Origin of the sequence: Streptomyces pactum (assembly GCF_002005225.1) — a bacterium.
Classification (GTDB): domain Bacteria; phylum Actinomycetota; class Actinomycetes; order Streptomycetales; family Streptomycetaceae; genus Streptomyces; species Streptomyces pactum_A.
Genome location: NZ_CP019724.1, coordinates 4,426,574 through 4,657,259, shown reverse-complemented (window position 1 = coordinate 4,657,259; position 230,686 = coordinate 4,426,574). Strand labels below are relative to the sequence as shown.

The 230,686-nt window shown below is 71.6% G+C and carries 191 protein-coding genes, 14 tRNA genes, 1 other RNA gene, 1 pseudogene and 1 riboswitch (2 of these 208 cut by a window edge); of the genes and pseudogenes, 109 read left to right on the top strand and 98 right to left on the bottom strand.

The features are described from left to right. Positions 1-1,857, bottom strand: the 5' portion of a protein-coding gene (locus B1H29_RS19740; RefSeq protein ID WP_055421957.1) for an asparagine synthase-related protein. The gene continues 267 nt to the left of window position 1, outside the view; the window shows 1,857 of its 2,124 coding nt (coding positions 1-1,857); its start codon is at positions 1,855-1,857; its stop codon lies beyond the left edge, outside the window. A gap of 689 nt (positions 1,858-2,546) precedes the next feature. Here B1H29_RS19740 and B1H29_RS19735 point away from each other — a divergent pair. The 4 genes from B1H29_RS19735 (at position 2,547) to B1H29_RS19720 (ending at position 7,888) form a co-directional block, all read left to right on the top strand. Further along, the gene (locus tag B1H29_RS19735; protein ID WP_055421958.1) at positions 2,547-3,971 is read left to right on the top strand and encodes a hypothetical protein; all 1,425 of its coding nucleotides are present in this window, start codon (positions 2,547-2,549) and stop codon (positions 3,969-3,971) included. A gap of 76 nt (positions 3,972-4,047) precedes the next feature. Then, complete coding sequence (gene lhgO / locus B1H29_RS19730; RefSeq protein WP_055422165.1) at positions 4,048-5,295, top strand: L-2-hydroxyglutarate oxidase; 1,248 nt, start codon at positions 4,048-4,050, stop codon at positions 5,293-5,295. 147 nt (positions 5,296-5,442) lie between these two features. Then, the gene (trmB, locus tag B1H29_RS19725; RefSeq protein WP_079160326.1) at positions 5,443-6,327 is read left to right on the top strand and encodes a tRNA (guanosine(46)-N7)-methyltransferase TrmB; all 885 of its coding nucleotides are present in this window, start codon (positions 5,443-5,445) and stop codon (positions 6,325-6,327) included. Positions 6,328-6,337: 10 nt separating this feature from the next. Next, entirely contained in the window at positions 6,338-7,888 is a 1,551-nt protein-coding gene (locus B1H29_RS19720; RefSeq protein WP_055421960.1) for a PrsW family intramembrane metalloprotease, read from the top strand. Between the two features lie 15 nt (positions 7,889-7,903). On the opposite strand, the gene B1H29_RS19715 is transcribed toward B1H29_RS19720, so the two are convergent. From B1H29_RS19715 to B1H29_RS19690, 6 genes are all read right to left on the bottom strand, one after another. After that, positions 7,904-8,848: an aldo/keto reductase gene (locus tag B1H29_RS19715; RefSeq protein ID WP_055421961.1), complete on the bottom strand. Its 945-nt coding sequence runs from the start codon at positions 8,846-8,848 to the stop codon at positions 7,904-7,906. A 187-nt stretch (positions 8,849-9,035) separates the two neighbouring features. Beyond that, positions 9,036-10,070 carry a M23 family metallopeptidase gene (locus tag B1H29_RS19710; protein ID WP_055421962.1) on the bottom strand — a complete coding sequence of 345 codons (1,035 nt, stop codon included), beginning with the start codon at positions 10,068-10,070 and terminating at the stop codon, positions 9,036-9,038. 10 nt (positions 10,071-10,080) lie between these two features. After that, positions 10,081-10,238, bottom strand: a riboswitch (cyclic di-AMP (ydaO/yuaA leader). Between the two features lie 243 nt (positions 10,239-10,481). Continuing rightward, entirely contained in the window at positions 10,482-11,672 is a 1,191-nt protein-coding gene (locus B1H29_RS19705; protein ID WP_167392546.1) for a PP2C family protein-serine/threonine phosphatase, read from the bottom strand. Positions 11,673-11,968: 296 nt separating this feature from the next. After that, positions 11,969-12,042: transfer RNA gene (locus tag B1H29_RS19700), tRNA-Met, on the bottom strand. Positions 12,043-12,097: 55 nt separating this feature from the next. Continuing rightward, positions 12,098-13,228, bottom strand: coding sequence for a dihydrofolate reductase family protein (locus tag B1H29_RS19695; RefSeq protein ID WP_055422167.1), 1,131 nt, complete (start codon positions 13,226-13,228; stop codon positions 12,098-12,100). 217 nt (positions 13,229-13,445) lie between these two features. Continuing rightward, the gene (locus tag B1H29_RS19690) at positions 13,446-13,838 is read right to left on the bottom strand and encodes a hypothetical protein (RefSeq protein ID WP_055421963.1); all 393 of its coding nucleotides are present in this window, start codon (positions 13,836-13,838) and stop codon (positions 13,446-13,448) included. A gap of 254 nt (positions 13,839-14,092) precedes the next feature. Here B1H29_RS19690 and B1H29_RS19685 point away from each other — a divergent pair, with 254 nt between their 5' ends. From B1H29_RS19685 to B1H29_RS19675, 3 genes are all read left to right on the top strand, one after another. Next, positions 14,093-15,079: a MerR family transcriptional regulator gene (locus B1H29_RS19685; protein WP_055421964.1), complete on the top strand. Its 987-nt coding sequence runs from the start codon at positions 14,093-14,095 to the stop codon at positions 15,077-15,079. Between the two features lie 196 nt (positions 15,080-15,275). Then, entirely contained in the window at positions 15,276-15,653 is a 378-nt protein-coding gene (locus B1H29_RS19680) for a hypothetical protein (protein ID WP_055421965.1), read from the top strand. Between the two features lie 66 nt (positions 15,654-15,719). After that, a complete protein-coding gene (locus B1H29_RS19675; protein WP_055422168.1) occupies positions 15,720-16,109 on the top strand; it encodes a hypothetical protein in 390 nt (129 codons plus the stop codon). A gap of 599 nt (positions 16,110-16,708) precedes the next feature. Here the strand turns inward: B1H29_RS19675 and B1H29_RS19670 are convergent. From B1H29_RS19670 to B1H29_RS19660, 3 genes are all read right to left on the bottom strand, one after another. After that, positions 16,709-21,079 carry a hypothetical protein gene (locus tag B1H29_RS19670; protein WP_234393201.1) on the bottom strand — a complete coding sequence of 1,457 codons (4,371 nt, stop codon included), beginning with the start codon at positions 21,077-21,079 and terminating at the stop codon, positions 16,709-16,711. Between the two features lie 217 nt (positions 21,080-21,296). Beyond that, positions 21,297-21,836, bottom strand: a complete 540-nt coding sequence (locus B1H29_RS19665) for a GNAT family N-acetyltransferase (RefSeq protein WP_199832457.1) — start codon at positions 21,834-21,836, stop codon at positions 21,297-21,299. Beyond that, the gene (locus B1H29_RS19660) at positions 21,833-23,116 is read right to left on the bottom strand and encodes a Tat pathway signal sequence domain protein (protein ID WP_079160324.1); all 1,284 of its coding nucleotides are present in this window, start codon (positions 23,114-23,116) and stop codon (positions 21,833-21,835) included. The genes B1H29_RS19665 and B1H29_RS19660 overlap by 4 nt, the downstream gene beginning before the upstream one ends. Positions 23,117-23,357: 241 nt before the next feature. Here B1H29_RS19660 and B1H29_RS19655 point away from each other — a divergent pair, with 241 nt between their 5' ends. From B1H29_RS19655 to B1H29_RS19625, 7 genes are all read left to right on the top strand, one after another. Next, positions 23,358-23,804, top strand: coding sequence for an ATP-binding protein (locus B1H29_RS19655; protein WP_055421966.1), 447 nt, complete (start codon positions 23,358-23,360; stop codon positions 23,802-23,804). A 227-nt stretch (positions 23,805-24,031) separates the two neighbouring features. Then, positions 24,032-24,220, top strand: a complete 189-nt coding sequence (locus B1H29_RS19650; protein WP_055421967.1) for a hypothetical protein — start codon at positions 24,032-24,034, stop codon at positions 24,218-24,220. A 189-nt stretch (positions 24,221-24,409) separates the two neighbouring features. Then, on the top strand, positions 24,410-24,589 hold the full coding sequence (locus B1H29_RS19645; protein ID WP_016825826.1) for an FxLD family lanthipeptide: 180 nt from the start codon (positions 24,410-24,412) through the stop codon (positions 24,587-24,589). Positions 24,590-24,807: 218 nt separating this feature from the next. Further along, positions 24,808-27,762: a lantibiotic dehydratase gene (locus B1H29_RS19640; protein WP_055421968.1), complete on the top strand. Its 2,955-nt coding sequence runs from the start codon at positions 24,808-24,810 to the stop codon at positions 27,760-27,762. Next, positions 27,759-29,033, top strand: a complete 1,275-nt coding sequence (locus tag B1H29_RS19635; RefSeq protein WP_055421969.1) for a lanthionine synthetase C family protein — start codon at positions 27,759-27,761, stop codon at positions 29,031-29,033. Before B1H29_RS19640 ends, B1H29_RS19635 begins: the two co-directional genes overlap by 4 nt. Before the next feature lie 21 nt (positions 29,034-29,054). Next, on the top strand, positions 29,055-31,136 hold the full coding sequence (fxlM, locus tag B1H29_RS19630) for a methyltransferase, FxLD system (protein ID WP_055421970.1): 2,082 nt from the start codon (positions 29,055-29,057) through the stop codon (positions 31,134-31,136). Positions 31,137-31,224: 88 nt separating this feature from the next. After that, positions 31,225-32,361, top strand: coding sequence for a hypothetical protein (locus B1H29_RS19625; RefSeq protein WP_079160323.1), 1,137 nt, complete (start codon positions 31,225-31,227; stop codon positions 32,359-32,361). Between the two features lie 57 nt (positions 32,362-32,418). On the opposite strand, the gene B1H29_RS19620 is transcribed toward B1H29_RS19625, so the two are convergent. The 6 genes from B1H29_RS19620 to B1H29_RS19595 all read right to left on the bottom strand — a co-directional run bounded on the left by B1H29_RS19620 (position 32,419) and on the right by B1H29_RS19595 (position 38,876). Beyond that, complete coding sequence (locus B1H29_RS19620) at positions 32,419-33,495, bottom strand: hypothetical protein (protein ID WP_159027839.1); 1,077 nt, start codon at positions 33,493-33,495, stop codon at positions 32,419-32,421. Between the two features lie 198 nt (positions 33,496-33,693). Continuing rightward, positions 33,694-35,385 carry a relaxase/mobilization nuclease domain-containing protein gene (locus B1H29_RS19615; RefSeq protein WP_079160322.1) on the bottom strand — a complete coding sequence of 564 codons (1,692 nt, stop codon included), beginning with the start codon at positions 35,383-35,385 and terminating at the stop codon, positions 33,694-33,696. After that, positions 35,382-36,026 (bottom strand): plasmid mobilization relaxosome protein MobC, encoded by a 645-nt coding sequence (gene mobC, locus B1H29_RS19610; protein ID WP_055421974.1) that lies wholly within the window; start codon positions 36,024-36,026, stop codon positions 35,382-35,384. The genes B1H29_RS19615 and mobC overlap by 4 nt, the downstream gene beginning before the upstream one ends. A gap of 131 nt (positions 36,027-36,157) precedes the next feature. Continuing rightward, positions 36,158-36,910 (bottom strand): DUF2637 domain-containing protein, encoded by a 753-nt coding sequence (locus tag B1H29_RS19605; protein ID WP_055421975.1) that lies wholly within the window; start codon positions 36,908-36,910, stop codon positions 36,158-36,160. A gap of 212 nt (positions 36,911-37,122) precedes the next feature. Beyond that, complete coding sequence (locus B1H29_RS19600; RefSeq protein WP_167392545.1) at positions 37,123-38,403, bottom strand: DUF3631 domain-containing protein; 1,281 nt, start codon at positions 38,401-38,403, stop codon at positions 37,123-37,125. Positions 38,404-38,636: 233 nt separating this feature from the next. After that, positions 38,637-38,876 (bottom strand): hypothetical protein, encoded by a 240-nt coding sequence (locus B1H29_RS19595; RefSeq protein ID WP_055421976.1) that lies wholly within the window; start codon positions 38,874-38,876, stop codon positions 38,637-38,639. Between the two features lie 96 nt (positions 38,877-38,972). Here B1H29_RS19595 and B1H29_RS19590 point away from each other — a divergent pair, with 96 nt between their 5' ends. Further along, a complete protein-coding gene (locus tag B1H29_RS19590; protein ID WP_055421977.1) occupies positions 38,973-39,653 on the top strand; it encodes a helix-turn-helix domain-containing protein in 681 nt (226 codons plus the stop codon). Then, complete coding sequence (locus B1H29_RS19585; protein WP_055421978.1) at positions 39,650-41,287, top strand: site-specific integrase; 1,638 nt, start codon at positions 39,650-39,652, stop codon at positions 41,285-41,287. The genes B1H29_RS19590 and B1H29_RS19585 overlap by 4 nt, the downstream gene beginning before the upstream one ends. Positions 41,288-41,321: 34 nt before the next feature. Here the strand turns inward: B1H29_RS19585 and B1H29_RS19580 are convergent. From B1H29_RS19580 to B1H29_RS19560, 5 genes are all read right to left on the bottom strand, one after another. Beyond that, positions 41,322-41,394, bottom strand: a tRNA-Lys gene (locus B1H29_RS19580). Positions 41,395-41,514: 120 nt separating this feature from the next. After that, positions 41,515-43,050, bottom strand: coding sequence for an amino acid permease (locus B1H29_RS19575; protein WP_055421979.1), 1,536 nt, complete (start codon positions 43,048-43,050; stop codon positions 41,515-41,517). Positions 43,051-43,175: 125 nt separating this feature from the next. Then, on the bottom strand, positions 43,176-45,401 hold the full coding sequence (locus tag B1H29_RS19570; protein WP_055421980.1) for a DEAD/DEAH box helicase: 2,226 nt from the start codon (positions 45,399-45,401) through the stop codon (positions 43,176-43,178). 268 nt (positions 45,402-45,669) lie between these two features. Continuing rightward, positions 45,670-46,236 carry a hypothetical protein gene (locus B1H29_RS19565; protein WP_055421981.1) on the bottom strand — a complete coding sequence of 189 codons (567 nt, stop codon included), beginning with the start codon at positions 46,234-46,236 and terminating at the stop codon, positions 45,670-45,672. A gap of 135 nt (positions 46,237-46,371) precedes the next feature. Further along, positions 46,372-46,722 carry a metallopeptidase family protein gene (locus tag B1H29_RS19560; RefSeq protein ID WP_055421982.1) on the bottom strand — a complete coding sequence of 117 codons (351 nt, stop codon included), beginning with the start codon at positions 46,720-46,722 and terminating at the stop codon, positions 46,372-46,374. A gap of 205 nt (positions 46,723-46,927) precedes the next feature. Between B1H29_RS19560 and B1H29_RS19555 the strand changes: the two genes are divergently transcribed. The 7 genes from B1H29_RS19555 (at position 46,928) to B1H29_RS39395 (ending at position 53,614) form a co-directional block, all read left to right on the top strand. Then, a complete protein-coding gene (locus B1H29_RS19555) occupies positions 46,928-48,553 on the top strand; it encodes a metallophosphoesterase family protein (protein WP_055421983.1) in 1,626 nt (541 codons plus the stop codon). 80 nt (positions 48,554-48,633) lie between these two features. Beyond that, a tRNA-Glu gene (locus B1H29_RS19550) sits at positions 48,634-48,706 on the top strand. A 35-nt stretch (positions 48,707-48,741) separates the two neighbouring features. Then, positions 48,742-48,816, top strand: a tRNA-Asp gene (locus tag B1H29_RS19545). A 24-nt stretch (positions 48,817-48,840) separates the two neighbouring features. After that, positions 48,841-48,914: transfer RNA gene (locus B1H29_RS19540), tRNA-Phe, on the top strand. A gap of 116 nt (positions 48,915-49,030) precedes the next feature. After that, a complete protein-coding gene (gene hrpA, locus B1H29_RS19535; RefSeq protein WP_055421984.1) occupies positions 49,031-53,014 on the top strand; it encodes an ATP-dependent RNA helicase HrpA in 3,984 nt (1,327 codons plus the stop codon). Between the two features lie 129 nt (positions 53,015-53,143). Then, positions 53,144-53,218 (top strand) — tRNA-Asp (locus tag B1H29_RS19530). Positions 53,219-53,419: 201 nt separating this feature from the next. Next, entirely contained in the window at positions 53,420-53,614 is a 195-nt protein-coding gene (locus B1H29_RS39395) for a DUF6274 family protein (protein ID WP_079160320.1), read from the top strand. Positions 53,615-54,042: 428 nt separating this feature from the next. On the opposite strand, the gene bldC is transcribed toward B1H29_RS39395, so the two are convergent. Beyond that, positions 54,043-54,249, bottom strand: a complete 207-nt coding sequence (gene bldC, locus B1H29_RS19520) for a developmental transcriptional regulator BldC (protein ID WP_003949541.1) — start codon at positions 54,247-54,249, stop codon at positions 54,043-54,045. A gap of 546 nt (positions 54,250-54,795) precedes the next feature. Next, a complete protein-coding gene (locus tag B1H29_RS19515; protein ID WP_055421985.1) occupies positions 54,796-55,647 on the bottom strand; it encodes a hypothetical protein in 852 nt (283 codons plus the stop codon). Between the two features lie 219 nt (positions 55,648-55,866). Here B1H29_RS19515 and B1H29_RS19510 point away from each other — a divergent pair, with 219 nt between their 5' ends. Beyond that, positions 55,867-56,961 carry a Leu/Phe/Val dehydrogenase gene (locus B1H29_RS19510; RefSeq protein ID WP_055421986.1) on the top strand — a complete coding sequence of 365 codons (1,095 nt, stop codon included), beginning with the start codon at positions 55,867-55,869 and terminating at the stop codon, positions 56,959-56,961. Between the two features lie 332 nt (positions 56,962-57,293). Further along, the gene (locus B1H29_RS19505; protein WP_055421987.1) at positions 57,294-57,545 is read left to right on the top strand and encodes a DUF3073 domain-containing protein; all 252 of its coding nucleotides are present in this window, start codon (positions 57,294-57,296) and stop codon (positions 57,543-57,545) included. Between the two features lie 93 nt (positions 57,546-57,638). On the opposite strand, the gene purM is transcribed toward B1H29_RS19505, so the two are convergent. From purM to B1H29_RS19470, 7 genes are all read right to left on the bottom strand, one after another. Next, complete coding sequence (gene purM / locus B1H29_RS19500) at positions 57,639-58,706, bottom strand: phosphoribosylformylglycinamidine cyclo-ligase (protein ID WP_055421988.1); 1,068 nt, start codon at positions 58,704-58,706, stop codon at positions 57,639-57,641. Between the two features lie 51 nt (positions 58,707-58,757). Continuing rightward, on the bottom strand, positions 58,758-60,284 hold the full coding sequence (gene purF, locus B1H29_RS19495) for an amidophosphoribosyltransferase (protein ID WP_055421989.1): 1,527 nt from the start codon (positions 60,282-60,284) through the stop codon (positions 58,758-58,760). Between the two features lie 62 nt (positions 60,285-60,346). Beyond that, on the bottom strand, positions 60,347-61,189 hold the full coding sequence (locus B1H29_RS19490; protein ID WP_055422174.1) for an META domain-containing protein: 843 nt from the start codon (positions 61,187-61,189) through the stop codon (positions 60,347-60,349). Between the two features lie 41 nt (positions 61,190-61,230). After that, entirely contained in the window at positions 61,231-62,028 is a 798-nt protein-coding gene (locus B1H29_RS19485) for a maleylpyruvate isomerase family mycothiol-dependent enzyme (protein WP_055421990.1), read from the bottom strand. A gap of 10 nt (positions 62,029-62,038) precedes the next feature. Then, positions 62,039-63,271, bottom strand: a complete 1,233-nt coding sequence (locus B1H29_RS19480; protein WP_055421991.1) for a hypothetical protein — start codon at positions 63,269-63,271, stop codon at positions 62,039-62,041. Positions 63,272-63,336: 65 nt separating this feature from the next. Next, complete coding sequence (locus tag B1H29_RS19475; protein ID WP_055421992.1) at positions 63,337-64,182, bottom strand: M23 family metallopeptidase; 846 nt, start codon at positions 64,180-64,182, stop codon at positions 63,337-63,339. A 214-nt stretch (positions 64,183-64,396) separates the two neighbouring features. Continuing rightward, positions 64,397-64,879, bottom strand: a complete 483-nt coding sequence (locus tag B1H29_RS19470) for an ArsR/SmtB family transcription factor (RefSeq protein ID WP_055421993.1) — start codon at positions 64,877-64,879, stop codon at positions 64,397-64,399. A 147-nt stretch (positions 64,880-65,026) separates the two neighbouring features. On the opposite strand from B1H29_RS19470, the gene B1H29_RS19465 reads away from it, so the two are divergent. Beyond that, entirely contained in the window at positions 65,027-65,611 is a 585-nt protein-coding gene (locus tag B1H29_RS19465; RefSeq protein ID WP_055421994.1) for a Uma2 family endonuclease, read from the top strand. 51 nt (positions 65,612-65,662) lie between these two features. Here B1H29_RS19465 and purL read toward each other — a convergent pair whose 3' ends face one another. From purL to purS, 3 genes are read right to left on the bottom strand one after another with little or no spacing between them, the layout of a single operon-like run. After that, on the bottom strand, positions 65,663-67,921 hold the full coding sequence (gene purL / locus B1H29_RS19460; protein WP_055421995.1) for a phosphoribosylformylglycinamidine synthase subunit PurL: 2,259 nt from the start codon (positions 67,919-67,921) through the stop codon (positions 65,663-65,665). Next, the gene (purQ, locus tag B1H29_RS19455; protein ID WP_055421996.1) at positions 67,918-68,598 is read right to left on the bottom strand and encodes a phosphoribosylformylglycinamidine synthase subunit PurQ; all 681 of its coding nucleotides are present in this window, start codon (positions 68,596-68,598) and stop codon (positions 67,918-67,920) included. The genes purL and purQ overlap by 4 nt, the downstream gene beginning before the upstream one ends. Beyond that, positions 68,595-68,867, bottom strand: coding sequence for a phosphoribosylformylglycinamidine synthase subunit PurS (purS, locus tag B1H29_RS19450; protein ID WP_053133538.1), 273 nt, complete (start codon positions 68,865-68,867; stop codon positions 68,595-68,597). The genes purQ and purS overlap by 4 nt, the downstream gene beginning before the upstream one ends. Positions 68,868-69,208: 341 nt before the next feature. Here purS and B1H29_RS19445 point away from each other — a divergent pair, with 341 nt between their 5' ends. The 8 genes from B1H29_RS19445 (at position 69,209) to B1H29_RS19410 (ending at position 74,085) form a co-directional block, all read left to right on the top strand. After that, a complete protein-coding gene (locus B1H29_RS19445) occupies positions 69,209-69,526 on the top strand; it encodes a histone-like nucleoid-structuring protein Lsr2 (protein WP_055421997.1) in 318 nt (105 codons plus the stop codon). A gap of 234 nt (positions 69,527-69,760) precedes the next feature. Next, a tRNA-Gly gene (locus B1H29_RS19440) sits at positions 69,761-69,832 on the top strand. Positions 69,833-69,912: 80 nt separating this feature from the next. Then, positions 69,913-69,985 (top strand) — tRNA-Gly (locus B1H29_RS19435). A gap of 159 nt (positions 69,986-70,144) precedes the next feature. Then, on the top strand, positions 70,145-71,122 hold the full coding sequence (locus B1H29_RS19430) for an ABC transporter ATP-binding protein (protein WP_055421998.1): 978 nt from the start codon (positions 70,145-70,147) through the stop codon (positions 71,120-71,122). Further along, the gene (locus tag B1H29_RS19425; RefSeq protein ID WP_055421999.1) at positions 71,119-71,934 is read left to right on the top strand and encodes an ABC transporter permease; all 816 of its coding nucleotides are present in this window, start codon (positions 71,119-71,121) and stop codon (positions 71,932-71,934) included. The genes B1H29_RS19430 and B1H29_RS19425 overlap by 4 nt, the downstream gene beginning before the upstream one ends. 164 nt (positions 71,935-72,098) lie before the next feature. After that, positions 72,099-73,337: a sensor histidine kinase gene (locus tag B1H29_RS19420; RefSeq protein ID WP_055422000.1), complete on the top strand. Its 1,239-nt coding sequence runs from the start codon at positions 72,099-72,101 to the stop codon at positions 73,335-73,337. Next, positions 73,334-73,948, top strand: a complete 615-nt coding sequence (locus B1H29_RS19415; RefSeq protein ID WP_055422001.1) for a response regulator transcription factor — start codon at positions 73,334-73,336, stop codon at positions 73,946-73,948. The genes B1H29_RS19420 and B1H29_RS19415 overlap by 4 nt, the downstream gene beginning before the upstream one ends. 61 nt (positions 73,949-74,009) lie before the next feature. Continuing rightward, positions 74,010-74,085 (top strand) — tRNA-Gly (locus B1H29_RS19410). A 101-nt stretch (positions 74,086-74,186) separates the two neighbouring features. Here B1H29_RS19410 and B1H29_RS19405 read toward each other — a convergent pair. From B1H29_RS19405 to ffs, 6 genes are all read right to left on the bottom strand, one after another. Beyond that, positions 74,187-75,095 (bottom strand): phosphoribosylaminoimidazolesuccinocarboxamide synthase, encoded by a 909-nt coding sequence (locus B1H29_RS19405; protein WP_055422002.1) that lies wholly within the window; start codon positions 75,093-75,095, stop codon positions 74,187-74,189. A gap of 169 nt (positions 75,096-75,264) precedes the next feature. Then, positions 75,265-76,779: a N,N-dimethylformamidase beta subunit family domain-containing protein gene (locus B1H29_RS19400; RefSeq protein ID WP_055422003.1), complete on the bottom strand. Its 1,515-nt coding sequence runs from the start codon at positions 76,777-76,779 to the stop codon at positions 75,265-75,267. Between the two features lie 324 nt (positions 76,780-77,103). Then, complete coding sequence (locus B1H29_RS19395) at positions 77,104-79,233, bottom strand: hypothetical protein (RefSeq protein ID WP_432280069.1); 2,130 nt, start codon at positions 79,231-79,233, stop codon at positions 77,104-77,106. Between the two features lie 322 nt (positions 79,234-79,555). After that, entirely contained in the window at positions 79,556-80,809 is a 1,254-nt protein-coding gene (gene purD / locus B1H29_RS19390; RefSeq protein WP_055422004.1) for a phosphoribosylamine--glycine ligase, read from the bottom strand. Positions 80,810-81,054: 245 nt separating this feature from the next. Continuing rightward, complete coding sequence (locus B1H29_RS19385; RefSeq protein ID WP_055422005.1) at positions 81,055-83,472, bottom strand: DNA polymerase III subunit gamma and tau; 2,418 nt, start codon at positions 83,470-83,472, stop codon at positions 81,055-81,057. An 84-nt stretch (positions 83,473-83,556) separates the two neighbouring features. Further along, an RNA gene (gene ffs / locus B1H29_RS19380) (signal recognition particle sRNA small type) lies at positions 83,557-83,651 on the bottom strand. Between the two features lie 74 nt (positions 83,652-83,725). Here ffs and B1H29_RS19375 point away from each other — a divergent pair. Beyond that, positions 83,726-83,813 (top strand) — tRNA-Ser (locus tag B1H29_RS19375). Positions 83,814-84,143: 330 nt separating this feature from the next. Here B1H29_RS19375 and B1H29_RS19365 read toward each other — a convergent pair. Next, on the bottom strand, positions 84,144-84,356 hold the full coding sequence (locus B1H29_RS19365) for a hypothetical protein (RefSeq protein WP_234393202.1): 213 nt from the start codon (positions 84,354-84,356) through the stop codon (positions 84,144-84,146). 656 nt (positions 84,357-85,012) lie between these two features. Next, positions 85,013-86,452, bottom strand: coding sequence for a hypothetical protein (locus tag B1H29_RS19350; RefSeq protein WP_055422007.1), 1,440 nt, complete (start codon positions 86,450-86,452; stop codon positions 85,013-85,015). A 395-nt stretch (positions 86,453-86,847) separates the two neighbouring features. On the opposite strand from B1H29_RS19350, the gene B1H29_RS19345 reads away from it, so the two are divergent. The 12 genes from B1H29_RS19345 (at position 86,848) to B1H29_RS38850 (ending at position 109,000) form a co-directional block, all read left to right on the top strand. Continuing rightward, positions 86,848-87,285 (top strand): hypothetical protein, encoded by a 438-nt coding sequence (locus tag B1H29_RS19345; protein ID WP_079160318.1) that lies wholly within the window; start codon positions 86,848-86,850, stop codon positions 87,283-87,285. Positions 87,286-87,553: 268 nt separating this feature from the next. Beyond that, complete coding sequence (locus tag B1H29_RS19340) at positions 87,554-88,456, top strand: phosphorothioated DNA-binding restriction endonuclease (RefSeq protein WP_055422009.1); 903 nt, start codon at positions 87,554-87,556, stop codon at positions 88,454-88,456. A 597-nt stretch (positions 88,457-89,053) separates the two neighbouring features. Next, positions 89,054-89,809: a Crp/Fnr family transcriptional regulator gene (locus tag B1H29_RS19335; protein ID WP_055422010.1), complete on the top strand. Its 756-nt coding sequence runs from the start codon at positions 89,054-89,056 to the stop codon at positions 89,807-89,809. A 103-nt stretch (positions 89,810-89,912) separates the two neighbouring features. Further along, positions 89,913-90,917: a hypothetical protein gene (locus B1H29_RS19330; protein WP_107095400.1), complete on the top strand. Its 1,005-nt coding sequence runs from the start codon at positions 89,913-89,915 to the stop codon at positions 90,915-90,917. Continuing rightward, positions 90,914-93,451: a hypothetical protein gene (locus B1H29_RS19325; RefSeq protein WP_055422011.1), complete on the top strand. Its 2,538-nt coding sequence runs from the start codon at positions 90,914-90,916 to the stop codon at positions 93,449-93,451. The genes B1H29_RS19330 and B1H29_RS19325 overlap by 4 nt, the downstream gene beginning before the upstream one ends. Next, the gene (locus tag B1H29_RS19320) at positions 93,444-94,493 is read left to right on the top strand and encodes a hypothetical protein (RefSeq protein WP_055422012.1); all 1,050 of its coding nucleotides are present in this window, start codon (positions 93,444-93,446) and stop codon (positions 94,491-94,493) included. Before B1H29_RS19325 ends, B1H29_RS19320 begins: the two co-directional genes overlap by 8 nt. Next, positions 94,490-95,071 carry a Pycsar system effector family protein gene (locus B1H29_RS19315; protein WP_055422013.1) on the top strand — a complete coding sequence of 194 codons (582 nt, stop codon included), beginning with the start codon at positions 94,490-94,492 and terminating at the stop codon, positions 95,069-95,071. The genes B1H29_RS19320 and B1H29_RS19315 overlap by 4 nt, the downstream gene beginning before the upstream one ends. Before the next feature lie 146 nt (positions 95,072-95,217). Further along, complete coding sequence (locus tag B1H29_RS19310; RefSeq protein ID WP_234393203.1) at positions 95,218-97,560, top strand: VWA domain-containing protein; 2,343 nt, start codon at positions 95,218-95,220, stop codon at positions 97,558-97,560. A gap of 139 nt (positions 97,561-97,699) precedes the next feature. Beyond that, positions 97,700-101,806, top strand: coding sequence for a tubulin-like doman-containing protein (locus B1H29_RS19305; RefSeq protein ID WP_055422014.1), 4,107 nt, complete (start codon positions 97,700-97,702; stop codon positions 101,804-101,806). Further along, on the top strand, positions 101,803-104,712 hold the full coding sequence (locus tag B1H29_RS19300; protein WP_063787568.1) for a hypothetical protein: 2,910 nt from the start codon (positions 101,803-101,805) through the stop codon (positions 104,710-104,712). The genes B1H29_RS19305 and B1H29_RS19300 overlap by 4 nt, the downstream gene beginning before the upstream one ends. Continuing rightward, the gene (locus B1H29_RS19295) at positions 104,709-106,820 is read left to right on the top strand and encodes a hypothetical protein (RefSeq protein WP_055422015.1); all 2,112 of its coding nucleotides are present in this window, start codon (positions 104,709-104,711) and stop codon (positions 106,818-106,820) included. Before B1H29_RS19300 ends, B1H29_RS19295 begins: the two co-directional genes overlap by 4 nt. Before the next feature lie 119 nt (positions 106,821-106,939). Further along, positions 106,940-109,000, top strand: coding sequence for a hypothetical protein (locus tag B1H29_RS38850; protein WP_055422016.1), 2,061 nt, complete (start codon positions 106,940-106,942; stop codon positions 108,998-109,000). 4 nt (positions 109,001-109,004) lie between these two features. On the opposite strand, the gene B1H29_RS19285 is transcribed toward B1H29_RS38850, so the two are convergent. From B1H29_RS19285 to B1H29_RS19265, 5 genes are all read right to left on the bottom strand, one after another. After that, entirely contained in the window at positions 109,005-110,900 is a 1,896-nt protein-coding gene (locus B1H29_RS19285; protein ID WP_055422017.1) for a copper resistance protein CopC, read from the bottom strand. Between the two features lie 212 nt (positions 110,901-111,112). After that, positions 111,113-111,922 (bottom strand): SDR family NAD(P)-dependent oxidoreductase, encoded by an 810-nt coding sequence (locus B1H29_RS19280; protein WP_055422018.1) that lies wholly within the window; start codon positions 111,920-111,922, stop codon positions 111,113-111,115. Further along, positions 111,919-112,410 carry a cupin domain-containing protein gene (locus B1H29_RS19275; RefSeq protein ID WP_055422019.1) on the bottom strand — a complete coding sequence of 164 codons (492 nt, stop codon included), beginning with the start codon at positions 112,408-112,410 and terminating at the stop codon, positions 111,919-111,921. Before B1H29_RS19275 ends, B1H29_RS19280 begins: the two co-directional genes overlap by 4 nt. After that, positions 112,407-113,039, bottom strand: a complete 633-nt coding sequence (locus B1H29_RS19270; protein ID WP_055422020.1) for a GNAT family N-acetyltransferase — start codon at positions 113,037-113,039, stop codon at positions 112,407-112,409. The genes B1H29_RS19275 and B1H29_RS19270 overlap by 4 nt, the downstream gene beginning before the upstream one ends. Then, positions 113,032-115,098 carry a penicillin acylase family protein gene (locus tag B1H29_RS19265; RefSeq protein ID WP_055422021.1) on the bottom strand — a complete coding sequence of 689 codons (2,067 nt, stop codon included), beginning with the start codon at positions 115,096-115,098 and terminating at the stop codon, positions 113,032-113,034. The genes B1H29_RS19270 and B1H29_RS19265 overlap by 8 nt, the downstream gene beginning before the upstream one ends. 81 nt (positions 115,099-115,179) lie before the next feature. Here B1H29_RS19265 and B1H29_RS19260 point away from each other — a divergent pair, with 81 nt between their 5' ends. From B1H29_RS19260 to B1H29_RS19235, 7 genes are all read left to right on the top strand, one after another. Beyond that, positions 115,180-115,908, top strand: coding sequence for a siderophore-interacting protein (locus B1H29_RS19260; protein ID WP_055422022.1), 729 nt, complete (start codon positions 115,180-115,182; stop codon positions 115,906-115,908). A 25-nt stretch (positions 115,909-115,933) separates the two neighbouring features. Next, the gene (locus tag B1H29_RS19255) at positions 115,934-116,527 is read left to right on the top strand and encodes an HhH-GPD-type base excision DNA repair protein (protein WP_055422023.1); all 594 of its coding nucleotides are present in this window, start codon (positions 115,934-115,936) and stop codon (positions 116,525-116,527) included. Positions 116,528-116,786: 259 nt separating this feature from the next. Beyond that, positions 116,787-117,476: an HdeD family acid-resistance protein gene (locus tag B1H29_RS19250; RefSeq protein ID WP_055422024.1), complete on the top strand. Its 690-nt coding sequence runs from the start codon at positions 116,787-116,789 to the stop codon at positions 117,474-117,476. A gap of 75 nt (positions 117,477-117,551) precedes the next feature. Then, complete coding sequence (locus B1H29_RS19245) at positions 117,552-118,049, top strand: hypothetical protein (protein WP_055422025.1); 498 nt, start codon at positions 117,552-117,554, stop codon at positions 118,047-118,049. 97 nt (positions 118,050-118,146) lie between these two features. After that, positions 118,147-118,284 (top strand): hypothetical protein, encoded by a 138-nt coding sequence (locus tag B1H29_RS38595; protein ID WP_167392544.1) that lies wholly within the window; start codon positions 118,147-118,149, stop codon positions 118,282-118,284. A gap of 178 nt (positions 118,285-118,462) precedes the next feature. Further along, on the top strand, positions 118,463-118,759 hold the full coding sequence (locus B1H29_RS19240) for a type II toxin-antitoxin system VapB family antitoxin (protein ID WP_003999914.1): 297 nt from the start codon (positions 118,463-118,465) through the stop codon (positions 118,757-118,759). Between the two features lie 225 nt (positions 118,760-118,984). Continuing rightward, the gene (locus B1H29_RS19235; protein ID WP_055422026.1) at positions 118,985-119,605 is read left to right on the top strand and encodes a LytR C-terminal domain-containing protein; all 621 of its coding nucleotides are present in this window, start codon (positions 118,985-118,987) and stop codon (positions 119,603-119,605) included. 37 nt (positions 119,606-119,642) lie between these two features. Here B1H29_RS19235 and upp read toward each other — a convergent pair whose 3' ends face one another. Beyond that, positions 119,643-120,278 carry a uracil phosphoribosyltransferase gene (gene upp / locus B1H29_RS19230; RefSeq protein ID WP_055422027.1) on the bottom strand — a complete coding sequence of 212 codons (636 nt, stop codon included), beginning with the start codon at positions 120,276-120,278 and terminating at the stop codon, positions 119,643-119,645. Positions 120,279-120,416: 138 nt separating this feature from the next. Here upp and B1H29_RS19225 point away from each other — a divergent pair, with 138 nt between their 5' ends. From B1H29_RS19225 to B1H29_RS19190, 8 genes are all read left to right on the top strand, one after another. Further along, a complete protein-coding gene (locus B1H29_RS19225) occupies positions 120,417-120,671 on the top strand; it encodes a hypothetical protein (protein ID WP_409350942.1) in 255 nt (84 codons plus the stop codon). A 347-nt stretch (positions 120,672-121,018) separates the two neighbouring features. Next, positions 121,019-121,570, top strand: coding sequence for a hypothetical protein (locus B1H29_RS19220; RefSeq protein ID WP_055422028.1), 552 nt, complete (start codon positions 121,019-121,021; stop codon positions 121,568-121,570). 86 nt (positions 121,571-121,656) lie between these two features. After that, positions 121,657-122,088 (top strand): tRNA adenosine(34) deaminase TadA, encoded by a 432-nt coding sequence (gene tadA, locus B1H29_RS19215; protein ID WP_055422178.1) that lies wholly within the window; start codon positions 121,657-121,659, stop codon positions 122,086-122,088. A 78-nt stretch (positions 122,089-122,166) separates the two neighbouring features. Further along, positions 122,167-122,251 (top strand) — tRNA-Ser (locus B1H29_RS19210). 87 nt (positions 122,252-122,338) lie between these two features. Next, on the top strand, positions 122,339-122,515 hold the full coding sequence (locus B1H29_RS19205; protein WP_079160317.1) for a hypothetical protein: 177 nt from the start codon (positions 122,339-122,341) through the stop codon (positions 122,513-122,515). Beyond that, positions 122,515-122,808: a Dabb family protein gene (locus tag B1H29_RS19200; protein ID WP_055422029.1), complete on the top strand. Its 294-nt coding sequence runs from the start codon at positions 122,515-122,517 to the stop codon at positions 122,806-122,808. The genes B1H29_RS19205 and B1H29_RS19200 overlap by 1 nt, the downstream gene beginning before the upstream one ends. A 145-nt stretch (positions 122,809-122,953) precedes the next feature. Further along, positions 122,954-123,886, top strand: a complete 933-nt coding sequence (locus B1H29_RS19195; RefSeq protein WP_199832459.1) for an RNA polymerase sigma factor SigF — start codon at positions 122,954-122,956, stop codon at positions 123,884-123,886. 293 nt (positions 123,887-124,179) lie between these two features. Then, positions 124,180-125,100, top strand: coding sequence for an RNA polymerase sigma factor SigF (locus B1H29_RS19190; RefSeq protein WP_055422031.1), 921 nt, complete (start codon positions 124,180-124,182; stop codon positions 125,098-125,100). Between the two features lie 128 nt (positions 125,101-125,228). On the opposite strand, the gene B1H29_RS19185 is transcribed toward B1H29_RS19190, so the two are convergent. After that, positions 125,229-125,426 carry a hypothetical protein gene (locus B1H29_RS19185; protein ID WP_055422032.1) on the bottom strand — a complete coding sequence of 66 codons (198 nt, stop codon included), beginning with the start codon at positions 125,424-125,426 and terminating at the stop codon, positions 125,229-125,231. A 238-nt stretch (positions 125,427-125,664) separates the two neighbouring features. Here B1H29_RS19185 and B1H29_RS19180 point away from each other — a divergent pair, with 238 nt between their 5' ends. The 3 genes from B1H29_RS19180 to B1H29_RS19170 all read left to right on the top strand — a co-directional run bounded on the left by B1H29_RS19180 (position 125,665) and on the right by B1H29_RS19170 (position 129,713). Continuing rightward, the gene (locus B1H29_RS19180; RefSeq protein ID WP_055422033.1) at positions 125,665-126,165 is read left to right on the top strand and encodes a MarR family winged helix-turn-helix transcriptional regulator; all 501 of its coding nucleotides are present in this window, start codon (positions 125,665-125,667) and stop codon (positions 126,163-126,165) included. A gap of 13 nt (positions 126,166-126,178) precedes the next feature. Continuing rightward, positions 126,179-128,782: an MFS transporter gene (locus tag B1H29_RS19175; RefSeq protein ID WP_079160315.1), complete on the top strand. Its 2,604-nt coding sequence runs from the start codon at positions 126,179-126,181 to the stop codon at positions 128,780-128,782. 109 nt (positions 128,783-128,891) lie between these two features. Beyond that, the gene (locus tag B1H29_RS19170) at positions 128,892-129,713 is read left to right on the top strand and encodes a YceI family protein (protein WP_055422035.1); all 822 of its coding nucleotides are present in this window, start codon (positions 128,892-128,894) and stop codon (positions 129,711-129,713) included. On the opposite strand, the gene B1H29_RS19165 is transcribed toward B1H29_RS19170, so the two are convergent. Continuing rightward, positions 129,696-130,397 carry a GAF and ANTAR domain-containing protein gene (locus B1H29_RS19165; protein ID WP_055422036.1) on the bottom strand — a complete coding sequence of 234 codons (702 nt, stop codon included), beginning with the start codon at positions 130,395-130,397 and terminating at the stop codon, positions 129,696-129,698. The genes B1H29_RS19170 and B1H29_RS19165 overlap by 18 nt on opposite strands. An 18-nt stretch (positions 130,398-130,415) precedes the next feature. After that, entirely contained in the window at positions 130,416-131,168 is a 753-nt protein-coding gene (locus B1H29_RS19160) for an ANTAR domain-containing protein (RefSeq protein ID WP_055422037.1), read from the bottom strand. A gap of 217 nt (positions 131,169-131,385) precedes the next feature. Between B1H29_RS19160 and B1H29_RS37450 the strand changes: the two are divergent. Then, positions 131,386-131,739 (top strand): annotated as a pseudogene (locus B1H29_RS37450) (STAS domain-containing protein); the annotation flags it as partial. 267 nt (positions 131,740-132,006) lie between these two features. Next, positions 132,007-132,477, top strand: coding sequence for a PPOX class F420-dependent oxidoreductase (locus B1H29_RS19150; protein ID WP_055422038.1), 471 nt, complete (start codon positions 132,007-132,009; stop codon positions 132,475-132,477). A gap of 1 nt (position 132,478) precedes the next feature. Here B1H29_RS19150 and B1H29_RS19145 read toward each other — a convergent pair whose 3' ends face one another. The 8 genes from B1H29_RS19145 to B1H29_RS19110 form a co-directional block, all read right to left on the bottom strand. Continuing rightward, positions 132,479-133,237: a TetR/AcrR family transcriptional regulator gene (locus B1H29_RS19145; RefSeq protein ID WP_055422039.1), complete on the bottom strand. Its 759-nt coding sequence runs from the start codon at positions 133,235-133,237 to the stop codon at positions 132,479-132,481. Between the two features lie 120 nt (positions 133,238-133,357). Beyond that, positions 133,358-134,848, bottom strand: coding sequence for an MFS transporter (locus B1H29_RS19140; RefSeq protein ID WP_055422040.1), 1,491 nt, complete (start codon positions 134,846-134,848; stop codon positions 133,358-133,360). Positions 134,849-134,904: 56 nt separating this feature from the next. Next, on the bottom strand, positions 134,905-137,103 hold the full coding sequence (locus B1H29_RS19135; protein WP_055422041.1) for a glycosyltransferase family 39 protein: 2,199 nt from the start codon (positions 137,101-137,103) through the stop codon (positions 134,905-134,907). Further along, positions 137,100-138,473, bottom strand: coding sequence for a bifunctional glycosyltransferase family 2/GtrA family protein (locus B1H29_RS19130; protein WP_055422042.1), 1,374 nt, complete (start codon positions 138,471-138,473; stop codon positions 137,100-137,102). The genes B1H29_RS19135 and B1H29_RS19130 overlap by 4 nt, the downstream gene beginning before the upstream one ends. A 14-nt stretch (positions 138,474-138,487) precedes the next feature. Continuing rightward, a complete protein-coding gene (locus B1H29_RS19125) occupies positions 138,488-140,038 on the bottom strand; it encodes a sensor histidine kinase (RefSeq protein WP_055422043.1) in 1,551 nt (516 codons plus the stop codon). Further along, positions 140,035-140,772 (bottom strand): response regulator transcription factor, encoded by a 738-nt coding sequence (locus B1H29_RS19120; protein ID WP_199832460.1) that lies wholly within the window; start codon positions 140,770-140,772, stop codon positions 140,035-140,037. The genes B1H29_RS19125 and B1H29_RS19120 overlap by 4 nt, the downstream gene beginning before the upstream one ends. Before the next feature lie 218 nt (positions 140,773-140,990). After that, complete coding sequence (locus B1H29_RS19115) at positions 140,991-141,905, bottom strand: amidohydrolase family protein (protein ID WP_055422045.1); 915 nt, start codon at positions 141,903-141,905, stop codon at positions 140,991-140,993. A gap of 79 nt (positions 141,906-141,984) precedes the next feature. Continuing rightward, positions 141,985-142,866 carry a DUF2797 domain-containing protein gene (locus B1H29_RS19110; RefSeq protein ID WP_079160312.1) on the bottom strand — a complete coding sequence of 294 codons (882 nt, stop codon included), beginning with the start codon at positions 142,864-142,866 and terminating at the stop codon, positions 141,985-141,987. Positions 142,867-142,946: 80 nt separating this feature from the next. Between B1H29_RS19110 and B1H29_RS19105 the strand changes: the two genes are divergently transcribed. After that, positions 142,947-143,306 (top strand): winged helix-turn-helix transcriptional regulator, encoded by a 360-nt coding sequence (locus B1H29_RS19105; protein ID WP_055422047.1) that lies wholly within the window; start codon positions 142,947-142,949, stop codon positions 143,304-143,306. A gap of 120 nt (positions 143,307-143,426) precedes the next feature. Here the strand turns inward: B1H29_RS19105 and B1H29_RS19100 are convergent, their stop codons facing one another. The 3 genes from B1H29_RS19100 to B1H29_RS19090 form a co-directional block, all read right to left on the bottom strand. Then, complete coding sequence (locus tag B1H29_RS19100; RefSeq protein WP_055422048.1) at positions 143,427-144,914, bottom strand: peptidoglycan D,D-transpeptidase FtsI family protein; 1,488 nt, start codon at positions 144,912-144,914, stop codon at positions 143,427-143,429. A gap of 161 nt (positions 144,915-145,075) precedes the next feature. Next, positions 145,076-145,148 (bottom strand) — tRNA-Arg (locus B1H29_RS19095). Positions 145,149-145,385: 237 nt separating this feature from the next. After that, positions 145,386-145,476, bottom strand: a tRNA-Ser gene (locus tag B1H29_RS19090). 168 nt (positions 145,477-145,644) lie between these two features. Here B1H29_RS19090 and B1H29_RS19085 point away from each other — a divergent pair. After that, on the top strand, positions 145,645-146,112 hold the full coding sequence (locus B1H29_RS19085; protein WP_055422049.1) for an SSI family serine proteinase inhibitor: 468 nt from the start codon (positions 145,645-145,647) through the stop codon (positions 146,110-146,112). Between the two features lie 403 nt (positions 146,113-146,515). Beyond that, positions 146,516-151,420, top strand: coding sequence for a PAS domain-containing protein (locus B1H29_RS19080; protein ID WP_079160311.1), 4,905 nt, complete (start codon positions 146,516-146,518; stop codon positions 151,418-151,420). 18 nt (positions 151,421-151,438) lie between these two features. Here the strand turns inward: B1H29_RS19080 and B1H29_RS19075 are convergent, their stop codons facing one another. Then, positions 151,439-152,017, bottom strand: a complete 579-nt coding sequence (locus B1H29_RS19075; protein WP_055422051.1) for a TetR family transcriptional regulator — start codon at positions 152,015-152,017, stop codon at positions 151,439-151,441. A gap of 134 nt (positions 152,018-152,151) precedes the next feature. On the opposite strand from B1H29_RS19075, the gene B1H29_RS19070 reads away from it, so the two are divergent. Then, positions 152,152-153,387, top strand: a complete 1,236-nt coding sequence (locus B1H29_RS19070) for an MFS transporter (RefSeq protein WP_055422052.1) — start codon at positions 152,152-152,154, stop codon at positions 153,385-153,387. A gap of 238 nt (positions 153,388-153,625) precedes the next feature. Here the strand turns inward: B1H29_RS19070 and B1H29_RS19065 are convergent, their stop codons facing one another. The 3 genes from B1H29_RS19065 to B1H29_RS19050 all read right to left on the bottom strand — a co-directional run bounded on the left by B1H29_RS19065 (position 153,626) and on the right by B1H29_RS19050 (position 156,813). After that, a complete protein-coding gene (locus B1H29_RS19065) occupies positions 153,626-155,302 on the bottom strand; it encodes a long-chain fatty acid--CoA ligase (protein ID WP_055422053.1) in 1,677 nt (558 codons plus the stop codon). Positions 155,303-155,442: 140 nt separating this feature from the next. Next, complete coding sequence (locus tag B1H29_RS19060; protein WP_055422054.1) at positions 155,443-156,012, bottom strand: SigE family RNA polymerase sigma factor; 570 nt, start codon at positions 156,010-156,012, stop codon at positions 155,443-155,445. A 474-nt stretch (positions 156,013-156,486) separates the two neighbouring features. Next, entirely contained in the window at positions 156,487-156,813 is a 327-nt protein-coding gene (locus tag B1H29_RS19050) for a hypothetical protein (RefSeq protein ID WP_055422055.1), read from the bottom strand. 386 nt (positions 156,814-157,199) lie between these two features. Between B1H29_RS19050 and B1H29_RS19045 the strand changes: the two genes are divergently transcribed. Continuing rightward, positions 157,200-158,066 (top strand): bifunctional DNA primase/polymerase, encoded by an 867-nt coding sequence (locus B1H29_RS19045; protein WP_055422056.1) that lies wholly within the window; start codon positions 157,200-157,202, stop codon positions 158,064-158,066. Positions 158,067-158,189: 123 nt separating this feature from the next. After that, positions 158,190-158,648, top strand: a complete 459-nt coding sequence (locus B1H29_RS19040; RefSeq protein WP_055422057.1) for a hypothetical protein — start codon at positions 158,190-158,192, stop codon at positions 158,646-158,648. Positions 158,649-158,662: 14 nt separating this feature from the next. On the opposite strand, the gene B1H29_RS19035 is transcribed toward B1H29_RS19040, so the two are convergent. Together B1H29_RS19035 and B1H29_RS19030 are read right to left on the bottom strand one after the other, a co-directional pair. After that, on the bottom strand, positions 158,663-158,986 hold the full coding sequence (locus B1H29_RS19035) for a hypothetical protein (protein ID WP_055422058.1): 324 nt from the start codon (positions 158,984-158,986) through the stop codon (positions 158,663-158,665). 96 nt (positions 158,987-159,082) lie between these two features. Next, positions 159,083-159,775 carry a DJ-1/PfpI family protein gene (locus B1H29_RS19030; protein ID WP_055422059.1) on the bottom strand — a complete coding sequence of 231 codons (693 nt, stop codon included), beginning with the start codon at positions 159,773-159,775 and terminating at the stop codon, positions 159,083-159,085. Between the two features lie 331 nt (positions 159,776-160,106). Here B1H29_RS19030 and B1H29_RS19025 point away from each other — a divergent pair, with 331 nt between their 5' ends. Then, positions 160,107-161,321, top strand: coding sequence for a hypothetical protein (locus B1H29_RS19025; RefSeq protein WP_055422060.1), 1,215 nt, complete (start codon positions 160,107-160,109; stop codon positions 161,319-161,321). A gap of 204 nt (positions 161,322-161,525) precedes the next feature. On the opposite strand, the gene B1H29_RS19020 is transcribed toward B1H29_RS19025, so the two are convergent. Both B1H29_RS19020 and B1H29_RS19015 read right to left on the bottom strand, forming a co-directional pair. Continuing rightward, positions 161,526-161,610: transfer RNA gene (locus B1H29_RS19020), tRNA-Ser, on the bottom strand. A gap of 63 nt (positions 161,611-161,673) precedes the next feature. Then, positions 161,674-163,236, bottom strand: coding sequence for a S1C family serine protease (locus B1H29_RS19015; protein WP_055422061.1), 1,563 nt, complete (start codon positions 163,234-163,236; stop codon positions 161,674-161,676). A 264-nt stretch (positions 163,237-163,500) separates the two neighbouring features. Between B1H29_RS19015 and B1H29_RS19010 the strand changes: the two genes are divergently transcribed. Next, positions 163,501-164,328: a glycerophosphodiester phosphodiesterase gene (locus B1H29_RS19010; RefSeq protein WP_055422062.1), complete on the top strand. Its 828-nt coding sequence runs from the start codon at positions 163,501-163,503 to the stop codon at positions 164,326-164,328. A 244-nt stretch (positions 164,329-164,572) separates the two neighbouring features. On the opposite strand, the gene B1H29_RS39870 is transcribed toward B1H29_RS19010, so the two are convergent. After that, entirely contained in the window at positions 164,573-164,698 is a 126-nt protein-coding gene (locus tag B1H29_RS39870) for a hypothetical protein (protein WP_267892016.1), read from the bottom strand. Here B1H29_RS39870 and B1H29_RS19005 point away from each other — a divergent pair. Both B1H29_RS19005 and B1H29_RS19000 read left to right on the top strand, forming a co-directional pair. Beyond that, positions 164,655-165,206, top strand: a complete 552-nt coding sequence (locus B1H29_RS19005; RefSeq protein WP_234393204.1) for an ATP-binding protein — start codon at positions 164,655-164,657, stop codon at positions 165,204-165,206. The genes B1H29_RS39870 and B1H29_RS19005 overlap by 44 nt on opposite strands. 462 nt (positions 165,207-165,668) lie before the next feature. Next, positions 165,669-166,658 carry a DUF5926 family protein gene (locus B1H29_RS19000; RefSeq protein WP_055422064.1) on the top strand — a complete coding sequence of 330 codons (990 nt, stop codon included), beginning with the start codon at positions 165,669-165,671 and terminating at the stop codon, positions 166,656-166,658. 243 nt (positions 166,659-166,901) lie between these two features. Here the strand turns inward: B1H29_RS19000 and B1H29_RS18995 are convergent, their stop codons facing one another. Together B1H29_RS18995 and B1H29_RS18990 are read right to left on the bottom strand one after the other, a co-directional pair. Further along, complete coding sequence (locus tag B1H29_RS18995) at positions 166,902-167,708, bottom strand: hypothetical protein (RefSeq protein ID WP_324611058.1); 807 nt, start codon at positions 167,706-167,708, stop codon at positions 166,902-166,904. A 55-nt stretch (positions 167,709-167,763) separates the two neighbouring features. Then, positions 167,764-168,429: a bifunctional DNA primase/polymerase gene (locus tag B1H29_RS18990; RefSeq protein ID WP_055422065.1), complete on the bottom strand. Its 666-nt coding sequence runs from the start codon at positions 168,427-168,429 to the stop codon at positions 167,764-167,766. Positions 168,430-169,108: 679 nt separating this feature from the next. Between B1H29_RS18990 and B1H29_RS18985 the strand changes: the two genes are divergently transcribed. Then, complete coding sequence (locus tag B1H29_RS18985) at positions 169,109-170,545, top strand: PP2C family protein-serine/threonine phosphatase (RefSeq protein WP_055422066.1); 1,437 nt, start codon at positions 169,109-169,111, stop codon at positions 170,543-170,545. Between the two features lie 132 nt (positions 170,546-170,677). Continuing rightward, complete coding sequence (locus B1H29_RS18980; protein ID WP_055422179.1) at positions 170,678-172,171, top strand: aminopeptidase P family protein; 1,494 nt, start codon at positions 170,678-170,680, stop codon at positions 172,169-172,171. Positions 172,172-172,451: 280 nt separating this feature from the next. Here the strand turns inward: B1H29_RS18980 and B1H29_RS18975 are convergent, their stop codons facing one another. Beyond that, the gene (locus tag B1H29_RS18975; protein ID WP_055422067.1) at positions 172,452-172,916 is read right to left on the bottom strand and encodes an ATP-binding protein; all 465 of its coding nucleotides are present in this window, start codon (positions 172,914-172,916) and stop codon (positions 172,452-172,454) included. Between the two features lie 313 nt (positions 172,917-173,229). Here B1H29_RS18975 and B1H29_RS18965 point away from each other — a divergent pair, with 313 nt between their 5' ends. From B1H29_RS18965 to B1H29_RS18925, 9 genes are all read left to right on the top strand, one after another. Then, the gene (locus B1H29_RS18965) at positions 173,230-174,078 is read left to right on the top strand and encodes a hypothetical protein (RefSeq protein ID WP_055422068.1); all 849 of its coding nucleotides are present in this window, start codon (positions 173,230-173,232) and stop codon (positions 174,076-174,078) included. 146 nt (positions 174,079-174,224) lie between these two features. Then, positions 174,225-174,989, top strand: coding sequence for a YcnI family copper-binding membrane protein (locus B1H29_RS18960; protein ID WP_055422069.1), 765 nt, complete (start codon positions 174,225-174,227; stop codon positions 174,987-174,989). A 127-nt stretch (positions 174,990-175,116) separates the two neighbouring features. Continuing rightward, a complete protein-coding gene (locus B1H29_RS18955) occupies positions 175,117-175,773 on the top strand; it encodes an SCO family protein (RefSeq protein WP_055422070.1) in 657 nt (218 codons plus the stop codon). After that, complete coding sequence (locus B1H29_RS18950; RefSeq protein ID WP_055422071.1) at positions 175,770-176,243, top strand: copper chaperone PCu(A)C; 474 nt, start codon at positions 175,770-175,772, stop codon at positions 176,241-176,243. The genes B1H29_RS18955 and B1H29_RS18950 overlap by 4 nt, the downstream gene beginning before the upstream one ends. A 13-nt stretch (positions 176,244-176,256) precedes the next feature. Next, positions 176,257-178,383 (top strand): copper resistance CopC/CopD family protein, encoded by a 2,127-nt coding sequence (locus B1H29_RS18945; protein ID WP_055422072.1) that lies wholly within the window; start codon positions 176,257-176,259, stop codon positions 178,381-178,383. Positions 178,384-178,391: 8 nt separating this feature from the next. Continuing rightward, positions 178,392-179,723, top strand: a complete 1,332-nt coding sequence (efeB, locus tag B1H29_RS18940; protein ID WP_055422073.1) for an iron uptake transporter deferrochelatase/peroxidase subunit — start codon at positions 178,392-178,394, stop codon at positions 179,721-179,723. 86 nt (positions 179,724-179,809) lie between these two features. Then, positions 179,810-180,742 (top strand): prephenate dehydratase, encoded by a 933-nt coding sequence (gene pheA / locus B1H29_RS18935; protein WP_055422074.1) that lies wholly within the window; start codon positions 179,810-179,812, stop codon positions 180,740-180,742. 569 nt (positions 180,743-181,311) lie between these two features. Further along, a complete protein-coding gene (gene serS, locus B1H29_RS18930; protein ID WP_055422075.1) occupies positions 181,312-182,589 on the top strand; it encodes a serine--tRNA ligase in 1,278 nt (425 codons plus the stop codon). Beyond that, a complete protein-coding gene (locus B1H29_RS18925; RefSeq protein WP_055422076.1) occupies positions 182,586-183,428 on the top strand; it encodes an HAD family hydrolase in 843 nt (280 codons plus the stop codon). The genes serS and B1H29_RS18925 overlap by 4 nt, the downstream gene beginning before the upstream one ends. A gap of 248 nt (positions 183,429-183,676) precedes the next feature. Here B1H29_RS18925 and B1H29_RS18920 read toward each other — a convergent pair whose 3' ends face one another. From B1H29_RS18920 to B1H29_RS18900, 5 genes are all read right to left on the bottom strand, one after another. Then, positions 183,677-183,955: a hypothetical protein gene (locus B1H29_RS18920; protein ID WP_055422077.1), complete on the bottom strand. Its 279-nt coding sequence runs from the start codon at positions 183,953-183,955 to the stop codon at positions 183,677-183,679. A 110-nt stretch (positions 183,956-184,065) separates the two neighbouring features. Then, the gene (locus tag B1H29_RS18915; protein WP_055422078.1) at positions 184,066-184,785 is read right to left on the bottom strand and encodes an ABC transporter permease subunit; all 720 of its coding nucleotides are present in this window, start codon (positions 184,783-184,785) and stop codon (positions 184,066-184,068) included. An 11-nt stretch (positions 184,786-184,796) separates the two neighbouring features. Next, positions 184,797-185,708 (bottom strand): ABC transporter ATP-binding protein, encoded by a 912-nt coding sequence (locus B1H29_RS18910; protein WP_055422079.1) that lies wholly within the window; start codon positions 185,706-185,708, stop codon positions 184,797-184,799. Next, positions 185,705-186,613 carry a hypothetical protein gene (locus B1H29_RS18905; protein WP_055422080.1) on the bottom strand — a complete coding sequence of 303 codons (909 nt, stop codon included), beginning with the start codon at positions 186,611-186,613 and terminating at the stop codon, positions 185,705-185,707. The genes B1H29_RS18910 and B1H29_RS18905 overlap by 4 nt, the downstream gene beginning before the upstream one ends. Continuing rightward, positions 186,603-187,565, bottom strand: a complete 963-nt coding sequence (locus tag B1H29_RS18900; protein ID WP_055422180.1) for an ABC transporter ATP-binding protein — start codon at positions 187,563-187,565, stop codon at positions 186,603-186,605. Before B1H29_RS18900 ends, B1H29_RS18905 begins: the two co-directional genes overlap by 11 nt. A 272-nt stretch (positions 187,566-187,837) precedes the next feature. Here B1H29_RS18900 and B1H29_RS18895 point away from each other — a divergent pair, with 272 nt between their 5' ends. From B1H29_RS18895 to B1H29_RS18870, 6 genes are all read left to right on the top strand, one after another. Then, on the top strand, positions 187,838-188,680 hold the full coding sequence (locus tag B1H29_RS18895; RefSeq protein WP_055422081.1) for a M24 family metallopeptidase: 843 nt from the start codon (positions 187,838-187,840) through the stop codon (positions 188,678-188,680). Further along, the gene (locus B1H29_RS18890; RefSeq protein WP_055422082.1) at positions 188,677-190,434 is read left to right on the top strand and encodes an SDR family oxidoreductase; all 1,758 of its coding nucleotides are present in this window, start codon (positions 188,677-188,679) and stop codon (positions 190,432-190,434) included. Before B1H29_RS18895 ends, B1H29_RS18890 begins: the two co-directional genes overlap by 4 nt. 149 nt (positions 190,435-190,583) lie before the next feature. Then, the gene (locus tag B1H29_RS18885) at positions 190,584-191,138 is read left to right on the top strand and encodes an RNA 2'-phosphotransferase (protein ID WP_055422083.1); all 555 of its coding nucleotides are present in this window, start codon (positions 190,584-190,586) and stop codon (positions 191,136-191,138) included. Positions 191,139-191,144: 6 nt separating this feature from the next. Further along, complete coding sequence (locus B1H29_RS18880; RefSeq protein WP_055422084.1) at positions 191,145-191,585, top strand: hypothetical protein; 441 nt, start codon at positions 191,145-191,147, stop codon at positions 191,583-191,585. A gap of 52 nt (positions 191,586-191,637) precedes the next feature. Further along, positions 191,638-192,543, top strand: a complete 906-nt coding sequence (locus B1H29_RS18875; protein ID WP_055422085.1) for an LLM class flavin-dependent oxidoreductase — start codon at positions 191,638-191,640, stop codon at positions 192,541-192,543. A 48-nt stretch (positions 192,544-192,591) separates the two neighbouring features. Next, a complete protein-coding gene (locus B1H29_RS18870; RefSeq protein WP_055422086.1) occupies positions 192,592-193,479 on the top strand; it encodes an HAD family hydrolase in 888 nt (295 codons plus the stop codon). A 112-nt stretch (positions 193,480-193,591) separates the two neighbouring features. On the opposite strand, the gene B1H29_RS18865 is transcribed toward B1H29_RS18870, so the two are convergent. The 5 genes from B1H29_RS18865 to B1H29_RS18845 all read right to left on the bottom strand — a co-directional run bounded on the left by B1H29_RS18865 (position 193,592) and on the right by B1H29_RS18845 (position 202,642). Next, a complete protein-coding gene (locus tag B1H29_RS18865) occupies positions 193,592-194,641 on the bottom strand; it encodes a M23 family metallopeptidase (protein ID WP_055422087.1) in 1,050 nt (349 codons plus the stop codon). Between the two features lie 122 nt (positions 194,642-194,763). Then, positions 194,764-196,446 (bottom strand): sensor histidine kinase, encoded by a 1,683-nt coding sequence (locus B1H29_RS18860; RefSeq protein WP_055422088.1) that lies wholly within the window; start codon positions 196,444-196,446, stop codon positions 194,764-194,766. 80 nt (positions 196,447-196,526) lie between these two features. Continuing rightward, the gene (gene cydD, locus B1H29_RS18855; RefSeq protein ID WP_055422089.1) at positions 196,527-200,030 is read right to left on the bottom strand and encodes a thiol reductant ABC exporter subunit CydD; all 3,504 of its coding nucleotides are present in this window, start codon (positions 200,028-200,030) and stop codon (positions 196,527-196,529) included. Positions 200,031-200,111: 81 nt separating this feature from the next. Then, complete coding sequence (cydB, locus tag B1H29_RS18850) at positions 200,112-201,116, bottom strand: cytochrome d ubiquinol oxidase subunit II (RefSeq protein WP_055422090.1); 1,005 nt, start codon at positions 201,114-201,116, stop codon at positions 200,112-200,114. Between the two features lie 20 nt (positions 201,117-201,136). Further along, positions 201,137-202,642: a cytochrome ubiquinol oxidase subunit I gene (locus B1H29_RS18845; protein ID WP_055422091.1), complete on the bottom strand. Its 1,506-nt coding sequence runs from the start codon at positions 202,640-202,642 to the stop codon at positions 201,137-201,139. Positions 202,643-202,853: 211 nt separating this feature from the next. Here B1H29_RS18845 and B1H29_RS18840 point away from each other — a divergent pair, with 211 nt between their 5' ends. After that, positions 202,854-203,228, top strand: coding sequence for a cyclophilin-like fold protein (locus tag B1H29_RS18840; RefSeq protein WP_055422092.1), 375 nt, complete (start codon positions 202,854-202,856; stop codon positions 203,226-203,228). 25 nt (positions 203,229-203,253) lie between these two features. On the opposite strand, the gene hisC is transcribed toward B1H29_RS18840, so the two are convergent. Beyond that, positions 203,254-204,333 carry a histidinol-phosphate transaminase gene (gene hisC / locus B1H29_RS18835; RefSeq protein ID WP_055422093.1) on the bottom strand — a complete coding sequence of 360 codons (1,080 nt, stop codon included), beginning with the start codon at positions 204,331-204,333 and terminating at the stop codon, positions 203,254-203,256. 401 nt (positions 204,334-204,734) lie between these two features. Between hisC and B1H29_RS18830 the strand changes: the two genes are divergently transcribed. From B1H29_RS18830 to B1H29_RS18820, 3 genes are all read left to right on the top strand, one after another. Then, positions 204,735-205,847, top strand: coding sequence for a LacI family DNA-binding transcriptional regulator (locus tag B1H29_RS18830; protein ID WP_079160308.1), 1,113 nt, complete (start codon positions 204,735-204,737; stop codon positions 205,845-205,847). 394 nt (positions 205,848-206,241) lie between these two features. Next, positions 206,242-207,348 carry a metallophosphoesterase family protein gene (locus B1H29_RS18825; protein ID WP_079160307.1) on the top strand — a complete coding sequence of 369 codons (1,107 nt, stop codon included), beginning with the start codon at positions 206,242-206,244 and terminating at the stop codon, positions 207,346-207,348. A 182-nt stretch (positions 207,349-207,530) separates the two neighbouring features. Further along, positions 207,531-208,400 carry a hypothetical protein gene (locus tag B1H29_RS18820; protein ID WP_055422096.1) on the top strand — a complete coding sequence of 290 codons (870 nt, stop codon included), beginning with the start codon at positions 207,531-207,533 and terminating at the stop codon, positions 208,398-208,400. A 24-nt stretch (positions 208,401-208,424) separates the two neighbouring features. On the opposite strand, the gene B1H29_RS18815 is transcribed toward B1H29_RS18820, so the two are convergent. Together B1H29_RS18815 and B1H29_RS18810 are read right to left on the bottom strand one after the other, a co-directional pair. Further along, the gene (locus B1H29_RS18815) at positions 208,425-209,894 is read right to left on the bottom strand and encodes a VWA domain-containing protein (RefSeq protein ID WP_055422097.1); all 1,470 of its coding nucleotides are present in this window, start codon (positions 209,892-209,894) and stop codon (positions 208,425-208,427) included. 65 nt (positions 209,895-209,959) lie between these two features. After that, a complete protein-coding gene (locus tag B1H29_RS18810; protein ID WP_055422181.1) occupies positions 209,960-210,394 on the bottom strand; it encodes a winged helix-turn-helix transcriptional regulator in 435 nt (144 codons plus the stop codon). Here B1H29_RS18810 and B1H29_RS18805 point away from each other — a divergent pair. Beyond that, positions 210,386-210,814 (top strand): YybH family protein, encoded by a 429-nt coding sequence (locus tag B1H29_RS18805; protein ID WP_055422098.1) that lies wholly within the window; start codon positions 210,386-210,388, stop codon positions 210,812-210,814. The two genes, B1H29_RS18810 and B1H29_RS18805, sit on opposite strands and share 9 nt — an antisense overlap. A 52-nt stretch (positions 210,815-210,866) precedes the next feature. Here B1H29_RS18805 and thiC read toward each other — a convergent pair whose 3' ends face one another. Beyond that, on the bottom strand, positions 210,867-212,663 hold the full coding sequence (gene thiC, locus B1H29_RS18800; RefSeq protein WP_055422099.1) for a phosphomethylpyrimidine synthase ThiC: 1,797 nt from the start codon (positions 212,661-212,663) through the stop codon (positions 210,867-210,869). Between the two features lie 253 nt (positions 212,664-212,916). Between thiC and B1H29_RS18795 the strand changes: the two genes are divergently transcribed. Further along, complete coding sequence (locus tag B1H29_RS18795; RefSeq protein ID WP_055422100.1) at positions 212,917-214,452, top strand: YibE/F family protein; 1,536 nt, start codon at positions 212,917-212,919, stop codon at positions 214,450-214,452. A 59-nt stretch (positions 214,453-214,511) separates the two neighbouring features. Here B1H29_RS18795 and B1H29_RS18790 read toward each other — a convergent pair whose 3' ends face one another. The 4 genes from B1H29_RS18790 to B1H29_RS18775 all read right to left on the bottom strand — a co-directional run bounded on the left by B1H29_RS18790 (position 214,512) and on the right by B1H29_RS18775 (position 216,798). Next, positions 214,512-214,949 (bottom strand): SsgA family sporulation/cell division regulator, encoded by a 438-nt coding sequence (locus B1H29_RS18790; protein ID WP_055422101.1) that lies wholly within the window; start codon positions 214,947-214,949, stop codon positions 214,512-214,514. A gap of 99 nt (positions 214,950-215,048) precedes the next feature. Beyond that, positions 215,049-215,762, bottom strand: coding sequence for an IclR family transcriptional regulator (locus B1H29_RS18785; protein ID WP_055422102.1), 714 nt, complete (start codon positions 215,760-215,762; stop codon positions 215,049-215,051). A gap of 329 nt (positions 215,763-216,091) precedes the next feature. After that, a complete protein-coding gene (locus B1H29_RS18780; protein WP_007388908.1) occupies positions 216,092-216,304 on the bottom strand; it encodes a DUF5326 family protein in 213 nt (70 codons plus the stop codon). A 176-nt stretch (positions 216,305-216,480) separates the two neighbouring features. Next, positions 216,481-216,798, bottom strand: coding sequence for a cupin domain-containing protein (locus B1H29_RS18775; protein WP_055422103.1), 318 nt, complete (start codon positions 216,796-216,798; stop codon positions 216,481-216,483). A 59-nt stretch (positions 216,799-216,857) separates the two neighbouring features. Between B1H29_RS18775 and B1H29_RS18770 the strand changes: the two genes are divergently transcribed. The 6 genes from B1H29_RS18770 to B1H29_RS18745 all read left to right on the top strand — a co-directional run bounded on the left by B1H29_RS18770 (position 216,858) and on the right by B1H29_RS18745 (position 221,621). Beyond that, complete coding sequence (locus B1H29_RS18770; RefSeq protein WP_055422104.1) at positions 216,858-217,235, top strand: phage holin family protein; 378 nt, start codon at positions 216,858-216,860, stop codon at positions 217,233-217,235. Positions 217,236-217,240: 5 nt separating this feature from the next. Then, entirely contained in the window at positions 217,241-217,735 is a 495-nt protein-coding gene (locus B1H29_RS18765; protein WP_055422105.1) for a low molecular weight protein-tyrosine-phosphatase, read from the top strand. Continuing rightward, the gene (locus B1H29_RS18760; protein ID WP_055422106.1) at positions 217,732-218,910 is read left to right on the top strand and encodes a cystathionine gamma-lyase; all 1,179 of its coding nucleotides are present in this window, start codon (positions 217,732-217,734) and stop codon (positions 218,908-218,910) included. Before B1H29_RS18765 ends, B1H29_RS18760 begins: the two co-directional genes overlap by 4 nt. A gap of 241 nt (positions 218,911-219,151) precedes the next feature. Further along, on the top strand, positions 219,152-220,057 hold the full coding sequence (locus tag B1H29_RS18755) for a LysR family transcriptional regulator (RefSeq protein WP_055422107.1): 906 nt from the start codon (positions 219,152-219,154) through the stop codon (positions 220,055-220,057). Positions 220,058-220,125: 68 nt separating this feature from the next. After that, a complete protein-coding gene (locus B1H29_RS18750; protein WP_055422108.1) occupies positions 220,126-220,608 on the top strand; it encodes an NUDIX domain-containing protein in 483 nt (160 codons plus the stop codon). Positions 220,609-220,754: 146 nt separating this feature from the next. Continuing rightward, a complete protein-coding gene (locus B1H29_RS18745; protein WP_055422109.1) occupies positions 220,755-221,621 on the top strand; it encodes a GNAT family N-acetyltransferase in 867 nt (288 codons plus the stop codon). Between the two features lie 104 nt (positions 221,622-221,725). Here the strand turns inward: B1H29_RS18745 and B1H29_RS18740 are convergent, their stop codons facing one another. Both B1H29_RS18740 and B1H29_RS18735 read right to left on the bottom strand, forming a co-directional pair. Continuing rightward, a complete protein-coding gene (locus B1H29_RS18740) occupies positions 221,726-222,145 on the bottom strand; it encodes a GlcG/HbpS family heme-binding protein (protein ID WP_055422110.1) in 420 nt (139 codons plus the stop codon). Between the two features lie 115 nt (positions 222,146-222,260). After that, complete coding sequence (locus B1H29_RS18735) at positions 222,261-223,472, bottom strand: MFS transporter (RefSeq protein ID WP_055422111.1); 1,212 nt, start codon at positions 223,470-223,472, stop codon at positions 222,261-222,263. Positions 223,473-223,610: 138 nt separating this feature from the next. On the opposite strand from B1H29_RS18735, the gene B1H29_RS18730 reads away from it, so the two are divergent. Together B1H29_RS18730 and B1H29_RS18725 are read left to right on the top strand one after the other, a co-directional pair. Beyond that, a complete protein-coding gene (locus B1H29_RS18730; protein WP_055422112.1) occupies positions 223,611-224,075 on the top strand; it encodes a MarR family winged helix-turn-helix transcriptional regulator in 465 nt (154 codons plus the stop codon). A 58-nt stretch (positions 224,076-224,133) separates the two neighbouring features. Further along, complete coding sequence (locus B1H29_RS18725) at positions 224,134-224,586, top strand: GNAT family N-acetyltransferase (protein WP_055422113.1); 453 nt, start codon at positions 224,134-224,136, stop codon at positions 224,584-224,586. A gap of 85 nt (positions 224,587-224,671) precedes the next feature. On the opposite strand, the gene B1H29_RS18720 is transcribed toward B1H29_RS18725, so the two are convergent. Then, a complete protein-coding gene (locus tag B1H29_RS18720; protein ID WP_055422114.1) occupies positions 224,672-226,057 on the bottom strand; it encodes a serine hydrolase domain-containing protein in 1,386 nt (461 codons plus the stop codon). A 64-nt stretch (positions 226,058-226,121) separates the two neighbouring features. Further along, entirely contained in the window at positions 226,122-227,600 is a 1,479-nt protein-coding gene (dnaB, locus tag B1H29_RS18715) for a replicative DNA helicase (RefSeq protein WP_055422115.1), read from the bottom strand. 459 nt (positions 227,601-228,059) lie between these two features. On the opposite strand from dnaB, the gene B1H29_RS18710 reads away from it, so the two are divergent. Then, positions 228,060-229,397, top strand: a complete 1,338-nt coding sequence (locus B1H29_RS18710) for an MATE family efflux transporter (RefSeq protein WP_055422116.1) — start codon at positions 228,060-228,062, stop codon at positions 229,395-229,397. Between the two features lie 165 nt (positions 229,398-229,562). On the opposite strand, the gene rplI is transcribed toward B1H29_RS18710, so the two are convergent. The 3 genes in view from rplI to B1H29_RS18695 are tightly spaced (at most 42 nt apart) and all read right to left on the bottom strand, a layout consistent with a single transcriptional unit that may run on beyond the window. Continuing rightward, positions 229,563-230,009: a 50S ribosomal protein L9 gene (gene rplI, locus B1H29_RS18705; protein ID WP_055422117.1), complete on the bottom strand. Its 447-nt coding sequence runs from the start codon at positions 230,007-230,009 to the stop codon at positions 229,563-229,565. Positions 230,010-230,027: 18 nt separating this feature from the next. Beyond that, complete coding sequence (gene rpsR / locus B1H29_RS18700; RefSeq protein ID WP_003949403.1) at positions 230,028-230,264, bottom strand: 30S ribosomal protein S18; 237 nt, start codon at positions 230,262-230,264, stop codon at positions 230,028-230,030. Between the two features lie 42 nt (positions 230,265-230,306). Further along, positions 230,307-230,686: the 3' portion of a single-stranded DNA-binding protein gene (locus B1H29_RS18695; RefSeq protein WP_055422118.1), read on the bottom strand. 214 nt of this gene lie beyond the right edge of the window; only the last 380 of its 594 coding nucleotides appear in the window; the start codon falls outside the window, past its right edge; the stop codon is at positions 230,307-230,309.

The following is a 230,686-nucleotide window of genomic DNA, read 5'->3' as shown; positions in this document are numbered from 1 at the left end:
CCCCAGCAGGGAGTCCGCGGCGACCCGCAGCCCGGTCCGCGCGGCGGAGGCCGCCAGCGCCTGCGTGGGCGCGCCCCAGCCGCTCGGCAGCTCGCTCACCCCCGCCCCCTCCAGCACCGTCCGCAAAATCGCCGCCCGCGCGCCCGGCTGCACCCGCAGTGCCTCCGGCAGCGCGCGGCACGCGCGGACGACCTGGTTGTCGAGGAACGGGGTGTGCAGCCGCTGGAAGCGGATCTCGGTGGCCTGCTCCAGCACCCGCACGTCCGCGGCCTGCCGCGCCAGCGACGCACGCGCGCGGAAGTCGCCCGGCCGCTGCCCCGGTCCCACCCCGGACCGCTGGGAGGACGTCTGCAGGCGAACCGATACTTCAGCCAGCGCCTCTCCGGTCAGCCACCGCGCCGCCGGCCCCGGCCCCGCCCAGGTCAGCACGGCGAGCGACGCCTCCATGGCCCCGCGGCCGTCTCCCGGCGTGTCGAAGCGCCGGCGCAGCAGCCGCTCGGCGAGCACCTCGAGCCCGGTGCGGTAAGGGGTACGCGCCAGCCGCCGCGCCGCGGCGTACACGCGCGCGGGGACCAGCACCGACCCGTCGGCCTTGGCCAGGGCGGCGACGGGCCGTACGAGGTGGCGCCGCTTGCGGTCCATCAGCAGGTCGGCCAGCCGCGCCGGATGGGCGTCCAGCACCTGCCGTGCCCCGTACCCGGTGAAGTGGTCCGCACTGCCCGCCGCCAGCCGCGCCCGGTGCCGCGCCGCCGCCACCAGCACGGAACCCGGTTCGTCCGTCAGCGGCCCGTCCAGCGCGGCGTACGGCAGCACGTCCTCGCCGCCGGTGACCACCACGTGGTGCAACCGCGGGTTGGCCGCGAGAGCGCCCGCCCGCTCCAGTTCGGCCTCCTGGCCGCCGACGGCGAGGTCGTTGAAGGTGACGGCCAGCAGCCGCTCCCCCGCGCCCGTGCCGTGCCCGAGCACGGTCCCCGGCATCCCCGGCAGCCCGGCGGCCAGCAGCGCCAGCGTCCCCGAGGCCGGTCCGCCGGACAGGTCGGCGCCGATCCCCGGCACCGGCATCCCGCGCGCGGCGCGCCGTTCCGCCGGTCCCATGCCCGGGACCGGGCCGGGGTCGATGCCGTCCCCGGGCACGTGTCGGGGCGCGGCGAGACGCGTACGCACCGCCTCCACCAGGGCGTCCCGCACGCCGTCCACCGCCCGGTCGGGGTCGGCCGAGGGCGCCGCCACGGCGAGCGAGGCCACCGGCTCGTACCCGGCGATCTCCCGCGCCCCGGCGCGCAGGATCAGCGCATGCCCCGGCGGAATGCGTTTCACGCCGTCGTACGGGGTGGAGTCGTCCAGCGCGGCCGGCACGTCGGGCGCGGCGAGCAGCGCGGCGAGGTGCCCGAAGTCGAGGTTGGCCTCGACGAGGTCGGCCAGGGGCAGGGCGGCCGTCGCGTACGCCGTGCCGCCCTCCCAAGGAGTGTGGAACACCGGCCGTACGCCCGCGAGATCGCCGCAGACGGTGATCCGCCGGCCCACCTGGACGACGGCCGTGTAGCTGCCGGGCCACGCCGTCAGGTGCCGGAGGGCTCCACCGCGCGCGGCGAACAGTCCGACCCGCAGTTGCTCGTCGGTCGCGCCGCAGATGCCGAGGACGGCGATCCGGGTCTGCGCATCGGCCGTGACGACGCGCACCTCGTCGGGGCGCCAGTCGCCGACGGCCCACAGCGGATCGGGGTCGCCCCACAACGGCTGGGCGCCCACGGGCTGCACGGTCTCGCCGTCGTAGCCGGTGGCACCCGCGGAGCCGTTCGCCCCGGCGATCCCCGCTGCTCCCACGGCGGCGCTGCTCCACCCCACCAACCACCGCATCGACGCCTCCACAGGCTGGGGACAACCAGTGCACCGTACGAACTGGTCCCATGCTGCCATGAAGGGCGCGCCGCAGAGCATCGGCGGAGCCGCGTGTGCTCCCGGGAATGCGCCCCCGCGGAGATTCACGCGAGGACGTCAACTGTCCCTCCGCACCCCATCGGAGGGGGCGAAGACGACGCGAATGCGCCCCCGCAACGCGCCCCTTGGCTACCCAACGCGCCCTCAACTCCCATGGTGAGGGCCGTGGTACCCCGGAAATACCGGGATCGATTTTCAGCCAAATCGGCGCCACGCGGACACGTTCGAACACGCTCCGTACAGGCTTTGCGCATCGAACGGCGGTGCGCGGTCCGGGAGGCGAGGCACGCCCCCCGGACCGGTCCGCCGCCCGCGGGGATGTAGGCGGCGGTGTCCCCCAGCCCACTGGATCCAGTACAGCGGGCCGACCCACGCACACCCATGGAACCGCTCCCCCGGTGGCCGGAGAAGAGCGCACGGGCGGGCGCACGGCCACACACTGGGAGCACGTGGCAACGGACCGTGCGGACGCCGCGCTTCGGTACGGACCACAATCCCGCCATCCGGAACAATGCCTCTTAACGCATGGGATCCGGCGAACTACGCTGGGTTTACGAATGCCGCGTGGTTATGCCAGCGCGGCAGCCGTCTGTGTCGAGGGGTGGCGCATGTCCAGGGAGCAACGCGGGCCGAACGAAAAACTCGGCGCCGTTCTCGCCCTCGCGGGAATCAGCAACGCAGGACTCGCCCGGCGCGTCAACGACCTCGGCGCCCAACGCGGGTTGACGCTTCGCTACGACAAGACGTCGGTGGCGCGCTGGGTGTCGAAGGGCATGGTGCCGCAGGGTGCCGCGCCCCACCTCATCGCGGCCGCCATAGGCCAGAAGCTCGGCCGGCCGGTGCCGCTCCACGAGATCGGCCTGGCGGACGCGGACCCCGCCCCCGAAGTGGGCCTCGCCTTCCCCCGGGACGTCGGCCAGGCGGTCAGGTCCGCCACCGAGCTGTACCGTCTCGACCTCGCCGGCCGCCGCTCCGGCGCCGGCGGCATCTGGCAGTCGCTGGCCGGTTCGTTCGCGGTGAGCGCGTACGCGACGCCCGCCTCGCGATGGCTGATAACCCCGGCCGACAGCTCGGTGGCGCGTGACGCGAGCCCGGCCGAGGGTTCCGGCGCACCGCTCAAAGTCGGCCACAGTGATGTGCGGAAGCTGCGTGAGGCCGCCGAGGACGCCCGGCGCTGGGACTCCAAGTACGGGGGCGGCGACTGGCGTTCCTCCATGGTCCCCGAGTGTTTACGCGTCGAGGCGGCCCCGCTGCTCCTCGGCTCCTACTCCGACGAGGTAGGCCGCGCGCTGTTCGGCGCCTCGGCCGAGCTGACCCGCCTGGCCGGCTGGATGGCCTTCGACACCGGCCAGCAGGAGGCGGCCCAGCGCTACTACATCCAGGCCCTGCGCCTGGCCCGCGCGGCGGCCGACGTGCCCCTGGGCGGCTACGTCCTCGCCTCCATGTCCCTCCAGGCGACCTACCGCGGCTTCGGCGACGAGGGCGTGGACCTCGCCCAGGCCGCGCTCGAACGCAACCGCGGCCTGGCCACGGCCCGCACCATGAGCTTCTTCCGCCTGGTCGAGGCCCGCGCGCACGCACGCGCGGGTGACGCACCGGCGGCCGGGGCGTCCCTCAAGGCCGCCGAGAGCTGGCTGGAGCGCGCCCGCCCGGGCGACAGCGACCCGATCTGGCTGGGTTTCTACTCCTACGACCGGTTCGCGGCCGACGCGGCCGAGTGCTACCGCGACCTGAAGGCACCACGCCAGGTCCGCCGCTTCACCGAGCAGGCCCTGTCGAAACCGACGGAGGAGTTCGTACGCTCGCACGGCCTGAGGCTCGTCGTCTCGGCGGTGGCCGAGCTGGAGTCGGGCAACCTGGACGCCGCCTGCGAGCAGGGCGTGCGGGCGGTCGAGGTCGCCGGCCGCATCTCCTCGGCCCGCACCACCGAGTACGTGAAGGACCTCCTCCACCGCCTGGAGCCGTACGGCGACGAACCGCGCGTGGTCGAGTTGCGGGAGCGCGCCCGTCCGCTTCTGGTGACCCCGGCCTGATCCACCGCCCCCTCCCGGGTTTGAGGGCATTGTCAGTGGCGCAGTGCACTATCGGAGCCGGGAGGTGGGCCGGGAGATGGATCGAGTGCGGACCGCGACCGCGCGGGACATCGCGCACGGCGTCGCGTACGACTGCGACGTGCTGGTGATCGGCGGCGGAATCGTCGGCCTGTCGACGGCGTACGCGGTCACCCGCGCCGCGCCGGGCACCCGTGTGACGGTGCTGGAGAAGGAGCCGGGACCGGCCCGGCACCAGACGGGCCGCAACAGCGGAGTCATCCACAGCGGTGTCTACTACCGCCCGGGCTCGCTCAAGGCGCGCTACGCGGTCCGGGGTGCGGCGGAGATGGTCAAGTTCTGCGCCGAGTACGGCATCGCCCACGCCGTCACCGGCAAGCTGATCGTCGCCACCGACCGCTCCGAGCTGCCCCGCCTGCACGCCCTCGTGCAGCGCGGCCGGGAGAACGGCATACCGGTCCGCGAGCTGGGCGCGGCACAGATCCCGGGGTACGAGCCGGAGGTCCGCGGCCTCGCCGCCATACACGTCGGCACGACCGGCGTCTGCGACTACGTCGCCGTCGCCCGGCAGCTCGCCCGGGCCTCGGGCGCGGAGATCCGGTACGGCGCCGAGGTGCGGCACCTCGACCGGCGTCCTGACCTGGGCGTCGCCGTGCGCACCCGCTCCGGGGAGGTGATCCGCGCCCGGGTCCTGGTCAACTGCGCCGGACTGCACTGCGACCGCGTCGCCCGCATGACCGGGGACGACCCGGCCATGCGGATCGTCCCCTTCCGGGGCGAGTACTACGAGCTGGCGCGGCCGGAGCTGGTGCGGGGGCTGGTGTATCCGGTGCCGGACCCGGCGTTCCCCTTCCTCGGGGTGCATCTGACCCGCGGCATCGACGGGGGCGTCCACGTCGGGCCCAACGCGGTGCCCGCGCTGGCCCGGGAGGGGTACGGCTGGCGCGTGGTGCGGCCCGGCGAACTGGGCGGGACGCTGACCTGGCCTGGCTCGTGGCGGATAGCCCGGCGGCACTGGAGGTACGGGGCGGGCGAGCTGCGGCGGTCCCTGTCGAAGAGGGCGTTCACCACCGCCGTGCGCAGGCTGCTGCCCGGCGTGACGGAGGAGGACCTGGTGGCGGCGCCGGCGGGGGTGCGGGCGCAGGCGGTCCTGGCGGACGGGACGCTGGTGGACGACTTCCTGATCCGTGAGGGGGCGCGCGCGGTGCACGTCCTGAACGCGCCCTCGCCCGCGGCGACGGCGTCACTGCCGATCGGGCGGGAGGTGGCGCGCAGGGCGCTGGCGATGCTGGGAGCGGTGCGGTGATCCGGGGCGGCCCCGTTCCCCGGCGCGGTGCGGGCCACGGGGCGGTGCGGGCCACGGGGCGGTGCGGGCCACGGGGCGGTGCGGGCCACGGGGCGGCAGGTGACTGCCCGCGGTCCCGCCGACCGGTGGCCGTAAAATTGACGCATTGTGTCTGACTTCCACCACGCCCCCGAAGCTCCCCGGTCCGCCGCACCGCACACCGGTGCGTCCCTTCGGCACACCCGTACCAAGGGCGAGCCCCGTTTCCCGGACGGGCCGAAGGCCGATCCCGCCGGGTCGCACTTCGAACGGCGGATCCGGAGTTTCCAGCCCCGGCGGAGCCGGGTGACCGCCGGGCAGGCGGACGCACTGCAGCGGCTGTGGCCCATGTGGGGCCTGGACATCGACGGTCAGCGGGTCATCGACCTCGGCGAGCTGTTCGGGAACGCCCGCCCCGTCGTCCTGGAGATCGGCTTCGGCATGGGCGAGGCCACCGCCCGGATGGCCGCCGCCGACCCGGACACCAACATCCTCGCCGTGGACGTCCACACCCCCGGCCAGGGCAACCTGCTGGGTCTCGCGGAGCGGCACCGGCTCTCCAACATCCGGGTGGGCAACGGCGACGCGATCATCCTCCTGCGCGAGATGCTCGCCCCCGGCTCCCTCGCCGGTCTGCGCGTCTACTTCCCCGACCCCTGGCCCAAGAAGCGGCACCACAAGCGCCGCCTGATCCAGCCGGAGTTCCTGAGCCTGGCCGCGGCCCGCCTCGCGCCGGGGGCCGTCGTGCACTGCGCCACCGACTGGGAGCCGTACGCGGAGCAGATGCTCGAGGTCCTCACCGCGCACCCCGGCTTCGAGAACACCGTGCCGGGCGGCGGTTTCGCACCGCGCCCCGCCCACCGGCCGCTGACCCGTTTCGAGGGCCAGGGTCTGGACAAGGGTCATGTGGTGAACGACTTGCTCTTCCGCCGCGTACAGCAGGCCGTACCGCACCGCGATCAGCATCACGATCAGCATCGCGATCAGCACGAGGAGCTGCCCCCCACCGGTTAGGGTCCATGCCGTGGCCACCTGTCCCCCGTATCCGACGCGTCCGCCGGCGCGGACGCATACGCATCCGCACTGGTGGCAGCGCACCTGGGTACGTCACGGCGCGCTGATCACCCTGCTCTCGCTCTCCGGCCTGGTGATCCTGGCCCTGGTGCGCGAACAGACCGGCACGCGGGGGTTCCTGGTGGGGCTCGGCCTCGCGGTCCTGCCCGTGCCGCTGCTCATCGCCGCCTTCCGCTGGCTGGACCGGGTGGCGCCCGGGCCCTGGCGGAACCTGCTGTTCTGCTTCGCCTGGGGCGCCTGCGCGGCGGCGCTGATAGCGATCGTCGCCAACAGCTTCGCGACGAGATGGCTGGCGACGGCCACCGCCGACCCTGCCGGCGCGGACACCCTGGGCGCCACGGTCATAGCCCCGGTGGTCGAGGAGTCCGCCAAGGCCGCCGCCGTCCTTCTGGTCTTCCTCTTCCGCAGGAAGGACTTCACCGGCATCGTCGACGGCGTCGTCATAGCCGGCGTCACCGCCACCGGCTTCGCCTTCACCGAGAACATCCTCTACCTGGGCAACGCCTTCGGCACCGACCAGCTCACCGGCGGCAGCGGCATCGCCTCCGTCACCGCGGCGACCTTCTTCGTCCGCATCGTGATGTCGCCGTTCGCCCACCCGCTGTTCACCGTGCTCACCGGCATCGGCTTCGGCATCGCCGCGCTCTCCACGGGCCGTCACCGCCTGCGGCGCGCCCTGCTCCCCCTGGCCGGCCTGCTGCTGGCGATGGGCGTGCACGCCCTGTGGAACGGCTCGGCCGCGTTCGGCGAGTACGGCTTCTTCGCCGTGTACGGAGCGGTCATGGTGCCCTCCTTCGGCCTGCTGACCTGGCTGGTGATCCGGACCCGGCAGCGCGAACTGGGCACCGTGCGCGCCGAGCTGCCCGTGTACGTCGTGGCCGGGTGGCTGGCGCCGACGGAGCCGTACGCGCTCGGCTCGATGCGCGCCCGCCGGATCGCCCGTCAGCACGCCCGCCGGCACGCCGGGAAGGAGGCGGCGCGGGCGGTGGCGCGGTACGAGGCGTTCGCGACCTCGCTCGCGTTCCTGCGCCGGCGCGGGCTCCGGGGCAGGGCGGGCGCCGACTACGCCGTACGGGAACGGGAACTGCTGGACGCCCTGTGGCACCGGCGCGCCGTGGCCCGCCCGGCACTGGACTACGCGGCCCGGGCCACGGCACGGCCCGCACCGGTGACCGCACCACCCTGGGCGCTTCCGTACGGGGCCCATCCCTACGGGGCACCACCGCACGGGGCCCATCCCTACGGGGCACCACCGCACGGGGCCCATCCCTACGGGGCACCACCGCACGCGGAGTACCCGTACGGGACGCACGCGACGCACGCGACGCACGGAACACACGCGACGTACGGGACGTACGCGTCCGCCCACCGCCACCCGGCGCCGGCCCCCACGCCGTACCCCGCACCAGCCGTGCACGCCCCCCGCGGCCCGCACGGCCCCCAGGGCCCGCCCCTCCCGTACAACCCGTACTCCGCGCCCACCCACCCCCACCGCGCGTAGGGCCGCCCCGGGCACTCAGGCCGACGCCTGTGTGAGCCTTCCGACCTCGTCCTCCGTCAGGCTCAGCTCCGCCACGCCCAGCAGCGCCGGCAACTGCTCCACCGTGCGCGCGGACGCGATCGGCGCGGCCACCGTCGGCTGCGCGGCCAGCCAGGCCAGGGCGACCGTGGCGACGGGCGCGTCGTGGGCTTGGGCGATCTCGTCCAGTGCCGCGAGGACCCGCCTGCCGCGCTCGGTCTCCAGGTGCTTGGCGGCACCGCCGGCCCGCGGGCTGTCGACCGCCGCACCGGGCCGGTACTTGCCCGTGAGGAAGCCGGACGCGAGGGAGTAGTACGGCACGGCGGCCAGGCCGGCCCGTTCGGCGAGGTCACGCGGCTCACCCTCGTAGGTGTCACGCGAGACCAGGTTGTAGTGGGGCTGGAGGGCCACGTAGCGGGCGAGGCCCTCGCGGTCGGAGAAGGCGAGGGAGGCCGCGAGCCGCTCGGCGGAGATGTTGGAGGCGGCGATGTGCCGGACCTTGCCCGCCTTCACCAGCTCGTCGAGCGCGCCGATGATCTCCTCCACCGGCACCTCGGGCTTGTCGAAGTGGGTGTAGTAGAGGTCGATGTGGTCGGTGCCCAGGCGCCGCAGTGAGGCGTCGGCGGCGGCCTTGATGTTCGCGGCGGTCAGTCCCGGGTACTCGGGGTGCTGGCTGACCTTGGTGGCGAGGACGACGTCGCCGCGGTTGCCGCGGGCGGCGAGCCACTTGCCGATGAGGGTCTCGGACTCTCCGCCGCTGTTGCCGTCGACCCACGCGGAGTAGGAGTCGGCGGTGTCGACGAAGTTGCCGCCCGCCGCCGTGTAGGCGTCGAGGACGGCGAAGGAGGTGTCCTGGTCGGCGGTCCAGCCGAAGACGTTGCCGCCGAGGGCGAGGGGGAAGACCTCCAGGTCGGAGGAGCCGAGCTTGCGCAGAGAAGTCATGTCCTGCGTCAACGAGCACACCGGATCCGGTGATTCCGGAAACGGGGCAAAGATCCCGCAAACCGGCAGCCCCGAAAACAGGCAGCCCCGAAAACAGGCAGGGCCGCGAACCGGCAGCCCTGACGTCGGGGGGTCGCCGTCAGGACCGCCGGGGATCAGAGGGGACGGGTGGTGTGCGGGGCGGGACTCAGGGGGTGAGGCCCTTGCTCTGCAGCCACGCCATCGGGTCGATGCCGCCGCCGTCGCCGGTGTGGACCTCCATGTGGAGGTGGGCGCCGGTGACGTTGCCGGTGGCGCCGACGCGGCCGATGACGTCGCCGGTGGTGACCTGCTGGCCCACGCTGACGCTGATGGAGGACTGGTGGGCGTACCAGATCTCGGTGCCGTCCTCGAGGGTGAGCACGGTCTTGTAGCCGTAGGACCCGTCCCAGCCGGCCGACGTGATCGTGCCGCTGTGCACCGCCTTGAGCAGCGTGCCCGTGGGGGCGGCGAAGTCGAGGCCGGTGTGGTGGCCGGAGGACCAGTAGGCGCCTGCCTGGCCGAAGGTGGAGGAGATCGTGTACGAGGAGGTCGGCAGCGTGTACTGCTCGGCCAGCTTCGCGAGCCGCTCGGCCTCCGCCTTCTTCGCGGCCTCCTCCGCCGCCTTCTTCTTGGCGGCGGCGGCCTTGGCCTCGGCCTCCTTCTCCGCCTTGGCGGCGGCTTCCGCGGCCTTCTTCTCGGCGGCGGCCGCGGCTTCGGCGGCGGCCTTGGTCTCGACCTGGGCCTGCTGCTGCTCGGCCTGCGCCATGATCCGGGCCCGCAGCGACTCGCCGGCGCCTGCGGAGCTCTCCGAGGAGGTGTCGGCGGCGACCGTGCCGATCCCGCTGAGGGGGGTGGCGGAACCCTCGGGCTCCGGCTCCTCCTCGTCGGAGATGATCGAGCCGACGTTCGGCAGGTCCGGCATGGAGATCGACACCGGCGGCTTGCCGGTCTGCGCGCTGGCCATGCCGCCCGCGCCGACCGCGGCTATGACACCGACGCCGAGGACGGTGGAGCTGCGGGCGAGTCCGCCGCGCTGCTTGGCGACGCGGTGCCGGCCGCGTACGGGGCGGATGGATTCCGCGGTGGGATTCCACTCCTCCCAGGGGCCCTCTTCGGTGCGGTAGCCGTCGTAGCCGAAGGTGTCGGTGTCGTGCCCGCTGGGCACGAACGGGGCCTCGGGGGCAGGCCGGTTGGACGCCACGTGGGCGTACTCCTTTCCTTCCTTCCGCCTACCGGGTTAGCTGACGGGTTCGGAGCAGGAAGGTCTCCTACGCGCGTATATCCGCCGTGTCTCCACGGCGTCGTACGAGCGATTCACCCCAATGTGGTGGTTCCCCGGTTCCCTCGCGGGATTCGGCGCGTGCGCACGGAGCCGCCTTCTGTGACGGCTGGGACGACCGCGCTGCGTTATCGAACGTTAATAGACGCAGGGCTCGGATTCCAAGCCGTTCCTCTTGATCGTTAGCGAATCCGGCCCGGACGTACGCCTCACGATCGGTGAAAACCGGGCGAGTTGACCGGGTTTCAGTATTCCTCTTTCCGGCTCGAGTTTCTGACGGTGTATCAGTTGTTATGCGGAGGGCGGTCGGTTCGTCACGTCCGGTGACATCGCTCAGGGTCGTCGTACGGCGAGCAGTGCCATGTCGTCGGCCATGCCGCCCCCGGAGTGCCGGCGCACGTCGTCGGCGAGGGTTTCGAGCAGTTCCGTCGGGTGCCGGAACACGCGGCCGGCCAGCCGGGTGTGCGGATCGTAGAACTCCCCCCGGGCGTCCCGTGCTTCCGACAGCCCGTCGGTGTACAGCAGCAGCGTGGCCCCGCCGGGGAAGGCGGCCTCCTCCGCGCGGTCGGGCCAGACGCCCAGCTCTCCCATGCCGAGCGGCAGCGCCGACTCGCGGGCGGGCAGCGGGCGCAGGGTGCCGTCGGCGTACAGCAGCAGGGGCGGCGGGTGGCCGCGGTTGACGATGCGTACGGTTCCGTCGCCGTGCGGGAGTTCGGCGAGTACGGCGGTGGTGAACCCCTCGAAGGCGTCCAGTCCGTCCCGCCGGGCGCCCTCGCGGGCCAGCGCCCGCTCCAGCCGTTGCGCCACCGCCTCCAGGGTCGCCTCCTGCTCGGCGGCCTCGCGGAAGGCGCCGATCACGACCGCGACGGCGGCCACCGCGCCCATGCCCTTGCCGCGCACGTCCCCCACGATGAGCCGGATGCCGCGCGAACTGTCCTGCACCGCGTACAGGTCGCCGCCGATGAAGGCGTCGGCCTGCGCGGCCTCGTAGCAGGCGGCGATCTCGAATCCGCCGATCCGCTCGGCGGGCTCGGGCAGCACGGCACGCTGGGCGGCCTCGGCGATCTCGCGGACGGAGACGAGCCGCTCGCCGGTGCGGCGGACGAAGCCGTTCACGAGTACGGCGAGCACGGCGACCGTCGCGATGGTGATCAGCTCGGTGAGGGAGTCGACGTAGTGGATGACGCCCTTGCCGAGCTGCAGCCCGATGACGGCGGCGACCACGGCGACACCGGTGAGCGCCGTACCGCGCCGCGAGTAGACCGGGGCGGCGACCAGGGGTGCGGCCGTGTAGAGGGGGCCCGCGGTGAAGTACCTCGGGGTGAAGATGTCGTACAGGATGGCGACGACGATCAGCAGCACGGGGAGCAGGCGCACGAAGGTCCGCCCGTACGAGGTCCGCCACCGCCGCGCCGGGCCGGTGGCGGGCGGCACGGGTGCCGGGCGGTCGCCGAGGCCGGGGTCGGGCACGGGATCGCCGGGGAGCCGGCCGCCGGCCCGGGCGGGCGCTCCCTCGTCGTCCACGTCACCTGGCCGCACCACTCGTCTCCCGCCGCCCCGCACGTCCGCGCCGCTTGCCGTCCCGTGCTCCAGGTTTCCCGGAGCGCCGGCGGGGGGCGAGCCGTGCGGGCCGATCGGGTGACGGTGCCTGGACCGGAGGCGGTAGCGGTGGCGGGCCCGTGCCGGTGGCGGTAACCGGCCGGTGACGGTAACCGGCCGGTGACGGTAGCGGGCCGGTCCGGTGCCGGTGCATACGTCGCCAACGCACGCGAACGCACCGAAGGCCGGAATCCTTGCGGATTCCGGCCTTCGGTCTTCAGTAGCGGGGACAGGATTTGAACCTGCGACCTCTGGGTTATGAGCCCAGCGAGCTACCGAGCTGCTCCACCCCGCGCCGTTGTGTCTCTACTGTACGTCATCCCGGGGGCGGAATGCACATCCGTATCCCCCTACCCCTCCAGGTGACGGTTCGGCGCCTTCGCCCGCTCCTCGTACTCCGGCAGTACGACGACGGCGGCGCCCCCGGCCGCGAGCACTCCGCTGCCGTCGGCCCCCGGCACGAAGGTGTCCGGCTCCCGCCAGGCCGTGACCACGCGGCGCACCCCGGCGTCGAGGATCAGCCGGGCGCAGGGCGCGGGCCGGGACGCGCGGCGGGCGCACGGCTCCAGGCTGCTGTACACGGTGGCCGCCGCGAGCCGGGGGCCGGCGGGGCCGGCCTTCGCGAGCGCGGCCTCCTCGGCGTGCACGACGGGGTCGCCGCCCTCCCGTGAGTACCCCCGGGCCAGCTCGGTCCCGTCCGCGGCGACCACGACCGCCCCCACGCTGAACGCCGTCGCGGACGGCGGGCACAGTTCCGCCAGCTCGCAGGCGAGCGCCAGCCAGTGCCGGTCGGCGGCGGACACGCGGTCGCCGGTGCCGGGGGCGGTGGGCAGGTACCGCGTCAGCACCACGTCCTCGATGCGCCGCGACTCCACCAGCCGCAGCCGCCCGCCCTGATAGCCGCCCGGCCCGAACAGCCGGGGCGCGTCCGGGTCACCCACGAACAGCGGCGCGAGGACGAGCTGCAGTTCGTCGGCGAGTTCCTGCTGCAGGAGCTGGGTGTGGACGGTCCCCCCGCCCTCGGCCATCAGCCGCCGCACGCCCCGCCGGTCGTGCAGGTACTCCAGCGCCGCCCGCCAGTCGAGCACGGGGCCGAGCGGCACGGTGTCGGCGGCGATGCCGAGCGCGCGGGCCCGCCGCGCGCCGTCGTCCGTGGTCAGCAGCAGCTTCTCCCCGCCCGTGTGCCAGAACCGTGCCGCCGGGTCCAGCTCGCCGGTGGCGCTGACCGTGACCTTGAGCGGGTACTCCGCCTTCCCGGCCGCGGTCCGCGCTGCCCGCCGCTCGGCGGAGTTCACCAGCAGCCGGGGGTTGTCGGCCCGGATCGTGCCGGCCCCGACGAGGATCGCGTCCACCGACGCCCGCACCTCGTCGACCCGGTCGAAGTCGGCCGGGGAGGAGAGCAGGAGCCGTTCGGGGCCGGTGTCGTCCAGGTAGCCGTCGAGGGAGACGGCGGCGGAGAGGAGGACGTAGGGGAGGGGCATGGGGGGCGGCTCCGGTGAGCGGACGGCGTGGCGGGCCTCGGTCATCGCCAGTGACCGTCGGTCATTGCCAGAAGACGTCTACGACGATAGTCCGTCCCGGCGGACCGGGAGGAACGCGGTTGAGCGCCGGCGCTCGAGCACCGTTCCCGGACTGCCGTCGGCCGCGAAAGCGTGCGCGTCCGCGGCGCACCGGGTGCCGCCGGAGCCCCGGGACACGTCACTCCGGCGTCGTGTCCCGGCACTTCTCCGAGACGCGCACCACGCCGAAGACCACCGGGGCGTCGGTGATCTGCTGGTTCGGTCCCGGCCGGGAGTCGCAGATCTTCCACTCGGCCGGATCGTCCACCCGACGGCCCTGTCCGCTCGCGTCCTCGAAGGTCATGTCGAGCTCGGAGCTCATCTGCTCGTACGCGCGCCCGGCGTTGCCGCCGATGACGTCGGGCACGGTGGCCGTGACCGGCTGGACGTTCGCCGAGGGACGCGTCCCGGCGGTGGCCGAGCCGGCCGAGGCACTCGGCGAGGCCTGCGGCACCGACGATGCGCCACAGGCGGTGACCGAGGCCAGCAGCACGGCGGCAGACGCGGGTAGCAGAAGCTTGGTGACGGTCATGCCGGTCCCATCCGATCCGAAAGCCCCGACGTCCGGGGCGGATGCTCCCCTCACACGAACCCCCTGCCCGCGCGTCGAGAAGCCCCGGGTGATCATCACACCCCCGCCGGGGCCGACGACCCGCCGGTGCAGGACCTCCCCGTGGGACACCGAGGAGCGCGGTCGGCGGCCGGCGACGCCGTGCGCCTCCCGCCCTGTACCGCGTCGTACGGCGGCTTGACTCTCCGGTGACTGGAGACCGGAGAGTGGGCGCCATGAACGGCGCGACGCCCCTGCACTCGATCGGTGAACTGTCGGCCCGTACCGGTGTGCCGGTACGGACGATCCGGTTCTACTCGGACACCGGCCTGCTGCCGCCCACTCACCGCACCCCGGCCGGCTACCGCCGCTACGGCGACGCGGCCCTCGGTCGGCTGCGCCTGGTCCGGGTCCTGCGGGAGCTGGACGTCGACCTCCCCACCGTCCGCCGGGTCCTGGACGGTGACCTCCCCGTCGCCGAGGTCGCCGCCGCGCACGCCGACGCCACCGCCCTCCAGATCCGCGCGCTGCGCCTGCGGCAGAGCATGCTGCGTCTCGTCGCCCGGCGCGGCTCGAGCCCCGAGGAGACAGTTCTCATGCACCGCCTGACCCGCCTCTCTTCCGACGAACGACGGCGCATGGTGGCCGACTTCATCGCCGGCCTCGGTGCCGGCGCTCCCGACGCCCGAGGCGCTGCCGCCGCCCTGCGCACCGCCCTGCCCGATCTCCCCGACGAACCGTCCGACGCCCAGCTCACCGCGTGGGTGGAGATCGCCGAACTCGTCGCCGACGACGGCTTCCGCGCGCGCATGGCGCATGCGGCGCTCCCGCCCGCCGACGAGGAGGCCCTGCCGGGCGCGGCTCCCGAGGCGGCGGCGGAGCTCGTCCCCTTCGTCAGGCGGACCGTCGCCGCCGCGAGGGCGGCGGACATCGACCCGGACGATGACGATGCCGTCCCGGTCGTCGACGCCGTCGTGGAGCGCTTCGCCGCCACGCTCGGCCGCCCCGACAGCCCCGAGCTGCGGGCGTGGATGGCCCGGCAGTTCGACGCGGGACACGACCCGCTCGTCGAGCGGTACTGGCGCCTGGTCTGGACCGTCAACGACTGGCAGGTGGTGCCCGCACACCTGCCCTTCCAGCCCTGGATGATCGAGGCCCTGCACCGGTCCCGGCCGGCGGCTCACGGGCAGAGCCACGGACAGGGCGGTCACCGCTGCGGCTAGGGTCCCTCGGCATGAGCACAACACCGCACGGAATACACCGGGTTGGCCTCCGCGCCCTCCCCGGAACCGGTGCGGCCTTCACCCTCGCCGCGTACTCGGCCGCCTGCCGGTTCGTCCGTGACCGCCGAGCCGGCGACGCCGAGGCCGCTGTCCAGGCGCGACGGGGCGCCGCCCGGGCCCCGGAGCGGGGCCGCCCGTGAACACTCCTCGCCGGGTCACCCCGCGCCGCCTCGGCGCCGCCGCCGCGATCTACGGCGTGTTCGTCGCGGGCTGGTACCTGGGGCAGCCCGTCACCCCCGAATGCCACGTCGACCAGGCCGCCCTCGACCGGATCGCCGAGGAGTACGAACCCGTACCGTTCCCCACACCCACTCCGACGCCCACGGCGTACCCGTCACGGTACGACCCGGTGTCCCCCCTCCCGTCCGCCCCGATGCCGGACCCGGCCCGCGGCCCGCGTGGGGGCGCCGACGTCCATCTGTCCCAGACGTTCGCCGACTACGCCGTCGCCTGCACCAACGACACGGGCGAACGCCCCCGCCTGCGGGCGTGGTTCGAGGGCGATTGGCGGTAGGGGGTGATGTGGCCGGGCGCGTCCGCCGACGCGGGCGCCGGACCCGTGTCGTGTGACACTCCCCGGATGCCTGCCTGGACAACCCCGCGCCGCCTCGGCGCCGCCACAGCTCTGTACGCCGTGTTCCTGGCCGGGTGGTGGCTGGGCCAGCCCGTGCGCTCCGACGGCTGCCTCGAAGACCGGCTCGCCGCCGGGGCGGCCGCTCGTCCCGCGCCGGTGGAACCGGCCGACCCCGCCCGGTACCTCGAGAATCTCGGCCTCGGGTTCGACTTCGGTCTCCTCGACTGGGCCGACGACATGGACGGCTACCGCGACGGCGAGTACGGCCCCAGCGACTACGGGTACGACCTGCGGGGCGGGTCCGGAACCTACGTCACGTCCGGCGCCGTCCACACTCCTTGCTCCTACAAGGAGCGCGCCCGCCTGCTCGCGTGGCTCAACGGCGACCGGGGCTGACCCCACCCGCGCGCCCGCCTGCCCGGAAACGAGTCGGCGCCCGGACCGGCCGAAGCCGACCCGAGCGCCGTCGGTAGGCCCTGTGGGACTCGAACCCACAACCAATGGATTAAAAGTCCTGGCCAAAGCCTGTTGGGTGGTTCCGGACGCTGGTTCGGTGTCCGGAACCGCCTGGTCAGAGCATGTGCGCCGTGAGTGCCGATCCGCCGCGCGGCGGGTTGTGCCACACCGTCCGCTCACGCATCGCTCACGCAGAACATGCCGCTGACCAGAGCGTTCGCTCCTGCTGCCTCACAGGATTCGCGTATATCCGCCGCTCCCCCTTCGAGCGGCCTTCTCCACCGGGCGCTGAGTGTAGCGACGGCAGGATTCGATCCCTGCGACACCCGCTTTAGGAGTGGGATTGGATCCATGCCGCGGGGTGCTCGACGCTGCCACGCGGTACTGTTTCCGCTGGTCAGAAGCGCGCAGCGAGCCACCTAATCCGGCTCACTTTTCATCCGCCGTACGTGGCCCTCGTTTCACCCGTTGCCGAGAGCGCAGGACCGGCCCGGCGCTCTGCTGATCGCCAATGGTGTGGGAATCACGCCCGTTCACTACTATCGCTCAGACTTTTCTACCAAGTCCGCCACACCAAAGGCCCCGATAAGCAGAAGTTGATCCAGTAGATCAAGAACCTGCCCGCGGCTTGTAGTCGATGTAGCTTGCGCGTACGCCCGAACTAGTAGCTCACCAACATGCCGTGCGTCTGCTGCTGCGCGATTCCGAATGTCTCCCGAGCCCTCTCCATGGATCTCAACGAATCGACGACCGCACTCCAACGCCAAGTCGTCGACGCGGTCAGAGGCGTGCTCAAGAGTAATTAGCAGTTGCGGTAGAGCCTCCTCGAAAGAGGCAGAATGAATTAGTGCTTTGAGAGAGACCTTCAGGGGACGTAGGCGTTGACCGCGAACTACCGATGCAAATTCAGCAATAGCACCGCGTACTTTGTCTTCAGGGTCATCGATAAATTGCTCGAAGGCTCGCTGAGCAACGGCGGTATCGGTCGCATTAGACAGCCCGTGAGCACAAGCCCCGGCAGCTCCAATACGGCTGGCTACGTCTTCGCCTGAGAGCACCGAGTCCAACATCTCTACCAAGCTCCAATGCATCGCAGCCAGAGCAGCCAATTGCCCGCCACACTGTCGCGTCTCGTATCTCTCCGATTGAAGCATGCGTTCAATCACAGGCTTCACTACGTCAAGGTCCTCAAAGCCAATGTGAGCCATAAGCCGCACTACAGCATGTGTAGCCAGAAGTTCATCGTCTGCATTAATGAGGCGAGCGAATGCTTGCAACGCCTGAGGACGAGCGTGACGCATAGAGGCATGAATCACATGCGCGACACAAGAGCGTACGGTGACAGCAGGATCCTCGGCCATTGCATCGAGCACTGGGAGAACCAACGCTGTTCGAGAGCCATCCGCGTCGTAGATAAGGAGGTCACCCAGAATCTCTGCCGCACTTCCTCGCGAAGAATTAATCCCCGACGTATACAGGTCTCGTCCCTGAGTGTGCTCTTGATTGGCGGTTTGGACAGTCAAGCTGCCATCAACTGGGTCACTAGCACCGGTCGCGCGGTCAATAATAAGCTGAACGATATCTTGAGGAACTGTCTTGAGATACTTTCGGATGGCAGATCCCAGCCACCGATTGTTTGCCTCGTGTCCGAGGGAAGCGATGTGTCGGACGGCTTCAAACACCGGCGCAGGGTCAGCAAGGGCATCGGCGTTGCCTAGTCCCATGAGGATTGCATCACCGTAAGCAGCATGGACGCTTTCATCAAATCGAAGAGCTAGCCGAGAGAATCTCTCAGGATCGCTCTTCGTTTGCTCCTGTAGGACATGTGATTGCTCGTAAGCGCCACCGGTGTGAGTCCGCCAGTCGGTTCTCTCTGAGTTATGTTTTGCTATGGCACCCAGCCACTGTTCATCGCTCATGCGTCCGGCGGCAGCCTGATTAATGGGAGCGCCGATCGCGCCTCCCGTTACGCCCTGAGGCTCTGCCGGCTGATCGGAATCAAACTTCCTGCGTAGTTCGCCGAGTCGACGGCGCCCTAGCTCAGATAGCCGATCTTCTTGCATCGCTGAAAGCAGATTAAACGGGTACCAGCCCGTAGGCTTGGACTCCCATGGAAAACGAACTTCGAGAATCGCAGCTTCAATACTGGCGAATGCCTCATCAGGCATGAACTGACTCGTGCTCTGGATGAGTTCCCGCGTTTTCCATACAGCATTTGCCGCATAGTAGCCACTAATAAACCGGTGGGTCCCCTGAAGTAGAAGCTCGGCTGCCCAATCTGCGTAGTGACTACCTGCCGCCCGCAATGCCTCATAGAGGAGCCACTGCGCTGTGTCGTGAGGATCAAACGCGAGGCTTTCGAGGACTGGACGAGCCGATGCGGCGTCCCTTTCAACGATCCCGCGAAGCGCTGTAGCAGCCCCTGCTAGAAGTGCATCTTCAAGTTCACGAATGTTGGTTCGTGGGTGGCGGTGGGAGAAATGCCGATCCCTATGAGGGCGGCTGTCATCGTGCTCGTAGGCTGTCTTAGCCATTACTCCCAACATGTACGGGATGAGACGTTCACAGAAAAGCTCTGGTGCTCCCGCTGCCGCGAGTTGCGTTAGTTGGATTACCGAGTAATCTCGGTCAAGTAGGGTCTCGATCTTCCCTTTGTCATCTACGGCCATGGCACTAGGCCGGTCCACGAGGTGTGCGGCCAACAGTTCGACCACCCAATCGGGCCGCTGCTTACCGAGATCATGAGCAGAAAGCCAGACTTCATCCTCCATTCCCACATATTGCCCGCTCCTCACGGCGTCGAGGAGCAAATCAAATAGAGGGCGACTCTGATGGATATCAGAGAACCGAGTTACCCATCGTAGCCACTGCGGGTATTCGGCTACAGCCTTGTACCTCTGAAGGATCTCAGCAAGACGATCAGGGCTTGATTTCGCAGCCCCTGCCATCACTTCGATGGCTCGTCCCTGCTCTGTTTCGTCTTCCCCGTCAAGCCACTCTTCGATGACACCCTCCGCATCGAGACGCTCAAACCACGGTGCTGTCTGGAGGATTCGCCACAGTCGTGCCTCGAAGGCTGGGTGTGTCTCTTGGACGTTGGTCACCATCTCCCATTCACGGGATGTTGGGTCAGACAGAGATCCGAGAAGTTTAAGGACCACATCTTTGATGTGGTACCTGATGTCGGGACTCGTAAGTAGGGCCTCCGTCTCGACAGCGAAGCGGTCTGGCTCGAGTTCTCGAAGATGGTTCATAACTTGACGAACTTGCGCCCGCCGGAAGAGTTCTTGCTCTCCTCCCAGCAGGAACGATACGAGTGACTCATCGCGCTCGATCCAGCCACGAGCAAAGGCGTAGTCGAAGAAGCTCTCATGAAAGAATGCGATCTGCTGACCATCGCGAACGAGAACATGCTCCGAGACAAGGACTCCCGCATCATCAGCCAGATCATCGGCATCAAGAGCAGTAATCGGGACAGAGAGCCGCTGCCTCGCACTGATGGCCTCAGCAAGAGTCGAGATAACCTTGTTAAAGCGAACTGAATCACGCCTCTGGCGACAGTCGGTCAGCTTGCGTTGCCAGAAGGCGTCGAAGAGATTTTTCGTGGTTTGAAATGCCATGGCGTCTTCGTCGCCGGCGATACTCTTCAACAGAACAAGGTTCAGCGGAGAGCGCAGTAGCGTCTTTTGGTGGTCAGCTAGCGCGTTCGCATCCAATCCCATTGCACGAACCGACTCTGTGACTTGCGCGTCGGAAAGCTCCCCGACCTCGACATGCGCGCAATTCTTGGCATCTGCAAGTTCGCGGATCCGGTAGTCGTTCTCGACATCAAATTTCCGACAAGCGAGAACGACCGTCATTGCAGGAAATGCTGACGCTTCGCGCACCAAACTCGCAACGGCATCAAAGTTCCTCGGCATTCTCCCTGATGTCAGACTAACGGCGTCCAACTGGTCCACGATGAGAACACTGGAGCGCTCTCCAGCAACTGCAGCAAGTGCCGTGACAGGAGAAACACCTACGCCAATCCTTTCCCCTAGCTCAGTCGTAGAGGAGAAGGGCTCGAGACGATCAAGCCGGAAAGCTAGAAGTGGCACCGAATCCGCGTCAAGAGATTCGTAGACGTGATGAAGCGCGGCACTCTTTCCGCCGCCACCATGCCCCATCAATAGAAGAAGTTTATTCGACCCATTGATTAGCCCTACTAGCTGGTCGGCCTCGGAGCGATCAATAGTCGGTTGAAGGAGCTCTCGCTCAATATTCGATGCCCACCCCTTAGAAACCGAGCTAACCTGTTCAGCAATCCCACTCGCGTTAAGCAGTCGGGACCGACTCAGTCCATAAGTGCCCAGGCGAGAATCAATTGCCGGGGCATCAAGCGTGACACCAAGGGAATTCTGAATCAAGTCCCCTAGACCAACTGCCGCTAGACTTCCGGCTGCACCTTCCAAAAGGAGTTGTGCCAATGCTCCGTTCATGCTCACAATGTCTTGCTCATCTGGCCATGAGATCGAAAAGCCTCGCAAGATTTTCCATGCTATCTCCGAAGATTCAAAGATTTCGGAAGATGAAAGGTCGTCGAATGGGTCCCTGAGCCCTTTCGTTAGCCAATGCTTGATGAAATCATCATGGTTTCCTGAGCGCCTTGCGCGATCGGCAAGCTCTTGAAGGGGACTGGCAGGCAATAGGGAAACGAAGCGGAACTGACGTCCATCTTCGACGTGCGAGCGAACGTTCTCCCAAATCCCTTTGTCTTGGAGAGATTTGACCGTCCAGGTGTTTGCGCTGCCGTTCTGCCGCTTCAACTGATGGACTTCTACGGTGTCGCCGTGGCGATAGGTGAACTCGGCTCCCAGGCCCAGCTCATCGATGTCCTCGACCGTTACAGAATGACCCGTACCAAGAAGCACGTAGAGAACGTGTCGAATCGTCCAGGCGCCTTCATAGCGGTTACCAAATTTGTCAGCCTCACCCCCTGGCCTAGGACTCATGAGCCTTTCCCCCTTCACTGCGTGACAGCATCACGAACGGTGCCCCTTGAGCTGAGTGCTTCAACGATAGCGCCGGGTGCTGACAGGGGATGCGAATCCCCTACACCACGTTGTGGGGCACGTCCTCGGGGGCTGTTCAGCGAATGGTACGGATCATCACGGCGAGCACCGGCGAGGCCGGTGACGGCTGACTCTGGCCGATGTCCTTGTACCCCCACGACTTGTAGAGCGCGTGGACCTTTCCGTCTCCAGCAGCCGGGTTGACCATGAGCGTGACGAAGGACTCGTGGCGTGTGGCGAGGAGGGCGTCGTGGATGCGGCGAGCGGTGCCTGTCTTCCGCCAGGTTTGCCGGACGCCGATCTCCTTCAAAGCCACGGCCGGATGCGCGGTGTACTTCTCCGCCGGCGTCGGGCTGGTGCGCTGCCAGTAGCGGTCGCCGTGCTCGATGGTGTTGCCGTAGGCGTAGCCGACCGGATACCCGTCCGCGTACGCGAGGACGGCCGTGAACCCCGGCTCGGTGCCGTGTCGGTCCAGGCGTTCGCCGAACGCGGTGACCGCGTAGTTCGGCAGGTGGAGGAGTGGGGCGCGTACGTCGGCGTACACGTCGAGGAGGTCGCCGCGGGCTGTGTCGAGGGTGGTGAAGGTACGCAGTTCGATGGCGGGCGCCGTGGTCATGCGGCCATCCTCCAGGTGGCGGTGTGCTCGGTCCAGGTCTGCACGGTGGAGGTGCCCGGCGCGGTGGCGCGCAGTGCGGCCCCGAACTCCTGCAGCATGCGAGTGACCCGGGCGTGCTGGGTGGCGGCTTCGGCGGGGACCTTCATCGCGGTGGCCGTGGCGGCGTCGGGGGCGCCCTGGGCGAGCTGAGCGTGTGCGAGCCGGGTGGTGGTGATTGCGCGGGAGCGGATCATGTGGGGGCGGAGGGCGGACAGGCAGCGGTGGGCGTGGTACTCGGCGGTCGAGTAGTCGCCGAGCGCCAAGTGTGCGGAGAGGGCTAGGGAGTCCAGCTCGGCCTGGTCGTAGAAGGCGAGCATCCACACCGGCCGGTAGTCGGCGGGGTCGGCTCGCAGCATGGCGTCCTGGGCCTGCTCGAAGGCCCGGCGGGTGCCGGTGCGGTCCTGTGCCGTGCCGTGGATTGCGCCCTGGCGCGCCAGACCGAGGGAGGCGAACAGAGGGTCGCGGCGTGTGAGGTGCAGGTTGCGGGCGACGTCGTTGGCGGCGAACGCGTCGGCCGGACGGCCCATGTGGCGGTACATGGTGCCCGCGTGACTCCAGATGCGGAACTTGATCGCCTGGTCGCCGGACATCTCGGCGAGGGCCTGGGCCTCGCGCATGTGTGCCTTGGCGATGTCGTAGCGGCGGCCGTCGATGGCGGCCCACATCGCGGAGGAGCGGAAGGCGGCTGCGGAGGCGTAGAGGTTGCTGCGCACCCGCTGGGTGGCGCTGCCGGCGTTCTGGAGGTTGAGTGCCTCGTCGGCGAGGGCGGCGGCCCGCTGTTCGATGCCGAGTTGTCCACCGTGGCGGTGGTCGCTGGCGATGATCTCGGCGAAGCGCTTGTTGAGGCGGTTGACGTCGCTCATGCCGATACGGCGCGGCGATGTGGTGCCGGGTGCGGCTGCTGCTGCGGCAGCCGCCGCGATGCTGCCGACGAGGGTGCGGCGCTTCATGTCGGGGTCCTCCTGCTGCGGTGGGGCCGGGGTGGACGAAGGCCGGCTCCGTGGCACGAACCCTAAAGCGACGGCGGGTAGTCCGGTGACGTCCTCAAGTGCCTTGCGGGCGGCTGACTTTGGCCACGTGACCCGGCCCGCTTTCCATGCCCGGACCGATGAGCCGTCGAGTCCTCCAGGGCGCCCGGTCAACCGTTCAATGGCGCTGTTCACGGCCTCGGCGAGGCTGTTGGAGCTGTAGCCGTGTTCGGTCATCCACGCCTCAAGAACGGTGTTGCGGGTGGTGTCCATGCGGGCACGGTAGTCCGCGCGATCCCCACCCGCCAGGTAAAGGAGAGGTCAAAACGTCCTAGGCAGGTCCGTCGGCTGAGTGCCTGAACGTCCTAACCAGCCTGCGGGGAAAGGGAGTTGTCTGGGTGCTGGTCGCCCGCCGCGCCCCACCGTGCGGGCGGCTGTTGACGGCCCGGCCCGCCCCTGAGGTTCCCCCGCGGGGGTGGGCCGGGCGCCGAGACGACACGAAGGCTCCACCCCAATGACGAGTCTAAGAACACCAGTTGAGGCCCTCTCCGTCGGCCACCCCACGTACAGCCAGACCTTCCCGTGCGAGCCGTCCACGGCCGAGATCGGCCGCGACCTCGTCCGAGCCGTCCTCGGTGTGTGGCACATCGATGGCCTCGCCGACCGTGCCGCGCTGATCGTCACGGAGCTGATCGCGAACGCCGCCCGGCACACTCCGTGTCCCGAGATCCGCCTCACGGTCGGGCGGCCGAGCGCGACACGAGTGCGTGTTGGGGTCGTGGACCGGGAACCGACGCGTCTGCCCATACTCGGCCAGGCGGGTGACGACGACGAGTCGGGGCGTGGGCTGCTTCTCGTCGATGCTGTCGCCGACCGCTGGGGCTACGACCTGCATGGCTCGGGCAGACGCCCCTGGGGCAAAGAGGTCTGGGCGGAACTCCGCACCGGGGGTGGCGAGTGAGTATCCCGGCCACGGCACCCTCGCCCCTTCCGGATCTCGCCCGGCTCCGGCCCCGCCAGCAGATGGCCATGGACTGCGCCCTCTGTGCTCGGCCGCTGGGAGCGAGCGGTCGACGGCTGGGCGAGATACGCCACCGGGGCCTGCCGTTCCAGCTCTGGGCCTGTGCTCCCAACTGTCAGGCCGCCAGATCGACCATCCCGACCAGCTGAGAAAGGGGACGTCCCTCCATGGAGTGGCCGTGGATCACCGGTGATTGCTGGCTCGGCTGCGGACGTACCGGAGTCCTGGTGATGTGGCTCGGCCCGGTGCAGTGGGACGGGCAGCACGCGCCCTTCTACGCCTGCGAGCCGTGCCTCGATCGCCTCAAGGCCCAGGCGCTCGCCTACTTCATGGAGCGGCGACCGGCATCCGCTTGATCAGACTCCCGGTACATGACTTCCCGGCCTGAGTCAGGCGCCCCGCGAGGACTTCCTACGCGGAGCACGTCCCCACATGCCGGGCGGCCAGGAGCCGTCCGGGGAGCAGCCGAGTGGCAACGCTCCCTCAGCGGCACCTGGTGGGCGCTCCAGCCCAGTAACACCCCAACGATTAAGAGGAGTTGAAGCATGACGCGCAGCACCGTAGTTCCCAGCCGCACCGAAGTACGCCCGCAGATCCCTGGGGCATCGGACGGCTTCGACCTGGACGTATCCCTCGTCGAGATCGCCGACCCGGCGGGCCTGGTCAACCTGACCGACGACAACTGCGGGTCCACCTGCGGCGCCTGCACCACCAACGTCGCCTGACCCGGCCCCCAGATCACCCCAGTCTGGTGCCGCCGCGTCTCCACGCGACGGCACCAGCCGCCCGGCCCCCTCGCCTACGGAGGTACTTGGTGGTTGCTCCGCCCGCAGCGTTCCGCACCGGTTCCACTGCTCTCGTGCGCGCCGTGGCCCGGCCCTCGCTGCCATTTCCTCCATGCCCTGACCTCGATGACCGCTCGCCCAGTGGTTCGTCCGCCCTTGTGGCGTGGCTACGCGCGGTCTGGGCGAACAAGGACGTCGCCGAGGCACTCCAGCACTCCAGCCCGGTCCTGGCCGCGCAGGTACGGGCCCTGTGCACGGCCGAGCATCCCGCCCGCCGCGATGTGCAGCGCGCGGCGCTGTCCGTAGCCCGCTACCTGCTGCGGGCCCAGCACCGGGCCACGCCCTTCGGCCTGTTCGCCGGCGTGGCCACCGCGGAGTTCGGCCCGCAGGCGCGGGCCGGCTGGGGCGAGGAACACGTGGCCGTCGGCCGCGCGGGGGCAGAGTGGCTGGCTGCCGTAGTCGCGTGGTTGGAGTCATGCCCGGACCTCCTCGAACGGCTGCCCGTCGTCGCCAACAACACCGTGACGTACCGGGGAGACCGGCTCATCGTGCCGTTCCAGCCCGACGTCCAAGACGACCGGACTCGCGCGGTCGAGGCGTCTCTGGCCCTGACCGGACCGGTGCGCGCAGTCCTTGCCGGGACCCGGGCGCCGATCCGGTTCGGCACCCTCGTGGACAAGCTCCAGGCGGAGTTCCCTGAGGCCGGTCCCGAGAAGGCGCGTCACCTGCTGGCGGAGCTGATCCGGCGGCGGGTGCTGATCACGGGCCTGCACGCTCCGAGCACCGAGACCGACGCCCTCGGGTATCTGGTGGGCCAACTCGACGCGATCGACGCCGGGAGCCTGGCCCCGGTCGCGGAGACCGTACGCGAACTCCACGCGATCCGGGCGGGTTTGGAGAAGTGCACTACGCACGGCGGCCGGGACAGAGTCGCGGCGCAGATGCGAGACCTCGCCCCCGGCCTGCGTCGCCACCCCCTCGCGCTCGACCTCCGCCTCGACGCGCAGATCGTTCTGCCGGAAACGGTCGCCCGAGAGATCGAGCGCGCCGCTCTCATCCTGACCCACTTGAGCATCCGCCCGTACGGGACCGCCGCGTGGAACGAGTACCACCAGCGGTTCTACGAGCGGTACGGCATCGGCACGATGGTGCCGCTCGCGGAGGTCGTCGCGGACAGCGGCACTGGCTATCCCGACGGCTACCCAGGCGCTCCGGCCGGCGCACGCAGGCCCCGTGTCTCCGCTCGGGATGACGCCCTCGTAGGGCTGGCTCAGGCCGCTGTGCTCGACGGCCGTGACGAAGTGATCCTCACGGATCAACAGATTGAGGCTCTGGACGTAGGGCCCGACGAGCCTCGGCTGCCGCCGCACCTGGAGATCGGGGTGCGAGTGCATGCGGCCAGCCTGGAGGAGTTGCAGCGCGGGCGGTTCCGGCTGGAGGTCATGAGCGTGTCCCGTGGCGCCGGCGTCTCCACGGGCCGATTCCTCAGTGTGCTGGCCCTTGCTGACCGGGAGGCCCTGGTCGCCGAGCTTGCTGACCTCCCGGCCGCAGACGGCAACACCATGCCCGCGCAGCTCTCCTTCCCGCCCCTGCTCCCCGAGAGCGCCCACGTCACCCGCTCCCCACAGGTCCTGCCCACCGTGATCAGCCTTCAGGAGCACCGTGCCCCGCAGGACACCGTCCTCACCTCGGAGGACTTGGCGGTGGGGTGCGACGGCCGCCGTATGTACCTCGCCGTCCCCGAGCGAGGCCACCGCGTTGAGGCCATTGGGATGCACGCGCTGAACCTCCACACCCACACCCCGCCGCTGGTGCGGTTCCTCACCGAACTGTCCCGCGCCCAGTGCGCGCAGGTCACTGTCTTCGACTGGGGCGCCGCCGCGGCGATGCCGTTCCTTCCGCGTCTGCGGTACGGCCGCATCGTGCTGACCCCGGCGCGGTGGCGGCTGGAAGCCTCCGAACTGCCCTGCCATGCCCGCTCTCTGGTCGAGTGGGACGCCGCGTTCGCTGCCTGGCGCGCCCGGCGGAGGCTGCCGCGCCGCGTTTACCTCGTTGAGGATGACCGGCGCCTCTTCCTCGACCTCGACGAGGCCGGCCACCGTGCGCTCCTGCGCAGACACCTCGACCGCACGCGCCTGACTGTGCTGGTCGAAGCCCCGGAACCAGAGGCGTACGGCTGGTGCGGCGGGCGAGCCCACGAGATCGTAGTTCCCCTCAAGGCGACCCGACCGCCGACGTGGCCGCCTCTGCCCACCCCGAGCCGGGCCCGCGTCCTGTCGGCGACCCAGATGCAGACGCCTGCCGCGTCCTCAGTTCTTCTGGCCGCCCTGTACTGCGACCCCCGCCGCCAAGACGTCTTGCTATCCCGGCACTTGCCCGGCCTTCTCGAACAACTCGGTAACCCGCCATGGTGGTTCATCCGCTTCCGCGACCCGGACCAGCACCTCCGCGTACGCATCGCCCTCCCCGACCCGGAAGCCTTTGCTGGCACGGCCCGAACGGTGAGCGCTTGGGCCGACGAGGTACGAAGCATCGGCCTGCTGGCTGACCTGCGCTATCCCACCTCCTACCGGGAGATGGGCCGCTGGGGCTCCGGCACCGCCTGGGAGGCGGCCGAGGAGGTCTTCCGGGCGGACTCGCGCGCCATCCTGGCCCAGCTCGCGCAGCCACAGCGCCCCGGTCAGCGCACGCTGATGGCGGCCCACACCGTCGCCATCGCCTCCGCGTTCCTCGGCAGCACCGCAGCCGGGATGCGGTGGCTGATCGACCACGTCCCTCCGAAAACCCCCGCTCCCGTTCCGCGCCCGCAGTTCACCGCCGCCGTACGGCTCGCCGACCCGTCCGACAACTGGGCGGCGATGCGCCATGTCCCGGGCGGGGACGCCATCGTGTCGGGATGGGCTGACCGGGATACGGCGCTCACCACGTACCGGCCGCACTTGCCTGGCCCGGACACCGAGGGCATCGCCGTCGACGACGTCCTGACCTCCCTGCTCCACGTCCACTTCGTGCGCCACGTCGCAGTGAACTTCCCGGAGGAAGAGGTGTGCCTCTACTTGGCGCGCGCCGCCGCCCTGGCCTGGACCGCCCGCACCCGTGGGAGGGCCTCGTGACCGCCCACCCCGCGCTCGGCTTGGTCCACGCCATCGCCGCCCGGCTCGCCGACCCCGACACCGTGCGCCTCGCCTCCAGGACGCTGACCTCGGACCGGCAGCACCTTGCTTACGGCCCGCCCGGAATCGCGCTCCTGCACATCGAGCTGGCCGCGAACGGCCACGGCCCGTGGTACCGCGCCCACGACTGGCTCGCCGCCGCCTCCCGGCAGCCGCTCACCAGCGGCCCGGACAGCCACCCGTTCTACGGAGTGCCCGCCTTCGCCCACGCCCTGACCTGCGCCGCCGACCACCTCCCCGGCTCCTACCAGCGCGCCCTCGACGCGATGGACAGGCAGATCGCAGTCGACGTCGGACGCCGTCTCGACACCGCACACCGCCGCATCGACGCCGGACGCCTGCCGCAGCTCGCCGAGTTCGACACCATCCGGGGCCTCACCGGATACGGCGCCTACCTACTGCGCCGAGACCCCGGCAGCTCCACGATGCGCGCCGTCCTCGACTACTGCGTGCGCCTCACCGAACCGATCACCCATCACGGCGAGACCCTGCCGGGCTGGTGGGCGGAGACCGGGCCCTCGGGCAGCCCGGACGACCGATTCCCCGGCGGACACGCCAACACCGGTATGGCACACGGCATCGGCGGCGTGCTCGCGCTCCTGGCCCTCGCCGCTCGGAACGGCTCCGTCACCGACGGGCACCATGCAGCAGTACGCACCATCCTGGCCTGGCTGGACCGCTGGAAACAGAAGGCCGATGGCGGACCGGACTGGCCGTACTGGATCACTCAAGGCGAGCTGCGCAGGGGGCGTCTCGCGCCGTCCGCGCCCCGGCGGCCGTCCTGGTGCTACGGCACCGCCGGCCTCGCTCGCGCGCAGCAACTTGCCGCGCTGGCCCTCGGCGACGCCAGCCGCCAGATCGACGCGGAGAACGCGCTCGTGGCGGCCCTCACCGATCCCGAGCAGCTGAAGGCCACGACGGACAACGGCCTCTGCCACGGGTCCGCCGGCCTCGCCCACACCGCTGCGCGTACGGCCGACGACGCCCACCCCTCAACCGCAGACAAACTCCGAGCCGCGATCCCGGCCCTCCTGGCTGCGGTCATCCCACCAAGCACTGACCCCGAACTCATGGCCACGGCGCTCATTCAGGACAAGGAAGGCGGCCCCGGCCTCCTCGACGGCGCCGCCGGCATAGCCCTGGCCCTCCTCGCGCCCAGCACCGCCGCACCACCCCAGTCCGCCTGGGACGCATGCCTCCTCATCGCTTGATCCACCGACCGAAGGACCTCTATGCCTCCCGACCGCTGGCAGCAGCACAACATCACCTTCGGCGACCGCGAGACTGCCCGGCACACCATCGCCGAACGCCTCGGCCCCGCTCTGATCGAGGCCGAGGCCGACGGGCAGCTCACCGGCTGGTGGTTCATGAACAAGCAGCCCTGGCCGCTGCGTTACCTCGCGGACAAGCCCTCCCCGGCCATCGAGTCTCTCCTGAGCGACCTCATCGACGACGGCGTGGCCATGTCGTGCCTGCCCTGCGTCTACGAGCCCGAGACCGACGCGTTCGGCGGCACGGAGGCCATGGCCGCAGCCCACGAACTGTTCCACAGCGACTCCCGCCACCTGCTCACCTACCAGCCGAGCCCGATGCACCTGGGACGCCGGGAAACCGCCGTCCTGCTGGCGAGCGCCCTGATGCGCGGCGCCGGACTCGACTGGTTCGAACAGGGCGACGTATGGGCGAAAGTCGCAGCCCTTCGACCAGCCACCAATCCACCACCACCCGAACGAGCCGCCGAACTGGCCCCGCCCATGCGCAAGCTCATGACCGCCGACGCCCACAACCTCTGCCACCCGGGCAGCCCACTCCACGCGCACAAGGAATGGGTGACCGCCTTCGAGCGGACCGGCGCCACGCTCGCCGACCTCGCAGCCCGCGGCACCCTCACCCGCGGCCTGCGAGCCGTCATCGCCCACCACGTGATCTTCCACGCCAACCGCGCCGGTCTCCTCCGGAACGACCAGAGCGCCCTGTCCCACATCGCACGAGAGGTAGTCATGGGAACGAGTGACCACACCGCATCGCCCACCGAGGCAACGGCCGACATCGATAGCGTCAGCGCGGTGAACACCGACACGATCACCACCCCCACGGCGGACGCCGAGCGCCTCCGCAACGCCCTGGTCGACCAGCTCCGCGCGGACGGACACGCCCGCACGTCCGCCGTCGAGACCGCGCTGCGGACCGTGCCCCGCCACGTGTTCGTGCCCGAGGCGTCACTCGAAGACGCCTACGCCAACGCACCGGTGCACATCAAGTACGACACCGACGGCACGTCCATCTCCTGCGCCTCCCAGCCCGGCGTCGTCGCCCTCATGCTGGACCAGCTCGAAGCCCAGCCCGGCGAACGCATCCTCGAACTCGGCGCCGGCACCGGATACAACGCCGGTCTCCTCGCCCACCTGGTCGGCGAGAACGGACACGTGACCACCCTCGACGTCGACGACGACCTCGTGGAAGGCGCCCGCACGCATCTCGCCGCCGCCGGAGTCACCAACGCCGAGGCCGTGACCCGCGACGGGGCACTCGGCTACGCCGAAACAGCGCCGTACGACCGGATCATCGCCACCGTCGGCGCGCACGGCGTACCGCACGCCTGGCTGCAGCAGCTCGCCCCCGGCGGCCGACTCCTCGTGCCCCAACGCCTCAAGGGCACGGTGTCCCGCTCCATCGCCTACGAGCAGCGTGACGGCCGGTGGGTGTCCCTCGGCAGTGAGATGAACACCTTCATGCCGCTTCGGCGGGGCATCGCCGACGACGACCGCCGAGTGATCCCGCTCAGCACGGATGGCACCGTACGACTCCAGGCCCCCGCCGGGCTCAGCATCGACGCAGATGCCCTCGCAGGCGTGCTTGACCAGCCGCGCACCGAGGAGTGGACGGGCATGACGGTCCGCGCCATGGAGTCACCGGAGTGGATGGAACTGTTTGTCACCTGCTCCCTCCCCTCCGGCCTTGTCCGGATGCTGTTCCCCCAGAGCGCCAAGGGCACCCTGCTCACCGAGGACCCCTACCCCTCGTCGACCGCAGTCGTCGACAAGGGCGCCGTCACCTACCTCGCCCGGCGCCTGTCGAAGGAGAAGACCCCCGAGGGCGACAAGCTCTGGGAGTTCGGCGTCATCGGCCACGGCCCCGGCAGTGACGAACTGGTCGCGAGGGTCGCCGACGCCATCCGCACCTGGGATCGCGACTACCGCGACCGTGAGGCCACGTTCGAGATCCAGCCCCTTGACGCCCCCGAGATCGAGCAGCGCCCCGGTCGCTTCGCCCTCGACACCCCGCTGAACCGCATCGTCGTCGACTGGCGATGACGCCCCACCCCTAGCGGACGGTGCCCGTCGGCACACGACTGGTGGGCACCGCCGCCTCAGCAGTCCTCACTCTCGACCCGGGGGATTCATGGACCCGCACGGCCTCACAGCCCAGCGCTTCCCGCTCGTCGCCCGATTCCGCCCCGCCTATCTGCCCCTGCCTGAACGCGTACGCGCACTCGTCGACCTGGCCGACACCGCGGTGAAGAAGGCCGACCAGGGTCTCGCATCGGCCGTCTACAACCAGGCCGCGCTCATCGCCTCCGACCTTGCCCTCCCCGACCTCGCCCGCGAGATGTGTCATCAGCACGCCGCCGCCTACCTCCACGCCTGCCCCCTGCCCGGCATGAGCGCGATCCGAGGACTGGAACCGGTCGTCAACCTCGCCCGCCTCCAGATCCGCGCCGGCCACGCCGATGAGGGGCGCCAGCGACTCCTCGACCTGTACAAGGCCGTCGAGACGGGCACAGCCGCCCGGTTCGAGGGCGTCAACGTCCCTGCGGACCTCACAGCGGCCAGCGAAGACCGTCAGGAAGTTCGCGCGTGGCTGTGGCGCGTCCTCCTCGCTGACGGCACGCGCACCCTCACCACCGAGGGGCGCTGGGCCGAGGCGCTTGTGCACATCGAAGCCCACCATGGCATCGGCCAGCGGATGCTCGACGGTCGGCAGGTCGCCGTACTCGCCGCCCTCGTTGCGAACGACACGGCAGGGGCGGCTGGTCTCCTCGCCGACACGATGCCCGGCGACCCGTGGGAACAAGCCGTCACGGCGTGCCTGACCGTTCTGTGCCGCCGCGACGCCGGGCAGTCGATCGACGGCCACCTGGCCGCCCTGGTGACGGCCTACTCCGGACGGAAGGCCGAACCCGGGATGACCGTGTTCGACATCCGCCTCGGACTCACCGTCCTCGACGCGATCGGGTCCGCCGAGGCACTCGCCGCGCACCGCATCGTCGAGGACCTCCACCGCAGGACGACGGACGCCGAGGACGGCTACGCAGCCCGCGAGAACTTGGCTCACCCTCTGTTCACCGAGATCGCCACGGCCCGGCAAGTGCAGGACTGTCGCGCGCTGGTGCGCACCTGCGCCCTCGACGCAGGGATACTCCCGGACGAGCTGCAACGAGAACTGGCGGCGGCTCTGCGAGCCAGCGACAGCGTGATCCGGGGAAGCCTCGAACAGCCCTCCGGTCCTGGAAGTAAAATCCTTCCGGGGAGGGCGTGATGAGCGTACGGACCCGGGTGCCCTCGTGCAGAACAGGCGGTGGTTTAACAGATTTCTTTACTGCGGTTTGAGGTTGAATTTCCAAAGCCCGAGAATTCGGTCTTGCTCCCAATAATCCTCGGGTACCAGTTGGGCCATGAGGGCAGGCCGAGGCTCCTCGCTCAGTGCCCTGATATCGCCCCCATCTGTGGTTGTAGCTCGCCGGAACCGCGCCGTGTAGAGGGTGCTGAGCGCTCCGAAGAAGGCAAACCCCTGTTTGGCAATCTCCCGCATTTGGTCTTTGTCGACGTCCGGAGCGAAGTCGTAGTTGATCCTTGCGACTCGGCCGAGACTGTCGAACTGCGCCCTCTGTGTCGGTATCCAACCGCTGTGCCACGCCAGAAACCACGCCAGTTTCAGTTCCGCCGGATCCTTGATCACCTTTCCGGCGCTCGACAGCTCCACCCCAGCCGTTGTCATGAGTCGCTGATCGCTCTCATCCTCGGCTTCGACCGACTTTTCCATGCCTGTATCCATCAATACAGATACGGTCAAGGGTGGCTTTCCGCCCAGAAAAGCGTCACCGAGGATGCCCATCTCGTTCGCCATCATGGCGGCAGACACTGTAAGTCGTTGTTGCCCAACGTCTCGCTGGAAGGCGGATGGGGGAACCAGCGTCCATAGATTCGGTCCACTCCAATAGTGCGCGTACAGCAAGCGCCCGCCGGTGGCACGGGCGTATGCCTCCGTCGCCTCCATGTCCTTGGCTCGCACTTTGACTTTCTTCTCCTTGCCAGGTGGCACGAGCTTCACCTCGACAAGAAGCACGGTTCCGTCGCGGAGAATAATCCGAAAATCGGGGGGTCGGAGCTCACCGTCGGCGTCATCGAAGTAGTAAGAGCCGGAGTCTTCCGTCTTGATCAAGCGAACACCGCCGAGGGCGACAACCACGGCTTCGAAGGCGTACTGGGCCTGCTGTCCCTGCAATCGAGAGATATTGTCCAGCGAGGCTCGGAGTGCATGCCCAATAGCAGCCATAGTTTCTGGATGCCGATCCCGAAGGAGGGTCTGCCCATCCGGCTCCGGCAAGGCCATATGAACCAGCGGCAGCACCTCGAGCCCCAGCTCACCCTTTCGGCCACGCTTGATCGTCATCCCCGCCCCCTCGTCGTTCTTGCTCCCCATTCATGGTCCCACGATCCAGCTGACCGCCTCGCCTATTTATGGCGCAGCGGGAACCTGTGCTACGTCCGCCCCGGGCTGAGCTTGTCGCTCCCCACATGTCAGGGGCATGCCGTCGACTGGTTTCGCGTCACAGAGCACTGTCAAGCCCAGGCTGTTCGCGGGATGTTGTCAGCGCCGCCGTGTCCGCGGAGGCAGCAAGGTTGTGGGGGTGGCTGCCACGTGTACCGGAGCGTGGGGGCTCTGTGCTCGGCTGCGAGCCTGCGCTGCACGGGCTCGTGCGCTGGGGGCTGGCCGTGCGCCGAGGCGTTGAATACGCCAAGTCAGGACTCGTGCGGGAGAGTCGGCATCGTCAAGGGCGCGTTGATCGGCAGCCTGTTGGAGGAGCTGCTGCGGATCGTGGCCCACTGCCTCGGCCTCGGCGAGGGCAGCGGTGAGAGCGCCGAAGGCGGGGTCTTCGACGATCTGCTCGGCATGGTTGGGCACAGCCTGGCGCAGGTGCCGAACGTGCCGATCCACGGTCTGCTGGGGCGGTCGGCGTTGCGCGAGAGCGGCCAAGGGGGCGGCTGCGGCCTGGCCGTAGGCGGCTTGGAGATGGAGCAGCGTCTCGCGCGCGGCAGCGACTTGCTGATCGTGATGGTGGAGCTGGTGCCAGCGAGCGGCGGCGATGACGACGAGGACCGCGGCGTCGAGGAACATCGCCAGGACGGCTCCGTCTTTGGGCGCAGGTTCGCGGAGCATTGCTCGTACGGCGCCGCGCAGGGCCCGGGCGTGGTGGTGTTCGGCGTGGATGCGGGAGCGGGTGGCGCGCTCGAACGCGGTTGCTGCTTCTCGGAGTTGAGGTCGCACGGCTTGGGGCGTGACAAGGACAACGGCGTCGAGGGCTTCACCGAAAGCGGCCAGATGGGCCTGAGAGGCTCCGTCGTCAGGTTGATCCAGGTGGTGGGCAATGCGTTCGGCGGCGGCTGTCGCCTGGTACCAGGGGTTGGGCCTGCGCCTACCCGACTGGTCAATGGGCTGCGGCCCCATGGCCGCCAGGCGTTCTTGGATCTTGGGGAGAGACAGGTCCGGGGCGAGTTTGGAGCCGGAGTACCAAATGGGACCTTGGGCGTCGTCGGCGACGGCGACCTTGTATCCGCGTACGTCCCCTGAGGGGAAGTGCACGACCTCGACGAGCACGCCGTCGAGGTGGCTGAGCAGGCTGACGAACTCCTCGATGGTGGAGGCGGCGGCCACAGCAGTACGGACGGTGGCGCGCAGGCGTTCGCGGGCGGTCGTGTCGTGGCCGGCGCGGCGGGCCTTCTCCTGTTCGGCGCGGGTGGGGCGTGCGGCGGCGGTGCGGTCACCGCGGATGACTTGGAAGAGGTCGTATTCCTTCTCGATGGCGGCGAGTTCGCGATCGGCGGTGAGGTAGTCGTTCCAGTGGCGGGCCGTACGCAGGTCGGCGCGGACCTTGGTGGCGGCAATGTGGATGTGGTCGGGGGCATGGCGGACTGCGACCCATCGGCAGCCGTCCGGATCTCCGTCGGGTGCGATGCCGGTGGCGGCGACGACGCGGCGGGCGATGTCGGCCCACTCCTCGTCGCTGAGGTGGCGGTCGCTCTCGGCGGCTCGGATCGAGCAGTGCCACGTGTGCTTCTCGGGGGTGCGGCCGAGACGCCTGGCCTGTTTGACGTGCAGGTCGAGGTCGGCCACGAGGAGCCTCTTCGTGGCGTCGAAGTCGTCGGTGCGGCCGGGGTCGGGGGCGAAGCCGTCCCATGAGGCGACCAGGTGGGGGTCGGTGTGGTCCTTAGCCTTCTTGGTGTCGAACAGGTACCGGATCAGACCGGCTGTGTCCTTGCCTCCGCTGATCTTCGCGATCATCGAGCGCGCTTCTTGGCGACGGCCTGGTTCGCGGCGGACGCGATGTGGCGGACGGTGGCGCCTACTGCGTCCAAGGCGGGTTCAACCTGGGCCAGCATGGCGCTGTCCCCAGGGTGTGGATGGCCGCCGGAGTGGAGCTTCTTGGCGATCTGATTGATGTTGTGGCCGATCCTGGCGACCTCGCGGCGCAGGGCGGTCAGTTCGTCGATGTAGTCGTCCAGTGGGGTGCGCTGGCCGGACAGCGCGAGGTCGCCGTGGAGGTGGGCCATGACGACGGCGCCGACGTAGTGGGCGCCGGCGATGTTCAGGGACCGCGCCTTGGCGAGGATCGCGGTCTTCTCTTCGGCGCTGTAGCGCACGTCGACGCGCTCTTTGCGCTGGACGGGTTCGTGCTGACGGCGGCGGGCGACGCGGTGCAGCGCGGCAGCATCGGTGGCTCGCGGCAACGGAACGGCGGGGGTCTCGACGAGCTTGTCCTCCTCGGGCACCTCCTGGTGCCCGAGCCCCTCCGCCACCCCTGGGGCGGAGGGACCCCCGTTGGACCGGCCCTTGGACGGTCCAACGGGATACCTTGCTGCGCTGTTCAGGCCGGTGGCCATCTCCTGCTCGGAGATCGGGAGTTCGTGGTACGGGTCGTGCATGGGGCGGTCTCCGAAGGTTGTTTGGGGTCGGATGCTTCGCCGTGCGCCGCCCCTGTGCCCCCATGCTCGGCTGCACGGGGATACAGGGCGAGCCCGGTAGGGCGGCGGGGCGATCGGCACCAGCGAAGAGGTCAGACGGCGCTGGCGGAGGCCGTTTCGGGCTCCCTCTGCTGCGGGGAAACGGCTTCGTCGAGTTCGGCCTGCAGGATGTCCTTGAGCTTGTCCGCCTCCGTCCTTCCGATGGTCAAGTCCCTGCTGCGGAAGGTGGCTTCGATGTGGCGGCGGGAAGCACGCCCGTTGCGTCCCAGTGGCGCGGTGCGCGCGAGGGCGAGCCGTTCGGGAGAGATATGGCTGGGCTCGTGATCCTGCGGTTCGACGGAGGATTGCGGGCCCTCAGCCACTTCGGCGGTATCCGGCGCCACGTCGGCGGCACCCCGCGCCACATCGGCGGGGCCGCGAGCAGTGGGCTGGCGGTGGACGACGATGGAGAGATGGACCGCGCCGGCCAAGGCGAGCGGAGCGATGGCGGACAAGCCGCCGACTGTGAAGTCGTCGAGGCGGAGGCCATCGCCCTGGCGGGTCTGCTGGTTGAGGCGGACGGCGTGCAGGGCGTTGGCCCAGATACTCGTCACGGTTGCGGCGCCGACGAGTGTCCATACGTACACGCGGGACCATGTCGAGGCGGCGCGCAGCATCACGAGGGCTCCCACGCCGATGGCGATGAACCCGTCGATCACAAGCGGAAAGACATAGGTGAGAAGCCCGCGGATGTGGATGGCGACGGCCATCTGGCGCAGGGCGTCGTAGGACAGGGCGAAGGCGAAAATGGCGAGCAGGGCGATGCCGACGCGAATCGCGGCGGTGGCGGTGATGCGGGCAGACAAGCGGGGTACTCCAAGTGGGCTTGGGGGCGGCGGCCTCGGGGCAGGGGAGGGCGAGGTGTGGCCGCCGTGAGGTGTGGTGTCTCGTACCACTCGTCGCATGCCTGGTCAGAGCAGGTACGAGTGGGCTGGCGATGTCGAGATGACTCGTTGCGGGCCGTTCACTCGTCCCCGCGCTGACCTGCGCGGGGACGAGTGCGACGAGTCGGCGCGGGTCAGGCCGCGGAGCCGGGAAGGGGCTCGGCCGACGGCTGTGCGGGCTCGGCCGCCGGAGCCGGTTCAGGGCAGTAGCGCGCCCAAGTGTCGAGGAATTGGTTGCGGGCGAAGCCCTTGGCCTGGGTGCCGTCGGGGAAGCGGCGGTTGGCCGAGCTGATGCCGTAGGGCTTCAGCAGCAGTTGGAGGCCACGCGGGGTCAGCCCGTTGGGGCCGTACTCGGCCCACGGCGCCTCCTTGTCCGCGTTGAGGGCTTCCAGCAGGCGCTTCGTGCCCAGGACCGCCGGGTCGTTCTCGGCAGCGAAGGCCCGGCGGATGCCGACCAGGAGGCGGGTGCGCAGGCCGCCTTCCTCGTCCTGCCCGGCCTCGTAGTCGGTCATGACGCGGCAGGCGGTGCGGGCGAGTGCGGGCCACTCGCCCCCGGCGAGGTCAGCGATGACCACCAGAGGTTCCCAGGTGTCGGCCGCGCGGTCCTCGACCGGCATGGCCGGCTCCATCTCCAACGCCTGGGCGTACAGCGGCTGGAGCCAGGCGGTGAGCCGGTCACGGATCGTGTGCAGGGCAGGGGTGTCGCGGTGGGTGCGGAAGTGCGCCACCTCCTCGCCGTCCGCGCGGCGCCGCATCCGGATGACCACCGACCGGTCCATCACCGTGTCCGGCAGATCACCGATCCCGGCGAGCGCCGCCATGGCGAAGGTGGGGAACGCGGTGGGCTTGTGCTCGGGCCCGGTCACCCGCAGCGTGGGCCGGTTGCGCTGGTGGCCGGCGTTGATCAGGCCGCGCACCTCCTCGTTCTTCTCCGCCGCCTTGACGGTGCTGAAGAGGGTGTCGGCCTCGTCGACCAGGAGAGCCGGCGGGTCCTCGTCGTCGATCGAGCGGAAGATAGCCGCCGCGCTGGCGTTGACCGTGATCAGCGGGTTGCGGACGGTCTCGGTCACCACGTCCAGCAGCCGTGACTTGCCGCACCGCTTCTCCGGAGCCACGATCGCCAGACGCGGCGCATGCTGCCACGCCCGCTGCAAATGCGTAGCCGCGATCCACAGCGTGACCGCGGTGAGAGCCTCCTCACCCGGCATTGCCACGTACCGCTTGATCTGCGCCCGCAGGCCGACCAAGAGCTCCGCGCCCTCGGAGTCGGGCGACGCGGTCGGCGCCTCAACTGGGCTGGCAGGTGCCTTCGGCGAAGGCGATGCCGTGCCGTCAACTGGCTGGCCGGGGACAGCGACCGGCGGCCACGAAGGCGTGTTGGAGTCGGAATAGTGCTCGGCTCCCGCATGTTCCATGGAGCAGCTCCTCGTCTGGCGGCTGCGGGCTTGCACGCCCTTGCCGCCGGGTTGGTACTTCACGGGCCGTACGGGGTTGCTGGGGCCTCCGGCGTTGCACCGCCGGGGGCCCCTCCCGTTCTCGCGGGCGCCAGGCCACCGCGAGGGAACACGGACCGTACGTCCATGTCCGCCAACAGTCCAGCGTTTCTGTGTCAGCTCAGCGCAGAATGGTTTGCTACGCTGCCGACCCTTCACGCGGCCAGCCCGAGCAGTTCCAGCAGATTCGCGGTCACCACCCGATAGGCATTGCCGAGCCGCAGCACCTTGCACGGGTACTCGCCACGCTTCGCCAGCTCATACCCCTTGCTCCGCCCGAGCCCCAGAGCTCGGTTGCTCGTGTCCAGGTCAACTGACACGGGGAGGGCGAGCAGCTCCTCCCGGCTCATCCCCTTCGAACTCGTCGATCGTCCCGCGGTCGCGTCATCGCGCATGCAGCGCGCCCCTTTCGGTACAGCCCTCGGCGAACGCGGTCATCACGTTCGGCTCCAGGCGTCTACCTACCAGGATGACCAAGCTAATGTGTCTTCATGACACAACGCTGTTTCGATGATGAAGAGGACGACGTTCCCGAGTGGGAGGACCGGGTCAAGGCCAACGTGGCCGGCGAAGTCCGCCGGAGAAGGAAGGAGATGGGATGGAGCGCGCAGGACCTGGCCGACCGGTGCGAGCGGCTCGGGTATCCCATCCCGCGCAACGTGATCGCCAACATGGAGTCCGGCCGCCGGGCCAACCTCCCCCTCGTGGACGTCATGGTCCTGGCCGCCGCCCTGGAGACGTACCCGGTCTGCCTGATCTTCCCGGTCGGCTACGTCGAACGGACCCAAGAGCTTCCCTTCCAGCACCTCGTGCCCACCTGGGACGCCCTTCGGCGCTTCACCGGCGACGAGGACATGCCCTCGTATGACGCGGGCCTGGTCCCCGACTTCGAAGCGCACGACAGCCTCGTACGCACCGCCCTGGCCGCCCTTGAAGAGGAAGAACGGGCGCGGTTCGCAGCCAGGACAGCAGGCAACCGCGCTCAGCAGGAAGAGGCCGAGCGCAAGCAGGCCAAGTACGCCGACGAGGCCATCTCCGCCAAGTACAACCTCCGCCACCTCCGCCGCGACATCCGCGAGGAGGGCGCCATCCCACCCCACCTGCCACTCGCCCTGAGCGACGTCGACCCACCCGAACCCGACCCCAACACCACCCCGGAGGAACGCGTTTGAAGGGTTCCACCCACCGCCGCTGCTACTGCCGCGACCCCCACACCGGCAAGCCGCTCGGCAAGAAGTGCCCGAAACTCTCCAGCCGCAAGCACGGCTCGTACTCCATACGCCAGGAACTCCCACCCCGCGAAGACGGCACCCGCCGCTCCTTCAACCGCGCCGGCTACGACTCCCTGAAGACGGCTCAGGCCGACCTCGACCACGTCCGCGCTCTTCTCGCCCTGGCGGACAAGGATGACCCCGACAGCCTCCAGCGCCTCGTCGCCCTGCTGGAGGAGGTCGCCGCAGAGAAGGCCCCGCTGCCCGCCATCGAGGAGACCCGACGCCGCCTCAGGGCGGGCCTGGCCCTCCGTGGCAGTCTCACCGTCGGCGAGTGGCTCGACCAGTGGTTCGCCGCGAAGAAGCGCCGCAAGACCACGCTCAACGGCTACGCCTCCCACATCCGCGTCCACCTGAAGCCGCGCATCGGGCACGTACGCCTCGACCGCCTCAACGTCGGCCACCTGGTGGAGATGTTCGACGGGATTGCCGACGACAACGAGGTCATCGCGGCCGAGAACGAAGCCCGCCGCGAGCAGATCGCCCGCTGCAAGCCGAGCAAGCCCGGACGACCCGTGGGAGCCGAGCGGAAGCTGCTCGCGGCCGAACGGGCCAGGCTGGCGGAGATGAAGCCGTTCCGGAAGATCACCGGCCCGGCATCCCGGCAGGCGATCCGCCGCACCCTGCGCGCGGCCCTGAACTCAGCGATCGCCCAGCAGCTCATCACCTTCAACCCGGCGTCCCACGTCGAATTGGAGTCCGGCAAGCGCCCGAAGCCACTTCTCTGGACCGATAAGCGAGTCCGACGCTGGCGCGAGACGGGCGAGATCCCCGGCCCGGTGATGGTCTGGACGCCCCAGCAGTTCGGCGCCTTCCTCGACGCGGCCGAGGGCGACCGCCTGTACGCGATCTTCCACCTCATGGGCACCCGCGGCCTCCGGCGCGGTGAGGCGGTCGGCCAGGACTGGCACGAGATCGACCTCGACGCCGGCCTCATCACGCCCGCCAAGGAGATCGTGGTGGACGGCTGGGACCCCTACGAGTCCGAGCCCAAGACGGACGGCAGCGCGAACACGATCGCGCTCGACAGCACGACCATCTCCGAACTGCGCGAGCACAAAGCCCGCCAGGAGAAGGAGCGCGCCAAGTGGGACACCGCCTGGCAGGACACCGGCAAGGTGTTCACCAAAGAGGACGGCTCCTGGCTCCACCCCGAGACGGTCTCCGAGACCTTCCGCCGCATCCTCGCCACGACCGACCTGCCGCCCATCACCCTCCGGGACCTACGCCACGTCGCCGCGACGCTCACGCACGGAGGCGGCGGCGACATCCACGCAGTGAAGGAGACGCTGCGGCACTCCACCATCACGCTGACCTCGGACACGTACACGAGCCTGCTCCCTGAGCTGGACCGCGAAATCGCCGAGAAGGCAGCGAAGCTGATCCCCCGGTCCCGCCAGGCGGCTGCCGAACCGTCCGCCCAAACGGCAGCCGATCCGCAGGCCAAGCCCACATCCGCTCACGCATCGCTCACGCAATGGCTCGAAAACGAGTCAGCGCCCGAGTCGACCGAAGCCGACCCGGACGCTGCGTAGCAGGTCAGAGGGTATATCCCCCGCCTACAACCAGTAGGCCCTGTGGGACTCGAACCCACAACCAATGGATTAAAAGTCCACTGCTCTGCCAATTGAGCTAAGGGCCCAGGGGGCTGTCGCCCGGTGCTGCGTGATGTTGCCACACCGAGCATAGCCCGACGCGGCCGGGAGGCCGATCGGGTATCGGGGTCCCGGCCGCGTCGAGCCGGTGTCCTGGGCCGCGGTGGCTACGGATCGACCGGCTCGGGGGCCTCGGCGCGGGCCGTCGCGCGGGCCCGGTTGCGTTCGTGGTCGGGGTTGAGGAACCAGTGGCGGGCCGAGGCTAGCCACCAGGTCGCGGCGAAGCCGAGGACGACCAGGACGGCGATCGGCGCGTAGTTGAAGGTCTCCCAGGTGACCGGGGAGACCTGCGGCAGCATGAACAGGACCGTGATGACGCCGACCCACGTCACCGCCACCACGCCCACCGCCCGCGACCAGCGGCCCAGATGCCACGGCCCCCGTTCGAAGGCGGCGCCCTTGCGGACGCGCAGCAGGGTCGGGATGACGTACGCGATGTAGAGGCCGATGACGGCGATGGAGGTCACCGCCGCGTACGCCGTGACGTTGATCAGGTAGGGCAGGCCGAGGAGCAGCGCGGCCAGTGCCGCCAGCCAGACCGCCGCGACCGGCGTGCGGGTGCGCGCGTGCACCGTGTGCCAGATGTGGGAGTAGGGCAGCGCGCCGTCGCGGGAGAAGGCGTAGATCATGCGGCTGTTGGCCGTCACCGACGCCATTCCGCAGAAGAGCTGGGCCCCGATGACGACGAGCAGGAGCAGCTTGCCCGCGGTCGCCCCCAGCGCGTCGAGCAGGATCTGGGCCGGCGGCGCGCCGGTCGGGGAGGTGAGGGCGCCCTCGTAGGACTGGATGGCGAAGGTGAAGCCGAGGAGGAGGACGAAGCCGGCGATCCAGGAGGTCCAGATGGAGCGGACGATGCCCTTCGGGCCGGCCGTGGACGCGTCGTGCGTCTCCTCCGTCATGTGGGCGGAGGCGTCGTAGCCGGTGAAGGTGTACTGGGCCATCAGCAGGCCGATGAGGACGACGTAGACGCCGCTGCCCCAGCCGGTGTTGTTGACGAACTCGCCGAACACGAAGGACGCCGACCGGTGGTCGTCGGGCGCGAAGGTCAGCGCGCCGACGATGACCGCGACGCCGATGACGTGCCACCAGACGCTGACGCTGTTCAGGAGGCCGACGATGCGGACGCCGAAGGTGTTGAGGAGGCCGTGGAGGACGAGGATGGCCGCGAAGAGGAGGATCGTGCGGCCGGGTGTGACCTCGAAGCCGAACTGGAGGTTCAGGTAGGCGCCGAGGAAGGACGCGGCGCCGAAGTCGATGCCGGCGGTCACCGCGACCTGGCCCAGCACGTTGAACCAGCCCGTGAACCAGGCCCAGGCCGCCGCCGTACGGGGCGGTGCCAGGCGGTGCGCCCAGAAGTACAGGCCCGCCGACGTCGGATACGCCGAGCAGATCTCGGCCATCGCCAGGCCGACGAAGAGGGTCATCAGGCCGACGGCGACCCAGCCCCACGTGATGACGGCGGGACCGCCCGTGTTCATGCCGAACAGGTAGAGGGTCAGGCAGCCGGAGAGGACCGAGATGATGGTGAAGGAGACCGCGTAGTTGGAGAACGCCGACATGCGGCGGGCCAGAACCTGGGTGTAGCCGAGCTGGGCCAGCCGTTCCTCGTCCGAGAGCCCACTCGCCTTGGCGTCATCTGTCATGCCCCCAGCAATTCCCCCGTGGCGGGCGTGACATGCGTCACTCGTGACCGGGAACAGCCCGGGAAAAAGCGCCGTGGCCTCCACCCGGTGGGGTGGAGGCCACGGCGCGTTCAGACGTTCAGACGTCAGCCGTTGCGCTTCCAGCGCGGCTTGTCGTCACGGCGGCCGAAGGAGGAGCCACGGTGGTCGTCGCGGCGGCCGTACGGACGGTCGTGGCCGCCGGAACGGAAGCCGGGGCGGTCACCCTGACGGTCACGGTTGAACGGACGGTCGCTGCCGGGGCGGTCGCCCTGACGGTCACGGTTGAACGGACGGTCGCTGCCGCGGTGCCCACCGCGGTCACCGCGGTCGTCACGGCGGAAGCCACCACGGTCACCGCCGCGGTCGTCACGACGGTCGAAGGAACGTCCGCCACGGTCGCCGCCACGGTCACCCCGGTCGTCACGACGGAAGCCACCACGGTCACCGCCGCGGTCGTCACGACGGTCGAAGGAACGACCACCACGGTCGTCACGACGGTCGAACGAACGTCCGCCGCGGTCGCCGCCACGGTCACCCCGGTCGTCACGACGGAAGCCACCACGGTCACCACCGCGGTCGTCACGACGGTCGAAGGAACGACCACCACGGTCGTCACGACGGTCGAACGAACGTCCGCCACGGTCGCCGCCACGGTCACCCCGGTCGTCACGACGGAAGCCACCACGGTCACCACCGCGGTCGTCACGACGGTCGAAGGAACGACCACCACGGTCACGGTCGTAGGAACGCTCGCCGCGGTCGGCGAAGCGGTCCCGGCCGTTGCCGCCGGTCCGCTCGGCCTTCTCCACGTCCCGCGCGCCCGGCTGCTCGGGCAGCGAGACCTCGACCTGCGCCTCGGACGCGGTGGCGGCCACCTCGGCCAGCACCGCCTCCGGGTCCTCACCGCGCTCCCGCGCGACCCTGGCGACCAGCCGGTCCGCCTCCTCGCGCAGCTCGGTCGCGCGCCGCTGGGCCCGCTCCAGCTCCTTGTTGAGCTGGGCGACCTCGCGCTCGGCCTGCTGCGCCGCGTTGCCCGCGGACTCGGCCTGGACCTCGGTCATCGACCGGGCACCGGTGATCTCGGCGACCTCCGGCTCGAAGGCCGCGCCGCCCTGGATGATGTGGCGCGTGGCGTCGACGCCCGCGTCCTCCATCAGCCGGAAGATCTGGCGCCGCTGGTGCGGCAGGGAGAGGGAGACGACGGTGCCAGTACGGCCGGCGCGCGCCGTACGGCCGGCGCGGTGCAGGTAGTCCTTGTGGTCACCGGCCGGGTCGACGTTCAGGACCAGGTCGATGCCGTCGACGTGGATGCCGCGCGCGGCGACGTCGGTGGCGACCAGGACGTTGACGTACCCGTCCTTGAAGTCGGCCAGGGTGCGGGTGCGCGCGCCCTGGGTCATGCCGCCGTGCAGCGCGTCGGCCTTCACGCCGGAGTCGCGTAGCTGCTCGGCGACGCGGTCGGCACCGAGCTGGGTGCGGACGAAGATGATGGTGCGGCCCTTGCGGGAGGCGATGGCCGCGGTGACCGGCGCCTTGTCCTTGGGCTTCACGACCAGGATGTGGTGCGACATGGTCGTCACGGCGCCCTGGGCGGCGTCGACCTCGTGGCTGACCGGGTTGTTCAGGTACCGGTCGACGAGGGTCTTGATCTCGTTCTCCATGGTCGCGGAGAACAGCATCCGCTGACCGCCCGCCGGCACCTGGTCGAGGAGCTCGGTGACCTCGGGCATGAAGCCCAGGTCGGACATCTGGTCGGCCTCGTCGAGGACGGCGATCTGCACGTTCTCCAGGGAGCAGGCGCCGCGCTTGATGATGTCGCGCAGCCGGCCCGGGGTGGCGACCAGGACGTCGACGCCGCGTTCCAGGGCGTAGATCTGGTTGCCCATGGAGGTGCCGCCGCACACGACCTTCATCTTCAGCCCGAGGACGTCCCCGTACGGCTGGAGCGCGTCGGCCACCTGCATGGCCAGCTCACGCGTCGGCGTCAGGATGACGGCCCGCGGCTTGTGCTTCTCGGTGCGGCCGCCGGCCAGCGTGGCCAGGGCCGGCAGACCGAAGGAGAGGGTCTTGCCGGAGCCGGTGCGGCCCCGGCCGAGGATGTCCTTGCCGGCCAGGGCGTCCGGGATGGTCGCGGCCTGGATCGGGAAGGGGGCGGTCACGCCGTTCTGCGCGAGCTTGCGCACGATGCCCTCGGGCAGGCCGAGCTCGGCGAAGGTGATCTCGGGAGCGGCCTGGACGGCCTCGGCCCCGGTCTCCTCGATCGTCTCGGTGAATTCGGGGGTGTCGGCGTTCTCGGGCACGACGACGTGATCGGTACTGATGATGGACATGCGAATGCGAAACCTTCCGGAGTCTCTCGTCGGCACGCGCCCGTCAACTCCGTGAATCGCGATTCGCAATACGACCGCCTCGATGCGGTCCACCACGGCAAAGGAGAGTACGCGCCACACGGCGCGCTCTGCGGTGGCGCCGGGCAAATGGGATCAAACGATCTGCCACCATACGCACCCCCCACCCCCGAAGGCAAACCGAGTAGCACATGCCCAGCTCAGCCGGGCTGTCAGCCCACGCCTGAGCCCTCATGCGCCCCTGCTCGTGCTACGCCGGCGCCCCGGCCTCGGGTGCCGGTTCCCGCTGCGCCAACTGCGTCCCCGGAGGCTCGTGCGCCGACGCGGACGGCTCCGCCGCCGTCGGCTCCGGCGTCGGGGACGAGGGCGGCTCCGGGGGCGGCGTCGGCTCCGGCTCGGCCGTCCGGGTGGGCTCCGCGGGCGGTGTACGGGTGGCGTCCGGCTCGTCGTCCCCGCCCTTGGGCGGCGGGGCCCCGGTCGGGTGGGCGGGCGGCGGGGCGGACGGGGTGGGTTCCTTCCCCTTGCCGGCCTCCTTCCCGTCCTTGCCCTCGCCCTTCCCGTCGTCCTCGCCGTCGCCCTCGCCCTTCTTGCCCTTGCCGCGCCGCCGGTCCTCGTCGGCCGCCGCCGCGTCGTACCCGGCGTTCCCACCCGTCACCGCGGGGCCGCCCTCGGGCACCGCGCCGCCACGCTCCCCGGCGGAGTGCGACGGCCTCGCGCCCCCGCCGGACGCGTCGTCGCCGATGCTCATGCAGCCGGCGGTGGCGGCGACGGCCACGGCCGCGGCGGCCAGACGGACGGGAACGTACAAGGGGCGCACGGGCGGCCACCTCCGGGGTTCAGGGAGTCGCCGTGCCCAACTCCCGTCACCCACAAGAGGACACGCGCCACGGGTCGCGGACCTTGACCCGAGCGCGTCACCCGTACCCGAGCGCGTCACCCGTACCCGAGCGCGTCACCCGTACCCGAGCGCGTGCAGCCGCGCGTCGTCGATCCCGAAGTGGTGCGCGATCTCGTGGACCACCGTCACCTCCGTCTCCGCGACGACGTCCTCACGCGTCTCGCAGAACCGCAGCGTCGGCCCGCGGTAGACGGTGATCCGGTCCGGCAGCACGCCCGCGTACCACTCCCCGCGTTCGGTCAGCGGCGTCCCCTCGTACAGCCCGAGCAGCTCGGGATCGTCCGTCGGCGGTTCGTCCTCGACGAACACCGCGACGTTGTCCATCAGCCGCGTCAGCTCCGGCGGGATCCGGTCCAGGGCCTCGGCGACCAGTTCCTCGAACTCCTCGCGCGTCATCTCCAGCACAGGCCCATTGTCAGGTACGACCGTGGCATACGGCACAGCCCTCGACACAGTCCTCGACACGACCGCCCCCAGCCGCCCCACACGCACCCCACCGCTCCTACCGCTCCCACCGCTCCCACCGCTCCCCAGCAGCGCCTCCCCTCACGTCCGGCAGCCGGAGGGCGTCACCCGCATATCCGCCCGGGGCCATGGGCATACGGGACCAATGGCCCGCGTCCCCGCCGCAGCCCCGCACGTCCTGGCCGAGGTGATGAACCCCATTCGCAACGCCCCGCGCGCCCTCATCCGCCGCCACCGCGCCCGCCGGACGTCCCCGGCTGCCGAACTCGCCCCCCGGTCGCGCCCCTGGACCCGCGCCGTCGGCCTCGTCGCCGTCGTCCTGCTCGGGGCCTGGCTGGGTCTGCTGATCGTGGGCGACGTCCGCGTCCCGGTCGGCCCCATGAACACGACGATGACCCTGCGCCCGTCGCTCACCGGCGGCACGAAGATCAACGTCTCACCGCTGGGCGCCCTCCAGCTCGACAGCCACGTCGCCCCGGTCCGCCTCGACGTCAACGTCGACCAGCTCGACCCCGGCCGCGCCCAGACCCTCGTCGACCACCCCGAACGTCTCTCCGGCCTCCAGGACGAGGTCGCCCGGGACGTCGAACACGGCACCCTCGACCTGGCCGTCCGCTCCTGCGTCGCCGTCGTCACCGGTGCCACCGCCCTGGGCCTCGCCGTCTACCGGCGCCCCCGGCGCGCCCTCGCCGCCGGCGGCCTCGCCCTCACCCTCCTGGTCGCCTCCGGCGGCACCGCGTACGCCACCTGGAACCCCGACTCCGTCCTGGAACCGAAGTTCTCCGGCCTGCTCTCCTCCGCGCCCTCACTCGTGGGCAACGCGCGCAGCATCGTCACGGAGTTCGACGTCTACCAGAAGGAGCTGGCACGCCTGGTGACGAACGTGACCAAGCTCTACGACGCCACCTCCACGCTCCCGGCCTACCAGCCCGATCCGACCACGATCCGCGTCCTGCACGTGTCGGACATCCATCTGAACCCGGCGAGCTGGAAGATCATCGCCTCGCTGGTGGAGCAGTACAAGGTGAACGTGATCGTCGACTCGGGCGACACGATGGACCACGGCACGGCCGCGGAGAACGGCTTCCTGGACCCCGTCGAGGACCTCGGCGCCCCGTACGTCTGGGTTCGCGGCAACCACGACTCCCGCGCCACCCAGGAGTACCTGGAGGGCCTCAGGAACGCGCACGTCCTGGACGACGGCCGGGCCCGCACCGTCGCGGGCCTGCGCTTCGCCGGCATCGGCGACCCGCAGTTCACCCCCGACCGCTCCAAGCCGGAGGGCGCCGAGGCCTCCCAGGAACTGGCCGGCGCCCGCCTGGCCTCCGCCCTGCGCGACCAGAGCGCGGCCGGCACCCCCGTGGACGTCGCCGTCGCCCACGAACCGTCGGCGGCCCGGGAGGTCGACGGCGAGGTGCCGCTGGTCCTGGCCGGTCACGTCCATCGCGAGGACATGGAGGTCATGAAGTACGGGACCCGCCTGCGCATCGAGGGCTCCACCGGCGGCAGCGGCCTGCGCGCGGTCGAGGGGGAGCACCCCGACCCGATCCAGGCGTCGATCCTCTACTTCGACCGGGACAGCCGGCGCCTCCAGGCCTGGGACGAGATCCAACTGGGCGGCCTGGGCCTGACGACGGCCGAGGTCAGCCGCCACCTGCCCAAGGAGAACCAGCCGGGGGCGACCCCGTCCCCGACGGGTACGGGCCCCTCCCCCACCGGCACGGGCCCCTCGGGCGCCGCCCCGAGCGGCCCGACCCCCGGCCCTCCGTAAACCGTTTTGGCGATACCTCCCGCCATCCCATATGCTTCTCACGTCCCCGACGCGCTGCGAAGCGCCCAGGCGGGCCGATAGCCCTCATCGTCTAGCGGCCTAGGACGCCGCCCTTTCAAGGCGGTAGCACGGGTTCGAATCCCGTTGGGGGCACGCAGTACGGTGTGCGACACTGTCGTACGAAGCTTGGTCCTGTGGAGCAGTTTGGAGTGCTCGCCACCCTGTCAAGGTGGAGGCCGCGGGTTCAAATCCCGTCAGGACCGCTGAGGTTTCACGTGAAACCTCGCGGCTGGGTAGCTCAGTTGGTACGAGCGATCGCCTGAAAAGCGATAGGTCGCCGGTTCGACCCCGGCCCCAGCCACATTCAACCCCCGTCGAGATCGTCGACGGGGGTTTCGTGTCGTCAGGGGACGGCCGGCTCGGCCGGACGGAAATCGTTCGCCACGAAATTGGCGGGGATGAGATCCTGGAACCCGTATGTCTACGCACCCCGCCCCCGCCCTCGGCACCCTCGCCCCCCGGCTGACCGAGCTCTCCCTGCGCGACGCGCACCGGCTCGGCCGCAGGCTCGAGGGTGCGCGGAAGATCCGTAAGCCGGAGGCCCGCGCCGCCGTTCTCGCCGAGATCGAGGCGGAAGTGGCCAAGGCCGAGCAGCGCATCGGTGAGCGCCGGGCACGTGTGCCCGCCGTCAGCTACCCGGAACAGTTGCCCGTCAGCCAGAAGAAGGACGTGATCGCGGAGGCCATCCGTGATCACCAGGTCGTCATCGTCGCCGGTGAGACCGGGTCCGGGAAGACCACGCAGATCCCGAAGATCTGTGTGGAGCTGGGACGCGGTGTCCGCGGCATGATCGGGCACACCCAGCCGCGGCGGATCGCCGCCCGCACCGTCGCCGAGCGGGTGGCGGACGAGCTGGACACGCCACTCGGTGAGACCGTCGGCTGGAAGGTGCGGTTCACCGATCAGGTGAACCCGGAGTCCACCTTCATCAAGCTGATGACGGACGGCATCCTGCTCGCCGAGATCCAGACCGACCGCGAGCTGCGCGCCTACGACACGATCATCATCGACGAGGCCCACGAGCGGTCCCTCAACATCGACTTCCTGCTGGGCTACCTCGCCCAGTTGCTGCCGAAGCGGCCGGATCTGAAGGTCGTCATCACGTCGGCGACGATCGACCCCGAGCGGTTCTCCCGGCACTTCAGCGACGCCCCGATCATCGAGGTCAGCGGCCGGACGTATCCGGTGGAGGTCCGGTACCGGCCGCTCCTCGAAGAGGACGGGGACGACGCCGACCGGGACCAGATCACCGCGATCACCGACGCCGTCGACGAGCTGATGGGGGAGGGCAAGGGCGACATCCTCGTCTTCCTCTCCGGTGAGCGGGAGATCCGGGACACGGCGGACGCGCTGGAGAAGAAGAGGTACAGATTCACTGAAGTGCTGCCGCTGTACGCCCGGCTCTCGCATGCCGAGCAGCATCGCGTCTTCCAGCAGCACACCGGCCGAAGGATCGTTCTGGCGACCAACGTCGCCGAGACCTCGCTGACCGTCCCGGGCATCAAGTACGTCATCGACCCCGGGTTCGCCCGGATCTCCCGGTACAGCCACCGCACCAAGGTGCAGCGGCTGCCGATCGAGCCGATCTCGCAGGCCAGCGCCAACCAGCGCAAGGGCCGCTGCGGGCGGACCAGCGACGGTATCTGCATCCGGCTGTACAGCGAGGACGACTTCGCCGCGCGGCCGGAGTTCACGGACGCCGAGATCCTCCGTACGAACCTCGCCTCCGTCATCCTGCAGATGACCGCGGCCGGCCTCGGCGACATCGAGAAGTTCCCGTTCATCGACCCGCCGGACCACCGCAACATCCGCGACGGCGTGCAGCTCCTCCAGGAGCTGGGCGCGCTGGACCCGGCGCAGAAGGACGTACGCAAGCGACTCACCGACACCGGGCGCAAGCTGGCCCAGCTTCCCGTGGACCCGCGGCTGGCGCGGATGGTCCTGGAGGCCGACAAGAACGGCTGTGTCCGCGAGGTCATGGTCATCGCGGCGGCGCTGTCCATCCAGGACCCGCGGGAGCGCCCGGCGGACAAGCAGGCCCAGGCGGACCAGCAGCACGCCCGCTTCAAGGACGAGTCCAGCGACTTCCTGGCCTTCCTCAATCTGTGGCGGTACGTCCGCGAGCAGCAGAAGGAGCGGGGCTCGTCGTCCTTCCGCCGGATGTGCAAGCAGGAGTACCTCAACTTCCTGCGGATCCGCGAGTGGCAGGACATCTACACGCAGTTGCGCACGGTCGCCCGGCAGATGGGCCTCCATCCAGGCGACGAGGACAACACCGCCCCCGACGACCGCGTCCACGTGTCGCTGCTGGCCGGTCTCCTCTCCCACGTCGGCATGAAGGACGTGAAGACGGCCGGGGGCGAGGGTGGGAAGAACACGGCGAAGAACGAGTACCTGGGCGCGCGCGGCGCCAAGTTCGCGGTCTTCCCGGGCTCGGCGCTCTTCAAGAAGCCCCCGCGCTTCGTGATGTCCGCCGAGCTGGTGGAGACCTCGCGCCTCTGGGCCCGCGTCAACGCGAAGATCGAGCCCGAGTGGGTGGAGCCGCTCGCCGGGCACCTCCTCAAGCGCACCCACAGCGAGCCGCACTGGGAGAAGGACCAGGCGGCGGTGATGGCGTACGAGAAGGTCACGCTGTACGGCGTGCCCATCGTGGCCCAGCGCAAGGTGAACTACGGGCGGATCGATCCGGAGGTCAGCCGCGAGCTGTTCATCCGCAACGCCCTGGTCGAGGGCGACTGGCGTACGCACCACAAGTTCTTCGCCGACAACCGCAGGCTGCTGACCGAGGTCGAGGAGCTGGAGCACCGCGCGCGGCGCCGGGACATCCTGGTCGACGACGAGACGCTGTTCGACTTCTACGACCAGCGGGTGCCCGAACACGTCGTCTCGGGAGCGCACTTCGACTCGTGGTGGAAGCACAAGCGGCATGAGCAGCCCGACTTCCTCGACTTCGAGCGCGAGATGCTCATCAACGAGAAGGCGGGTGCGGTCACCAAGGACGACTATCCGGACTCCTGGCGACAGGGGCCGCTGAAGTTCCGGGTGACGTACCAGTTCGAGCCGGGTGCGGACGCCGACGGCGTGACCGTGCACGTACCGCTCCAGGTGCTCAACCAGGTCACCGACGAGGGCTTCGACTGGCAGATCCCGGGCCTCAGGGAGCAGGTGGTCACGGAGCTGATCCGGTCCCTGCCCAAACCGATCCGCCGCCACTACGTGCCCGCCCCCAACTACGCGCAGGCATTCCTGGACCGGGCCGTGCCGCTCCAGGAGCCGCTGACGGTGACCATGGCGCGGGAGCTGAAGCGCATGGTGGGGGTGCCGTTCGACGCGGAGGACTTCGACTGGTCGAGGGTCCCCGACCACCTGAAGATCACTTTCCGGATCGTCGACGAACGGCGCCGCCAACTGGCCGAGGACAAGGACCTGGAGGCCCTGAAGCTGCGTCTGAGGCCGAAGGCGCGCAAGGCCCTCTCGCAGGCCGCGGCGGCCACCGCCGAGCGCAGTGGCGGTGAGTCCCTGGAACGCGCCGGGCTGACGGACTGGACGATCGGCACGCTGTCCCGCGTGTTCGAGACGCGGCGGGCGGGTCAGCCGGTGAAGGCGTACCCGGCGCTGGTCGACGACGGGCCGAAGGCGAACACCGTCTCCGTACGTCTCTTCGACACCGAGGCCGAGCAGGAGCGGGCGATGTGGAAGGGCACGCGCCGACTGATCCTGCGCAACATCCCGGTCAGTCCCGCGAAGTTCGCGTCCGAAAAGCTGACCAACCAGCAGAAGCTGCATCTGTCCGCGAATCCGCACGGTTCGATCCAGGCCCTGTTCGAGGACTGCGCGACCGCGGCGGCGGACCAACTGATCGCGGACTTCGGCGGTCCGGCGTGGGACGAGGAGTCGTACCGGAAGCTCTACGACAAGGTCCGCGCGGAGATCGTCGACACGACCGTCCGGACGGTGGGTCAGGTGCAGCAGGTGCTGGCGGCCTGGCAGGCCTGTGAACGCCGCCTGAAGGCCGTACGAAGCCCCGCGCTGCTGGCGAACCTCCAGGACGTCCGGGGGCAGTTGGACGCGCTGGTGAAGCCCGGCTTCGTCACGGAGGCGGGCATCAGGCGGCTGCCGGACCTGCTGCGCTACCTGGTCGCCGCCGACCGGCGGCTGCAGCAGATGCCGACCGGCGTCCAGCGGGACACCTCCCGGATGGAGAAGGTCCACGAGATGCGGGACGAGTACGCGTGGCTGCTGGAGCAGATGCCGCAGGGGCGGCCGGTTCCGCGGCAGGTCCTGGACGTCCGCTGGATGATCGAGGAGCTGCGGGTCAGCTATTTCGCGCACGCCCTGGGCACGGCGTACCCCGTCTCCGACAAGCGGATCGTGAAGGCGATCGACGCGCTCACGCCGTAGCGGACCGCGTGACGAGGCGCGCACGGAGGGTGAGTTCGCCCAGGGGCCCACCCTCCTGTAGAGTCTCTTCTCGCAGCGCAACGCAGCAGAATCCATGAGCGACTCCGTCGCGTGGGCGCCGCAAATCCTGGTCCTGTGGAGCAGTTTGGAGTGCTCGCCACCCTGTCAAGGTGGAGGCCGCGGGTTCAAATCCCGTCAGGACCGCAGCAGGAAGGCCCGCACCGATCGGTGCGGGCCTTCCTTGTGTTCGCCTCGCGTGCGCCCCTCTCCGGCGACTCCCCCGGCGCGCCCCGCCGCACGCCCCCCAGAAGCCCTCAGCGGCCCTCTCGCGGCCTTGACGGCGTCACATTCGCTCGGTACTCCAAAGACAGGGCACGTTCTCCGTGCGACCCCTGGAGGCGGCGTATGGCGGCATCGGTCAGGCACGAGACGCGAGCCCTGCTCCGCGCGCACTTGTCGGCCGCTTCGTCGTACCGCCACCTGACGCGGCACTGCCCGATCTGCCACCGGCTGCTGCGGCTGGCGCTGGACTCGCCCGCCCCGCAATCTCCGACGGGCCGTCAAGAGGGCACCGGGGGCGGGAGCGCACCGACCGCGTGAACGCCGCCGGCCCCAACGCCCGTGCCATGCAGACCTGCTGGAGGCCACGCCTCCACTAGCGCACATATGCCAGAGCCAACAAGGACCGCGCTGTGTGACGGGTGTCACCGCATGAGTTTTTGAAACCGTGGCACTTACGACTCCCCTACAACCAGTCAATTTAATATGTGCAATTGCACCACCTTCCCAGGCTCGTGCACAGCCGATCCGACACCCCTCCCCAGACTCCGACAAGGCCGCTCACAGAGTCGGTCCACAGCCCTCGCCAGGTACGGCTCCGGACACAGAAAAATCGCGCTGGACCCGGCGGAGTCCAGCGCGATCCACGACGCACCCCTGTTGGGGCAGGAGCGGCACCGTTTGGAGCTGTGGTTCCGGGCGCCTCGGCGGGTTGGGGGACCTGCCGTTTTGCCCGGTTATTCAGTTGTTCAGGCCTCGCTGCGCTGCTGCGGAATGCCCGCGAGCAGAGCGCGGACCTCGGCTTCGCGGTAGCGGCGATGCCCGCCGAGCGTGCGGATCGACGTGAGCTTGCCGGCCTTCGCCCAGCGCGTGACCGTCTTAGGGTCGACGCGGAACATGGTGGCGACCTCAGCCGGGGTCAGCAGCGGCTCGGCATCAGGGGTGCGAGCGGTCATGAGCGGCCTCCTCGGGAGAACCGAACCTTCTCGGTTCTTTCCTCTAAATTCTGCACCTTGACCCGCGTTGCCCGAAATGGCGGACGCGAGTCGAGTCGGTTATAGGACGAACGGCTTGTCCTCGGCACTACAACTACACCATCTGTCCAGCCGCGTCGGCCAAACCGATGGAATTGCCCTCCCAGGTGTTCATCACCGACGGAAGCCGATGGACCATGCCATAGCGGACAGTCACGCCCCTGTGACGATCAGTCACAGGACGCTCAGGGGTCGTCAGACCCATCACGAGACCCCCCCCAAAGCATGCAATGCGGAGATTCCGCCCACAGTGCACCACAGCAGGACGGAAGGAGCCCTCCCTGGGCTCCTTGTCCTATTTTGGCACGAGGAGGGGGAAGGGGCGCAAGAGTGATGTACGTGCGGTCCGTCACGCTTGACGCATACGCCCGGATCGGGACCTACGTCCCTTGTTGAGAGAACATCAGCCCACACCGGGCACATGTCGGATCGGAAGACGAAACCCCACATCGGGCGGTACGTCAAACGTCAGTTCGCCGACCGCCGGTCCCGGACCGCCCGCCAGCGCTCCACCAGCCGCCCGTACGCGGCCCCCGCCGTGGCCCCGTCGCCGTGCCGCAGCGCCTCGATGCCCTCGGCCACGTCCGCCGCGGAGTGGTCCTCCTCCAACTCACCGGCCGGCAGGGCGTGCACGAGCCCGCCGTAGTCCAGCTCGACCAGTGAGCGCGGGTGGAACTCCTCCAGCCAGCGCCCCACGTCCACCAGGCCGTCGATGAGCGGCCCCTCGTCCATGGCCTCCTTCAGCGCCCGCAGGCCCCGGGCCACGCGTCGGCGGGCCTGCACCATCGGCGTCCGGTAGCGCAGCACCGGAGCGGGGGCCCCCTCGCCGTCGCCGCCCCCGTCGTACTCCCGCTCCGCGTCGGAGACCAGCACGAACCAGTTGATCGGCACCTGCCAGGTCGCGGTGCGGATCCAGGGGCGGGCGTCCGGGTTGCGCTCCAGCCACCGCTCGTAGTCCTGGGTGCTCTCGCGGCGTACGACCGGCGGGATCAGGGCGTCCAGCACCGGTTCCGGGAAGTCCTCGGCCAGTTCCCCGAGCGCCTGCCAGCCGCGCAGCCGGGTCCGCCAGGGGCAGACGCAGACCACGCCGTCGACCTCGGTCACGAAGGCGTCCGCGCTCTCGTGCACCGGCACCGCCACGGGCGGGGTGGGCAGCAGGTCGGCCAGGGAGCGGCGGAGCTCGTCCTGGTAGGAGGGCAGGTCGGTGCGGCGGGCGTACCGGGTCCAGTGGCCGCGCTCCTCCTCCGGGAAGGCGGCCAGCGGCTCGTACACCCGCAGGTACGCCGCGTAGGGGACGATCACCGAGGACACCTTGGGCACGCCTGCTCCCTCCCCCGCGCACCGCTTCGAAAACCTGCGGCAGCCGATCACAAACGCGCGGGAATCTCTGCAAATCGTCCCACGCCCGTACTCCGTGCGGAGGTGATCCTGAGCACTGTGCGGCGGGCGGCCACCGCCAGGCTCTAATCTCATGCCGGAGTCCCCGCCACCCGCACGGGGACCGTCTCCACCCGCCGCAACTACACAGGAGTCACCACCGTGACCGACGTAACCGGCGCACCTGCTGATGTACTGCACACCCTGTTCCACTCGGAGCAGGGAGGTCATGAGCAAGTCGTGCTCTGCCAGGACCGTGCCAGCGGTCTCAAGGCCGTCATCGCCCTCCACTCCACCGCCCTGGGCCCCGCGCTCGGCGGTACGCGCTTCTACCCGTACGCGAGCGAGGCGGACGCCGTCGCCGACGCGCTGAACCTGGCGCGCGGGATGTCGTACAAGAACGCCATGGCCGGCCTCGAGCACGGCGGCGGCAAGGCCGTGATCATCGGCGACCCGGCGCAGCTCAAGAGCGAGGAGCTGCTCCTCGCCTACGGCCGGTTCGTCGCCTCGCTCGGCGGCCGGTACGTCACCGCGTGCGACGTCGGTACGTACGTCGCCGACATGGACGTCGTGGCACGCGAGTGCCGCTGGACGACCGGCCGCTCCCCCGAGAACGGCGGCGCGGGCGACTCCTCCGTGCTCACCGCGTTCGGCGTCTACCAGGGCATGCGCGCTTCCGCCCGGCACCTGTGGGGCGACCCGACGCTGCGCGGCAAGCGGGTCGGCATCGCCGGCATCGGCAAGGTCGGCCACCACCTGGTCGACCACCTCGTGGCGGAGGGCGCCGAGGTCCTCGTGACGGACGTGCGCGAGGAGGCCGTACGGCGTGTCACCGAGCGGCACCGTGACGTGACGGCCGTCCGCGACACCGGGGAACTGATCCGCGTCGAGGGCCTGGACGTCTACGCCCCATGCGCGCTCGGCGGCGCGCTGAACGACGACACCGTGCCGGTACTGACCGCCAAGGTGGTCTGCGGCGCGGCCAACAACCAGCTCGCCCATCCCGGTGTGGAGAAGGACCTCGCCGACCGCGGGATCCTCTACGCGCCGGACTACGTGGTGAACGCCGGCGGTGTCATCCAGGTCGCCGACGAGTTGCACGGCTTCGACTTCGACCGGTGCAAGGCGAAGGCCGAGAAGATCTACGACACCACACTGGCCATATTCGCACGTGCGAAGGAAGACGGTATTCCGCCGGCCGCGGCGGCCGACCGGATCGCCGAGCAGCGGATGGCGGAGGCACGTACCCGACGGTGATCGCGCGGTGATCCCGCGGTGATCACGTGCTGGTCGGGAGCGGTCTTGGCAGGTTTGACCGGTACCCGTCGGGGGGCAGTTAGAGAGAACTCTCACTTATCCCGGCGGGTCGACCGTCGAAAGGTGGTTAAAATCGCCGTTGACCAGCGAGGACAGGGTGCCTCGAAGGTCCTGGGCGTAGCCACGTCCTGCGGGCGACGTACCGTATGGGCGTGGGCTCAGGTACCGTGGAAGCCCTACGGACCGGTCTCTCCACGGAGAGCCCGTTCCGGACCATGAACGCGTGTCAAGACTCTGGGGCCGTCGAGCCCCGTCGTTGAGGGGGTCGAGCCATGGGGCGCGGCCGGGCCAAGGCCAAGCAGACGAAGGTCGCCCGCCAGCTGAAGTACAACAGCGGTGGGACTGATCTCTCCCGCCTGGCCGAGGAGCTGGGCGCATCGCCATCGAATCCGCAACCGCCTAACGGCGAGCAATTCGAGGACGATGAGCAGGACGATGACGTGTACGCACGGTACGCCGACCTCTATGGGGACGACGACCAGGACGAGGACGGCCAGTCCCCGCAACAGCGACGCGGCGCTTGACCCTGCACTGAACACTCACCCGGTCGGTGACTCACGTCACCGACCGGGTTCTGTGCTACCCGCACGGTCGTCATCACCCGTACGGCCGTCGTCTCAGCCGGCGTAGTCACCGACGAGGGCGGCGCCGGTTCCGTGGTCGCCGCGGTCGGTGATCTCACCGGCCACCCAGGCGTCCACGCCGCGGTCGGCCAGGGTCGCCAGCGCCACGTCCGCCGACTCCTCGGGGACGATGGCGATCATGCCCACGCCCATGTTGAGGGTCTTCTCCAGCTCCAGGCGCTCCACCCGGCCCGTCGTACCGACGAGGTCGAAGACCGCGCCCGGGGTCCAGGTGGAGCGGTCGACGACGGCGTGCAGGCCGTCGGGGACCACGCGGGCCAGGTTGGCGGCGAGGCCGCCGCCGGTGACGTGGCTGAAGGCGTGGACCTCGGTGGTGCGCATGAGGGCCAGGCAGTCCAGGGAGTAGATCTTGGTGGGCTCGAGCAGCTCCTCGCCGAGGGTGCGGCCGAGTCCGTCGAGGTGGGCGTCCAGTGACAGGCCGCCCTCGTTCAGGAGGACGTGGCGGACGAGCGAGTACCCGTTCGAGTGAAGACCGGAGGCTGCCATGGCGACGACCGCGTCACCCTTGCGGATGCGATCGGCGCCCAGCAGCCGGTCGGCCTCCACGACGCCCGTACCGGCGCCGGCGACGTCGAAGTCGTTCTCGCCGAGCAGGCCGGGGTGCTCGGCCGTCTCGCCGCCCACCAGGGCGCAGCCGGCCAGCACACAGCCTTCGGCGATGCCCTTGACCATGGAGGCGACGCGCTCGGGGTGGACCTTGCCGACACAGATGTAGTCGGTCATGAAGAGCGGCTCGGCGCCGCACACCACGATGTCGTCCATGACCATGGCGACCAGGTCGTGGCCGATGGTGTCGTAGACGCCGAGCTGCCGCGCGATGTCGACCTTGGTGCCGACGCCGTCCGTGGCGGAGGCGAGCAGGGGGCGCTCGTAGCGCTTGAGGGCGGAGGCGTCGAAGAGACCGGCGAAGCCGCCGAGGCCGCCGAGGACCTCGGGGCGCCGGGACTTCTTCACCCACTCCTTCATGAGCTCGACGGCGCGGTCGCCCGCCTCGATGTCGACGCCGGCGGCTGCGTAGCTGGCACCAGTTGTGTCAGGCATGACGATGAGAACCTTTGTGTCGTACGGCGGGAAGGCCAGGAAGGCGGACGGCTACGGGCGACGGATGGCGTCGGCGGCGGCCGTACCTGCGGGCCCGGCGGCCAGCTCGGTCTCCAGGAGCTGCTTGCCGAGCAGCTCGGGGTCGGGAAGCTCCATCGGGTACTCGCCGTCGAAGCAGGCGCGGCACAGGTTCGGCTTGGCGATGGTGGTCGCCTCGATCATGCCGTCGATGGAGATGTACGCCAGGGAGTCGGCGCCCATCGAGGTGCCGATCTCGTCGACGCTCATGCCGTTGGCGATGAGCTCGGCGCGGGTGGCGAAGTCGATGCCGAAGAAGCAGGGCCACTTCACCGGCGGGGACGAGATCCGGATGTGGATCTCGGCGGCGCCGGCCTCGCGGAGCATGCGGACCAGGGCCCGCTGGGTGTTGCCCCGGACGATGGAGTCGTCCACGACGACCAGCCGCTTGCCCTTGATGACTTCCTTCAGGGGATTCAGCTTCAGGCGGATGCCGAGCTGGCGGATGGTCTGCGAGGGCTGGATGAAGGTGCGGCCGACGTAGGCGTTCTTCACCAGACCGGCGCCGAACGGGATGCCGGAGGCCTCGGCGTAGCCGATGGCGGCGGGGGTGCCGGACTCCGGGGTCGCTATGACCAGGTCGGCCTCGGCGGGGGCCTCCTTCGCCAGCTTGCGGCCCATCTCGACACGCGAGAGGTACACGTTGCGGCCGGCGATGTCGGTGTCCGGGCGGGCCAGGTACACGTACTCGAAGACACAGCCCTTGGGCTTCGCTTGTGCGAATCGGGAAGTGCGCAGGCCGTTCTCGTCGATGGCGACGAACTCGCCCGGCTCGATCTCCCGGACGAAGCTGGCGCCGCAGATGTCGAGGGCGGCGGACTCGGAGGCGACCACCCAGCCGCGCTCGAGGCGGCCGAGGACCAGCGGGCGGATGCCCTGCGGGTCACGGGCGGCGTAGAGGGTGTGCTCGTCCATGAAGACGAGGGAGAAGGCGCCGCGCACCTGGGGCAGCACCTTGCCGGCCGCCTCCTCGATGGTCAGCGGCTTGCCGTCGTCGTCCACCTGGCCCGCGAGCAGCGCGGTGACCAGGTCGGTGTCGTTGGTCGCCGCGACCCGCGTGGAGCGGCCGTCCTGCTTGGGCAGGTCGGCGACCAGCTCGGCGAGCTGGGCGGTGTTGACGAGGTTGCCGTTGTGCCCGAGCGCGATGGAGCCCTGCGCGGTGGCACGGAACGTCGGCTGGGCGTTCTCCCACACGGAGGCACCGGTGGTCGAGTAGCGGGCGTGACCGACCGCGATGTGACCCTGGAGTGAACCGAGGGAGGTCTCGTCGAAGACCTGGGAAACCAGGCCCATGTCCTTGAAGACGAGGATCTGGGAGCCGTTGCTGACCGCGATTCCCGCGGATTCCTGGCCCCGATGCTGGAGGGCGTAGAGCCCGAAGTACGTGAGCTTTGCGACCTCTTCGCCCGGGGCCCAGACACCGAAGACGCCACAAGCGTCCTGGGGGCCCTTCTCGCCGGGAAGCAGATCGTGATTGAGTCGACCGTCACCACGTGGCACGTCTCCGAGTGTAGGCGAGATCGACCACTGGTCCGAATTGGGGACATGGGCTCACGAGTGGATCACTGGTCGGCCGTGGCTCGGACGATGGTGCCGTCTTCGCTGGTCAGCGTGAGGGTTTCCTGATCGATCCGGTAGTCGACCCGGCCGTCGAAGAGGCGCAGTATCCGCTTCTCGGCGTCCATGAGTGAGCCTTCGCACATCATTCGGGTGGTGGACGGGGTGCCGAGGGTGATATGTCCGTCGCTGACGGTGGCCGCGGCGTTGACGTGGTTGCAGGGGAGGCGGCCGGAGACGGTCTTCGCGTCCCGGTCGAAGGCGAGATGGGCGCTGCCCTTCCGGCCCGCCGTGTCCTTCCGGCTTGCCGTGTCCTTCCGGCCCGCCGTGTCCTTCCGGCCCGGGACGGTGACGGTCCACTTCGTGCCGTACAGGGGCGCGTCCGGCTGCCTGCTGAGCCGGACGGTGTCGCCGGAGGAGGTCGTCAGGGTCAGTCGCTCGCCCTCGGCCTCGGTGGTGAGCGGTCCGGTGGTGAGGGTGCGGCCGAGGGACTTCTCGAAGTCGACGGGCGTCTTCTCGCAGGCCTTCTCGGTGAACATGGCGTCGCTGATCCGGACGCGTTCGCCGTCGACGGCGGCGCGGGCACTGAAGGTGTTGCAGCCGGTGCTGCCCTCCGCCTCGCCGCTGTCGTCGATCCGGACCCGCGCCGCGTCGGGGGCCTGGTGGGTGGTGCCGTCCACGGTGACGCTGTCGATGCTCCACCGCACGCCGGTGAGGGGCTTGCCGGCACCGGCGAAGCCGCTGCCGCCGTCGGCCTTCTCGCTCCCGCAGGCCGCCGCGAGCGGCACGAGCGCGGCGACTGCCGTCACGGTCAGGGTCCTGCTGCGCTGCTGCTTCTGCCTGTACATGCCCATTCGACGGAGGCGCGGAGGATCTGGTTCCCCCCTGCTCAGGTGAGCAGCGGCAGCAGCCCTCCGAGGTCGGCCCGCTCCCCGCTCGCGCTCACTTTCGCCCCGGCCACGGCGTCCTCCCAGGCCAGCCGCCCGGCGGCCAGCCGGACCCAGGTCAGCGGGTCGGTCTCGACGACGTTGGGCGGGGTGCCGCGGGTGTGCCGGGGGCCTTCGACGCACTGCACGACGGCGTACGGCGGGATCCGCACCTCCGTCGAGCCGCCGGGCACCTTCGCGGCGAGCGCGTCGGCCAGCAGCCGGGTCGCGGCGGCCAGGGCCTGCCGGTCGTACGGCACGTCGAGGCCGGGCACGGCGGCGTTCAGGTCGTCGGTGTGGACGACCAGCTCGACGGTGCGGGTGACGACGTAGTCGGCGAGCGGCAGGGCGCCCGCGCTGGTGGGCAGCAGGCGGGTGCCGGGGTGGGTGTCGAGGCGGCCGGTGAAGCGCCGCTCGGCCTCGGCCAGGTGGGCGTCGGGGTCGGGGTGCTCGGCCGCGAGGCGCCGGGCGGTGGCGGCGATGGCGTCCGCGTCGGCGGCGATCGCGAACGGCCAGTCGAGCAGGTGCCCGTCCTGCCGTACGGGTTCGGGCTCGCCGAGCAGCCGGTCCACCGCCGTCAGGGCCGTCCCGATGTGCGCCACCAGCTCCCGCACGGTCCAGTCGCCGAGCCGGGTCGGCCGGGCGAGCTGTTCGGGCGTGAGGGTGCGGACGGCCGCCCGCACGTTCCCGAACTGGGCCAGTACGGCGGTGCGGGTGCGGGCGGGATCGTAGGCGCGGGGGCGTTTCCTGGCGGGCGGCATGGCGGCGAGCCTAGTCGGCGCGGAAGGCGGCGCTCTCGGGAAATACCAGGTCCGTGCAGTGGCGGCGGTCCGTCACGTCGGTGACGTAGGCGCGGAAGACCTGCGCCATCCGCGGGGTCATGATGCTGTGGTACCCCAGGGAGACGGTCATGGTGTGGATCTGCGGCTTCCCGTCGCAGACGGAGGACGCCCACCAGATCGGGTCCTCGGTACTGCGTCCGGCCCGGCCGGGCGTCGCGGGCTCGGGGTCCTCGCGCGGGTTGGTGCTGGTGAGCAGGAGGGTCTTCGCCTCCTCGCCGGCGTAGGTGTGCAGCGAGACGAACCACCGGCCGGGGCGTTCCGGGCGGCTGACGTGGTGCTCGCTCCCCTCGGTCAGGTAGAGCGCGCTCGCCCGGCTCTCACTGAGTACGAGGCCGCACCGCTGGTCCCACAGCCGGTCGTCCGTGCGGCTCTCGACGACCTGGTCCGGGAATCCTTCCCGGCGGGCGAAACCGGCCTTGCCGTACCAGGCGCAGGTGCCCTCGGCACGCGCCGCCGGAACGGGGCCCTCGGGCAGCGCCGGGACGTCCTGCGGGGGGTCGGGCAGCCGGCCGGCGCAGCCCAGCCGCCCGGCGAGGTTGTTGGCGGTGATCACGGCGGTCTCGGCGAGGACGTCGCGGTCGTGCGCGCCGAGCTGGCCGTCGTCGGTGAACCGCCGCCCGGGGCTCTGCAGGGACGCCCGTGCCCACAGGGCCGTCACCGCCCGGCCGTTCAGCCGGCCCTCGGCGCACGGGAGCTGGACGACGACGCCGGACTCCGTCACCCACCCCGCGATGCCGCCGCCGAGCGGCTGGTCGGGGTGGGTGGGGCCGCCGTAGCTGTCGACGAGGTCCTCCAGCGGACCGTCGGCGATCAGGGGGCGGTCCGCCGGCAGCACGCCCACCGCGCCCGTGAAGAACCACCGCCCGCCTCGCTCCTCGCCGTCCTTCTCCCCGGCCTCGGTGCTGAAGAGCTCGCAGTCCTGCGCGGTCCCGGCGCCGAGGTCGATCACGCCCTCGGCGGCGTCGCGGTGGGTGATCCTGCCGCCGGCCGGGGAGAGCGCCAGCACCCGCCCGGCCGGGACGAGTCCCGCGCAGGCCTCGTCGATCTGCCGCCTGCCGTCCCACACCCGCCATATCTCGCGGCCGCTCCAGCCGATCGCCACGACGGCGGCCAGACACAGCACGACGTTCACGGACTTGCGCACACCGTCCGGAACCCGCATCGCTCCCCCGTTTTCCCGTACGCGGCCCTCGGCTGCCCCACCGGTTCCGCGACTGTCCGACGAAGCTAACAGCCGTTGTGGGAGGCGTGGTCCGCCGGTTCGGGTACGTCGAAGACCTCGCCGTTGCGCGGGACGCCGACGCCGTGCCAGGTGAAGGGGACGCCCCGGGCGGTGTCCGGGTCGGGGCCGTCCATGAGCTGGAAGTGGACGTGCGGTTCGGTGGAGTTGCCGGAGTTGCCGCACCGGGCCACGAGTTGGCCGGCGTGCACCCGGTCGCCCTCGCGGACGGCGAACGAACCGCGCCGCACATGGGCGTACATGGCGTACGTGCCGTCGCCGAGGTCCAGCACCAGGTGGTTGCCGACGATCCGGCGGACGCCGCCCATCTCGCGGACCGAGCCCTCGACGAGCATCAGGTACAGCAGCGCGGGCAGCGAGTTGCGGCTGAGGTGGTCGCGCTGGGTGTCGTCGGTCCGGACCACCGTGCCGTCGGCGACCGCGAGCAGCGGGGCGCCGAACGCCGGGAAGTCGCGGCTGCGGCGGGCGATCGGCCACAGGGCGCGGAAGCCGGGGCGGGCGCCTGGCTCCGGCTCCGCCACCAGGTCGATGGCGAAGGTCTGGCCGTAGGCGTGGACGCCGTGGCTGGGGGTGCGGTCGGCGGGGCTGTTCAGCGCGGACCAGCGGCCGGTGACGGGCGGGCGGACCTCGACGGGTTCACGTGCGGCGCGCGGGGCGTCCGGGGCACCGCCCCACCGGTTGACCACCGTGATCAGCACGAAGGCCGAGGCCAGCGGCAGGAAGTTCCACCATCCCGGATACCCGAAGTCGAAGACGATGTGGGCGGTCACCAGGGCGATGAAGCCCAGTTGCAGCGCCCGGAAGGTGATCATGGCTAGCTTGCGTGCGGACATGGTTCCCCCTGGTCTCACTTTGATCGGACCTTGCTCGCATCTTGATCAGGTCGCATCTTGATCAGGTCGTGCCTTGAGCTGGTCGTGCCTTGAGCTGATCTGGCCTTGAGCTGATCTGGCCTTGAGCTGGTCGTGCCTTGAGCTGGTCTGGCCTTGAGCTGGTCGCGCTGGGCCGGTCTGGCCCGACCGGCTCGGATCGCACCGTTTCCGCCGGTCAGCCCCGGGCCGCCGAGAGCGCCACCAGCAGCGGTACGACCCGCCCCGCCGGCACCTCGTGGCGGCCCCGGCCGGTGGTGTGCAGCCAGCCGGCGCCGGTGAGCTGGCGGAGGTGGTGGTAGACCTGGCCGGTCGTGCCCACCTCGTCCAGCTCGGCCAGCTCCGCGGCGGTGCGCCGGCCGCCGAGAATCTCGCGCAGCAGCCGCAGCCGGACGGGATGACCGAGCGCGGCGAAGGCCTCGGCGGCCTCGGCCCAGTCGGCCTCCAGCAGGCCCTCGGTCAGGGCGCCGTGCTGCCAGGCGTACTGCTCCCCGGTCGGCAGGCGCACGGAGCCGGTGAACAGCACCCCTCCGGCTGCCGCCCCCAGCTCGGCGAGCTGCTCCTTCAGCCGCTCCAGGGCCCAGAGGTCGCCCTCCTTGGGGCGAGGTGCGGACCGGTCGGTGGCTTCCAGTGCGGCTAGCCGCCGTTCGAGATCGGCCACACGTTCTTCCAGTTGCTCCACTCGTACGAGATTACGTAGCTACGTAATCTCGCGCAAGAGTCACTCGTACGTGTGTCTGGCCGCGAAAGGCGGCCCGGGAGCGCCGCCGCCCCGAAACGCTGGTCCGCGCCTGGGAGGAGGTGCAACATGACGGTTATGGCCGAGCACACGTCTCAGATGTCGGTGGACGAGTTCGAAACGATCGCGTCCACCGCCCCCGAGACCGTCACGTTGGAGTTCATCGACGGACGGATCGGGGTCAAACGAGTGACCGACGGGGATCACGACACCATCGTGTCCTGGCTGGCCAAGCGCTGTATGCAAGCCCGGCCGGACCTGGACCTCTACCACGCGCGAGGCCTCCGCGTCGACGCGTACCGGCAGAGCAGAGCGCGGCCGGACGCCGTGATCGCGCCCGAGGCTCATTTCGCGGGACACGGCGAATGGGCCGACCCGGCCGGAGCACTCATGGTCGTCGAGGTCACCTCGTACGACTCGGACACCGACCGACCGGACCGGCACGAGAAGCCAGCCGCGTACGGACAGGCCGGAATCCCCCTGTACCTGCTGATCGACCGTGACAACCGCACAGTCACGGTGCACAGCAGCCCGGACCGTCGGGTAGGCGGCTACCGGGACGCCCGGGTCACGAAGTTCGGCGAGACGTTGGTCCTCCCCGACCCGGTCGGCATCGAACTCGACACGGAGATCCTCAAGAGCTACGTGCGTTGAAACGGCGAGGTCCCGCCCGGAACCGGACGGGACCTCGACTGCACAGGCCTTCTACGCGAGCAGCGCCGGAATCGTGCCCTCGTGGGCCTCGCGCAGCTCGGCCAGCGGGAGCGAGAACTCGCCCTGGACCTCCACCGCGTCCCCGTCCACGACACCGACGCGGGTCGCGGGCAGGCCGCGCGCGCCGCACATGTCGTTGAAGCGCAGCTCCTCCGAGCGCGGGACGGCGACGACCGCGCGGCCCGCCGACTCCGAGAACAGGAAGGTGAAGGCGTCGAGTCCGTCCGGTACGACCAGCCGCGCGCCCTTCTCCCCGAGCAGCGCCGACTCGACGACCGCCTGGACCAGACCGCCGTCGGACAGGTCGTGCGCGGAGTCGATCATGCCGTCGCGGGAGGCGGAGATCAGGATCTCGGCCAGCAGGCGCTCGCGCTCCAGGTCGACCTGCGGGGGCAGGCCGCCGAGGTGGTCGTGGATGACCTGGGACCAGGCCGAGCCGCCGAACTCCTCACGCGTGTCGCCGAGGAGGTAGAGCAGTTGGCCCTCCTCCTGGAAGGCGACCGGCGTGCGGCGGGCCACGTCGTCGATGACGCCGAGGACCGCGACCACCGGGGTCGGGTGGATGGCGGCCTCGCCGGTCTGGTTGTAGAGCGAGACGTTGCCGCCGGTCACCGGGGTGCCGAGCTGCAGGCAGCCGTCCGCCAGGCCGCGCACGGCCTCCGCGAACTGCCACATCACCGCCGGGTCCTCGGGCGAGCCGAAGTTCAGGCAGTCGGAGACGGCGAGGGGCTTCGCACCGGTCGTCGCCACATTGCGGTAGGCCTCCGCCAGGGCGAGCTGCGCTCCCGTGTACGGGTCGAGCTTGGCGTACCGGCCGTTGCCGTCGGTCGCGATGGCCACGCCGAGGCCGGACTCCTCGTCCACGCGGATCATGCCCGAGTCCTCGGGCTGGGCGAGGACGGTGTTGCCCTGCACGAAGTGGTCGTACTGCTGGGTGATCCACTGCTTGGACGCCTGGTTCGGGGACCCGACCAGCTTCAGGACCTGGGCCTTGAGCTGCTCGCCCGTCTCCGGCCGGGGCAGCTTGTTCGCGTCGTCGGCCTGGAGGGCGTCCTGCCAGTCGGGGCGGGCGTAGGGGCGCTCGTAGACCGGGCCGTCGTGGGCGACGGTGCGCGGGTCCACGTCGACGATCTTGCCGCCGTGCCAGAAGATCTCCAGGCGGTCGCCGTCGGTGACCTCACCGATGACGGTGGCGATGACGTCCCACTTGTCGCAGATCTCCAGGAAGCGGTCGACCTTCTCCGGCTCCACGACCGCGCACATGCGCTCCTGCGACTCGCTCATGAGGATTTCCTCGGGCGAGAGCGTGGAGTCGCGCAGCGGTACGTCGTCCAGGGTGACGCGCATCCCGCCGGAGCCGTTGGACGCCAGCTCGGACGTGGCGCAGGACAGGCCCGCCGCGCCGAGGTCCTGGATGCCGACGACCAGCTTCTCCTGGAACGCCTCCAGGGTGCACTCGATGAGGAGCTTCTCCTGGAAGGGGTCGCCGACCTGGACGGCCGGGCGCTTCGACGGCTTGGCGTCGTCGAAGGTCTCGGAGGCCAGGATGGAGGCGCCGCCGATGCCGTCGCCGCCGGTGCGGGCGCCGTAGAGGATGACCTTGTTGCCCGCGCCGGACGCCTTGGCGAGGTGGATGTCCTCGTGCCGCATGACGCCGATGGCACCCGCGTTGACCAGCGGGTTGCCCTGGTAGCAGGAGTCGAAGACGACCTCGCCGCCGATGTTGGGCAGGCCCAGGCAGTTGCCGTAGCCGCCGATGCCGGCGACGACGCCGGGCAGGACGCGCTTGGTGTCGGGGTGGTCCGCGGCGCCGAAGCGGAGGGGGTCCACGACGGCGACCGGACGTGCGCCCATCGCGATGATGTCGCGGACGATGCCGCCGACGCCCGTGGCCGCGCCCTGGTAGGGCTCCACGTACGACGGGTGGTTGTGCGACTCGACCTTGAAGGTGACCGCGTAGCCCTGGCCGACGTCGACGACACCGGCGTTCTCGCCGATGCCGACGAGCATCGCGTCCGACTCGGGGGCCTTCTCGCCGAACTGGCGGAGGTGGACCTTGCTGCTCTTGTACGAGCAGTGCTCGGACCACATGACGGAGTACATGGCGAGCTCGGCGCCGGTCGGGCGGCGGCCGAGGATCTCCACCACCCGCTCGTACTCGTCCTTCTTCAGGCCCAGCTCGGCCCAGGGCAGCTCGACGTCGGGGGTCGCGGTCGCGTGCTCGACCGTGTCCAGAGGCGTCCGGCTCATGCGTTGACCAGCTTCTTGAGGATCGAGGTGAAGAACGGGAGGCCGTCGGTACGGCCGGTGCCGATCAGCGGCTCGACGGCGTGCTCGGGGTGCGGCATGAGGCCGACGACGTTCCCGGCGGCGTTGGTGATGCCGGCGATGTCGTTGAGCGAGCCGTTGGGGTTGAAGTCCACGTAACGGAAGGCGACCCGGCCCTCGGCCTCCAGCTCGTCCAGCGTGCGCCGGTCGGCCACGTAGCGGCCGTCCATGTTCTTCAGCGGGATGTGGATCTCCTGCCCGGCGGCGTAGTCGCTGGTCCAGGAGGTCTCCGCGTTCTCCACCCGCAGCTTCTGGTCACGGCAGATGAAGTGCAGGTGGTCGTTGCCGAGCATCCCGCCGGGCAGCAGGTGGGCCTCCGTGAGGATCTGGAAGCCGTTGCAGATGCCGAGCACCGGAAGGCCGGCCTTGGCCTGGTCGATGACGGTGTCCATCACCGGCGAGAAGCGCGCGATGGCACCGGCGCGCAGATAGTCGCCGTAAGAGAAACCACCGCAGAGCACCACGGCGTCGACCTGCTTGAGGTCCTTGTCCTTGTGCCAGAGGGACACGGGTTCGGCGCCGGCGACGCGGATCGCGCGCTGCGTGTCCCGGTCGTCGAGACTGCCGGGGAAAGTGACGACGCCAATACGAGCGGTCACTTCACGGCCCCCGCGACTACGTCATCGGACTCGACCTTGACGGTGAAGTCCTCGATCACGGTGTTGGCGAGGAAGGATTCCGCAAGATCATGGATGCGGGCGAGGGCGGCGTCGTCGACCGGCCCGTCCACTTCCAGTTCGAATCGCTTTCCCTGACGTACGTCCGAGATCCCCTCGAAACCCAGCCGCGGCAGTGCGCGCTGGACCGCCTGGCCCTGGGGGTCGAGGATCTCCGGCTTGAGCATGACGTCGACTACGACGCGTGCCACTGGCACTCCCGGTGTGTGGTGCTGAGCAGGTTCCTTCAGACTACCCGTACAAAATTTCTACGCGCGTAGCCTTGGAGGAAAGTACGTGAGCCCTGTCACGATCCGGCATCGACGGGAGGCGGTCGCGAAAATCTTTGGGAAAGATCCGGGATCGGGCCTGGGCAGCTATTGCGCGACAGACACGCGGAGAGATTTAGTCGGTCTTCCCATTGCAATGCCGGGCACTGTACAAATGAAATGTCATTAGCCGATACTTTGCCTCAATTACAGGCGATCAGTCGGCATCATCGCGGCGTCCTGGCACGTCATGGCGGAGATGCCGCACGAAGGGACCGATATTCGTGGCGCAGCGTGTCGTGGTCACTCTCTTTGACGACATCGACGGCTCGGAAGCGGCGGAGACGATCGCCTTCGGTGTCGACGGCCGGATGTACGAGATCGACCTGAACGAAGCCAATGCCCGGAAACTGCGCAAGGCCCTCGAGCCGTACGTGTCGGCCGGCCGCAAGCGGTCCCGTTCCGGCAAGGCGTACCGGCAGACGGAGGTCGCCCCCGACCCGGCGGCGGTCCGGGCCTGGGCCCAGGCGAACAAGATGGACGTGCCCGCACGGGGCCGGATCCCGAAGAAGGTGTACGAGGCGTTCGCCGAGGCGCAGTGAGCCGCTCGGCAGTGAGGCACTCGGCAGTGAGCCGCTTCCGGTGAGCCTTCCGGTGCGGCACTTCCGGTGCGGCACTTCCGGTGCGCACTTCCCGTGGCCGGTGACCGGTGAGCCGGTGACCGACGGCCGCTCAGCCGCCCCTCGCGGCACCCGACTTGCGCAGCACCCCGGGTGATCAGCTAAAGTCTGGAGCACGCCGAGGGGCGAGGCCGAAAGGCCCAGCTCACGGAACATGCGGGTGTAGTTCAGTAGTAGAACATCCCCCTTCCAGGGGGAAGGCGCAGTGTGCAATTCCTGTCACCCGCTCTGCATCGCCGTACCGATCACTCGATTCGATCAGGTAGGCTAGTGCTCGCACCCATCGGTGAAGGCCGGTCGGGGGCAATGCGGACGTAGCTCAGTTGGTAGAGCGCAACCTTGCCAAGGTTGAGGTCGCGAGTTCGAGCCTCGTCGTCCGCTCGGGAATCAGACCCCGGTCCTCCAAGGACCGGGGTCTTTTCGTGCGCCCTGTGATTCCGGAGCCGGAGGAAGACCGGTCGGCCTCCGTCTGACATTTGTCATGCCGGGTGATGACGGGCCGCACTGTCGTCCGGCCCGGGAGCCCGGAAAGCTTGGGGCATGCAAACAAACGGACACGAGCACGTGATCGAGGTCACCGACCTGCGACGTGTGTACGGGGGCGGGTTCGAGGCCGTGCGCGGAATCGACTTCTCCGTGCGCCGCGGAGAGGTCTTCGCCCTCCTCGGCACCAACGGCGCCGGCAAGACGTCGACGGTCGAGCTGCTGGAGGGCCTCGCCGCTCCGGCCGGCGGCCGGGTGCGCGTCCTCGGGCACGACCCGTACACCGAGCGGGCCGCCGTACGCCCCCGCACCGGGGTCATGCTCCAGGAGGGCGGCTTCCCGTCCGAGCTGACCGTCGCCGAGACCGCGCGGATGTGGGCGGGGTGCGTGAGCGGGGCCCGACCGCCGGCGGAGGTGCTGGCGATGGTCGGGCTGGAGGCCAAGGCCGGCACCCGCGTGAAGCAGCTCTCCGGGGGCCAGCGGCGCCGCCTGGACCTGGCGCTCGCGCTGCTCGGCGACCCCGAGGTGCTCTTCCTCGACGAACCCAGCACCGGACTGGACGCCGAAGGCCGCCGGGACACCTGGGAGTTGGTGAGCGCACTGCGCGACGGCGGTACGACGGTGCTGCTGACCACGCACTACCTGGAGGAGGCCGAGAACCTCGCCGACCGGCTCGCGATCATGCACGACGGCCGGATCGCCGCCACCGGGACCCCGGCCGAGGTGACCGCCGCGCAGCCGTCCCGGATCTCCTTCGAGCTGCCCACGGGCTACTTCGTGGGCGACCTGCCGCCACTCGCCGAGCTGGGCGTCAGCGGTCACGAGGTCGACGGCCGGACGGTCAGGCTGCGCACCCGTGAACTCCAGCGCGCCGCCACCGGGCTGCTGGTGTGGGCCGGCCAGGCCGGGGTGGAACTGCGCCGCCTGGACGTGCGGTCGGCGTCGCTGGAGGAGGCGTTCCTGGGGATCGCGAAGGAGGCGTCCGCGCGGACGGCCGAGGGTACGACGAAGACGACGAAGGAGTACGCGGCATGAGCGCCACGACCACCGAGCACTCCCCGGCGCGCGCCGCGAACGTCCCGGACACCACGGCGATGGGGCGCATGACCGCCCTCGCCCGGGCCGAACTGACCCTGCTCGGGCGGAACAAGGGCACCGTCTTCGCCGCCCTCTTCGTGCCGCTGGTGCTGCCGTTCAGCGTCTGGTCGGCGTCCAAGGAGATGGACCTCGCCGAGGCCGGGCTGACCACCGGCACGCTCGTCCTGCCCGCCGCGATCGGCTTCTCGCTGCTGTTCGCCGTTTACTCGGCCCTCGTCGGCGTCTTCGTCGTCCGGCGCGAGGAACTCGTTCTCAAGCGGCTGCGCACCGGTGAGCTGCGGGACGTCGAGATCCTGAGCGGGTCCGCGATGCCGGCCGTGCTCAGCGGGCTCGTGCAGAGCCTGCTGCTGGCGGCCGGCTGCTTCGCCCTGCTGGACCTGTCCGCACCGTCCGCGCCCCACCTGGCGGTGCTCGGCCTGCTGCTCGGTCTCGTGATGTGCGCAGCCCTCGCGGCGGTCACCGCGAGCTTCACCCGCACCGGTGAGAGCGCACAGGTCACGCCGCTGCCGTTCACTTTCGTCTCGATGCTCGGCTCGGGCATGTTCGTCCCGCTGGAGCTGTTCCCCGACCGGCTGGCCTCCTTCTGCGAGCTGCTGCCGCTGACCCCCGTCGTCACCCTGGTGCGCGGCGGCTGGACCGGCGACCTGTCGGCCTACGAGGCGCTGGGCGCCGTGGCGACGGCGGTGGCCTGGACCGTGGTCGCGGTGTTTGCTGTACGACGGTGGTTCCGCTGGGAGCCGCGGCACTGACGTACGGGACGTACGGGACGTACGGGGCTTGCTGGACCTGCGGGGCTTGCGGGACCTGCGGGGCTTGCGGGGCTTGCGGGGCTTGCGGGAACAGGACCGAGGCCCGGAGCCGGGACAGGACCCGGGCCACGGTCGGGATCAGGGAGAGCGGGGCGAGCGAGGGCATGCGCAGGCCGAGGCGCTGGTGGGGGCGGAAGAGCACGCCGGCGAAGGTGGAGACGTACACGCGGTGGTCGTTCCACTTCTTCGGAGTCATCGAGATCCTCGTGATCGTCCTGTCCGCCGTCGAACGGGCCGGACCACGGCTCGCGACCGGGTTGGCCCTGGCGGCCGTCGCACACGCCGCGGTCTGCATGCTGGTCGCCTCCCGGTCCCTGGACTGGACCCTCGCCCGGCGGGCGCAGCCGGTGCGGCTGCTGTGGGTGCTCGCCCTTCTCACCTCGGTGATCGCCGTCGGCGCGGTCGGTCTCGCGGAACGCGGACCGAGGGGCGACGCCGTGGACAGCGTGGCGGGGACGGTCTTCAGCGTGGTGCTGTGCTTCGGCGCCGGCGTCATCGCCCTCGGGGTGCGGGACCGGCGGCGGGTGGTCGCCCTCGTCGGCGGCTTCGCGCTCGGCGGCGGGGTCGTGTCCTTCCCGCTGGGCCTGCCGGGCCTCGCCGCGCTCGCGATGGCGTGCAGCGTGCTGGTGGGGGGCGCGTTCCTGGCCTTCACCTCGATCTTCTCGGTCTGGCTGCTCAACGCCGTCTACGCACTCGACGAGGCCAAGGAGACCCGCACCCGGCTCGCGGTCGCCGAGGAGCGGCTGCGCTTCGGGCGGGACCTGCACGACGTGATGGGCCGGAACCTGGCCGTCATCGCGCTCAAGAGCGAACTGGCCGTCCAGTTGTCCCGGCGCGGTCGGCCCGAGGCGGAGGAGCAGATGATCGAGGTGCAGCGCATCGCCCAGGAGTCGCAGCGGGAGGTCCGGGACGTCGTACGCGGCTACCGGGAGGTCGCCCTGGAGGTCGAGTTGGCCGGCGCCCGCGGTGTGCTCTCGGCGGCCGGCATCGACTCGGAGGTCACCGGCGAGACGGCCGGGCTGCCGGCCGAGGTGCAGTCGGCGCTCGGCTGGGTGGTGCGGGAGGCGACCACGAACGTGTTGCGGCACGGCAACGCGGAGAAGTGCGCCGTGACGGTACGGATTACGGAGGGTCGTGTGGTGCTGACGGTGGAGAACGACGGGGTGGCGGAGGCGACCGGGGCAGGGCCCTCGGGCGGCTCCGGACTCGCGGGGCTGCGGGAGCGGCTGTCCGCGGTGGACGGCACGCTGGAGGCGGGGCGCGCCGGCAAGGACGTGTTCCGGCTCACGGCCGAGGTGCCGCTGCCGGCGGACGGCCCGGCAGTGCTGGAGGCCGCGTCGTGACGACCCCGGTGCGCGTGCTGCTCGCCGACGACGAGCACCTCATCCGCGGGGCTCTGGCGGCCCTGCTGTCCCTGGAGGACGACCTCGTCGTGGTCGCCGAGGCGGCCACCGGGCCGGAGGCGCTGGCGATGGCGCGGGCGCACGACCCGGACGTGGCCGTACTGGATCTCCAGATGCCCGGCGCGGACGGTGTGAAGGTCGCCACATCCCTGCGGTCCGAGCTGCCCGGCTGCAAGGTGCTGATCGTGACCAGCCACGGGCGGCCCGGCCACCTGAAGCGGGCGCTCGCGGCGGGTGTGCGCGGGTTCGTCCCCAAGACGGTCAGCGCCCAGCGGCTCGCCGAGCTGATCCGCGCGGTGCACGCCGGAAACCGTTACGTCGATCCCGAGTTGGCCGCCGACGCGATCTCCGCCGGCGACTCGCCGCTGACCGCGCGCGAGGCCGAGGTGCTGGAGCACGCCGCCGACGGGGCGCCCGTCGCGGAGATCGCCGAGCGCGCCGCGCTCGCGGAGGGGACCGTGCGGAACTACCTGTCGTCGGCCGCGAGCAAGCTCGGCGCCGAGAATCGGCACGCGGCGGTACGGCTCGCGCGGGAGCGGGGTTGGGTATAGTGGCTGTCGCGCCACGGCGAAGGCCACGACATCCGTCTACGGCTTCCGATCAGGGCGCAGTGCGAACGTAGCTCAGTTGGTAGAGCGCAACCTTGCCAAGGTTGAGGTCGCGAGTTCGAACCTCGTCGTTCGCTCCACACGAGAAAGCCCCCGGCTCCGGCCGGGGGCTTCTTCGTGTCCGCCGTCCGCCGTCCGCCGTCCGCCGTCCGCTTCGGCGTAGTGGCGTGCTCGGGCGGGCTTACGACCAGGTCAGGCCGGTCAGGCGCTCGTACGCCTCCACGTACTTGGCGCGGGTCGCGTCCACGACCTGCCGCGGCAGCGGCGGCGGGGGCTGCTCGCTCTTCCGGTCCCAGCCGGACTCCGCCGAGGTCAGCCAGTCCCGGACGAACTGCTTGTCGAACGACGGCTGCGCGCGGCCCGGCTGCCACTGGTCGGCCGGCCAGAAACGGGAGGAGTCCGGGGTGAGCACCTCGTCGCCGAGGACGAGGTCGTCGCCGTCGGCGCCCGCGAAGCCGAACTCGAACTTGGTGTCCGCGAGGACGACGCCGCGGTCGCGGGCGATGTCCCGGGCGCGGGAGTAGACGGCGAGGGTGGCCTGGCGCAGGGCGGCCGCGGTGTCCGCGCCGACCTGCCGGGCGACCTCCTCGTAGGAGACGTTCTCGTCGTGCTCGCCGACTTCGGCCTTGGTGGCCGGGGTGAAGATCGGGGCGGGCAGCTCCGAGCCGTCGACGAGGCCCTCGGGCAGGGCGAGGCCGCAGACGGTGCGGGTCTGCTGGTACTCGGCCAGCCCCGAGCCGGTGAGGTAGCCGCGGGCCACGCACTCCACCGGGACCATCCGCAGCGACTTGCAGACCAGCGCGCGGCCCTCCCAGTCGGCGGGGGCGCCGGGGGGCAGCCCGGTGCTCAGGACGTGGTCCGGGACCAGGTCGGCGAGCTGGTCGAACCACCACAGGGAGAGCTGGGTGAGGACCCGGCCCTTGTCGGGGATCTCGGTCGGCAGCACCCAGTCGTAGGCGGAGATGCGGTCGCTGGCGACCATCACGAGGTCGCCCGCCTCGTTCTGGTACAGCTCGCGCACCTTGCCGGTGTGCAGATGCACCAGACCCGGAACCTGGATCGGCTCGGGCTTTTCGACGAATCCGGACACGGTTCCTCCCCGTGGTTCTGTCCAATGTCTCCGATTGTCCCGTACGGGCGGGCGATCGGGGACGGCGGGTCGTCCGGGTGCGGTGGGGGTGCGTGCCGGTGTGGGTGGGGGTGCGGATGGGGATGCGGATGGGAGCCCGGGTGCCGGGCGGGTGCGGGCCGGGTTCGGGTCAGTCCCGTTTGCAGATGCGGTCCAGGAGGTTGGCGGTGGCCCGCTGGACACGGGGGTCGACGTGGCCCGGGCGGTCCAGGGCCGGGGACCAGGCGAACGTCCCGGACGCGAAGACCCAGGCGCCCGACGGCGCCCGGTACAGCGACGTCTCCTGGTGCCGCCGGGCACCCTCGGCGTCGGTGTACGGGCTGTGCGCGAGCAGGACGCGCTCGTCGTGCTCGGGGAGCGCGGTGCGCGGGAAGTACCGGTCGGCCTCGCCCGCGACCAGGTCCTCGATCTCGTCGCCCTCGTGGGCGCCGGTGGCCTCCCAGAACCAGTGCCCGGCATTGCGGACGATCACCGGGTGCGGTTCGGGGACGCGGCCGGCGTACTGGATGCCGAGCAGTTGCTGCTCGGGACGGTCGACCTCCCGCCACAGCACCGGCCGGCCCGGGCCCCGGCGCTTGCGGCAGGTCAGCAGTCGGTCGGGGGTGCCGGACGGGGAGGGGGCCAGCTCCACCTGCCAGTACATGGTGTTGGCGGAGAGGAAGACCAGGGACGTGCCGTGCTCGCGGGCGAGTTCGGTGGTGCGGCGCATGGCGGCGGACCAGTACTCGTCGTGCCCGGGGAAGACGAGGCCCCGGTAGCGGGTGGGGTCGACGCGGCCGGAGTGCAGGTCGCGGGCGTCGGCGTAGGCGAGGTCGTAGCCGTAGCGCTCGGCGAAGCGGATGAAGTCGTAGGCGTGGCCGACGTGGAGGGGGAGGCCGGCACCCGCGTACGGACGGTCGAAGGAGACGGTCGTCGCGGCGTCGGCCTCGCCCAGGAGCCGGCCGTCGTCGTCCCAGGCGTGGTACAGGCTGGCGCCGGTGCGGCCGTCCTCCGGGTAGAGGTTGTACGCCTGCCAGGTGATGTCCGGCAGGAGGAGCAGGAGGTCGGCGGGGTGGCTGTCGCGGACCGTGAAGGGCACGTGGGAGCGGTAGCCGTCGACGGTGGTGAGGACGGCGACGTACGCGCCGATGTTCCAGTACGACGGGATCTGGAGCCGCCAGGACAGCCACCAGTGGTGGCAGGAGACCGTGCGGTCGGCGGTGAGCGGAGGGGGCTGGACGATGCCGGACAGGCGGGGGCTGGTGGTGATCTTGGCGGCGCCGTCACCGCCGTAGTGGCCGATCCGGTAGACGTCGACGCTGAACTCCTGGGGCGGGTCGACGGTGATGTGGAAGTCGATGGCCTCGCCGGGGGCGGCGGCTCCGGTGGCGGTGAAGCCCTTGATCTGGCGGCGGACGTCGTCGGCGGCGCGCGGGCCGACGACGTCGGTGGGACGCCCCCGGGCCCCGGTGCCGGTGCCGGTGCCGGTCCTGCCGTCCGGGTCCGGTAAGGCTTCCTGGTCCGCGTACCAGGCGACGACCTGGCCGGTATCGCCGAAGTACGTCTCGCCGCCGCGCAGCCAGGGGACGGGCCCCTGTCCGAAGGGATCCGTCACGGCATGCGCGAGTGCTCCCGACTCCCAGCGGCGGATCTGCTCGGGCCCCATGGGACAGTCCCCTCCCTCGTGCCCCCGTGGTCGTGCGTATGACGAACGCCTTTGCCATGTGCGCGATCGGTCCCAGCACATCACATTTCGCGCGCGTGCGGTCACTGTTCGTTGCGAAGTGGCCTGAAGTGGAATCAGAGGGTCCGATTCGTCGCTCCTCCGTGGTCCGGTTCGGCGCGGTCCAGTCGGGTGCGGTCCGGTCGGGTGCGGTCCGGTCGGGGTTCCGACGCGGTCCGCTCGGCGCGGTTCGGTTCGGGGTTTCGACGTCGGTCCGGTGCGGCGCGGTTGGGTTCGAGGTTCCGACGCGGCAGTCCTGCGGGGCGGTCAGACCAGGCGCACCGGCTTCTCCGGGCGTATGCCGAGCTCGGTCATCCAGGCGCGCAGGGGGCCCGGGTCGCCCGTCTCGACGAGGCTGCGGACGCGGGGCGCCAGATCCACGGTGCGGGCGCCGTCGACTAGGAGGGACGGTCCGTCGAGCCAGTCGAGGCCGGGGGCCGCGCCGGCGGTGTCCATCGCCGCGCAGCACACCATCGCCGTGATGTGGGCGGTGAGGATCTCGCGGCCGGTGCGCGGGGGCTGCAGGGGGAGGAGGGGCAGCGCGCGGTCGTCCCAAAGGGCGGTGTCGGGGCCGGCCGGTGCCGCGGCTTTCTGGGCGGACCGGGACCCGGTCGGCTGCGCCTGCGCCTCCTCGCGGGCCAACTGCGCACTGAGCCCGGCGGCCAGCGCGGCCCCGCGGGCGGTGGTGCCGACGAGGTCGTCATCGTCGGCGGCGGCGTGGTCGGCGGCGGCGTGGTCGGCGGCGGCGTGGTCGGCGGCGGCGTGGTCGGCGGCGGCGTGGTGATCCGAGTGATCACCGCCGGGGGACTCCGCGTCGCCGTGGGCGCCGAGGTGCTCGGTGTGGTCAAGGCTGGGCTCGGGTCCGCCGACAGCCTCGGTGCCGGACGCCGACCCGCCGACGCCCTCCATGCCGGACGCTGGCCCCTCGAAGGCCTCGGTGCCAAGTCCGAGCTCCGCGTCGGTGTCGGGCCCGGGCTCGTTCGCCGTTCCGGGGCCGGTGTGGGCGTCGGTGCCGGTGTCGGTGCCGGTGTCGGTCTCGGTCTCGGTGCCGGTGCCCGTGCCGGTGCCCGTGTGGGTGTCGGCTGGGGCTGTCCGGTTCCGGCGGGTGGCGGGGGCGTCGGCGGACGGGGCGTGGGTCGTCGTGAGGTGCTCCAGGACGCGGGCCAGGGTCGGGCCGTCCGTGCCCGGTGCCGCGCCTTCCGCGGTGCGGCGGACGCCCAGGGTGTCCAGGACGCGGTGGAGGCGGGCCGCGTCCGTGCGCCAGGTCCGGTCGACGACCTCCTCGGGATAGTCGTCCCACCCCACCGGCGCCCAGTCCGGTCCGGTCTCGGCGGGCCCGCCGTGGAACAGGCGCGCGGCGAGGAGGGAGACCGCCTCGTCCATCAGCCCGGGCTCCTCCAGCAGGTCGCAGGCGGGACGCTCGCCCAGACGGGAGGCGAAGCCCTCGGCCAGGCGGTCGCGGCGGGACAGCTCGGTGAGCGCGGCGACCACGCCCACGTCCAGTCGGGAGGGCCAGCGGCCCATCCGCCAGGCGGGCAACGCCACCCGGGTCAGCAGCCGGTCCCAGCCCGCGTAGGCGAGCCCGACCTGCTCCTGCGCGACGATCCGCAGGCCGTAGTCCACAGCCTGTGCGCGCTCCGCGGCCGCGGCCGCCACCCCTCGCTCCATCTGGGCCGCGTGGACGCGGCAGCCGCGCAGCAGGAGCCGGCACACCCGGCCGAGGCCCGCGCACAGCACCCGGGCCAGCGGACCGCGGCTGTCGGACGAGGCCACCGCCACCGCGGCGTCCAGGCCCCGTATGAAGCGACGGGCCGCGGCTATGTCGGGGTGCGCCGAAGGGCCCGCACCGGCGACGACCGGGGCGAGGACGGCGCGCAGCTCACCCACGCGCATCCACCACAGGAAGGGCGATCCGATGACGAGGACGGACGCGGCGGCGGGCCGGCGGCGGGCGGGTCCGCCGATGCCGGCCACGTCGTCGTGCTCCTCGACGGGCGGCGGGCCGTGGGCCGGGTGGGTGCGGTCCTCCAGCCAGCTATCGCAGTCCGGCGTGAGGGCTATCGCGGAGGGGGCGGGGACGTCGAGCCGGTCGGCCAGGTCGCGCACCATCCGGTAGAGGTCCGGCGCCGACTCCTCGGCGATCGTGACCGTCGGGGTCACGGCGGGCCGGGAGCGGGCGACGACCAGGGCGACTCCGGCGGCGGCCACCAGGACGAGAAGCGCGAGCGCGGACACCACCCAGCGGGCCGTGTCCCAGCCCCCGCCCGCGAGGTGCCCGGTGGAGCCGCCCACGAGCAGGATCACGGCGGCCGCGGCGGGCAACAGCGCCACGGCCAGCGCGCGGCTGCGGACGCGCAGCACGGCCAGCGCACGAGAGCGCGCTGCCCGCGCGCCCATCTCCACATCACCGATACCGGTCACGGCCGGACCTCACCCCCTCCTTGCTGCCCTGGGCTTTCCCGCTGCTCTCCGGCTCTTGCTCACTCCCCCACTGTGGCACCCACCACTGACATCGCAATGTCGGTGGGCCAAGTGCCGGAACGCTTGCGCGGCACCATAGTTGGGGCCTCGGTGCCCGTCAGCCGTATGGCTCATCGGTCACTCGATGGAATGGCTTTGGGGAAAGGTGGATGACGGACAGCAAGGATCAGGCCCCGGCTCCTAGGACGGAGCCGGGGCCTGTCGGGTTCGGTGCGCGGGCGTGTTCCGCCGGGCCGGGTCAGGTGCCCGCGGCCGCCTTCGCCGCGATGTCGGTGCGGTGCTGGGAGCCGTCGAGGCCGATGCGGGCGACGGCCCGGTAGGCGCGGTCGCGGGCCTCGGTGAGGTCGGTGCCGGTGGCCGTGACGGACAGGACCCGGCCGCCGGCGCTGACGACGGCGTCGCCCTCGGCTCGGGTGCCGGCGTGCAGGACGTAGGCGTGCGGGGCGTCCTCGGCGGCCACCTCGTCGAGGCCGGTGACCGGGTCGCCGGTGCGCGGGGTGCCGGGGTAGTTGTGGGAGGCGACGACCACGGTGACGGCCGCGTCGTCGCTCCAGCGCAGCGGCTCCAGGTCGGCGAGGTTGCCGGTGGCGGCGGCCATCAGCAGACCGGCGAGCGGGGTCTTGAGGCGGGCCAGTACGACCTGGGTCTCCGGGTCGCCGAAGCGGGCGTTGAACTCGATCACGCGGACGCCGCGCGAGGTGAGCGCGAGACCGGCGTACAGCAGTCCGGAGAACGGGGTGCCGCGGCGGCGCATCTCGTCGACCGTCGGCTGGAGGACGCTCTGCACGACCTCGTCGACCAGCTTGGGGTCGGCCCAGGGCAGCGGCGAGTACGCGCCCATGCCGCCGGTGTTCGGGCCCTCGTCGCCGTCGAGCGCGCGCTTGAAGTCCTGGGCGGGCTGGAGCGGGCGCACGTTCTCGCCGTCGGTGACGGCGAAGAGGGAGACCTCGGGGCCGTCCAGGAACTCCTCGATGACGACGCGGTCACACGCGTTCGCGTGCGCGCGGGCCGCCTCGATGTCGTCGGTGACGACGACGCCCTTGCCGGCGGCCAGTCCGTCGTCCTTGACGACGTAGGGCGCACCGAAGGCGTCGAGGGCCGCGTCGACCTCGGCCGGGTTCACGCAGACGTACGAGCGGGCCGTCGGGACGTCGGCGCCGGCCATGACGTCCTTGGCGAAGGCCTTGGAGCCCTCCAGTTGCGCGGCCTGCCCGGAGGGGCCGAAGACCGGGATGCCCGCCTCGCGCACGGCGTCGGCGACCCCGGCGACGAGGGGCGCCTCCGGCCCGACCACGACCAGCTCGGCACCGAGCCGGGTGGCCAGCGCGGTGACGGCCGCGCCGTCGAGGGCGTCGACCTGGTGCAGTTCGGCGACCTCGGCGATACCGGCGTTGCCGGGTGCGCAGTGCAGCGCGGTGACGTCGGGGTCGAGGGACAGGGAACGGCACAGGGCGTGTTCGCGGGCGCCGCCGCCGATGACAAGGACCTTCACGGGGTGAAGCCTAATGGGAACGGGCCGGTGCGGTTTGTGCGGGCTTCCGAAGGAGCGGGGCGCGGGGTCTTGTGCGTTCCTCCAGTCCGGGCCCGGGACCGCCCGGCCCCGCACCTCCCACGGCCTCCTGCTCGTACGGGGTCCTGCTCCCGCGGCTTCCTGCTCGTACGGGGTCCGCTCGTACGGGATCCGCTCGTACGGACCTACCCGCGCGCGGGTCCACTCGCACGGGAGCTACGCGGGATCTACTCGTGCGGGATCTCCTCGACCACCGACGCGCCAAGCTCCCGCACCAGGAGTTCCTTGCCGGAGAGGGCCGACTCGTCGAGGTCGGGGTCGTCGTCCTCGGGGATGTCGTCCTCGGGGGAGACCGGGCGCGGCTCGGGGGCCGGGGGCCGGGGCGCGGGAGCGGACTCGGGTCTCGGCGCGGCGGGCGCGGACGGCTCGGGAGCCGGGGCCGGAGCCGGAGCCGGGGCCGTGGGCATGGGCCCCGACGGGCGCTGTGCGGGCGCACCGCTTCCGTAGCCGCCGCCGCCGCCACCGCCGCCACCGCCGAAGCCGCCACCGGATCCGCCGTAGCCGCCGGAGGGGCCGGCAGGGGGCGGGGGTGCCGAGCCGCCGGAGGGATCGACGACCGCATCGATCTTCCACTGCACGTTGAACTGCTCGGACAGGGCCTGCCGCAGCACGTCCTCGCTGCCGCTGCTCATGAAGTTGTCGCGAGCGCCGGCGTTGACGAAGCCGATCTGGAGGGATGTGCCGTCGAAGCCGGTCACCTGGGCGTTCTGGCTGAGCAGGATCCAGGTGAACCGGCGGCGGTTCTTGACCGCCTCCAGGATGTTGGGCCAGATCGTGCGGGGGTCGACTCCCGCACCCGGCGGCGGAGAGGCGGGTGCCGGACCGGGTGCCGCGGCGACCGGTGCGGGTACCTGGGCCGCGGCCGGGCCGGGGGCCGAGCCTGGAGCCGAGGCGGGAGCGGCTGGTTGCCCGGACTGACCGCCGCCCGCCGGTGCCGCCGTGGGCCACCCGCCGGGGCGCCGGCCGCCACCCGCGGGAGCCGCGGTCGGCCAGGCGCCGGGAGCGGGTGCGGAGGCAGGCGCCGCGGCGGGGGTGGCGGGAGACGCCGAGGCGGGGACTGCGGGAGTCGCCGGGGCGGCGGGAGTCGCCGGGGCGGCGGGAGTCGCCGGGGCGGCGGGAGTCGCCGGGGCGGCCTGGGGCTGTCCGCCTCCGGCGGGACCGCCGCCGTCGCCGGCGGTGGGACCCGCACCGGCAGGCGCGTCAGCGGGCGGACCGCCCTGGCCGCCCACCGGGGCGCCGCCACCACCGCCCACCGGGGCACCGCCGGCGTTACCGGGCCCTGGCGCACGTACCGCCGCCCGGGCAGCGGCGGGACCGCCGCCCGGCGGGACCGGGGCGGCGGCTGCCGCGGCGCCGCCGGCACCGGCGTGCGCCTCGGGACCTGGGGCGTATCCCATGGCGGGCGCCCCCGCACCCGCCGAGAACCGCACACCGCGCTCGATCCGGTCCAGGCGCGCCATCACCGAACGCTCGTCGCCGTACGCGGCGGGCAGCAGCACGCGGGCGCAGATCAGCTCGAGCTGGAGGCGGGGCGAGTGGGCACCGCGCATCTCGGTGAGCCCCTCGTTGACGATGTCGGCGGCGCGGCTCAGCTCGGCGGCGCCGAACGACTGCGCCTGGGCCTGCATCCGCTCGACGACGTCGGCGGGGGCGTCGATGAGCCCCTTGTCCGCCGCGTCGGGCACGGCGGCGAGGATCACCAGGTCGCGCAGGCGCTCCAGCAGGTCGGTGACGAAGCGCCGCGGGTCGTTGCCGCCCTCGATCACCCGGTCCACGACCTCGAAGGCGGCCGAGCCGTCCCCTGTGACGAACGCCTCGACGACCGAGTCGAGCAGCGAGCCGTCGGTGTAGCCGAGCAGGGCGGTCGTCATGTCGTACGTCACACCGTCGGCACCGGCGCCCGCGAGGAGCTGGTCCATGACGGACATCGAGTCCCGGACGGACCCGGCGCCGGCCCGCACCACCAGCGGCAGCACGCCGTCCTCGACCGGAATCTCCTCCTTGCCGCACACCTCGGCGAGGTAGTCGCGCAGGGTGCCGGGCGGCACGAGGCGGAAGGGGTAGTGATGGGTCCGCGACCGGATGGTCCCGATGACCTTCTCGGGCTCGGTGGTCGCGAAGATGAACTTCAGATGCTCCGGGGGCTCCTCGACGACCTTCAGCAGGGCGTTGAAGCCCTGCGGGGAGACCATGTGGGCCTCGTCGATGATGTAGATCTTGTACCGGCTGGAGGCGGGCCCGAAGAAGGCCTTCTCGCGCAGGTCGCGGGCGTCGTCCACGCCACCGTGCGAGGCGGCGTCGATCTCGATGACGTCGATGGAACCCGGCCCGGTGCGCGCCAGGTCACGGCACGACTGGCACTCGCCGCACGGGGTGGAGGTGGGGCCCTGCTCGCAGTTCAGACACCGCGCCAGGATCCGGGCGCTGGTCGTCTTGCCGCATCCGCGCGGACCGCTGAACAGGTATGCGTGATTGACCCGGTTGTTCCGCAGCGCCTGCTGCAGCGGGTCAGTGACATGCCCCTGACCGATGACCTCGGCGAAGGACTCCGGGCGGTAACGGCGGTAGAGCGCGAGAGACGACACGCATACGAGGTTATAGGCGCCCACCGACAACCGGTCCGCCCCGGGAAGCCCGGCCACCCCGACAAGCCCCACCGCCCCGGGAACGCAGGCGCCCCCCACGCACCCGCCAGAGCCAACCTACCCTTGCTGCCTTCCGGCCCTGGGGGAGTTCAGTCAGATAGCGCCGCGTGAGGGGCTGGGCCACACGTTACCCGATGCGGGGCCCTGAGAACGAGTTCGCAAGCACTCCTCGACGTCATGTAATGTTCTCTGCGGAGGATTCGCCTAGAGGCCTAGGGCGCACGCTTGGAAAGCGTGTTGGGTTCACACCCTCACGAGTTCGAATCTCGTATCCTCCGCCAGTGCCTCACCGGGCACTTGAAGGCCCCGACCGGGAAACCGGCCGGGGCCTTCTGTTTGGCGGCGATCAGCGCATCGGGGAGGCGAGTGCCGCCCGCTCGCCGACGGTGGCGATCCGGTCACGGTACTGATCCCGGATTCACGAGCGCCCGCTCGAAAGCCGTACGCCGCACCGGATCAGGTGTTCCCTCAATGCCTGCTTGGATCTCCGCGACCGTGATGGCCCTCAGATAGAGGGCAGGAGACGGCCGAGCGAGCCCAGGCGACGGCGGCCGGGACGGGCCTCGACCGGGTGGTGATCTCGGCGACCACGTTGTTGTCGAGCAGATAGATCACTCGCCGCCCGCCACATCGTCGGAGGACCGCTGGCCGAACTCCAGACCCTCGAACGGGGCCGCCGTAAGCCGCTCAAGGAACCCGTCGCTGCTCAGGGTCGCCCAGCGGTGAAGCATGTCGGACAAGGCATCGATGTCGGTATCGGCGAGCTCGGCAGCGAAGTGCCCAAGCTGTTGCTCGGACAGGGACTCCCGGATCTCCCTGATCATCCGTAGCGGATGGGGCTGAGGACGAATGCCTCGGGTCTGCGCAGCGGGAGCGGCAGATTCGGGGCAGTGCTCATGATCGGCTCCTCCACGCTGTGGTTTCGGGGTCATGCCTGAAGACCGCCCTGGGCCGGGCGGTCCTGGAGAGGGTCGGAAACGCCACGAACCCGAGCTTTGACGGGAACATCCGCCGAGTCGCGCCGGCTGTGTCCGCGGCCGCCGTCTGCCAGCGACAGCAAGACCTCTTCGGCTGGAACCATCTGAACGGAACTGCCGCGCTGGACACGATGAGGGAGCGCCGCCTGTAGCCGGTTTCCTGACACGTCGCGTGCACTGCGGCATCGGTACGTGGCGAAGATCAGATGTCGTCCCCTCAACCGAAGGTAGCGAATGACGCAGAGCTCATCCGCCCGAGCCGGACATTTCCACATGGGGCGTTTGTCCGAGGGTCGGCCCCAGGCCCTGGACGCCTGGCGTTTCACCACAGACGATGCCGATGTGGCCGCCCGTGTCGCCGGCTTCCTGGGTGGCGGACCTCGGACCATCGAAGGGGAAGGAGGCGGTTCTGCCTACGACGTGCTGACGAGCCGCGAGAGCGTACGCACTCTGCTGGCTTGCGTGAGCCCCCGGTCGGACAGTCCGCTTCATGAAGCGCGAGGCTAGTAGTCCCGGCGCTTCCTCCGGCCCCAGGCGCGTTGGAGCCAGGCGAGCCCATCGGTCCGCGACTGCGCTCGCGGCTCGTGGACATGAAAGTGCACGTCTCCCATCTGCCCCGCCTGTACGGCGGGGCCGTGGATGGTCCCCGACAGGTCGTTGTCTGTTCCGGCCGTGGCGCCCGCGCCGGTCTCCGTGTCTCTGCTGGTGTTCGCGTCCTCGCACGGGGGCGGCGAGTCCGTGGGGCGCATCGCCTGGATGCGCCCGGCGGAATAGCCCCTGCCGCGCGAGATGCATTCGGAGAGTTCCAGCGACTCGACCGCGCAGGGACCCATTTCGTCCCGGACTGCCTTCCTGCACGCCTCCGCCAGCCCCGGCCTGGTGTCCAGCCATCGTTCCGTCTCAGTCAGCTCCGCTTGCAGGGCGGCGAGTTGGGCTTCTCGCTCAGCCTTCGCGTCCTGGCTCTCCGGGACGTAGTGCAGCTCCGCGGGTGGGTCAGCGGCCTCCCGCAGGGCGCGCTTGACCTTCCCGACCTTCTTGTCCAGACCGCGCCAGTCGACCTTCCTCGGGTCCGCGCGGACCGCGCGAGCGATCTCCGTCAGGAAAGCCTGCGCGGTCTGTTCGGCGGCGTCCGCACGGATCAGCTCCGCGAGGTTTTCCGACCATGTGCGGTGCGCCTCGGGGGCGACGTGCGCGACCAGCGTCAAGTGGTGTCGCAGCCCGTCGATCTGCTTGCGAACGGCGTCGACTTCCAGCAACCGCGCCATACTCGTCGGTGGGTTCTCGACCTTCCGCCGCTCGTGCCGCCCGGACCCATGCCGAGGGAAGCGTTCCACGAGGCGGGTGAGACGCACCCGCTCCCGCAGCCAGAAGTCGTCCCCTGGCGAGTAACCGGGGTGCGACGCGATCCTCTTGCACAGCTTGTAGAGGCTTGTCTCCGGGCGTAGCTGGATCAGCATGTCCACCTCCTCCCGGAGACAGAGCACGAGAACGGCGGGGAGCCGCCTCTCGGTGATGCCGAAGAACTCGGCGCAGCGGGACACCGCCTCGGTCCACGCGGCCTGCTGCACATCCTCCGGGTACGGCGGACGTGCGACCGGAATGCCTCTCCAGGCATCATCGGGGGTCAGGACTCGGGTGTGCGTGAAGTCGCCGCAGTCGTCGAGCGTCAGGTTCTTCCAGAACAGGGAGCGCGGGCTCTCCAGTGCCGTGTAATACGGCTCTTCCTCCGGATCGTCCACGAAGCAGGGATCGGGGCAGAGCACCGCGATGCGGTGGCCGGTCACGTCGTGGATGCTGGTCCAGTCCCGCGACAGCTCCTCATGGAGGGTTCTGGCCTCCGCGGTGCGTGCGAGGATGACCATGAGCCCGAGATAACCGTCGCGCCGCGCCGCGTCGACGATGTAGGGCAGTGCCTCCCGTGCGTTGACCGGGGCCTTCCACATGACGTCTCCGTTTCCTGTTCCCGTGCGGAGGCAGCGCCATAAGTGCCTTGCAGTCTAGGGCCCTTGGGGACCGTGTGGTGCGTCGGCGCGAGAGCCCGCACTTCGCGCAGGTTGAGTCGAAGCAAGTCCTATCACTGCAGGTCAGGAGCGCTTCCTGCGTTTGTGGTCAGCCTTTGGACAGATCGCCTCGTGAGAGCGCGAGGCTAGTCCATCGACACGGGTCGAATAGACGTCGCAACCTCGGGCCTCACTCGAACAAGGGCTCGTCACGACGTGACGAGCGCACGCGTCAACCAACAGGACGAGACCGCCCTCAGGGCCTTGATGCTCCGAAGCCTCTCCGGGAGGCTGTGAGGCCGACCTAGGGGACCATAACCGAGCAAGGGAGTCCCAGCATGGATCCGATCACTGCAGCGGCCCTCGCCGCGCTGGCTGGCGGTCTCGGCGGCGAAGCCGGACGTCATGCGTGGCAAGGACTCACCACGCTGGTGCAGCGCCCGTTCGGACGAGCGGACGCAGAGGCAACTCAGGGCGACGGGACACCCCAGGTCAGCTCCGGCGAACGGGAAGTCGCCGCGCTGGAGGGAGATCCTGCCGACCCGATGCGCGCGCAGGCACTGGCCACCGCCCTCGGCGCACGAGCGGCCCTTGATGAAGAGTTCCGCCGACTGCTCGATGGGTGGTGGCAGCGAGCACAGGCCAGCCCGTCGGGCGGCGACGTGCACAACAGCATCAGCGGTGGCACCCAGAATGGCCCAGTGCTCCAAGGCCGGGACTTCTCAAGCCTTACCTTCGACATGACGCGCACCACAGCATCCTCCGACAGGGACTGATCGGCAGGAGGCTGGGCCACGCTCGCAGCGCCGCGTCCAGGGGGGGCGTCGCCTCCAGACCGGTCACCCGGACGCGGTCGCCCGCGATGTCCAGTGACGGGGGGAACGCCTTGGGCAGCACCCGTTCTCACCGCTGTGAGCGGTCCTTGGTCGGGTACGCGCGAAAGAGCATGTTCGCGGACTGGTCGACGTTCCGCCGGGCAGTCTGGCGACCGTGTCCGTGCCCGCGCGGGAGGCGCCCCGCGGCGCCTCGCTACGATCGCCCGTCATGGACTGGCTGGAGCGCGCCGCGAGGTTGCGGCAGTGGAGCAGGGGCGGGACGCGTGCCCCGCACAAGCCGCTGCTCCTCCTGTACGCGCTCGGCCGGTTTCGGCAGGACGCCGGCGGGGAGCTGCGCTACGGCGCCGTCGAGGAGGACCTGAAGCGGCTGCTGGCCGAGTACGGTCCGCCGCACGGCACGACGCCCGCCTACCCGTTCCACCACCTGGTAGGCGACGGGGTGTGGGAGGTGCGCACCGATCGCGGGCCCGGGAGTCCCGGCAGTCGCGTGGGTGAGTTGCGGGCGTCGGGGGCCGCGGGACGGCTGGCGCCGGAGCTGCGGGCCGCGCTGCGCCGGGAGCCCTCGCTGCTCGACCGGATGGCGCGGGTGCTGCTCGACCAGCATTTCCCGCCCTCGCTCCACGACGAGTTGTGCGAGGCGGTCGGACTCCGGGCGGAGGCGGATCCGGCCTCGGTCACACCGCTCGTCGCCGGACGCCGGCAGCGGGACCGGCGGATGCGGGAGCTGGTGCTGACGGCCTACGAGTACCGCTGCGCCTTCTGCGGTTACGACGGCCGGATCGGGGCGGTGCCGGTCGGGCTGGAGGCCGCGCACGTGCGCTGGTGGGCGTTCGACGGCCCGGACGACGTCGACAACGGGCTGTGTCTGTGCTCGCTGCACCACAAGCTCTTCGACAGGGGCGTACTCGGCGTCGGGGACGGGCACCGGGTGCTGGTCTCGCAGCGCTTCGTCGGTCACAGCGACGCCGCCCGGGACCAGGTCACCGCGCTCGCGGGACGACGGCTGACCGGGCCGCAGCCGGGCGTCCGCCCCGTCGCCGACGACCACCGGGCCTGGCACGCCGCCAACGTCTTCCACGGCACCCCGCGGCCCGCCGCCGACACCATCTGACCCTTGGGCCACTCGCACAACCGCGCACCCGCGCACCCGCGCACCCGGCCACCAGCGCACACGGCCACCAGCGCACACGGCCACCAGCGCACTCAGGCACCCGCACACCCGGCCACCCGCACACCCGGCCACCAGCGCACTGGGGCACCCGCGCACCCGGCCACTCGCGCACTCAGGCACTCAGGCACCCGGCGCCGTGCCGTCAGGACGCCGGAGGTCCGGCCGACCCGCGCGGACGATACGCGGGCGGAAGGACGCGTGACCGGCGAAGTCCCCGATCGCCCGGGAGCGAACCCGAGTTTTCGCCAACTACGCCTCGGCGGACGCCTCCAGTGGCCGACGGGCCCCGTCGCCCGGCGGTCGCCGCTGACCTGAGGATCAGCGCTGGACACGGGCGGTGAGGGAGGCGTCGCGTACGGTCGCCGAAGGGGTGGGGCGGGCGGGGTGGCGGGACCTGGCGGAGCTCCCGCCAGGCAGTTCCGCCGTTACCGGGCAGTAGAGCGGATGTGGCGCAATTCACTCCCTCCGGTACATCACTCTGTCACCATCAACGCCATCCAAGAACCAGGCGTCCGGACTGCGGCGGGGGGCGTAGCCATGGGACTGCTCGGCGACGAGCTCGCGTTCGCGCAGGCGCTGACCGTCCAGGAGCACGAGGGTGTGATGGCTCTCGGGAACCGGAAGCGCTACCCGGCCGACGCCCACCTTCTGACCGAGGGCGACCGGTCCAGTCATGTCCTGATAATCCTGCATGGCTGGGTGACCGTCTCCGTCGCGACGGACCGGGGTGCCACCCGGCTGATACTCGGCCTGCGCGGCCCCGGTGAACTGCTCGGCGAGATGGCCGCACTGGACCGCCACCCCCGCAGCGCCACCGTGCGCGCGCTGGGCCCGACCGAGGCCCAGGTGATAGGCGGGGACGCGTTCCGCCGCTTCCTCGCCCTGCACCCCCGCGTCAGCGGCCTGGTGATACGTCAGCTCACCTTCCGGCTGCGCAGCGCCGACCAGGAGCGTTCCGCTCTCGCCTCGCTCACCGTGCTGCAGCGGCTGGCCCATCGGCTCATCGAACTGTCGCAGCCCGACACCTCCGGCCCCTACTCACCCTCCCCCTCCCCCTCCTCCTCATCCTCGTCACGGGGCTCGTCCGCCCCGTCGTCCGCCCCGTCCGTCGCCCCGTCCGTCGTCCATCTGGCGCAGGACGAACTGGCCGCCACCGTGGGCGCGACCCGGGAGGCCGTCGCCAAGGCGCTGCGGCTGCTGCGGGCCCAGGACATCGTGCGGACCGGCAACCGGATGGTGGAGATCCTCGACCCCCCGCTGCTCGCCCTCCTCGCGGACGGCCATCGGGAGTAGAGCCGCGCTCCGCCGTGTGTAAACGGCTACAGACGGCCCTCGTCCCGGGCCCGAAGCTGAGGGGACGGCAAGCAGACGGACCGGCACGCGGCAGGGGGCACGGGTGAACGACGACGCCATGGATCTCACCGAGGCACGCTACGAGTTGGTGATCAGCGTCGACGCCAGACGTTCCGGGGAGTACGACGACGTCGACAAGCCGCGCATGCGCGCCCGGATCTACCGCGTGCTGGAGGCGGCGTTCACCCACGCCAAGGTGGCGCGGGACGCCGTGCACATGGAGGACCGCGGCGACGGGGTGCTGCTCGCGGTGGCCAGCCGGATCGCGGTGACCCGGCTGCTCGGCCTGTGGCTGGTCGAGGTGCACGAGAACCTCCGGGACGAGAACCGGGCCCTGCGGGTGCCCCTGGGCCTGCGGATCGGCATGCACGTCGGCCCGGTCCGGCACGACGCCCGGGGCATCAGCGGACGAGCGGTCGACCTCGCTTGCCGGCTGGCCGACTCCCCCGTCGCCCGACGGCTGCTGGACGCCGAGAAGGCCGACCTGGTGCTGGTGGCCTCAAACTCCCTCTACGACGACGTGGTCAGCGGCGGCGGCAAGTTCATCGAGGCAGCGCGCTACGCACCGGCCCGCCTGGAGCTGAAGGAGGGCGAGGTCACCGCCTGGTTCCACCTTCCCGGACGGCCCGCTCCGGAGATCCCGGCCGAGCCGCGGTCGTCCGCGGGTGATCCGTCAACCGCGGGTGATCGGTCAACCGCAGGTGATCCGTCGACCGCAGGTGATCCGTCGACCGCAGGTGATCCGTCGACCGCCGGCAATCCGTCGACCGCCGGTGATCCGTCGACCGCCAGTGGTCCGTCGTCGACGGGCGGTGCGCGCTCGGCCCCGGACACGTCCACCGGTACGGACGGCCGTGCGGACGGCGATGAAGCCGAAGACGACGACGAAGACGAAGCCGAAGACGACCGCACCGCCGGCCGTCGCCCGGAGGCCCGCTACACCGTCCACGGCGACATGTCGCAGCACCACGACAACGTCTACCAGCAGCCCGTGCACATCGGGCGGATCACCGACGGAGCCCGTTCCCGGAAGGAGCGCGGCGAGTGAGCGACGACCAGCGGGCGGACGGCGGCGCCGGCCAGGACAAGCCCCGGAAGGCCGACGCCGCCCGCGCGCCCGGTGCCGACGAGACGCCGAAGCCGAAGCCGCAGGAAAGGGACCGGGGCCAGGCGCCCCGGGCGGACGACGGCAGGGCCGAGGGCGGCGAGGGAGCCGGCGAGGGGAGCGCCGGGGACGCCGCCGAGCAGGAGCGGGAGGAGCAGGAGCGGGAACGGGAGCGCGCCGCCGGACGGTTCAGGGAGCACACCCGTGACCCGCTCGCCGAGGAGCAGGGCGAGGACGCGCCGACCGACCTCGCCGCCGCCGCACGGGCGCGCCGCGCCACCCGCATGCTGTTCGACGCGGGCCGGGACCTGCACAGCTTCGACCGCTCGTACTTCGCCAGCGCCCACATCGGCGACATCCACCTGCGGATGGACGCCCGCCGCTCCGGTGCGGCGCTGCGCGGCGGGCCCGTACCCGAGGAGGAACTGCGCAGGCTCCGCCGGGTCCACGTGGAGCCCGCGGGGTACGTACGGCTGCGCGAGGCGCTCACCGCCCGCCGGCTGCTGGTGCTGGGGGCCGCGCCGGGCACCGGGCGCACCAGCACCGCGCTCTCGCTCCTGGACGAGGTCACCGGCCCGGCGGCGAACGGCACGGAGCCGCGGTCCGCGGCCGGGGCGCGGATCCGGCGGGTCGACCCGGCCGGCGGGACCCGGCGGCTGGCCGACTGCCTGGGCGACGGGGACGAGGAGGCGGGGCACTTCTCCGGCTACCTGTTCGAGCTGTCGCTCACCCGACCCGGGACGTCGGTCCCCGAGGAGATGGACCTCGACGAACTCGCCGCCGCCCTGGCCCACCGGGACGCGTTCGCCGTGGTCGTCGTACCGGTCGGCTCGGCGGCCGATCCGCTGCTGGGCGGGCGGTACGGTGCCCTCTGCCCGCCCGCCCCCACCGAGGAACTGCTCGTCACCCGGCTGCGGGAGCTGCTGGAGGAACACGGGAGTGCGACCGGGGCGGACGGTGGCGGCGCCGCCGGTCTGCTGGCCGACGCGGAGGCCCTCTGGGCCCGGCCGGAGGTCAAGGACGCCGTCGGACTGGACGACCTGCGCCCCGCCGAGGCCGAGGTGCTCGCCTCCCTGCTGGCCGGGCACGTACTGGGGGACCTCGCCTACGAGCAGTTGCTGTCCGACTGCCGCAGCCTCGCCGCCCGCCAGGCCCAGGAGTGGTTCGCCGGGGTGGACCGGGCGCTGGCGGCACCGGCCGGGGACGAGCCGGGCGGTGAACGGCCGGGTGCGGCGAGCCTGTTCCACCCCGTGGCGTTCCGGATCGCGCTCGCCGTACTGGGCGGGGCCTCGCACAGCGCCGTGGCCGCCGCCGCCCACCTGCTGACCTGGGAACTGTCCGTGCAGTCCGACCCGGACCGCACCCCCGCCCGGCCGCTGTTCTGCGACGACCCCCGCGCCGACCTGGCGCTCTCGCGGGCCGACCTCAGGGACGGCCAGGTCGAGGTGGCCGGTGCCGAGGTGGCGTCGCGGCTGATCTGGTACCGGGGGCCGGCCCTGCCCGCCGCGGTGCTCAGCGAACTGTGGGACCGGCACTTCGCCGTCCGGGCCCCGGTGGTGCGCTGGCTGCGGCTGCTGGCCGACGACCCGCGCTCCCAGGTGTGGATGCGGGCCGCGGTCGCCGCCGGGGAGCTGTGCGTACGGGACTTCGACCACGGTTACGCGGAGCTGATCCGCCCACTCGCCGACGCGGCCACGCCCCGGCGCCGGGTCTTCGCGGCCACCGCGCTGGACCAGGCGGCCGGGCACGGCTCGCACCGCCGCATCGTGCACAAGGTGGTCGGCGACTGGAGCCGGTACGGCACCGCGCCGCTGCGCTGGACCGCCGCCATGGCACTGGGCTACGGCAACTCCGCGGCCACGACCGGCGACACGCTGGACGCCCTGGCCCGGATCGCGGTCCGCGGCGAGGGCGACCAGTTGGCGGTCGCCTCCTTCAACGTCGTACGGCTGCTGGCACTCCCGGACGCGGCGGCGGTGCTGCGGCGGATGGCCGACTGGATTCACCACAAGCGCGAGATCCACCAGGACCTGGGGCTGGTGACCACCGTCCGGCTCGCGCTCACCACGGTGGACGAGGTGCTGGTCGACGACTCCGCCTCCCCGCTGGGCGACCGCGGTGACTGGCCGCTGCCGCTCGCCCTCGCCGCCGCCCGCCCCGCACTCGTACGTCCCATGGCCGACCTGCTGTGGACCGCGCTGAACACACCGCGCTCCAAGGAGGTGGCGACGGACGCGCTGGAGACGCTGCTGCGTTCCGCCGTGCGCGCCGACGGCGACGAGTGGACCCGGCCCGGGCTGGCGGCGCTGCTGCCCGCGGTGACCACCGAGGAGCACGACCGTCGGCGGCTGGACTGGCTGCTGCGCCGAATGATGAACGATCCGGAGGATCCGCTCCCCGACGCGCAGGCGCGCTCCCTGTGGTGGCTCGCCGTCGCGTCGCGGGACCGGACGCGCGAGGAGGCACGGCATGGCTGAGGACGTGGACGGGGCGGAGGCCGCCCCGGCGGGCGCGGGCCCCGCGGGTCCCTTCCTGCGGGAGTACGCACCGACCGGCGGGCATCCGCAGGTGAGCGCCCAGCGGGCCTCGGTGCTGTTCTACCGCAACGGCGGGTACAGCGTGGTCACCGTCTCCGGCACCCGGCACGTGGACAAGCGGGCGCTGGCCCGGCCGTACAACCTCTGCGAGATCGCGCTCGGGACCTACCAGACGCGGCTCCAGATGGACCTTCCGGCCACCGGCGGCACCACCTTCTTCAAGGCCGAGGTGGACATCCACTGGGCCGTGACCGACCCCTATCTGGCCGCCGTCGAGGTCGTGACCGACGTCGGCCGGCGGCTCACCGCCCCGGTGCTGGAGCGGCTGCGCGAGGTCACCTCGACCTACCGGGTGACCGAGGCCGAGCAGGCCGACCGGGCCCTCACCCGGGAGTGCGCGGGTGGCCGCTGGGACAGCCTGGGCGCCGAACTCGGGCTGCGGGTGCGGCTGTACGTCCGGCTGCGGGTGGACGACCGGACCATCGAGCACATGGACGAGATCCGCAACGCGCGCGCCTCGGCCGAGCTGACCGGGGTACGCCAGGACGCGTTCCGCGCCATGCTGCGCGGCGGTGACCTGGAGCAGCTCAGCTACATGCTGGCGGCCGACCCCGAGAAGGCCAAGGACTTCCTGGAACAGATCCGCCAGGAGGGCCGGCAGGACGAGCGGGAGCGGGTGGACCGGCTCTTCGCCATGGTCGACAGCGGTCAGATCCAGTCCAACGACGTCGAGACGCAGGCCCTGAACCTCCTCAACCAGGGCCGCGGCCGGCCCATCCAGGGGCCCGTCGGCTCGGTGCCCGCCCGCCGGGAGCCCGCGCGGCTGGAGCCGGCCCGCGCCGAGCCGTTCACCCCGGACTGGGTGGCGGAGGAACCGCCGTACCGGGACGGGGCCGGTACGCGGGAGGACGCCCAGCCCCAGCCGCCGGCCCGCAGACGTCCGCGGGACGACGGCTGGGACTGGGCGGAGGAGGACCGGTGACCGCCGCGGGCGGGGAACCGGCCACTGGGACCACCGCGAGCGGGGGGCGTGCCTCCCCCGACCCGGCCGGGCCTGTGCCGCACGGGGGTCGGCACTGCCCGGACCGGGCGGGGGAGCGCATCGCGGAGTTGCTGCTGAACACGGTCCGCGAGGACCTGGGCCGCGCCGACTCCAAGGCGGCCGTACTGCTGTCGGGGACGCTGGCGCTGCCCGCGTTCCTGCTCGGCTGGCACGGCGCGCCCGGTTGGCAGGGGCTCGTCGACGTGTCGCTGGTGCTCGCCGGGCTGCTCTGGGCGGTCGCCGTGACCGCGCTGGTCGGGGCGCTCATGCCGCGCACCGGCACGGTCCGCGGCGAGGACGGGGTGACGTACTTCGGTGATCTGGCGGCCTCCCGCGATCTCGCGTGGCTGTCCGCCCGGATCGCCGAGGCCGGGCGGGATCCCGCCGGGTGGCTGCTCGTGCAGGCCGTGGACGTCAGCTCGATCCTGACCGCCAAGTACCGGGCCATCCGCTGGGGGATGGGCGCCCTCGCCACCTCCGCGGCCCTGGCCCTGGTCTGGGGCCTGACCACGCGCTGACGACGCGGCCGGATCCCGCACCCGAGACGGAGACGAACCGAGAACCACCGCGATCCACCGAGAACCACCGGTCCACCGCGATCCACCGCGATCCATTGCGATCCACCGAGAACCACAGAGAACCACCGAGAACCAAGGGGACGGCCGTGCAGAGAGCCTGGGCAAGACGGCGGACGGGAAGAGGCCGCGCGCACCGCGCCACGGTCCTGGTGCTGGGCGGCGCAGCGGTGCTCGTGTCCCTGCTGGCACCCACCGGAGCTGATCCGGTGCCGGCGGCGGACTCCGAACCGGCCTTCCCGTCGGTCAACTACGCGGTCGCCGTGGACGAGTCCGCCAGCCTCGCGCCCGAGGACATGAAGGCCGAGAAGGCCGCCGCCGCCCGCATCGCGCTGGGCGACGTCTCCTCGTCCTCCCACGTCACCGTCTTCGGCTTCGCCGCCGCCGAGTCCGCCGGCCAGCGCGCGGTGGACCCGGTGTGCCCGCGCACCACCCTGGACGCGGCGGGACGCAAGACGATCGGCGCCTGCGTCGACCGACTGCGCACCCGCAAGAAGAGCGAGGGCACCGGCACCGACTTCCCGACCGCGATACGTCAGGGAGTGCACGAACTCACCACCGGCACCGACCCGTCGGAGCCCCGCGTGCTGTTCGTCCTCACCGACGGCAAGATGGACGTCACCGACAGCGAGAAGTACGGCGATCCCGCGCACCGCGAGGCGGAGGGCGAGCGGCAGCTCACCAAGGAGCTGGCGAACGCCCGCGCGCAGAACGTGCAGATCTGGCCGCTCGGCTTCGGGCCGGAACCGGACAAGAAGCAGCTCGACCGGATGGCGGCGGGCGGCTACCGGAAGGGCTGCGTGAACCTGCCCTCCGCCAGCCCCGAGGCGCACAAGGTCTCCGGCGCGAAGGACGTCGGCACCACGCTGGAGAAGATCTTCGCCGCCGCGCACTGCCTGCGCCACGAGGAGGGGCCCAGCAAGAAGCCGCCGGCCACGCTGGAGATCGGCATCTCGCCGCTGGCGACCGTCGGCAGCATCGTGGTCGACAAGGGCGACCCCGAGGTGCGGATCACCTACCTCGACCCCAGCGGCCACGAGGTCCCCACGACCGGCACCTACCGCGAGTCCCGCTTCGAACTGGCGGGCGGTGACGGCACCGTCGAGGCGCTGAAGATCGTCGACCCGCTGCCCGGCACCTGGCGGGTGAAGGCCGAGGCCCCGGAGGGGCACCGCTCGCTGCCCGTCTCGGTCAGCGTGCTGTGGCAGGGGGAGCTGCGCGGCGCCATCACCATGGACCCGCCCTCGCCACGCCCCGGGGAGAAGGTCACGGTGACGATGCGGCTGCAGACGCGCGAGGGCTACCAGATCAAGGACCCGGAGCACTACGAGGGACTGCGCGTGAGCAGCGAGCTGACCGGGGACGGTTTCGCCCCGCAGGCCCTGTCCCTCACCGACGACGGCAAGGGCCCCGACCCGGACGCGAACGACGGCTCCTTCAACGGTTCGGTGCGCATCCCCGAGAGCGCCGACGGGGCGCTGAAGGTGGACGGCACACTGACCGCCTCGGGACTGCGGGCGGACACCCGCAGCGAGCTCGGCCAGGTCGCGCCCGGCGAGCTGCCCGTCACCACCGCGCTGGAGATGCCCGCCGCGGACACCCACCCCGGCGGCAAGGTCACCGGCACCCTCACCGTCCGCAACAACAGCGACGCCCGGCACACCCTGCGGCTGTCCGTGGCCGACGTGCGCTCCGGGCTGCTGTCGATCGACCCGGCCGAGATCCGGCTCGCGCCCGGCGAGTCCGGCACCCGGAAGGTGACGGTCACGGTCGCCCCCGCCGACGTCTTCGGCGACCGCCTCGGCGACGACGGTCTGCGCCTGTCGGGCACCGTCACCGCCGTCGACACCACCGACGACGACCGGACACTGGTGCGTACCCCGCTCTCCGTACAGGTCACCCCGGAGCCCGGCTTCTGGGACAAGTACTGGTGGGCGGTGGTGGCCGGCGCCGCGGTGCTCGCCGCGGCCGCCGTCGCCGTGCTCGCCTGGGTACGGCAGCGCCGCACCCGCAGGGACCCGCACGGACTGGTACTGCGCCTGGTCTCCGCGGACGGCGAGACGGTCGGCACCGATCACGTGGCCGGGCACGGGCACAAGCAGTGGTACGAGTTCGCCCTGGTCGAGCCGCACCGCGCCCCGCGCATCGAGCGCCGGACCCACGGCGAGTACGCCGTCCAGCGCAACCCCGAGGGCGGGGCGGTGCTGCGCCGGCGCGGCGGCGGCCGGACGCCGCTGCCCGTGCGCGGTCAGGTCCCGCTCAACGACACGGTGAGCCTCGCCCTCGGCGAGGAGACCCGGGCCCCCCGCAACCGCAGGCCGGCGGCCACGGCGCGCAGCGGGGCGGCCACCGCGTCCGGCACCGGCACCGGGTCCGGGTCCGGGTCCGGCGAGAGCGGGAGCACGGGCGGCGCCTACGACTCGTACATGTGACGCGCGGGGGCGGGCGCGCGTCACCTCCGCGCCCGCCCCGCACACCCGCGCGCCACGCGAAGCCACGCGCCACGCGCACTCCACGGACGTACCGAGCACGAACCTGCGGCCCGCGACGGCCGCCAGCGGGGAGGAACCCATGAAGATCTTCCAGCCGATGCTCTTCGTCGGCCTGGGCGGCACCGGCGGCCTGGTCGGCGCCGAACTGGAACGCAGACTGCGCGCCGAACTGTGCGGTCCCGACGGCCTGGCGCTCACCGGCCTGAACGGCTACGCGCCCTACCAGCTTCCCGACGGCCTCCAGTTCGTCTACGCGGACTACAGCGAGAGCGACCTCCAGCGGCTGCCGCAGTTCAACGTGGACCCGTCGCTGCGGGCCGCGTACGCCCGTACCTCCCGGGCCACCCACAACCTGCTGCCGAACTTCGACGCCTCGCCGGAAGTCACCAAGATGCTCCGGGCGAGCATGCGCGAGGAGGTGGCCGACTGGCTGCCGCCGCGCATCGACGAACCCAAGGTCACCCCGCTGCACAACGGCGCGGGCCAACTGCCCACCGTCGGGCGCGCGGCGCTGTTCGCCACGCTCCGGCACGGCCTCGGCCCGGTCCTCGAACCGCTGCTCCAGGCGATCGACCTGATCGCCAAGTCGGCGGGCGGGCTGAGCGAGTTCGGCGGCGGCAAGACCAACGGCTGCGACGTGTTCGTGGCCTTCTCGGTGGCGGGCGGCACCGGCGCCGGCATCTTCCTGGACTACCTGCACCTCATCAACCACGCCTTCCAGTTGCGGCGCTTCGACGGCGTGAAGATCTACCCGCTGGTCGTGATGCCGTCGTCGTTCTCCGCGGCCTCCGGCGGCGGGCGCGAGGCGGACCTCAACGCCGCCCGGGCGCTGGTGGACCTCTTCCGCCTGGTCGACGGGCAGAACGCGCCGACCGAGGGCGCGGAGATCGGCGACCTCGACCACGACGCGGCGATGGGCATCCGCTACCCGGGCACCATGCCGATCCGGCTGCGCACCGGCATCCTGCCGACCGCGTTCCTGTTCAGCCCGACGGCCGGCATCCGCGCGGACGACCTGCGCCGCTCCATCGTGTCCCTGGTGATGTCGCTGATCGGCACCGAACTGGGCGACGGCCGCTCCAAGGGCCGGACGATGGCCGCCGACGACGACTACCAGACCTTCGCCGCCAGCTTCATCAACCGCGGCGTGCACCGCAGCGCCCTGTCCCCCACCGGCATCGGGCGCCAGGGCGTCTCCACCAGCCTGGTGGCGTCCATGACCGCGCCCATGGACCAACTGGCCGACCTGGTGGCCGGCCGGCTGCTGCGGGAGGCCGTCACCGACCTCGTGGAACGGCCGCGCACCGTACAGCGGGACAGTACGGTGCCGATGATCCGCCAGTTGTTCGCCGACTCCCACCTCGAGGAGCTCTGGGAGCGCAGGCAACTGGACGTGCCCGAGCCGGATCCGCTGCCGCGCGGGGGCAAGAACATCGAACAGGCCCTGGGCGAGCGGATCTCGGACATGCAGCGGCTGCTGTCCGACCTGCGGGCCGACGCCGAACGCCAGGCCGCCGTGATGGCCGACCGGTTCGCGCCCCGCCCCGCCATCGACAAGCTGCTCCAGACCGTGGACCCCTTCCTCGCCGAACGCGTCGTGCGGGGCGTCCCGGACAGCGACGAGCCGATCACCCGGCTCGGCTTCCTCGGCATGCTGGACAACCGCTCCCGCGCCCCCCAGCGTCCGCCCGGCGTGACCGAGCAGCCGCCGAAGGCCCCGCGCATCAAGGGCCGGCTGGCCGGCATGTCCCCGGCCCGCTGGGGCGACGAGGACGTCCAGGCGGCCGTCCAGGAGCAGGACGACTGGTACCGGTGGCGCTGCCGGACGGTGTGGCACGAGGCGTGGCGCGAGCAGCAGCAGCACTGGCAGCCGCAGGCGGACACCGCCGGGGCCGACCTCGGACGCCTGGTGAACGCCTTCCGCAGGCACAGCGACCAGGAACGCAAGGTGTCCCAGCAAAAGGGCCTGGAACTCTACGAGGACCGCACGGGCATCTCGTACCTGCTGCCGCCGCAGCGCACCCTCAACCACTTCTACGAGGACGTCGTCACCCGGCTGATCCGCCGGGAGGGCCTGCGGGAGACCGACGACGAGGCCGCACTGCTGCTCCGGCTGGTCGGCGGGGACACCTGGCGCACGGTCCACGCGGTCAGCCGCCGCAACCCCGAGGGCGCGGTGGCGACCGTCAAGGCGCTGCTGGAGGGCCGGATCACCCGGCTGTTCGCGGAGAGCGGCGAGCGTCTGGAGGAGCGTCCGCTGCTGCCGGCCATGAGCACGCTGCTGGCCGCCGCGGCGGGCGACCAGGGCGCCACCGACCAGGTCAGCAAGGAGGCGCTGGACCTGTTCGGGCGGAAGCTGACCGGGCTGCTGCCGGTGGGCTTCACCCCGGAGGGGACCGGGCCGCTGCGGGCGCTGGTGACGTATCCGCGGGTGCAGGCGGTGGAGGAGGTGCAGGAGTACCTGGGCAAGACGCTGCGGCTGCCCTCCGACGCGAAGAACTCCGTCGAGTACCGCGGGGTGGAGAGCGACTCGGTCACCGTGGTCCTCTTCCGCAGCGAGATGAGCCTCACCCAGGTGCCCGAGGCCCGCAAGGTGCTGCGCCAGTGGGCCCGGGCGAAGGACTCCGAGCAGGCCCACGACGTGCTGCGCTGGCGCCAGCGGCTCGGCTTCCGGGACAGCTGGATGGTGAGCGGCGAGGACGACCGGCGCACCATCCTGCACCGGCTGCTGTGCTGCATGTGGAACGGCCAGGTGGACGTGGTGGACGGCGACCCGGCCTCGCCGGCCCGCATCCGGCTGCGGCTCTTCCCGGAGGAGGGCTCCCACGTCCCCGGCGTCCGGCTGCGGCTGGGGGACTTCCCCGGCGGCGTGTCGAGCTGGGCGGAGCTGCTGCGCTCGTACGAGCGCTGGACCGTCCTCGACGACGAGCGGACCGTGGAGGACTACTGCCGCGAGCTGATGGGGGCGCAGCCGGCCGGGCTGGCGCGGGCGGGCAGCGAACCGCACCCGCTCTTCGTCGACCTGGTCGAGAAGACCGCCCCGCGCCAGCTCGAACTGCTGGCGGACCGCCGGGAGCGCGGCGGCGAGCGGGTCGAGGGGTGGGTCCGGCCGCTGTGGGAGTTCTGGGCGGAGACCCTCCCGGCCGCTCTGGACACCGAGTTCGGCGACCAGCGCGCCGTCCAGCCGACGCTGCGCACCCTGCTGGAGCACGTCCGCTTCGGCACGGTGCGGCCCCGTGTCACCGACGACCTGCCGGCGCCCCGGCGGGCCGTCCACGATGACGACGACTGGGGCACGGCACCGCGCGAGACGGTCACCGCGTACCGCGCGGAGACCACCGGCTCACGGCGCCGGCCCGCACCGGACGACCGCCCCGAACGCCCCCGCCGCACGACCGCGGACGACGACTACGGCACGGGCCGCGCACCCACCGACGACCACACCGACCGCGACGCCCCATACCGAGCGGGCCGCCCCGAACGCCCACGACACACGACCGCGGACGACCACGACACCGGCCGCCCACCCACCGGCGACCACACCGACCGCGACGCCCCGTACGGAGCGGGCCGCGCCGAACGCCCCCGCCGCACGACCGCGGACGACGACTACGCAAGTCCCCGCCGCGCGCCCGCCGACGCCTACGACGCCGGACCCCGCCGGACCCCCACCGACGACCACGACCCGTACGGCACCGGCCGCGCCGAACGCCCGCGGCGAGCGCCCGCGGACGACTACGGGACGGAGCCGCGCCGCACACCCGCGGACGACCACGAGGCCGGACGGCCCCGCCGCACGCCCGGCGACGACCACGACGACCCGTACGGCGGCACCGGACGCGGTGGGCGGTACGGCGAAACGGCGCGACGGGAGCCCGCGAGCGACCGCGGGACGGAGCCCCGCCGCGCGTCCGGGAGCGACCGTGACGAGCCGTACGGCGGCGGTCGTGGGGAGCGGTTCGGAGGAGGAGCGGACGAGGATCCGGACGGCTGGGGCACGCGGCGGGACGGTGCCAACGGTGCACGGGCCGGCGATGGCCGCCTCTACGGCGCGGACCGTGACGAGGGCGACCGCGTCGCCGCCGGGGACGGTGCCGAGCGCCCCAGGGCGCCGTGGGATGAGCCGGCGGACGCCGACGCCCCCGACCGTGACCGCCGCAACCCCTGGGACGGTGACGCGCAGTGAGCACCCCCGAGGAGTCCGACGCCGTCATCCACCTGGACCTGCGCTCCGGCGCGGCGGAGCTCGACACCCCGCCCGCCCTGCGCGCCAGGGTCGCCCGGCAACTGGGCCAGGCCGGTCTGCCGGAGCCCGACGACCCCCTGTTCCTGGTCGTCGACACCCCGGCCGGGCTCACCGACCACCAGCCGCAGTACGAACTGCTCACCGGCTACCGCGCGGTGGGCGAGGTCAGGATCCTGGTCCTCCTGGTGGGCAGCGCGCCGGGCTCGTACGCGGGTGAGGGCGAGGCGTTCCAGCCCGACCGCCGGCTGGTGCGGCCCGCGGTGCTGCGGGCCTCCGGCTGCGCGCTGCTGTGGGCGGGCGACCTGCGCTCCGCCCGGACGGCCCTGGAACGGCCCACGCCCGACGACCCGGACGCCCTGGCGGTCCTGGTGGACGTGTTGTCGGTCCCGGACGTCTATCTGACGGTCCTCGACCGCCTGGAGGCGCTGCCCGACGCCGTCGCCGCGCCCGGCGTCCGGCTGCTGGAGCAGGACCTGCCGCCGGAGGTGCGCGACCGGGCCTGGCGGGACGCGCTCGCCCGGTTCGCCGGCGAGGACACCGAACTCGCGCCGGACGTACTGGCGACCGCCTCGTCGGGAGCCGACCTGCCGGAGCCGCTGCGGGGCCTGGTGACGGGCCGGGGCGCCCGGGGCCAACGGCACCGCGACCCGGACGGGGTGGCGGACGACGCGTACCGCGCGTGCGCCGAGGCCATCGACCGGGCCGAGGACGCGCTGGCCGGGCTCGGCTCCCTGCCGGGGCTGCTGCGGCCCGCCCGCCGGGAGGCGTTCGAGGCGGACGTGGACCAGGCACGCCACGACCTGGACTCCTACCGGGAACTGGTGGGCGCCGCCCTGCGCGGCGGCGGCGCGACGGCGTCCGCGGCCGAGGCGGCGGCCCGGCTCGCGGCCCTCGGGCTGCGGGTGCCCTCGGCGGAGGGCACCGGCGAGCGGATCGGCGAGGGCCTGAAGGAGTTCGCCGGAAAACTGCTGGGCCAGGGCCTGACCCTGCGGTCGGTGGCCCAGCGTTTCACCGGCCTGGCCGGACGGGTGGAGCCGGTGCCGGGTACGGCACTGCTGCCGAGGCTCGCCGCCTGCCCGTCCGGTGACGTGACCGGCCCCGCCGGTGACCAGGACGGGGCGCGGGACCGCGGTGACGTCGCCGCGGTCGCCGGTCCGGCGGCGGCTGCCGCGGCGGGCCTGCTCGGCGCACTGTGGCAGGGACCGCTGCTGGCGCTGGCGCTCGCCGTCCCGCTGCTGTTCGTCGGCATGGCGGTGCTCGGCACGGCCAGGCTGCGGGAGACCGGCCGCACCGGCCGCTGGGCCGTGGCCCCCCGGGTCGCGGCCTGCACCGGCGCCGCGGCCGGGGCGGCTTCGGCGTACGCGGCCGACCCTCCGCGCTGGGTGAGCACCGTGGGCCTGCTGCTGGCCCTCGGCGTCGCGGCCGAGACGGTACGCCGGCTCTGGCGCGCGGCGGCCGGCGCGTGGGCTCCGGGCCACGCCACCGCCGCGCTCCGCCGCGCCCTGGACGAGCTCGACGCGCTGCTCGCCGAGGCGGTCCGGGAGCACTGGGCCGTGGAGGAACGCCTGTACTGCGCGGACGCGGCCCGGTCCGTCGCCGGAATGCTGCGGGCCACGGCCGCCGCCGCGGAGGCCGAGGCGGTGCCCGAGCCGGAGCGGCCCGCGGCCGGCGGCGGGTCCGGCGCCGGGGACGGCGCCGGGGGCGGTGCCGGGACGCTCGCCGAGGACGACTGGCTCTCCAGCACCTCGGTCCTGGAGACCGACGCGTTCGCCGGGGACGACGACGCCGACTGGGCGAGCGCGTACGCCCGGCCCGACGGGCAGCCCGCGTGGGACGAACCCGCCGGGGAGCGGCCGGCCGGGGCGCCGTGGGAAGACCGCGCCGCGAGCGCGCCGCGCTGGCTGGACCGGGAGAACGGCGAGGGCGGCCCGGAGCTGGTCGCCACGCTGGCCGCCGACCTGACGGACGCCGCCCTGGTGGCGATGGATCCGTACTGGGGTGCCGTGGAGCGCGGCCAGGCCGGTGCGCTCGCCCTGCGACGCACCGAGGAACGGGTGCGCGAACTGCTGTCGGCCGCCCGCCGGCACCTGCGGCACAACGGGGTGCTGGCGCCGCCCCCGTTCGCCGCCGCCCGCCGGGTCCGCGCCACCTCGGCGAGCCTGCTCGGCACCGACCCGCGGGGCCTGGCGGAACTCGTCGGCACGGAGGCGGACCGGCAGGCGGTGGTGCAGCTCTCCTCACCCGAGCAGGGCACGCTGCTCAGCCGCGACCCGGCCGCCGCGGTGTGGATCAGGTTCGCCCCGCGGGCGATGCGGGACGAGATGGAGAAGGCCTGGGAGACGAACGGCTCGACGCAGCCCGCAACGGTGCTGTGGACGTCCTCGGGCCGCTACGCCGGCCTGCTGCGGCTCACCCCGCTGCGGATGGGCGTGGTGGACACCGTCCGCCCCCGCCAGAGCCCCGGCCCGGACGGCACGGACCCGTACGGCCGGCCGGACGCGTACGGCCCGCGGCACCCCTACCGGGCCGCCTCCTACGACGGGACGGACACCTACGGCCGGAGCGGCCGACACGACGAGACGGACGGGGACGAGCACACGGACCGGAAGGAGCGCCGGGACAGGTACGAGCGCGCGGACAGCCGCCGTCAGGCGAACGACCGGGCGGACACGGGCGCCCCGGCGGAGCCGTACGCCCGGCCGGACACCTACGACCCGGCCGACCCGTTCGACCGGGCGGACCCGTACGACCCGGCCGACACGGGCGACCGGGCCGACTCCTACCGCCTGGCCGACCCGGCCGACCCGGCCAGTCCGTACGAGCGAGGGGACGGCGATCCGCGGTGACCAGCACTACCCACCGGCACACGACGGGGCCGGGCGGTCCGCGGGCGGCCACGCTCGCGTTCACCACGCCCTCGGGGCGGCGCCGCGTCGCCCCCGTGCGTCTGGGGCCCGAGTCCCGCCGCGATCCCCTGCTGCCCCAACTGGTCCGCAACGGCCTGCTCGACGACGAGGGCCAGCAGTGCGTGCAGGTGCGCCTGACCACCGCCGACGCCGCCAACCCGGGCGCGCGTGAGCTGCTGGACACGGAGGCGGGCACCGCCCTGTCCCTGTACCGGGCGCTCGACGACACCGAGTACGGGGGCCTCTTCCCCCGGATCATCGGCTACGACCTGGACGCGGCGGAGCCGTTCCTGCTGTACGCGGCACCGCGCGGCGCCGCCGCCGCACGGACCCATGTGATGTCCGCGACCGACCAGCGGGGGCTCACCCGGGACCTGCTGCTGGCCCTGTACGTGCTGGACCGCCAGGGCCTGGTGCCGTGCGGCGTCTCGCCCTCCACCGTGCTGTGGGACGGCGCCTCGGCGCAGCTCTGGGGGCTGGAGGGGGTGGCCCGTACCGGACGGCCGAGGCGCCCCTGGGGCCGGTCGCCCTACTGCTCGCCCGAACAGCGCCGGGGCGAGGGGCTCACCGACCCCCGGGACGCGGTGTGGAGTGCGGCCCAGGTGCTCTACCAGCTCGTGACCGGCAGACCCGGCCACGCCGACCGGGCGCCGGCCGACCTCGACGAGCACCGGATGCTCGCCCGGACGCTGCGCGACGCGTTCGCCCCGCGGGCGGCCGACCGGCCGACCCCCGCCGAGCTCCTCGACCTGCTGGCGCCGGGCGCCGCCCGACGCGTCGCGCTCGCCATCTCCGCCGCCGAGCCGCCCGGCCGCCGGGAGGACGGTGCCGACGGCTTCGAGCAGGCGCTGCGGCTCAAGCGGCAGGCGCCCACCGCCCCTTCGGGGCCGGAGCCGGGAGCGGCCGGGGAGGACGACGGCGGAGTGCTCTGCCCGTACTGCCTGGAGACCATCCGGCTCGACCTCACGGCGCTGTACGTCACCGACAACAAGATGCAGTACCGGCCACTGGACCCCACCGGCATCGGCAACCCCCTGCGCCGGCAGGACGTCATGCGCGGTGCCGTCCAGAAGTGCACGGCCGACCCGGACTTCCCCGAGCACTACATCCCGGTGCCGTACCTCACCTACGGGCGGCCGCTGACCGTCGCGATGGTCGGCCAGTCGTCCACCGGCAAGAGCCATCTGCTGACCCAGATGATCGCGGCGATCACCGACGGCGGGCTGGAGCCCTTCGGCCTCAAGTGGCAGTCCGTCAACCCGGAGCAGCACGCCCGCTTCGTACGGGAGTGGGTGCAGCCCCTGCGCAACGGCAGGGTCCTGGACCACACCCCCGGCGTCGGCCTGGACGGCTTCGCCCGGTTCGTGGAGTCCCTGCTGATCACCGACGCCCACGGGCGGGTACGGCCGGTCGCCTTCTTCGACCTCGGCGGCGAGGACCTCGTCCGGACCGACTCCGCGCTGCGGTTCCTGCTCGGGATCGACGCCCTGGTCTTCGTGGTCGACCCGGCGCTGGCCCTGCCGCTGCCGCATCTGGACCACGCCAGGGAACGCCTGGGGGTGGAGGTGAACCGGGACGGCGACCTCGCCTTCGGCACCGTCCTGGACCGTCTGCCGAAGAAGGGGCCCTATCTGGACGTGGCGGCCGCGATGGTGCTCGGCAAGGCGGACCTGCTCAGGTTCCAGCCGCCCGTCGACCGGTGGCTGGACCGGCCGCCGGCCACCGCCCTGGACCCGGCGCTGATGCGGGAGGAGAGCCGGGACGTGCACCGGCTGCTGCGCCGGCACGCCGGCCAGGCCTGGCTGCGCCCCTTCGACGCGATCCGCCGCTGCACCCTGCACGTCGCCTCCGCCACCGGCGGCCAGGAGGACCACGGCCGCTATCCGGCCGGGGCCGGTCCCAGGCGGGTGCTGGAGCCCCTGCTGTCGCTGCTCGCGATGCACGGGCTCATCGACGTACCGGGCGGCGCCGGGACGTTCGCCCTGGGGGAGACGCCCGCGTTCGAGGCGGTGCCGGTGGAGGACGCCCGAGGAGGGGAGCGGACATGAGCGAAGTGCGAAGCGGAGACCAGGGCCACGGGGAAGCGGCCACCCCGCGCGGGCCTGGCGGGGCAGGGGGGCCGGGAGTACCAGGGGGGCCCGGAGGGGCGGGCGGGGGCACCGACTCGGTGCAGCAGGTCGTCTTCCGGTGGGACGGCAACCACGGGCGCCAGGGCACCGGCATGAACGCCGTCGCCCGTTCCTGCACGGCCGAGCGCGCCGAGGAAGTGGGCCGGGAGCTGGGCCCGTTGCTGTGGGTGTCCGGCGCCGCCGCCACGCGGCCGAGCACCGTGCGCGCCCTGTCCCGCGACGGGGACGTCATGCTGGTCCGCCGCTGGCCCACCACCGACCGGGGCGGCCGGCCCAGCACGGTCAGCCATGTGCTGGTCGGACGGCCGGGCACCCTGAAGACGCGGCAGTGCCTGGCTCTCGCGTACGCCGGCTGGGGGACCCGGGAGGCCGCCCAGACGGCGTCCGGCCGGCGGCAGGACGTCGACTGCGCGGATCTCGACCGGGTGGCGCGCAAGCGGCTGCCGGAGATGCTGGACCGGTTGCCGACGGTCCGGGACACGTTGACCGTGGTCACCGCGGAGTGGCTGCGCGATCCCGCCCAGCGGGTGTCGCTGCTGACCGAACCCGGGGAACGGCGGCCCGGCCCCCCGGACCGGGACGAGGCCTCGCTGGTCTACCTGGGGCTGTTCCTGATCTTCGGGCCCTGGCTGGGACGGGAGTGGACGTTCGCGACCTATGACGCGGTGGACACGCACCCGCTGCGGCTGATGTCCGTCCCGCGCTGGGAGCCGGACACCGGCGGCTCCGGTCCGCTGGCCCGGGTGACCGGTCGCCCCGTGTCCGGCCCCCGTTTCGAACACCGGGTGGCGGACCGGCTGGTGGACCACCTCCTCGCGCACCCGGATGCGGCCGCGGGTGTGCCGCAGTTGGTCGACGCGTTCGCCGACGGGGCCGCGTGGGACTGGCCCCGGCGGAGCGAACGGCTCCGGGAGATCCTCGGCACCGGCCGGCCCCGCACCCATCGGCCGGCCCCCGCACCGAGCCACCCGGACCTCCAGGCGCCGACCCCGACCATGGCACCGGGCCCGGCTCCGGCTCCGGCTCCGGCTCCGGCTCCGGCTCCGGCTCCGGCTCCGGCTCCGGCTCCGGCTCCGGCTCCGACCATGGCACCGGGTCCGGCTCCGACTCCGACTCCGGCACAGGTCCCTGAACGGACACCGGCACCGGCACCGGCACCGGCACCGACCCCGGAACCCGAGCGGGAACGGAATCCGTCCCCGCTCTCCCCCGCGCCGTACTCCGGCCCCCCGTACACGGACCCGCGGGCCGCCCCGTCCCGGCCGCAGTCCACGAACCCGAACGCGAACCCGTACCCGACCCCCCACGTCCACGACCCCGGCACCGGCACCCGTCCCGGCCCCGACTACGTCCAACACCGCGCCCCCGCCCCCGCCCCCGCCACGTACGCGTTGCACCGGGAACTGCGGGACGTCTCGCGCAGGGACCCCGTCCGCCGCGAGGTGCTGCGGACGGAACTGCGCGCCCTGCCCGACGAGTTCCTGCTGGACGAACTGGGCTCCGAGGACCTGCCGCCGGAGTCCCTGGACCCGCTGCTCGACGAGCTGAGAGCCCGTCTGCGCACCCGGACACGCCAGGACGCGACACGGCACGCGCTGTGCGAGCTGGTGCTCCACAAGGACCTGTGCCGGCCGTCGTACGGGCAGTCCGGGGGGCCCGTGTCGAAGACGGCGCTGGCGGACCGCGCGGCCGACCTCTTCACCTGGGCCGTCGCCCCTCTGGCCCGCGACGAGCGTTACCTGCCCGACCTGCGGGAACTGCTGCACCGCATGCTCCTGGACCCCAGCCCGACGGCGGGCAACTGGCTGCACAAGGCCATCGTCGCGCCCACGGACGGCGGGGCCCCCGAGCTGCCGCCCGAGTTGTGGCAGCAGATCGTGCGGGACGCGCTGGTACGGAGCAGCGGGCCCGCCGCCACCCTCCCTCCGTCGGCCACGCCGGCCTCGGCGCCGACCCTGCGGGCACCCTCCGCGCCCGCGACGGAACGGCCCGACTTCACGGACCGGCTCACCGAGCAGATGAACAAGCCCGGCTGCGTGATGGGGGTCGGCGGCGGGCTGATCGTCGTACTCCTCGCCATCGTCCTGTTCTTCGTCTGACCCGTCACCGCTCGATCCGTATCCGCCTCGTCTCGCTCACCTGGTCGATCTCCGACACCCGGACCGTCGCCTTCATGGTCCAGGTGCCGGGGAGGGGGAGCGTGAGGGAGTTGGCGCTCCAGTAGCCGCCCCGGTCGACCAGTTCGGCGTCGAGCGGGCCGACGCCTCGGTCCGGGAGGGTGAAGGAGAGGCGCAGTTCGGGTACGGCGGCCAGACTGCCGTCGGGGCCGAAGACGACGGCCTGCACCGCGTTGTCGCCGGTGCGGCCGGGGTCCAGGGTGATCTGGACCGTGCCCCGGCCGGAGGCGCCGATGTCGAAGGGGATCGTGGTGACGGACGCGGGCAGCACCCCGCCCGCGGGTACGGCCCGTGCCGCCTCGTCCGCCACCCGGCCCGGCGGGGTGCCGGTGAGCACGGTCGTGAACACCAGGACGACGGCCGCGACGACGGCCTCGGCCAGGACGGACCGGCGCAGCCCGCGCCGGTGGGCGGCCCCGGCGGCGGACGGCTCCGGCTCGGGCGACTCGGCCCCCGCCCCCGCCCCCGTGCCCGGCCCGGACGGCTCCGGCCCGGACGGCTCCGGCACTCGCGACGGTGGACCGCCCACCGGCTCGCCCACCAACCCGCCGCCCACCGGCTCCGGCACCCGCTCACGTACGCGCTCGCGGTCGGGGTCGCGGTCGGCGGTCGCCGCGCCCACCGCCACCGCCGCCCCGGCCCCCGCGGCCGCCCCCGCCCCCACCGTCACCCACGCGGCCGTCCACCGCCGTGAGACCGCCGCCGCGGCCAGCAGAACGGCCACCCCGGCCAGTTTGGCGAGCAGCAGCCTGCCGTACGTCGTCTCGGTGAGCGCCGGCCAGGAGCCGAGGCCGCGCCAGGACTGGTAGACGCCGGTGACGACCAGGACGGTCACGGAGGCGAAGGCGGTACGGGAGAAGCGGGCCACCGTGGCGGCGTCCGGGGAGGAGCGCAGGGTGGCGAGCAGGGCCACGAGACCGCCGAGCCAGACCGCCGTGGCGAGCAGGTGCAGGACGGACGACGTCATGGCGACCGGCACCTGGATCCCGGCGGCGGCGTGCTCGGCGGCGGCCCAGGTCAGGGCGAGGCCGACGGCCGGCACGGTGCCCGCCGCGGCGGCGAGCGGGGTGCGTGCCCGGTGCCGGTCCCCGCGGGCCGTGCGGACGAGGAACAGCCCGATCGGCACCAGCAGCGCCAGCCTGACCAGCAGCAGCACGCCGGGCCGCGTCGTGAGGGTGCCGCCGAGCGCGTCGGCGTCGAGGGCCGCCGAGGGCCCCGTCCCCGCCTCGTACGGGGCGCGCAGCAGGAGCAGGGCGACGGTGGTCCCCAGCAGGGTCCACCAGCCCGCCACCAGGAGCCGGCGCAGGGGGGCGGGGTCCGGCGGGCGGCACAGGGCGACGAAGGCGGCCGTGCCGATGAGCAGGGCGGCGGCGAGGTAGGCGAGATAACGGGCGGTCTTGTGGAGAGTGGAGGTCAGCGGGTCCTCGGTGGGACCGGTGTCCACGGGCGCGGCCGTCGCGGAGGGCCTGCCGACCGAGAAGGTGAAGGCGCCGGAGGCGGGGTGGCTGTCGGCCGACACCACCCGCCAGGCCACGGTGTAGGTGCCCTCGCCGAGTTCACCCGGCAGCGCGACGCGGGCCGTGTCGGGCCGGCCGTCGGCGTGCCCGGCCTCCCCCGTGCGCACCCGGTGGCCGCCGGGATCGAGGACGCGGAAGGAGTCGTCGCGCAGTCCGACGGACTCGGTGAAGGTCAGGGTGACGTGGCTCGGGGCCCGCCCGAGGACGCCGCCGTCCTCGGGGTCGGTGGAGCGCAGGACGGCGTGGGCGGACGCCGGTCCCGCGCCGCCGAGGACGAGCAGGACCAGCACGGCGCCCAGCAGCACCAGCCCCCGGACCCGACGGCCCCCCGCGCCTCGACGGAACCCTCCGCCTCGGCGGAACCCTCCGCTGCCCCCTCGCTCCCGGCCTCCAGTGCGCGCACCGCCACCACACCTCACGTCGCATCTCCGTCGTCGGGACCCACTGCCTCGGGGATACGTACGGACGCGGGCGCCGCCCCGCTCACCGCGGACCCACCGGGTGCCGGGCCGGGGCCTCACCACGACGGGCGTGCGGTCACCCCGCCGTCCACCACGAGGTCGTGGCCGGTGACCCAGGACGCCAGCCGCGACGCCAGGAACACGCACGCGTCACCCACGTCCTCCGGCCGCCCCAGCCGCCCCGCGGGCGCCGCCTCCCGCCACCGCCGTACGCCGTCCGGCCAGGCCTCCTCGAGCCCGTCCCGGTCGATGAGGCCGGGGGAGACGGAGTTGACCCTGACTCCCCACGGCCCGTACTCCAGCGCCGCCGAGCGGGCGTGCATGACGACCGCCGCCTTGGAGGCGCCGTAGTGCGCGTGGGCGGGTGCGGGGGCGCCCGCCTCGATGGAGGCGATGTGGGTGACCGTGCCACCGCCGTCCTGGGCCCGCATGATCCGGGCCGCGGCCTGGGTGCACGCGAAGACGCCGGTGAGGTTGGTGTCCACCACGGCCCGCCACTCGGTGGCCGTCATGCCGGGCAGCTCCCGCAGCGGCTGCACGCCCGCGTTGTTGACCAGCGCCGTCAGCCGTCCCCCGCGTCCGTCGCCTCCGCCGCGTCCGCCCCCTCCGCCGCCTCCGCCGCCCCAGTCGGCGGCCTCTTCCACCAGTTCCCGGCAGGCGTCCTCGTCGGTGAGGTCGGCCCGCAGCACCACCGCCCGGCCGCCGCGTTCCCGGATCCGCGCGGCCACGTCCCGCGCCGCCTCCACCGCCGTACGGCAGTGCACCGCGACCGCCGCGCCCTCCTCGGCGAACCGGAGCGCGATGCCCCGGCCGATGCCGCCGCCCGCGCCCGTCACGAGCGCCACCTGACCGTCGAGCAGCTTCATGGGCGGCACAGTTCCACGATCCGTTCGGCCGCCGCCGGATAGCGCGCCGTGAGATCGCCCGCGTCACCGTGCTCGTAGTCCCCGTGGGTGAATCCGGGCGCCATGGTGCAGCCGAAGAGCGACCACGCGCCGCCCGCCGCGACCCGGCCGCCCATCCAGGTCCCGGCGGGGACGGTGAACTGCACGTGCTGCCCGCCCAGGACGTCCGGTCCCAGCACCGCCGTACGCGCGCCGCCGTCCGGGGCGAGGAGCAGGAGTTCCAGCGGATCGCCGAGGTAGAAGTGCCAGACCTCGTCGGCGGACAGGCGGTGCAGGGCGGAGAAGTCACCCGGCCGGGCGGTGAGCAGGGCGACGATGGCCGAGCCGGCCGGGCGTCCGTCCGGGCGCTCGGGCCCGGCCCAGGTACGCCGGAACAGCCCGCCCTCCCGCGGGATGGGCTCCAGCCCGTAGTGCGCGATCAGGTCCTCGGCGGTCGGCGGGGAAGTCACCCCGGGAACGCTACCTCCCGGCGGAGGAACGCGAGTTGCGCCTTCTTCTCCGGCAGGTACACGTCCGGCAGGTCGACCTCGGGCAGCACGACCGCCGGTCCGGCGGTGAAGCCCTGCCGGAGGAAGCGCGCGATCGCCTTCTCGTTGTCCACGTCCGGGTCGACCACGATCCGCTTCCGGTCCAGGCCCAGCAGGACGTACGCCATGAGGGACCCCGCCAGCGCGGCGGTCCAGCCGGGCCGCGCTCCCTCGGTCCCGGCGGGCGCGAGCAGCAGGTGGACGCCGATGTCGCCGGGTTCGGCGTCGTAGCACTCGCTCACCCGGTCGGCCTCGGGCTCGTACGTCTGGAGCAGCGCGACCGGCTCGCCGTCCTTGACCACCAGGAAGGCGTGGTGGGTGTCGAGCGTGTCCATGTGGGCGTAGATCCCGGCGACCCGCTCCCGCGTCAGACCGTTCATGCCCCAGAAGGCGGCCCGCTCCTCGCTCACCCAGCGGTGGATCACGCCGGCGTCCGCTTCGGCGTCCAGCCGGAGGACGCGGACGGTGCCGAAGCCGTCGAGTTCCTGCTCGTGGACGGGGGTGCGGGAGGCGTACGGGGAGGGGGACGGGGACGTGTGCGGGTCAGCCATCGGTTTCCTTCGTGAGCCGGTCGAAGTCGGTGACCACGGGGGCGAGTTCCCCGTCGAGCCACAGGGGGCGCTGGTCGCGGTGGTGGGGCGAGCCGGGGATGCCGCAGGCGCCGAGGGGCACCACCCAGCGGCTGTCCTCCCGGTCGGCCAGGTCCCAGACGTAGCGGGCGGCGGGGCCGCGCGCGGCGCGGTCGGTGAGGCCGGGAACGGCCGAGGTGCACAGCACGCAGTCGTGGTCGCCGGACAGGCCGGGTTCCTCCCCGTGGGAGCCGTCCGGCAGCGCCCGCCAGGGGGCGAGGCGGTGGGTGTCGCCCCAGGTACCGGCCGGTGGCCGTGCGGCCACCTCCTCCAGCGCCGCGCGGACGGCCCCGGCGCGGTCGATGCCGTACAGGTCCTCGGCGCGCAGCAGGTGTTCGAGGGCGTACCCGACGCGCGGCACGAGCGCGAGCCACGGCAGCAGCACCTCGGGGTACGCGGGCGGCACGGAGGCCGGGGCGAGGACCGGGTGCGCCGCCAACCGCCGTACGACCGCCCCGCGCACCGCCGCGTACGCCGCCGCGCCGGTGCTGCCGGCGTCCATGTGCCGGTCCCAGGCGAGGAGGCGGTCGCGCAGGGCGCCGGCCTCGGGGGTCAGGTCGTCCAGGGCCGCGAGGTGGTCGAGGAGGGGGGCGGCCGAGGCCAGGTGGGTGTCCGTGTGGATGGCCGGCATGTCGGCGGCCGACCAGCGCTCCTTCCCGGCGAGCAGGGCGGCGATGCGGTCGGCGCGGTGCGGCGGGGCGAACTCGACGCCGAGCGGGGTGGCCGGGCCGCGCTGGTTGGCCATCACGGCGACGCCGTCGGTGAGTCCGGCGCGGGGCGGGGTGTGCCAGCCGGTCCACTCGTGGCCGGGCTCCCACGCGGGCACGGGACGCAGGCGGTTGGCGGCGGACCGCAGCGGCACCCGTCCCGCCACCCGGTGCAGCAGCCCGCCCTCGGTGTCGGCGGCCTGCACGACGTTGACCGGCTCGGCCCACGCGTCCAGGGCGCGGTCCACGTCGGCGACCCGGCGGGCCCGCAGCAGCGGCAGCAGGGCGCCGAAGCCGAGGTCGGCGGTGACGCGGGGCGGGTAGCGCAGGCTGAGGGCGGCCGGGGTGCCGTCGTCGAGGCCCTCGGGTCCGCCGGCGACGACCGGGCCCCGGTCGGTCTCGATGACCTCGACCTCCACGTCGGCCTCCCCCGCGACCCGGATCGTCTCCGTGTGCCGGGCGGCTCGGTGCCAGGCGCCGTCGGGACCGAGTGCCTCGACGCCGGCGCCGGTGCGGCGCAGTCGCTCGCGGTACAGGTCCTGGTAGTCGGCCATGGCGTTGGTGATGGCCCAGGCGACGGTGCCGGTGTGGCCGAAGTGGGCGATGCCGGGGACGCCGGGCACGGCGAGGCCGACGACGTCGAACTCCGGGCAGGACAGGTGGATCTGCTGGTAGACGCCGGGGTCCTCGATGAAGCGGTGCGGGTCGCCGGCGATGACGGCGTGCCCGGTCAGGCTCCGCCCGCCGCTCACCAGCCAGCCGTTGCTGCCGGCGGTGCCGGGACCGTCGGCGGCGAAGAGGGCGACGGCGTCCGGGCCGAGGTGCGCGGTGATGTGCTCGCGCCAAAGCTTGGCGGGGAAACCGGCGAAGAGCAGGTGCGTGGCGAGCCAGACGCCGAGCGGGGCCCAGGGCTCCCAGCGGCCCGGGGCGAGCCCCGCACGGGCGAACTCGGGGGCGTCGCAGGCGGCGAGCCCCTCGTTCACTCCGTCGGTGTACGCCCGCACCCAGGCGGCCGTCTCCGCATCCTTCTCCTCCAGGGCCGCGAAGCAGCGGCGGGCGGTGTCCGCGAGCCGGGCCCGCCGGGCGAGGCGGTCCCAGGACAGGGCCCCGGGCCCGAGGAAGGACGCGGAGGTGCCCTGCGCGCGGTGCCGCTCGACCTCGAGCTGCCAGGCCCGGTCACGGGCGGTCACCCGGCCCTGGGCGCGGGCGAGTCCGTCCGCGTCGCCCGCGCGCAGGTGCGGGATCCCCCAGGCGTCGCGGTATGTCTCGGCCACCCCTGTGCCCCCACTTTCCTTTAGGTTAGGCTCACCTAAGTGTTCGTCGTGGCCGAATAGTACGTGAAGGGTGAAGAAACGATGGGGCAGGGGCGGGGTTGGGAGGGCGCGGTCCTCAAGCTGATGCGTGCGAAGGACTTCGAGTTCACCGTGACGGACGCCGGGGACGTGACCCCGGACTTCCGGCGGCTGCGGCTGACCGACGGCGGCATGCTGGCGGCGACCGGTGTCCACCCCACGATGTGGGTGCGGCTGTGGTTCGACAACGCGGGCAAGCCGCACCAGCGGGCGTACACGCTCGTCGACCCGGACCCGGCGGCGGGCACCTTCGGCCTGGAGTTCGCCCTGCACGAGGGGTGCGCGAGCGACTGGGCCAGGGCGGCCAAGCCTGGTGACACCATCGAGGCGACGGTCCAGGGCACCGGCTTCGAGGTCCCCGACCCGGTCCCCTCCCGCGTCTTCGCGGTGGCGGACCCGGCCTCCCTGCCCGCCCTCAACTCCCTCCTCGACGCGCTGGGGGCGGTCCCCGCGACGATCTGGTTCGAGGGCGGCGGCACGGACGACGGCCTGCCCTTCCGCACCGATCCCGCCCGCCACGAGGTCCGCACGCTCCCGCGCCGCGACGCGGGCGCGCACCTGGTCGCGCAGGTGAAGGAGGCGCTGCCGGAGCTGCTGCGGTCGGCTCCCGAGCCGTTCGTCTGGATCGCCTGCGACACGGCGACGACCCGGGCGCTGGCCTCGTACGCCCGCAAGGAGCTGGGGCTGCCCAAGCAGCGGGTGAACGCGCTGGGGTACTGGCGCGCGACCTGAGTCCGCACGCGCGATCATCGGGGGCATGGACGTCACACTTCACCTCGCCCAGGACCCCGAGGCCGACGAGCTCCTCGGCCGCAGCCCGCTCGCCGCGCTGGTCGGCATGCTGCTCGACCAGCAAGTTCCCATGGAGTGGGCGTTCAAGGGCCCGTCGACCATCGCCCGGCGCATGGGCGCGGAGGACCTGGACGCGCACGACATCGCGGCCTACGCCCCCGAGGCGTTCGCCGCCCTGCTCTCCGACAAGCCGGCCGTGCACCGTTACCCCGGCTCGATGGCGGGCCGCGTCCAGCAACTGTGCCGGTACCTCGTCGAGACCTACGACGGTGACGCCGAGTCCGTCTGGCGGGGCGTCTCCACCGGCGGGGAACTGCTGAAGCGGCTCCAGGACCTGCCGGGCTTCGGCAAGCAGAAGGCCCAGATCTTCCTCGCCCTGCTCGGCAAGCAGCTCGGCGTCCGGCCGGAGGGCTGGCGCGAGGCGGCCGGCGCCTACGGCGAACCGAAGTCCTTCCGCTCCGTCGCCGACATCACCGGCCCGGAGTCCCTGACGAAGGTCCGCGCGCACAAGCAGGAGATGAAGGCGGCGGCGAAGGCGGCGAAGGCCTCCGGCGAGTAGCAAGCAGGCGCTTCGGACGGGCGGCACCCTCCACCCCGCCCCCGCCCCCGCCTCCCGGCCACGGGCACGGGCACCCGTTGCCTCCCCCGGAGCCCGAACGAGCCCGACCGACCCGGGGGTCCCCGGGGCGGCACGGGCGAGCGGTGGGGGTGCTTCCCCGGGGGGCGGCACGGGTGAGCGGCCCGTCTGCTCGCCGGCCCGTCAGCCCGCCGGCCCGGCCCAGGTGGCGGACCCGCCGGATCCGCTCCCAGCATGAAGCATGACCGAGCCTCCCAGCGGTACCCCCGAAGGGCAGCCGTACGACGACCGCGGGGTCCACGCCCGGACCGGCGCCGGAACACACACCCGGACCACCGGGCGGCACGAGCACGAGCCCGAACCCGCCTTCGAGGGGCCGCTGCACCTGCTGTCCCGCACCGCGTGGCAGACCGTGCTGCTCACCGGGATCGCCTCTCTCGTCCTCGGCGTACTGGTCCTGGTCTGGCCGGGCGCGTCACTGCGCGCCGCCGGCGTGCTCTTCGGCCTCTACCTCGTCGTCAGCGGCGTCCTCCAACTGGCCGCCGCCTTCGGCACGCACCGGACGACCTCGCTGCGGGTCCTCGCCTTCATCAGCGGCGCCGTGTCGATCCTGCTGGGCCTGTTCTGCTTCCGCGGCCCCTTGCAGTCGGTGCTGCTGCTCGCGCTGTGGATCGGCATCGGCTGGCTCTTCCGCGGCGTCACGCAGGTCCTGGCCGCCGTCCACGACCCGGCGATGCCCGCGCGCGGCTGGCACATCCTCCTGGGCGCCGTCACCGTCGTCGCGGGCATCGTCCTGATCGACTCGCCGGTGGACTCGGCGGCCGTCCTCATGCTGGTCGGCGGCTGGTGGCTCGTCGCCGTCGGCGTGGTCGAGATCGTCACGTCGATACGCCTGCGCGGGCGCGCCCACCAGGTCCCGCACACCCTGTGAACCGCCCTACGCCGAGCGGGCGGTTCTCTCCCCGGCGCGATGGACGGCGTACGCCCGGCGGGGACACGACCTGACGTGAGCCCCGCACCGCACGCCGCCGCGACCGTCCGCGTCGCGCGTGCCGCCGCCACCGTGCACGCCGCCCGCGCGGCGCGCGCCGGACGCCGCGGTGCCCGCCTGCGGGTCCTGGTCCTGCTGCTCGCCCTGATCGTGCCCTGCACGCACGCGACGGCCCAGGAGGCACCGACCGCGCCGGCGGCCGCCGGGAGCGGAGGAGCCGGCACCGTGCTCAGCGCCGGGCTCGGCGGCGGCATCGGCGTCGGCCCCCTCGGCCTCGGCACCGGAGGAGCCGGCGGCAGCGGCCCGGGCGGCACCGCCGGTGAGTACGACCACCTCGACACCGCCCTGCGCTCATCGGCCCGCGGCGGCCGGCGCACCGTCGTGGCCCCCTCCGTCCCACCGCCCCCGGCGCCCGGCCGCCGCGTCCTCACCGACCGGACCCTCGCACCACCCGTTCCGACCGGGCCGCCGCCCGCCCCGCGCGGCCCACGCTCCGTGGTCCTGCGCTGCTGACCGGACCGGACCGGCACCGGCCGCACCGGCCGCCGGCCCACCGCACGAACACGGAACGAGCCACGAGCCACGAGGAACGAGTAACGAGGAACCCGCCATGATCAACGACCCCTACGCGGTCCTGCGCGCCCTCCTGCGCGCCGAGGCCGCCCGCCGCGCTCCCAGGCCCGACACCGGCCGGCCGCAGGCCCCGAGCGAACCCCGCCCGCCCGCGCGGGAAGGGAGGCGTGACTGACGAAGCCGCCCGGGCGGCGGAGGCCGGCCCGGCGTCGCCTCCGCCGCCGACGGACCGCGCTCGCGGCCGCCCGTACCCCGCCCCCGTTCCCCTTTGCCCCCGTTTACTGCGTCATTTCCAGCGCCGCACTCCGGCGCCATGGCTGCGCCCGCGACGTCTTGGCCGGTAGGCTTTCCGTGTGATCTTCAAGCGCATCGGAAACGGCCGGCCGTACCCCGACCACGGCCGGGAGAGCACCCGGCAGTGGGCGGACGTCGCGCCGCGCCCGGTCCGCCTCGATCAGCTCGTGACGACCAAGGGCCAGCTCGACCTGGAGACGCTCCTCGCCGAGGACTCCACCTTCTACGGCGACCTCTTCGCGCACGTCGTGAAGTGGCAGGGCGACCTGTATCTGGAGGACGGCCTGCACCGCGCGGTGCGCGCGGCGCTCCAGCAGCGCCAGGTGCTGCACGCACGGGTCCTCGAACTCGACTGACCAGAGCCCGCCGCCCCTTCGCGGCACGTCCGCGGTCATCTCCGCGGCACCTCCGCGGCACCCTCCCGACGGCCACTCGTCCACCCGTGACGGCCCCGCCGGCGCTTCCGCTTAACCCTTTCGGGTTGCATTGCGCCGAACCGTGGAACGTCGACTGATCATCTAATAGGCATCACGGCGCGAGCGCACTACGCTGCGCCCATGAGCATGCTCACGCCCCCCGGTATGGGCGGCCAGTACAAGATCACGGGGGACAAGTACCCGCGGATGCGACCGGCCCGGCGACGCGGCCGGCTCGCGGTCGTCACCGTCGCCTGTGTCACCGTGCTCGGGGTGCTCGGCTGGGGCACGTTGCAGCTCATCGACGTCTTCACCGGCGGCGACAAGGCCTCCGCGGCCGGTGCCGCGACGCACTGCCGGAGCACGGCCGCGAAGGCGAGCCCCTCGCCCGCCGCCGCGGCCGTGCCGAAACCGTCCCAGGTGACCGTCAACGTGCTCAACGCGACGACCCGCGGCGGCCTCGCGCAGAAGACCGCCGACGAGCTGAAGAAGCGCGGCTTCCGCATCGGCGACGTCAGCAACGCGCCCAAGGAGTACGACAAGAAGCTCGCCGGCGCGGGCGTCCTGCTCGGCCCCTCCGCTTCCGCGAAGACCTCGCTGCCCGTGCTCGGCACCCAGCTCCCCGGCGCCGAGTCGCGCACCGACGCGGCCCGCAAGGGCACCGCCGTCGACCTGATCATCGGCAAGGGCTTCAAGGGCCTCGCGAAGCGGGCGGACGCCGACGCGGCGCTGGCCCGGCTGGCGGCGCCGCAGCCGGCGTCCGCCGCGGAGAAGAAGAGCTGCTGAGCAGCCGTACGGGGGCGTGGCAGGCCCGGAGCGTGTGCTACTCGGCCGCCCCGTACATCCGGTCGCCCGCGTCGCCGAGGCCCGGCACGATGTAGCCCTGGTCGTTGAGACGCTCGTCGACCGAGGCCGTCACGACCGTCACCGGGGTGCCGGCCAGCTCGCGCTCCATGAGTTCGACGCCCTCGGGGGCGGCGAGCAGCACCACGGCCGTCACGTCGTCGGCGCCGCGCTTGATCAGCTCCTGGATCGACGCGACCAGGGTGCCGCCGGTGGCCAGCATCGGGTCCAGCACGTACACCTGGCGTCCGGAGAGGTCCTCCGGCATACGGGTCGCGTACGTGGAGGCCTGCAGCGTCTCCTCGTTGCGGATCATGCCGAGGAAGCCCACCTCGGCGGTCGGCAGCAGCCGGACCATGCCGTCCAGCATGCCGAGGCCGGCCCGCAGGATCGGCACCACCAGCGGGCGGGGGTGGGAGAGCTTGACGCCGGTGGTCTGGCAGACCGGCGTGTGGATGTCGACCTGTTCGGTGCGCACGTCGCGCGTGGCCTCGTAGGCGAGCAGGGTGACCAGCTCGTCGGCGAGACGGCGGAAGGTCGCGGAGTCGGTGCGCAGGTCGCGCAGCGTGGTGAGCTTGTGGGCGACCAAGGGGTGGTCGACGACGTGGAGACGCATGTCCCCCACAGTAACCGGGCCCCGCGGGCCCGGCGTCCCCCCGGCGGGCAAGGCCCCGGCCACCGCTGTGCCCGTTCACCGGCGTCAAACCGCCCGACCGGGGGAAGGCGGGAGGGACGGACGCTGGGTGGTGAGACTGTGCCTGAACGGGACTTCCACGACACGCCGTCCCCCGGCGAGGAGCCGGGGACGGGTCGCGGGGCTGAGCGGATCACTGAGCCGACTACGGAGCCGACTACGGAGCCGGAGGGGGAGGCCGAGCGCCGTCGGCGCCGGGCCCGGTTCCTGCGCGACCTGGCGGAGGCCAGGGAGTTGCGGGACCGCGTCCAGCCGCGCCGCGCCAAGGCAGCCCGGCTGCGCCACGCGATGCGCATGCGCACCTTCCGCTGGTGACTTCCCGGTCCGGCCGGGGGTCTTCCCCGGTCCGGCCGGGGAAGATCGCGCGCCGCGCCGACGTTACGACGACGGACGTACGCGGGTGGCGCGGGAATCCGCGTACGATCCGCACGTGGCTGCGACAAAGTGCGCTGAGGGGCGGCCGCCCGGAGTGGTACTCCCGGGACCCCGGCCGAAACCGCCCGGCACGAAACTGCCGGACACAGGGCGCCGAAGACGTCCCCTGAAGGCCTTGTTTCTGCCACGATTCCGAGTGGGTGGGGCTCCAAGCACCGCTCCCCCGCCCTCAGCCTCCGCCGGGGGGACCCCCAACCGGCACGCCTATGACCAGTGGGAGAGTCACGGTGTACTTCGCCGCACTGCTCGCGCGCACCGAAGACGGGTGGGAAGCGAGCGACACGGAGCTCGACGATGTGGAAACCCTGTCGGATCTGGCCGACCTGGCCCGGGAAGCCTCTCCCGACGAGGACACGGTGCTCGTGCTGATCGAGCAGGAGGACGCGTGGTTCGGAGTCGTCCGGGTGGACGGCGAGGAGGACCCCCGTATCTACGTCTCGGACGCCGCCGCGGCCGCCCGCAGCAGCTACGGCGAGATCCTGCTCACCGACGAGCTGCTCGGCCGGGAGCCCGGTGACGACGGCGACGACCTCGACGCCCTCGACGCCCTCGACCTCGACGGCACGGAGGACGGCGAGTCCGACGACGACGAGGACGGCGGGGGCGGCGACGCGGCCGCCGCCACGGGTGAGGCCGTGCCGCACGGCCCGGTCGGCGACGCCGAGGTCCTGGACGACCTGGGCGTGAGCGAGAAGGAACTGCGCTCGATGTCCCGGGACGCGGTCGGCGAGATCGCCGAGGCCCTGGGCGCCTCCGAGGTACTGGAGACCGTCCGCTGAACAGGCCGGCCGAACAGGACCCAGCAGGAGGACCGGCCAACCGCTCCGTACCGCCCGACCCGGTGCGCGACCCGTGGCGGGCCGCGATGCGGCTCGCCCTGGCCGAGGCCGGGCGGGCGGTGCGGGGCGGGGACGTCCCCGTCGGCGCCGTCGTCCTGGCGCCGGACGGGCGGACCGTGCTGGCGGCCGGGCACAACGAACGCGAGGCCACCGGCGACCCGACGGCCCACGCCGAGGTCCTCGCGATCCGTCGGGCCGCCGCGGCGGCCGGTCAGTGGCGGCTGCCCGGCTGCACCCTGGTCGTCACCCTGGAGCCGTGCACGATGTGCGCGGGCGCGCTGGTGCAGTCCCGGGTGGACCGGATCGTCTACGGCGCCCGCGACGACAAAGCGGGCGCGGCCGGCTCCCTGTGGGACGTCGTGCGCGACCGGCGTCTCAACCACCGCCCCGAGGTGATCGAGGGCGTACTCGCGGACGACTGCTCCCGCCTGCTCACGGACTTCTTCCGCGACCGCTGACCGGTACCGTCCAAAGCACCCGCGGGGCTCCGGATACCGATTTCAAACCATGCCGCACCGTGCTGTAAGGTCTCTCTCGGTAGCGTGTCCGAGCGGCCGAAGGAGCTCGCCTCGAAAGCGAGTGTGGCGCAAGTCACCGAGGGTTCAAATCCCTCCGCTACCGCTCTTGAAGGGCCCCGTCGAAAGACGGGGCCCTTCGTGCGATCATGTGCGATCGAAAGGCGTGCATCGAGGGACAGGGGAGGCCGCGGTGGCGGTGAACGCGAAGAAGGTCGCCGTCTACGTGCTCGTGGTCTTCGTGCTCTATGTGATCATCACCGATCCGGCGAAGGCCGCCGACTACGTCCAGATAGGTTTCCAGGGCATCTCCGACGCGGCGGGCGCCGTGGGCGACTTCATGACCTGGGCCGCCAACGGAGGAGAGTGATGATCCGCCACCTGGTGCTGTTCAAGCTGAACGAGGGCGTGCGGCGCGACGACCCGCGCGTCGTGGAGGGCGTCGAGGCCTTCCGTGCGCTCGGCGGCCGGATCGAGGAGCTGCGCTTGTGGGAGTGCGCCTGGAACATCAGCGACCGGCCCATCGCCTACGACTTCGCCATCAACTCGGCCGTGGAGGACACCGACGCCCTCAGGCGCTACCTGGACCACCCTGCGCACCAGGCGGGCGTCGCGCTGTGGCGGGAGTTCGCCACCTGGGTGATCGCCGACTACGAGTTCTAGCCCGGCCGCACCACTTCGGCCCCGCACCCCGACGGTGCGGGGCCGCTTCGCGTTCACGTCTGCGTTCACTCAACACGACGTTATGCGGTGCTTGCACACAGTGCACATGTCTTGTGATGCTATGACCGCTTTTGACGGATGAGTTATGGAAGAGTTGACGGATCACGAGGTGGAGTTGACCGTGCCGGCCAGTACTGCGCCTCAAGCACCGCCCGCACAGGCCCCACAGGCCCCACAGGCCGCACGGGCCGCACCGCCCGCACACGCCGCACAGGCCCAGGAGCCGCCCGCGCGGGAAGCGGCTCCGCAGCGGAGCCGGGGCGCCGACACCCGGGCCCTGACCCAGGTGCTCTTCGGTGAGCTGAAGGGCCTCACGCCGGGCTCGCCGGAGCACGACCGGGTACGCGCGGCGCTCATCGAGGCCAACCTCCCGCTGGTGCGCTACGCCGCCGCCCGCTTCCGCTCCCGCAACGAGCCGATGGAGGACGTCGTCCAGGTCGGCACCATCGGACTCATCAACGCCATCGACCGGTTCGACCCGGAGCGGGGCGTGCAGTTCCCGACGTTCGCGATGCCGACCGTCGTCGGCGAGATCAAGCGGTACTTCCGCGACAACGTCCGCACGGTGCACGTACCGCGCCGGCTGCACGAGCTGTGGGTGCAGGTCAACAGCGCGACCGAGGACCTGACCACCGCCTTCGGGCGCTCCCCGACGACCGCCGAGATCGCCGAGCGGCTGCGCATCTCCGAGGAGGAGGTGCTGTCCTGCATCGAGGCGGGGCGGTCGTACCACGCCACCTCACTGGAGGCCGCCCAGGAGGGCGACGGACTGCCCGGGCTGCTCGACCGGCTCGGCTACGAGGACCCCGCCCTCGACGGGGTCGAGCACCGCGACCTGGTCCGGCACCTGCTCGTCCAGCTCCCGGAGCGGGAACAGCGCATCCTGCTGCTGCGCTACTACAGCAACCTCACCCAGTCGCAGATCAGTGCGGAACTCGGCGTCTCCCAGATGCACGTCTCACGACTACTGGCCCGTAGTTTCCAGCGGTTGAGGTCCTCCAACCGGATCGACGCGTAGTCTCGGCACACGGCCTCCCCGTATATCGAAAGCGCGTGCCGGTAGTCACCGGGGCGAGCGAATCGCTCACCAGGGCCGTTGCGGGCGGAATCGGCCCGAAAGGCCGTCAGACCCCCTTTTTCCAGGGGGAATTCGCGTCTCGGATGTCGACATGTCACTACAGCGCGTTGCCGACATGTGACATTCTGCCGGAGACGCGTTTGCCGGAGCTCCGGCTCCGGTATTCAGGTGGAGGCTGCGTTCCCGGCGTGGGAGCGTGCGCCGTGACCGTCCCGCGACCCAAAGGGGGTGGCATGTCCGCAGACCAGGGCAGCTCGAAGGTGCTCGCGCTCGCGGAGAGCGAGACCGCGCCCGACACGCTCGAGGCGCTCGGCCCCGTCGATGACGTCCAGGCCATCGAAGCCGTACCGACCCTCGACGCCGTGCCGGCCCAGGCCGTTCCGGCCACGGAGGCCATCGACACCCGCACCCTGTCCCGCTCCCTGTTCCTGCGGCTCGCCGCCCTCGACCAGGACAGCCCGGAGCGCGCCTACGTCCGGGACACCCTGATCGAGCTCAATCTCCCGCTGGTGCGTTACGCCGCCGCGCGCTTCCGCTCCCGCAACGAGCCGATGGAGGACATCGTCCAGGTCGGCACCATCGGCCTGATCAAGGCGATCGACCGCTTCGACTGCGAACGGGGCGTGGAGTTCCCGACGTTCGCGATGCCGACGGTGGTCGGGGAGATCAAGCGGTTCTTCCGCGACACCTCGTGGTCGGTGCGCGTCCCGCGCCGGCTCCAGGAGCTGCGGCTGGCCCTGACGAAGGCCAGCGACGAGCTCTCCCAGAAGCTGGACCGCTCCCCGACGGTCGGCGAGCTGGCCGCCGTGCTGGGCGTCTCCGAGGAGGACGTCGTCGACGGCCTCGCGGTCGGCAACGCGTACACCGCCTCCTCGCTGGACTCCCCGGCCCCGGAGGACGACGGCGGCGAGGGCTCGCTGGCGGACCGCCTGGGGTACGAGGACACGGCGCTGGAGGGCGTGGAGTACCGCGAGTCCCTCAAGCCGCTGCTGGCCCAATTGCCGCCCCGGGAGCGGCGGATCATCATGCTGCGCTTCTTCGCCAACATGACCCAGTCGCAGATCGGCGAGGAGGTCGGCATCTCGCAGATGCACGTCTCCCGGCTGCTGACCCGGACCCTGTCGCAGTTGCGCGAGGGCCTCATCTCCGACTAGGTCCCGACACGGCGCACCGGCACACAGGCCGGGCGCCCAGGCCTACGACCGCCGCGGCATCCCGGGGATGCCGCGGCGGTCGCCGTCGTATGCGTCTGTACGGTGCCGGTCCCGCTCCGGCGCCGGTGCTACTTCAGCGCCAGCCAGGCCACGGCCGCGACGATCACCACGGCGGCCACGATGCCGACGATCAGGCCGATGCGGGGCCCGGAGGAGGCGGCGGGGGCCGCCTGCCGGGTCTGGGGGGCGTCGTCGACGAACGCGCGGAACATCTGGGTGCTGCCTGCGGGGTCGTTATTGCCCTGGGGGCCCTGGTTGTTAGCCATGGGCCGAGACACTAGCGAATCCGAGGATGCGGCCCAAGTGCGGGGCTCCCCAAAGCCTTTGCCCCCGCTCGACACCCGCCCCCCGCACGCTCACCGCCAGCACGACGCTCGCCACCTGCACGTTTACTATCGCAATACTTGCCTTTGCCAACTTTTGATGACCTGATGAACGTATTTATTTGCCTGTAGCAACCAACCGATCCTATGGTTGCCCTAAGCAACGAAACGGGAGGTGCGCATGGCCGAGAAGGCTCAGTACGAGGAGCTGATCCGCCAGTTCAGCGCCTTCGGCGCCGTGAAGCGGGAGATGGGACGGCTGCTGCCGGCCGACTGTCCCGGCGGATCCGCCGCCGTACTGACGCTGCTCGGCCGCCACGGGGACATGCGCATGAGCAGGCTCGCGGAGCTCCTCGCCGTGGACATGTCGGTGACCAGCCGCCACGTCGCCCACGTCGCCGAGCGGGGCTGGATCGAGCGCTCCCCCGACCCCGCGGACAAGCGCTCGCGCATCCTGCGCCTGACGTCCCGGGGGCAGGGCCGGCTCGACGAGATAGCCGAACGGACCACCCAACTGCTCGCCCACCGCCTGAGCGACTGGAGCGACGACGAGGTCGGCCAGCTCTCCCGGCTCATGGCCCGCCTCCGGGCCAGTTTCGACGACTGCCGGGCCCCGGCGGCCCGGCCACCCGCACCGTCCGGGGACGAACAGTCCACCCGTACACCCGCGACCACCACGTAAGCAAAGGAAGTCCATGGCAACGACCACACCAGCCGGTGTGCGGGCTCATGCCAAGCACGGGGGAGGCTCCAACGGAGACGCTCCGATGACGCACCGGCAGATCATGGAAGCGCTGTCCGGGCTGCTGCTCGGCATGTTCTGCGCCATCCTGTCCTCGACCATCGTCACCAACGCCCTGCCCGAGATCATCGGCGACCTCGGCGGCGGCCAGAGCGCCTACACCTGGGTCGTCACCGCCTCGCTGCTGACGATGACCGCCTCCACCCCCCTGTGGGGCAAGCTCGCGGACCTGGTCAGCAAGAAGGCACTGGTCCAGATAGCCCTGATCGTCTTCGTCATCGGCTCCGTCGTGGCCGGTCTGGCGCAGAACCCCGGGATGCTGATCACCGCGCGAGGCATCCAGGGCCTGGGCGCCGGCGGTCTGTCCGCCCTCGCGCAGATCATCATGGCCGCGATGATCTCCCCGCGTGAGCGCGGGCGCTACTCCGGCTACCTCGGCGCGACCTTCGCCGTCGCAACCGTCGGCGGCCCGCTGCTCGGCGGTGTCATCACCGACACGAGCTGGCTCGGCTGGCGCTGGTGCCTCTACGTCGGCGTGCCCTTCGCGATCATCGCGCTGGTCGTGCTGCAGAAGACGCTGCACCTGCCCGTGGTCAAGCGGAAGGTCAAGGTCGACTGGGCCGGCGCCTTCTTCGTCACCGCCGCCGTCTGCCTGCTGCTCGTCTGGGTCACCTTCGCCGACGACAAGTACTCCTGGATGTCCTGGCAGACCGCCGCCATGGTCGGCGGCGCGATCGTGCTGACGCTGGTCTTCCTCCTCGTCGAGTCGAAGGCCAGCGAGCCGATCATCCCGCTGCGCCTGTTCCGGAACCGCACCATCACGCTGGCCTCGCTGGCCTCGCTGTTCGTCGGTATCGCGATGTTCGCGGGCACCGTCTACTTCAGCCAGTACTTCCAGCTCGCCCGGGACAAGTCCCCGACCATGTCGGGCGTCATGACCATCCCGATGATCGGCGGCCTGTTCGTCTCGTCGACGGTCTCCGGCATCGTCATCACCAAGACCGGCAAGTGGAAGCGCTGGCTGCTGGCCGGCGGCGTGCTGCTGACGGCGGGCCTCGGTCTGCTCAGCACGATGCGGTACGACACCCCGTACTGGCACATCGGCATCTTCATGGCGCTGATGGGCCTGGGCGTCGGCATGATGATGCAGAACCTGGTCCTGTGCACGCAGAACCAGGTGGCCCCGAGCGACCTGGGCGCGGCCTCCTCCGTCGTGACCTTCTTCCGGTCCCTCGGCGGTGCGGTGGGCGTCTCGGTGCTCGGCTCCGTGATGTCGACCCGGATCAGCCACTACGCCACCGACACCATCGGGCAGCTCGAGCCCGAGGACCGGGCGGCGGCCGGCCAGGCCATGGGCTCCGGGCAGATCCCCGACATGGATCTGCTGCCCGCGCCCATCCGCACCTGGCTGGAGAGCGCCTACGGACACGGCATCGCCGACATCTTCCTGTACGTCGCGCCGATCGCACTGCTCGGCTTCCTGGTGACGCTGTTCATCAAGGAGGTCCCGCTGCGCACCTCGGGGGCCCTGGCCCAGGCGGCGGAGGCCGCCTCCGAGACCGCCTCCCCGGTGGGCCCGGCCCCGGCCGAGGCCACCCGGGTCGCCCCCGAGCCGGTTCCGGCCGGTGCGACGGCGGCGGCGCCTTCGGCCACCTCGGCCACCTCGGCCACCTCGGCGACGCCGGCCACGTCGGCCGCCCCGGACACCGAACCGGGCCTCCGGCCCGGGGCCGCGCAGCGGCTCGCCGCCGTCGCCACGGCGACCGGCTCCGGTGAGCCGGGGGCGGCCGTCTCCGGTGGCATCCCGGTCCGCGGTTTCGTCCGCGGCGCCGAGTCCGCCCCGGTCCCGCAGGCCGCCGTCACGCTGATCTCCCTGGGTGGCCGGCAGCTCGGCCGCTCGGTCGCCCGGGCCGACGGCTCCTACGTCCTCGACGCGCCGAGCGCGGGATCGTACGTCCTGATCGCCTCCGCCGACGGCTTCCAGCCGCAGGCGTCGACGATCGCCGTGAACGACGAGCCGGTCGCGTACGACATCCTGCTCAGCGGCACCAGCGGGCTGAACGGCCTGGTCCGGGCCGTGGAGAACGGGCTGCCGGTCAAGGACGCGATGGTGATCGTGACCGATGTGCGCGGGGACCTGCTGGCCACCGCCGCCACCGGTGAGGCGGGCGAGTTCTCCTTCGCCGAGCTGGTGCCGGGCACGGTGACCGTCGCGGTCAACGCCGTCGGCTACCGGCCGCGCGCCCTGCCCGTCGAGGTCGGCGGCACCGGGGTCACCCGGGTCGAGGTCGACCTGCAGGCCGGGGCGCAGGTCCAGGGCGTCGTGCGGGCGCCGCACGGTCCGCTGGCCGACGCCCGCGTCACGCTGGTCGACGCGGCGGGCAACGTGGTCGGCTCGGCCACGACCGGCGCGGACGGGGCGTACGCCTTCACCGACCTGGACGCCGGTGAGTACACCGTCATCGCGACCGGCTACCCGCCGGTGGCCACGTCCCTGACGGTCGCCGGCCCGGGTGCCGACGGCCACGACATCGAACTCGCCCACCTCGGCGAGTAACCGGACCCCGGCCCGTGGTGGCGTGCGCGCTCTGAGCGGAGGCGCGCCCGCCCACCACGGGCCGGTTTCCTCACGACCACTTGCTGAGCCTTCGCAGGGAGAAAACGGGATGGGACTGACCGCGAGGATCCGAACGCGGGACGGATGGGCCGTGTCGCACGCGGTCGTCACGGTGACCGACATGACCGGCACGCAGGTGCTGCGCGCCGAGGCGGACACCGAGGGCGCCGTGCGGGACACCACCCCGCTGACGCCGGGGGCGTACACCGTCATCGTCACGGCCGTCGGCTACGCGCCCGCGGCGTCCAGCGCGATCGTCACCGCGAGCGGGCGGGCCGAGGTCGGCACCGTGACGCTGGCCCGCCAGGGCGGCACCGAGCTGCCGCCGCCGGGACCGTGGACCGTCGACCCGGCGCACTCCAGCGTGGCCGCCGTCGCCCAGCACCTGGGCATCTCCAGCGTGCACGGCCGGTTCACGGAGTTCTCCGGCACGGTCGAGATCGCGCCGGACGACGTCACCAAGTCCCGGGTGGAGGCGGTGATCCGGGCGGCCTCCATCGACACCGGCAACGGCATGCGCGACACCCACCTGCGCTCCGCCGACTTCCTGGACGTCGAACGGTTCCCGGAGATCACCTACCGGTCCACCGGGGTCACGGAGGCCGGCCCGGACCGCTGGACCGTCCACGGCGAGCTGGGCCTGCACGGCGTGGTCCGCCCGGTCGACCTGGACCTGGCCTACCTCGGCACCGGCGCCGACCCGTGGGGCGGCACCCGGGCGGCGTTCCGCGCGACGACGGAGCTGCGCCGCGAGGACTTCGCCATGAACTACAACCAGGTCCTCCAGGCCGGCATCGCCGCCATCGGTACGACCCTCAGGGTCGAGCTGGACGTCCAGACGGTCCAGGGCGAGTCACTGCCGGTCGCCTGAGCCGCGGCCGGACGCCCGGGCCACCAGCTCGCCGCACAGGTCCCGGAGCTTGACGTTCCGGTGCTGCGAGGCCCGGCGCAGCCGCTCCATGGCACGGTGGGCGTCGATCCGCTCCCGGGCCATGAGCATGCCGACCGCCTGGTCGATGACGCTGCGGGAGAGCAGGGCGGTGCGCACGTCGGCCGCCGACGCCTGCTGCCGCTCCAGGCGCAGGGCCTCGTTCACGGCGTCCGCGGCCCGCTCCGCGAAGGTGCGGGCCGCTTCGCGTCCCTCGGCCAGCGAACCCGGCTCGACGCCGTAGAAGTTCAGCGCGGCGCCCGTCTCGCCCTCGACGGCCAGCGGCAGCGCCAGCACGCAGCGCACGCCGGTGGCCAGCGCGTACTCCGTGTACGCGGGCCAGCGGGTCTCCGCGGCCAGGTCGGGGGAGTACCGGGGGCTCTGCGTCTCGGCGGCGTCCACACAGGGGCCCGAGCCGTTCTCGTACTGCCGCAGGTCCAGGCCGCTGGGCAGACCGGTACTGCCCGCCAGGGTCATCAGCCGGTCGGCGCGGCGCACCGTGACCGAGCAGGCGACGGCTCCCGGCACCTGCACGACCGCGCGGTCGGTCAGGTCGCGCAGGAGGGTGTCGAGGCCCTGGCTGCGCGCTATCGCACGGTCGAGCGTGTCAGGGATCTCCGAGGTCATGCCCGTACGGATATCCCGTCACCGCTCGCTCACGCCTCGGCCCCCGGCGCCGGTGTTCGCGTCGACGATGCGGCGGGCGAGGTCGCGCAGTTTCACGTTCTCCCGCTGCGAGGCCTTCACCAGGGAGTCGAAGGCGCCGGCCGCGTCGATGTCCAGCCGCTCCATGAGGATGCCGGTGGCCTGGCCGATCAGGTCCCGGGTGCGCATGGCCTCGGTGAGCTGCTCGCGCACGGTCGCCGAGTCCAGGGCGAGGGAGACGTGCGCGGTGAACAGCCGGCCGACGCGGGTGGCGTCCTCGTCGAAGGCCTGCGGCTCGCGGGCGTACGCCGTCAGCACGGTCAGGCGGCGCCGGTCGGCGCGCAGCCGCAGGGACAGCGCGGAGCGGAGACCGAGGCCGGAGAGGGCGTTGCCGCCGCCGTCGGCCTCACTGTCGTCTATCCGGACCACGGGCGTGCTCCACAGGCGCTCCCAGTCCGGATGCGGCTCACGGCCGCCGCCGTGCCGGGGCTCGGCCGCGAACCGCACGGCGTCGTCGGTCCAGGCGAGGGTGCGCAGCCGGCTGCCGCGCTGGATCTCCGAGATGCCCGCGTGCTCCGCGCCGGGCAGCAGGCGCACCGCCAGCTCGACCGCGGTGTTCAGGGTGTCGTCCGGGGTGCCCGTCCCGTGCAGTTGCCGAGCCGCCGACGTCAGGGCTTCGGCCAGCTCGAAACCCACCGGGAAACGCGGCAATTCAGTAAATTCGGACGCAGCCACCACGAACCTCTTCGGCATGCGCGGCCAAACGGCCGTGCGCAGGAGAGCTCCGCAGCACATTCCCGACTGCGAGCACAGGACGAACAGCACTTTAGCTGCTTGGTTGCGCGCCGGTGACGCCCGGCCGAAGGACCGGCGGGCACCTTCCCCGCCCCGTCGGCGGCGTGATGGAATGGGACCCGGGTCAGGAAGCGGCCTCGACCGGAAGCCGGCTGACGTCTGTCAGGTGAGTGACGTGACCTTCCTCCCACAACCGTGCGCGCCGTGTGATCCGCCCGGCTACGCCGTACTCGCGCTGCCCCCCGAGATCGACTTCCGCAACGCCGAGGGGCTGCTGCCCCTGATCATGACCGCGGTGGACCACCACTCCGAGGGCCTGCGCGTTCTCGTCCTGGACCTGACCAGGACCCGCTTCATGGACTCCCAGGGCGTCCGCCTCCTCGACGAGGTACGCCGCCGCACCCACCGGCACAGCCGCCTGCGGGTGGTGGCCGCCCCGACGGGCGTGCCGAGCCGCGTCCTGGAACTGTCCGGCCTGCGCCGGGACGTGCCGGTGTACGACAACCTCGCGGAGGCGCTGGCTCCGGAGGGCGAGCCGGAGGGCGGGCCGGGCAACGGGCCGGACGGCGGACCGGACGGCGGGCCGGACGGCGGACCGGACGGCGGGCCGGACGGCGGGCCGGACGGCGGGCCGGACGGCGGGCCGGACGGCGGGCCGGACGGCGGGCCGGACGGCGGGCCGGACGGCGGGCCGGACGGCGGGCCGGGCAATGAGCCGGACGGCGGACCGGGCAACGGACGGGACGGCGGACCGGAGCGCGGGCCGGACGGCGGGAGCGCGGCCTAGGCTGGCGGCATGGCACCGAACATCGCGACGAACACCCGTGTCTCCCTGGCCGGGTTGCTGGACTTCGTGCGTCCCCGGCACCGGGCGATCCTGCTCACCCGGCGGGCCGACGGCAGCCCGCAGGGGTCGCCGCTGACCTGCGGGGTCGACGACTCCGGCCGGATCGTGGTCTCCACGTACCCCGAACGGGCCAAGACCCGCAACGCGCACCGCGACCCCCGGGTCAGCCTCATCGTGCTCAGCGACGAGTGGAACGGCCCCTGGGTCCAGATCGACGGCACCGCGGAGGTAATCGACTCGCCCGACTCCGTGGAGCCTCTCGTGGAGTACTACCGCAACATCGCGGGCGAGCACCCCGACTGGGACGAGTACCGGCGGGCCATGGTGGAGCAGGGAAAATCGATCATTCGAGTGACGCCGGAGAAGTGGGGGCCGGTGGCGACGGGCGGCTTCCCGGCTCGGCTGGCGGCGGACGACTGACTCACCCGCGCTCGACCATCGCCTCGATGCCCGCCACGAGCAGGTCCAGCGCGAACTCGAAATCCCGGTCCAGCATCTCCCCGACCGTGTCGCCGCCACGGGCCGACATGATCTCCCGGGACTCCCGGATCACGTCCGCCGTGTCCGGCGACTCGGCCACCGCGCTCATCGAGGCCTGGAAGTAGTCGTCCACGTTCAGGCCGCTGTCCGCCGCCCGGGCCAGGAAGTGGCCCTCGACGGTGCCGTAGCCGTAGACGAACTGGAAGACGGCGGAGATGGCCCCGGTCAGGCGGTGGGTGGGCAGACCGCTTCGGCGCATGACGCCCTGCACGTCCCGGGAGAAGGCCAGCGAGTGGGGCCCGATGTTGAGGTAGGCGCCGGTCAGCCGGGACAGCCAGGGATGGCGCACCAACAGCCTGCGGTTCTCCCGGGCCAGCGTGCGGAGCTGCCCGCGCCAGTCGTCGCCGGTGTCCGGGCCGGGGCGGCGCAGCTCGCCGTAGACGGCGTCCAGGGCGAGTTCGAGCAACTCGTCCTTGGTGTCGACGTACCAGTAGACGGACATCGCGGTGACGTCCAGCTCGGCGGCCAGGCGGCGCATGGAGAACCCGGCCAGGCCCTCGGCGTCCAGCAGCCGGACGGTGACCTCGGTGATCCGCTCCCGGTCCAGCCCGGACGGCTGCCCGCCGCGCCGTCCGCCGCGACGGTCCTCACCGGCCAGCCAGACACTGGCCCGCGGCCCCTGCCGCCCTGCCTTCGCCATGCGCACATTCTCCTCGCTCGTCACCCGCGGCCGGCCGGTCGCCCCGCACGGGGCGCGGGGAACCGCGCGCTCCACCGCGAACAGCCCGCGTCCGCGCGACGACGCGGTCCACCGGAGCTCCTAGGCGCTCCCCTTCTCCGCCCGCCGCAACAGGACCGACGCCACCACCCCACCGGCCAGCACAGCCACCGCCCCCACCAACTGGCTGCTCTCCAGCCCGGAGGAGAACGCGTCGATCACCCGCTCCCGCTCCGCCTCACCCTCCGCCGAGGCCAGCGCCGCCGGCAACGACGCCGCCGCCACCGGCACCAGCGCCGCGAACCGGGAGTTCAGCACCGCGCCCAGCACGGCCACGCCCAGCCCGTTGCCGAACTCCGCCAACGTACCGTTGATACCCGCGCCGACCCCCGCCTTGGCCGGCGGAATCGCGCTCATGATCGCGTGTGCCATGGCCGGGTTGCCGAGCGCGCAGCCCACGCCTATCAGCAGCAGACCCAGCAGCGTGCCGGCGTAGCCCTCGCCGGTGAGCGTGGCGATGGCCACCAGGCCCGCCGACATCAGCACCATGCTGAGCAGCACCGCCACCGGCGTGCCCAGCCTGGCCAGCCACTTAGCCGCCACCCCGGAGAAGTTCAGCACCACCACCGTCACGGCCAGCGGCGCGGTCGCCACTCCCGCCTCCAGCGGGCCGTACCCGAGCACGAACTGCAGGTGCTGGGTGAGCAGGAAGAGCGCGCCGCCCATACCGAAGGTGATCAGCGTGAGTCCGGCGACCGCGCCCGTGAACCGCTGGTTGCGGAAGAAGGCCAGGTCGAGCATGGGGTACGGGACACGGCTCTCCCAGTACGCGAAGAGCGCGAGCACACCGACCGCCACGGCCGCCGTGGCCGCCACCCGGCCGGACGTCCAGCCGTACTCGGGGCCGGAGATGATCGCGTAGACCAGCGCGGTCATGCCGATCGTGGAGAGCACGGCGCCGAGCAGGTCGGGGCGGTCGCCCTGGCGGTTCTTCGACTCCGGGACCAGGGTCACGACCGCGACCAGGCCGAGCGCCACGACCGGCAGATTGATCAGGAAGATCGCGCCCCACCAGAAGTGGTCCAGTACGAAACCGCCGATCAGCGGCCCGCAGGCGAAGCCCAGCGCGCTCACCGCGCTCCAGATGCCGATCGCCCTCGCGTGTTCCGCGGGCGCGAAGATCTGCATGACCACGGCGAGCGTGGTGGTCAGCAGCAGCGCGCCGCCGACGCCCATTCCGGCCCGCGCCGCGATCAACTGCCCGGTGCTCTCCGCGAGACCCGCCGCCAGCGAGCCCAGGCCGAACAGGGCGAGCCCCGCGGTCAGCATCTTCTTGCGGCCGTAGCGGTCGGCCGCGCTGCCCGCGGTGAGCAGCAGGCCGGACTGCACCAGCGAGTAGGCGTTGATCATCCACTGGATGTCCGAGGTGGACGCGCCCAGCTCGCCGGTGAGCGAGGGGATGGCCACGTTCAGGACGGTGTTGTCCAGCACCACGGTCAACTGGGCGAGGCTGATGACACCGAGGATGAGCCAGCGCTGCGGGTGGCCCTGGACCGCGGGCGCGGTTTCCCTCTCCGGGGAGGACGTCGTCATGCTGTACAGCGTATAAGGGCGCTTATACGCCGTACAGTAGAGCGGTGCCGGGGCGGTCAGCCCGTCGGCTGTGTGAGGTCGTAGAGGGTCGCCGAACCGGCCGTGACCTCCGTGAAGTTGGCCTCGACCCACGACGAGATCTGCGACGAGGTGCCGGACGCGCCCCCCATGCCGCCCGTGCCGCCGCCCGAGATGAAGTAGTGGATCTCTCCGTCCGCCACGTACTCCTTGAACTGGGCCAGGGTCGGCGACGGGTCGGTGCCGTTGAAGCCGCCGATCGCCATCACCGGGTCACCGGTACTGAGCTGGTGGCTCGCGGCGTTCTGGGAGCCGATCGCGGCGGCGACCCAGGTGTACCGGTCGGCGTCGGCCTCCAGCAGTTGCCTGGCCTCGGCGTCGACCTGGGCGCCGTTGAGCAGGCCGCCCATGCCGCCGCCCGGGCCCGTGCGACCGGCCTCGCCGGTCTGCCCGTTCGGGAGCGTCTGGCCGTTCTGGCCCGGTGTGCCTCCCGGGAAGCCGCCGGCGCCGGGCCCACCCTGGCCCTGGCCCTGCCCCCGAGGCTGGGTTTGGCCTTGGCCCTGACCCTGCCCGGGCGCGTTCCCGCCGCCGGGGAAGCCGCCGCCTGCGGGGCCACCGCCCCGGCCACCGCCGCCACCGCCCGGGCCGCCCATCATGCTCGCGCCGGACGGGCCTGCCGTGACGATGGAACCGCTGTGCCCCTCCCGCACGGTGCTCAGCGTGTACGCGGTGGGCGCGGCCAGCGACGCGACGACGCCCAGCCCCGCCACCGCGAGCGCGGTCCGGCGCCCCAGCCGCCCGGCGAAGACGAGGCCGAGCGCGGCGGCCAGGCCGCCGACGAGGACCAGCCACTTCAGCCACGGCAGGTAGTCGGGCATGCGGTTGAGCAGGACGTACCCCCAGGCCGCGGTCGCCGTGCCGGCCGCGGCGAGGGCGAGGGACGCCCGGATCCGCTCGCGCCGCTCCCACAGCGTCACCGTGCCCATCCCGACCACGGCCGCCAGGTAGGGCGCGAGGGCCACCGTGTAGTACTGGTGGAAGATGCCCGCCATGTAGCTGAATACGGCCATCGTCATCAGCAGGGAGCCGCCCCAGACCAGGAGCGACGCGCGAGCCGTGTCGGTACGGCCGCCGCGCCGCGTGGCGATCAGCCCCGCGACGAGCAGGACGAGGGCGGCCGGGAGCAGCCAGGAGATCTGTCCGCCGATCTCGGAGTTGAACATCCGGTCCCAGCCGGTCTCGCCCCATTGCCCGCCGCCACCGCCCATGCCGCCGCCACCGCCGCCGCCTCCGACGCTGCCGGTCTCCTCGCCGTTGAGGCGGCCGAGGCCGTTGTAGCCGAAGGTCAGCTCCAGGAAGCTGTTGTTCTGCGAGCCGCCGATGTACGGGCGCGACGACGCCGGCCACAGCTCCACGATCGCGACCCACCAGCCGCCGGAGACGACGATCGCGACGGTGGCCAGGGCGAGCTGCCCCAGCCGCTTCTTCAGCCGCACCGGCGCGCAGACGCCGTAGACGAGGGCGAGGGCGGGAAGGATCAGGAAGGCCTGGAGGGTCTTCGCCAGGAACGCGAAGCCGATCGCGACGCCGGCCCACACCAGCCACTTGGTGCGGCCGTCCTCGAGGGCGCGGACGACGAGGTAGCAGGCCGCGGACATCAGCAGCGCCAGCAGCGCGTCCGGGTTGTTGAAGCGGAACATCAGCGCCGCGACGGGTGTCAGCGCCAGCACCGCACCCGCGATCAGCCCGGCCGCCGGACCGAACCGGCGGCGCACCGCCGCGTACACGACGGCGACCGTCGCGACGCCCATCAGCACCTCGGGGACGAGGATCGACCAGGAGCTCAGCCCGAAGATCCGCACCGCCAGCGCCATCGGCCACAACGCGGCCGGGGGCTTGTCGACGGTGATGGCGCCCGCGGCGTCGAGCGAGCCGAAGAAGAAGGCCTTCCAGGACTCGCCGCCCGCCTGCGCGGCGGCCGAGTAGAAGGAGTTGGCGTAGCCGGAGGCGCTCAGGTCGCGGAGGTAGAGCAGGGCGGTGGCCGCCAGCAGGACGAGGAGGGCCGGGCGCGCCCAGCGGGGGTCCTCGGCGCGGCCCCGCCACAGCCCGCGCAGGCGGGACCGCCGTGACGGTCCCGGCGTGGGCGTCGTCGGTGTCGTCGTCGGCGGCGGCGGTCCCCCGTCCTCCGAAGGACGTGCGTCCTCGGCTTGCGTCGTCCGGTCGTAGTGCGTCGTCATCGTCGGTCCCTCGAGTCGGTGTCGGCGTGGGGCACCGGCTGCGGCCGCATCGTGGCGTCGCCGCCGGCGTGGTACGCCTGCGGGAGCCGAGGCCCGGGCGCGTCCACGGTGGGCGGCGCGTCCACGGTGGGCGGCGCGTCCGGGAAGACCCAGGCGCGGAAGAGCAGGAAGCGCAGCACGGTGGCCGCGAGGTTGGCGACGATCAGCACCGCCAGCTCGGTCGAGTGGTCGGGGTCGGCGCTCGCCGCGTCCAGGGCGGCGAGCGAGCCGCTGGTCAGGGCCAGACCGATACCGAAGACGACCAGCCCCTGCGCCTGGTGCCGCACGGCGCCGCCCCGGCCCCGCACCCCGAAGGTCATCCGCCGGTTGGCGGCGGTGTTGGCGACCGCCGAGACCAGCAGGGCGAGCGCGTTGGCGGGCTGCGCGCCGGCGAAGACGCGGAAGCCGCTGTAGAGCAGCAGGTAGAAGAGGGTGGACAGGGCCCCGACCACGCAGAAGCCGACGAGCTGCCGGGCCAGCCCCTGCGGCACGCCGGTCAGGTCCCGGTCGCGCGGGTCGTCACCGAAGGGCCGGGCCAGCCGGTCCAGCGGCAGCGAACCGGTGGTCAGGGCCTTGCCCACCCGCCACACGCCCTTGAGGTCGTCGGTCGCCGTCCGCACGATGTGCACGGTCGAGTCCGGGTCGTCGACCCAGTCGACCGGCACCTCGTGGATCCGGCACCCGGCGCGTTCGGCGAGCACCAGCATCTCGGTGTCGAAGAACCAGCCGGTGTCCTCCACCAGCGGCAGCAGCACCCGGGCCACGTCCCGGCGGATCGCCTTGAAACCGCACTGGGCGTCGGAGAAGCGGGCCTGGAGGGAGCCGCGCAGGACGAGGTTGTAGGAGCGGGAGATGAACTCCCGCTTGGCGCCGCGCACCACCCGTGAGCTGCGGGCGAGCCGGGAGCCGATCGCGAGGTCCGAGTGACCGGATATCAGCGGCGCCACCAGGGGCAGCAGGGCGTTCAGGTCGGTGGACAGGTCGACGTCCATGTAGGCCAGGACGGGGGCGTCGGAGGCCGACCAGACGGTGCTCAGTGCCCGGCCGCGTCCCTTCTGCTCCAGCCGGAAGGACGTGACCTCGGCGACCTCCGCCGCCAGCCGTGCGGCGATGTGCGGGGTGGCGTCCGTGGAGGCGTTGTCCGCGACCGTGATGCGGAAGGCGTACGGAAACGTCCGCGTGAGGTGCTCGTGCAGTCTCAGGACGCACGGCCTGAGGTCCTTCTCCTCGTTGTAGACGGGGATCACTACGTCCAGGACAGGCGTACCGGCTCCTGCGGCCGGGAGATGCTCCCGCGCCGGCAGGGAGCCGGGGGAAGAGTCGGTTCGCATGGGACCGACTCTTCTCAAGTCCCCTGTCGTGCCGGTGTGGTGAGACTGTGCTGTGCCTGTGAGTGCGGTGGCCCGCTCCCGCGCGCCGGGAACGCGGGCAGGTGCAGCGTGAAGACCGTGCGCCCCGGCACGCTGTCGACGGTCACGGCACCGCCGTGCGCGGTCGCCACCGCCTGCACGATGGCGAGTCCGAGCCCCGTCGAGCCGGTGGCGCGGGACCGCGCGGAGTCGCCGCGCGCGAACCGTTCGAAGACGTGCGGCAGCAACCCGGCCGGGACGCCCGGGCCGTTGTCCTCGACGTCCACGCACAGCCACGGCCCGCTGAACCGCACCCGCGCGGTGACGGTCGTACCGGGCGGGGTGTGGTTGCGGGCGTTGCCCAGCAGGTTGACCAGCACCTGCTGGAGCCGGGCGGCGTCCGCCGACACCACCGCCGGTTCCTCGGGCAGGTCGAGGCGCCAGTTGTGGTCGAGCCCGGCCGCGCGGGCGTCGCTGACGGTGTCCACGACGAGCGGCAGGAGATCGGTCTGCCCGAACTGCAACGGCCGCCCGGCGTCCAGGCGGGCGAGCAGCAGCAGGTCCTCGACCAGCAGCGTCATCCGCCCGGCCTCGGACTCGATACGGCCCAGCGCGTGCCGGGTGTCGGGGCCGACCCGCTCCCGGCCCCGGCGGGTGAGTTCGGCGTACCCGCGGATGGAGGCGAGCGGCGTGCGCAGCTCATGGCTGGCGTCCGCGACGAACTGCCGGACCCGCGTCTCGCTCGCCTGCCGTGCGTGCAGCGCCCCGTGCACGTGGTTCAGCATCCGGTTGAGCGCCGCACCGACCCGGCCGACCTCGGTGTGCGGGTCGCACTCGGACTCCGGGACCCGTTCGTCGAGGTTCACCTCGCCCGCGTGCAGGGGCAGTTCGGAGACGCGGGTGGCGGTGGCGGCGACCTTGCGCAGGGGGCGGGTGGCGACACCGACGATGACGGCCCCGGCGAGAAAGGCGGCGATGAGGCCGGCGGCGGTGACGCTGGCCTCGACGAGGATCAGGGTGTTGATGGTGCCGTCGACGTCGGAGGTGGGGAGGCCGGCGTAGTAGCCGTCGCGGTACTCGACGCGGTAGTCGCCGAGGCCGGGGATCTCGACGGTGTGCGCGTCGCCGTCCCGGGCGACGGTGGCGAGCGCGGTGCGCTGGGCCTCGTCGAGGGAGACCGGCGTCGTCCTGCTGGGGTCCGTGCTCTCGTCGTCCTTCTTGCCGTACTTGGCGTCGACGACGGCACCGCCCTCAGTCTCGGCGACGATCGTGTCGCGCGGCTGCGGACCGCCGTGCGTGACGAACTCGTCGAGGTCCATCCGCTGCGGGCTCCCGCCCCCGGGTCCCGGTCCACCCGGCGGCCCGAACCCGGACACCCGCTTCACGACTTCGTGCACCTGCCCGTCCAACTGTTCGTACAGGTGCGAGCGCAACGCCACCGTCGTCACCGTCCCGATCACCGCGCACACCACCGCGATCAGCGCCACCGACGCGACGACGAGCCGCGTCCGCAGGGTCCGCGGTCGCGGTCGTCGCCGTCCGCTCATGCCGCGGGCTTGATCAGGTAGCCGGCGCCGCGCCGGGTGTGGATCATCGGCTCACGGCCGGCGTCGATCTTCCGGCGCAGGTAGGAGATGTACAGCTCGACGACGTTGGCCTGCCCGCCGAAGTCGTACGACCACACGCGGTCCAGGATCTGCGGCTTGCTCAGCACGCGCCGCGGATTGCGCATCAGGAAGCGCAGCAGCTCGAACTCGGTCGCGGTGAGGTGGATGCCGTCGCCACCCCGGGTGACCTCGTGGCTGTCCTCGTCGAGGGTGAGGTCGCCGACGACGAGGACGGACTCGGAGCGCCGGTCGGCGGCGCCGGTGCGCCGGATCAGGCCGCGCAGCCGGGCGACGACCTCCTCCAGGCTGAACGGCTTGGTGACGTAGTCGTCCCCGCCGGCGGTCAGCCCGGCGATGCGGTCCTCGACCGCGTCCTTGGCGGTCAGGAACAGCACCGGCACGTCCGGCAGGTCCCGGCGCAGCCGCCCCAGCACGCTCAGCCCGTCCATGTCGGGCAGCATCATGTCCAGCACGACGGCGTCGGGCCGGAACTCGCGCGCGGCCTGGAGGGCGCCGTGCCCGTCCCCGGCACTGCGGATCTGCCAGCCCTCGTAGCGCAGGGCCATGGACAGCAGCTCCGTGATGGACAGCTCGTCGTCCACTACGAGCACCCGGACGGGGCTCCCGTCCGGCCTCAGCAGTTCGGTGCGCCCCTGGGGCGAGGTCGTGGTCATAACGGACACGATGTCGGGGCGCTCTGAGAGCACCCTTTCCCCAAGCTGTGATTTCTCTGAGAAACCCACAGGGGCCTCTCAGGGACCACCCGTCAGGGACCACCCGTCAGGGACCACCCGTCACGTCTTCGCCGCCGAGCCCTGAGCCCGTCCACGCCCAGTCGGGCACCGGTCCGCAGCCGCGGCCGGTGCCTCTCAGTACCCCGGCCGGTGCTCTCTCAGTGCCCCGACCGGTGCTCCGGCCGGTGCTCCGGCAGCCCGAAGAGCCGGGCCGCGTTGTCGTGGCACACGCCTCGCAGCCACGCGTCCCCCAGTTCCAGCCGCTCCAGCGCGCGTAGCTGATGCAGGTAGGGATACGGGATGTTGGGGAAGTCCGATCCGAGCAGGATGCGGTCGCCGAGGCCGGCCAGCCGGGGCAGGGCCCGCCGGGGGAAGGGGGCGAGACGCTCGCTGAAGTCGGTGAACGCCATCGTCGTGTCCAGCCGGACCCCGCCGTACCGGTCGGCGAGGTCGAGGAAGTCCTCGTACTCGGGCATCCCGAGGTGCGCGACGACCAGCCGCAGCCGGGGGTGCCGCGCCAGCACCCGCGCGATCGGCTCGGGTCCGGTGTGCTTGCCGGGCGCGGGTCCGGACCCGCAGTGGATGACGACCGGTACCCCCGCCTCGGCGAGCACACCCCACGCCGCGTCGAGCAGTTCGTCGGCCGGGTCGTAGGCCCCCACCTGCACATGCGCCTTGAAGACCCGCGCCCCCGCCTCGACCGCCTCGCGGACGTACGTCCCGACGTCCGGCTCCGGGAAGAGGGTGGAAGTGTGCAGGCAGTCGGGGGTCCGGCGGGCGAAGTCCACCGCCCAGCCGTTCAGCCACCTCGCCATGCCCGGCTTGTGCGGGTACAGCATGGCCGTGAAGGCGCGCACCCCGAACTCCCGCAGCAGTGCCGCGCGTTCGCCCTCCGCCCGCCGATAGGTGATCGGCCACTCCACTCCACCGGTCAGCGGGCCGAGGGCATCGAAGTAGCCCCAGACCTTGCGCAGCACCCGCTCGGGCATGAAGTGCGTGTGCACGTCGACCAGTCCGGGCAGCCCGAGGCCCTCCCAGAACCGGCGGACCTGCCCGGCCTCGTGATCACTCATGCGGCCACGATCGCGCCCGACGCGCCCGTGTACAAGAGGGCGGGGGCCGGGGGGCCGGGGGCCGGGACCAGAGGTGAGGTCAGAACAGCCCGTCCTGTACTCCGGCCGCTCGTTTGAGTTCGCGCACGGGCACGGCGCACGGCTCGCCCCCGGCGGACACCAGCTCCCACCCCGTCATCAGCCGCGTGTCCAGCACGACGACCCCGCGCTCCGTCGCCAGGTGCAGATCCGGCCCGGCCGCCGCCACCAGCTCCCCACCGATCGCCCCGCCCGCCACCAGCTCGGCGACCTCCCCCACGGCGGCCGGCCCACGGCCCGCCCCCTCGATCCCGAAGACGCCCGCGTGGTCCACGCCCCGGAACGGCTCCGGCGTCAGCGACTCCGGCCAGCCGCCGAGCGCCGCCGCCCGCGCGTGCAACTCCGCGATCTCGGCCGTCCGCTCCGCCTCCGACGCCGGCAACCCGGCCCGCACCGCGCGCTTGTGGGCGTACGGGATCCGGTCGGGCACGCCCAGCGCGGCCCGCAGCAGTTCCTCGGTCCGGCGTGCGGCCATCAGGGGCCCGCAGCCCAGCCAACTGAAGCAGACGGCTCCCTGCTCCAGCAGCCGGGCGGCTCCCCGCTCGTGTGCGGTGATCCCCACCTTGACGAGCCCGGGCCCGAACCACGCCAGATAGACGCGGTACGGCCGCGGATCGTCCGCGATCGTGTCGGCGGCCACGGAGTGCGCCCGGTCCAGCCGCGCGCACTCCTCGCACCGCGCCCCCGCACTCCGTCCCGTCACACCGGCCCGGGCCGGGCACGCGTGCCCCCGCGCTCCCACGCAAATCCGCACACCCCCCTCGGCGACCCCGAAGGCCACCCGCTTCCCCCTGGCCAGCGCACTGCGCCGGCCCCCGACCCATGTCAGCACGGGACCGTCCGCCGCCCACCGCAGCCCCGAGCACTTCCACACCTGTGCCATCGCTCCCGAGAGTAGAGGGCACCACTGACAACGCCGGGGCGTGCACTAACTCTGAGTCAGTGCACGCCCCGGCGTACCGTATGCGTATGAAGGTGAGCGAGTCGATGTGCCCGGAACGCCTGGTCATGAAACACGTCACCAGCCGCTGGGGCACCCTGGCCCTGATCGCGCTGCTGGACCGTTCGTACCGCTTCAGCGAACTGCGCCGCCAGATCGGCGCGGTCAGCGAGAAGATGCTGGCCCAGACCCTGCGGACGCTGGAGCGCGACGGCCTGGTCCGGCGGGAGGCCAAGCCCGTGATCCCGCCCCGCGTGGACTACTCCCTCACGGACCTGGGCCGGGAGGCCGCCGAACAGGTCCGCGGCCTCGCCCGGTGGACGGAGCGGCGGATGGCGGCGGTCGAGCAGGCCCGCGAGGCGTACGACGCGGCGCGGACCTGACGATCCCGGCCCGCCGCCGCCCGCCCCGCTACTCCGTGCCCGGCCCCGACCCCGCCCCCGCCCCCGTCGGCGTCGGCGTCGGCGTCGGCGTCGGCGTCGGCGTCGGCGTCGGCGTCGGCGTCACTGCTTCAGCACCGCCTCCATGACGCTCTTGGCGATGGGCGCGCCGAGACCGCCACCGGAGATGTCCTCGCGGGAGATGTCCATGTCGGTCGGGTCGATGAAGACGGCCACGGCGACGGAGGACCCGTCCGTCTTCTTGCCGTAGGAGACGAACCAGCCGTAGGGCACCTTGTCGTTCACGTCGACACCGCGCTGCGCGGTACCGGTCTTGCCGCCGACGGTGATGCCTTCGATCTGGGCGCGGCGGGCGCTGCCCTCCTTGGCGGTGAACTCCATCATCTGCTGGACCTTCTGCGCGGTCTCGGCGGAGACCGCCTCGCTCATCACCGCGGGCTCGGTCTTCTCCAGGGTGCCCAGGTCCGGTCCCTTGACCTCGTCGACGATGTAGGGCTGCATCACCTTGCCGTCGTTGGCCAGCCCGGCGGTGACCATGGCCATCTGCATCGGCGTACTGGTGAGGCTGCCCTGGCCCATGCCGGTGAGCGCGGTGCCGGGCAGGTCGAGGTTCTCGGGGTAGAGGCTCTTGGTGGCGAGCAGGTCGCCGAAGTCGTCGGAGTAGACGTTCTCGTTGAACCCGAACTTCTCGGCCGTCTCCCGCATCTTGTCCTGCCCCAGCTCGGCCGCGGCGTCCAGGAAGACGTTGTTGCACGAGTACTGCATCGCGACCTTCATCGAGGCCTTGTCGCAGACCCCGTCGCCGGCCTCACTGCCGATCTTGTTCGTGGACTGCGGCAGGGGGTACGGGGAGACGGCGTCCGTGCGGGCGTCGATGTCGGTGACGGCACCGTGCTCCAGCGCGGCGGCCGCGGTGAGGATCTTGAAGGTGGATCCCGGCGGGTAGGTCTCCCGCAGCGCGCGGTTGGCCAGCGGCTTGCGCTTGTCCTTGTCGAGCGCCACGAAGCGGTCGGACTCCTTGAAGGTGCCGCCCGCGAACGTCGACGGGTCGTAGGACGGCGCCGACACCAGGGCCAGCACCTTCCCGGTCGCCGGGTCCAGCGCGACCACCGCGCCCCGCGCGCCCTTCAGATCGGTCAGCCCCTTCCAGGCGGCCTTCTGCGCCTTCGGGTCGATGGTGGTGACCACGGCCCCGGCCCGCCGGCCCTCGCCGCTGACGACGTCGGCGAACCGCTGGAACGCCAGCCGGTCGTCCTTGCCGGTCAGGATGCCGTCGTAGGTCTTCTCCAGCAGCGTCATGCCCTGGGCCTGCGACGCGTAGCCCGTCACCGGCGCGTACATCGGCCCGTCGGCGTAGGTGCGCTTGAACTTGAGGTCGGTGCCCTCCGTCTCGGCGGACCCGGTGACGGCCCGGCCGCCGACGATGATGTCTCCGCGCGGGGTGGCGAACTGCTCGATCTGCACCCGCCGGTTCTTCGTGTCGGAGGCGAGCTCCGGCGCCCGGACGTACTGCAGCCAGTTCGCGCGGATCAGCAGGCCGAGCACCAGCAGCCCGCAGAAGATCGCCACAGCCCTCAGCGGCTTGTTCACCGGCGTCCTCCGTCGAGGCTCGGCCGGATGGATATCCGGATGGATATGAAGACGCGTCCTCGCAACATGGCCACACCCTAGACACAGTTGCGAACGGCGATCACCCCGACGGTGGAACGCCAGAGGCCCCGTCGATCATCTCGACGGGGCCTCTGCTGCTGTGCACTCGGCAGGATTCGAACCTGCAACCTTCTGATCCGTAGTCAGATGCTCTATCCGTTAAGCTACGAGTGCTTGTCTTCTTCAGTTTTACCGCCGCTCCCGGTCCTTTCGGCCCGCTCGCGGCGACAGGAAGAACATTACATGACTGCCGCCGTCATGTGAAATCCATTGGCCACACCCCTTGTGACCTGCGGAAACGAGCTATGGAGCTCGTAGAGACCCCGAGAGGCCCGAGGCCCGGAGAGGCCAGGAGAGACCCGGACAGCATCGAAGCCCCGGCCCATTGGGCCGGGGCTTCGATGATCCGTGCGGAGGCGGAGGGATTTGAACCCTCGATGGGCTTTAAAACCCAAACCGCATTAGCAGTGCGGCGCCATAGACCGGACTAGGCGACGCCTCCAGACAACATCACCTCTCGCGTGTGAGCGCGAGTGGCGCGTGCCGATGATGACACAGTTGAGCGCGCTGTCACCAATCGACCCCTACGGTACTAGGCGGGCAGGCCACAGGGCAAAGCCCTTACGGCCCGGTCGCGCAACGTCCGGCAGGCCGGCGCGTTAGTCAGGTCATGTTCCAGGTCACCCGCCTCCCCGCCGCCCGCCTCCTCGGCGCCGCCGCCCTGTCCCTCGCCTCCCTCGCCTCCCTGTCCGCCGCGCACCCGGCCGCGGCCGCCGGTACCGGGGCACCGGGCGCCGATCACCTGACGGTCACCGTCCGGGACGCCGGCCCGGAGGCGGACGGCACGTACGAGCTGTACTGCCACCCCCACGGCGGCAGCCACCCCGACCCGGCCGGCGCCTGTGCCGTCGTCGAGCGCGACACGCGGTGGGGGCAGGACGCCTTCGCCCCCGTCCCGGAGGGCAGCGTCTGCACCATGCAGTACGGCGGTCCCGCCACCGCGCATGTCACGGGCACCTGGGCCGGGCGCCCCGTCGACGTGACGTACGACCGCGGCGACGGTTGCGAGATCTCCCGCTGGGACCGCATGGTGCCGCTGCTGCCCGACGTGGGGCCGCGGGCGCCGGGACGGTCGTAGGTCGCAGACGGTCCGGTGCGGCGCCCGGGGGGCCCACCCGGCGGCGAGCGGGCCACGCGTCGGCGACACCCCCGGGCGCCTCGTCCGACGGCCCAGGGACGTACGTCCGACGGCCCACGGACGTACGTCCGACGCGTACGTCCGACGGCCCACGGGAGATGCGTCCGGCGGAGCCTGGGCGTTGCGTCCGACGGCGACCGGAGGTCGGTCCGGCACGGGTCCGGGAAGGCGGTGCGCGGGCACCCGGTCACACGTTCTACGTCACTTCCTCGTGCGACCTCCGTCCCATCCCGCGCCGCCCGCCGGGCCCCAACCCTTAGACTCCCTCGCGTGACACGCTGCGGGCCGATTGGCAAGATGGCCCAGGCGGTCGGCAAGTGCGGTAACAGGAGGGAAGCGTCTCGTGAGCAGCAGGCCATCCCGAGGCGCTGCTCGCCTCGCAGCCATACTGGACGCGCTGCCGGACGCGTTGGTACTGGTCAACGCCAACGGCACCGTGGTCAACGCCAACACCATCGCGCTGGAGGCCTTCGAGACTCCGGGCACCGCGCTGGTCGGGCGCGGACTGCTCGATCTGCTGCCGCAGTTCGACTCGCGGCTCATCCCCGGCTCCATGCGGCGGCCCGACCACATCGACCCGCGGGCGCGCACCAAGCCGACGCGGATGGTCGCCCGGCGCACCGACGGGACCGAGTTCCCGGTCGAGGTCACCAGCGCCAACCTGGAGACCGGCCAGCAGGCCTACGACAACTACGGCTACACCGGCGACGAACTGCTGATGCTCGTCGTCCGCGACCTCTCCGGCACCGTCGACACCGAGGCCGAGCTGGCGCGTTCGCAGCGGCAGACCGAGATGATCCTGCGGGCCGCGTCCGAGGGCGTCGTCGGCACCGACACCGACGGGCGGATCGTCCTCGTCAACCCGGCGGCCGCCCAGATACTGGGTTACCGGGCCAGTGACCTCGGCGGCCGCGAGCTGCACACCCTCATCCTGCACTCGCGGGCCGACGGCTCGCCCTTCCCCTACGACGAGTCCCCGCTCGCCGACACCCTGCGCTCGGGCCGCAAGCACCGGGTGCGCGGGCAGGTGGTCTTCGCCAAGAGCGGCGACCAGCTACCGGTCGACCTGACGACCGCCCCCGTGCGCGACGGCGACCAGCTCGTCGGCGCCGTGATGACCTTCACCGACCGGCGCCCCTACGACGCGCTGGTCAAGGAGCACGAGGAGGCGGAGCAGCGGCACGCCGAGGAGCTGGAGCGGCTCGCCGAGGAGCACGCCTCCGAGCTGACCGCGCTGCGTCAGCAGCACGTGGCCGAGCTGGAGGAACTGCGGGAGCAGCACGCGGAGGAGATCGCCGCGGACGCCGACCGCTACGCCGCGCTCGGTGAGCGGGAGAAGGACCGCTACGAGGCGATCGCCGCCCGGCACGAGCAACTGCTCACCCTCCTCGGGGGTTCCCTGCGCGGGCCCCTGGACGAACTGCGGCAGGAGCTCGCCGCGCTGGCCGCGGACGACGCCGGGCAGCTGTGGCCCGAGGCCAATCAGGTGCTGCACCACCTGTCGGCCGGTTACTCGCGCATCACCACCCTCATCGACAACGTCCTCGGCTACCAGCGCCTCGACGTCGGCAACGAGAACGTCTCCCGCACCAAGGTGATGCTCGACGCCGTCGTCGCCGCCGGTGTCGACGGGGCCGTGGAACTGATCGGTCCGGGACGCGTGCAGTTCGCCGTGCACGCGCCGCCCATCGAGGCCGAGGTCGACGCCCGGCTGCTGGCGACCGCGCTCGCGCATCTCGTCGCGGACGTGGCGGGCGTCGACGCCACCGGCAACTCGCCCGTGTCGGCGACGGGCGGCTACCTGGACAACACCGTCGTGGTCGCGGCGGCACAGCGCGGCGAGGTCGTACGCATCGAGGTGCGCGGTCCGTACACCGGGGGAGACCCGGTGCACGAGCCGATCGTGCGGGGGATCGTGCGGGCGCACGGTGGCGTGCTGCAGACGCACGAGGTGCCCGGCATGAGCGGCAGCGCGTACGTGCTGGAGGTGCCGATCGGTGGTGGGGCGGGGGCCGTTGAGGCCCAGGCTCCGGATCCGGCACAGGCACAGGCACAGGCGCAGACCCAGTCCGCCGGGTCCGAGGGTGCGGCGGGTGCGGGCAGTGCCCTGGCCGTCCAGGAGCCGGCCCCCGGTGGCGGGCGGCGGCGTGCTCGGCGGGCGTCCGTCGACGCGTTCCTGGAGAGCGAGGTCGCGGGCGCGGTGGGCGAGAGCGCCGACGGTCCCGCCGCCGGGGCCGAAGCCGGCAGTGCCGCCCCGACCGGGCGACGCAGGCGGCGTGCGGCCCAGGCCCAGGAGCATCAGGGGGGCCAGGGCCGGGGACCGCAGGAGCAGGTCCAGGCGTCCGCCCCGCTCCCGGTTCCCGCGCAGGCGTCGCCGGGCGAGGGGTCCGGCGGTACCGGGCGCCGACGCGGGCGCCCCGCGGAGGCCGCCGGTGCCGCGGTCGAGGGCCTGCCCCCGGGGCTGCTCGCCGGAGTGTCCGAGGGTGCCGTCGTCATGGCCGGCGAGCACGGCGGAGGGGCCGCGGCCTCCAACACCGGGCTCGGCGGGACCGTACCGCCGCAGGGTGTGCCCGCCCCCAGCGGCCGACGCGCCCGGCGCGACGGTGGTGAGCAGCAGGCGCTGCCTCCGGCCCTGCCCGCGCAGGCCGGCGAGTCGGACCCGGACGACGGGTCCGAGCCGACCGGGCGCCGGCGCCGCGCCCTGGCCTCCGCGAACGAGCGCGCCGCCGCACAGGAGTCGGCCCCGCGCCAGGTCTTCGCGCTGCCGCCCGCCGACGCGGACCGGCCGTCCGACGGATCGGCGGAGCCGCACGGGACGCCGACACCTCAGCCACTTGGGCCGCCACAGCCGCACGGGACGCCGCAGTCACAGGGTGTGCCCCAGTCGCACGAGATGCCGCAGGCTCACGGCATGCCCCAGTCCCATGGGACACCGCAGCCGCAAGGCAGCGCGCCCCAGCCCCACGGCACGCCGCAACCTCACGGCAACAGGCCCCAGCCCCACGGCGCGCCCCAGCCGCACGGCAACCCGCCCCAGCCCCACGGCGCGCCCCAGCCGCACGGCAACCCGCCCCAGCCCCACAACACGCCCCAGCCGCACGACACGCCGCAACCTCACGGCAACAGGCCCCGGCCCCACGGCGCGCCCGGCACCGAAGCGCCCGTGACGGCGCCCACCGGGCAGGTCCAGGTGCCCGGCCCGGCCGCTTCCGGGGACGCCCTGCTCGACGACGGCCGGCACGACGCCGTACCGCACGACCAGGCCGAGGACCACACCCCGCCGCAGCCGCACCCGGCCGAGGCGCCCACGGGACGGCGCCGCCGGGCCGGTGCCGCCGCCCGGCAGGCCGACGAAGCGGTACCGGGACCTGCGCAGGGCGCACCGGCGCAAAACGATCCGCCACAGGGCGGTGCGACACAGGGCGGCCCAGCGCAGGCCGGTCCAGCGCAGGCCGGTCCAGCGCAGGCCGGTCCAGCGCAGGCCGGACTAGTGCAGGCCGGACTAGTGCAGGCCGGACCGACGCAGGGGGCGCCCGTGCAGGGGGCGCCCGTGCAGGGGGCGCCCGTGCAGGGAGCCCCCGTCCCTCCTCCGCAGGACACCGCCGCGCGGAACATGGCCACGCAGAACACCGCAGGTCAGGGCGTGCCCGCGCAGGCCGCACCGGCGTCCGAGCCCGCGACCGCGCCTGCCGCCGGCCCCGAGGCGCCCCAGCCCGGCGGGTCCGCCACCGACGCCGCGCAGCCCGCTGCGGCCGGTCAGCCCGCCCCGCAGCCGTGGCCCGCCGCCGCGGACGCCACGGGCGCCGGCGTCCCGGTACCGCCGGGCGGCGTCACCGGCCCCGCCCCGGCGAACGCCCCCGGCGACACCGGACCCGCCCCTGCCACGCCCCCGGCCCCGACGCCCCCGCAGGGCGTCCCCGCCACCACACCGAGCCAGGGCACCCCACTGCCGCCCGAGAACGTGCCCGCCCCGCGCGCGGCGCAGCCGCTGCCCGCCGAGGCGTCCGCGCCCGCCGACCCGAACTCGACGCAGGGACGGGCGATCAGCGTGCGGACGCTGGGCCAGGGTGTCCCGTTCAACCGGCAGGCGGTCCAGGTGCAGCAGCCGTCGGCCACGCCCGCCCCGCATCAGCCGGGCGGTTCGGGCCGGCGCCGCAAGCTGGGTACACCGCCCGACCCGGCCGCCACCCGGGCGGACCAGTCGGCCCGCCCGCATCCGCCGGCCGAGCAGCCGCCCACCGCCGCCGCGCAGCCGAAGCCCCAGGCCCAGCCCCAAGCCCAGCCGCAGGGCCAGGGCCAGCCGCAGGGCCAGGGCCAGCCGCAGGGCCAGGCCCAGGAGCAGCCGTCGTTGGGCGGCGGTCAGTCCCGGCGCGCGCCGGTCACCGAGGGCGCCGGGCGGTCGTACGCCATAGGGGCGCCGGACAAGAACGCCGCCGAAGGACCCGAGCCGCTGGACGGGCCCGGCGGGGCCGTGGAGGTGGCCGATCCGCCGCGCCCGCAGCCGATGGACGACGAACTGCCCCCGGAGCCGCTGGACAACCCGCGCCGGCTGCTGGTGTGGCCCGCGCCGGACGTCTCCACCCAGCAGGCGCTCAGCGACCGCGGCTACCGGCCGGTGATCGTGCACTCGCGCGAGGAGGTCGACGCACAGATCGCGGCGTTCCCCGCCGCGCTGTTCGTGGACCCGCTGACCGGGCCGATCACCCGTACGGCGCTCCAGTCGCTGCGGCAGGCCGCGGTCGCCGCGGAGGTGCCGGTGCTGGTCACGGCCGGGCTCGGACAGGCCTCGCGCGATGCCGCCTACGGTGCCGATCCCGCCGTGCTGCTGAAGGCGCTCGCGCCCCGGGACAGCGAGCAGCACCCGCCGCGCGTACTGCTGATCGAGGAGCACGCGGAGATCGCGCTGGCGCTCACCGCGACGCTGGAGCGGCGCGGGATGCAGGTGGCGCGGGCGGCGAGCGACGCGGACGCGGTGGCGCTGGCCGGGCAGTTCCGGCCGAACCTGGTCGTGATGGACCTGATGCAGGTGCGGCGGGGGCAGGCCGGGTACGCCGGGATCATCGACTGGCTGCGCGCGAACGGGCAGCTCAACCGCACCCCGCTCGTCGTCTACACCGCCGCCGTCGACCAGGCCGACCTGCCTCGGCTGGCCTCGGGCGAGACGGTGCTGTTCCTGGCGGAGCGTTCCACGAGCGGCGAGGTGCAGTCCCGGATCGTCGAACTGCTCTCCCGGATCGGAACCAACTGACGCTCCGGCGCTCCCGCGCTACCCGTCGACGATCCTGCGCGCCGCCGTCTTGATCGAGGCGCGCAGGCGGTCGGCGTCGGTGTCCTCACCGCCGACCAGGATGCGCTTCATCTGCGGCACGACGGACGCCCAGTTGGTCATCGCGACCAGCAGGAAGAGGAGGTCGGGCGCCGGGATGGCGTCGGTGATCACGCCGCGTGCCTGGCCGTCCCGCACGGCGGCGACCTTGCGGGCGTAGTGATCCTGGCGTTCGGCCTCGTGGGGCAGCTCGGCGGTGCCGTACTCCATGCCCTCCCAGAAGAGGAGGCGCAGCAGCTCGGGGTGGGCGGCGTGATAGTCCAGCAGGCGGTCGACCCAGCCCTCGACGTCGTCCGGGTCGAAGGGGACGGAGATCGCGAGGTCGAGCATCTTCTTCTCGAGGACCGAGGCGAACAGCTCGCTCTTGTTGCCGTAGTAGGCGTAGATGAGCTGCTTGTTGGCCCTGGCCTCGGCCGCGATGCGGTCGATGCGGGCGCCCGCGATGCCGTAGCGGGCGAATTCGGCGACCGCGGCCTCGAAGATCCGGGCCTTGGTGGCCTCGGGGTCCCTTGCTGCCATGGGGACAGGGTAGCCGGACGGACGCTGTAACCAACTGGTTGGTTGACAGGGCCGGGAATGCGGACGAGACTCCCCGGGTTGGTTCCAACCAACCAGTTAGTTGCTAGTGCGTACTCGAAGGGGTCGCCCCGCCCATGCCGTCACCGTCAGCAGCCTCGCCGGCCGCGTCCCGGAGCGCGGACCGCACCGCGCGCCCGCTGCGACAGGAGCCGTCCGCCTCCTCCCGCCTCTTCCTCCCCCTGATCGCCGTCTGCACCGCCGTCACGGCGGCCAACATCTACCTCGCGGCCCCGCTGCTTCCCCTCATCGCCCGCGACTTCGGCTCCACCCCTTCGGCGGTCGCCTGGCTCGCCTCGGTCGCGCAGTTCGGGTACGCGGCCGGTCTGCTCTTCTTCGCCCCGCTCGGGGACAACGTGAACCGGCGCCGCCTCGTCGCCGTCCTCGCACTGGTCGCCGCGGCGGCCCTGGTCGCCGGCGCCGCGTCGGGCGGGACCGGCGCGCTCGCGGGCGCCGTCCTGATCGCCTCGGCCGCGACCGTCGTACCGCAGCTTTTGGTCCCGCTGGTCGCCGAGCGCGCGCCCGCCGGCCGCCGGGCCCGGCACGTGGCGGCCGTCATCGCCGGCCTGTTCACCGGAGTGGTGGCGGCCCGTGTGCTCGGCGGGCTGGTCGGGCAGGCCTTCGGCTGGCGCGTGGTGTTCGTGGGCGCGGCCGTCCTGACCGCCGTACTGGGCCTGGCGACCGCGTACATACTGCCCGCGCAGCGGCGGCGTCGTGCGGGCTCGCTGTTCGCCGGGCTCGCCGCACTGCCCGGTGTGGTGCGCCGTTCGCCGGACCTGTGGCGCGCCTGCGTGCGCCAGGCGGGGATGTACGGCGCCTGGAGCGCCCTGTGGACCTCGCTGGCGCTGCTCCTGGCCGGGGACGAGGGGTACGGCATGACCACCGCCGCGGCCGGGCTGTTCGGCCTTTTCGGGCTCGCGGCGAGTGTCGTCGCGCCGCTCGCGGGCGGCCTGGTCGACCGGTTCGGCGCCGCGAAGGTCGTACGGTCCGCTTACCTGCTCGCCGCCGTGTCGGTGCCGCTGTTCTGGCTGGGCGGGCAGGCGATGGCCGCCCTGTGCGCGGCGGCGGTGCTGGTGCACGCCGCCCTGGTCGCCTCCCACGTCGCCAACCAGACCCTCGCCCTGACCACCACCTCCGCTCCGGCCACCGCCAACACGGCGTACGTCGTGTCCGGCTTCGCGGGCGGCGCCCTGGCCTCGGCCCTCGCGGGGCCCGCCTACGGCCACTGGGGCTGGGGCGGGGTCTGCGCGGTGGCGGGGGCGTGGCTGGTACTGGGGTGGGCGGCGACGGCCGTGCGAAGCGGTAAACCGTAAGCGGTAAACCGTGAACCCGTAAGCGGTAAGCGGTAAGCGGTAAGCGGTAAGCGGTAAGCGGTAAGCGGTAGGAACGGTGTGCGCGGAGGCCGGTTGCTCGTACGCCGGGCGGGGGGCTCCGCCCGGCGTACGAGCGTCGGTTGTGCCGTTGTGCCGTTGTGCCGGTCGCGCCGGTCGCGCCGGTCGCGTCGATCGCGTCGATCGCGTCGATCGCGTCTGTTGCCGTCGGCCGCGTCGCTCAGAGCCGCGTGATGTCCAGCCCGCCGTCGGCGTACTGCCTGCGCAGCACCTTCTTGTCGAACTTGCCCACGCTCGTCTTCGGCACCGCCTCGATGACCGTCCAGCGCTCCGGGAGCTGCCACTTGGCGATCTTGCCGTCCTCGGCGAGGAAGACGCGCAGCTCCTCGAAGCCGACGCTCGCGCCCTCCTTGAGGACGACGGTGGCCAGTGGACGCTCGCCCCACTTGTCGTCGGGGACGGCGACCACGGCGGCCTCGGCGACGTCCGGGTGGGACATCAGGGCGTTCTCCAGCTCGACGGAGGAGATCCACTCGCCGCCGGACTTGATGACGTCCTTGGCGCGGTCGGTGAGGGTGAGGAAGCCGTCGGGGGAGATGGTGCCGACGTCGCCGGTCTTCAGCCAGCCGTCCTCGCTGAACTTGTCGGCGGGGCGCAGCGGCTCGGCGCCGGGGCCGTTGTAGTAGGCGGCGGCGATCCAGTTGCCGCGGACCTCCAGCTCACCGGCGGACTCGCCGTCCCAGGGCAGGCGCTCGCCGCCGGGGCCGGTGAGGCGGGCCTCGACACCGGCCGGGAAGCGGCCCTGGGTGAGACGGTAGGCGAACTCCTCCGGCGTGCCGACCGCGTGGGCCGGCGGGCGGGCGATGGTGCCGAGCGGGGAGGTCTCCGTCATGCCCCAGGCGTGGCAGACCCGCATGCCGAGCGCGTCGAACGCCTCCATCAGTGAGGGCGGGCAGGCGGAGCCGCCGATGGTGACCTGGGTGAGGGACGAGACGTCCCGGGGCTTGGCGGTCAGCTCGGCGAGCAGGCCCTGCCAGATGGTGGGGACGGCGGCGGCGTGCGTCGGCTTCTCGCTCTCGATCATCTCGGCGAGCGGGGCCGGCTGGAGGAAGCGGTCCGGCATCAGCATGTTCACGCCGGTCATGAAGGTGGCGTGCGGCAGCCCCCACGCGTTGACGTGGAACTGCGGGACCACGACCAGCGAGGTGTCCTCGTCGGTCAGGCCCATCGACTGCGCCATGTTGACCTGCATGGAGTGCAGGTAGATGGAGCGGTGGCTGTAGACCACGCCCTTGGGGTCGCCGGTGGTGCCGGAGGTGTAGCACATGGCGGCGGCGGCCCGCTCGTCCAGCTCGGGCCAGTCGTACGCGGTCGGCTTCCCGGCGATCAGGTCCTCGTACTCGTGCACCCGGACGGACGCCTCGGCCAGCAGGGAGCGGTCGCCCGGGCCGGTGACGACGACGTGCTCGACCGACTTCAGGTGCGGCAGCAGCGGGGCGAGCAGCGGCAGCAGCGAACCGTTGGCGATGACGACGCGGTCGGCCGCGTGGTTCACGATCCAGACGAGCTGCTCGGGCGGGAGGCGGAGATTGAGGGTGTGCAGGATCGCGCCCATGGACGGGATCGCGAAGTAGGCCTCGACATGCTCCGCGTTGTTCCAGGCGAGAGTCGCGACGCGTTCGTCGCCCTGGACGCCGAGGTCCTCGCGCAGGGCGTGCGCCAGTTGCGCGGCGCGGGCGCCGATCTCGGCGAAGGAGCGGCGGTGCGGCTCGTCCTCACCGGTCCAGGTGGTCACCTGGGAGCTGCCGTGGATCGTCGATCCGTGGGTCAGGATCCTCGATATCAGCAGCGGTACGTCCTGCATCGTGCTCAGCACGGTGTCCTCCCGGGGCGACATTGCCTACGCGGCGGCAAGGGTTGCGCTGATTCTGCGCACATACCGCGCGGTATGTCACTACTCCCGGGTGATCGATCAGTGCGGTCTGCCCGGCGAAGTGTCCGACAGGGGCACCCGCCGACGCTCCGCGGACCGGTTCGTCACCGGACGATCCCCAGCTCAGGGTCGTCACGGAGCTTGCCGAGCGCCCGGGACACCGCCGACTTCACCGTGCCCACGGAAACTCCGAGCACTTCGGCCGTCTGGGCCTCACTGAGGTCCTCGTAGTACCTGAGGACGACCATCGCACGCTGCCGGGCGGGCAGCTTCATGATCGCCCGCCACATCGCGTCGTGCAGGGCCTGCCGCTCCGCCGGGTCGTCGCCGGCGGGTACGTGCTCCGGCTCCGGCAGCTCGTCGCAGGCGAACTCGTCGACCTTGCGCTTGCGCCACTGCGACGTCCGGGTGTTCAGCAGCGCCCGGCGCACATAACCGTCCAGCGCCCGGTGGTCCTCGATGCGCTCCCAGGCCACGTACGTCTTGGTGAGCGCGGTCTGCAGCAGGTCCTCGGCGTCGCTCGGGTTCGCGGTCAGCGACCGGGCGGTACGCAGCAGCACCGGCTGGCGGGCCTTCACATACGACGAGAACGACGGATACGGGAAGGTCTGCGCCCTTGCCGTGGCCATGGCTGTGGCGGCGTTCGAAGCGCTGGTGCAGACAGGTGCGGTCATGACTCAACGCTATGAGCGAGGGGGCGTCCGGCGGATCGGCCGTAGGTGCCGAAGCAGAGTCCGCCTCAGGTTGTAGGGGTGGTGCCGGCTGCACCTCCTGTAGGTGGACGAGGCGAGGAGCGGGCCTGCGGGTTCGCCCCTGGGGGGTCGCCCGAGGCCTCACCCCGGAGGCTGCCCGCGACCTCCCCCGACGGCAGCCCGAGGCTTCCCCCGACGGCGACCCGAGACCTCCCCCGACGGCTGCCCAAGGCCTGCCTCGACTGCCGCCCGAGACCTCCCCTGACGGCTGCCCAAGGCCTGCCTCGGCTGCCGCCCGACGCCTCCCCCGGCTGCCGCCCGACGCCTCCCCGACGCGAAAACGCCTGGGCGGCGATACCGGAGTACCGCCGCCCAGGCGCCTTGCGACCCCATGAAGCACACCCGCACGAAGACCGAGGGACCGGCGCGGGAGCGCACCCGCGCCGGTCCCTCAGCTCACCACCACAGCGGGGTGAAGCTGACGGCCACGTTCTCGTTGCCCTGATTGATCGCCGTGAACGCGGAGCCGTCGACCTGCGCGGTGTTGCTCTGGTTCGAGGCCCCCGAGCCGACCGCCTGCTGCTGCGTGGTCGACGAGTTGCCGTTGTTGTCGTCGCCGACACCGCTGCCGATGACGCCGGCGAAGGCCTCCGAAGCGGTCGCGTTCGATCCGCCGTCCGCGATGGCACCGTTGTCCGCCGTCGCCGCGCCGCCGAAGAGGGCGGCGGCGAGTGGGAGGGCGGCGACGGCGGCAACGACGCGGGCGGTACGGATGCTTGCCATGTTGTTCCTCCAGAACAAGTGCGCACCGGCCTGCGGCCGACAACGCGAGAAGTACGTGAAGTGGAGCTGCGATAGGGCTGAAGTGGAGCGTTCGCCAAGGCAGTCGGCCGACCGCCTCGACGCTGTGCACGACGTCGCGTGATCAGAATTGCCCACCGAATCCCCGGCGAACCACCCTGGAAGCCATGATTCGCCCTCAAGCGTGATGACAAGTCGATAAACCCCTTTGCTCCCCTTCCGTCCCAGCTCAGGACAGTGCGGACAGCTCCACCCCAAGCGCCGCAAGAGGTGAAGCGTTCCCGCACTTTTTCCGCGCAGCACCCCTCCCCGGCGCGTCGCACGCACCCACCCTTCCCTTTTTCGAACGTGCGTACGAAAATAGAGTCATGGCCACCACCGACCGGCAGGCCACGACGCTGGCCCTCGCACACGCACTGTCAGCCGCCGAACGCGGGCTGGCCGTCATCCCCCTGTCCCGGACGAAGCTCCCGGCCCTGCGCTCGCCCCACCGCGACGACCCGGCACCGTCCCCCTGCCACGGCGAGTGCGGCCGCTTCGGCCACGGGGTCTACGACGCCTCCACCGACCCCGCCCGCATCCGCGAACTGTTCGCCGCCGCACCCTGGGCGACGGGCTACGGGATCGCCTGCGGTCTGCCGCCGCACCACCTGATCGGCGTCGACCTGGACACGAAGCCGGAGGCGGACTCCTCGGCCGCCCTGCGCGAACTCGCCCTGCGCCACCTGTTCACGATCCCGCCCACCGTCGTCGTACTGACCCCGAGCGGAGGGCGCCACCTCTGGCTGAGCGGCCCGCCCGACCGCGTCGTCCCCAACTCGGCCGGCCGCCTCGCCCCCGGCATCGACATCCGCGGCGCCGGCGGCTACCTGGTGGGCCCCGGGTCCCGCACCCGGCACGGCGCGTACACCGCCGCGCCCGGCACGGCCCACCTCGCCCCCGCGGCCTGCCCGCCCGCCCTCCTGCGCCTCCTGCTCCCGCCGCCGCGCACACACCAGTCGGCCCTCGCTCCGGCGGGAGGGCACGGTCAGGGGCTCGTGCAGTTCGTCCTCGCCGCCCACGAGGGCCAGCGCAACACCCGCCTGTTCTGGGCCGCCTGCCGCGCCTACGAGGACGGCATCGGCCCCGCCCTGGTGGACCCCCTGGTGGAGGCGGCCCTCAACACCGGGCTGAGCGAACGCGAGGCCCGCGCCACGATCGCGTCAGCGGCCCGCATGACCGGCCACCATCCCTGACCCACCCGCCAGACGTGACGCGAGATCACCGCCCCGTCCCTCACCCCGCCCCCGGTCCTCGCCCCGGAACCCGCCCCGGCCCCCTCGGCACGAAACCCGAGAGCCGAAAGCCGAAAGCCCCTCATGCACGACCGCTCCAGAGTGCCGACCATGGCGCTGACCCGGGTCGTCCTGTCCTGCGGCCGCAGCGTCGAGCTCGCCGAGCTGCGGCTCACACCGACGTACGGCGGCCTGCTGGAGGACTACCCCTGCCGCCCGGTCAACGACCTGCGCGTCAAGGCCCTCCTGCACACCGCCGAGCAGATGTCCCCCACCACACCGGTGCACCTCGTGCCGCCACCTCGCGAGTACCCGCACCAGTACGCGGGCGCCTTCGGCCCCGTCGAGCTACTGCCGCGCGTGGCCTGCGTGGGCCGCTTCTCCTCCACCGTCCTCGACCCGTCCAACGACCCGGTGCGCTATCGCTCCGGACTGACCGTCATCTGGTTCCAGCCCACCACGGCCGTCCCGGGCCCCTGCGACACCCAAGCCCCGCTGCGGGACGTCGACTGGGCTGCGCTGGCTAAGGACTTCGAACTCTAGGACCAGTCCCCCGATCAATCCGACCGGCCACCCGCCCGTAGGGCCCGGCGCTCGCCGCTGACCTTGGAGGCGGGCAGCCGTCCCGCCTTGGAGCTCCCCGCGAGGCTGTCGCCGTCGACCGTCACGTCGAAGACCAGGTTCAGGCGCACCGGTTTGGTGATGGCCTGCCTCCAGGTGAGCCGGTCGCCGTCGAGGACGACATCGCCGAGCGGTACTTCCTCGCCCGCCCCGTGGGCGGTCCCGACGAGGACACCGTCCTCGCGCCGGAACTCGGCGACGGCCGTGATCCTGCCGATGGGGGTGGACATGGACAGATCCCAGATTCCTTCGACGGACATGCCGATGCGCTTCCTGACGTCGTGTGATGCGAGCAGAGTGAGGGTGAGAAGGAGAAGGAGAAGAAGAGAGGAGAGAACAGAGAGGAGGCCGTCGGGTCAGAACCGGGCGGGCTCCGGCCCCTTGTCGCGCCAGACGGTGCCGCGGCGCTCATGGGCGAACAGCTCCTCGACGGCATGGGCGATGCGAGGGCCCACCTCGCGTTCCAGCAGGTACAGGCCCAGATCCAGTCCGGAGGTGACGCCGGCGCCGGTGACGAGGTCGCCGTCGTCGACGACGCGGGCGCTCACCGCGTGGACGCCGGTGGCGTCGAGCATGTCCAGGCCCAAGTGGTGCGTGGTGGCGTGGCGTCCCTCCAGCAGGCCGGCCATGGCCAGGACGAGCGAGCCGCCGCAGACCGCGCCGACGGTCACGTCGGGATTTCCCATCGCCGCCTTCAGCAGCACCGGCAGCTCGGTGGTGAGGGTGCGGCCCAGCAGCACCGGGATGGACTCGTCCCGCTGTCCCTGCCCGGCCGCCCCCGCGTCGCCCCCGTGGTCCTCGCCGGGTTCCCCGACGCGCCCCGACGCCCCGGGGAGCAGGATCAGGCCGGGGCGGCCGGGATCGAGGGCGGCGGTGGCACGCAGCACCAGCCCGTTCGTACCGCTGACCACCTCCCGCGGCCCTTCAGCGGAGACCAGTTCAGCGGTCACCGCGCCCGGGGAGGCGGTGCCGCCGGCGCACAGCACCTCGTACGGGGCGATGACATCGAGCGGATCGAAGCCGTCGAACAGGACGATCTGGGCGTGCATGGGCGGGCCCTTCGTAAGCGAGAAGTCCGGCCTGTGCCGGGTGCGCCCCGAACGTAACGCGCCGCCACCCCACCTCCCAGTGGCAGTAGTGCCACCCTCCAACGGCATACCGCCAGCGGCCGAGGCAGCACCTCCGACCTGCGCAAAAGCGCTACTCCTTACGATCGGCCCTGGTCCTGTGAACCAGCCCCGCACTCCCTTCCAGCCATCGCGCGCCGGCGTACCCGGGATGCGGAAAGCCCGTCCACGCTGCGGTTCAGGCCCGCCACCGGGTCTGACCAACGGGACAGAAGGGTCTCTTCCGCCGCCGGCGGACCGGTAGCCTTCCACTGTGACCGACATCACCTCAGCCAGTCGGGCAGGGACGAGCGCGGCCCGTACCGGTTGGTTTCTCTGGCGCGTCTTCAAACAGCGCCGCTGGTTCCAGTACCTGCAGTACCAAGCCGTGGTGAGCGCCCTGCTGTTCCACGACGACCCGGACCAACCGACACCACCCCGGGTCAACGAGGCCGCGCGGCGCCTGTGCGAGATCCTCGACACGATCGCCGTTCCCATGGAGGCGCGGGGCGGCCTTCTCAACAAGTGGGCACGCTGGTTCCGGGAGAAGATCACCCACGGCGTCCGCTACCCGCGCCACGAGGGGCCTGCCAGACACACCTACTACGAGCGGCTGCGCGACTGGGCGCAGGCCGCCGCGCGGACCGAAGAGGGCGACGCGGCCCTGGACTACGCGAGATTCCCGTCAGGAGACGACCGCGCCCGCCTGTTCGCCGCCAGGGTGGTGGCGAAGACGTCCGGACTGCTCCTGAGCCACGACCTGCCCGACGGAATGAACCGGCTCCGCGAGAACATGGCGGCGGAGATCCACCAGGACCGCACCTGGACCCAGGAGGCGGCCGCCCACCGACGGCTCATGGTGGTGGCGCGGTCGGCCGGTGCCGGTCTGGCCTCCACCCTCCTGTTCGACGTGGGATTCAGCCAGGAGCTCTCCGGCTCGCTCACCATGGGCGGTCTCGCCGCCGCGTCCACGGCGGTCGCCGAGGTCACCAGTGGTGGCTTCGGGGGACTCAGCGAACAGATGAAGGCCGCTCGGCGTCAGACCCGCGCCTGGCTGTCCACGCTCTCCATCTGGCTCCTCCGGTACGTGACATGGTCCGAGGAGGCGACCGGGCAACGCCCCGGCGGCGACGGGCCGGAACTCCACGAGCTCGTCGACATCGTCAACGCGCTCAGGTCGGAGGAGGCCGGGCTCGAGCCCCCGGGGGACATCGGGTTGGTCAAGGACCACCTGGACCGCCTGATCGAGGTGGCCAACAGAGTGGGGGACCAGGATCTCGAGACGGCGTTGATGAACCTGCAGACCGCGGTCATCTACGACCCCGCGGAGATCCTCAACCCCCTGACGGCACTGATCACGATGGTCGACGGGGTCCCAGACGCCCCCGGACCGAAACCCGTCGCCCGCCCGGCCAGGCTCCCTCCGGCCCGCGGCTTCCCCCACCAGCACGGCCAGAGAGACCCACTGGCCGAGCCGGAACTCGACTGACCGAGCGGAGCACGGCGGGCCCATGGCACCAGTGCTCCCCCGCACCGCGGCGGCCCCGCCGAAAGCAGGGGTGGACAGCGAGAACACCGGCCCGTGTCCCCAAGCTTGTCAGCACCCGGGGCGACCACAGCGTAGCCCGCGCACGGACCCCGCGAGGACGACGGCCCCTGACCACAACACCTGGTCAGGGGCCGTTCATCACCGCGGTGGGTGTGGGATTTGAACCCACGGTGACTTGCGCCACGACGGTTTTCAAGACCGTTCCCTTAGGCCGCTCGGGCAACCCACCCACACGCCGGTCGTGATCGACGGCGCGGGACAAGGGTAGCGGGTCGGCGCGGGAGTACGCGGGTCAGTCGTCGCCGATCTTGGAGCCCAGGGTGAGTTCGGTCGTGCGCTCCTTGCCGGCGCGCTCGTAGGTGACCGTGACCTCGTCGCCCGGCTTGTGGGTCCAGATCTCGCCGATCAGGGTCGGGCCGCTGTCGATCACGCGGTCGTCGAGCTTGGTGATGACGTCGCCGGGCTTGAGGCCCGCGTCGGCGGCCGGGCCGCCTGGTTCGACGGGCTCGGAGCCGCCCACCCCCTGCTCGGTGAGCTTGGCGCCGTTCGTCGTCTCCTCCAGGGAGACGGAGGCGCCGATCTTCGCGTACACCGGCTTGCCGGTCTTGATCAACTGCTTGGCGACGAACTCGGCCTGGTTGATGGGGATGGCGAAGCCCAGGCCGATCGAGCCGGCCTGGCCGGTGCCGAAGCCGCCGTTGCTCGTGGACTGGATCGCGGAGTTGATCCCGATGACGTTGCCCTGGGCGTCCAGCAGCGGACCGCCGGAGTTGCCCGGGTTGATCGACGCGTCGGTCTGCAGGGCGCTCATGTAGGACGCCTTGCTGCCGCCACTGCCGTCACTGGAGGCCACGGGGCGGTTCTTGGCGCTGATGATGCCCGTCGTCACCGTGTTGGACAGGCCGAAGGGGGCGCCGATGGCGATCGTGGAGTCACCTACGGCTACCTTGTCGGAGTTGCCCAGGGGCAGCGGGTTCAGGTCCGAGGGGGCGTTGTCCAGCTTGATGACCGCCACGTCGTAGCCCTGTGCGTGGCCGACCACCTCGGCGGCGTACTTCTTGCCGTTGGGGAACGTCGCGCTGAGCTTGCCGCCGTCGACCGCCTCGGCCACCACGTGGTTGTTGGTGACGATGTGACCCTGCTTGTCGAAGACGAACCCGGTACCGGTGCCGCCCTCGCCGTTGCTGCCCTCGGCCTGGATGGTGACCGTGCTGGGCAGCGCCTCGGCCGCCACGCCGGCGACCGTGCCCGCATCACGCTTGACGGAACCGCCGGTGTCGGAGGCGGAGACCGTCGTGGAGCCGGACCCGTCGTTGTTCTTGGCCAGGGTGTAGCCGAGGCCGCCACCCAGGCCGCCCGCGACCAGCGCGGCGATCAGGAACGCGGCGACCACACCACCACGGCCGCGGCCCGACTTCGGCGCGGGCGGCTGGTACGAGGATCCCCAGCCGCCGGAGCCGTCACCACCTCCGCCACCGCCTCCGTACGAGGGGGTGCCCGGCGGCGGGGGCGGCGGCCAGGAGGCGTCGGGGGCGGAGTACCCCTGCGGCGCGGCCGGGCCGGGGGCGGGACCCGCGCCGTGGGACGGGGCCGTGCCCTGGGGAGTGGCGTGCTGCGGCGTGGGGGCCTGTCCGAAGCCGTGGTGCTGTGGCGGTCCCGAGGGCGCGGGGGACGACGGCTGGTCCGGGTGCGACGCGAGGGACGGCGGCTGGTCCGGGGACGACGGCTGGTCCGGGTGTGACGGCTGGTCCGGGTGCGGCGCGGCCGACTGGGCGGGGGCTGTGGGAGATTCCACCGGCACGGGAGGCGCGGACGGGGCCGGGGGTACCGCGGTGCCCTCGTTCTCGGTGCTCACAGCTTCTCTCCTCGTTCCACGGCTGTTTGTCGGTCACACTTCACACTCGTCGCGCTCAGCGCGCTGACGCGCTGCTCCACGGTCCGGCACGACGCGGATGTGCAGTGTTTTCGTATGCCATCAGCTTTTCCCACGGGCCGTCAGAGCACCATAAGCGGTTGCTGTGGGTCCACGGTCGGCCCTTATATGGGTTATCCAAGACTAAACGGACGCTCGGCCAATGACTCCGATGGCACGTCTACCCGCCCGTGGCACCATGACGCGGTGACCCACGCACGACAGCACCGGATCCAGGTCGTCGCCCACCGGGGAGCCTCCGAGGAGGCACCCGAACACACCCTGGCCGCGTACCGGAAGGCTATCGAGGACGGGGCGGACGCCCTCGAGTGCGATGTGCGCCTGACCGCCGACGGCCATCTCGTCTGTGTCCACGACTGGCGTGTCAACCGTACGTCCAACGGCCGCGGCGCGGTGTCGGCGCTGGAGCTGGCCGATCTGGCCGCGCTCGACTTCGGCGCCCGCAGAACGCGGGAGTTCTGGCGGACCCGCGACGAGCAGCCCGACTGGGAGCACCGGCCCGAGGACCGGGAGGAGACCTCCGTACTGACCCTGGAGCGGCTGCTCCAGTTGGTGTCCGACGCGGGGCGGCGGGTGGAACTGGCCATCGAGACCAAGCACCCCACGCGGTGGGCGGGACAGGTGGAGGAGCGGCTGCTGATACTCCTGAAGCGGTTCGGACTCGACGCCCCGGCCTCGACCGCCGAGTCCCCGGTGCGCGTGATGAGTTTCTCGGCCCGCTCGCTGCACCGGGTGCGGGCCGCGTCGCCGACCCTGCCGACCGTCTATCTGATGCAGTTCGTCTCGCCCCGGCTGCGGGACGGCCGGCTGCCCGCGGGTGTCCGGATCGCCGGTCCCTCGATCCGGATCGTACGGAACCACCCCGCCTACATCGAGCGCCTGAAGCGGGCCGGTCACCAGGTGCACGTGTGGACCGTGAACGAGGCCGAGGACGTGGACCTCTGCGCCGAACTGGGCGTCGACGCCATCATCACCAACCGACCCCGCGCGGTGCTGGACCACCTGGGCCGCTGATCCGTCCGTGGTTCATGCGTGGCTCGTCCGTGGTTCATGCGTGGCTCGTCCGTGGTTCATGCGTGGCTCGTCCGTGGTTCATGCGTGGCTCGTCCGTGATCCACCCGTGAACCCTCGTCCGCACACTTGACCCGGCGGCCCGTCTACCGCATTCTCCAGTCTCGGCCACACCGACGAAATCCAGCCATGCTGTTACGGGGAGTGCTCCGGCGCGTTCGGTACGTGTTCGACCGTGTCGAATGCGTCACTGGGCGGCGACCGGCCGGTTTCCGGTCCAGGCCAGAGGGGCATCCACACGGTGGCGTGGGGCGAAGGAGGTCTCGGGGGTGGCGTTGGTGGTGGCACAGGAAGTGCCCACGTCGTCGAGCATGGCCGTTCCCCATGGCCCTGCGGGCGTGGGGAAAGCAAGGCACCGGATGCGGGAGCAGTTGCGCAGCGGGGGTGTCGCGGAATCGGTCATCGACGACGCCGTACTGGTTCTTTCCGAGCTCTTGAGCAACGCGTGCAAACACGGCCGTCCGCTGGGCGACGCCCTGGCCGGGGACGGCGATGTACGCGCCGCGTGGCAGGTGGACGCGGGCGGCAGGCTCGTCGTGGAGGTCACGGACGGCGGCGGACCGACCCGTCCGGCACCGGCGACCCCTTCGGTCACGGCACACGGCGGCCGCGGGCTGAACATCATCACCGCTCTCGCCGACGACTGGGGCGTACGGGACGACGCGCGCGGCGAGGTCACGGTGTGGGTCGTCGTCCACGACGACGTGCACGACCCGGACGCCGGGCACCGGCGCGACGACTTCGCCACCCGGATCACGGCACCGGCGGTGTCGGAGATCCCCGGCCTGGACTTCGCGGAGGCTCTCGAGGACCTCGGCTGACCGGACGGGCCCGCGCACGCTGCCTCGGCGGCACGCCCACGCCGCATCGGGGGCCCGGGCGCGCTGAGCCGACAGGCCGGGGCGCGGTGACCCGGCAGAGCCGCGCGAGCCGAGCCGACCCGGCGATCCCCTGCGCGCTGAGCCAGCAGGTCTCGCGAGCCGACCGAGCCGGCCAAGCAGACCGAGCAGACCGAGCAGACCAAGCACGGTGGCCCGCAGGCCCGGCGCGCTGACCCAGCGGGCCCGCGCGAGCCGACCCGTGGCCCGCACAGGGAAGCCAAAGGGAAAGCGGCAGGGGAAAACAGGAGGGGAATGCGGGAGGGGAAAGCGGCGGGGAAGCCGCACGGAGCCCCGTGCGAGTTGTCCACCGCAGGTCCGTTGTCCACAGGTTCCCGGCGGCCGGGGTGTGAACGGCTAGGCTCGCGCCCGTACTAGATGAGCCGCAACCGGGAGACACCCACGATGGCCAAGAAGCGACCCCAGACGAAGGCCAAGCGCCCGCAGCCCGTCGGCGGTGCCCGCGCCGCAGGCGCTGACGGCAACTTCCCGGTCGTCGGTGCCCGCGAGCCCTGCCCCTGTGGCAGCGGCCGCCGCTACAAGGCGTGCCACGGCCGGGCCGCCGCCCAGGCCACTACCGAGCTGGTGCAGCGCCCGTTCGAGGGACTTCCCGGCGAGTGCGACTGGGTGGCCCTGCGTGAGCTGGTGCCGGCGGCCACGGTCGGGCTGACCCTGAAGGACGGCCTGCCCGACGGCGTTCCCTCCGTCACCCTGGCCACGGTGCTGCCGATGGCCTGGCCGGCCCTGCGCCGCGACGACGGCTCGGTCCTGCTCGGCCTGCAGAATGACACGGCGTCGGGTGACATCAGCCGCGACCTCGCCGACACCCTCCAGCGCGCGCTGACCGCCGAAGCGGGTACGCCGGTGCAGGGCCGCCGCGCGCCGGCCGACGGTCCGCGGCTGCAGGACCTGCTCGACCCCGAGGGAGCGTTCGAGCCGGCCGTCCACGCTGGCTTCGAGTTCTGGGTTCCGGACCCGGAGAACGCCACGCCGGAGGTGACCGCGTCCCTGGAGCGGGCCAACGCCGCGGCCATCCCGACCGTCCGGCTCCAGAGCGTGGACTCCGCCTACTGGTGCGAGACGCCGGAGAAGAACCACCTGCGCTGGGTCATGCCGCACGAGGAGGAGCGGCTTCTGGACGCTCTTGCCCGGCTGCACGCCGCGGGCCGGTCGTCCCTCGGCGAGGGCACCCGTCTCGTCGGCTCCTTCCGCGCCCACGGGCTCACCGTTCCGGTGTGGGACCTGCCGAGCGAGGTCACCGCTCAGGACGTCGAGAAGCCGGCAGCCGAGTTCGCCGAGCGCCTCGCCGAGGCCCTGACCACGGACACCCCGCTCACCCACGACGAACGCCGGGCACGCGGCGGTCTGACCAACCGACAGGTCACCCTCAGCTAGCGCACAGCCTGGGAGCGGGCCCGGCTGACCGACCGGTCAGCCGGAGCTCCGGTCCGGGGCGGCGTGACTCCAGTCACAACTCCCGCGGAAGACAGGCCAGTCGGTGACCGGAAAACAAGAGATCGAATTTGCTAACCGCCGATCTCTTGTTACCGTTCGAGTAGCCCGGTTGCTGGTGCATCCCCCGTCGCCAGCAACCGGGTCTTTCCATACCTCCGGTCGCGCACCCACCGCGTTCGCTCGTCAACTCCCCGTTAACCCAGGCGAGTTGTCCCCGTTGCCGACGCGTCCAGCGCCACCGTCGCCGCCACCGCGCCTGCCGCCCACGTCGCTGCGGCCGGCCTCGTCGTCCTTGTCACCCTGGCCGGTCCCGTCACCCCCGTCACCCCTGTCGTTCCGGTTGCTGCCGCTACGCAGCACCAGCGGCCCGTACCCGGCCCGGACCGCGAACTCCGCGACCGCGGTGTACGCCGCCGGCCCGCCCCGGGTGCGCTCCCTGGGCGTCTCGCAGGTGCCCGGCGCGTCCTCGGCACCCACGGCGCAGCGCGTCCGCACGCTGCGGCCGTCGGGCCCCATCAGGCTCAGGACGGATTCGAGCGGGTCTCCGCTCGCGTTGCGGTAGTAGGTCCGCGCCCAGGTCTCCGCACCCTGCGTCACGACGCAGGTCTGCGCCTCGACGCCTTCGGGCGAGGTGAGTTCGGGGCCGCAGCGCACGGCGGTGGCCGGGCCGGGGGGCAGCGGTGAACGGGATGCCGCTTCCGGGGTACGGCCGGCGCCTTCGGACGCCTTTCCGTCCCCGCCCTGCGAGAGGAGACGTCCGGCCGGAGGTTTCTCGTCATCCCCGCCGCCCGGGGGCCCCGCGGACGCCACGGCGAACGGCAGCACGACCGCGCACACCACGACGCCGGCGAGCCCGTACAGCCGGAACCGCCGACGGTCCGGCCCGACGGCTCGGTCCGGCCCGACGGCTCGGCGCGACCTGGCGGCACGGTGCTGCCTGGCGGCGCGGTGCTGCCCGGCGGCGCGGTGCTCCCCAGCATGAAGCGGCATGGGGCGGACGATAACGACACGGGCGGGCGCCGACTTCCGCGCGCGCCGCAGACCCCTAGAACTCGGGCGCGCTCACACCCGTACGAGTGAGGGCGTCGACCACCGCGTCCACCACGGCCTCCACGTCGGGCACCCAGGGCGAGGCGGAGCCGGGCAGCGGCGCCCGCTCCCAGCGGACGGCGCCCCCGCCGGTCTCGGACGGGGGCAGCGCGAGATAGCCGCCCTCGCCGTGGAAGCGCAGGGAGCCGGGGACGAAGTCCTTGGCATAGAGCAGTTCACCCAGTTGCTCCATCGAGTACGGCCTGACCAGCAACGACCAACGGGTGGGCGAGGCGATGACCGGGCCGAGCCGCAGCCCCGCGCGGTCGAGCGCGGCGAGGGCGTGGGCGGCCGGCAGGGCGGGCAGGGAGACGGCGCACGGGGCGCTGCCCCCGGTGGCCAGGACGATCGGCGCGGTGGGCCGGTTGGTCCACCACCAGCGGACCATGCGCCCGTCGGTGGTGGCGGCGAGGAGGCCGGGGTCGAAGGGGTGCGCACCGGGCACCGTGCACTCGGGGTCGGGGCAGGCGCAGCGCGACCGCGACCGCGGGTCCGCCGCCACGCCCGGGAGTACAGGCCACTGCCATTGCGTCGCGTACGTCAGAGCCGCACCGATCAGCTCAGGCCGCTCGTCGTCGTGCTGGGACAAGAGCCTGCGTCGCCTTCCGAGGATCTCGCGCATGAGCGCTCGTTCCTTTCCGTTGCACGCCTGGCAACACCGTGGTCACATCACACCATGTGTCGATCTCTTCGCTGTGCGTAGCTGGTGGCGCATCACACCCCGCCGGGAGACATCCCGGCTCGGACACCTCCGTTGGGAGGCGTCACCGCCGAGGACATCACCGCCAAGGGCAAGGGGAACCCCTGTGGGTCGAACACTGACTGCGTCCGCGGCGGTTCCGTCCACACTGCGTCTGACAAAAGCATGGGCGTGGCGCGGGGTGGCGAAGTCTGGCGTTTTGCCGTCCCGCGTATTTCTGTCCGCCTCCGCCACGGGAGGATGGGGCACGGTCGTCGGTGGATAGGACGCCCGGGTCCACCGCCAGGTTCCGGGCGGTCCCCAACCACCCCTGGCCTTCTCCGAGTACGTACCCATCACGACCGCTGTGACGCTCCGTGAAGCACCCCCAGTCGACCGCAACAAGGCGTCCTCTAGGGCAGTTTCAAGCCAAATTCGTATTTCCGCAAGAGGCCGGGGAGGAGGTCACTCAGACCTCATGGACACCAGGAATCCCAGCAGGACAATGCTGGACATCTCCTTACGAGTGCGTGTACATGTGGAGACACTGCTAGCGGCGCAGAATGACATGGGGGTTTGCGATGCTTTTGAGCAGTAAGCGCCGGTCGGAAGGCCGGACACCATGAACGCCCCGCACCCTGCGAAAGTGGCCGGAATCGATGCAACGGTTCCGTCCCCCGCACACACTGTCGCGTCCACGGCCCCGGGTACCTCCCCGGTCACCGCGCCAAACACCACGGACACCTCAGAGGTCACGGATGCCTCGGCAGCCCCTTGTGCCGCCCCCGGTGCCCTGCTCCAGGACCGGCTGGCCGGCTGGGTTTCGGACCTCACGACGCTGCACGAACTGACCGAGCGCCTGGTCCGTACGGACTCCCTTTCCGAGGGCCTCCAGGAGGTATTGCGCGCGGGAGCCGCCCTGGTGGGCGCCCGACGCGGTCTCATCGTCCTGGAACCGGCCGGCGGACTCGGCCCGGACACCACCGTCGGCCTCGGCCTGGCCCGCGCCGACCTCGGCCACATCGAAACCGTCCCCCGAAGCGCCCTGGCCTACGGGCGGATCCTGGACGGACTGCCGGTCGGTGAGAACGGGATCGCCGAGCCCGACCTGTTCGCCGAGCAGGGCCTCGACCCCCGCCACCGGGAGGTCGCCGCCCGCCTCGGTTACGCCGCCAGCTACGCGCTCCCGCTGTCCACCGAGGGCACCGGACGCCTGGGAGCCGCCGTATGGCTCTACGACGAACCCGCCGAGCCGGATGAGCGGCAACGCCATCTCGCCGGCCTCTACGCCCGGTACGCCGCCCAGCACCTGGTCCGCCTCGCGGAGATCGAGCGCACGCGCGCGTGCATGTCGACGATGTCCGAGGAGCTGCTCCCCTCACGCCTGCCGCGGGTGCCGGGCGTCCAGCTCGCCGCCCGGCACCGCACGGGTCCGCGCGGCGGCGGCGACTGGTACGACGCGCTGCCGCTGCCGGACGCGGCGCTCGGCCTCTCCGTCGGGTCCGTCACCGGGTCCGGACCCAGCGCCGTCGCCGCGATGGGGCGGATGCGCGCCTCCCTGCGGGCGTACGCCGTGATGGAGGGCGAGGACCCGGTCGCCGTCCTGTCCGACCTCGAGCTGCTGCTGCGCCTCACCGAGCCCGCCCGCTCGGCCACCGCCCTGTTCGCGTACTGCGAGCCCGCGCTGCGCCGGATCACGCTGGCCGGCGCCGGGCACAGCCCGCCGCTGCTGATCGGGGAGCGGCGTACGGAGTTCGTCGAGACCTCCGTCTCCGCACCGCTCGGCATGCTCGCCTGCTGGGAGGCGCCGAGCGTGGAGTTCCAGGCCGAACCCGGAGAGACGGTTCTGCTGTACACCGACGGACTGCTGCACCGCACCGGCGACCCGGCCGACCGGGCCTTCGCCCGGCTGCACGCGGCGGCGGCCGGGGTACCGCGGGCCGAACGCCGGGACCCGCACGCCGTCGCCGAGCACGTCCTGCGCACGGTGCTGCCCGACGGGAAGGCGGACGCGGGCTCCGAGGAGGACGTCGTACTGCTGGCCGTCCGGTTCGAATAACGGACGCTGACACCCGGTACGCCACGGATAACGGACGGTCGCGCCCGTGTGTAACAGGCCCTTCGGCCCTGTGCCCCCTTCCGTACGACCGTACGATGGGGGTGGTCCAGTGCCGTATCAAGGAGGATGACCGTGGCGGAGGAGCTCACCCCGGAGAACCCGGAGAACCCGGAGATCTCGGAGAACCCGGAGGCCCCGGAGGAGTCCGAGGAGCCGATCAAGCAGCGCAAGAACGGCCTGTACCCGGGCGTGTCCGACGAGCTGGCCGAGAACATGAAGTCCGGCTGGGCCGACACCGAGCTGCGCGACCCGGAGCCCATCGCCCAGGCCGCCGAGACCGCCGCCCGCCGTGCCGCGCTGTCCGCCCGCTTCCCCGGCGAGCGCCTGGTGGTCCCCGCGGGCAACCTGAAGACCCGCTCGAACGACACGGAGTACTCCTTCCGCGCCTCCGTCGAGTACGCCTACCTCACCGGCAACCAGACCGAGGACGGCGTCCTGGTCCTGGAGCCCAAGGGCGACGGCCACACCGCGACGATCTACCTCCTGCCCCGCTCCGACCGTGAGAACGGCGAGTTCTGGCTCGACGGCCAGGGCGAGCTGTGGGTCGGCCGCCGCCACTCCCTCACCGAGGCGGAGAAGCGGTACGGCATCCCCGCCTCCGACGTCCGCGAGCTGGCCGACAGCCTGCGCGAGGCCACCGGCCCGGTCCGCGTCGTGCGCGGCTACGACGCCGGCATCGAGGCGGCACTGACCGACAAGGTCACCGCCGAGCGCGACGAGGAACTGCGCGTGTTCCTCTCCGAAGCCCGCCTGGTCAAGGACGAGTTCGAGATCGGCGAGCTGCAGAAGGCCGTCGACTCCACCGTGCGCGGCTTCGAGGACGTCGTGAAGGTCCTCGACAAGGCCGAGGCGACCAGCGAGCGCTACATCGAGGGCACCTTCTTCCTCCGCGCGCGCGTGGAGGGCAACGACGTCGGCTACGGCTCCATCTGCGCCGCGGGACCGCATGCCTGCACCTTGCACTGGGTGCGCAACGACGGCCCGGTCCGCTCCGGCGACCTGCTGCTGCTCGACGCGGGCGTGGAGACGCACACGTACTACACGGCGGACGTCACGCGCACGCTGCCGATCAACGGCCGCTACAGCGAGCTGCAGAAGAAGATCTACGACGCGGTGTACGACGCCCAGGAGGCCGGCATCGCGGCGGTGCGGCCAGGTGCCAAGTACCGCGACTTCCACGACGCTTCCCAGCGCGTGCTGGCCGAGCGGCTCGTCGAGTGGGGCCTGGTCGAGGGCCCCGTCGAGCGGGTGCTGGAGCTGGGCCTGCAGCGCCGCTGGACGCTGCACGGCACCGGCCACATGCTCGGCATGGACGTCCACGACTGCGCGGCCGCGCGCGTGGAGTCGTACGTCGACGGCACGCTGGAGCCCGGCATGGTGCTCACCGTCGAGCCGGGCCTGTACTTCCAGGCCGACGACCTGACCGTGCCCGAGGAGTACCGGGGCATCGGCGTCCGCATCGAGGACGACATCCTCGTCACCGCGGACGGCAACCGGAACCTGTCCGCCGGGCTGCCGCGCCGGTCGGACGAGGTCGAGGAGTGGATGGCGGCGCTGAAGGGCTGACCTTCGACTCGATGGCCGGGTACCTCACGGGGCACCCGGCCATCGGTACCTCACGGGGCACCCGGTCTTCGGTACCTCCTGGGGCGCCCGGTCTTCGGTACCTCCTGGGGGGCCCACCCGGCCCGTCGCGGTGCGCCGTACGGGAGGGCCGTCCGACCCCGGCCGCGACCGCCGACGCCCCGGCGGCGTCCGGACCCGTACGGCGGCCGGGAGCGGCTGGGAACCGAACTGCCGTCAGGCCGCTACCAGCTCAACCCGCAGCAGCTCAACCCGCACCAGCTCAGACCGCCACCAGCGGCGTGCCCTCACGCCACTTGAGGATCTTGTCGAAGCTCACCACGGCGCCGGACCGGCCCGGCGTGCTGCCGATGTGGACGTGGTCGGCGAGCTCATGGATGAGACACAGGCCACGGCCGTCCTCGGCGTCGGCGGACACCGGTCTGGCCGCTCTCCCCGGTCGGCCGGGGGCGGCCGCGGGAAAGCCCGGGCCCGTGTCGGCGACCTCGATACGGCACCGCTCCCCGTCGAGGTAGGCCGTCACGCGGTAGGCCTCCGAGGGGCCGCCGGGCGCGTCGTCCCCTCCGTGCTCCACGGCGTTGGCGCAGGCCTCGCTCAGTGCGACGGATAGATCGAAGGAGATGTCGGGGTCGACGCCCGCGGTCTCCATGGTGCCGATCAGCAGGCGGCGGGCCAGTGGCACGCTCGCAGCCTCGCGCCGCAAATGGAGTGACCACCAGATGCTCATGCTCCAGCCTCCCGGCCGCGGCTCGACATACCGTTACGTATTGCCCCCCGTACCCGGGCGTAAGCACTGCGTCCGCGTGAGACGGCCCATATGGCGGATGCGTCCGTGCCGCCGATCGGTGTATGCGGGACGGCCTCCCACCGATAAGTGATCTTCCCTTGCCTTCCGGCTCCTTCTCTTCCCTTCCGGCTCCTTCCCTTCCCTTCCGCTCTCTTCCTTCCTCTTCCGTCCTCTTCCGTCCTCTTCCGGTCGTACGGCATCTTGTGGACCTGCCGTACGGCGCCGGGGGTGCCAGTGCGATGATGGGCCCGCCATGACTGCCCCCCACCCGCCTACGGCGCGCTCCGGGAACGACCTCCGGTTCCTGCGGGCCGCGGTGTTCGCCGCGGTCTGCGTCGTGCTGGCCGCGGCGGGGCACACCCTGGCCTCCTGCGCCAGTGTTCCGCTGTGGTCGCTGGGCGCGGGGTTCCTCGGGGCGGTCGTGGTCGCCGCGCCCCTCGCCGGGCGCCGGCGCTCGCTGCCCGGCATCGTGGTGCTGCTCGCCGTCGGACAGACCGCGCTGCACGCCCTGTTCGGACTGGGCCAGCACGGTGCCACCGCGGTCACGGCGTCCGGTACGGCCGTCGCGTCCACCGGCGGACCGGGCGCGCTGTCGGACGCGTCGCTGGTCCAGCAGGCCGCACGGCTGCTGTGCGGGACCACCGCGGCGGCGATCAGCCCGGCCCAGGCCCAGCGGATCCTCACCGACGCGCGGATCGCCCCGGACGTGCCCACCGGTACGGCGCACCACCCCGCCGACGCCCTGGCCACCGCCGGGTCCTCGGCCTCGCTGCTGCCGTCCCTGCCGATGCTGCTCGGCCACGTGCTCGCGGCCCTGGCAGCCGGCTGGCTGCTGCGGCGCGGGGACCTGGCCCTGGCCCGGCTCGTCGAACTGTCGGCGCACTCGACCCACTCGGTGGCCGAGGCCGCCTTCGTCCGCGCCCTGCGCGCGGCGCTCTCGCTGGTCCGCGCCCTGCACGCCGGGCTCGCCGGTGTCCCCGGAACGGGTCCGCGCCTGCCGCACACCGCCCGGCTCGAGCCGCCCCGGCCCCGCACCACCGCACTCCAGCACACGGTGATCAGGCGCGGCCCGCCGCGCGACGCGTTCGCCCTCGCCGCCTGACACGACGCGACCACCATCCCGCTTCGGCCCATGGGCCGCCGCCCGGAGGGGCCGCCGTCGTGCGGCACGCGCGCGTGCGCGCATCCCTCCCGTCACCCGTCACCGGCTCAGTACCGGTGACCCACTCGAAGCGGAGTGCTCCGTCCATGAAGGCTTCTCGTATCGCCGCCGCCGGCGCCGTCTCCGGCATCGCCGTCCTCGCCCTGTCCGCGCCCGCCTTCGCGCACGTCAGCGTGCAGCCGGAGGGCACGGCCGCCAAGGGCGGCTACGCGGTCGTCGACTTCAAGGTCCCCAACGAACGCGACAACGCCTCCACCACCAAGCTGGAGGTCAGCTTCCCCACCGACCACCCGCTGGCGTCCGTGATGCCGCAGCCCGTCCCCGGCTGGAAGGCGGACGTCACCAAGTCCAAGCCGGCCAAGCCCGTGGAGTCGCACGGCAAGCAGCTCACCGAGGTCGTCACCAAGGTGACCTGGACCGCCGACGGCAAGGGCATCGAGCCCGGCTACTTCCAGAAGTTCCCGGTCTCCGTCGGCGCGCTGCCCGAGGACGCCGACGAGCTGGTGTTCAAGGCCATCCAGACGTACGACAACAAGGAGGTCGTGCGCTGGATCGAGGTGCCGCAGGAGGGGCAGGAGGAGCCGGAGAACCCGGCACCCGTGCTGGAGCTGGCCGCCGCCGAGGGCGACGCCCACGGATCGTCGGGGGCGAAGGCCGGGGGCGACACCGAGGCGGCCGCGCAGAACACCGCCGCCGACACCGCCGCCTCGTCCGACTCCGACTCCGGCTCCGGTGACGGCAGCGACACCACCGCCCGTGTCCTCGGCGTCGTCGGCATCGTCGTCGGCGCCGCGGGCGTCGCGTACGGCGTGCTGGCCGGTCGCCGGCGCGACTCCGGTGCGGCGGCGTAACAACGCCCGCGCCGGTGCGGCGGCGTGACAACGCCGTCGCATCCTCTCGTCCGGTGCGCGCCGGGGCCTCGGTCGTTCCGACGGACCCCGGTGCCACCGGAGCACCTCACATCTGGGACATTTTTCTATGCGCAAGAAGACGTTCGCCGCGGCCGCACTGCTCGCCGCCGCCACTCTGACCCTGTCCGCCTGCGGCAGCGGCAGCGGCGCCGACAGCGACAGGCCCGTCACCGTGGTCTCCGAGGACAGCAGTCAGCAGGCCGCCACCGTCCTCGACAAGCCGTTCGAGAAGCCCGACCTGGTCCTCACCGACACCCAGGGCAAGAAGTACGACCTCCGCGAGCAGACCGCCGGCAAGCCCACCCTGGTCTACTTCGGCTACACCCACTGCCCCGACGTCTGCCCCCTGACCATGAACAACATCGCCGTGGCCAAGAAGCAGCTCTCCCAGGCCGAGCAGGACAAGCTGCGGATCGTGTTCGTCACCACCGACCCGGAGCGCGACACCCCGGCCGCGCTCGGCAAGTGGCTCAAGGGCATCGACCCGCAGATCGTCGGCCTGACCGGCGACTTCGACACCGTCCAGGCCGGCGCCCGCACCCTGGGCATCTCCATCGACCCGCCGACCAAGGACAAGAACGGCAAGATCGTGTCGACACACGGCACCCAGGTCATCGCCTTCTCACCGAAGTCCGACGCGGGCTACGTCCTCTACGGCGAGGATGCCACCGTCGAGGACTACACCAAGGACCTCCCCAAGCTCATCAAGGGGCAGAACCCGTGAGGGGCCGTCCCGCTCTCGTCGCCGTGACGGTGATCGGCGCGCTGGCCCTCGCGGGCTGCGGCGACTCGGACTCCGGCTCCCCGGCCTCCGGCGCCGAGCTCTCCGTCGCCGCCGCCTACATACCGCAGCCGGTCTCCGACTCGATGGCGGCGGGTTTCCTCACGATCACCAACAAGGGCGACGCCGAGGACGAGCTGACCTCCGTCTCCAGCGAGGCCGGTGACGTCACCGTGCACGAGACGGTCGACGGGACGATGAAGGAGGTCGAGCGCCTCCCGATCCCCGCCCACGGTCAACTCGTGTTCGAAAGCGGCGGCAACCACCTGATGTTCGAGAAGCTGAAGCAGCAGCCCAAGCAGGGTCAGACGGTCTCCGTCGAGCTGCATTTCGCCCACTCCGACCCCGTCACGGTCAAGCTGCCCGTGAAGGCGGCCACCTACCGGCCCGCCAATGGGCACTCCGGACATTGAGGGAGGGACCACCTTGACGCAGACCATCGCCCCGCGCGCCCGGACCCTGGTGCTGCTGCTCCTGGCCGCGGCCTGCGTGCTGCTCGCCGGCGCCGGTCCGGCCTCCGCGCACGCCGCGCTGACCGGCAGCGACCCCCGGGAGGGGGCGGTGGTCGACAAGGCTCCAGCCCAGGTGTCGCTCACCTTCTCCGAGTCGGTCTCCATGGACGACGACTCGCTGCGCGTCCTCGACCCCGAGGGCGAGCGCGTCGACGAGGGCAAGCCGTCCGGCACGGGCGGCACGACGTACACCGTGAAACTGCACGCGGGGCTGCCCGACGGCACGTACACGGTGACCTACCAGGTCGTCTCCGCCGACAGCCATCCCGTCGCCGGCGCCTACACCTTCTCGATCGGCGCCCCGTCCGAGACCTCCGTCTCCGTCTACGGCACGGAAGCGGGCGGCGGGGTCGTCGGCTGGCTGTACGGCCTCGGCCGGTACCTGTCGTACGCCGGGTTCACCGTGCTGGTGGGCGGCGCCGCCTTCGTCCTCGCCTGCTGGCCGCGCGGCTCCGGCGTCCGGGCCGTGCAGCGGCTCGTCGTCTCCGGATGGCTCACGCTGACCGCCGCGACGCTCGTGCTGCTCCTGCTGCGCGGCTCCTACACCCGCTCCGGTCAGTTCGGTGACGTCTTCGACCTGAACCTGCTCGGCGAGGCGCTGCAGACCAAGGCCGGCGCCGCGCTGGTCTCCCGGCTGCTGCTGCTCGCGGCGGCCGCGCTGTTCGTCGCCGTGCTCTTCGGCGCCTACGACAAGCGGGAGGACGAGGAGAAGCGGGACCTCACCTTCGGGCTCGCGGTCGGCGGGACGGTCGTGGCGGCCGGACTCGCGGCCACCTGGGCGATGTCCGAGCACGCCTCCGTCGGCCTCCAGGCCGGCCTCGCCATGCCCGTCGACGTCGTCCACCTGCTCGCCGTCGCCACCTGGCTGGGCGGTCTCACCACCCTGCTCGTCGCCCTGTACCGGGCCCCCGCGGACACACCGGTCGCCGCCTCCGCCGTACGGCGGTTCTCACGCGTCGCCTTCGGCAGCGTGGTCGCGCTGGTGGTGACCGGCACCTATCAGTCCTGGCGCCAGCTCGGCTCCTGGACGGCCTTCACCGACACCCGCTACGGACAGCTACTCCTCGCCAAGATCGGTCTCGTGGCGGTGCTGGTCGGCATCGCCTACCTCTCGCGACGGTGGACGGCGCAGCTAGCCGACGCGGTGCCCGCCATCACCCGTCAGCGGGAGAAGGAGCAGGTCGGGGCATCCGGCGGCCATACGTCCGAGCAGGCGACGGCCGCCGATGACCTGACGGCCACCGAAGACGTGACGGCCACCGATGACCTGACGGCCACCGAAAAGGTGACGGCAGCCGAGAAGACTTCCCAGACGGCGAAGGGCTCCGGAACGACGGAGGCTTCCGGGACGGCGAACGGTTCCGAAAAGGCGTCCGGGACGCCGAACAACCCGGACCGTGCCTCCGGTGCGGGGCACGGCCCCGACCGTGCCTCCGGTGCGGCGAACGGCTCCGGCGCTTCCCAGCGCGCCGCCCAGCTCGCCCGGCAGCGCGCGGCCGTGGACGCCGCCCGGCAGAAACGGCAACGGGACGCCGACCCCCACCGTTTCGGACTGCGCCGCTCCGTGCTCGCCGAGGCGGGCGTCGCCGTCCTGCTGCTCGCCGTCACCACCGTCCTGACCCAGACCGAGCCAGGCCGGACCGAGGAGGAGGCCGAGGCCGCCGGCTCCTCCTCCGCGTCCGCGTCCGCCCCCTCCGCCGGGGCGGTCACCCTGGACATGCCCTTCGACACCGGCAGCCAGAACGGCAAGGGCGTCGTACGGGTCGAGCTCGACCCCGCCCGGGTGGGCGCCAACGACATGCACCTCTACGTCGAGCGCCCGAACGGGAACGCCTTCGACATCCCCGAGGTGAAGGTCGCCTTCACCCAGGAGGCCAAGGACATCGGGCCACTGCCCGTCGTCCCCGACCACATCACCACCGGACACTGGTCGGCGAGTGGGGTGCAGATCCCCATGGCCGGCGACTGGGAGGTCGCCGTGACCGTACGCACCTCCGACATCGACCAGGTGACCGTTTCCAAGAACGCTCAGATCGGCTGAATCGCACCATGGCTGACCAGTCCATCCCGCAGGCCCGTACCCCCGAGGCGACCCGCGGGGCGCCCGACGGCTCCGGGCCGCTCGACACCGGGGGAGCCACCGCCCACGAGGGCATCTCGCGGCGGCGGCTGCTCGGCACCGCCGGCGCCACCGGGCTCGTACTCGGCGCGGCGGGCGGCGCCGCGGGTTACGCCGCCGCGCCCTCCTCCGCAGCCACGCCGCTCACCTCGCTGGGCAGCGAGCGGGTGATGTTTCACGGGAAACATCAGCCCGGCATCACCACCCCGATGCAGGCCTGCGGCCACCTCGTCGCCTTCGACCTGGCGGCGGGCGCCGGCCGCAAGGAGGCGGCCGCGCTGCTGCGCCGCTGGTCCGACACCGCCCGGCGGCTGATGGCGGGGGAGCCTGCCGGCACCCGTGACACCAGCGTGGCCCGGGACGCGGGGCCCTCCTCGCTGACCGTCACCTTCGGATTCGGGCACAGTTTCTTCGGCCGGACCGGCCTGGAGGAGCAGCGCCCGGTCGCCCTCGATCCGTTGCCCGACTTCTCCTCGGACCACCTCGACAAGAGCCGCAGCAACGGTGACCTGTGGGTGCAGATCGGCGCCGACGACGCCCTCGTCGCCTTCCACGCCCTGCGCGCGATCCAGCAGGACGCCGGGTCGGCCGCGCGCGTCCGCTGGCAGATGAACGGCTTCAACCGCTCACCGGGAGCCACCGCGCATCCCATGACCGCCCGCAACCTCATGGGCCAGGTCGACGGCACCCGCAACCCGAAGCCCGCCGACACCGACTTCGAACAGCGGGTCTTCGTCCCCGAGAAGTCCGAGCAAGCCGGGAAGAACGAGCAGGCATGGATGGCGAACGGCTCCTACGCCGTCGTACGCCGCATCCGCATGCTCCTCGACGACTGGGAGACGCTTTCGGTCAAGGCCCAGGAGGACGTCATCGGGCGCCGCAAGTCCGACGGGGCACCGCTGTCCGGAGGCATCGAGACGACCGAGATGGACCTGGAGAAGACGGACAAGGCCGGGAACCTGGTCATTCCGATCAACGCCCACGCCCGCATCACCCGCCCCGACCAGAACGGCGGCGCGGCCATGGTCCGGCGCCCCTTCTCGTACCACGACGGCTTCGACGCGGACGGCGTCCCCGACGCGGGTCTGCTCTTCATCTGCTGGCAGGCCGACCCGCTGCGCGGCTTCGTGCCGGTGCAGCGCAAGCTGGACCGGGGCGACGCGCTGTCGCGGTTCATCCGGCACGAGGCGAGCGGTCTGTTCGCGGTGCCGGGTGGGGCGGCGCAGGGGGAGTACGTGGGCCAGCGGCTGCTGGAGGGGTGAAACCGGCGGGGAGTCATCCCGGGCACAGGCAGGTGCGGGACGCGGGAGCCTCCTCTCCTTCTCTCCGGGCCCACTAGGGTGAGGTCATGCCAGCCAGTTACGCGTATCTCGGCCCCGAAGGCACCTTCACCGAAGTCGCTCTGCGCACACTTCCGGAGACGGCGACCCGGGAGCTGGTCCCGTACGTTTCCGTCCAGTCGGCGCTCGACGCGGTGCGCAACGGCGAGGCCGAGGCCGCGTTCGTGCCGATCGAGAACTCCGTCGAGGGCGGCATCACCACCACCCTCGACGAGCTGGTCGCCGGCCAGCCGCTGATGATCTACCGCGAGGTGCTGCTGTCCATCACCTTCGCGCTGCTGGTCCGCCCCGGCACCGAACTGTCGGACATCAAGACGGTCACCGCCCATCCGGCCGCCCAGCCCCAGGTGCGCAACTGGATCAAGAAGCGCCTCCCGGACGTCGCCTGGGAGTCGGCCGCCTCCAATGCCGACGGGGCCCGCCTGGTGCAGGAGGGCCGTTACGACGCGGCCTTCGCCGGCGAGTTCGCCGCGGAGCGCTACGGCCTGGAGGTCCTGGAGTCCGACATCCACGACGCGGAGAACGCCCAGACACGCTTCGTGCTGGTCGGCCGGCCCGCCCGGCCCGCGGCACCGACCGGCGCGGACAAGACGTCTGTCGTGCTCTGGCAGCGCGACGACCATCCCGGCGGCCTGCGCGACCTGCTGGGCGAGTTCGCCACCCGGGGCATCAACCTCATGCTTCTGCAGTCCCGGCCCACCGGTGCCGGCATCGGCAACTACTGCTTCTGCATCGACGCCGAGGGACACATCTCCGACCGCCGGGTGGCTGACGCCCTGATGGGCCTGAAGCGGACCTGCCTCCAGGTTCGCTACCTGGGTTCGTACCCGCGCGCGGAGGTCGAGCCGGCGGACGTGGGCGCCCTGCGGCCGGGCACCTCGGACGAGGCGTTCGTCGCTGCGGCGGACTGGGTGGCGCGTTGCCAGGACGGCCGTTTCTGACGGCCGGAACCGGCCAGTCCTACCTGCTGATTTTCGTTGTCCACAGGGATCTGCAAGTTATCCACAGGTCCGCTTCTCGACCTGGGGACAAGTCGACAACCAAGTGGGATTCAGTCGACAAATCCCCCACAGCTTCCCACTTCGTCCACAGGCGCACAGGTCACCCTTCGTCCACCTGTTTCTCGCCCTCCATCCTCCGGAGTGACACCGAGTGTCCCGTTTCCACTCGAAAGTGGGGGCGTGAAGGGTTTGCGCGGCCCGCTTCGGGAATTGGAAATGATCACTTCCCGCGAGTCCACAGATCTTTCGCACAGCCTGTGGATAACTTTTCCGGATCGGGGATTCCTGTGGACAGACAAGCGCCGCCGGAGGCCCAAGTCCCGGTCTCCACTAACGAATGCGGTCAACCCGCCGTCCACCTGCCGCCCCGTTCCGGGGAATGGATCGCCATTCATTGACCCGCGAGAACAGAAGTACACATGCCGCAATTCCCTCATAACGGAACGTGAGAGCGGTGTTCGCCCATAGTGAGTCGAGACCCGTCACCGCACACCGGTAGCCTTGACCGCGTGATTGACCTTCGCCTGCTCCGTGAGGACCCTGACCGTGTGCGCGCGTCGCAGCGCGCCCGTGGAGAGGATGTCGCGCTCGTCGACTCCCTCCTGTCTGCCGACGAGCGGCGCAGGTCGTCCGGCGTCCGCTTCGACGAGCTGCGCGCCGAGCAGAAGGGCCTCGGCAAGCTCATCGGCAAGGCCTCCGGTGACGAGAAGGCCGAACTGCTGAAACGGGCGAGCCAGCTCGCCGCCGACGTCAAGGCGGCCGACGCCGAACGCGACAAGGCCGCCGCCGAGACCCAGGAGCTGCTCCAGCGGCTCGGCAACCTCGTCCACCCCGACGTCCCCGTCGGCGGCGAGGAGGACTTCGACACGCTGGAGACACACGGCACCCACCGCGACTTCGCGGCCGAGGGCTTCGAGCCCAGGGACCACCTGGAGCTGGGCCAGCTCCTCGGCGCCATCGACGTCGAGCGCGGCGCCAAGGTCTCCGGTTCGCGCTTCTACTTCCTGACCGGCGTCGGCGCGCTCCTGGAGCTCGCCCTGGTCAACGCGGCGATCGCCCAGGCCACGGCGGCCGGCTTCACGCCGATGCTGACCCCGGCGCTGGTGCGCCCGCAGTCGATGGCCGGCACCGGTTTCCTCGGCCAGGCCGCCCAGGACGTCTACCACCTCGACAAGGACGACCTGTACCTGGTCGGCACGTCCGAGGTGCCCCTCGCCGCGTACCACATGGACGAGATCCTGGACGCCGACCGCCTGCCGCTGCGCTACGCCGGCTTCTCGCCCTGCTTCCGCCGTGAGGCGGGCTCACACGGCAAGGACACCAAGGGCATCTTCCGGGTCCACCAGTTCGACAAGGTCGAGATGTTCTCCTACGTCCTCCCCGAGGACTCGCAGGCCGAGCACCAGCGCCTGCTGGAGTGGGAGAAGCAGTGGCTGACGTCGCTGGAACTGCCGTTCCGGGTCATCGACGTCGCCTCGGCCGACCTGGGTTCCTCGGCCGCGCGCAAGTACGACTGTGAGGCGTGGATCCCGACCCAGGGCAAGTACCGCGAGCTGACCTCGACCTCGGACTGCACCGAGTTCCAGTCGCGCCGACTGTCGATCCGGGTGCGTGAGGACAAGAAGGTCCGCCCGCTGGCCACACTCAACGGCACGCTGTGCGCCGTACCGCGCACCATCGTGGCGATCCTGGAGAACCACCAGCAGGCCGACGGCTCGGTGCGCGTGCCCGAGGTGCTGCGCCCGTACCTGGGCGGCCGGGAGGTCCTGGAGCCGGTGGCCAAGTGATCGACAACGGCTCCGCCGCGAGTCCCGACGTCGGTTCGGCCGGGAATTTCCCGTACCGGCTGATCGCGACCGACCTCGACGGCACGCTGCTGCGCGGTGACGACTCGATCTCGTCACGTACCCGCGAGGCGCTCGCCTCGGCCACCGCGGCGGGCGCGGCCCACATCGTGGTCACCGGCCGCGCGGTCCCGTGGACCCGGCACATCCTCGACGACCTCGGTTACGACGGGCTGGCCGTCTGCGGTCAGGGCGCGCAGGTCTACCATGCCGGGGAGCACCGGCTGCTGACCTCGGTCACACTGGACCGTCAACTGGCCGGGGTGGCACTGGCGAAAATCGAGGCGGAGACCGGCCCGCTGTACCTGGCGGCGAGCCGTGACGGCCTGGACGGCGACGTCCTGGTCGGCCCGGGCTACGCGGTCGGGGGCGACCTGCCGGCGGTGCCCTTCACCGACGCCTCGGACCTCTGGTCGGCGCCGCTGAACAAGATCTACATCCAGCATCCGACCCTGTCGGACGACGAGCTGGCCGAGGCGGCCCGGCACACCGCGGGCGGCTTCGTCACGGTGACCATGGCCGGCGCGGGCGTCGTCGAGCTGCTCCCTCTCGGCCTGTCCAAGGCCACCGGCCTGTCCCTGGCGGCGCGTCGGCTCGGTCTGAAGGCCGCGGACACGATCGCGTTCGGCGACATGCCCAACGACATCCCGATGTTCGGCTGGGCCGCCCGGGGCGTGGCGATGGCCAACGCCCATGAGGAGCTGAAGGCGGTGGCCGACGAGGTGACGTCCTCGAACGACGAGGACGGTATCGCGGTGGTACTGGAGCGGCTGGCGGCCTGATCCCCGCCCCCGACGAGAAGCCTGACCCTGCCGCCGCCGAAAAGAAGAAGGAAGGCTTCGGGGCTCCGAGACCCAGCTCCAGCCGCACGGTCCGGACGGCGCCGATGTCCCCGTCGGTCGGCCCACGCGAGGCGTCTCGCGTGCTCGAAGCGGCCGCCCGATGCGTCGGCGCCGTCCGGCCTCGTGCACCACCACAGTGCCGGTACGGAAAGCCGGGCGCCACCGATTAAAAGCGGACGTACGCCGCGTTACCGTCGGCGCCACCTGCGACGGCGGCTCTTGCTGAAGAACCATCCGGCGGGCGGTTCGTCGGAGCGCCACGGTTGCGGCTCCGGCTTCTCGCGGCTCCAGCGGGCGGCGAGCATCCGGGCGCGGGCCGACGGCTCGGAGGTCCCGGCCTCGCGTATGAACTCCTCGTCCAGGACGAGGCCGTCCCAGGTGTCGTCACCGGCGCCGTCCGGGGTGCCGTCCCCGGCACCGTCCTCCGGCTGTCCGCGGCCGTTCTGCTGAGGTGTCCGACCCGCCATCCCGGTTCCTCCCAGTCCTGCGTCCCCCGTGTCTCCCCCGTGCGTTGCCGGCCCAGTGTGCCCGCGCCGGGGTGAAGGCCCCGTCAGGAGCGGGGCCCCGGATCACCGCATCACTCCTCCCCGGCGAGCGTGAGCGACCGCAGCTTCTGGCCCGCGTACCAGGTCGCGAGCACGGTGACCCCGGCCAGCAGCACCGTGGCGGTGGGCAGGCCGACGTCGGAGGTCACCAGGTTCCCGTCAGCGACCTTCTGGGCCACCGCCAGCGACCACTGCTGGACGCTCAGGGTGCGGGCGCCGGGCACCAGGGAGCCGAACAGGGCCTCCCAGACGAGGGCGTAGACGAGCCCGAAGACCACCGCGTGCCGGGACACCGTGCCCAGCAGCAGGAACAGCGCGGCGTAGGCGATGGAGGCGACCAGCGCGGCGATCGTGTAGGCGACGGCGACCTGCTGGCCGTTGCCGTTGAGGATCAGGCCGGCGAGCAGGGTGGGCACGGCGGAGAAGACCATCGTCACGGCGATGGCGACGATCAGCTTGGTGAAGATGATCGTCGGCCGCTTGATCGGCTTGGACAGCAGATACACCACCGAGCCGTCGTCGATCTCGGGGCCGATGGCTCCCGTGCCGGCGATGACGCCGATGATCGGCACCATGGTGGCGAGGGCGAATCCGCCCAGCACGTCCGCCGCGGTCTGGTCGTCGGCCCCGGCCAGTGCGCGCACCGCCACGGCGATGACGAGCAGCAGCAGGGGCAACGCGCCCAGGATGAGGGCCCGGCGGCGGCCGAGCAGGGCTCGGTAGGTGAGCCTGGCGACTGTGGGGTCGTACATTCTTCGGCCTCCTACGCCGCGACGAGATACGAGAAGACGGACTCGAGGGACTCGTCGGACGGCGAGACCGTGAGCAGCCGGATGCCGTGGTCGCGGGCGACCTTCGGCAGCAGGGCCGTGAACCGGCCGAAGTCGACGGCCTGGATGCGCAACGCGCCCTCGGCGAGGTCGACCTCGATGCCGGACGTCGACGGGTCGGCGATGAGCGCCGCCGCGAGGGCCCGGTCGTCGCTGGAGCGCACCAGGTAGCGGTGCGGCCGGTCGGTCATCAGGCGGCGGATCTTGCGGAAGTCGCCGCTGGCCGCGTGCCGTCCGGCGACGATGACCTCGATGTGCCAGGCGAGCTGCTCGACCTCTTCGAGGATGTGCGAGGAGAACAGCACCGTGCGGCCCTCGTCGCCCATGCGCCGGAGCAGGTTCATGAGCTGCATGCGCTGGCGCGGGTCCATACCGTTGAAGGGCTCGTCCAGCAGGAGCAGCGAGGGGTTGTGGACGAGGGCGCTCGCCATCTTCACGCGCTGCCGCATGCCCTTGGAGTACGTGGCGATCTTCCGGTCCTGCGCGTACTCCATCTCGACCGTGGCGAGCGCTTCGTGGGCCGCCTTGGCGCCGAGGCCGTGCAGCTCGGCGTTGGCGAGGACGAACTCGCGGCCGGTGAGGAAGTCGTACATCGCCTCGCGCTCGGGGACGACGCCTATGTGCTGGTAGATGGCCTCGTTGCGCCAGACGGGCCGGCCGTCGAGGGTGACGGTGCCGGTGGAGGGGGCGAGGAAGCCGCCCATCATGTTGATGAGGGTGGACTTCCCCGCGCCGTTGGGCCCGAGGAGGCCGGTGACGCCGGGGCCGATCGTCATGGTGATGTCGTTGACGGCGACCACGTTGCCGAACCAGCGGGAGACGTGGTCGATGTTCAGCGTGGTCACAGTCCCACCTTCTTGTAGCGGCGCACCAGCAGGCCGTAGGCGCCGGCGATGAGGCCCAGGGTGACGAGGACGTAGACCGCGCCCTCGCCGTTGCTCGGACCGACCCCGCCGGGGAAGGCCGAGGTGGCGCCCAGGAAGGCGGACTGCACGCCGTCGATGAGGGTGACCGGCGAGAACAGGCCGATCCAGGCGACGGCCCCGGAACTGCCCTGGACGTCCGCGATGGCCTGGAGCGTGGAGACCGCTCCGTAGGTGATGGTGAGGACGGCGATGACGGCCGCGATGCCGAAGCCGCGGCGCGGGGTGACCGACGCGACGACCAAGCCGAGGCCGGCGAAGAGCAACGAGAGCAGTGCCACGGAGACGAGTCCCTGTGCGAACCCCTTGGTCTGGTCCGCGAAGTCGAGTTTGGCGAGCAGCGCGCCCACGTAGAGCACCACCAGGGGGGCGGCGGTGAGGATGAACAGCGCCGAGGCCAGCGCCGCGTACTTGGCGCGGACGTAGTCGGCGGTCTCGATCGGCCGCGAGAAGTACAGCGGCACGGTCTTGAAGCGCAGGTCGCGCGAGACGGACTGGGGGGCTTGCGAGGCGACGTAGAGGCTGATGACGGCCTGCAGGACGATCGCGTAGCGCGTGTAGTCCAGGGGCAGGTCGTTCGCCTTGGTGGCGACGGCGACGGCGACCATGATGGCCGCGGGCAGGCACATCACCACGAAGAGCAGCATCGGCAGCACCTTGGACTTGGCCGAGCGGCCGAGGCCGTAGGCACCGCGCAGGGACTGCGAGTACAGCGAGCGGCGGGCGTAGGCGCGGCCGAGGCGGGGGCCGTCGTAGCTGCGGTAGCCGATGTTGTGGATGCGGGTCTGGTCACCCGGGACCGTGGCTGTGGGCTGTTCAGTTGCCATGGCCGACCGCCTCCTTCCGTTCTGCGTCGCTGTCCGTGAAGACCTCCGAGATGTGGTGCCGGCGCTGCTCCATGCGCACCAGACCGAGGCCGAGGTCGGCGATGACGTCTCTGACCAGGTCGTAGGTCTCTTCGCCCGCCGCGGTGAGCAGCAGGACGTGGCCGGCGCCGGGCAGGCCGCTGCCGTCCTGGACGGTCACTCCGCGCGCGTCGAGCGCGTCGCGCACCGCGCGGGTGCCGTCGGGGTGCTCGTCGGTGTCGGTGACCTCGATCGCGAGGGTGGTCGTGGTCTGGGTGAAGTCCGTGGTGGAGCTGGAGCGCAGCAGCTTGCCGCCGTCCACGACGACTACGTGGTCGCAGGTGCGTTCCAGTTCGCCCAGCAGGTGCGAGGTGACCAGGACGGAGATGCCGAAGTCGGTGTAGATGCGGCGGATGAGGCCGAGCATCTCGTCGCGGCCGACCGGGTCGAGGCCGTTGGTGGGCTCGTCGAGGAAGACTAGCTGCGGGTCGTGCACGAGTGCCTGCGCGAGCTTCACGCGCTGCTTCATGCCGGTCGAGTAGCCGCCGATGGGCCGGTAGCGCTCCTCGTACAGTCCGACGTGGCGCAGGGTGTCGGCGGTGCGTTCGCGGGCGGCGGTGGGCGGCAGGCCGGACATGCGTGCCATATGGACGACGAACTCGGTGGCCGAGACGTCGGGCGGCAGGCAGTCGTGTTCCGGCATGTAGCCGACTCGCTCGCGGATGTCGGCGCCCTTGGTGGCGACATCGAGTCCGAGCACTTCGGCCCGGCCCTCGGTGGCGGGAGACAGACCCAGCAGGATCTTGATCAGGGTGGACTTGCCGGCGCCGTTGGCACCGACGAGTCCGGTCACACCGGGTCCGACGTCCACGGAGAGCCGGTCGAGCGCGGTCACCCGGGGGAACCGCTTGCTCAGGCTTTCGGTCGCGATCACAGTCACACCCATGACAGTAGTGACGGGCGCCACTGCGGTCATCAGACCGGAGAGCCGTCTTGGAGTCAGACTCGAGTAGTACGGGCCCGTAGGGGATGCCGTGCTTGAGAGCTACGGAGCGGTCTCCCGGGCCCGCGCGTCCCGCCCTATTGACGCCGGGTCTAACAACTGGGAGATTCGGCGACGTCACGTTACGGGCGAGTAGCCCGGTCGGCGCGGACCTCGCCCGGCTCGTGGGCGGGTGGACGGAGCGACGGGTGGAACGAGGTGGCATGACGACGGCAGTGGCAGCGGAACTCCGCACGGAGCTGCGGGGGTTCCGGCAGGTGCAGCGCCTCGCCTACGAGTGCGCCGAGGCGGTGGCGGACCGGCTGGAGCCGGGGGTGACCGAGCGCGAGGCGGCCCGGATGCAGCGCGAGTGGCTGCGGGAGCGGGGCGTTCGGGACTGGTTCCACCTGCCCTTCGCCTGGTTCGGCGACCGCACGGCGTTCACGGACTTCCGCGTTCCGCTGCAGTTCTTCCCCACGGGGCGCCGACTGGAGCCGGGCATGCCGTTCATCCTGGACATGGCCCCGGTGTACCGGGGTTTCACCGCCGACATCGGCTACTCCGGCTCGCTCGGCCCCAACCCGGTGCGGCAGCGGCTGATGGCCGACCTGGAGGCGCACCGCGAGCTGATCCTGCGCGAGGTGCGCGAACGCCGTCCGCTGCGGGAGATCTACGAGGACGTGGACCGGCTCATGGTCCGCCAGGGCTACGCGAACCGGCACCGCGCCTACCCCTTCGGCGTGATCGCCCACAAGGTGGACCGGGTCCGGGAGCGGCGCCTGTCCCCGCGCCTGTTCGGCTTCGGCACCCAGTCGCTCAAGGGCCTGGCCGGCGACGCGCTGCACGGTCACCGCGAGGGCTGGTCCCCGCTGTGGTCGCCGTACCGCTTCTCCGACCACCCGCCCCGGCCGGGGCTCTGGGCGGTCGAACCCCACCTCGGTTTCCGGGGCACCGGTGCGAAGTTCGAGGAGATCCTCGTCGTCACCGACTCCGCGGATCCCGAGCAGAGCGCCTTCTGGCTGGACGACGATCTGCCGCACGTGCGGCGCTGGGCGGAGGAGAAATGACGGTCCTGGACGGTGCGCGGGAGCGCTGGGTGCGCACGGGCGGGGTCGAGCTGTGCGTGGCCGAGCTGGGCGATCCGCAGCAGCCCACGGTCGTCCTGGTGCACGGCTACCCGGACAGCAAGGAGGTCTGGTCCGAGGTCGCCACCCGCCTCGCCGACCGCTTCCACGTGGTTCTCTACGACGTCCGGGGCCACGGCCGGTCCACCGCGCCGAGCCCGCTGCGCGGCGGGTTCACCCTGGAGAAGCTGACGGACGACTTCCTGGCCGTGGCGGACGCCGTCAGCCCCGGCCGGCCCGTGCACCTGGTGGGCCACGACTGGGGCTCGGTGCAGTCCTGGGAGTTCGTGACGGTCAGGCGTACCGAGGGCCGCATCGCCTCCTTCACCTCGATGTCCGGTCCCTCCCTGGACCACTTCGGGCACTGGATCAACAGGCGTCTCAGGCGCCCCACCCCGCGCCGGGTCGGCCAGCTCCTCGGCCAGGGCGCCAAGTCCTGGTACGTCTACCTGCTGCACACGCCCGTACTGCCCGAACTGGCCTGGCGCGGCCCCCTCGGCAAGCGCTGGCCGGGCATCCTCCGGCGCGTCGAGAAGGTGCCCGGCGGTGACTACCCGACCCCGTCCCTGCCGACGGACGCGGCGCACGGGGCGTGGCTGTACCGGGACAACGTCCGGCCCCGGCTGCGCCGGCCGCGCGACGACGCCTACGCGCACGCGCCCGTGCAGCTCATCACGCCCCTCGGCGACGCGTTCCTGTCGGAGCGGCTCTACGACGAGCTGGAGCTGTGGGCGCCGCGGCTGACCCGCCGCACACTGACCGCCAAGCACTGGGTGCCGCGCACCCGGCCGGACCGGCTGGCGGACTGGATCACGGAGTTCGTCACCGCCGTCGACGGCGGGCGGTCCGAGGTCGCGGCGAGCGGGAAGTACGCCGACCGCTTCGGTGGGCAGCTCGTGCTGGTCACCGGCGCGGGCAACGGCATCGGGCGGGCGACGGCGTTCGCGTTCGCCGAGGCCGGCGCGCGCGTGGTGGCCGTCGACCGGGACACCGAGTCCGCCGCCCGCACGGCGGAGCTGTCCCGGTTGATCGGTGCGCCGGCGGCCTGGGCGGAGACCGCCGACGTCTCCGACGAGCAGGCCATGGAGAAGCTCGCGGCCAAGGTCGCCGCCGAGTACGGCGTGGTGGACATCCTCGTGAACAACGCCGGGATCGGCATGTCCGGCTCCTTCTTCGACACCACGCCGGAGGACTGGAAGAAGGTCCTCGACGTCAATCTGTGGGGAGTGATCCACGGCTGCCGCCTGTTCGGCCGGCAGATGGCGGAGCGCGGGCAGGGCGGCCACATCGTCAACACCGCGTCGGCGGCGGCCTTCCAGCCCTCCAGGGCACTGCCCGCCTACAGCACGTCCAAGGCGGCGGTGCTGATGCTGAGCGAGTGCCTGCGCGCCGAGCTGGCCGGGCAGGGGATCGGTGTCACGGCGATCTGCCCGGGTCTCGTCAACACCAACATCACCTCCACGGCGCACTTCGCGGGGGTCGACGCCGACGAGGAGAAGCGACGGCAGCGGCGCACGGCGCGGTGGTACGGGTTGCGCAACTACCCGCCGGAGAAGGTCGCCGACGCCGTCCTGGAGGCGGTCGTGCGCGACAAGGCCGTGGTGCCGGTGACACCGGAGGCCCGGGGCGCCCATCTCATGTCCCGTTTCCTTCCGGGGGCGTTGAGGCGGCTCGCGCGTGTGAAACCGCCGCTGTAGTTTCCACAGAAAGGCCCAAGCACCCTGTGGATAACCTGACTTGACTGTGGATCAAACCTCGGCGGCAAAACCGATCGCGTGATGCGTGTCTCTCTCGGCAGGCTTGGTCCATGCCACAGAAGAACAGGCGGGAACACAGGCAGGGGCACATGGACGACAGACGCACCCGCACCGTGAAGGTGTCCAAGTATCTGTCGAAGCACCTGCGCCACCAACCGGGGAGCATCGGTCTCACGCTCGACGAAGGGGGCTGGGTCGAGATCGACACGCTGATCGCCGCGGCTTCCGCGCACGGCTTCCGCTTCACCCGTGCCGAGCTCGATCACGTGGTCGCCACCAACGACAAACGGCGCTTCGCGATCGAGGGAACGCGTATCCGCGCCAGCCAGGGTCACAGCATCGACGTGGACCTCGCGCTGCCCCCGGCGGCCCCGCCGCCCTATCTCTTCCACGGCACCGTGGCCCGGCATCTGGACGCCATCCGCGCCGAGGGACTGAGACCGATGAACCGGCACGACGTGCACCTCTCACCGGACCGCGAGACCGCGACCAGGGTCGGTGCCCGCCGCGGTCGGCCGGTCGTGCTGTCGGTGGACGCCGCCGCCATGCACCGCGACGGACACGTCTTCCACGTCAGCGCGAACGGGGTCTGGCTGACGAAGAACGTGCCACCACGTTATGTGCGCTTTCCCGCCCGCCACTGATCCCGCATGATCGGTGGCATGAAGCAGTTGCCCACCACCCAGGCCGCTGTCACCGCTCTCCGCGCCATCGCCGCGCAGTACGCGGTGGAGATCGAGGTCACCGACGACATCGGCGCCGACCAGACCTCCCGCCGCACCGCCGCAGGCGTGGGGGTGACCACCGACGCCGACGGCTCCCTCCCCCACGAGGCGTTCGTCGAGTTCGGCGGAGTGCCCCGGGTGAGTGTCCGGCTCTTCTCCGAGGGCGACGCCCTGATCACCGTCGAGGACGTCGAGTGCCCCGACATCCCGCGCGACGACGTCCCCGCGTTCCTCCACTCCGTCTTCGGCGGTCTCGCCTTCGTCAAGGGGCGCCGCTTGATCGTGCCGCTGCCGGGTGACCGGACGCACAAGGAGTTCGTGCCGATGATCCTCCTCACCCCGTGGCTGAGCAGTCGCGCACGGTGACACCGGTGGCTGTTTCACGTGAAACCGGAGGCGGCGGCATAGGCTCGGAGGCATGAGTCTGCGTCTGAGCACCGTGATCCTCCCGTACCGCCGGTGGCACGAAGGCGGCCGTTCGACCTGGACGCGTGCTGAGCAACTCGGTTTCCACACCGCGTACACCTACGACCACCTGTCCTGGCGAAGCTTCCGGGACGGCCCGTGGTTCGGTGCCGTGCCGACGCTCACCGCTGCCGCGGCCGTCACCGATCGGCTGCGCCTGGGCACCCTGGTGACCTCGCCGAACTTCCGGCACCCGGTGACGCTCGCCAAGGAGTTGATCTCCCTCGACGACATCTCCGGCGGTCGGGTCACGCTCGGCATAGGAGCCGGTGGCACCGGCTTCGACGCCACCGCCCTGGGCCAGGAGCCGTGGACTCCACGCGAGCGGGCCGACCGGCTCGCCGAGTTCCTCCCGCTCCTCGACCGGTTGCTGACCGAGGACGCCGTGTCGTACGAGGGTGACTACTACTCGGCGCACGAGGCACGCAACATCCCGGGCTGTGTACAGCAGCCACGGCTGCCCTTCGCGGTGGCCGCGACCGGTCCGCGCGGGCTGCGGCTCGCCGCGCGGTTCGGACAGGCGTGGGTGACCACCGGCGACCCGAAACTGTATGAGACCGGCACTCCTGAGCAGTCGGACCGGGCACTGCGGGAGCAGAGCGACAAGCTGGCCGACGCCTGCGCCGCGATCGGCCGCGAGGTCAGTGAGCTGGACAGGGTCCTGCTCACCGGCTTCACACCCGACCGCAGCCGGCCACTGGAATCCGTGAACGCGTTCGTGGACTTCGCCGGCCGGCACCGCGACCTGGGCTTCACGGAGCTCGTCGTCCACTGGCCGATCCCCGACTCGGACTTCACGGCGGACGAGAAGATCTTCGAGCGGATCGCCATGGAGGCACTGGCGCAGCTCAGGCAATGAGAGCCGTAGCTCACAGATGTGCGGACTCGTGCACGATCGTGCAGGCATATGCGTGACAATGACCGGGTGACCTCAGCGACCCGACAGTCCGAGCCCCCGGCCGCCGCCACCCGCCCGCGGCTCATCGCCACCGACCTCGACGGCACACTGCTGCGCGACGACAAGTCGGTCTCACCGCGCACGGTCGCCGCGCTCGCCGCCGCCGAGAAGGCGGGCATCGAGGTCTTCTTCGTCACCGGCCGTCCCGCCCGCTGGATGGACGTCGTGAGTGCCCACGTCCACGGTCACGGCCTCGCCATCTGCGGCAACGGGGCCGCCGTGGTCGACCTGCACGGCGGCCCCGGCGCCCATCGGTTCGTGAAGGTCCGGGAGCTGGCCCGGGACAACGCGCTGGAGGCCGTGCGGCTGCTGCGCGAGGCGGCGCCCGGCACGGTGTACGCGGTCGAGCAGACGTACGGCTTCCATCAGGAGCCGGCGTACCCCAAGCTGCACATGGAGGTCCCAGACGACCTCCTGCCCGCCGAGGAGATCCTGGCGCCGGGCGGTCGCGCCTCCGCCGAGCCGGTCCTCAAGATCCTGGCCTTCCATCCCGAGCTGGACCCCGACGGATTCCTCACGCTGGCACGCCTCGCCATCGGCGACCGCGCCAACGTCACCCGCTCCAGCCCGAGCGCCCTGCTGGAGATCAGCGGGCCGGAGGTCTCCAAGGCCAGCACGCTCGCCCTGTGCTGCGCCGAGCGTGGCATCTCGCACGAGGAAGTCGTCGCCTTCGGTGACATGCCGAACGACGTGGAGATGCTCACCTGGGCGGGGCGGTCGTACGCGATGGGCAACGCGCACCCGGACGTGATCGCCGCCGCGTCGGGGCGGACCGTCGCGAACAACGACGACGGGGTGGCGGTCGTGATCGAGCGGATGCTCGCGGACCTGCCCTAGCGGCCGGTCCCGGGTGCCCCGGCCCGGCAGCGCCTCCTGGTCCGGCGGCTCGTCCCGGCCCGAGCGCGCCCCGGCCCCCGGGACTCACGCTCCCGCAGGACTCCCGATCCCGTCAGAGCGGCACTCCGTGACGTGACAGCCACGGCACCGGGTCCAACGCCGATCCCATCTCCGGGGTGATCCGTACCTCGAAGTGCAGGTGCGGGCCGGTGGAGTTGCCGGTGCTGCCCGACTGTCCGACCCACTGCCCGGGACGGACCCGGTCGCCCTGGTCGACGGCGACAGCGGCGAGATGGGCGTACTGCGTGTAGTAGCCGCCCGCGTGCTGGACCACGACCTGGATCCCGAAGGCGCCGCCGCACGACACCTTCACCACCCGGCCCGCGCCGACCGACCGCACCGGTGTCCCGACCGGCACCGCGAAGTCCTGGCCGGTGTGCCGGTTCGCCCACCGCCTCCCACCGCTGCCGAAGGACGCCGACAGCTCGTACGCCTCCACCGGAGCCACCCAGGACCGGCCGGTACGCCCGTACGGCTGGTCGAGACGGACCGCTCCGGGACATGAACCGGCCGCGACCGAGGCGTCCGCCTGCCCCTCCAGCCGCGACCGCGCCGCCTCCAGCTTGCCCTCGACCTGCTTCTTCAGCTCCGCCAGAGCGGCGTTGCGCTCCTCCAGCGCCTGCCAAGCCGCCTGCGCCTCCGCCTCGTCGGCGGCGAGTCGCGCCTCGGCCCGCAGGCTCCTTCCGATGGCATTGCTCACCGCCAGATCCGCGCGCGAGTACGCCCGCTGACCACGCATCAGCTCGTCCGGGTCGTCGGCGAGGATCATCTGTGCGGTGAGCGGTAGCCCGCCGCCGCTGCGGTACTGGGCACGGGCGATCCGGCCCAGGTCCTCGTGCATGGAGTCGATCTTCTGCCGATGCCGGTCGAGCCGCTTCTCGTGCTCCAGGGCCTTCGACCGCTGCACCTCGGCCTCGCGCCGCCCGTCCTCGTACTGCTGGGTGGCCCTGGCCGCGTCCTCGTACAGCCGCGCCACATGCGCGCCCAGTGCGGGAACGGAGCCGTCGTCCTCGTCCGTGCCGTCGGTGGGTCCGGCCGCGAGCACGGCGAGCGCGCACAGCACCACCGGAACGATCCGTGGACGGCGACGAGGTGAGCGCATGTCAGCGATCGTGGCCCGGGCAGGGGCGCACGGTCTTGTTCAGGTCGTACGAGTGGGGGACCGGTTGCTGCACTCGGCTCAGTACGGCTGCTGCACATGGGGCAACACCACGTCGGCGGCGCTCAGTACGGCGCCTCCCACAGCACCGTCGTACCGGCGCCGTCCGCCCTGATGCCCGGGCCGAGCCGGCTCGTGCCGCCGATGCTCTCGGCACGGCGCTCGAGGTTGTGCAGGCCGCTGCGCCGGCCGCCCTCGGGAATGCCTACGCCGTCGTCCGCGACGGTCAACCGCACGCCCCGCCGGCCGTCCGGCAGAGTCGCCGTCACGTCGACGACCACTTCGATACGGGTGGCGTGGGCGTGACGGAAGGCGTTGGACAGGGTCTCGCGCAGCGCGGCGATGAGGTTCTTGCCGGTCAGCTCACCGACGGTGGTGTCGACCGGACCGACGAAGCGGTGCGCGGGCGTGAAGCCGAGCGGGACCGCGGCCATGGTGATCTCGCGCAGCACCTGGGTGCGCAGCCCCGCCGGTGTCTCGGCGGGCTGCCGCAGTGCGAAGACCGCCGAGCGGATCTCCTGGATGGTGACGTCGAGTTCGTCGACGGCCCCGCCCACCCCGTCGCGCACCTCGGGCACGACCGACCTGCGCTGGGCGCTCTCCAGCATCATCCCCGTGGCGAACAGCCGCTGGATAACGAGGTCGTGCAGGTCCCGGGCGATGCGGTCCCGATCCTCGTAGACCGCGAGCCGCTCCCGGTCTCGCTGGGCGTCGGCCATCATCAGCGCCAGCGCGGCCTGCGAGGCGAACCGGTCGCCGAGCGCGCGTTCCGCCTTCGTGAACGGGCGCTCGCCCCGGGCGCGGGGCATGACGAGGCTGCCGAGGACCCGCCCGTCCCGGCACAGGGGCAGCAGCATGATCGGTCCGTACGCGCGCACCGGTCCGGCTTCCAGGCGCGGGTCGGTTGCGGCGTCGTCCACGAACACGGATCGGCCCGCGAGCAGTTCGGCGACGATGCCGTTCTCCGACGGGATGAGCATGCCCAGAGCCTTCGTGGGACGCTCCGCCGCCACGGCCGCGACCTCCAGGCCGCCCTCGTCGGCAGGCAGCAGCACGATCCCGGCGGCCGCCCCGGAGAGCCGGCGGGCCTGGTCGGCGACGACTTGGAGCGCGTCGTCCACATCGCCGCCGGAAAGCAGCGCGGTGGTCACGGCGACCGACCCGTCGACCCAGCGCTCCCGCTGCTGGGCGGCCTCGTACAAACGCGCGTTGCCGATGGCGATACCGGCTTCCGTGGCCAGGACGCGGACCATGGCGAGGTCGTAGTCGTTGAACGGCTCCCCCGCGTGTTTGTCCGTCAGGTAGAGATTGCCGTAGACCTCGCCCTGTACGCGGATGGGGACGCCGAGGAAGCTGCGCATCGGCGGGTGGTGCTCGGGGAAACCGCACGCGCGCGGGTCCTCCCTCAGGTCCGTGAGCCGGACCGGCTCCGGGTCGCGGATGAGGGCGCCCAGGAGGCCTGTGTGGCCGTCGGGAAGGTGGCCGATCCGCCGGACGGTCGCGTCGTCGACACCGTGGTGCACGAAGTCGGCGAGGCCGTCGCCGTCCTCGCCGATGACGCCGATGGCCGCGTACCGGGCGTTCGCCAGATCGGCCGCCGTCTCACAGATCCGGTGCAGCGTGGAGTGCAGCTCCAGTCCGCTGCCGACGGACCGCACCGCGTCCAGCAGTTTCGGCACCCGTGACAGGAGCTCGGCCGAGGCCCCCGCACGGTGCGGCGGGGGGCCAGGAGGCGGTGCTGGGGGCATGACCCGAGCCTAGTGAGACCTTTTTGTTCAGGAAAGTCGTATTCGTGAAAAATTTCGAGAGCCCTGACACGGGCTGCCGGTCACTCCGCTCCCACCAGCAGCTCCGACGCGGCCTCCCGCTCCGCCATCGCCCGCAGCGGCCCCGGCACCGCGGCCAGCTCCGCGTACGTCCCCCGCTGCGCGACCCTGCCCTCGTCCATGACGATGACCTCGTCCACGGCCGCCAGACCCACCAGTCTGTGCGTGATCAGCAGGGTGGTACGGCCTTCGGTGGCGGCCAGCAGATCGGCGGTGAGCGCGTCGGCGGTCGGCAGGTCGAGGTGCTCCGCGGGCTCGTCGAGTACCAGGACGGAGAAGTCGGCGAGCAGCGCCCGGGCGAGTGCCAGCCGCTGCCGCTGCCCGCCGGACAACCGTGCCCCGTGCTCCCCGACCAGCGTGTCCAGGCCGTCGGGCAGGCTGTCGGCCCAGTCCAGCAGCCGGGCGCGCCCCAGTGCGTCGCGCAGCTCGCTCTCGGTGGCGTCCTTCCTGGCCAGGAGCAGGTTCTCGCGCACCGAACTGTCGAAGAGGTGCGCGTCCTGGGCACACAGCCCGACGAGCCGCCGTACATCGTCACCGACCAGGGCGTAGGCGTCCACACCCGCCAGCGTGTAGGAGCCCACCTTGGCGTCGAGGAACCGCAGCAGCACCTGGGCCAGGGTCGTCTTGCCGGACCCGGACGGTCCGACGACGGCGACGCGGCGGCCCTCCGGCAGCGTCAGATCGAGCCCCGCCAGGGCGTCCCGGTCCTGCCCGGCGTGGCGGGCGGCCAGCCCCTTGAGGACGACCGGGAACGGCGACGCGGGCGCCTGCCTGGGCGCCTCCGGCTCCCGTACGGGCTCCGGGGCGTCGAGCACCTCGTACACCCGCTCGGCACTCCTGTGCACGCGCTGCCGGTACTGCACGGCCAGCGGCAGCCCGAGTACGGCCTCGAAGGCCGCCAGCGGAGTGAGCACCACGACGGCCATGGCCACGCCGGCGAGCCGGCCGTCGGCGACCGCCTGGATCCCGGCCAGGGCGGTCCCGGCGACGGTCAGGCCGGAGATCAGCGCGGTGAGCCCGTCGCCCAGCGCGGTGGCGGTGGCGGCACGCGAGGCGATCCTGGTGAGCACGCCGTCGGCCCGGCGCGCCTCGGCGGCCCGCGCGGGCAGAGCGCCGGCGACGGTCAGCTCGCCGGTGCCGGTGAGCAGGTCGGTCACCCGGGTGGCGAGCACGCCGCGGGCCGGAGCGAGCCTGCGCTCGGCCCGCCGAGCCACGGCGCCGGTGACCAGTGGCACCCCGGCTCCGGCCGCCAGCAGACCGACCGCGAGCACGACGCCCGCCTCCGGCAGCAGCCAGGCCGTGAAACCGACCGACGCGGCCGAGACGACCACCGCGGACGCCGCGGGCAGCAGCCAGCGCAGCCAGTAGTCCTGGAGGGCGTCCACGTCGGCGACGAGCCGGGAGAGGAGATCGCCCCGGCGGCTGCGGCGCAGCCCGGCGGGTGCCAGGCGCTCCAGGCGCCGGTACACGGCGACCCGGGTGTCGGCCAGCATCCGCAGCACGGCTTCGTGCGACACGAGCCGCTCGGCGTAGCGGAACACGGCCCGCCCGATGCCGAAGGCGCGCGTCGCCGTCACGGCCACCATCAGATACAGCACCGGCGGCTGCTCGGAGGCCCGCGAGATGAGGTACCCGGACGTGGCCATCAGACCGACGGCGCTGCCAAGCGCCAGGCTGCTGAGCAGCAACGCGAGACCGAGCCGTCCACGCCGGGCGGCGGACATCGCCCGCACTCGGGCGAGGACGCCGCCGCCTTCGGCCTCCGCCGAGGGGGCCGGATCCCCGCTCGATGCCGGAGCGGTGGCTCCAACGGCCTCTTCCAGAGGACGGGCGACAGTCGCCGCGGAGGTGCCGTCGATCGCGGCGGCGGGTGCCGGCTCCTCCAGCCGCACCACCCGGTCGGCCACCTCCAACAGCGCCGGCCGGTGCACCACCAGCAGCACCGTCCGCCCCTCCGCCAGCCTGCGCACGGCCGCCACGACCTCTGCCTCGGTGGCACCGTCCAGGGCGGCCGTCGGCTCGTCGAGCAGCAGCACGGGCCGGTCCGCGAGGAACGCCCGGGCCAGCGCCAGCCGCTGCCGCTGCCCGGCGGACAACCCGGCGCCGTCTTCCCCGAGCGCCGTCCCCGCCCCCTCGGGCAGCGCGTCCACGAACTCCTGCGCGCCCGCGTCCCGCAGCGCCCGCCGCACGGCGGTGTCGTCGGCGTCGGGCCGGGCCAGCCGTACGTTCTCGGCGATGGTGCCGGCGTACAGGTGGGGGTGCTGCGGAACCCAGGCGACGCGGGCGTGCCACTGCGTCAGGTCGAGGGAGTCGAGATCGGCTCCCCCGATACGCACTCGTCCGCCGACCGGATGCACGAAGCCGAGGAGGGCGTTGAGGAGCGTCGACTTGCCCGCGCCGCTCGGGCCGACGAGCGCCACCGTCTCGCCCGGTTCGACGGTGAAGCTCACGTCCGCCACGGCGTCCGCGGCACGTCCGGGATAGCGGACGGTCACGCCCTCGAAGGACAGCGCACCGTCCGTCGGCAGGGGGCCGGTCCCCGAGGCCGGCACGGGCCTCTCCAGCACCTCGAAGATCTCCTCGGCGGCGGCGAGCCCCTCCGCCGCCGCGTGGTACTGCGCCCCCACCTGCCGCAGCGGCAGATAGGCCTCGGGCGCCAGCACGAGGACCACCAGGCCGTCGTACAGGGCCATGTCACCGTGGACGAGCCGCATGCCGATGGTGACGGCGACGAGTGCCACGGAGAGTGTGGCGAGCAGTTCCAGCGCGAACGACGACAGGAAGGCGATCCGCAGCGTACGCATGGTCGCCTGCCGGTACTCGCCGGTGATGCGCTTGATCGATTCGGCCTGGGCCTTGGCCCGCCCGAAAACCTTCAGCGTCGGCAGCCCGGCGACCACGTCCAGGAAGTGCCCGGACAGCCGGGACAGCAACCGCCACTGACGGTCCATCCGAGACTGTGTGGCCCAGCCGATCAGCACCATGAAGATCGGGATGAGCGGCAGGGTGCCGACGATGATGGCCGCCGATACCCAGTCCTCGGTGACGATGCGGGCCAGCACCGCCACGGGTACGACCACCGCGAGACCCAACTGCGGCAGATAGCGCGAGAAGTAGTCGTCGAGGGCGTCGACTCCCCGGGTGGCCAGCGCCACCAGCGACCCGGTCCGCTGCCCGCTCAGCCAGCCGGGGCCGAGCGCGGTGGCCTTCTCCAGCAGGCGGCCTCGCAACTCCGACTTCACTGCTGCGCTCGCCCGGTGCGCGGCCAGCTCGGTGAGCCAGCCGACCAGCGCACGTCCGCCGGCGACGGCCACCAACAGCAGCAAGGGGGTGCGGAGCTCGGCGGTTGCCATGCCGTGCTGGAAGGCACCCACCACCACTTCTGCGATGAGCATCGCCTGTGCGACGAGCAGCCCGGCGCCGACGGCACCCAGGACGACGATCGCCGTCAGGAAGAACCTGGTGGCGCGGGCGTACCGCAGAAGACGCGGATCGATGGGTTTCACGTGAAACAGGCCTTCCTGTCCGGAGAGCGCGTTTCACGTGAAACGTGGCACCGCCTCACGTGAACCACACCCTGCCCGGACTCAGTGCGCGGATTCGGCGATGTGCTGGGTGCCGATTCGCTTGCGGAACACCCAGTACGTCCAGCCCTGATAGAGCAGGACGACCGGCGTGGCGACCGCGGCCAGCCAGGTCATGATCTTCAAGGTGTAGGGGCTGGACGAGGCGTTGGTGACGGTGAGGCTCCAGTCCGCGTCGAGCGTGGACGGCATGACGTTCGGGAAGAGCGTCAGGAAGAGCATCGCCACGGCGGCCACGATGGTGACGCCGGACAGGGCGAACGACCACCCCTCGCGCCCGGCCTGATTCGCCACCAGGGCGATCACCAACGCGGCGACGGCCACCACAAGGGCGACCAGGCTCTTGCCGTCCCCGTTGTCGGCCTGCGTCCAGACCAGGAAAGCCAGGGAGAGCACGGCGGTGACGACACCGATGCGCAGCGCCATGGTCCGGGCTCGCTCGCGGATCTCACCGACGGTCTTGAGCGCCGTGAACACCGTTCCGTGAAAGGTGAACAGCGTCAGTGTGACCAGGCCGCCGAGGAGTGCGTACGGGTTGAGCAGGTCCCCGACGGAGCCGACGTACTCCAGATCCCGGTCGATCTTCACTCCGTGGACGATGTTGCCGAAGGCCAGGCCCCACAGGAAGGCCGGGATCAGCGAGGTCCAGAAGATCGCGGTCTCCCAGTTGCGCTGCCAGCGCTCCTCGGGCCGCTTCACCCGGTACTCGAAGGCGACGCCCCGGACGATCAGGCAGACCAGGATGACGAGCAGGGGCAGGTAGAAACCGGAGAAGAGCGTGGCGTACCACTCGGGGAAGGCCGCGAAGGTCGCACCGGCGGCCGTGAGCAGCCACACCTCGTTGCCGTCCCACATGGGGCCGATGGCGTTGATCAGCACGCGCTTCTCGGCCCGGTCCCGGGCGAGCAGCTTGGTGAGTACACCGACCCCGAAGTCGAAGCCCTCCAGGAAGAAGTAGCCGGTCCACAGGACGGCGATGAGTACGAACCAGACGTCGTGCAGTTCCATGACTGTGCAGCTCCCTCGGCCTAGTACGAGAAGGCCATCGGCTTGTCGGCGTCACGGAGGTCGCCGCCGATCTTCGTGGGCGGGTTGAGGTCGGCCTCGGTGAGCTCGGGCGGGCCCGCCTTGACGTACTTGGCGAGCAGCCTGACCTCGATGACGGCGAGGATGGCGTAGAGGGTGGTGAAGACGACCATCGACGTGATGACCTCCGCCTGGGAGACACCGGGGGAGACCGCGTCGCGGGTCTGCATGACGCCGTAGACGACCCAGGGCTGCCGGCCCATCTCGGTGAAAATCCAGCCCCAGGAGTTGGCGATCAACGGGAACGCCATCGTCCAGAGGGCCAGGAGCCAGTACAGGCGGGTGAGTCTGGTACCGAGCGGTTTGCGCAGCAGCACCAGGCGCGGCACCTCGTCCTCACCGGTCCGCAGAGCGGGCGGGAGCAGGAACTTCTTCCGCGTCAGCCACAGGCCCAGCAGGCCCAGGGAGAAGGACGCCATCCCGAAGCCGATCATCCACCGGAAACCCCAGTAGGCGACGGGAACGATGGGCTTGTAGTCACCCGGGCCGAACTCCTCTTGCAGCGCCTTGTTGGTGTCGTTGATGCCGGGCACGTACGAGTCGAAGTCACTGTGGGCGAGGAAGGACAGCAGTCCGGGAATCTCCAGGGCGACCTTGTTGTGGCCCTTGTCGACGTCTCCGTAGGCGAAGACGGAGAAGGGCGCCGGCTCCTCGCCGTCCCACAGGGCCTCGGCGGCGGCCATCTTCATCGGCTGCTGCTCGTACATGACCTTGCCGAGGGTGTCGCCGCTGACCGCGGTGAGCACGCCACCGACCGCCAGCGTCACCAGGCCGAGCCGGAGCGAGGTCCGCATCACCGGGATGTGCTTCTTGCGCATCAGATGGAAGGCGGCGATGCCGACCATGAAGGCGCCGCCCGTCAGGAAGGCCGCCGAGAAGCTGTGGAAGACCTGGTTGAGCGTGGTGTTCTGGGTCAGGACCGCCCAGAAGTCGGTCAGCTCGGCGCGGCCCTTCTCCTCGTTGATCCGGTAGCCGACGGGGTGCTGCATCCAGGAGTTGGCCGCGAGGATGAAGTACGCCGACAGCAGGGTGCCGATCGAGACCATCCAGATGCAGGCCAGGTGGATCTTCTTGGGCAGCTTGTCCCAGCCGAAGATCCACAGGCCGATGAAGGTGGACTCGAAGAAGAAGGCGATCAGCGCCTCGAAGGCGAGCGGCGCGCCGAAGACATCGCCTACGAAGCGGGAGTAGTCGGACCAGTTCATGCCGAACTGGAACTCCTGCACGATGCCGGTGACGACACCCATCGCGATGTTGATCAGGAAGAGCTTGCCCCAGAACTTGGTCGCTCTGAGGTACTTCTCCTTCTCCGTGCGGACCCAGGCGGTCTGCAGTCCGGCCGTGAGGGCGGCCAGCGAGATCGTCAGCGGGACGAACAGGAAGTGGTAGACGGTCGTGATGCCGAACTGCCATCGCGCCAGCGTCTCCGGCGCCAGAGCCAAGTCCACGTCGTCAGTCTCCTTACATCGCCACAGCGCCGTGGTCAGCGGCGGTTTGAGCGTGTATGTCACACCTATCTCGGGTGCAACCGGGACACGCTTGTGAACGCGTTCACATTCACAAGCAATTATGACGTACAGCTTTTCGACACCGGAAGGGGGGTCCCCTGTGACGTCAACCCCCTTGGCAAGAACTTCAACAACTTGTTGAATTCGCCGCATAAAGATACTGATCTCATGGCCTGCGGGGCACCTCACCGCAGCGCTCGACGACACCCCGACCACGCAGGCGCTCCTCAAGGCCCTGCCATTCACCTCCTCGGCCCACACATGGGGCGAGGAGGTGTACTTCGACACGGGTGTGTCCGTTTCACGTGAAACGGACACCCGGCAGGTCGTCGAACCGGGCACCGTCGCCTTCTGGACCGACGGCGACGCGCTTGCACTGCCGTACGGACCCACGCCGATCTCGCGAGGCGAGGAGTGCCGCCTCGCGAGTCCCTGCAACGTCCTGGGACGTCTCAACGGCGACCCGCGCCTGCTGGCGACGGTGCGCGACGGCGACCCGGTACGCGTCGAGCGCGTCGACACGTAGGACCACTACAGCGGTCCTGAACTGCCTACAGCCCCTTGCGGAACTCCTCCGACACCTTGAGGAAGATGTCGTTCGCCTCGCTCTCCCCGACCGTCACCCGCACACCCTCGCCCGGGAACGGCCGGATGACCACGCCGGCCTGCTCACAGGCGTCGGCGAAGGCGACCGTGCGCTCCCCCAGGCGCAGCCACACGAAGTTGGCCTGGGTCTCGGGCACCGTCCAGCCCTGCGCACGCAGCGCGTCGACCACGCGCGTGCGCTCGCACACCAGCGAACCGACCCGGCCGATCAGCTCGTCCTCGGCACGCAACGAGGCGATCGCCGCCTCCTGCGCGATCTGACTGACCCCGAAGGGCACCGCCGTCTTGCGCAGCGCCGCCGCCACCGGCTCGTGGGCGATGGCGAACCCGACCCGCAGGCCGGCGAGGCCGTACGCCTTGGAAAAAGTACGCAGGACGCAGACGTTGGGCCGCTCACGGTAGATCTCGACGCCGTCCGGCACCTCGGAGTCGCGGATGAACTCGCGGTAGGCCTCATCCAGGACGACCAGCACATCACTCGGCACCTGATCGAGGAACCGCTCCAGCTCGGCCCGCCGCACCACGGTGCCCGTCGGGTTGTTCGGGTTGCAGACGAAGATCAGCCGGGTGCGGTCGGTGATCGCGGCCGCCATCGCGTCCAGGTCGTGCACGTCGCCCGGTGTCAGGGGCACCTTCACAGACGTCGCGCCGCTGATCTGCGTGATGATCGGATACGCCTCGAAGGAGCGCCAGGCATAGATCACCTCGTCGCCCGGACCCGAGGTCGCCTGGATGAGCTGCTGGGCCACGCCGACCGAGCCGGTGCCGGTGGCCAGGTGGGAGAGAGGCACACCGAACCGGTCCGACAACTCGCCCATCAGGGACGTACAGGCCATGTCCGGGTACCGGTTGAACGACGAGGCCGCGGCCGTCACCGTCTCCATCACACCCGGCAGGGGCGGATAGGGGTTCTCGTTGGAGGACAGCTTGTAGGCCACCGGGCCACCGGCCGCTGCGGGCTTTCCCGGCTTGTAACTGGGGATACCCTCCAGCTCGGCGCGCAGCTTGGGGCTCGTCTCGCTCACCGCAGTCCTCCTCGTGACCACCACCGGCATCGAATACTTCTCACCCTATGAGGATTCGGCGCCGCTGCGTATAGGTGAGGTCAGACCTCCTCCGTCACACCAGCATCAGGGGCATCAGTGCACGAAGGCGCACGATTCGGGGGGCGCGCCACACATATATCTACGCGCCGGTGGCTCGCGCCGTAGCGCGCATCCCTCGTGCAGGTGAGTTGAGACCTCTTCGCAACATCCACCCCTTGGCAGGCCTTCACTGGTCGACACGTCAGGTAGTGGGACGAGTTCGCCCAACTGGCTTACTTTCCAAGGCCGTTAGGGCTTAATGATCATGCAGAAACGTGACTGTCAACGCGTGCATATGCGTCCGCCCTACCCCACCCCATGAGCCCTACTATCGGCTCGCCATGACAGCAGCAGGGAAGCACCAGGTGAGCCGCGCGGAAACCTCACGTCGAGGCAGTCGGCCGGGCCGGGCGGGTATCAGGGACGTGGCCGCCGCCGCCGGAGTATCCATCACTACCGTCTCCGATGCCCTCAACGGCAAGGGCCGACTCCCGGATGCCACCCGGCGCCATGTGCGCGAGGTCGCCGACCGACTGGGCTACCGCCCCTCGGCCGCCGCCCGCACGCTCCGCACCGGCAAGTCCGGACTCATCGGCCTGACCGTGACGACGTACGGGGATGAACCTTTCACCTTCACCGAGTTCGCGTACTTCGCGGAGATGGCGCGCGCCGCCACGTCCGCCGCGCTCGCCCGCGGATACGCCCTCGTCATCCTCCCGGCGACCTCCCGTCACGACGTGTGGTCCAACGTCGCACTGGACGGCACGGTCGTCATCGACCCGTCGGACCACGACCCGGTCGTCAGCGAACTGGTACGCCAGGGTTTACCGGTCGTCTCCGACGGCCGCCCGGCCGGCTCGCTCCCCGTGACCGCCTGGGTCGACAACGACCACGAGGCAGCCGTACTCGGCATCCTCGACCACCTGGCCGACGCCGGTGCCCGCAGGATCGGCCTGCTCACCGGCACCACGACCGACACGTACACCCATCTGTCGACCACCGCCTACCTGCGCTGGTGCGAACGCGTCGGCCAGGACCCGGTCTACGAGGCCTACCCGGCACACGATCCGTGTGCCGGCGCCGTCGCCGCCGACCGGCTGCTCGCCCGCCCCGACCGGCCCGACGCCGTCTACGGCCTGTTCGATCCGAACGGCACCGACCTGCTCGCCGCCGCCCGCCGCTACGGGCTACGGGTCCCGGAGGACCTGCTGCTGGTCTGCTGCAGCGAGTCCACCGTGTACGCCAGCACCGAGCCGCCCATCACCACCCTGTCGCTGAAGCCCCGCCGCATCGGCACGGCGGTGATCCAGGTCCTCATCGACGCCATCGAGGGGCTCGACTCGGATCACCCGGTCGAGCAGGTGATACCGACCGAACTGATGGTGCGTACGTCGTCGCAGCGCCGCCCGCCCCGGACGACGGTCAGCCCGCCGCGGTCGCCCGAGGGCGAGTAGGGCCACCGTCCGGGAAGCGGGAAGCGGGAAGCCGGGGCCCGGCTGACGCGCCCCCGCGGGTGCGACGGCGGCCCCGCGGGTGCGGCGGGGCGGCCCCGCGGGTGCGACGGCCCCCGGGAGGTGAGCCGACGGCGGTCCGCGGGTGCGACGCCGCTCCCGGACGGAAGCGGCAAGGGCTGCCAGAACGGCACCCGGCACGTCCGGGGCATGATCACATCATCGTTGCGGACGGGCGAAGCCCGCCCCAATCGGGGCGAAAGCCGCGCTGAACCGGAGTCCTGTTCTGATTCACCACCCCTGGGTCATCACACAGCGCGATCCGCATTCCTATGATGGGCCCACACACCGCGGGCCGCTGCGACCAGGCAGTCCGAAGCGGTGCAGATGCGGCGCGATGGTGGAGGGGTCGATGACTCAGGGGGCCGGTCAGGGACCCGAGGTGGAGCGGACGGCGACGGTACGCGACTTCAGGGTGCCCGCGTATGTGCACGAGACCGCTCCGTACGCCGCCACCGGCACGCACACGGGCGACGCCGCGCCGCCCTCCGAGGAGGAGCACGAGGAGCCCCTTCCGGAGGGGTACACACCCACTCAGCGGGATCTGCCCGTCATCCGTCGGGGTGACACCGTCCAGGTGGCCGTCGACCCCGAGCCGGTCCCGGTACAGCAGCCCGCCAGGGGCCAGGGCCCGCTGTTCGTCGTCGGCGACGTGCACGGCTACCTCGACGAGCTGCTGGCCGCCCTGCGGGAGAAGGGCCTCATCGACGCCGCGGGCCAGTGGTGCGCCGGCACCTCCCGCCTGTGGTTCCTCGGCGACTTCACGGACCGTGGCCCGGACGGCATCGGCGTCATCGACCTGGTGATGCGGCTGTCCGCCGAGGCCGCCGCGGCCGGCGGCTACTGCAAGGCGCTGATGGGCAACCACGAGCTGCTGCTGCTCGGCGCGAAGCGGTTCGGCGACACGCCCGTCAACTCCGGCGCGGGCACCGCCACCTTCCAGGCGGCCTGGCTGCTGAACGGCGGTCAGAAGACCGACATGGACCGACTGCAGGACCACCACCTGCAGTGGATGGCCCGCCTCGACGCCCTCGAAGCGGTCGACGGCCACCTCCTGGTCCACTCCGACACCACCACCTACCTCGACTACGGCCGCTCCATCGAGGAGGTCAACGACACCGTCCGCGAGACGCTCACGCGCAACGACGCGGAAGAGGTGTGGGACCTGTTCCGCAAGTTCACCAAGCGCTTCTCCTTCCGCGACGAGGGCGGCGCGGACGCCGTGCGCTCCCTGCTGGACACCTACGGTGGCACCCGGATCGTGCACGGCCACAGCCCCATCCCCTACCTGCTGGGCGAGGTCGGCTCCGAGGACGGCGAGGACGACACGCGCACCGCGGTCGAGGGCCCTCACGTCTACGCGGACGGGCTGGCCATCGCGATGGACGGCGGCGTGACCATGGCCGGGAAACTGCTGGTCCAGCAACTTCCGCTCGACGCCTGACCATTCACCGGACGGGTTTACACACGGCGGTGTCCGTACAGCTCGGCACCCAATTTCTGGAAACCCCCTGTCACCCCCCACCGTCACCGCTCTACCATCGGCTTATCCGTAGCAGGCTCCCCTCCGTTTCTGCCCGACGGCTCGTTGGCATGCGAGCCCCAAGCCCTACGGAGCATCGGGGGATGCACATGAACAGCGTTCCGCAGTACCTGTCGAACGAGGACCGCCGAGAGTACGAGCGGGTCCTCGAAGAGGCGCTGCGCTCCGCACCACACCGCCCGGAACTGGCCGCTGTCGGACAGCGGCTCAACTCCGAACAACTGCGCACCATGGCACTCAACGCCACCGCCCTCATCACCGCGGCGGCCGCGACCGAGTACCAGCACTACGTGAAGGTCCGCGAGGAACTACGCCACCCGGCGCCGCCCGCACGGATGTCGTCGACGCGTGAATCCGGCTCAGACGAGCCGGGCACGGGCACGGCGGGGCTCGCCGCCACCATGGGCGAGGTCGCGGAGGCGACCGGAGCGGGCGCCGTCGCCGTCGTCGCCGTCCTGGCACCCGTGCTGGCCGGTACCGCCGCGGCGATCTTCCTGCTCGTCGGCTACCTCCTGAAGATGCTCGATCCGGGGCAGGCCTTCGCGCAGACCATGCTCACCACCGGCTGGGTGTTCGGGGCCGTGACCGCGGTGGCGATCCTCGTCGCCGCGGTGGGACTGCTGCTCACCGCGCTGCGCAACCGCCCCTCCACCGAGTCCGGCCGCTACGGCGAACTCGACGAGGAAGTGGTCCGGGCCAGGGAAGCCTGGCAGGAAGCCCTGCTGGAACGAGGCATCCTCCCCTTCCTGCGGGAGGCACTCGCCGAACCGGGCACCACGGCACTGCACCGCACGGCACCGGCGGCGCCGAGCAGCCGTATGCCGCACCTCGGATACGGCCGCCCGGGGTTCACGAGCCCGGACGGCGGCCCCGAGGCGGGCCCGCGTCCGCGCTACTCGAGCCCGGACTACAGCAGTCCGGACTTCGGTGGCCCGGAACACCGGCCCGAATAGCCACCGGCCCGGGCGGGCGGCGGATCAGAGGATGCCCGCCCGGCCGGCGGCAGCGATCCAGGACGGGAACTCGGAGAGCAGGCGGTCGTACAGCTCCGGGTCCGGGACGGTGCTGATGTCGTCGACGGCGAAGAAGCCGACGTTGTCGACGCGGCGGCCCGGCAAGGTGTCGAAACGCTCCAGCACCCCGTAGTTGGACCGACCGAGCCCCACGAACTGCCAGAAGACGGGTTCCTCCACCGCTTCACGCAGCTCCCGCTCGATCTCGGCGTTGCGGTAGACACCGCCGTCGGAGAAGAACAGCACCAGGGTCGGAGCCGACGCCGGGTTGTCCCGGACGTAGGCTCGGACCTCGGCGATCACCTTCTGCTCCTCGTTCTGGATGCCGACGGCCCGCATGTCTACCTGCTCGGGGTGCAGGCCCTTCTTCCTGCCGCGACGGAAGAGGCTGATCTCCCCCACGCGTACGTGCAGCCGCAGCCACCCGGGCAGGTCGCCCAGGCGGAGGTCGGGCAGGCGCGCCGGGTTCGAAGCGAAGGTCCAGGCCTGCATCTCACCGTCGTCGTCCAGTTGCGCGGCGACGGCGGCCATCCGCTCCACGACGTCCGCGACCACGCCCTTGGAGTAGAGGAACGACATGGACCCGGAGGCGTCGAGGACCAGGATGACGCGCGCGGTCACACCGGCCGCCCCGTGCTTGATCAAGCTGACCGCTACCTGCTCCTTGCGCAGGGACAGTCGCTTGCGCATGTCGACGGGAAGGCGTTCCTCGCCCTTGGTGAGGCGGGGGCCCGCCCCGGTGTCGGCCGGCGACGGAGCCTGGGCCGGTGCGGCGGGCGGGGCCGGGGCCGGGGCCGGGGCCGCGGGCGGAGCGAGCGAGGCCGGTGGGGCAGGTGGGGCAGGTGGGGCAGGTGGGGCAGGTGGGGCCGACGGCATGGGCACCGGGGGAGTGTCGTCCACGGTGATCCCGAAGTCGGTGGCGAGACCGGCGAGTCCGGAGGCGTACCCCTGCCCGACCGCGCGGAACTTCCACTTCCCCTGGCGCCGGTACAGCTCGCCGCCGACAAGGGCGGTCTCCGTCCCGGCAGACATGTCGAACCGGGCCAGCTCGGTGCGGGTCCCGGCGTCCAGCAGTCGCAGTGACAGGCCCGGGACCTGACCGAAGGTCCCGCCGTCCGCCGAGGCGCACAGGACGATGCGGTCGACGGCCGGTTCCACCAAGCGCAGGTCCACCTCGATGACGTCGGTCGTGACACCCGCGGCGGCACCGGAGCCGCCCTGCTTGCCCAGGTGTCCCACCGCGTCGGACGCGTGGCGGGGCTGGTTGTAGAAGACGAAGTCGCCGTCGTCCCGCACACGTCCGGCCGAGGTGAGCAGCAGCGCGGAGGCGTCGACCTCGGGGACGCCCGGTCCGGCGGACCAGACGAGTTCGACGCGCACCGCGGGGGAGTCGACGGCGAGGTTGGCGCCCTTGCTCAGGGAGGTGGCTGTCATGCGCCCAGTCTGCCGAGCGCGCTCCTGGGTGGGGAGGGGGCAGGCCCGGCGGCCTGTCCGGACGATCACTCGTCCCCGGAGCCGGCATGGGTCAGACGCAGCAGTTCCTCACCGGTCGCGTACAGCTCGACCAGCAGCGATCGCAGGGTCCGGCCCGCCTCCGTCAGCTCGTACCGAGTCCGCACGGGAAAGCCGGGCAGCCGCTCGGCCTGCACCAGGCCCCGTTCCTGGAGGGCGCGGAGCCGTTCGCTGAGCACCTTGGCCGACAGCTCGGGGAGCAGCGTCCGCAGCTCCGTGAAACCTCGGGGGCCACCCATCAGTTCGCGTAGCAGCAGGGTGGTCCAGCGCCCCGAAACCGCGGCGAGAGCGACCTCGACCGGGCAGCCGGGCTCGGGGCGGCGGGTACGGCCCCGCGGACCTGGAACCAGCTCCGCGTCCCACGCGTGGGTTTCCGTTTGGTGACCCATGTCGAGCGGCTGTTCGCTTGCCACATGACGCATTCCCCCAGTGTGCCCCTGGCCCGCCGTGCCACCGATCACCCCCTCGTTTTCGCCAAAGCCTTCAACACCTTCGATCCCGCGGCCCTCGACCGGCTGTACGAGCCGGACGCCGGCTTCGTGCCGACGCCGGGCCGCCTGGTCACCGGATCGGACCGGTTCCGGGCCAACGACGGCTTCCTGAGCCTGCGCGTGCCCATAGAAGTGACGCCACGACACACCTACGTCGTCGGTGACCTGGCGCTGCTGATCGTCGACTTCGTCATCGACGGTGTCGCCGCGCACGGCGGCCAGGTCCACATCGAGGGCACCGCGACCGACGTGGCTCGTCGTGGGCCGGACGGATTCTGGCGGTACGCGATCGACAACCCGTTCGGGGTGGCGAGCCCTCCCGAGCGGACGCCGGCCCCCGGTTCACGCTGAGCGCCCCGCTCCCCGTGCACAGAGTCGCTCAGCGTGCGGCCGGAGCAGTGACTCAGTCGGCCAGCGGCAGGTACACCCGGTTTCCGTGTGCCGCGAACTCCTTCGACTTCTGGGCCATGCCCGCCTCGATCTCGGACTTGCTGCCTCCGTGCTCCCGCCGGATGTCCTGCGAGATCTTCATCGAGCAGAACTTCGGCCCGCACATCGAGCAGAAGTGGGCTGTCTTGGCGGGCTCGGCCGGCAGCGTCTCGTCGTGGAACTCCCGTGCCGTGTCCGGGTCGAGCGCCAGGTTGAACTGGTCCTCCCACCGGAACTCGAAACGTGCGTCCGACAGCGCGTCGTCCCACTCCTGCGCACCTGGGTGACCCTTGGCGAGGTCGGCGGCATGGGCGGCGATCTTGTAGGTGATGACGCCGGTCTTGACGTCGTCACGGTTGGGCAGGCCCAGATGCTCCTTGGGCGTGACGTAGCACAGCATGGCCGTGCCCCACCAGGCGATCATCGCGGCACCGATACCGGAGGTGATGTGGTCGTACGCCGGCGCGACGTCCGTCGTCAGCGGGCCGAGCGTATAGAACGGAGCTTCATCGCAGATCTCCTGCTGAAGGTCGATGTTCTCCTTGATCTTGTGCATCGGGACATGTCCCGGGCCTTCGATCATGGTCTGTACGTTGAAACGCTTGGCGATCGTGTTGAGTTCCCCGAGCGTGCGCAACTCGGCGAACTGGGCCTCGTCGTTGGCGTCCGCGATGGATCCCGGCCGCAGGCCGTCGCCGAGGGAGTACGTGACGTCGTAGGCGGCGAGGATCTCGCAGAGTTCCTCGAAGTTCTCGTACAGGAACGATTCCCTGTGGTGCGCCAGGCACCAGGCCGCCATGATCGAGCCGCCGCGCGAGACGATGCCGGTCTTGCGGTTCGCGGTCAGCGGTACGTACGCCAGGCGCACGCCCGCGTGAACCGTCATGTAGTCCACGCCCTGCTCGGCCTGCTCGATGACCGTGTCCTTGTAAATCTCCCAGGTCAGCTCCTCGGCCCGGCCGTCGACCTTCTCCAGGGCCTGGTAGAGCGGCACCGTCCCGATGGGAACGGGGGAGTTGCGCAGCACCCATTCGCGCGTGGTGTGGATGTTGCGGCCGGTGGACAGGTCCATGACCGTGTCGGCTCCCCACCGGGTCGCCCAGGTCATCTTGTCGACCTCCTCCTCGATGGAGGACGTCACCGCCGAGTTGCCGATGTTGGCGTTGACCTTCACCAGGAACCTCTTACCGATGATCATCGGCTCGATCTCCGGGTGGTTGACGTTGGCGGGCAGTACGGCACGGCCCGCCGCGATCTCCTCCCGGACCACTTCCGGCGAGACGTTCTCCCGGACGGCCACGTACTCCATCTCCGGTGTGATCTCACCCCGGCGTGCGTACGCGAGCTGCGTGACCGCGTTGCCGTCCCTCCCGCGGCGCGGCTGGCGCGGCCGTCCAGGGAAGACGGCGTCGAGGTTGCGCAGGCCGCCCCGCGGTGAGGTGTGCTTGAGTCCGTCGTCCTCGGGACGGACGGGACGGCCCGCGTACTCCTCGGTGTCGCCGCGGGCGATGATCCAGTTCTCCCTCAGCGGCGCCAGGCCCCTGCGGACGTCGGTGTCGACCAGTGGATCGGTGTACGGGCCCGAAGTGTCGTACAGCGTGACCGACTGCCCGTTGGTGAGGTGCACCTGACGAACCGGCACCCGCAGGTCGGGGCGTGAGCCCTCGACGTACGCCTTGTGCCAGCCGACGGACTTCCCGGCCTCCGTGGTCTCCTCCTGGGCGGAGTCGTTCTGTGCGGAGGCAGGCGTGCGTGCGTCCTTGATGGTCATGAGACCTACTCCCTACGCCGGCATTACCCGGTAACAGGTTCGGCGGTCGACGCAGCGGCTTCCGTCTGCTGACGCTCCGTGGGAAACATCACTCGGATTCGGTGACGTTTCCCGTGAAACATCGCTGGGACGGAGGTCAGCGCCCTCTCAGCCCGGTGCTCCGAGCTCCCGCGTGTACAAAGGTGCCTCCACGCTAGCGTCAATTCGGGCGCGGTGAACAGAGGGCCCCCCTCGTTCTTGCGATGATCGGTCGGTGACCACACCGCAGCATCCCCCGTTCCCGCCGCACGAGCCCCGCCGCGGACCGGGCACCGAGGACGGCAATGGCCGCGGAGCCGGCCCCGCCCCTTCCGGTGCTCACGGCGCGGGCGGTGGCAGACATGACGCGGGCGGTGGCAGACATGACGCGGGCGGCGGTCCCGGCGGTCCCGGTGGGCACGAAGGCCCCGGTGGGCACGACGGCTCCGGCGGGCACGGACACTCGCACGCCCACAGTCATGGACCGGCGGCGCCCGTCTCCCGGCATCTGCGGAAGGTCATCGCCGCGGTCCTCATCCCGTTCGCCACGGCGGTACTGGTCGGCCTCGCGGTGCTGTGGCCGGGTGGCGCGCCGCCGCACGAACGCACCGGGGTCGGCTTCGACCGGCAGACGCAGGATGCCACCGTGACGAAGGTGGTCGAGCTGAGCTGCCAGTCCGTCAACGCCTCGGGCGTCCCTCCGACCGGTGACACCTCCACCGCCGAGGGCTCCTCCGCGGTGCAGCAGGCCAACGGCGACTGCAAGCGGGCGACGATCCGGGTCGACAGCGGCAAGGACAAGGGCCGTACATTCACCGAGATCGTGCAGCCGGACCAGTCACGGCAGTTGCACGAGGGCCAGAAGGTGGTGGTCGCCTACGAGCCCTCCGCACCGAGGGACCTGCAGTACTCGGTGACCGACATCAACCGCGGGCTGCCGATGGCCCTGCTCGCCGGCATCTTCGCGCTCGCCGTCGTGGTCGTCGGACGGCTCAGGGGTCTGATGGCCCTGGTCTCACTGGCCATCAGCTTCCTGCTGCTCAACTTCTTCATCCTGCCCGCGATCCTGCAGGGGTCGAACCCGCTGGCCGTGGCGGTGGTCGGGTCCAGCGCCATCATGCTGATCGCGCTGTATCTGTGCCACGGCCTGTCGGCCCGTACGTCCGTGGCGGTGCTCGGCACCCTGATCTCGTTGTTGCTCATCGGTGTGCTCGGATCGCTGTTCATCGGCTGGGCAGCGCTCACCGGCAACACGGACGACAACACCGGCCTCATCCACGGCCTGTATCCGACGATCGACATGAGCGGCCTGCTGCTCGCCGGGGTCATCATCGGTTCGCTCGGTGTCCTCGACGACGTGACGGTCACCCAGACCTCGGCGGTATGGGAACTGCACGGGGCCAACCCGACGATGGGCTGGCGCGGGCTGTACCGCGCGGGCATCCGGATCGGCCGCGACCACATCGCCTCGGTTGTCAACACGCTCGTCCTCGCCTACGCGGGCGCCGCGCTGCCCCTGCTGCTGCTCTTCTCGATCGCGCAGAGCGGGGTGGGCACGGTCGCCAACAGCGAATTGGTGGCGGAGGAAATCGTGCGCACACTGGTCGGCTCGATCGGCCTGGTGGCGTCCGTTCCGGTCACCACGGCCCTCGCGGCCCTCGTCGTTTCGGCCGACCGCACCGCTGGTCTCCCGGCGGCCCAGGCCGCCGGGACGGCGCCGGGTGCCGGCACGACGCCCGTACGCGGGCGGGGCCGTCGGCGTAAGCGCTGATCCGTTCACGGCGGCAGCGGCGAAGCGTTACGCCACCGCCGTGGAAGTGCCGTAACGGTTCAGCCCGCGCTCTGCTCCTCCGCCAGGATGCGGTCCAAAGCCTCGTCGAGGTGCGCGTCGAAGTCGGCGAGCGCACCCTCCTGGCCCAGCGGCACCAGCTTGTCGGTCCGGTCGAGGAACGCCACCAGAGGCGCCGCCGACGAGCGGAACAGCGCCTGGTCGCTGCCGACCTGAAGCCGGATCAGCACCTCGGCCAGCGGCTCGGGATCGACCGGGGCGATACGTACATCACCGTCACCACACGGTCGGCCCACCCCGTCGACCAGCAGTTCCCGGCCGAAGGCCCAGGTAACCGGCGCATCCCCGGGCAGGTGGAAGGTCAGGCGCACGGCATAGGGATCACAGGTCTCGTAGCGCAGCTCCACCGGAATGCGGAAAGAAAGCTCCTCGGACACGAGAAAGCTCATCATGACCTCTGCCTGTACGGACTCGCCCATCGCCTACCCCGTCATTCGCCGTCGACTGGCCGGGAATCAAACCTCTAACACTGGTGGCATCTTGCTTAACGTACACACCAGATCACAAGGAGTGAGTTTTCAGATACTGATAGAGATCGCGAGCGACCCCAGAAGTCGGCCCACCTCGTCCTGCAGCCGCTCCGCCGCGGACAGCAGCCGGTCGGCCTGGTGGAGGGGCAGAGAGATGGCCATCGTGGCGGCCGTGGTGCCGACGGTGATCGGAATCGCCGCGCAGACCGTCCCCAGGGCGTACTCCCGGCGCTCGACCACCGGCGTCATCCGCCGCATGCGTTCCAGCCGCCTCAGCAGGGCATTGCCATCACGCACCGTGTACGGCGTGACGGGTTGCACCGGGTAGCGGTCCAGGTGGTCGCGGCGGGCGTCCTCGCCCAACTGCGACAGCAGGCACTGCCCGATCGCGTGCGCGTGTCCGGTCTCGCGGAAGTCCGCCCACTCCTCGACCGCCGGGGCGCCCGGGGTGTCGGAGACACACATGATCTCGATGTCGCCGTCGCGGTACATGGCGTAGTACACGGGAACGCCGATCGCGTCCCGCACGTGCGCCAGCGCGTCGACCACGGTGCTGCGACGTTTCTGCTCGGCCCCGCTGCTGCTCAGCCGCTCGGCGGCCTCGCCGAGGAAGAACAGGCCCTTGTCACGGCGCAGATATCCCTCGTGCACCAGAGTGCGCAGCAGGTGGTACGCCGTGGGCAGCGCCAGCCGTGTCTCACGGGCCAGTTGTTTGGCGGGAGCTCCGTACTCGTGTTCGGCGACGCACTCGAGAAGGCGCATCGCCCGCTGCACGGAGCCGATGAGCGTCGCGGACGGTGGGTCTGCGGAGGGGGGAGCCGTGGGGGATGTCCGAGGCGTCGAATGGGGCTGCACGGGCAGGCCGTGCAGTGGGACGAATGCGGTGTCGGCCGTGGCCAAGGGTCACTCCCGGAACGCGAGGGGGCTGCCCGTGCGGGGAACACGGGGGGTGTACGCCACTCGCGGGGTGACCCCCGCGGGAGTTCCGGACTCTAACCGTCGGTCACCGCTCGCCGACGGCTCGTCCGGGAAACTTCCCTCGCGCGAGGGAACCGGTGATTCCTGTTACCGCCACCGGTGTCCCACAGTTCTCACCAGTCGCTGCGCGACGACGAACTCGACATGAACTTGCGTACGACGTAGATCAGTCCGCCGACGAGCGCGACGAAGACCAGCAGCTTGAACAGCAGTCCGATCACGAAACCGACCACGCTGGCGATCAGCCCGCCGAACACGACCAGGGCGATGACCGGCACCGCGATCCACTTCACCCACCACGGCAGTCCCGTGAAGATCTCTCGCATGGCCCTCGTCCTTACCTTTCCGCCCGTTCGAGTGCCGGGTCGTCCTCAGACCGCCCGGAATCCCTTGGGAATCTTCGATGTCCTGCACTCGATGCTAGGGCCGCGCGGGCCCCGGCAGGGCTCTCGCATCCCTTGTCTCCCCCTGACCGATCCCCTAGGGAACCCGGGGCCGCGGCTCAGCTCTCGGGTGGAGAGAACACCACCAGAACCCGCAGGTCCTCACTGATGTGGTGGAACTTGTGGGCAACCCCGGCCGGCACATAGACCACGCTGCCGCGGGCGACCTCGGTGGTCTCCATGCCCACGGTGATCGCGGCCCGACCGCTCACCACGAAGTACACCTCGTCCTGCGCGTGCGGCTTCTGCGGGTCCGCCGTACCCGCGTCGAGGGCGTACAGGCCGACCGACATGTTCCGCTCGCGCAGGAACTGCAGGTAGGCACCGTCGTTGGCGGCGCGCTCCGCCTCCAGTTCGTCCAGCCGGAATGCCTTCATCGCCTCGTCCGCCCCTGCCTCACCGTTCGATTCCGATCGCGTCTGCCACGATCAGACACATGAAGAATTTCCTAGTCAAGACGATCGCCAACGCGGGCGCCCTCGCGGTCGCCGTGTGGCTGCTCGACGAGATCACCCTGACCGGCGGCAGCACCGGCGAGAAGGCCGTCACGCTGATCGTGGTCGCCCTGGTGTTCGGGGTGGTGAACATGCTGGTCAAACCGATCGTGCAGGTGCTGACCTTCCCCCTGTTCATCCTCACCCTCGGCCTGTTCACGCTGATCGTCAACGCGCTGATGCTGTTGCTCACGTCGTGGCTGGCCGACAAGCTCGACCTGAGCTTCCACGTGGACGGATTCTGGACCGCCGTCCTGGGCGGCCTGATCATCTCGATCGTCTCCTGGGCCCTCAACGCGTTCCTGCCCGACAAGGACTGATCCCGATGACCTACCGCGTCTGTTTCGTGTGCACGGGCAACATCTGCCGCTCTCCGATGGCCGAGGCCGTCTTCCGCGCGCGCGTGGAAGACGCCGGGCTGGACGGCCTGGTCGAGGCCGACAGTGCCGGCACGGGCGGCTGGCACGAGGGCGAGGGCGCCGACCCGCGCACCGTGGCCGTCCTGGAGGAGAACGGCTACGGCATCGACCACACGGCCCGCCAGTTCCTGCCGTCCTGGTTCTCCCGCCTGGACCTCGTCATCGCCCTGGACACCGGCCACCTGCGGGCACTGCGCCGCCTCGCGCCCACCGAGCAGGACGCGGCCAAGGTACGGCTGCTGCGGTCCTACGACCCCGCCGCCGGCGGCGGAGACCCCGACGTGCCGGACCCCTACTACGGGGGCGTGGACGGCTTCGAACAATGCCTTGAGATGGTGGAGGCGGCGAGCGGCGGACTGCTCGCCGCGGTACGCGAGGAAGTGGAAGGACGGGCGGCATGAACGATTCCGCTACGAACGACGGGGCCGGTACGGGAACCGAGAGGGGACATTCCGGCGCCGGTGACGGTACGCGCGCGGTGCGGGCCGGGTTGCCCGAGCCGGTCAAGCACGAGCCGACGCTGCCCGGTCCCGTGTTCGCCGCCCACTTCCATCTGCCGGGCGAGCCGACCGGCCCGTACACCTACGGCCGGGACGAGAACCCGACCTGGACCCACCTCGAGCGCGCCATCGGTGAGCTGGAGGCGCCCGGACAGGACGGCGTCGAGACGCTCGTTTTCGCTTCCGGCATGGCCGCGATCTCCTCGGTGCTCTTCTCACAGCTACGCGCCGGTGACACGGCCGTCCTGCCCGACGACGGCTACCAGGCGCTCCCCCTGGTCCGCGCCCAGCTAGAGGCGTACGGCATCGAGGTGCGCACCGCGCCGACCGGCCAGGACGCCCAGCTCGGTGTCCTGGACGGGGCGAAGCTGCTGTGGATCGAGACGCCGTCCAACCCCGGTCTCGACGTGTGCGACGTAGGGCGGCTCGTCGAGGCGGCCCACGCGCGTGGCGCCCTGGTCGCCGTCGACAACACACTCGCCACGCCGCTGGGGCAGCGCCCGCTGGAACTCGGCGCCGACTTCTCGGTGGCCAGCGGCACCAAGCAGCTCACCGGTCACGGCGACGTCCTGCTGGGCTACGTGGCCGGCCACGACGCCGGGGCGATGACCGCCGTGCGGCGGTGGCGCAAGATCGTCGGCGCGATTCCCGGCCCCATGGAGGCCTGGCTCGCACATCGTTCGATCGCCACCCTCCAACTGCGCGTGGACCGGCAGAACGCCACCGCGCTCAAGGTGGCCGAAGCCCTCCGGGCGCGGCCCGAGATCACCGGTCTGCGGTACCCGGGGCTGCCCGACGATCCCTCGCACGAGATCGCCTCGCGGCAGATGCTGCGCCACGGGTGCGTCGTCTCCTTCACGCTCCCCACGCGCGCGCGTGCCGATCGTTTTCTCGACGCGCTGCGGCTCGTGGAGGGCGCGACGAGCTTCGGCGGCGTGCGGTCGACGGCCGAACGGCGCGGACGCTGGGGCGGCGACGCGGTGCCCGAGGGCTTCATCCGGCTCTCGGTCGGTGCGGAGGATCCCGAGGACCTGGTGGCGGACCTGCTGCGCGCGCTGGAGGAATCGGCGGACTGACCGCCGCCGCACAGCCGCCGCACAGCCGCCGTGCTGATCGCGGCCGAGAGCGACGGGCGGTCCGAGCCTCCCCCCTCGTGGCTCGGACCGCCCTCCGGTTCCGCGGGCGAAGAACCGCGCGATTAAGGCTAGTTGACTCTCTGTCAGTGTTCAATCACAGTAGCGACAGCGACCTATCGACATATTTATAGCTGGGCGCATCCGGAGGGCTGGAGGAGAACAGAAGAGGGAGGGGATTTCCATGGATCTGGCCCTGCTGCGCACCTTCGTGACCGTGCACCGAGCCGGTTCTTTCACCCGCGCCGCGGCCTTGCTCGGCCTCTCCCAGCCGGCCGTCACCTCGCAGATTCGCACCCTGGAACGCCAGCTCGGACGCCCCCTGTTCTTGCGGCAGGCCCGCGGCGTCACCCCGACGACCATCGGCGACGAACTCGCCCACAAGGCCGCGCCGCATCTCGACGCCCTGGTCGAGATCGCCGAGGTCGGGGTGGACGACGACTCCTCACTCAAGACCCTGCATCTCGCCGGACCACCCGAGTTCACCGCTGAGCGAGCTCTTCCCGTACTCACGGAACTCACCGGCGAGGACGGACAGGGCTTCACCCTGCGCGCCTCGTTCGGAAACGCCGAGGAGACCCTGGAGGGACTGGCTGCCGGGCATCACGATCTGGCCATCGGCACGGCCCGGCCGCGTGGCGCGCTGCTCACGGCGACTCCGCTCTGCGACGAGGAGCACGTCCTGGTCGCCGCGCCCCACTGGGCAAAGCGGGCCGGCTCCGGAAGGCTCCGGCACTCCGCCGCACCCGCTCTGGAACATGTCCCCGTGGTCGAGGTGCACGAGTCGCTGCCCTTCGTCGCCCGTTACTGGGCATCCGTCTTCGACGCCCGCCCGGCCGCCCCGGGCACGGTCGTCGCCCCCGACCTGCGTGCGGTGCTCGCCTGTACGGTCGCGGGTGCCGGGCTCGCCGTACTGCCCCGCTATCTGTGTGCCGGGGCACTGGAGCGCGGTGACGTGGTCGCCCTGCATGAACCGGCGGTGCCGCCGCTGCGGACGTACTTCCTGGTCGTGCGTACCGGCACCCTGGCGATGCCGCACATTGCCCGGGCCCATGAGTGGCTGTTGCGTGCGGCCGCCGACTGGAACTGAGCCCGATGATCTCGCGACTGGGCAGGCCACAATGTTTCACGTGGAACCAGCCGGGCCACATTTCTCCCATGACCGTCCGACCCGTGGTCAAGCGCACCGCCCGTGCCGTCCTCCTGGACGGCGACCACCTGATCCTGATCAAGCGCACCAAGCCCGGCGTCGACCCCTACTGGATCACTCCTGGAGGTGGCGTCGAACCGGACGACACCAGCGTCGTGGATGCCCTGCACCGCGAGGTGTACGAGGAACTCGGTGCCAAGATCACCGATGTGGTCCCCTGCTTCGTGGACACGGTGGAGCACATCGGCGAGGACGCCGGCACGACCGGGGTGAAGGTGCAGCACTTCTTCGTCTGCCACCTGGAGTCCATGGACCCGGCGCTGCGGCACGGCCCCGAAGTCGACGAGCCCGCCGGTGAGTACGAGATCGTCCGGGTGCCGTTCACGCGGGTCGGGATCGCCTCCGTCCACCTCGTACCGCTGTCGCTGCGGCACTACCTGGACGGCAACATCGAAGGCGTGCGTGCCATGCACGCTCCCGACCTCGGCTGACACCGGCGGCAGTCGGCCTCCCAGGCCCGTACGGCGTCCAGCGGATGACGGATCGCTGTGCACTCGGCCACCACATGGCCAAAAGCTCGCGTGTTCCCTCGGAAAGTGGTGGACGCGGGCGGCCCCCGTCGGACAGCCTGACCTGCGTGCCGACACCTTCCCTCGCCTCTCTGCCGATCCGCCGCCTGACGCTTCGCGATCTCACCGCCTGCGCCGACCTGTCCGAGGACCGGGGGTGGCCGCGCGAAGAACACAAGTGGGGATTCCTCCTGACGGCCGGGGCGGGGTATGGCATCGACGATCCCCAAGGCGGACTCGTCAGCGCCTGCACCGTCACCGAGTACGGGCCGCCCGGACGTCCCTCCCTCGCCGCCATCGGCATGGTGCTCGTCGCCGAACGACACGCCCGTCAGGGTGTCGGACGCCGGCTGATGCGTCATGTCGTCGCCGCACTGGGCACCATCCCCCTGACCCTGCACGCGACCCCGAACGGCCGGCCGCTCTACGAGGAGCTCGGCTTCAAGGCCACCGGCCGGGCGGAGATGCTGCGTGGGCGTTTCACTCCGGGCGGGCCCGAGCCCAGGATCACCACGCGCGCGGCCACTGCCGAGGACCTCGCCGCGATCCTCCGCCTCGACGGGGAGGTGTTCGGAACCGACCGCACCCACATCATCACGCGGCTGCCCGCCTTTGCCGACCAACTGCGCGTCGCCGAGGAAGACGGCCGGCTCATCGGGTATGCCGCGGCCTGGCCCAACATGGACACCCACGTCGTGGGTCCGCTGATCGCCCACGACACCGAGACGGCCAAGGCGCTGATCGGCTCCCTCGCCGCCCGCACCGACCGCCCGCTGCGCACGGACATCGACGCACGGCACGTGGAGCTGCTGGCCTGGGCGAAGGAGCGCGGCCTCGCCTTCGTCGCCCCCAACGCGGTCATGACGTACGGGATCACGGAGCTGCCCGGGGACTGGCACCGGCGGTTCGCTCCGCTGACGGTGGCCGCGGGCTGACCCCTTCGTCGCGGCCCGGCCCGCGGGGTAGGACGGCGTCCGGTACGACGAAGCCGGTTCCCGGCGAGATCCCGGAAACCGGCTTCGTGGAACGGCGGCCGGCCTCAGGCGAGGACCTCCACGGCTGACCCGGCGAAGGCGTGGTCCTGCTCGGGTGCGCCGCCGCCGATCCCGATCGCGCCGATCAGCCGGCCGTCGCGGTGCACGGGCACGCCGCCCGCGATGAACAGAAGCGGCCGGTCGAGCGCCGTGGGCAGTGTGTGGAAGGGGCCTCCCGGCTGAACGGCGTCGACGAGGTCGGCGGTCGGCGCGTTCAGTTGGAGCGCCGTGTAGGCCTTGCGGGTGCTGGTCTCCCCGGAGATCAGCACGGCTCGGTCGTCGCGCCGGAAGGCGAGGAGGTGTCCGCCGGCGTCGAGGACCGTGACGCTGACGGCGACCCCGGCGGCTCCGGCTGCGCGGTGGGCCGCGGCGACGAGGGCTTCGGCGTCCTGGATGGTGAGCGGGGCGACAGCGGTGGTGCTCATGGGAGATTTCTCCTTGGTTGCTGCTGAGTGGTGTGGTGCCTCAGGCATTTCGAGGCGGTAGGAAGCGCGCGGCGCGGGGACTGCCCTGGCCCCGCGACCTCGCGGCCGGGAGCGTTCAGTGGTCTACGGCGACGGCCTGTTCTTCTGCGGGTACGGAGCCCGCGGCGACCGCGCCGGGGGCTCCGTCGCGCCGTTCAAGAGCCGCCGAGAGGAAGGCGAGGACCAGCGCGGTGGCGGCGAGCACGGCACCGACCCAGTTCGGGGCGGTGTAGCCGAAGCCCGCGGCGATGACGACGCCTCCGAGCCAGGCGGAGAGCGCGTTGCCGAGATTGAAGGCACCGATGTTCACGGCCGAGGCGAGCGTCGGGGCACCGTGCGCGTGGTCCAGGACGCGCTTCTGCAGCGGCGGGACCGTGGCGAAGCCGAGGGCTCCGATCAGGACGATGGTCACAGCCGACGCGGTCTTGTTGTGCGCGGTGAGCGTGAACAGGGCCAGGACGACGGCCAGGGCGCCCAGGGAGACGTACAGCATCGGCATCAGGGCGCGGTCGGCGAACCTGCCGCCGACGAGGTTCCCGCCGACCATACCGAGGCCGAAGAGGACCAGCAGCCAGGTGACCGAGCCCTCGGCGAAGCCCGTGACATGGGTCATCATCGGCGCGATGTAGGTGATGGCCGCGAAGACCCCGCCGAAGCCGAGGACGGTCATGGCCATCGCGAGCAGGACCTGAACGTTCTTGAACGCGGCCAGTTCGTGGCGCAGTCGCACGCCCTCCGCCCTGGGCATGTCGGGGACCAGCTTGGCGACTCCGGCCAGACCGACGACACCGAGCGCGGCGACGGCGGCGAAGGTGACGCGCCAGCCGACGGACTGCCCGACGAGTGTCCCCAGCGGGACGCCGACGACGTTGGCGACGGTCAGTCCGGTGAACATCGTCGCGATCGCGCCAGCCTTCTTGTGCGGGGCGACCAGGTCGGCCGCGACGACCGAACCGATGCCGAAGAAGGCGCCGTGGGCAAGGGAGGCGACCACGCGGCCGATCAGCATGACGGAGAAGGCCGGGGCGAGGGCGGAGAGCAGGTTGCCGACGATGAAGAGGCCCATCAGCAGCATCAGCATCCGCTTCCGCGGGACCTTGGTGCCGAGGACGGTCATCAGCGGGGCGCCGAACATCACGCCGAGCGCGTACCCGGTCACCAGGAAGCCGGCGGTGGGGATGGAGACTCCGTAGTCACCGGCGACCTCGGGCAGCAAGCCCATGATCACGAACTCTGTCGTTCCGATTCCGAAGGCCCCGATCGCGAGGGCCAGAAGCGCGAGAGGCATGGAGGATGTACCTTCCCAGACGATTGCAGAAGCGCTTTACGTGCCTTCACAATAGTTGCATACGCGGGCTACATGCAATCGCTGGCATTTGCGGGCTTGGGATAGGCTGGTCTCAGCCGCTCCGGGACGGAGGAACACATGACAGCCACGGACCCCGCGCTCACCGCCCTCTCTCAGGGCTGGTGCGCCCTCTCCCTGTTGCACGGACGGATCGAGGCCCACATCGAGCGCGCTCTGCAGGCAGGACACGACCTGAGCGTGCGCGAGTACTCCCTGCTCGACGTGCTCAGCCGGCAGCACGACGGCGATGGAGGTCATCTGCAGATGAAGCAGGTAGCCGACGCCGTCGTCCTCAGTCAGAGCGCCACCACTCGCCTGGTCACCCGGCTCGAGGACCGGGGGCTGCTCGAGCGTTATCTGTGCCCCACCGACCGGCGAGGCATCTACACCAACGTCACCGCGGCCGGCCTCGAGCTGCTGGACGAGGCACGGCCCACCAATGACGCCGCACTGCGTGAGGCCCTCGACGAAGCAGCCGGGAATCCCGACCTCGCCCCGCTGGTCCGGGTCGTGGAAACCCTCAGGACGCCGGTTCCCGCCTAGCCGGTGGTGGCGGACTACGCCGTGACCCTCCCCGCCCGCTCTGCGTAGGGTGCGGGACATGGGAGATCTTGAGATACGGCCCACCGCCCAGGACGACATCCCGGCGGTCGTCGCGATGCTCGCCGACGACCCGCTGGGTGCCCAACGCGAGTCACCGCACGACCTGAGCCCCTACCTGGCAGCGTTCGAGCGGCTCAGCGCCGATCCGAACCAGCATCTGGTCGTCGCCGTCCGCCACGACCGAGTCGTCGGCACGCTCCAGCTCACGATCATCCCCGGTCTGTCACGGCGCGGCGCCACCCGGTCGATCATCGAAGGTGTCCGCATCCACGCCGACGAACGCGGCAGCGGCCTGGGCACACGGCTCATCGAGTGGGCGGTCGACGAATCCCGCCGGCAGGGCTGTCACCTGGTGCAGCTCACCTCCGACAAAACCCGGACCGATGCCCACCGCTTCTATGAGCGCCTCGGTTTCTCGGCATCGCACACGGGCTTCAAGCTCCGGCTCTGACCGGGACCGCGCCAGTGCTGAGGGCCCCCTCGACGCGGGCCTTGTTTCACGTGAAACAAGGCCCGCGTCGTCGCCGGGCAAGTACTCAGCCGACCCCCCGCCACCCCTCCGGGTCCACCCCTCCCGGCACCGGGGCCCCCTCGTCGTACGGCTGACGCGTGAACACGAACGAGCCGAGGTCGAGATGGCTCACTGCCCCGTCCGGACGCCGCACGGCTTGCAGGAGCTCTCCGGCGTAGTAGCCCTCGATCCCGGTCCATGTGCCGTCAGGATTCGCCCGGAAGCGCGAGCGGCGACCATTGCCCGACAGCGGCTCCAGCGAGACTCCCCCGTCGATCGTCAACCGTAGTGCGAACGCGTTGGTCCCCCAGTACCACTGCCCGGCCAGCTCCAGCACGCAGGCGTCGGCCTCCGGCAGGGGACGCCACGGCTCGGGGATCCGGGGTTCCGCCTCGGCGACGATACGCACGAGGTCGGCGCCGACCCTGGCCGTCAGCGGCCCGGAAGTGCAGTTGGTCAGCACCACCGCGGCCACGTCGTCCTCCACGCTGATGGTGAGGGTGGCCAGGAAGCCCGGCAGCGAGCCGGAGTGGCCCACGAGCAGCCGCCCGTCCCAGCGCTGGATCTGCAGTCCGAGGCCGTACGCCGCGCCGGTCAGGACGTCCGTGGCCTCGGCCGCCGCCGCGGGCGCCCGCATCTCCCGCACGGTCTCCGCGCTCAGCACCGTGTCGTTCCCCCTCGCCAGGAACACCGCGAACCGCGCCAGATCTCCGGTGGTGGACCAGAGCTGACCTGCCGGGGCCATCCGCCCAAGGTCTTCGGCGGGCTCGGCCAGCATGACGTCGGCCCACGGATGTACGGCCCAGCCACCGGCATGCGGCGCCCGCGGGAGCCCGGACGTACGGGTCAGCCCCAGTGGCTCCAGCACCTCCCGCTGCAGCACGTCCTCCCACGGGGCACCGCGCAACTTCTCGACCAGCGCGCCGAGCAGGGTGTAGCCCGGGTTCGAGTAGTGGTGCCGACGGCCCACCGGGTGCAGGAGCGGCTGCTTGCCCAGCACATCGGCGAGTTCGGGCCGCAACGAACCCGGCGTCCTCTCCCACCACGGCGCGGGGGACTCGGCAGCCAGCCCGCCCGAGTGCGCCAGCAACTCGGCGATCGTGGCCGCCCCCGCCCCGGTACCCGGTAGATGCTTCTCCAGCGGATCCCCGAGATCGAGCAATCCCTCGTCACGGAGTCGCAGGACGAGAACCGCGGTGAACGTCTTGGTGATCGAGCCGATCCGGTACTGCACGTTCTCGTCCGGGCCGTGCCCGTCGACCGAGGTACGCGCCCCGTGCCACACGGTCCGTCCGCCCCGGACCACCGCCGCGACGAGCGACGGCGTACGCCCTTCGGCCTGCGCCACGGCGATGCGGTGCAGCAGCGCCCGTCGGGTGGCGGGGAGCAGCTCTTCCTGAGGTGTCGTCATGCCCCCACTCCATCGGCCCGGGCACCGCACGTCGAGCCGATTTCCCAGATCGTCGCCGTCAGGATCAGGTCTGCGCCATGTCCACGAAACGCGAGTAGTGGCCCTGGAAGGCCACGGTGATCGTCGCCGTCGGACCGTTACGGTGCTTGGCCACGATGAGGTCGGCCTCGCCCGCGCGCGGCGACTCCTTCTCGTAGGCGTCCTCACGGTGCAGCAGGATGACCATGTCGGCGTCCTGCTCGATCGAGCCGGACTCACGCAGGTCGGAGACCATCGGCTTCTTGTCGGTGCGCTGCTCGGGACCACGGTTCAGCTGGGAGAGCGCGATGACCGGGAGCTCCAGCTCCTTGGCCAGGAGCTTGAGGTTACGGGACATGTCCGAGACCTCCTGCTGACGGCTCTCGGCACGCTTGGAACCGCCGGACTGCATGAGCTGGAGGTAGTCGATGATGACCAGCTTGAGGTCATTGCGCTGCTTGAGGCGGCGGCACTTGGCGCGGATCTCCATCATCGACAGGTTCGGCGAGTCGTCGATGTAGAGGGGGGCGGCGGAGACATCCGGCATCCGGCGGGCCAGCCGGGTCCAGTCGTCGTCCGTCATCGTGCCGGAGCGCATGTGGTGCAGCGCGACTCGGGCCTCGGCGGACAGCAGACGCATCGCGATCTCGTTACGCCCCATTTCGAGCGAGAAGATGACGCTCGGGAGGTTGTTCTTGATCGAGGCGGCGCGCGCGAAGTCCAGCGCCAGCGTCGACTTGCCCATGGCGGGACGCGCGGCGATGACAATCATCTGACCAGGGTGCAGACCGTTGGTCAGCGAGTCGAAGTCCGTGAACCCCGTGGGTACACCGGTCATCTCGCCACTGCGCGACCCGATCGCCTCGATCTCGTCGAGCGCACCCTCCATGATGTCGCCGAGCGGCAGATAGTCCTCGCTGGTGCGCTGCTCGGTGACGGCGTAGATCTCGGCCTGGGCGCGGTTGACGATCTCGTCGACGTCGTCGTCGGCCGCGTATCCCATCTGCGTGATCCGCGTGCCGGCCTCCACCAGGCGGCGCAGGACGGCACGCTCGTGCACGATCTCCGCGTAGTACGCGGCGTTCGCGGCCGTCGGCACGGTCTGGACGAGGGTGTGCAGATACGAGGCACCGCCGACCTTGTTGATCTCGCCGCGTTTGGTGAGTTCGGCGGCGATGGTGATGGGGTCGGCGGGCTCGCCCTTGGCGTAGACGTCGAGGATGGCCTGGTAGACCGTCTCGTGGGCCGGCTTGTAGAAGTCGTGACCCTTGAGTATCTCGACGACGTCGGCGATGGCGTCCTTGGACAGGAGCATGCCGCCGAGGACGGATTGCTCGGCATCCAGGTCCTGCGGCGGTACCCGCTCGAACGACGGCCCGCCGCCATCCCACGCGGCGTTGTCCGGACCGCGCTCATGCTGTTCGTCGCGGCTGCGGCCCCCGTCGCCGCGGCGGCGGGAAGCGGGCAGACGATCACTGGGACCGCTGTCGGCCCACGGGTCGTCCAAAGGCTCGGAAATGCTCACCGAGCCACCTCCTCCTGTCCGCCGAGCGGACCTCGCCGTGCCCCTCATTTCTACGGCACGGCACTGACAAATAAGACGCCCAACTCCGGTTCTGGCGCGTCGGTTTTGTGATGGTCCACAAGCCGGTGGACGGACCAGGCGCCGGACCACCGTAGGCCTGCGGGCACCGTCAGCCAATCTGGTTATCCACAGGCCATGTGGACGAGCGGCCCGATGCTGTGGAGAACTCATCGAAACCTGTGCACGACTCGGTGGACAGCCCTGTGAACAAGCCCTCGACCCGGCCTACGGAACTACTCTGAGCTGCACCTTTGTCATCCACCGCCTGTGCAGAAGAAAAACTTGCCCAGCCGGATCAAGATCGGTGCGAACTGTGCCCAGAAGTACACACGGCGAGACGGTAAGTAAGGGTCGCAATAGCTTTGCATCTCTTACCTGTGGACGATTAGATTGGTGCTCATGACACAGGCCTCCGCGCGCTCCCGGACCGTCCGGCGCCGACACGACCGCGAGATCGTCGCGCTGGCCGTCCCGGCCTTCGGCGCGCTCGTCGCCGAGCCCCTCTTCGTCATGGCCGACAGTGCGATCGTCGGCCATCTCGGCACCGCCCAACTCGCCGGACTCGGCATCGCCTCGGCTCTGCTCACCACGGCTGTCAGCGTCTTCGTCTTCCTCGCCTACGCCACCACGGCGGCCGTGTCCCGCCGCGTCGGCGCGGGCGATATGCAATCCGCGATCCGCCAGGGCATGGACGGCATCTGGCTGGCGCTGCTGCTCGGCGCCGTCGTCATAGCCGTCGTCCTGCCCACGGCACCCTCCCTCGTCGAACTCTTCGGCGCGTCCGACACCGCAGGTCCGTACGCCATCACATATCTGCGAATCTCCGCCCTCGGCATCCCGGCCATGCTCGTCGTGCTGGCCTCGACCGGCGTCCTGCGGGGTCTGCAGAACACCCGGACCCCCCTCTACGTGGCCATCGCCGGCTTCGTCGGCAACGCGATCCTCAATGTCGTACTCGTCTACGGCGCCGGCCTCGGCATCGCGGGCTCCGCCTGGGGCACCGTCATCGCCCAGTGCGGCATGGCCGCCGTGTACCTCTGGGTGGTGGTCCGCGGGGCACACCGACACGGTGCCTCGCTGCGCCCCGACATTGCCGGCATCAGGGCCTCCGCCCAGGCCGGCGTGCCGCTGCTGGTACGCACCCTCTCGCTGCGGGCGATTCTCATGATCGCCACGGCCGTGGCGGCCCGGCTCGGTGACGCCGACGTCGCGGCCCATCAGATCATCCTGTCCCTGTGGAGTCTGCTCGCCTTCGCCCTGGATGCCATCGCCATTGCCGGCCAGGCCATCATCGGGCGTTACCTGGGAGCCGGTGACGCCCAGGGCGCCCGCGACGCCTGCCGCAGGATGGTGGAGTGGGGCGTGGCGGTCGGGGTCGGGCTCGGTCTGCTCGTGGTGCTTTCACGCCCGGCCTTCCTGCCCCTTTTCACCGGAGATTCCGCGGTCAAGGACACCGCCCTGCCCGCTCTGCTGATCGTGGCCGCCTCGCAGCCGATCTGCGGAGTGGTCTACGTCCTGGACGGGGTCCTCATGGGCGCGGGCGACGGCCCGTATCTCGCCTGGGCCATGCTGCTCACCCTGGTGGTCTTCATTCCTGCGGCGCTTCTCGTCCCGACGCTCGGCGGCGGCCTCACTGCTCTGTGGGCTGCTATGACGCTGATGATGGCGATGCGTCTGGCGACGCTGTGGCTGCGTACGCGATCAGGCCGCTGGATCGTCACGGGTGCCACACGCTGACGGTTTCACGTGAAACATCGCGTTTCACGTGAAACGCGACCGTACAGGCCGGGTCATGAGAGCGAGACAGGGAAACGACGCCCTGGAAACGACGTCATGAAGATGGGGCCGCACCTCCCGACCGGGAGATGCGGCCCCATCTCATCGCTTCAGCGAGAGCAAAGCTCAGGCCGCGACAACCTCGATGCTGACCTTGGCGGCAACCTCGGGGTGCAGACGCACGGACGTCTCGTGGGCGCCCAGGGTCTTGATCGGCGAGCCCAGCTCGATGCGGCGCTTGTCGACCTCGGGACCACCGGCGGCCTTGATCGCCGAAGCGACGTCGGCCGGCGTGACGGAACCGAAGAGACGACCGGCGTCGCCGGAGCGGACGGTCAGGCGGACCTTCACGCCCTCGAGCTGGCCCTTGATCTGGTTGGCCTGCTCGATGGTCTGGATCTCGTGGATCTTGCGAGCGCGACGAATCTGCTCGACGTCCTTCTCGCCGCCCTTGGTCCAGCGGATGGCGAACTTCCGCGGGATCAGGTAGTTGCGAGCGTAACCGTCCTTGACGTCGACGACGTCGCCCGCGGCACCGAGGCCGGAGACCTCGTGGGTGAGGATGATCTTCATGAGTCGGTCACCCTTCCCTTATCGCGCGGTGGAGGTGTAGGGCAGCAGCGCCATCTCACGGCTGTTCTTCACGGCCGTGGCGACGTCACGCTGGTGCTGAGTGCAGTTGCCGGTCACGCGGCGGGCACGGATCTTGCCGCGGTCGGAAATGAACTTCCGCAGCATGTTCGTGTCCTTGTAGTCCACGTACGTGACCTTGTCCTTGCAGAATGCGCAGACCTTCTTCTTCGGCTTGCGCACAGGCGGCTTAGCCATGATGTTTCTCCTGTGTGATCAAGAAGTGTGAGTGGAGCCCGCCTAGAAGGGGGGCTCGTCCGAGTAGCCGCCACCGCCGCCGGAGCCACCGCCCCAGCCGCCGCCCTGCTGACCGCCACCGCCCTGCTGGCCACCGGCGGGAGCGCCGGTCGCCCAGGGGTCGTCGGCCGGAGCGCTGCCGCCCTGCTGGCCACCGCCGGGGCCGCCGCCCCAGCCGCCGCCACCCTGGCCGCCACCGCCGCCGTAACCACCCTGGCCACCGCGCCCCTGGCCCGAGGTCTTGGTGACCTTGGCCGTGGCACTGCGCAGACTGGCGCCGACCTCGTCGACGTCCAGCTCGTAGACCGTGCGCTTGACGCCCTCACGGTCCTCGTAGGACCGCTGCTTCAGCCGGCCCTGCACGATGACGCGCATGCCTCGCT

Excerpts from the sequence above, each read along its gene's own strand:
- B1H29_RS19735 (WP_055421958.1), top strand. The coding sequence starts at position 2,547 with ATGTCCAGGGAGCAACGCGGGCCGAACGAAAAACTCGGCGCCGTTCTC.
- lhgO (WP_055422165.1), top strand. The coding sequence starts at position 4,048 with ATGGATCGAGTGCGGACCGCGACCGCGCGGGACATCGCGCACGGCGTC.
- B1H29_RS19715 (WP_055421961.1), bottom strand. The coding sequence starts at position 8,848 with ATGACTTCTCTGCGCAAGCTCGGCTCCTCCGACCTGGAGGTCTTCCCC.
- B1H29_RS19695 (WP_055422167.1), bottom strand. The coding sequence starts at position 13,228 with ATGCCCCTCCCCTACGTCCTCCTCTCCGCCGCCGTCTCCCTCGACGGC.
- B1H29_RS19690 (WP_055421963.1), bottom strand. The coding sequence starts at position 13,838 with ATGACCGTCACCAAGCTTCTGCTACCCGCGTCTGCCGCCGTGCTGCTG.
- B1H29_RS19685 (WP_055421964.1), top strand. The coding sequence starts at position 14,093 with ATGAACGGCGCGACGCCCCTGCACTCGATCGGTGAACTGTCGGCCCGT.
- B1H29_RS19675 (WP_055422168.1), top strand. The coding sequence starts at position 15,720 with ATGCCTGCCTGGACAACCCCGCGCCGCCTCGGCGCCGCCACAGCTCTG.
- B1H29_RS19665 (WP_199832457.1), bottom strand. The coding sequence starts at position 21,836 with ATGACCACGGCGCCCGCCATCGAACTGCGTACCTTCACCACCCTCGAC.
- B1H29_RS19660 (WP_079160324.1), bottom strand. The coding sequence starts at position 23,116 with ATGGACACCACCCGCAACACCGTTCTTGAGGCGTGGATGACCGAACAC.
- B1H29_RS19655 (WP_055421966.1), top strand. The coding sequence starts at position 23,358 with ATGACGAGTCTAAGAACACCAGTTGAGGCCCTCTCCGTCGGCCACCCC.
- B1H29_RS19650 (WP_055421967.1), top strand. The coding sequence starts at position 24,032 with ATGGAGTGGCCGTGGATCACCGGTGATTGCTGGCTCGGCTGCGGACGT.
- B1H29_RS19645 (WP_016825826.1), top strand. The coding sequence starts at position 24,410 with ATGACGCGCAGCACCGTAGTTCCCAGCCGCACCGAAGTACGCCCGCAG.
- fxlM (WP_055421970.1), top strand. The coding sequence starts at position 29,055 with ATGCCTCCCGACCGCTGGCAGCAGCACAACATCACCTTCGGCGACCGC.
- B1H29_RS19625 (WP_079160323.1), top strand. The coding sequence starts at position 31,225 with ATGGACCCGCACGGCCTCACAGCCCAGCGCTTCCCGCTCGTCGCCCGA.
- B1H29_RS19620 (WP_159027839.1), bottom strand. The coding sequence starts at position 33,495 with ATGACGATCAAGCGTGGCCGAAAGGGTGAGCTGGGGCTCGAGGTGCTG.
- B1H29_RS19615 (WP_079160322.1), bottom strand. The coding sequence starts at position 35,385 with ATGATCGCGAAGATCAGCGGAGGCAAGGACACAGCCGGTCTGATCCGG.
- mobC (WP_055421974.1), bottom strand. The coding sequence starts at position 36,026 with ATGCACGACCCGTACCACGAACTCCCGATCTCCGAGCAGGAGATGGCC.
- B1H29_RS19600 (WP_167392545.1), bottom strand. The coding sequence starts at position 38,403 with ATGGAACATGCGGGAGCCGAGCACTATTCCGACTCCAACACGCCTTCG.
- B1H29_RS19595 (WP_055421976.1), bottom strand. The coding sequence starts at position 38,876 with ATGCGCGATGACGCGACCGCGGGACGATCGACGAGTTCGAAGGGGATG.
- B1H29_RS19590 (WP_055421977.1), top strand. The coding sequence starts at position 38,973 with ATGACACAACGCTGTTTCGATGATGAAGAGGACGACGTTCCCGAGTGG.
- B1H29_RS19575 (WP_055421979.1), bottom strand. The coding sequence starts at position 43,050 with ATGACAGATGACGCCAAGGCGAGTGGGCTCTCGGACGAGGAACGGCTG.
- B1H29_RS19570 (WP_055421980.1), bottom strand. The coding sequence starts at position 45,401 with ATGTCCATCATCAGTACCGATCACGTCGTCGTGCCCGAGAACGCCGAC.
- B1H29_RS19555 (WP_055421983.1), top strand. The coding sequence starts at position 46,928 with ATGGCCCGCGTCCCCGCCGCAGCCCCGCACGTCCTGGCCGAGGTGATG.
- hrpA (WP_055421984.1), top strand. The coding sequence starts at position 49,031 with ATGTCTACGCACCCCGCCCCCGCCCTCGGCACCCTCGCCCCCCGGCTG.
- B1H29_RS39395 (WP_079160320.1), top strand. The coding sequence starts at position 53,420 with ATGGCGGCATCGGTCAGGCACGAGACGCGAGCCCTGCTCCGCGCGCAC.
- bldC (WP_003949541.1), bottom strand. The coding sequence starts at position 54,249 with ATGACCGCTCGCACCCCTGATGCCGAGCCGCTGCTGACCCCGGCTGAG.
- B1H29_RS19505 (WP_055421987.1), top strand. The coding sequence starts at position 57,294 with ATGGGGCGCGGCCGGGCCAAGGCCAAGCAGACGAAGGTCGCCCGCCAG.
- purM (WP_055421988.1), bottom strand. The coding sequence starts at position 58,706 with ATGCCTGACACAACTGGTGCCAGCTACGCAGCCGCCGGCGTCGACATC.
- B1H29_RS19490 (WP_055422174.1), bottom strand. The coding sequence starts at position 61,189 with ATGTACAGGCAGAAGCAGCAGCGCAGCAGGACCCTGACCGTGACGGCA.
- B1H29_RS19485 (WP_055421990.1), bottom strand. The coding sequence starts at position 62,028 with ATGCCGCCCGCCAGGAAACGCCCCCGCGCCTACGATCCCGCCCGCACC.
- B1H29_RS19480 (WP_055421991.1), bottom strand. The coding sequence starts at position 63,271 with ATGCGGGTTCCGGACGGTGTGCGCAAGTCCGTGAACGTCGTGCTGTGT.
- B1H29_RS19475 (WP_055421992.1), bottom strand. The coding sequence starts at position 64,182 with ATGTCCGCACGCAAGCTAGCCATGATCACCTTCCGGGCGCTGCAACTG.
- B1H29_RS19465 (WP_055421994.1), top strand. The coding sequence starts at position 65,027 with ATGACGGTTATGGCCGAGCACACGTCTCAGATGTCGGTGGACGAGTTC.
- purL (WP_055421995.1), bottom strand. The coding sequence starts at position 67,921 with ATGAGCCGGACGCCTCTGGACACGGTCGAGCACGCGACCGCGACCCCC.
- B1H29_RS19430 (WP_055421998.1), top strand. The coding sequence starts at position 70,145 with ATGCAAACAAACGGACACGAGCACGTGATCGAGGTCACCGACCTGCGA.
- B1H29_RS19425 (WP_055421999.1), top strand. The coding sequence starts at position 71,119 with ATGAGCGCCACGACCACCGAGCACTCCCCGGCGCGCGCCGCGAACGTC.
- B1H29_RS19420 (WP_055422000.1), top strand. The coding sequence starts at position 72,099 with ATGCGCAGGCCGAGGCGCTGGTGGGGGCGGAAGAGCACGCCGGCGAAG.
- B1H29_RS19400 (WP_055422003.1), bottom strand. The coding sequence starts at position 76,779 with ATGGGGCCCGAGCAGATCCGCCGCTGGGAGTCGGGAGCACTCGCGCAT.
- B1H29_RS19395 (WP_432280069.1), bottom strand. The coding sequence starts at position 79,233 with ATGGGCGCGCGGGCAGCGCGCTCTCGTGCGCTGGCCGTGCTGCGCGTC.
- B1H29_RS19365 (WP_234393202.1), bottom strand. The coding sequence starts at position 84,356 with ATGATCAGGGAGATCCGGGAGTCCCTGTCCGAGCAACAGCTTGGGCAC.
- B1H29_RS19350 (WP_055422007.1), bottom strand. The coding sequence starts at position 86,452 with ATGTGGAAGGCCCCGGTCAACGCACGGGAGGCACTGCCCTACATCGTC.
- B1H29_RS19345 (WP_079160318.1), top strand. The coding sequence starts at position 86,848 with ATGGATCCGATCACTGCAGCGGCCCTCGCCGCGCTGGCTGGCGGTCTC.
- B1H29_RS19340 (WP_055422009.1), top strand. The coding sequence starts at position 87,554 with ATGGACTGGCTGGAGCGCGCCGCGAGGTTGCGGCAGTGGAGCAGGGGC.
- B1H29_RS19335 (WP_055422010.1), top strand. The coding sequence starts at position 89,054 with ATGGGACTGCTCGGCGACGAGCTCGCGTTCGCGCAGGCGCTGACCGTC.
- B1H29_RS19320 (WP_055422012.1), top strand. The coding sequence starts at position 93,444 with ATGGCTGAGGACGTGGACGGGGCGGAGGCCGCCCCGGCGGGCGCGGGC.
- B1H29_RS19305 (WP_055422014.1), top strand. The coding sequence starts at position 97,700 with ATGAAGATCTTCCAGCCGATGCTCTTCGTCGGCCTGGGCGGCACCGGC.
- B1H29_RS19280 (WP_055422018.1), bottom strand. The coding sequence starts at position 111,922 with ATGAAGCTGCTCGACGGTCAGGTGGCGCTCGTGACGGGCGCGGGCGGC.
- B1H29_RS19270 (WP_055422020.1), bottom strand. The coding sequence starts at position 113,039 with ATGGCTGACCCGCACACGTCCCCGTCCCCCTCCCCGTACGCCTCCCGC.
- B1H29_RS19260 (WP_055422022.1), top strand. The coding sequence starts at position 115,180 with ATGGGGCAGGGGCGGGGTTGGGAGGGCGCGGTCCTCAAGCTGATGCGT.
- B1H29_RS19255 (WP_055422023.1), top strand. The coding sequence starts at position 115,934 with ATGGACGTCACACTTCACCTCGCCCAGGACCCCGAGGCCGACGAGCTC.
- B1H29_RS19250 (WP_055422024.1), top strand. The coding sequence starts at position 116,787 with ATGACCGAGCCTCCCAGCGGTACCCCCGAAGGGCAGCCGTACGACGAC.
- B1H29_RS38595 (WP_167392544.1), top strand. The coding sequence starts at position 118,147 with ATGATCAACGACCCCTACGCGGTCCTGCGCGCCCTCCTGCGCGCCGAG.
- B1H29_RS19235 (WP_055422026.1), top strand. The coding sequence starts at position 118,985 with ATGGGCGGCCAGTACAAGATCACGGGGGACAAGTACCCGCGGATGCGA.
- upp (WP_055422027.1), bottom strand. The coding sequence starts at position 120,278 with ATGCGTCTCCACGTCGTCGACCACCCCTTGGTCGCCCACAAGCTCACC.
- tadA (WP_055422178.1), top strand. The coding sequence starts at position 121,657 with ATGCGGCTCGCCCTGGCCGAGGCCGGGCGGGCGGTGCGGGGCGGGGAC.
- B1H29_RS19200 (WP_055422029.1), top strand. The coding sequence starts at position 122,515 with ATGATCCGCCACCTGGTGCTGTTCAAGCTGAACGAGGGCGTGCGGCGC.
- B1H29_RS19195 (WP_199832459.1), top strand. The coding sequence starts at position 122,954 with ATGGAAGAGTTGACGGATCACGAGGTGGAGTTGACCGTGCCGGCCAGT.
- B1H29_RS19190 (WP_055422031.1), top strand. The coding sequence starts at position 124,180 with ATGTCCGCAGACCAGGGCAGCTCGAAGGTGCTCGCGCTCGCGGAGAGC.
- B1H29_RS19185 (WP_055422032.1), bottom strand. The coding sequence starts at position 125,426 with ATGGCTAACAACCAGGGCCCCCAGGGCAATAACGACCCCGCAGGCAGC.
- B1H29_RS19180 (WP_055422033.1), top strand. The coding sequence starts at position 125,665 with ATGGCCGAGAAGGCTCAGTACGAGGAGCTGATCCGCCAGTTCAGCGCC.
- B1H29_RS19175 (WP_079160315.1), top strand. The coding sequence starts at position 126,179 with ATGGCAACGACCACACCAGCCGGTGTGCGGGCTCATGCCAAGCACGGG.
- B1H29_RS19170 (WP_055422035.1), top strand. The coding sequence starts at position 128,892 with ATGGGACTGACCGCGAGGATCCGAACGCGGGACGGATGGGCCGTGTCG.
- B1H29_RS19165 (WP_055422036.1), bottom strand. The coding sequence starts at position 130,397 with ATGACCTCGGAGATCCCTGACACGCTCGACCGTGCGATAGCGCGCAGC.
- B1H29_RS19160 (WP_055422037.1), bottom strand. The coding sequence starts at position 131,168 with ATGCCGAAGAGGTTCGTGGTGGCTGCGTCCGAATTTACTGAATTGCCG.
- B1H29_RS19150 (WP_055422038.1), top strand. The coding sequence starts at position 132,007 with ATGGCACCGAACATCGCGACGAACACCCGTGTCTCCCTGGCCGGGTTG.
- B1H29_RS19145 (WP_055422039.1), bottom strand. The coding sequence starts at position 133,237 with ATGGCGAAGGCAGGGCGGCAGGGGCCGCGGGCCAGTGTCTGGCTGGCC.
- B1H29_RS19140 (WP_055422040.1), bottom strand. The coding sequence starts at position 134,848 with ATGACGACGTCCTCCCCGGAGAGGGAAACCGCGCCCGCGGTCCAGGGC.
- B1H29_RS19135 (WP_055422041.1), bottom strand. The coding sequence starts at position 137,103 with ATGACGACGCACTACGACCGGACGACGCAAGCCGAGGACGCACGTCCT.
- B1H29_RS19130 (WP_055422042.1), bottom strand. The coding sequence starts at position 138,473 with ATGCGAACCGACTCTTCCCCCGGCTCCCTGCCGGCGCGGGAGCATCTC.
- B1H29_RS19125 (WP_055422043.1), bottom strand. The coding sequence starts at position 140,038 with ATGAGCGGACGGCGACGACCGCGACCGCGGACCCTGCGGACGCGGCTC.
- B1H29_RS19120 (WP_199832460.1), bottom strand. The coding sequence starts at position 140,772 with ATGACCACGACCTCGCCCCAGGGGCGCACCGAACTGCTGAGGCCGGAC.
- B1H29_RS19115 (WP_055422045.1), bottom strand. The coding sequence starts at position 141,905 with ATGAGTGATCACGAGGCCGGGCAGGTCCGCCGGTTCTGGGAGGGCCTC.
- B1H29_RS19110 (WP_079160312.1), bottom strand. The coding sequence starts at position 142,866 with ATGGCACAGGTGTGGAAGTGCTCGGGGCTGCGGTGGGCGGCGGACGGT.
- B1H29_RS19105 (WP_055422047.1), top strand. The coding sequence starts at position 142,947 with ATGCGTATGAAGGTGAGCGAGTCGATGTGCCCGGAACGCCTGGTCATG.
- B1H29_RS19085 (WP_055422049.1), top strand. The coding sequence starts at position 145,645 with ATGTTCCAGGTCACCCGCCTCCCCGCCGCCCGCCTCCTCGGCGCCGCC.
- B1H29_RS19075 (WP_055422051.1), bottom strand. The coding sequence starts at position 152,017 with ATGGCAGCAAGGGACCCCGAGGCCACCAAGGCCCGGATCTTCGAGGCC.
- B1H29_RS19070 (WP_055422052.1), top strand. The coding sequence starts at position 152,152 with ATGCCGTCACCGTCAGCAGCCTCGCCGGCCGCGTCCCGGAGCGCGGAC.
- B1H29_RS19065 (WP_055422053.1), bottom strand. The coding sequence starts at position 155,302 with ATGTCGCCCCGGGAGGACACCGTGCTGAGCACGATGCAGGACGTACCG.
- B1H29_RS19060 (WP_055422054.1), bottom strand. The coding sequence starts at position 156,012 with ATGACCGCACCTGTCTGCACCAGCGCTTCGAACGCCGCCACAGCCATG.
- B1H29_RS19050 (WP_055422055.1), bottom strand. The coding sequence starts at position 156,813 with ATGGCAAGCATCCGTACCGCCCGCGTCGTTGCCGCCGTCGCCGCCCTC.
- B1H29_RS19045 (WP_055422056.1), top strand. The coding sequence starts at position 157,200 with ATGGCCACCACCGACCGGCAGGCCACGACGCTGGCCCTCGCACACGCA.
- B1H29_RS19040 (WP_055422057.1), top strand. The coding sequence starts at position 158,190 with ATGCACGACCGCTCCAGAGTGCCGACCATGGCGCTGACCCGGGTCGTC.
- B1H29_RS19035 (WP_055422058.1), bottom strand. The coding sequence starts at position 158,986 with ATGTCCGTCGAAGGAATCTGGGATCTGTCCATGTCCACCCCCATCGGC.
- B1H29_RS19030 (WP_055422059.1), bottom strand. The coding sequence starts at position 159,775 with ATGCACGCCCAGATCGTCCTGTTCGACGGCTTCGATCCGCTCGATGTC.
- B1H29_RS39870 (WP_267892016.1), bottom strand. The coding sequence starts at position 164,698 with ATGCTCGACGACGTGGGCACTTCCTGTGCCACCACCAACGCCACCCCC.
- B1H29_RS19000 (WP_055422064.1), top strand. The coding sequence starts at position 165,669 with ATGGCCAAGAAGCGACCCCAGACGAAGGCCAAGCGCCCGCAGCCCGTC.
- B1H29_RS18995 (WP_324611058.1), bottom strand. The coding sequence starts at position 167,708 with ATGCCGCTTCATGCTGGGGAGCACCGCGCCGCCGGGCAGCACCGCGCC.
- B1H29_RS18990 (WP_055422065.1), bottom strand. The coding sequence starts at position 168,429 with ATGCGCGAGATCCTCGGAAGGCGACGCAGGCTCTTGTCCCAGCACGAC.
- B1H29_RS18985 (WP_055422066.1), top strand. The coding sequence starts at position 169,109 with ATGAACGCCCCGCACCCTGCGAAAGTGGCCGGAATCGATGCAACGGTT.
- B1H29_RS18975 (WP_055422067.1), bottom strand. The coding sequence starts at position 172,916 with ATGAGCATCTGGTGGTCACTCCATTTGCGGCGCGAGGCTGCGAGCGTG.
- B1H29_RS18965 (WP_055422068.1), top strand. The coding sequence starts at position 173,230 with ATGACTGCCCCCCACCCGCCTACGGCGCGCTCCGGGAACGACCTCCGG.
- B1H29_RS18960 (WP_055422069.1), top strand. The coding sequence starts at position 174,225 with ATGAAGGCTTCTCGTATCGCCGCCGCCGGCGCCGTCTCCGGCATCGCC.
- B1H29_RS18955 (WP_055422070.1), top strand. The coding sequence starts at position 175,117 with ATGCGCAAGAAGACGTTCGCCGCGGCCGCACTGCTCGCCGCCGCCACT.
- efeB (WP_055422073.1), top strand. The coding sequence starts at position 178,392 with ATGGCTGACCAGTCCATCCCGCAGGCCCGTACCCCCGAGGCGACCCGC.
- pheA (WP_055422074.1), top strand. The coding sequence starts at position 179,810 with ATGCCAGCCAGTTACGCGTATCTCGGCCCCGAAGGCACCTTCACCGAA.
- B1H29_RS18920 (WP_055422077.1), bottom strand. The coding sequence starts at position 183,955 with ATGGCGGGTCGGACACCTCAGCAGAACGGCCGCGGACAGCCGGAGGAC.
- B1H29_RS18915 (WP_055422078.1), bottom strand. The coding sequence starts at position 184,785 with ATGTACGACCCCACAGTCGCCAGGCTCACCTACCGAGCCCTGCTCGGC.
- B1H29_RS18905 (WP_055422080.1), bottom strand. The coding sequence starts at position 186,613 with ATGGCAACTGAACAGCCCACAGCCACGGTCCCGGGTGACCAGACCCGC.
- B1H29_RS18895 (WP_055422081.1), top strand. The coding sequence starts at position 187,838 with ATGACGACGGCAGTGGCAGCGGAACTCCGCACGGAGCTGCGGGGGTTC.
- B1H29_RS18890 (WP_055422082.1), top strand. The coding sequence starts at position 188,677 with ATGACGGTCCTGGACGGTGCGCGGGAGCGCTGGGTGCGCACGGGCGGG.
- B1H29_RS18885 (WP_055422083.1), top strand. The coding sequence starts at position 190,584 with ATGGACGACAGACGCACCCGCACCGTGAAGGTGTCCAAGTATCTGTCG.
- B1H29_RS18880 (WP_055422084.1), top strand. The coding sequence starts at position 191,145 with ATGATCGGTGGCATGAAGCAGTTGCCCACCACCCAGGCCGCTGTCACC.
- B1H29_RS18875 (WP_055422085.1), top strand. The coding sequence starts at position 191,638 with ATGAGTCTGCGTCTGAGCACCGTGATCCTCCCGTACCGCCGGTGGCAC.
- B1H29_RS18870 (WP_055422086.1), top strand. The coding sequence starts at position 192,592 with ATGCGTGACAATGACCGGGTGACCTCAGCGACCCGACAGTCCGAGCCC.
- B1H29_RS18865 (WP_055422087.1), bottom strand. The coding sequence starts at position 194,641 with ATGCGCTCACCTCGTCGCCGTCCACGGATCGTTCCGGTGGTGCTGTGC.
- B1H29_RS18860 (WP_055422088.1), bottom strand. The coding sequence starts at position 196,446 with ATGCCCCCAGCACCGCCTCCTGGCCCCCCGCCGCACCGTGCGGGGGCC.
- cydB (WP_055422090.1), bottom strand. The coding sequence starts at position 201,116 with ATGGAACTGCACGACGTCTGGTTCGTACTCATCGCCGTCCTGTGGACC.
- B1H29_RS18830 (WP_079160308.1), top strand. The coding sequence starts at position 204,735 with ATGACAGCAGCAGGGAAGCACCAGGTGAGCCGCGCGGAAACCTCACGT.
- B1H29_RS18825 (WP_079160307.1), top strand. The coding sequence starts at position 206,242 with ATGGTGGAGGGGTCGATGACTCAGGGGGCCGGTCAGGGACCCGAGGTG.
- B1H29_RS18820 (WP_055422096.1), top strand. The coding sequence starts at position 207,531 with ATGCACATGAACAGCGTTCCGCAGTACCTGTCGAACGAGGACCGCCGA.
- B1H29_RS18815 (WP_055422097.1), bottom strand. The coding sequence starts at position 209,894 with ATGACAGCCACCTCCCTGAGCAAGGGCGCCAACCTCGCCGTCGACTCC.
- B1H29_RS18805 (WP_055422098.1), top strand. The coding sequence starts at position 210,386 with ATGACGCATTCCCCCAGTGTGCCCCTGGCCCGCCGTGCCACCGATCAC.
- B1H29_RS18810 (WP_055422181.1), bottom strand. The coding sequence starts at position 210,394 with ATGCGTCATGTGGCAAGCGAACAGCCGCTCGACATGGGTCACCAAACG.
- thiC (WP_055422099.1), bottom strand. The coding sequence starts at position 212,663 with ATGACCATCAAGGACGCACGCACGCCTGCCTCCGCACAGAACGACTCC.
- B1H29_RS18790 (WP_055422101.1), bottom strand. The coding sequence starts at position 214,949 with ATGGGCGAGTCCGTACAGGCAGAGGTCATGATGAGCTTTCTCGTGTCC.
- B1H29_RS18785 (WP_055422102.1), bottom strand. The coding sequence starts at position 215,762 with ATGCGCCTTCTCGAGTGCGTCGCCGAACACGAGTACGGAGCTCCCGCC.
- B1H29_RS18780 (WP_007388908.1), bottom strand. The coding sequence starts at position 216,304 with ATGCGAGAGATCTTCACGGGACTGCCGTGGTGGGTGAAGTGGATCGCG.
- B1H29_RS18775 (WP_055422103.1), bottom strand. The coding sequence starts at position 216,798 with ATGAAGGCATTCCGGCTGGACGAACTGGAGGCGGAGCGCGCCGCCAAC.
- B1H29_RS18770 (WP_055422104.1), top strand. The coding sequence starts at position 216,858 with ATGAAGAATTTCCTAGTCAAGACGATCGCCAACGCGGGCGCCCTCGCG.
- B1H29_RS18765 (WP_055422105.1), top strand. The coding sequence starts at position 217,241 with ATGACCTACCGCGTCTGTTTCGTGTGCACGGGCAACATCTGCCGCTCT.
- B1H29_RS18760 (WP_055422106.1), top strand. The coding sequence starts at position 217,732 with ATGAACGATTCCGCTACGAACGACGGGGCCGGTACGGGAACCGAGAGG.
- B1H29_RS18755 (WP_055422107.1), top strand. The coding sequence starts at position 219,152 with ATGGATCTGGCCCTGCTGCGCACCTTCGTGACCGTGCACCGAGCCGGT.
- B1H29_RS18750 (WP_055422108.1), top strand. The coding sequence starts at position 220,126 with ATGACCGTCCGACCCGTGGTCAAGCGCACCGCCCGTGCCGTCCTCCTG.
- B1H29_RS18740 (WP_055422110.1), bottom strand. The coding sequence starts at position 222,145 with ATGAGCACCACCGCTGTCGCCCCGCTCACCATCCAGGACGCCGAAGCC.
- B1H29_RS18735 (WP_055422111.1), bottom strand. The coding sequence starts at position 223,472 with ATGCCTCTCGCGCTTCTGGCCCTCGCGATCGGGGCCTTCGGAATCGGA.
- B1H29_RS18730 (WP_055422112.1), top strand. The coding sequence starts at position 223,611 with ATGACAGCCACGGACCCCGCGCTCACCGCCCTCTCTCAGGGCTGGTGC.
- B1H29_RS18725 (WP_055422113.1), top strand. The coding sequence starts at position 224,134 with ATGGGAGATCTTGAGATACGGCCCACCGCCCAGGACGACATCCCGGCG.
- B1H29_RS18720 (WP_055422114.1), bottom strand. The coding sequence starts at position 226,057 with ATGACGACACCTCAGGAAGAGCTGCTCCCCGCCACCCGACGGGCGCTG.
- B1H29_RS18710 (WP_055422116.1), top strand. The coding sequence starts at position 228,060 with ATGACACAGGCCTCCGCGCGCTCCCGGACCGTCCGGCGCCGACACGAC.
- rplI (WP_055422117.1), bottom strand. The coding sequence starts at position 230,009 with ATGAAGATCATCCTCACCCACGAGGTCTCCGGCCTCGGTGCCGCGGGC.
- rpsR (WP_003949403.1), bottom strand. The coding sequence starts at position 230,264 with ATGGCTAAGCCGCCTGTGCGCAAGCCGAAGAAGAAGGTCTGCGCATTC.